The sequence below is a fragment of the Streptomyces sp. NPDC050546 genome (assembly GCF_044457425.1).
In the GTDB taxonomy this organism is placed as follows: Bacteria; Actinomycetota; Actinomycetes; order Streptomycetales; family Streptomycetaceae; genus Streptomyces.
The window spans coordinates 1-226,072 of record NZ_JBITGX010000004.1; the positions used below are offsets into that span (position 1 = coordinate 1).

Below are 226,072 nucleotides of genomic sequence, written 5' to 3' on the forward strand. Positions count from 1 at the left end.
GGTTGATAGGCCGGATATGGAAGCACGGTAACGTGTGGAGTTGACCGGTACTAATAGGCCGAGGGCTTGTCCTCAGTTGCTCGCGTCCACTGTGTTGGTTCTGAAACCATGAACAGCCCCATGCCAGGTCACGGTATGGTGCGGCAGTTTACAGTTTCATAGTGTTTCGGTGGTTTTAGCGTTAGGGAAACGCCCGGTTACATTTCGAACCCGGAAGCTAAGCCTTTCAGCGCCGATGGTACTGCAGGGGGGACCCTGTGGGAGAGTAGGACGCCGCCGAACAATTTTTATAGGAAACCCCGCATCTTCGGATGCGGGGTTTTCTGCGTTTAGGGTCGTGCATATGAACTACGATCTCGTCATCTTCGACAACGACGGTGTCCTCGTCGACAGTGAGCCCATCTCCAACCGGCTGCTGGCCGCGTATCTCACCGAGCTCGGGCACCCGACCTCGTACGAAGAGTCCATTCGGGACTACATGGGGTCGGCCATGCACCGGATTCATGAACTGGTTCTTGAGCGGACGGGTCAGCGGTTGCCGGAGAGCTTCGACGACGTCTTTCACGCGCGGGTGTTCGCGGCGTTCGAGCAGGAACTGGTGGCGGTGGCCGGGGTCTCCGGTGTTCTTGAGAAGCTCGCCGCGGACGGGGTGCCGTACTGCGTGGCCTCGTCCGGGAGCCATGAGCGGATTCGGGTGGGGCATCGGACGACTGGGCTCAGCCAGTGGTTCGACGAGGGGCGGATCTTCAGCTCGCAGGACGTCGGGCGGGGGAAGCCGGCTCCCGATCTGTTTCTCCATGCCGCCGAGCGGATGGGGGTCGCGCCGGAGCGGTGTGTCGTCGTCGAGGACAGTCCGCTGGGGGTGCAGGCGGCGGTCGCGGCCGGGATGGATGTGTACGGGTTCACCGCCATGACTCCGGCGGAGAGGCTCGCCGGCGCCACCCGGCTCTTCTCCGACATGGGGGAGCTGGCCGATCTGCTGGTGTGAGCCCCTGGAAGATGAGGCAAATTCATCTTTGGCTGGATCTACCCACGGGTAAGCCGGGGCCCTACGCTCGCCGCCATGACTGATGTGCTGGGGCGCGGCAGGGGCTCGTTGGCGTTCAGCTTCTTGGTGCAGGGGGTCGCCTTCGCTCTGCTCGTGACGCGGATCCCGGCCATCCAGGACCGGTACGGGGTGTCCGACGCGCTGCTGCCCGCCTTTCTGGCCGCCGTGCCGATCCTCGCCGGCGTCGGGAGCGTCAGCACCGAGCGGCTGGTGAAGCGGGTGCCGCCGAGCCGGCTGCTGCGGTGGTCCCAGCCCGTGGTGCTGCTGGCGCTGCTCGGGGTCGGGGCCGGGGAGCGGATGGTGGAGCTGGGGGTCGCGCTCGCGGCGTTCGGGCTCGCCGTCGGGGTGCTGGACGCGTCGATGAACATGCTCGGGGTGAGCCTGCAGCGGGCGTACGGGCGCAGCATCATGCTCAGTTTCCACGCGGTCTACAGCCTGGGCGGGATCGTCGGGGCCTCGCTTGCGTGGGTGGGGGCGCACTGGGATCTGGCGTTGTGGGTGTCGTATCTGCCGGTCGTGCTGGTGCTGTTGCCGGCTGTGCTGGTGGGGAGCCGGTGGTATGTCGACGGCGGTGGTGCGGGGCCGGTGGCGGGGTCCGGGGTGGAAGGGAAGGCGGGCGAGGGGCAGGCCCTCGCGTTCAAGTTGCTGTTGCCGCTGTGTCTGGTGATGACCGTCGCGTACATCGGGGACTCGACGGTCTCCAACTGGAGCGCGAAGTATCTGCAGGACGTGCTGGGCAGCTCGGAGCAGATGGCGACGGTGCCGTACAACGTGTACATGGTCACCACGCTGGTGGGGCGGGCGTTGGGGGACTTCGGGGTGCGGCGGTTCGGGGCGGTCGCGGTCGTGCGGGCCGGGGCGCTGGTCGCTGCGGGTGGGTTCGCCGTGGTGGCGGGGGCGCCCGGGGCGTGGGTCGGGATGCTGGGGTTCACGCTGCTGGGGCTGGGGCTGTGTGTGCTGGTGCCGCAGACGTTCGCGGCGGCCGGCAGGTTGTTCCCAGGGGCTTCGGATGCGGCCGTGGCTCGGTTGAATGTCTTCAACTATGTGGGGTTCTTGATCGGTTCGCCGTTGGTGGGCGCGCTCGGGGATCTGTGGAGCTATCGCGGGGCCATGCTCGTGCCGATGGTGTTGGTGCTGGTGACGCTCGTGTACGCCCGGTCGTTCGCCGCTCAACCGGACCGATACGGTGGCGGTCATGAGCGGCCGCGCACAGCTGATGTGGGACGAGGCAGTAACGGGCTATGACTTTGGTCCCGGGCATCCGATGGACCCGGTCCGGCTCGCGCTGACCCGGAGACTGGTCGACGCCTTCGGGCTGGACCGTGAGGTGGAGGTGGTCGCCGCCAAGGCGGCCGGGGAGTCGACGCTGCGGCTCGTCCACCGGGAGGACTACATCGAGGCGGTGAAGGCCGCGTCGGCCGATCCGGGCGCTGCGGACCAGGCGTACGGTCTTGGAACGATGGACGATCCGGCCTTCGCCGGGATGCACGAGGTGTCGTCGCTGATCGCCGGGCAGTCGGTGGGGGCGGCGGAGGCCGTGTGGCGTGGCGAGACGTCGCACGCGGTGAACTTCGCGGGTGGGCTGCATCACGCGATGCCGGGCGGTGCGTCCGGGTTCTGCATCTACAACGACGCGTCGCTGGCGATCGCCCGGCTGCTGGAGCTCGGGGCGGAGCGGGTCGCCTACATCGATGTCGACGTGCATCACGGGGACGGGGTGCAGGCGGCGTTCTGGGATGACCCGCGGGTGCTGACGATCTCGCTGCACGAGCACCCCCGGACGCTGTTCCCGCAGACCGGGTGGCCGGAGGAGACCGGGGCGGACTCCGCGGAGGGCTCGGCGGTGAACGTGGCGCTGCCGGCCGGGACCGGGGACGCCGGGTGGCTGCGGGCGTTCCATTCCGTGGTGCCGGAGCTGATCGCCGACTTCCGGCCGCAGGTGCTGGTGACGCAGCACGGGGCCGACACGCACTTCGAGGATCCGCTCGCGCATCTGGCCGTGTCGCTGGACGCGCAGCGGGCGGTGCAGGTGGCCTGTCACGACCTGGCGCACGAGTACGCCGACGGGCGGTGGGTCGCCCTGGGCGGGGGCGGCTACGCGGTGGTGGACGTCGTACCGAGGTCGTGGACGCATCTGGTCGCGATCGCGGCGCACCGGGAGGTGGAGCCCGAGGCGGTGATCCCCGAGGGCTGGCGGCAGGAAGTGTTCGCGCGGACGCGGCAGTTGGCCCCGGCGCGGATGACGGACGGGCGCTGGCCGGTGGAGTGGACCGGCTGGGAGGCGGGGTACGACCCGGCGGACCGGCTGGACCAGGCGGTGCTGGCGGCCCGGCGGGCGGTGTTCCCGCTGCGGGGGCTGCTGCCGGGGTGAGGAGTCCTTGGTGGGCCGGGTGGGCCGGGTAGGCCGGTAGGCCGACCGTGCGGTGTTCGCCGGTTCTCGGGACAGGCTGTGCCCCGGTCGCGGACGATCTTCTCGTGCTGACCCCCGAAGTTCTGCGTACGCACCTGGTGGGTGCACGCCTCGCCGGTACCGTGGCCACGTCGCGTGAGGAGAGCCTGCGCAGCTACCGGCTCTTCGCTGCCCGGGACCCCCGTGTGCTGCTCGGTATCGATCCCGAAGGGGCTTGGAAGCAGCGGGAATTGACCGAGCTGATGGCTGACCGGTGTGGGGTTTCGGCCGATTCTCGGCGGATTTCCGGCCAGGACGTGATCGATCCGCAGCGGACCGTGGCCGCGCTGGACGCCTTCGCGGACCGTCTCGCCGATGCCGCCCAGCGGGGTGCTCCGGTGCTTCTCGGTACCGGGCACCCGCACCGGCTGCTCGGCTTCTACGCCGCTCTGGCAGACGCGCTGTCGGCGGCGGGGTGTGCGGTTCTCACCCCCGCGCAGGGTCGCTGTGTCGACATAACGACCCGGTTCGGCCTACGTACGTACAACCTCGACTACGTACGAGGAGTCGCGCTGGTGCGGGCACCCGGGGTGGAACGCCCCGGTTGTGAGCCCGGCGCACATACGCACTCACCTCTCCCGGTTCGTACCGCGCTGGCCGCCGCGGCGGAGGCCGGCGGGCCCCTTCCCGAGCTGGTGATCGGGGACCACGGGTGGGTCTGCGGAGCAGGTCAGCTGGGGTTCGAGGCCATCGGGCCGGCCGATACGGACGATCCCGCCCCGTTCGTCGGGCAGGCTGAGGGGTCCGTGTCCGTCGTCGTTCCACTTGATGACGGCGTGCGATCTGATTACTACCTGCCGCTTACCCGCTACGTACTCAATCGGGCGTGTCTGTCACAGTAGGCCGTTGATGGGTGCACCTCTTCCCCACTCGCATCACTGGCACCTACATTGGGGAGTGAGCACGCAGCGACGAAGAGTCACCGGAAGGGGAAGCCGGTGGCCGTCGAGTGCGGAAGGTTCAGGTGTGTCATGGCTGCAGCTGGCGAGAGGCCTCTGAACGAGGTTCAGTTCCTTACCGTGGCGGAAGTCGCCTCGGTGATGCGAGTGTCGAAGATGACCGTGTACCGGCTGGTGCACAGCGGTCATCTGCCCGCGATCCGTGTGGGGCGGTCTTTCCGCGTCCCGGAGCAAGCGGTTCACGAGTACCTTCGCGAGAGCTACGTGGGGGTGGAAACCGCCTGACGGCTGGGGCGGGGTGATCCCTCTCAGGGCACTCGGGATCACCCTGGCCCCCTCGATTACGACCTCAGCGCTCGGGCGGGTAGGCTAGCCCCTCGTAGGTCGTATGGGCCCATGGCGCCCAGCACCGAGTGATGAGAAGTGAGCGAGGGTAGTCGTGGGCTCTGTTATCAAGAAGCGGCGCAAGCGGATGGCCAAGAAGAAGCACCGCAAGCTGCTCAAGCGCACGCGCGTTCAGCGTCGCAACAAGAAGTAAGTCTGCGACGCGGACGCCGCGAGAGCGTCGTTGTGGCCCCCCACTCAACGGTGGGGGGCCACACGTGTATCGCCACGTACGTCCGGCTGCTTCCCGTCGGTGTTCCCGGCACGTCGGTGTTCCCGTCACTTCGCGCATCGGGCGGTCATCACAGCGCAACACCGAACCGCTAAGTTGGCCCCACGGGGGAACGCGGCGGGGACAAGAGGCTGTGGAAGGAAGGCGCTGATCTTGGGCAAGGTCGTGCTCGTGACCGGAGTGGCCCGCCAGCTGGGGGGCCGGTTCGTGAGGCGGATCCAGCGTGACCCCGAGGTGGACCGGGTGATCGCCGTGGACGCGGTGCCGCCCGAGCACCATCTGGGCGGCGCGGACTTCGTCCAGGCCGACATCCGGCAGCCCACGATCGCGCGGGTGCTCGCCGAGACGGCCGCCGACACGATCGTCCACCTGGACGTGACGGGCACACCGCTGGGAAGCGGCAACCGGGCCTCCCTGAAGGAGACCAACGTCATCGGCACCATGCAGCTGCTCGGTGCCTGCCAGAAGTCCCCGACCGTGCAGCGGCTGGTCGTGAAGTCCAGTACCAACGTCTACGGCTCCGCGCCCCGGGACCCGGCCGTCTTCACCGAGACGACCCCGCCCAAGTCCCTGCCCAGCGGCGGCTTCGCCAAGGACACGGTGGAGGTCGAGGGCTATGTCCGCGGCTTCGCGCGCCGCCGGCCCGATGTGGCCGTGTGTGTGCCGCGGTTCGCCAACATCCTGGGCCCGACCGCGGACACCCCGCTCGCCTCGTACTTCGCGCTGCCGGTCCTGCCGACCGTGTTCGGCTACGACCCCAGGCTGCAGTTCGTGCACGAGGACGATGTGATCGAGGTGCTGCGGATCGCCTCCCACGAGCCCAGGCGGGGCACGCTCAACAGCGGCACCTTCAACATCGCCGGCGACGGCGTCCTGCTGCTCTCCCAGTGCTCCCGGCGCCTCGGGCGCCCCACCGTGCCCCTGCCGCTCCCGGCGGTCACCTGGGCCGGCTCGCTGGTGCGTACGCTGGGCATGACGGACTTCTCGCCCGAGCAGATCCGGCTGCTCACCCACGGCCGGGTCGTGGCCACGGGCCAGATGCGAGAAACGCTGGGATTCCAGCCCAAATACACGACCGCGGAAACGTTCGCGGACTTCACCCGCAGCCAGGGACCCGGACTTCTTCCGCCGGAGGCCCTCGCGGGGGCCGTCGACCGGATCGCCGCACTGCCCCTCGCGGGCGACGGCCACCCCCCGACGCAGAGCGCCAACTGAGGAGCGCATCAACGATGGCGGATGCCAAGGTCATTCCGTTCGACGACGACCGGTCCCGCGGTAGCGCCGTGCAGCGCCCTCAGCGGCGCCGGAGCGCGGGGAACCGCCGCTCGGGCACGGAGTCGGCGCCGGTGGGTGAGGTGCAGCCCCTGCCCACCAGGGCTGTTCCGCAGGATGATGTTCCTGTGACTTCTGAGGAGCAGCCGCCGGAGCGGTCCCGGGACGGCGACGGCGGTCTGGAACGGCGGATCGCGGGCGGGCTCGCGTTCCTGCGCCGGCGCCTCACCGGGGACTACGAGGTCGACGACTTCGGCTACGACGAGGAGCTCACCGACCAGGTCCTTATGTCCCTGCTGCGCCCGCTGTACGACAAGTACTTCCGGGTCGAGGTGAAGGGCATCGAGAACATCCCGTCCGAGGGCGGGGCGTTGATCGTCGCGAACCATTCCGGGACGCTGCCGATGGACGGCCTGATGATGCAGGTCGCCGTGCACGACAACCATCCGGCTGGACGGCATCTGCGCCTGCTCGCCGCCGACCTGGTGTTCATGCTGCCGGTGGTCAACGAACTGGCCCGCAAGCTCGGCCACACCCTGGCCTGCGCTGAGGACGCGGCACGGCTGCTGGAGCAGGGCGAACTGGTCGGGGTGATGCCGGAGGGCTTCAAGGGCCTCGGCAAGCCCTTCGCGGACCGGTACAAGCTCCAGCGCTTCGGCCGCGGGGGGTTCGTCTCGACAGCCCTGCGCGCCGGGACGCCGATCATCCCCTGCTCGATCGTCGGGGCCGAGGAAATCTACCCGATGATCGGCAACGCCAAGACGGTCGCCCGGCTGCTGGGCTTTCCGTACTTCCCGGTCACGCCCACGTTCCCCTGGCTCGGGCCGCTCGGCGCGATTCCGCTGCCGACCAAGTGGACGATCCAGTTCGGCGAGCCGATCCTCACGGACGGCTATCCGCCGGAGGCGGCCGAGGACCCGATGCTGATGTTCAACCTGACCGACCAGGTCAGGGAGCAGATCCAGCACACGCTGTACAAGTTGCTGGTGCAGCGGCGGTCGGTGTTCTTCTGAGGCCGATTGGCTCTTGTGAGACTTCGGCTGCGGTGCTGGGCGCCCCTCACAGGGGCGCCCAGCACCGTCTAGCGTGCGTCCTCGCCGTCGATGCCCAGGCCGGGCAGCAGGCCGGGCAGGAGTGGTGGGAGCGTCACGTCCGGCTTGGGGACGGTCGGGCTGCCCTCTGCGGACGGTGAGGTGCTCGCCTCGCCGTCCTTCGGCGGGTCGAGCAGGCCGCCGGTGTTGCCGCCGAGCAGGCCGTCGCTGTCGCTGCCGGAGCCGGCCGAGCGGCTGGGGCTGCCGCTGCTGCCGCCCGTACTGCCCTTGTCGGTGCGTCCGCCGCCGCTCTTGCCGGGCTGGGCCGACCGGTCGGTGGCGGAGGAGCCGGTGGAGGCCGACTCGGAGGCGCCCCGGTGCTTGCCGGTGCCGCCGTTCCCCGCCGGGGGCTCGGGGAGCAGGGAGCGCAGCGGGGCGACGTCCTCCTCTATGGCGTCGAAGACCGACGACACCTGGTCGCTGACGTCCCCGAGCTGGACGGGGAGCCTCTCGCGCAGTTCGCCCCAGGCCTCGCGGTGGGAGCGGGAGAACGCCGACAGGGCCTGGATGGGGCCCAGGGAGTCCGGGTCGTGCTCGTACGCCTCGCTCAGCAGCCGGTGGCCTTCCGAGGCGTCGTGCCGCATGCCGGACAGGGCGCGGCGGATCTCGCCGACGGACTCGTGGTCCAGGGGGCCGCTGCGGCCTCGCTCCATCAGGCGGCGGGCTTCGCTGAGCCGGGTGGAGGCGTGGTCGAGGTAGACCCGGCCGCGCTCGTCGGCGCTGTCGGCGAGGCCGAGTTTGACGTCCTCGATGCCGCGCTTGAGGCCGTAGAGCGAGTCGCCGGGCAGGGCGTCGGAGCTGGCGGCGGAGACTCCGCCGAAGGCGCTCGCGGCCACGCCGACGCTGAGTCCGCCCGCGGTGAGGCCCTTGGCGAGCCGCGTACGCGGACGGAACTTCTTCAGTGAGCCGGCGCGGTGGGCGCCACGGGAGCGCTGCCCGGGGACCGCTCGGTCCGTCGCCCCGCCTCCGGCGGTGCCCTCCTGGAGCATGGCCTCGAACGCGGCCACCAGCTGGGCCCGCTGGACGACCTTGACCTCCGGGTCCAGCTCCGGCTTGGGCAGCGCGTCGAGCCCGGAGGCGATCGCCGTCAGGCGTGCCGGTTCGGTCTGTTCCGCGGGTGCCGGGGCTGGTGCCGAACCTTCGGACTGCTCGGCCGCCGTGCCCTGCTCGGACTCCTCCAGGGCCTGGGCGAAGGCGTTCGCCCGCCGGTGTGCCGATACGTTCGCGATCACAGGCGGCACCTCCTCTCGTCATGACGGTCGACTCCCCAGGGGGTCCTGAGGGTTGCACACCCTGACCTCAACCACACGATCGAGTGATCGGGGTCGGCCAGGGGTGACCACAGGGAGCCTGCATCCCGCACAACGAGCGGCGCGGCACTTGGGTTACGGACCCCGGCTGATCGGATGCCGAAGCCAACGGACCGTCACGGAACGTGAGTTGAGTGTCGCCGAGCGTGCGGTCCGGTCAGCGGGCGTCTTCCGGGAGGAGCCGGGCGAGGGTGCGGACGGCCCGGTACTGGAGGGTCTTGATGGCGCCCTCGTTCTTGCCCATCACACGGGCGGTCTCGGCGACGGAGAGACCCTGGAGGAAGCGGAGTGTGACGCACTCCTGCTGCTGGGGGTTGAGCCGCCGTACGGCGTCGAGCAGGGCGGCGTTGGAGAGGGACTCCAGGACGGAGTCCTCGGGGGAGCGCTCGACCTCGTTGGCGTCGAGCATCTCGCCGGTGGTGACCTCGAGGCGGAAGCGGCTGGACTTGAAGTGGTCCGCGACGAGGTTGCGGGCGATCGTGACCAGCCAGGCGCCGAAGTCGCGGCCCTGCCAGGTGAACGTGCCGATGCGGCGCAGGGCCCGCAGAAAGGTCTCGCTGGTGAGGTCCTCGGCGGTCGCCTTTCCTCCGACCCGGTAGTAGATGTACCGGTACACGGTGTCGCTGTACTGGTCGTAGAGACGGCCGAAGGCGTCGGCCTCGCCGGCCTGGGCGCGCTCCACGAGGTCCATCATGCGGGCGCTGTCGCTGTCCGCCGCGGGCCGGCGGGCGGTGGCCCCGCCGGACGGGCGCCCTCGTCTGCCGACCGCGGCGCTGCCGTCGGCCAGTGCATAGCAAGGGCCTACGGGTGCGGCGGTGGCGAATGCGGGGACGGCGGACGCGGTGGGGACGAAGCCGCGCAACAGGTCGAGGACCGTTGCGCGCAGCGTAGCCAGGCCCGAGGCGTCAACCCCGACGTGTGGGTACACGGGACTCCCAGAGGCAGAGCTTCCATCACGTGCAGTGCGGGACCTTTCACCCGTCGTAGCGACGGAGGGGTACCGGTTTGCGTCTGAGGAGAATAACGCTTCGTACAGGCTCTGCTACACCGAGTTGCTCAAATCATCGATTACGTCGCTTCCGTAACTGATTGACGCCGGATCAAGTGCCGAATCGTGAACGGTTGTTGACCGGAAGGCTTCGGATTGCGGCTGAGTCCAGGGCGTGTTGTGGCCGTGTGCAGCCAAGAGGACTGGATACGAGGTTTTGGGGGTACGCCAGTTGGATTTACGGGCGTTGTCATCCCGCAAACGATGGTGTCCCGGATTGATCGTTCGTCAGCGGCGACGGCGGTGCAGGGCGATCGCCGCCGCCGTGCCGCCGGCCACGGCTCCCACGCCGGCCGCCGCGGGGATGCCGACCTTGGCCGCCTTGCGGCCCGTGCGGTAGTCGCGCAGGCGCCAGTCCAGCTGGCGGGCGTGCCTGCGCAGCTTGGAGTCCGGGTTGATGGCGTAGGGGTGGCCGACCAGGGACAGCATCGGGATGTCGTTGTGCGAGTCGCTGTAGGCGGCGCAGCGGGTCAGGTCCAGGCCCTCCGCCGCGGCCAGCGCGCGGACCGCCTCGGCCTTCGCGGGGCCGTGCAGCGGTTCGCCGACGAGCTTGCCCGTGTAGACGCCGTCGACCGACTCGGCGACCGTGCCCAGGGCGCCGGTCAGGCCCAGGCGGCGGGCGATGACCTGGGCGATCTCGACGGGGGCCGCCGTCACCAGCCACACCTTCTGGCCCGCGTCCAGGTGGGCCTCGGCGAGGGCGCGGGTGCCGGGCCAGATGCGCTCGGCCATGTACTCGTCGTAGATCTCCTCGCCGATCGACTGGAGCTCGGCGACGCGGTGGCCCTTGACGATCGACAGGGCGGAGTCGCGGGCCTCCTGCATGTGCTCGGGGTCCTCGACGCCGGCCAGCCGGAACCACGCCTGCTGCCAGGCGAACTTCGCGAGGTCGCGGGTCTCGAAGAACTTCCGCTTGTACAGGCCCCGCCCGAAGTGGAAGAGCGCGGCGCCCTGCATGACGGTGTTGTCCAGGTCGAAGAAGGCGGCGGCCTGGTCGTCGCCGTGGACCGGGAACTGCGGTTCCTCGGTCGTGCCGGAAGCTTCCTGCGTGGATTTGCGGGCTGCCTCCGCCGAGGCCTCGCCTGCCAAAACGCTCCGCGCCGTGGCGGAGCGCCTACGGGGAGTGAGCCATCCGAGAGCGGCCATGGCGTGAGCATAGCCAGTTTGTTCGGGGGTTCCGGAGTCGAGAGGTTTGGAGCGTGTGAACTCTCGGCGAGTGTGTCGTTAAAGACGGCGCGAGACAATGGCCGACATGAGTCCCCTCTTTCGCCGTACGCCCCCTCGGGACCGGCTCGTCACCCTGGTCCGCAAGCCCGGCTGCCATCTGTGTGATGACGCACAGGTCGTTGTGGAGAAGGTGTGCGGCGATCTCGGAGTCCCCTGGGAGCAGAAGGACATCACCGAGGATCGGGAACTGCACGACCAGTACTGGGAACAGATCCCGGTCGTACTGGTGGACGGCAGGCAGCACACGTTCTGGCGCGTGAACGAGGGGCGTCTGCGCAAGGCCCTGACCGACTGAGTCCGGCCGGTGCGGCGACTGACCGAGCAGTACAAAGCGGTCGGTCGGGTCGCTTAGGATCGAGCTGGCTGGTCTCGGGGGCGGGATACACAGAGGAGAGTGTGCGGTTTTGCCCCCAGAAGCGAAGGAACGACGGTGCTTGTGCGCCGGTTCCCCGGGAGTGCGCCGGGGGCGCGTGAGCCCGGTCACGTTGGGCGGGCAAAACGGACACCATCTTTGTGCACGCGTTCACAAAGACATAGCCTGCTTTCGACGGGGCGGTCATGTAGGGACGTATGACCGCCTACAGCCCCGCTCTACCCGCAGGAGCACCGTGGCAACTGGCCGAACTCACCGACCGGCGACCCGCAGCCGAGGGATTCCCGAGGCCACCGTCGCCCGGCTTCCGCTGTATCTCCGTGCTCTGACCGCGCTGTCGGAGCGCTCGGTACCCACGGTCTCCTCCGAGGAGCTCGCGGCCGCCGCGGGGGTCAATTCCGCGAAGCTGCGCAAGGACTTCTCCTACCTGGGCTCCTACGGGACCCGGGGTGTGGGCTACGACGTCGAGTATCTCGTCTACCAGATCTCCCGCGAACTGGGCCTCACCCAGGACTGGCCGGTTGTGATCGTCGGTATCGGTAACCTCGGTGCCGCGCTCGCCAACTACGGCGGTTTCGCCTCCCGCGGTTTCCGGGTCGCCGCGCTGATCGACGCCGACCCGGCCATGGCGGGCAAGCCCGTCGCAGGGATCCCCGTGCAGCACTCCGACGACCTGGAGAAGATCATCCAGGACAACGGCGTGTCGATCGGTGTCATCGCCACCCCCGCCGGTGCCGCCCAGGCCGTCTGCGAGCGGCTCGTGGCCGCCGGTGTCACCTCCATCCTGAACTTCGCGCCGACCGTGCTGTCCGTCCCGGACGGGGTCGACGTGCGCAAGGTCGACCTCTCCATCGAGCTGCAGATCCTCGCCTTCCACGAGCAGCGCAAGGCCGGCGAGGGGGCCGCCGCCTCCGACGGTGGCGTCCCGGCCGCCGCCGCCCGCAACCAGTCCGCCGACCAGGGGCCTGACGGGGACATGCCCGCCGTGATGCCCGCATGAGCCTCCTCGTCGTCGGACTCAGCCACCGCAGCGCCCCGGTCAGCGTCCTGGAACGGGCCTCGCTGAACGCGGACGCGCAGGTCAAGCTGCTCCAGGACACGGTCGCCGCCGAGCCGGCCACCGAGGCCGCGGTGCTCGCCACCTGCAACCGCATCGAGCTCTACGCCGACGTGGACAAGTTCCACGCGGGTGTCGCCGAGCTGTCCACGCTGCTCGCCCAGCACAGCGGGGTCGGCCTGGAGGAGCTCACGCCCTATCTCTACGTGCACTACGAGGACCGGGCCGTCCATCACCTGTTCTCGGTGGCCTGCGGGCTGGACTCGATGGTCGTCGGCGAGGGGCAGATCCTCGGCCAGATCAAGGACTCCCTGGCCCGGGCGCAGGACCTGCACTCCGCGGGCCGGCTGCTGAACGACCTGTTCCAGCAGGCCCTGCGGGTCGGCAAGCGCGCCCACTCCGAGACCGGCATCGACCGCGCGGGGCAGTCCCTGGTCACCTTCGGCCTGGAGCAGCTGGCGCGCGGCGGTGACATACAGGAATGGGCCCGGGGCAAGAAGGCCCTGGTCATCGGGGCCGGATCGATGTCCTCCCTGGCGGCGGCGACGCTCGCGCGTGCCGGTGTCACCGAGGTCGTCGTCGCCAACCGGACCTTCGACCGGGCCGAGCGCCTCGCCCGGATCCTCATGGAGGGCGACGACACGGACGTGGCGGCCCGCGCGGTCCCGATGGAATCGGTGCCGGCCGAGCTGACACGTGCCGACGTCGCCGTCTCCTGCACCGGCGCGACCGGCCTGGTCCTGACGGCGGAAGCCATCGCCGCCGCCGCCGAGGGCCGTACGGCCGTGCGGTGGGACGAGACCGACGGCGAGGAGCCGGACCGCGCGGCGGGGCCGGACGGCCAGCGGGGCAATCTGCCGGCCACCAGCCTCGGCAACGAGGACGGCTGTCCGCTGGACCTGACCTCGGTGCAGAACACCGCCGGATTCTCCGTGCTGGGCGAGGCGGCCGTGGCCGGGATGGCCGCCGCCGATCTCGAACAGCACGCCGCGTGGGTGGACAACGGCGTGGTGGGCGGCGCCCAGCGGACGGCGGCCAGGCCGGGGACGGTCGACCCGCTCGACCCCGCCCCGGACGCCGACGCCATCGCCGCCCTCGCGGCGACCGCGGCCACCGTCGGGCGGATCCCCGAGCGGCGCAGGCCCGAGCCCGTCGAGGAGCCGCCGCGGCCGCAGCCCGTGCTCTTCCTGCTGGACCTGGCGATGCCGCGCGACATAGACGCGGCCGTGCACCGGCTGGCCGGGGTGCGGCTGGTGGACATCGAGTCGCTGGCGGAGGCCTCCGCGGGCGCTCCGATGGCTGCCGATGTGGACCAGGTCCGGCGTATCGTCTCCGACGAGGTCGCGGCCTTCGGGGCGGCACTGCGGGCCGCGCACATCACGCCGACCGTGGTCGCCCTGCGCACCATGGCCGCCGATGTCGTGGCAGGCGAGATCGCCCGGCTCGACGGACGGCTGCCCGGCCTCGACGACAAGCACCGCGCGGAGATCACCCAGACCGTGCGGCGCGTGGTCGACAAACTGCTGCACGCGCCGACCGTACGGGTCAAGCAGCTCGCGGCCGAGCCCGGCGGCGCCGGGTACGCGGACGCGCTGCGGACCCTGTTCGACCTCGACCCCGAGACGGTGGCCGCCGTCTCCCGCGCCGAGGACAGCACTACGCAGAAAGACCGAGGCCCGGCATGACCGACAAGACGCTGAGGCTCGGTACCCGCCGGAGCAGGCTCGCCATGGCCCAGTCCGGGCAGGTGGCCGAGGCCGTGACCCGGGTGACCGGGCGGCCCGTGGAGCTCGTCGAGATCACCACGTACGGCGACACCTCGCGCGAGCAGCTCGCCCAGATCGGCGGCACCGGTGTGTTCGTGACCGCCCTGCGCGACGCGCTGCTCAAGGGTGAGGTCGACTTCGCGGTGCACTCGCTGAAGGACCTGCCGACCGCGCAGCCCGACGACCTGGTCGTGGCGGCCGTACCCGTGCGGGAGGACCCGCGGGACGTGATCGTCGCCCGGGACGCGCTGAAGTTCACCGACCTGCCCAGCGGGGCCCGCATCGGTACCGGTTCGCCGCGCCGCATGGCCCAGCTCAACTCGTACGCGCGCGGCCATGGACTGGACATAGCGACCGTCCCGATCCGCGGCAACGTCGACACCCGGATCGGATACGTGCGGGGCGGTGAGCTCGACGCCGTCGTGCTGGCCGCCGCCGGACTGAACCGGATCGGCCGCGGTGACGAGGTGACCGACTTCCTGTCGGTCGACACAGTTTTGCCCGCCCCCGGCCAGGGGGCACTGGCGATCGAGTGTGCCGCAGGCAATGCGGACCTCGTCGCCGCGCTCGCCGAGCTCGACGACCCGTTCACGCGGGTCGCCGTGACGGCCGAGCGGTCACTGCTCGCCGCCCTGGAAGCCGGTTGCAGTGCCCCTGTGGGCGCGCTGGCCGACCTCCTGGCCGACGGGCAGATTGTCAAGGAAATGCGCCTGCGCGCCGTCGTCGGTACGACCGACGGCACGCGCATGGTGCAGCTGTCCACCACCGGTCCCGTGCCCGAGACGCACGACGGGGCAATGGCGCTCGGTCGCGAACTCGCGGCCGAGATGCTCGCCCAGGGCGCGGCCGGTCTGATGGGGGAGCGAGCACATTGAGCCCCACCACCCTTTCCGCCGGTCCTGAACACGGGCACGTCACCTTCCTGGGTGCCGGACCCGGAGATCCGGGACTACTGACTCTGCGCGCCGTGGAGGCGCTGGCGAGCGCGGACGTTCTCGTCGCCGAGCACGAGGTGCTCGACGTCGTACGTCAGCACGCCAGGCAGGGCGTGTCCGAGGTGCACACGGATCCGGATCCTTCCCAGGAGCCGGCGCCGGGCACAGGAACGCCCCAGCTGACGGTAGTTGACGGCACGTCAACCACCGCTGCGGTCCCCGCGGTGCGGGATGCCGCACATCTTGTCATGGAGGCCGCGCGGGGCGGCAGGCGGGTCGTGCGTGCGGTGTCCGGTGACCCGGGCCTCGACACGTACGCCGCCGAGGAGATGCTGGCGTGCGCCGCCGCCGGGGTGCCTTTCGAGGTGGTCCCCGGTATCGCGAGCGCCGTCGGTGTGCCCGCGTACGCCGGTGTGCCGCTGCGGGACGCGCAGGGCGCGGACGTGCGGTTCGTGGACGCGCGGACGGCGTCGGACCGGTGCTGGACGGAGGTCGGGGCGTCGGACGGCACGGTGGTCGTGTCCACCACGCTGGACTCCGTCGCCGCGGCGGCCGGCGAGCTGGTCTCCGCGGGCCGCAAGCCGGACACCCCGATGACGGTCACCGTCGCCGGTACGACCACCCGGCAGCGCACCTGGACCGCCACGCTCGGCACGATCGCGCAGACGCTGAAGCAGGCCAAGGTGCTGCCCTCGCCCGACGGCGGCCGGCCGGTGATAGCCGTGGTCGGTGAGCGTTCCGCCGCCGCCCAGCGCGACCAGCTCGCGTGGTTCGAGTCCAAGCCGATGTTCGGCTGGAAGGTGCTCGTGCCGCGTACGAAGGAGCAGGCGGCGTCGCTCTCCGACCAGCTGCGGTCGTACGGGGCCGTGCCGCACGAGGTGCCGACCATCGCCGTCGAGCCGCCGCGCACGCCCCAGCAGATGGAGCGTGCGGTCAAGGGGCTCGTGACGGGCCGCTACGAGTGGATCGCCTTCACCTCGGTGAACGCGGTCAAGGCCGTGCGGGAGAAGTTCGAGGAGTACGGGCTCGACGCCCGGGCCTTCGCCGGGATCAAGGTCGCGGCGGTGGGCGAGCAGACGGCCAAGGCGCTGATCGCCTTCGGCGTGAAGCCGGACCTGGTGCCGAGCGGGGAGCAGAGCGCCGCCGGTCTGCTGGAGGACTGGCCGCCGTACGACCCGGTCTTCGACCCGATCGACCGGGTGTTCCTGCCGCGTGCCGACATCGCCACGGAGACGCTGGTCGCCGGGCTGATCGAGCTGGGCTGGGAGGTCGACGACGTCACGGCCTACCGGACCGTGCGGGCCTCGCCGCCGCCGGCGGAGACGCGCGAGGCGATCAAGGGCGGTGGGTTCGACGCCGTGCTGTTCACGTCGTCGTCGACCGTGCGGAACCTGGTCGGTATCGCAGGCAAGCCGCACAACGTGACCGTGATCGCGTGTATCGGCCCGGCCACGGCGAAGACCGCCGAGGAGCACGGGCTGCGGGTGGACGTGATGGCGCCCGAGCCGTCCGTGCACAAGCTGGCCGAGGCACTGGCCGACTTCGGCGCGAAGCGCAGAGCCGCCGCTGTCGAGGCCGGGGACGCGGTGACCCGGCCGAGCGAGCGGCGGCCGGGGGCCCGGCGGCGGCGGTCTACGACCTGAGTCGGTCTGGGCCGGTTCGGTCTGGGCCGGTGCGGCTTGGGCGGTTCGGGGCGCGGCGGCGGTCGATGGTCTGAGCCCGTCCGTAGGGGCGTCGGCGGAACGAGGGTGTGGCTGCGGCTACGCGGGAGTCACCGCGTGGCCGTAGCGCAGCAGGTTGGCCGGGTCGTAGGTGGCCTTGTCGTGGCGCAGGCGGTCGTAGACCTCCGGGGTCCAGGCGCGGGCGATGTCCTGTTCGTCGCCCGGGGTGCCGTGGATGTTGACCATGGTGCGGCCCGTGCCGTACGGGGCCATGGCGGTGTAGAGCCGTTGCGTCGCCTGTTCGAGGGCTTCGGCGGCGGGTGGGGCGGCCAGGATGCCGACCGATTCGAGGAAGTACCGGGCGTCGCGGGAGCAGACGGCGTCCTCGACGGCGGACGGGCGGGCCAGTGCGCCGCCCATGTGGCGCAGCGAGGCCACCAGCAGGGGGTGGTCGGCGCCGGCCGTGGGGCCGATCTGCTCCAGGAACGTGCTGATGGCGTCGGGCGGCAGGTCGCGCAGGAGCATGCAGCACTCCCGTGCGGGGAGAGGGTCCTGGGGTTCCATGTGGATGCGGTCCAGGGCCGCGTGGTCCATCTCCTCGACCGTGTCCACGGTTACGGGGGCCGCCGCTCGGAGAGGGGCGATCAGGGCCTCGCCCTCCGCCGTGTCGCCAGGCCAGGCGATCGCGACCCTGGCCCAGAAGCCGCCGCGCAGGGGCTCCGGGATCTGGGGGATGGGCGGCAGGCGCAGGACGGAGAACATGCTGCACATCTCGTCCGGGACGGTGCGGGTCCAGTCCGTCCAGGTGCGGAGGAGGGCCTCCGTGTGCTCGCCGGGGCAGTAGATGCCGCCGCCGTAGAGGCGGGGGAGGGGGAGCAGCTCGGTCACGAGTGAGGTGACGACGCCTACGTTGCCCTTGCCGCCGCGCAGGGCCCAGAACAGTTCCGGTTCGGTCCGGGGGTCCGTCTCGCGCAGGTGTCCGTCCGGGGTGACGACCTGGAAGGAGCGGACCAGGTCGGCGGCGTAGCCGTAGGCGCGGCCGAGGACCGGGAGTCCGCCGCCGAGCGTGTAGCCGGTGACGCCCGCGTCCGTGGAGGTGCCGCAGAGGCCGGCCAGGCCGTGCGGGGCGGCGGCGGCCATGACGTGGCTCCACTTCGCGCCCGCGGCGATGGTGGCCGTGCGGGTGGTGGGGTCTGTGTGGACGTCCGTCATGCGGGACGTGTTGATCAACAGGCCCTGTTCGATAGGGAAGTTGGCGCCGTGGCCGGTCGCCTGGACGGCTACGGGGGTGTCGGTGGCCTTCGCCCAGCGCATGGCGGTGACGACGTCGTCGGGGCCGGTGGCTCCTATGACGATGTCGGGGGTGTGGAGGGCGGCCAGGTTGAAGCCGGTGACCTCGTCGGCGTAGGCGGGGTCGCCGGGGCGTAGGACCGGGCCGTGGATTTCTGACAAGGCGAAGAGGTCGGGGGTGTGGTGGGGGGCGGTCATCGCGTCCTCCGTGGGGCGGCGTACGGAGGGACGGCGGCGGCGATGGGGATTGGCCGTCGGGGTCCTTGTTCTTCTGTTTCAGGATGGACCTGGGGTGTGGTGGGCGCATTTGGGGGGATTCTGGGGTGCTCGGCGCCGGGGGCGGGGGCTGGTGGGTGCGCAGCCCGGCGGAGCGGGGTGCCGCTGCGCCCACCCGTGCCGCCCCTAGCGGCACGCATGCCCGCAGCTAGGGGCGCACGGGGGCGCGGCTGGGGTGGCGCGGGGGCGTAGCTGGGGTGGCGCGCATGCCCGCAGCTGGGGGTGGTGGGGGCCGACAGGGTGTTGGTATCGGGGGGTTTGGGGCGGGCGTAGCGTAGGGGGCATGACGATGTACGGATCTTTTCCCGGTACTCGGCCGCGGCGTTTGCGGAGTAGCCCCGTCATGCGTCGGATGGTGGCCGAGACCCGGCTGCACCCCGCCGACTTCATTCTTCCGGCCTTCGTGCGCGAGGGCGTCAGTGAGCCGGTGCCGATCGGGGCCATGCCCGGGGTCGTGCAGCACACCCGGGACAGTCTGAAGAAGGCCGCCGCGGAGGCGGTCGCGGCCGGGGTCTCCGGGATCATGCTCTTCGGCGTGCCGGAGGAGTCGAAGAAGGACGCCCTCGGGACGCCGGGGACCGACCCGGACGGGATCCTGCAGGTCGCCCTCCGGGACGTGCGGGCCGAGGTGGGGGACGACCTGCTGGTCATGTCCGATCTGTGTCTCGACGAGACAACCGACCACGGACACTGCGGGGTGCTGGACTCCGAGGGGCGGGTCGACAACGACGCGACCCTGGAGCGGTACGCCGAGATGGCCCAGGTGCAGGCCGATGCCGGGGCCCATGTGGTCGGCCCCAGCGGGATGATGGACGGGCAGGTCGGGGTCATCCGGGACGCCCTCGACCAGATCGGGCGGGAGGATGTCGCCATCCTCGCCTACACCGTGAAGTACGCCTCCGCCTTCTACGGGCCGTTCCGGGAGGCTGTCGGCTCCTCCCTGCGGGGGGACCGGAAGACGTACCAGCAGGATCCCCCGAATGTGGGTGACGCGCTGCGGGAGCTCGCCCTCGATCTCGAAGAGGGCGCCGACATGGTGATGGTCAAGCCGGCCGGGCCCTACCTGGACATCCTCGCCCGGGTCGCGGACGCCTCGGACGTGCCCGTCGCCGCGTATCAGATCTCCGGCGAGTACTCGATGATCGAGGCCGCGGCCGAGCGGGGCTGGATCGACCGGGACCGGGCGATCATGGAGGCCCTGACCGGCATCCGGCGGGCCGGTGCGCGGAACATCCTCACCTACTGGGCCACCGAAGTGGCGCAGAAGCTCAAGGAGCAGTAGGCCCGGGATCAGTAGGTCAGGGCCTCGTCCCTGTCCCGCAGCCAGTACGTGGCCGTGAGCGAGCTGTCGTAGTACACGCCCTTGGCCGGGAGGGACGGGAGCGCCGAGGGGCCGCCGCTGCTGTTCGGCGTGCGGCCCTGGAAGCCGACCGTGAGCTTGCGGGCGGTGGTGCCGCCGTCGCCGCTGCCGTCGGCCGCCGACAGCGTCACGCCCGAGTAGCCGGACTCGCCGGGGGCCAGGGTCGTCACCGCCTGCGGCTTCGAGTCCTCGATCGGCCGCGGGACCCACTGCATCTCGTCGAAGCGCAGCACGGGGTAGTAGGTGAGGTCGCAGTACTTCGAGCCGGTGTTCTTGACCGTGATCAGCATGTGGTTGAGGGGGCGGCGAACCGGCTGGGCGGTGACGGTGGTGTTGGTGCCGTTGCAGGAGACGCGGTTGGCCGGGTCGGCGGGGTCGGTGGGCCTGGCCGCCCCGGGGTTCCCGCCCTTCGCCTTGCCGGTTGTCCCGGCATGCGTGCCCTTCGCGTCGGTGGCCGTCTGCTGGGGTGCGTCGGTCGCCGTCGTCGATGACGTCAGCTGGGGCTTGGCCGCGCCCTCGTCCTGCGTGCCCGTGCCGTCCTCACACGCCGTGAGGGCGAGGACGGCCAGGAGGGCGACGGGCAGGGCGTGGTGCTTGCGCATGGGTGGGTTCCCTTTCGGACAAAGGCGGTTGGCGAGAAGAGCCGAGCGAGCCGCCGACCGGTCGGCCGGGAGCGGCGTGCTTGGATGACCAGAGCTTGTGCGGTCATCCGTCCCGGCCGCCACACCCGGCGGAGCATCAGGGACGCTGGAACGCCCGTGCATGCCTTGACCTGGGGAAATGTCCCTGCCCTGGAACGGGTGAACGGGACAGTGGGGGATGGAGGAAGGGTGTCGGAAGGCACGGCCGCGGCGGAGTTCGCCGCGCTGCTGGGGGAGTTGAAGGAGCGTTCCGGGCTGAGCTACGGGGTGCTCGCCAAGCGGCTCCACATGAGCACGTCGACGCTGCACCGGTACTGCAACGGGGATGCCGTGCCCGCCGACTACGCGCCGGTGGAGAGGCTCGCCCGGCTGTGCAAGGCGTCGCCCGAGGAGCTCGTCGAGCTGCATCGGCGGTGGGTGCTGGCGGATGCGGGGCGGGGGCGCAAGGGGGGTGGGGGCTCGCCTGAGCCCGTGGTGGCAGAGGCAGAAGGAGAGGCAGAACCTGCGGGTGCGGGTGCGGGTGCGGCTGTGGTTGCGGTTGCTGACGGGCCGGCTTCGGAGGCGGTGCCCGAGGAGAGGCCCCGGTCACGGCGGCCTCGTCCCGCGCTCCTCGCCGGTATCGCCGTGGCGGTCGTGCTGGGCGGGGTCGGGCTCGCCGTGGCCGTGCCCTCCGGCGGGGCCGACGAAGACGGGCGTCGGGGTGCGGCCGCGGTGTCCGACGGCGGCCGGACGCCGGACGGCGGTGCGGTCGCCTCGGCGTCTCCCTCGGGCAGTTCCTCGGCCGGCACCGGCAAGGACAAGGGCAAGGGCAAGGGCAAGGACAAGGGCAACAGCAAGAGCGAGGACGGGGGAAAGGGCTCCGCCTCCGCGTCCCCTGCCCCGCGTGCCCCCGCTGGCGGCGAGGGCAACGGCCGTCCCGGCCGTACCGGCGCCCCCGCCGCCGGCTCCGTCCCCCTCACCGTGAACACCACCGCGCATGCCTGGGAAGACCCCTGTTCCCAGCGCTACTTGGTGAACCGTCCGCCGGGGCAGGTCGGGCCGCCGCCGCTGGAGCAGGACGCGCCCGCCTGGGTGGCGGCGGCGGGGGCCGTTCCGTCGGGGCAGCAGCTTCTGAAGCTCACCGTGCAGGGCACGGGCAAGGAGACGGTGGTCGTCGACGGGCTGACGGTCCGTATGGTCGCCAAGCGGACGCCGCTCGCCTGGAACGACTACGCCATGGGCTATCCGGGCGTCGGCTGCGGCGGTGGCGTCCCGACGCGCTTCTTCACGGTCGCCCTGGATGCCGCGCGGCCCTCCGTCGTCCCCGAGGCGGGCCATGACGACTTCCCGTTCTCGGTGAGCCAGTCCGACCCGGAGGTCTACTACGTCCGGGCCGACGCCTCCGCCTACGACGTCAGCTGGTACCTGGAGCTGAGCTGGTCCAGCGGCAGCCGGCAGGGCACGCTGACGGTGGACGACAAGGGCCGGCCCTTCCGTACGAGCGGGAACAACGGGCGTCCGGCGTACGAGTTCCCGCTGGGCGGTGACAAGTGGGTCGAGGAAGGGACCACCGAGTGACCGGACGGCGGACTGGCTGACGTCCTCTCAGTGGAACTCGTGCACCAGCTCGATCTTGCCGACGATGTGGGCGTTGAACTCGTCGAGTTCCTCGGCCGGTACCCACAGTTCGAGGATCGTCCGCCCGCCGGCCTGCTGGACCGGGTAGCGGTTCAGGAAGCCGGAGTCGACCTCGAAACGGGTGACGTAGCCGGCGCCGTCGTGCTTGACGTTCCAGTCGCGTGCGATCTTGACGGCGTAGTCCTCGTTGAGGACCGGGTAGAAGATCGGCTGCTCGGGGAGCCGGGGCGGCCAGGCACGCCAGTCGAGCTCCCGCAGCAGCTCCAGTTCCTTGGGGCCGGTGGGACGCCACAGGGTCGTCGTCGCTCGCTCGCTGGTTCGCACGGGCACCATCAAATCAGCTGAGGCGTTAGGTTGTTGACCGTCGGAGTGGTTGCTGATTGAACCACCTACTCTTCAGGGAGACGTCCATGTCCGGTGACGCGCTCAGCCAGGATCCCGCCGAGCTGCAGAGGAGGATCGACAGCAGCAAGGCGCACCCGGCGCGGGTCTACGACGTCTTCCTCGGGGGCAAGGACCACTACCCGGCCGACCGGGACGCGGCCGCCGCCGGGCTCGCCGCCAACCCCCGCGGGTACCTCGACGTCCGGCACAACCGCGACTTCCTGCGCCGCGCGGTGACCACGCTGGTGGAGCAGGACGGCATCCGGCAGTTCCTCGACATCGGCACGGGGCTGCCGACCGCCGAGAACGTGCACCAGATCGCGCAGCGCGTCGCCCCCGATTCGCGGGTCGTGTACGTCGACAACGACCCGGTCGTGCTCGCACATGCGCGTGCCCTGCTGACCAGCGGCCCCGAGGGGCGTACGGACTACATCGACGCCGATCTGCGGGACCCGGCCCGCATTCTCGAACAGGCCGCCAAGACACTGGACTTCGACCAGCCGGTCGCGTTGTGCCTGGTCGCGATCCTGCACTTCGTCGAGGACGGGGAGGCGTATCCGCTGGTGCGCGAGCTGCTCGACGCGCTGCCCGTCGGCAGCCGGCTGGTGCTCAGCCATCTCACCGAGGACCTCAACCCCGAGAACATCCGCGCGGTCCAGCGGACGTACACCGAGCGGGGGTTCACCTTCGTACTGCGGTCCCGGGCGGAGGTCGAGCGGTTCTTCACGGAGAACTTCCTGGAGATCGCCGACCCGGGCGTCGTCCCGGCGCACCGCTGGCGGCCCGACCACGCGGCTCCCGTCCCCGAGCAGCCGGAGGAGTCCTTCCTCGCCGGCCTCGACGACATCGAGAAGGTCCGCTACCGCGACATCAACGACGTCACGGACGCGGACATCAATGTGTACGCGGGGATCGGGGCCAAGGGCTGAGCGGCACCCCGGCACCCCGGCACCCCGGCGGCCCGGCGGCCGGGTAGGTACCCCGGCACCCCGGCTGGCCCGGCACTCCGGCGTCCGGCTGCCCGGGGCTGAGCAGGGGGCCGGCTGCTCCCGTGTCCGGATCCCGGAGATCTTCTCCCGGAGCGCTGATCCTGGCACCAGACCTAGGGCCAAAGGCGGAGCGGGAGCTACGGCTGTGGCCTGCGGCTGGGGCGGACCGTGCTGGTTACGGTGACGTCATGTCCGATTCCGTGCAGAGCGAGCAGTCCGTGCAGTCCGTGCAGTTCGACCTCGACGCGTATCTCCGGCGGATCGGATGGGAGGGGGAACGGCGGGCCGACGCGGCGACCCTGCGTGGTGTGCAGCTGTCGCACATGCGGGCCATCCCGTTCGAGAACCTCGACGCGCTGCGCCGCCAGGCACCCTCCCTAGAGGAGGCCGACCTCATGGCCAAGCTTGTCCACGGCCGGCGCGGCGGGTACTGCTATGAGCACAACACGCTGTTCGCCCGCGCGCTGGAGGCGCTGGGCTTCCGGGTGGCCCTGCTGACCGCGCGGGTCGTCGTGGGCGCCGACAGCATCGCAAGCCGGCCGCGCACACACATGGCGCTGCTGGTGGAGGTGCCCGGCGAACCGCGGCCCTACCTCGCGGACGCCGGCTTCGGGGCGATCGGCGCGCTGCTGGAGCCGGTGCCGCTGGTGACGGATGTCGAGTTCGCCGGGGCGGGGCGGCGGCATCGCCTGGTGCACGTGCCGCACGACGGGCCCCTGGAGATGTGGGTACTCCAGGCACACGACCAGGGAAAGGACGACTGGGCCGATCAGTACGCCTTCACCCTGGAGCCCTTCGAGAAGCCCGATTTCGACGTCATCAACTGGCACATCGGCACCAACCCGCGCTCGCCGTTCACCCAGCGCGTCTACGTCCAGAGCGTCAGCGCCGCGCGGCACCTGCTGCTCCACGGGAGCCTGCTGACCGACACCCGCGCCGACGGGACGGTGACCGAGCGCGTGGTGACCGGTGAGGCGGAGGCGCGGCGGCTTCTGGAGGAGGAGTTCGGCATCGCCGTGCCAGAGGGGATGACGCTGCTGCCGACTGGAGGTGCCTAGTCCCACCAGAAGTGCCAGGCCGGCTGATCGACGACCTGGCCCTCGGCGTAGGCCCGCAGGCTGGGGTCGGTGCTCTGCCAGATGTTGTCCGGGCAGAACGCGAAGTGCTCGGCGGCGACGGCTTCCGCCTCCGCGAGGGTGGTGGGCGGTGCGGCGACCGACACCAGCAGATGATCGAAGCCGAGGGCCACGACCCGTATGCCGAAGCGGTCCTCCCAGGAGCGCAGCACCGCGCTGACGCGGGCCGTGTCGCCCTCGTGGTTCGCCGGGCCCGTCCAGCCGATCGCCGTCGGGATGTCGGCGCTGCGGCGGGCCGGGACCAGGGCGAGGCGGGGGTCCTTCAGCGGACCGCCGTCCTCGAGCAGCGAGTCCGCGATGTCCGTGGCGACCGCGTCCGGGTCCTGAGCCCGAGCGGCCGGCGTGGCCGGCCCGGGCCATGCGTCGCCCTCCGCCGCGCATTCCTCCCAGTACTCCGCCAGCACCTCTTCGGCGTCGTGATCCCCGGGGTAGGACACCTCGCCCGGCATCAGCTCCCAGCTGTCCGGCCCGCCGTGCCCATCGCCTATGTCGAGCATGACCGGGAGCAGCCCGGCCCGCCGTGTCGGCTCCAGCGCCGTCCAGCCACCCGGAACGGCCCGTTCCTCCGCACACCACAGCAACGGCTCGTGCCAGGGGCCCTCGTCGGTGGTGTCGAGCAGGGTCCCGGCGGGGAGTTCAAGCCCCAGCGCGCGGCCGCTCGGGTCTGCCGCCAGCGTCGGGAGCGGGTTCGGAAGTGTCGCCATGGGGTGACTGTAGATCCGACCACTGACAAGGAGACATCAGCGGACACCTGCTGACCTATTCGCTCCGTACGGTCCTCGCATGAACGGTTCCTCGGAGAAGACCGACCTGGCGTACGCGCTCGCCGAGCAGCGGGAGCTGCTGCTGATCACCGTGCGCGGACTCGACGACGCGCGGGCCGCCCGGCGTACGACCGTGAGTGAGCTGACCCTGGGCGGGATCGTGAAGCATCTCGCCCAAGGGGAGGCGGCGTGGACGCGGATCATGGTCGAGGGCGACGGCGAACTGCCGGACGGCATGCTCGACATGGGCCAGTACCGCATGGCCCAGGACGACACGCTCGACGGGCTGCTGGCGGCGTACACCGCGGCCGCCCGGGCGACCGACGAGGCCCTGGCCGGGCTGCCGGACCTGGACCGCGGCGTGCCCCTGCCGATGACTCCCTGGTCGCCGCCGGAGCGCGAGTACTGGTCGGCGCGCCGGATCCTGCTGCATCTGATCCGGGAGACGGCCCAGCACGCCGGGCACGCGGACATGATCCGGGAGGCACTGGACGGCGCGAACAGCACGGCTCAGCGCTGAGACGGGGACGGAGGCGGGGCGGGGGCGGAGGTGGAGGCGGGGGCTGTCAGACGCGGGCCTCGAAGCATTCGCGGCTTCCTCCCGCCACCGGGCGGAAGCAGGCCCGGACGGTCGCGCCGCGTCTCGCCTCGGTCATGGGTGTGTAGACGTAGGACTGCGCGGCGATGCCGTCCGTGATCTCCGCGCTCTGCGGGCGGCCCGTGCCTTCGTCGGCCGTGTCCAGCTCCAGGCGGTCGCCGATGCGGGTGCTCCACATCCTCGCCCAGCCCGCCCCGCACTCCGCGCTGTAGCGCAGTTCGAGGTGGGCTCCGGTGGACGTGCGGTGCGAGGCGAGGGTGAGGGGGTGCGTGCCGCACTTCATGGGCATCGGGTCCTGGCCCTCGCAGGTGGCTCCCCGGCAGCGGGGTGCCGGAGCGGAGGAAGGCGGTGCGGAGGGGCGGCCGTCGCCGGTGTGGCCCGCGAGGAGGACCAGGGCGACCGAGAGGCCGCCGGCCGCTATCGCGCAGACCGAGGCGAGGATCGCCATGACCGTGCCCCTGCCGCCGGCGGGATGCCCGGCGGCGTCCGTGTCCGGGGGGTCCGCGGGCACGGACGCGTCCGTGGGCCGCGCCGCCGCCCTGCCGCTCCACTCCGACTCCGCGAGCTCCCACAGCGCCAGGCAGCGGCCCTCCGGCTCGCCGGCGAGGCTGCACAGCTCCCGCACCGCTCGGCTGGGCGGGAGGGACTTGCCGTTGAGATAGCGCTCCCAGGACGACTTGCTGAAGGTGGTCTTCGTCGAGAGGGCCGCCAGGCTCAGCCCCGTGCCGGTCCTCAAGTCCCTCAGCGCGGCGGCCAGTCGGGCGCGTTCCGGCGGCAGCGCGTGCTGCGAGGACCGCGTCATTCCCGTAGGGCCTTCCAGGTGTGGGGGCCGATGATGCCGTCCACGACCAGGCCGGAACGCTTCTGCAGGTCCTTGACCGCGCGTTGCGTGTGCGGGCCGAAGATGCCGTCCACGGCTCCCGGCGAGAGGCCCGCGTCATGCAGCAGGCACTGCGCCTCGGCCACCTCCGGTCCGGCGTGGCCCTTCGCCAGGATGGCCTTCTGGGTACGGCTGTTGCCCGCGTACCAGCGGCCGTCGATCCGCTCCGCCCGGCAGGTGTAGGTGGGGCGCTCGCGTTCCGGCTGCTTCGGCGACCCCGGTGCCCGCGTGGCCGTGGACGCGGTGAGGGGGGTCGCGGCAGCCTTGCCCTCGCCGTCCGTGAGCCGTACGGCCAGCAGGACCGTGGCGGCGACGGCCAGTACCAGGGCCACCGATCCGGCGATGAGGGTGATGCGCAGCGCCCGGCCGTGCGGGCGGGGTGTGCCGGTGCCGGGTCCGGCCGGTGGTCCGCGGTGTTCGGTGGCCGTGGCCCAGGCCTCGGCGGCGACCTCGTGCAGCGCGAGCAGCCGGATCGGATCGTCACCGCCGAGCCGGGCCATCGCCTCGACGGCCTCCCGCGGCGGGAGAGAGCGGCCGGCGAGGTAGCGCTCCCAGGACGACGGGCTGTAGCCCGTCCTCGCCGCGAGCCGGCGCAGACTCAGTCCGCTGTGGTCCTTGGCCCGGCGTAATCGCACCACCAACTGCCGCACACGCGGGTCCAGTTCTTCGGGCAGCCCTTTCCAACGCGACATGTTCCCCCCACTCGCGTTCGCGGACCGTGGTCAGCGGTCCCCTTACCGCCGCATTCTGCAACAGCATCCACGCGGTGCCCCATACATCGGTTCCGATCCCCCTGCCGCCCCCTACCGATTCGGCCACCGCCCGCCGCGAGCGTCCCGCCGTACCGTCCCGGCGGGTGATGTCCGGGCAGGTCAGGGCTTGGGACGTCCCGTGAGTACGTCACTTCTGTGGCGACTGTGGTGGATACCCGTCCCCGGCCCGCAGTCTCGTTGTCGAGCCGGCCGGTGTGGTCGGCCCACCACGAAGGGGGCAAGCAAGATGCGTATGACCAGGAAGCTCGCCGTCATGGCCGGGGGGATCGCGCTGACCGGTGGTCTGCTGGCCGGCAACGCGGGTACGGCCGGTGCGGCGGAGGCCTCGCCGCAGGCGGCTTCGGACTGTCCGTCGGGCTGGTTCTGCGTGTGGGCCGGGCAGAACTACACCGGGCGCATGCAGAAGGTCGCCGGGACCAACAACGACCTGACCCAGTTCGTCGTGTTCCAGAGCTTCAAGTCCTGGTACAACCACGGCGCTTCCTGCGACTTCAAGTGGTTCTCGGAGAAGAACCACGGCGGGTCCAGCGGGGTTGTCCCGAGGGGGTACAAGGAGACCGGCGGCACGAGCCGGTACATGAAGTCCAACACGTGGGTCAACTGCCGCTGACCGGCGGCTCTCCACCACGCCCGAGGGCGGCACTCCACGGGGGAGTGCCGCCCTCGGCCTGTCGTCAGGGCCCGGTTCGGCTCGGTTCGGCCCGGTTCAGAGCCGCTCAGGCGTCCGAATGCCCAGCAGGGCCATGCCCTGGTGGAGGGTGCGGGCCGTGATGTCGCACAGGAACAGACGGTTCTGCACCTGCTCGGGCGTCTCGGCCTTCAGCACCGGGCACTTGTCGTAGAACGACGTGTACAGCGACGCCAGCTGGTACAGGTACGCCGCCAGCTTGTGCGGGGCGTACTCCGCGGCCGCTTCGAAGACCGTGTCGCCGAACGCGTCCAGGTGCAGACCGAGTGCCCGCTCCGCCGGGGCGAGTGCGAGCTCCGGGTGCGCGACCGGCCTCGTCTCGCCCGCCTTGCGCAGGATCGACTGGATCCGGGCGTACGCGTACTGGAGGTAGACGGACGTGTCGCCGTTCAGCGACACCATCTGGTCCAGGTCGAACTTGTAGTCCCGGTTCGGCGACGTCGACAGGTCGGCGTACTTCACCGCGCCGATGCCGACCTGTGCGGCCCGCTCCTGGATCTCGTCCTCGGAGAGGTCCTGCGCCTTCTCCCGTACGACCTCCGCGGCCCGCTGTACGGCCTCGTCCAGCAGGTCCTCAAGCCGTACGGTCTCGCCCTCACGCGTCTTGAACGGCTTGCCGTCCGCGCCCAGCACCGTGCCGTAGCCCATGTTGTGCGCGGTGACGCCGTCGCTCAGCCAGCCGGCCCGCCGGGCCGTCTCGAAGACCATCCTGAAGTGCAGCGACTGGCGTACGTCCACGACGTAGAGCAGGGACGAGGCGTGCAGGTCCTGGACCCGGTTGCGGATCGCCGTCAGGTCGGAGGCCGCGTAGCCGAAGCCGCCGTCGGCCTTCTGCACGATCAGCGGGACCGGCTGGTCGTCCTTGCCGCGGATCTCGTCGAAGAACACCACCAGCGCGCCCTCGGAGCGCACCGCGACACCCGTCTCCTCCAGGATGCGGGCGGTCTCGGGCATGCCCTCGTTGTAGGCGGACTCGCCGACGATCTCCTCGTCGCGGATCTCCATGTCGAGCTTCTCGAAGACGGAGTAGAAGTAGACCTTCGACTCGTCCACGAACTGCTGCCACAGCTCGAGCGTCTCCTTGTCACCGGACTGCAGGGCGACGACCCGCTTGCGGGCCCGCTCCTTGAACTCCTCGTCCGCGTCGAAGAGCGCACGCGACGCCTTGTACACCCGGTTCAGGTTGCTCATCGCCTGCTCGCCGTCGACGTCGGCCGCGGGGGCCAGCTCGCCGGGGTGCTCGAACAGGTACTGGATGAGCATGCCGAACTGGGTGCCCCAGTCGCCGATGTGGTGCCGGCCGATCGTCTTCTCGCCGGTGAAGTCGAGCATGCCGCGCAGAGCGTCGCCGATGACCGCCGACCGCAGGTGGCCGACGTGCATCTCCTTCGCCACGTTCGGCTGGGCGTAGTCGACGATCGTGATGCCCGGGTTCTCCTTCGGCGGCACGCCGAGACGCTCGCCGTCCGCGTGCCGCGCGGCGAGGTTCTCGGTGATCGCCCGGTCGGCGATCGTGATGTTGAGGAAGCCGGGGCCGGAGACCTCGACGTCCTTGATCACGTCACCGGTGACGATGTTGCCGACGACCTCCGTCGCCAGTTCCCGGGGGTTCGACTTGGCCTTCTTGGCGAGGGCCAGGATCCCGTTGGCCTGGAAGTCGGCCCGGTCGCTTCGTCGCAGCAGCGGGTCGGCGTCGGCCTCCGGCCGGGTGGCCGACAGGGCGTTCGCGAGACGCTGCTGTACTTGAGCGGTGAGCGACGTGACCGAGGTCATGGGATGGATGCCGTTCTCCTCGTGGATCGATAGACCCGCTCAGTATCCCACGGGGGGTAAAGCCATTTTCCCGGGCGGGATGCCGTCTGGGAGAATGGGCACCGGCCGTTGACCGTACGGCTGCCCTGGAGAAAGAAGGACGTGCCGATCGTGGCTCAGAGCACCGAGACCACCGACTGGGTCTCCCGTTTCGCGGATGAGGTCATCGAGGAGTCGGAGCGTCGGGCCCCGGGCAAACCCGTCGTCGTCGCGTCCGGACTCTCACCGTCCGGCCCCATCCACCTCGGGAACCTGCGCGAGGTCATGACCCCGCATCTCGTCGCCGACGAGATCCGCCGCCGGGGCCACCAGGTGCGCCACCTCATCTCCTGGGACGACTACGACCGCTACCGCAAGGTCCCGGCCGGGATCGCCGGCGTCGACGAGTCGTGGGCCGAGCACATCGGCAAGCCGCTGACCTCCGTCCCGGCGCCGAAGGGGTCGTCGCACCCGAACTGGGCCGAGCACTTCAAGGCCGCGATGATCGAGTCGCTGGCCGAGCTGGGCGTGGAGTTCGACGGGATCAGCCAGACCGCGCAGTACACCTCCGGGGTGTACCGCGAGCAGATCCTGCACGCCATCAAGCACCGCGGCGACATCGACGCGATCCTCGGCCAGTACCGGACGAAGAAGGGCCCGGCCAAGAAGCAGGGGCAGAAGCCGGTCGACGAGGCCGAGCTGGAGGCCGCCGAGGGCTCCGGCGCGGCCGGTGAGGACGACGGCAGCTCCACCGCCGCCGGCTACTTCCCGTACAAGCCGTACTGCGGCAACTGCGAGAAGGACCTCACCACCGTCACGTCCTACGACGACGACTCCACCGAGCTGACCTACGCCTGCACCGCGTGCGGCTTCTCGGAGACGGTCCGGCTGAACGAGTTCAACCGCGGCAAGCTGGTCTGGAAGGTCGACTGGCCGATGCGGTGGGCCTACGAGGGTGTCGTCTTCGAGCCGAGTGGCGTCGACCACTCCTCTCCCGGGTCGTCGTTCCAGGTCGGCGGGCAGATCGTCGGGATCTTCGGCGGGAAGCAGCCCATCGGGCCGATGTACGCCTTCGTGGGCATCAGCGGCATGGCGAAGATGTCGTCCTCGCGGGGTGGCGTGCCGACCCCGGCGGACGCCCTGAAGATCATGGAACCCCAGCTGCTGCGCTGGCTGTACGCGCGGCGCCGGCCCAACCAGTCCTTCAAGGTCGCCTTCGACCAGGAGATCCAGCGGCTGTACGACGAGTGGGACCGGCTGGACGCCAAGGTCGCCGACGGCAGCGTCCTGCCGGCCGACGCCGCCGCGCACGCGCGTGCGGTGCGCACGGCCGCCGGTGAGCTGCCGCGGACGGTCCGGCCGCTGCCGTACCGGACGCTTGCGTCCGTCGCGGACATCACCGCCGGGCACGAGGACCAGGCGCTGCGCATCCTCAGCGAGCTGGACCCGGAAGCGCCGCTGACCTCGCTCGACGAGGCACGCCCGCGCTACGACAAGGCCGAGGCCTGGATCAACACGCACGTGCCCGCCGACCAGCGGACGATCGTGCGGGACGAGCCCGACGGCGAACTGCTCAAGTCGCTCGACGAGGCCTCCCGGCAGTCGCTGCGGCTGCTGCTCGACGGGCTCGCCGGGCACTGGTCCCTGGACGGGCTGACGCATCTCGTCTACGGCGTGCCGAAGGTGCAGGCCGGGTTCTCCGCCGACGCGACGCCGAAGGAACTGCCGCCGGAGATCAAGACGGCCCAGCGGTCCTTCTTCGCGCTGCTGTACCACCTGCTGGTCGGGCGCGACACCGGGCCGCGGCTGCCCACGCTGCTGCTGGCGGTGGGGCAGGAGCGGGTCCGGGCGCTGCTCGGGGAGTAGTCGCCGTACAGGTATTCGCCTTACAGAAGGAAGGGGCTCTCGTTCGAGGGCCCCTTTTCTGTTGCCCCTGTGCGATGTGGTCTGCCCTTATGCGATGTGGTCTTCTTCCAGCTCCGCCGCGTGACGGTTCTGGAAGCGTTCCGCGAGGGACTTCAGCTCGCTGGGGCTCATCGTGGTGCCGTAGGTGGCCTGGATGTTGTCGCCGAGCACCCGGGGCGTGGGGTAGCTGCCGTCGATCGACTGGCGGAACACCTGGTAGTACGCCTCCTCGTCCGGCTCGGGAGACGGTGGGGTGCCGCCGCCGTCGCCGAGTTCCCGGGTGCGGTTGGGGCCCACCGGGATGGGGAAGCTGCCGGTGTCCTCCGGGGTGGCGGGTGCCTGTTCGTAGGCGGCGGGTGCCTGTTCGTACTGGGGGTCGTACCGCTCGGCCTCTTGCTGTTCCGCGATCCACTGGGCGTACTGCTCGGGGTTGTAGGCCGGGTCGTAGCCGCCCTGGTAGTCGATCTCGCGTTGGGCGTTGAACCATGGGCTCTGGTCCGGGCCGAGTACTTCTTCCACGTACTCGGCGTCGGGGTTGTTCTCGAGCTGTGGGCGCTGCTCGCTCCGAGGTGCGGCTGCGCCCACCTGTGCCGCCCCAGCGGCATGGTTGCCCGCGGCGGGGTTGGCCTCCAGCGCCGACCGCTGTGGCGGTGGCGGGATCAGCGCCGGTTCGATCCCCGCCGCCGCCAATCCCGCCGGGGCCGTCTCCGCCAGCGGTACGCCGTAGCGCGCCAGCCTCAGGGGCATCAGGGACTCCACGGGAGCCTTGCGGCGCCAGCTTCGGCCGTAGCGGGAGCGCAGCCGTGCCTGGTACACGAGACGTTCCTGCTCCAGCTTGATGACCTGGTCGTAGGAGCGCAGCTCCCAGAGCTTCATGCGGCGCCAGAGGAGGAACGTGGGCCCGGGGGAGAGCAGCCAGCGGGTGAGGCGGACGCCCTCCATGTGCTTGTCGGCCGTGATGTCGGCGATCCGGCCGATCGCGTGGCGGGCCGCCTCGACCGCGACCACGAAGAGGATCGGGATCACCGCGTGCATGCCGACGCCGAGCGGATCCGGCCAGGCGGCCGCGCCGTTGAAGGCGATCGTCGCCGCTGTCAGGAGCCAGGCCGTCTGGCGGAGCAGAGGGAAGGGGATCCTGATCCAGGTGAGGAGCAGATCCAGGGCCAGCAGGACGCAGATGCCCGCGTCGATGCCGATCGGGAAGACGTAGGAGAAGTTCCCGAAGCCCTTCTTCAGGGCCAACTCGCGGACCGCCGCGTACGAACCGGCGAAGCCGATACCGGCGATGATCACAGCGCCGGCCACGACCACGCCGATGAGAACGCGGTGCATCCGAGTCAGTTGTGGCGCGGCCACCCGTCTTCCCCTCCCCTTGCGTGCTGTTGCGCGCAACAGGGTGGCACATGTGTGCGGAGGACGGGTGGCCGGTTCCGGTCGGCGGTGTTCAGCTCTTCTTCGCGGGCGTCTTCGACGGTGACGCGGAGGAGTCCTTCGAAGGGCTCTTCGAGGCTTCCTTCGAGGGCTCCTTGGACGGGGACTTCGAAGCCGGCTTCGAGGGTTCGCCGCTCGCCTTGCCGCCGCCCGCGCCGTTCGCCTCGGACACCGCGGCCACGGCCTCCTTGGCGGCCTTCTCCGCGTCCTTGGCCATCTCGTCGGCGCTCGGGGACTTGTCGCCGGCCAGGCCGGCGCCGTTGTAGTCGAGCGTGACGACGACGTTCTCGACGCGTGCCACGACCGTCTGCTGCTTGAAGGTGCCTTCCTTCTTCTTCAGGTCGTAGCGCACGGCCGTCGCCTGGTCGCCCGTGCCGGCAACCGGCTCCGACTTGACGCCCTTGGCGCCCTCGGCGGCCTGGGCGTCCTGGACCTGCTTCTCGTAGTACTGCTGGGCCAGCTTGTCGCCGGAGCCGCGGGTGGTGTCCGACTCGAAGCGCAGCATCGACACGTTCAGCCAGCGGAACTGCGAGCCCTTCACGCCGTTGTTGTCGAGGCTGTTCCAGGAACAGCTGCCACGCGTGGAGATATCGTCCGACTTGCCTTCCTTGCCGGACTTGCTCTCCGGGACGAGGTCCTTCAGCGTCTTCTTCGACAGTGCCTTGCAGGACTCGGGGAGCTTGTCGTACGCCGCCGCCTCGACGGTCGGTGACGGGCTCGCGGACGCCGAGGCCGCCGCGTTCGCGGCCTTGTCCGTGCTGTCGCCGGAGCCGGAGTCCGAGGAGCAGCCGGCGGCGACCAGCATCACGGGGACGGCGGCCGCGCAGACAAGGACGCGGTGGAGTCGCTTCGCTCGCTGATCCTGCTGGTCTCGCTGTGCTCGTCGCTGCATGGTTCCTTCACTCATGACGCTCGTGGTTCCCTGCGGTCGGAACGGGGCCGAGTGGTCACCGTACGCGGTGCGGCGGAGGTGTGGTCTTCCTTCGCGTGCTTTGCGGGTGTGCGTGAAGGGGGCGTGAAGGGGCCTCAGTCGCTCAGCGTATCGGCCAGCCGGGAGGCCAGTTTCTGGGCCCTGTCCTGCAATTCCTTGCTGTCCGGGACGACGCCGACGGTGGCGGGCTGTTCGGCGTACTCGATGGTCACGATGACATTGGACGTGCGGAACGCCACAGTCACCGTCCGCTGCTTGGCCGTCGAACCGGAACTGCTCAGCTCGTCGTCGATGAAGGCCTCGTCGCCGAAATCCTCCAGCACGCGGGGCTGGAGTTCGGTCGGGGTGGCGGAGGCGGACGCCGAAGGTGACGAAGTTCCGGAGGGCGAGGAGGGTGAGGAGGGCGAGGAGGTCGAGCCGGGGGAGCCGCTCGCGGCGGCGGAGGAGCCGCCGGCCGGGGTGCTGCCCGCGGCGGGGGACTCCGTGGCGGCCGACTCGGTGGCCGTCGGCTCGGGGAGGTGGGCCGCGGCCTCCCGCTCCGCGAAGAGCTGCTCGGCCTGGTTGTCGTCGCTGACGGCGTTGTCGTAGGAGACGACCCGTTCGAAGCCGATGAGCAGATGGTCCGTGGCCTGCGCGCCGTCGACCTTCCACTGGCAGCCGACCTTGCGGTCGGTGTCGAACGTGACCGTCGGCTCGCCCTCGTAGGCCCTCTCGCGCTGTTCGCCGTCGGTGATCTGCCGGATGCCGGGCAGGAGTTCGTCGAGCGTGCTCTGGCCGACCGCGGCGCAGGGCTCGGGGAGCGTGCGGTAGCGGCCCGGCTCGGCGGCGGGCGAAGCCGTGCCGGTGTCACCGGGGTTGGAGTCGTCCGTCGGGCCGTCGTCGCCCGAGCTGCCGGTGCAGCCGGCCAGCAGGGCCGCGAGGAGCGCGGCGATAGCGGGTGCGTACGCCTTCCGTTGCACGTGGGGGCTCCTCTCGGGGCGGATATTGGCTTGCCGTCGCGGGGCAGCCGATGAACACAATGTGTATCGCACGCACTGCCGTGAACGCCGGTCCGGATTCCCTTTCGTAGACCTTGGCTCCGGTATTTGCTCTTGAAGACTTCTGTTCGCTTACGGGGGATTGAGGACGTTATGTCGTATGTAGAGGTACCTGGCGCGAAAGTACCGATCCGGATGTGGGCCGACCCCGCCTCGGTCGAGGAGGGCGCGCTCCAGCAGCTCCGGAACGTCGCCACGCTGCCGTGGATCAAGGGCCTCGCCGTCATGCCCGACGTGCACTACGGCAAGGGCGCGACGGTCGGCTCGGTCATCGCGATGCGGGGTGCGGTGTGCCCGGCGGCGGTGGGGGTCGACATCGGCTGCGGGATGTCGGCGGTGAAGACGTCCCTGACGGCGAACGACCTGCCCGGGGATCTGTCGCGACTGCGGTCGCGGATCGAGCAGGTGATTCCGGTGGGGCGCGGGATGCATGACAGTGCCGTCGACCCGGGGCGGCTGCACGGGTTCGGTACGGCTGGGTGGGATGACTTCTGGGGGCGGTTCGACGGGGTTGCGGAGGCGGTGCGGTTCCGTGCGGATCGGGCTGCCAAGCAGATGGGAACGCTCGGCGGAGGCAACCACCTCTTCGAGCGGCCTATCGACCAGAAGGCAAAGGCAACTTCTTGGTCTGCAGGCGCCACAGGCGGATACAGCAGCTCTTCTCGGTTCGGCCTAGTTCCTTTGCGGCCTGAGCGTGGTTGTTCAGCCGCAGTAGAACGCGGTCCTCCTGCTCCGACCATCGGCGGCGCTCGGGAGCGACCCTCATGCCCGCCGGGCGGATCCATGCAGTCAGTGAGTCGGCTGCGATCTTCTTGCGCTCCAATGACAAGCAGTCCTCGTAGTAAAGATCGGCTGACAGCCCTTGGGCGTTCTCCTTCGTGTACAGGACGTTGTACACGCCGTCCCGTGCGTTGCGCTTGAGAGTGCGTTTCGCTCCCGTGACCTGCTGTGCGTAGGAGCACAGGTAGGAGGCGATGGCCGTGCTGGCCGTGGTGAGAGAGACGAAGGGGAAGCCCTGCCGGGTGTAGCCCACAGAGCCGTCGGCGTCGATGATGCCGCGCAGGTAATCGCGTGGCGAGAATCCTCCACGAGGTGGCGCGATGGTCATCGACTTGCGGCCGTAGGGAAGGCCGAGTTCGTTGATCTTGATTCTTGCGTCGAGGGAGCACAAGCTCCAGGTCGCCGAGGTGTGCCGTTCAGTGAAGTTCGTGGACCGGATGCGCTCGGTGATGCTGCTGTAATACGGCGTCAGCTTCTGGAACTTACGAAGGAGAGCGATATCTCGGGCGCTGATCTCGACTGTCAGCCGCCCCTTCTGTCCCGCTCCTCTGGACAGGTGTCCATCCGCCTGCAAGAACCCGAACATGTACGCGTACTCGGGGACCGTGAGGTCCATGAACTGGTGAGCGATAGGCTCGCAGTCAGCCACAGGGAAGCCTCTACTTCCTGTCGGTCAGGCCCTTGGCCGGGATGCCAGTCCCGGCCGGGGGCCGTCGATTTGATGTTGTGGCGTGAGCCTAGGTCTCCAGTTCGCGGGCCGTTCGGGTGATCGAGGATGTTCACCCCTGTGAGTGATGGTCAGGGCCCCGATCCATCACTCCAAGAGGCACTCCCGGAGGGTCGTCGAGAGGGCCGGTGCGTTCAGTTCCAAGGCGTTGGTCACGTAGCCGGCCGTCGAGCCGTAGCGGTTCGTCAGGTCTGTCAGGAACAGGTGCATGACCTCGGCGGGGGCGCGGCCGAACGACGGCCAGGTGGGGGAGCGGCCGTCGTTGCGGGACGTCCAGTCGGCGAGGAGGGCGGGGGCCGCCAGGTCCGTGAGGGCGAAGTCCTCGACGATGACGGGGCGGGGGACGTCGAGGAGCTCCAGGACGAGGGCCGCGAGCAGGCCCGTGCGGTCCTTGCCCGAGGCGCAGTGGAATGCGAGCGGCTCGTCGGCCCGCGCCGCCTGGGTCACCAGTTCCAGTGCCCGGCGGATCTCCTTGGTGCCGTCCTGCGCCACTTCCATGTAGCGCTCGGCCAGGTAGGGGCCGGGGGCGATGTCGGGGGTGAGGGCCGCCTGGTCGTAGGGGCGGTGCTCGATGCTGAGGTTGTGGTACGTGAAGGCCGGGTCGTCCGGGATGCGGCCCCGTGCGTCGATCTCCCAGGGGTAGCGGAGGTCGATGACCGTGCGGATGCCGAGGGAGAGGAAGCGGGTCCAGTCGTCCGTGCCCTGGGTGAGCTTGCCCAGGGAGTCGGCGCGGTAGAGGCGGGCCCGGCGGACGCGTCTGCCGTCCGCGGTGGTGCAGCCGCCCAGGTCACGGAAGTTGTGCAGGGCGTCGAACGGTATGTGTCTGTCGATGTCCACGGAGGGTGACCCTATGGGCCACCCCGGCTCGGTGCCTGTGCTTTCACTGCGGTGGGTGTGTCCCCGCCGGCGTCACAGCTCCCGGTGGACCTTCGTGTTCGACGCCTGGGCGCGGGGGCGGAGGACCAGGAGGTCGACGTTGACGTGGCTGGGGCGGGTGATGGCCCAGGTGATGGTGTCGGCGACGTCGTCGGCGGTGAGGGGCTCTGCCACGCCCTCGTAGACCTTTTCCGCCTTTGCCTCGTCGCCGGAGAAGCGGGTCAGGGCGAACTCGTCCGTCTTGACCATGCCGGGGGCGATCTCGATGACGCGGACCGGCCGGCCGACGATCTCCAGGCGCAGGGTCTCGGCGAGGACGTGGGCGCCGTGCTTGGCGGCGACGTAGCCGCCTCCGCCCTCGTAGGTGCCGTGGCCCGCGGTGGAGGAGACGACCACGACCGTGCCGTCGCCGCTCGCGTCCAGCTTGGGCAGCAGGGCCTGGGTGAGGTGGAGCGTGCCGATGACGTTCGTTTCGTACATCTGGCGCCAGTCGGCCGGGTCGCCGGTCGCGACCGGGTCGGCGCCGAGCGCGCCGCCCGCGTTGTTGACCAGGACGCCGATGGTCTTGAAGGCCGTGGCGAACTCGTCGACCGCCGCGCGGTCCGTGACGTCGAGGGCGTAGGCCGTGGCCTGGTGGCCCGCCTTGTTGATCTCCTCGGCCAGTGCCTCGATGCGGTCCTTGCGGCGCGCGGTGAGGACGACGCGGTAGCCCGCCGCGGCGAGCTGCCGGGCCGTTGCGGCGCCGATTCCGCTGCTCGCACCGGTGACGACGGCGATGCGGGAGGCTGCGGACGGGGCGGCGGTGGCCATGGGAGCTCCTCGGGCGTGGGTGCGGTGGGCGGGGCCGGCAGGACCCCCAGCGCTTCCGGCCAGGATAGGCGGGGCCCGCGGTGGGAGAATGAGGGCGGGTGGTCCCAGGTTTTCCGGTCTTTCCTGGAGGTGGATCATGGGCGAGGCACGTGAGGTCATGGACCGGCTCACGGACGCGATCACCACGCACGCCGATCTGAAGGTCATCGGCGAGCTGTACGCCGAGGACGCCGTCGCCTTCACCCCCGACGAGGGGGAGCTGCACGGGCGCGACGACATCGTCGAGTACTGGCGGACGATGACCGAGGCGGTTCCCGACGGGTCGTTCCAGGCGCTGCACTCCTACGAGGTGGGAGACACGGCCATCGACGAGGGGGTCTTCAGGGGGCGCAACACCGGGCCGCTGGAGCTGCCCAACGGTGAGACGCTCCCGCCGACGCAGAAGGAGATCAGGATCCGCGGGGTGGACATCGCCACCGTGCGGGACGGGCGGATCGTCGACTACCGGCTGTACTTCGACGAGATGGACTTCCTGGGGCAGTTGGGGCTGCTGCCGCCCGACGAGCCGTTCTGAGCCGATCCGCGGGGCCGGTCAGTCTCCTCGCGGGGCGTACATGATGACCGCCATGCCCGCGAGGCAGATCAGCGCGCCCGCGATGTCCCAGCGGTCCGGGCGGTAGCCGTCCGCGACCACGCCCCAGAGGATGGAACCGGCGACGAAGATCCCGCCGTACGCGGCGAGCACACGGCCGAAGTGGGCGTCGGGCTGGAACGTCGCGACGAAGCCGTACGCGCCGAGCGCGAGGACGCCGCCGGCCGCCCACAGCCAGCCCCGGTTCTCGCGCACGCCCTGCCAGACCAGCCACGCGCCGCCGATCTCGAACAGGGCGGCGACGACGAACAGGGCGGCGGAGCGGAGCACGAACATGATGGTCAGCTTCGCATGCTCCCTAGCGCCCGGCCCGGGCCTCCGCCGCGTACGCCGTCGGAGGTACGCCCACCGTCGCCGTGAAGTCCCGTACGAGGTGGGCCTGGTCGGCGTAGCCGAGGTCGGCGGCGAGGCCGGCCCAGTCGACGTCGCCGCGGTGGCCGGCCTGTTCCAGGGCCTCGTGGATGCGGTAGCGGAGGATGACCCACTTGGGGCTGACGCCGACGTGGGTCGAGAAGAGGCGTTGCAGCGCCCGTACCGACAGGCCTCGCGCCTCGGCGAAGTCGCCGACGCGGCGCACGGTGCGGTCCGCGCGGATGCGGGCGACGAGGTCGATCGCGAGGTCTGACTGAGGGTCGGGGGTACAGGTCAGGGAGAGCAGGAAGGTGTCGAGGGCGGCGACCCGGGCGCGGTCGTCGGCGGGGGTGACGACCGAGCGGGCGGTGTCGGCGGTGACCTGCGGGAACACCTCCTGGGCGGGCAGCGTGCGGCCTGTCCAGCGGGAGACCGGCGTCCCGGGGGTGTACGGCCGGAAGCCGCCGGGGCGGAACTTCGCCCCGCAGACCCGGCCCCGTCCGGTCAGCTTCCTGGTGTAGAGGCCGAGCGCGACGCCGGTGACCTCGCCGTAGGGCGGTCGCTCCTCCTCGTCCCACTGGAACGTGAGGTTGACCGAGGGGTGCGGGACCACGTGGGAGGCGTAGGGCGCGGGCAGGTCCCAGTCGATGAGCCAGTACCACTCGACGTACCGGCGCAGCGGCTCGGCGGGCTCGTGGCGGCGGAATCGCACGCGGTTCAGCAGCCCGGACGGGTCGACGATCCCGCGGGTGTCGTGGCGGGGTGCCTCCATGGCCGGATCGTACGTCGCGTTTCTTCAAGATGGGCGGTCGTGAGTGTCCCTACGGTCGGGGCATGGACACGAACCCTGTGAAGACGTACGGCATGGGTGAGCTGCTGGGCCTGGCGCGGGAGCGGGCGGTGCCGGTGGTGCGGGGGATTCCCGACGCGGCGCTCGCCGCGCCCACGCCCTGTGCCGAGTACGACGTGCGGGCGCTGGTCGATCACCTCTTCCAGGTGATCACGCAGTTCCAGCGGCTGGCCGCGAAGGAGGCGTCGGACTTCGGTGAGAAGCCCGAACCGGTCGCCGGTAGCCCCGAGTGGCGTGAGCGGCTCGCTCAGGAGTCGGACCGGCTGGTGGCGGCCTGGTCGGCGCCGGGTGCCGAGGAGGGCACGACGGGCGGGATGAACATGCCGGCGCGGCTGGTCGGCTCGATGGCGCTGCTCGATCTGACCGTGCACGTGTGGGACCTGGCGCGGGCGACGGGCCAGGAGTACCCGGGTGCCGACGAGGAGGTCGTGGCGGAGCTGTCCGGCGCGGTGGACGAGCTGGCGCCGACGGCCAGGAGGATGGGGGTGTTCGGGGAGCCGGTGCCGGTGGCGGAGGGCGCGTCGGCCTGGGAGCGGCTGCTCGGGCGGACCGGCAGGGACCCTTACTGGAATGCCCCCGCGCCCGCTGCCGTTCCCCCGAGTACTGTTGAAGGGTAAACAACCTGGAGGGTGAGCGACCATGCAGTTCGGGATCTTCAGTGTCGGCGACGTCACGCCCGACCCGACCACGGGCCGGACACCGACCGAGCGCGAGCGGATCAAGGCCATGGTCGCCATCGCGCTCAAGGCCGAGGAGGCCGGGCTCGACGTCTTCGCGACCGGCGAGCACCACAACCCGCCCTTCGTGCCCTCCTCCCCGACCACGATGCTCGGCTACATCGCCGCCCGCACCGAGCGTCTTGTCCTCTCCACGGCCACCACCCTCATCACCACCAGCGACCCGGTGAAGATCGCCGAGGACTTCGCGATGCTCCAGCACCTGGCCGACGGCCGGGTGGACCTGATGCTGGGCCGCGGGAACACCGCGCCGGTGTACCCCTGGTTCGGGCAGGACATCCGGCAGGGCATCCCGCTGGCCGTCGAGAACTACGCCCTGCTGCACCGCCTGTGGCGCGAGGAGGGCGTCGACTGGGAGGGGAAGTTCCGTACGCCGCTGGAGGGCTTCACGGCCACGCCCCGGCCGCTGGACGGCGTACCGCCGTTCGTCTGGCACGGGTCGATCCGCTCCCCGGAGATCGCCGAGCAGGCCGCGTTCTACGGCGACGGCTTCTTCCACAACAACATCTTCTGGCCGGCCGACCACACCAGGCGCATGGTCGAGCTGTACCGGGCCCGCTACGCCCACTACGGGCACGGCACGCCCGAGCAGGCGATCGTCGGGCTCGGGGGGCATGTGTTCATGCGGCGGAACTCGCAGGACGCGGTGCGCGAGTTCCGGCCCTACTTCGACGTAGCCCCCGTGTACGGGCACGGGCCGTCGCTGGAGGACTTCACGGAGCAGACGCCGCTGACCGTCGGCACCCCGCAGCAGGTCATCGAGAAGACGCTGGCCTTCCGGGAGTACGCGGGCGACTACCAGCGGCAGCTGTTCCTGGTCGATCACGCCGGGCTGCCGCTGAAGACCGTGCTGGAGCAGATCGACCTGCTGGGCGAGGAGGTCGTGCCGGTGCTGCGCAAGGAGTTCGCCGTGGGCCGCCCGGCGGACGTGCCGGACGCGCCGACGCACGCGGCCCGGCTCGCGCGGGCCCGGGGGTGACTCGCGAGCCCGGCCCGGGGGTGACTCGCGAGCCCGGCCCGGGGGTGAGAGGACGGTAGGCACCCGGTCCGGGGTTGTGCGGGCCCGGGTGAGAGCGGAGTAAGAAGGACGCTCCGGCGCAGCTCATCCGGTCCCGGACACCCGGTGTCTTGGCACACTGGTCGCGTGCCCCCAACAGTGCTGCTCGCCGAAGACGACCGCGCCATCCGCAACGCCCTGGAGCGCGCCCTGACCCTGGAGGGATACCAGGTCATGGCGGTCGCCGACGGTGTCGAGGCACTGGCGCAGGCCCACCGCAACCGTCCGGACGTGCTGGTCCTGGACGTGATGATGCCCGGCATCGACGGGCTCCAGGTGTGCCGGGTGCTGCGCGCCGAGGGCGACCGGACGCCGGTCCTGATACTGACCGCGCTCGTGGAGACCGCCGACCGGATCGCCGGCCTGGACGCGGGCGCCGACGACTACGTGGTGAAGCCCTTCGACGTGGAGGAGGTCTTCGCCCGGCTGCGCGCGCTGCTGCGCCGCACCAGCCCGGTGGGCGTGGGCGACCCCCTCGGCGGCGCAGCGGCCGGCGGCGGACCCACCGGTGCCGCGCCCGTGCCCGAGGCGCCCAGGCAGCTGCCCGACCGGTTCATCGAGGCCGCCGGCATCCGCATGGACCCGCAGGCGCGCCGGGCCTGGCGCGGCGCGCGCGAGCTGGAGCTGACCCGCACCGAGTTCGAGCTGCTGGAGCTGCTGGTCCGCAACACGGGCATCGTCCTCGACCACTCGACGATCTACGACCGTATCTGGGGCTACGACTTCGGCCCCGGCTCGAAGAACCTCGCCGTCTACGTCGGCTATCTGCGCCGCAAGCTCGACGATCCGGACGGGCCGCAGCTGATCCACACGGTTCGGGGCGTGGGTTATGTGCTGCGGGAGGACTGAGTGGGCCGCCTCCGCTGGCGCTTGAGCGGGCGGCGGCTGAGGCTGGTCTCGCTGCGCACGACGTTCGCGGTGTCGTTCGCGGCGGTGACCGCGGCCGTGACGATCCTGGTCGGCATCCTGTCCTACAGCGCGGCCGCCCGGCTGGTGCGGGTGGACCAGCAGACGGTGTTCGACGAGGTCGTGCAGGACCTGCGGGACGAGGTGCGGGAGAACCGGATGACGCCGGAGGACTTCTCCTCCGCCGCGCCCGGCCACGATCTCGTGCGGCCCGCCCGCACCGATGTGCAGGTGCTCGGCCCGGACGGTCATGTCGTCGACGCGGGCAGTCCGGGACTGCCCGTGACCGGGGCGGATGTGCGGATCGCCGCCGCGGTCACGTCGGGGCGGGTGGTCGAGCACAAGGACGTCGACGTGGGCGACGACGTCTACCGCGTCGCGACCGTCTCCCTCGGCGGCGGCCGGGGCGCGGTGCAGGTCGCGCAGGAGTTCAGCGACGTCGAGGACCTGCTGCGGGCGTTGCAGCGGCGGACGCTGCTGCTGATGGCGGCCGTGGTGATCGCCGCCGGCCTGTTCGGCTGGTGGCTCGCCCGGCGCATCACACGGCGCCTGGTCGTCCTCACCGACGCCGCCGAGGACGTCGCCCGGACCCGCCGGCTCGGCATCCAGGTGCCGGTCGCAGGGCATGACGAGGTGGGACGGCTGGGCCGGGCCTTCGACCGCATGCTGGGGCGGCTCGCCCAGTCCGAGGAGGACCAGCGCCGCCTCGTCCAGGACGCGGGCCATGAGCTGCGGACGCCGCTGACCTCGCTGCGGACGAACATCTCGATGCTCCGCCGGATCGACGAACTGCCGCCCGGGACCCGGGAGGAACTGGTCGCCGACCTCGGCCAGGAGGCCCGCGAGCTGACCGACCTGGTCAACGAGCTCGTCGACCTCGCGGCCGGGCAGTCCGACACCGAGCCGCCGCGGCGGGTGGACGTCGCCGACCTCGCGGAGGAGGTGGCGGGCCTGGCCCGGCGCCGCAGCGGCCGGGAGATCACGCTCCGCGCGAGCGGCGACACCACGACCCACGGACGGCCCGGGATGCTGAGCCGGGCGCTGTCCAACCTCGTCGAGAACGCGGTGAAGTTCGACCAGCGCGGCACGGCCCCCGTCGAGATCGTCGTCGCCGGGCCCGCCCGGCCCGGCACGATCCGGGTCGAGGTCCTCGACCGCGGCCCCGGCATCACCGACCACGACCTCGCCCGTGTCTTCGACCGCTTCTACCGCGCCGCCGACGCCCGCGCCCTGCCGGGTTCCGGCCTCGGCCTGTCCATCGTCCGCGAGGTGGCCCTGGCGCACGGGGGAGCGCCGTTCGCGTTCCGGCGGGACGGCGGGGGGACGGTGATCGGGTTCACGGTGGGCGGGTTCCCGGTCGATGACGGGCGACCGGGGCACTGAGTCACCGCAGGTTGCGATACAGCCGGAACCGCCCACCACGCGTGAGACGCACCCCGGGCGTCCCCGAGAACAGCTCGTGGCCCTGGTCGTGGTCACCGGCCTCGGTCGCCTCCTGGTGGGCCTCGGTGCTGGTCCACTCCGTGTACAGCAGCACCCGGCTGCCGTCGACGCTGTGCAGGAAGTGGGCCGAGATCGCCCCGGGGTGTCCGCCCTCCCGGGGCTGGGCCGCGATCGCCGCGTCGGTGAACGACCGCTGCCGCTCGGGCCCGTCGACGTCGAACGCGGCGGTGATCAGACAGCCCGGGACGCGTGTCTCGTGCTCCTCGGCCAGGCTGCGGTCGAGGCGATAGATGGGCGGGCTGACGGGAGGAGGCCCGGCGCCGTCGTCCCACCGCGCGAGTGTCAGCACGGTCTCCCCGTCCGTACTGAGGAACCAGCTGACGTCGGCGAGGCCGGCCGCCGGCGGCTCCAGTGACGCCGACTCCTCCTCCACGAGCGTCTGCTGCCGGTCGGGGCCGTCGGCATGGCGGGTGCCGATCACCCAGGTGCCGGGGGCGGACAGGTCCGGGAAGAGTGCTGAGGGCACGGACGGAACTCCTTCACGCTACGGAGGACGGAAGCGGAACCGTGATCGTGCCCGGGGGCAGCGGGGAGCGGTCAACTGCTTTTCGCCGGCACCCCCTACACGGCCAGCCACACCGCCTGGTCCGGCCCCAGCCGGCCGTTCTCCAGCGGGCCGCTTGCCAGCAGGAGCCCGGAGTGTCCGGGCAGCTCGTACGGTTCGGGGGAGAGGTTGACCACGCACATGAAGCCCGGGTCCCGGCTGAAGGCCAGCACCCCGTCCGGTGCGTCCAGCCAGGTCATCGAGCCGTCGCCGAGGGCGGGATGGTCGCGCCGGACGCGCAGCGCAGCACGGTAGAGCTCCAGCATGGACGCCGCGTCGCCGCTCTGGCTCTCGACGGTGTGCTCGGCCCAGCGGGCGGGCTGGGGCAGCCAGGGGCCTGCCGTGGCGCCGTCGGGGCTGAAGCCGTAGGGGGCGGTGTGCCCGGACCAGGGGATCGGGACGCGGCAGCCGTCGCGGCCCCGGTCGGTGTGGCCGGAGCGTTCCCAGGTCGGGTCCTGGAGGAGCTCCTCGGGCAGGTCCTCGACCTCGGGCAGGCCGAGTTCCTCGCCCTGGTAGACGTAGGCGCCGCCGGGCAGCGCGAGCATCAGCAGGGCGGCGGCCCGGGCCCGCCGGGTGCCGAGCCCGAAGTCCAGGGGGCCTTCAGGGCGGTAGCTCTCGTTCGCCACCCAGCGCTTGGCGGTACGGCGGCCGTAGCGGCTCGGGTGGCGCACCACGTCGTGGTTGGAGAGGACCCAGGTGGCCGGAGCGCCGACGCCGCCCAGCATGGCGAGGGAGTCGTCGATCACCGCGCGCAGGTCCTTGGGGTCCCAGCTCGACATGAGGAAGTCGAAGTTGAAGGCGGTGTGCAGACCGTCCCTGCGGACGTACGCCGCCAGCCGCTCAGGTGTGTCGGCCCAGGCCTCGGCGACGAAGGAGCGGTCACCGGGGAACTCGTCGGCGACCCTGCGCCAGGAGCGGTATATCTCGTGCACCTCGTCGCGGTCCCAGTGCGGATGGTCGACGTGCCGCGAGGGCGGCCCGGCGTCCGGGTCCCGGCGGGGTGGCAGGTCGGGCAGCTCCGGGTGCTTGATCAGGCCGTGGGCGACGTCGATACGGAAGCCGTCCACGCCCCGGCCGAACCAGAACCGCAGGATCGACTCGAACTCGGCGCGCACCTCGGGGTGCCGCCAGTTCAGGTCGGGCTGCTCGGGCGCGAACAGGTGCAGATACCACTCCCCGTCGGGCAGCCGGGTCCAGGCCGGGCCGCCGAAGCAGGACACCCAGTCGTTCGGCGGCTCCTCCCCGTCGGGTCCGCGCCCGGGCCGGAAGACGTAGCGCTCGCGTTCCGCGCCGCCCGGCCCGGCGGCCAGGGCCTCCTGGAACCAGGCGTGCTGGTCGGAGGTGTGGTTGGGCACGATGTCGGGGATCACGCGGATGCCGTGCGCGTGGGCTTCCTCGATGAACCGCTCGGCGTCGGCGAGGGTGCCGAACAGCGGGTCGATGGCGCGGAAGTCGGCGACGTCGTAGCCGTGGTCGGCCATGGGCGACTTGTACCAGGGGTTGATCCAGACCGCGTCCACGCCGAGGGCCTTCAGATAGGGCAGGCGCGAGCGCAGGCCGGCGATGTCGCCGACGCCGTCGCCGTTCCCGTCGGCGAAGCTGCGGATGTAGACCTGGTAGATGACGGCACTGCGCCACCAGGCGGCGGTGGGGGACACGTTGCTCCTTAGGGATCTCTCGGGTCTACTTCGCGGCGCCGGCGGTGAGCCCGGCGACGATACGGCGCTGGAAGAGCAGCACCATGACCACCAGCGGGACCGTGACGAGGACACCGGCGGCCATCTGGCTGCCGAACGGCGTCTCGTAGGTGGTGGCGCCGGTGAACTTGGAGATGGCGACGGTCGCGGTCTGCATGCCTGGCTTGTTCGTCATCGACAGGGCGATGAGGAATTCGTTCCAGGCGGCGATGAAGATGATGATCGCGGTGGTGAAGATGCCCGGAGCCGCGAGCGGCACGATGACCTTGCGGAAGGCCTGGCCGCGGGTGCAGCCGTCGACCATCGCCGCGTGTTCCAGCTCGTCCGGCATCTGCCGGAAGAACGTGGTCAGGTTCCACACCGCCAGCGGCAGCGCGAAGGACATGCTGGGCACGATCATCGACTGGTAGGTGTTGATCCACCCGATGTCCGTGAACAGCTTCAGCAGCGGCACCACGATCGAGACGACCGGGAACATCGAGGTGGCGATGATCAGCGTGAGGATGAGCCGCTTGAAGCGGAACTCCAGCCGGGCCATCGCGTAGGCGGTGAACGTGGCGAGCAGCAGCGCCGCCACGGTCGTGATCCCGGCGACGACCAGACTGTTGAGCAGCGCGCGCCCGAACCCCTGCGTGGGGTCGAACACGGCCCGGTAGCTCTCGAAGGACAGCGGGGCCGGGACGAGCGAGGTGTCGAAGATGTCCTCGGTGCGGCGGAGGCTGGAGACCAGCATCCAGTAGAACGGGGCCAGACAGTAGGCCACCACCGCGGTGATCCCCAGATACGGCAGCCACTGCCGCCACTTGGCCGTGAGCGTCATGCCGCCACCTCCGTACGACGGCGCCTTCTCCTGCCGTCGCCCCCGATGAGGTCGGCGCCGAGCAGCCGCACGAAGGCGAGCGCGATCAGGAACACATACAGGAAGAGGATCACCGCGTAGGCGGAGGCGGGCCCGAAGCGGACGTTGGCCGCCTCGTTCTGCGCGAGCATCGACAGCGTCTCCACGGAGTGCTTCTGCGCGCCGACGAGGATGTAGGGCAGATCGAACATCCGCAGCGCGTCCATGCAGCGGAACAGCACCGCCACCAGCAGCGCGGGCTTCACCAGCGGCAGGGTGATGTGCCAGAACTGCCGCGCAGGCCGGGCCCCGTCCATGCGGGCCGCCTCGTAGACCTCCTTCGGGATCACCTGGAGGCCGGCCAGCACCAGCAGCCCGATGAAGGGCGCGGTCTTCCACACCTCGGCGACGATGACGGCGACCTTGGCGTGGAAGCCCTCGGTGGTCCACAGGATCTGCTGCCCGAGCAGCGCGTTGGCCACGCCGTCGCTGTTGAAGATCCACCGCCACAGCAGTCCGGAGATGGCTGTCGGCACCGCCCAGGGCACCAGGATCCCGGCCCGCACCAGGGCCCGGCCCCGGAACGCCTTGTGCATGATCAGCGCCATGGCCACCCCGACCACCGTCTCCAGGCCGACCGTGACGACGGTGAAGAACGTGGTGTTCCAGAAGGCGTTGAAGAACCGCGCCCCGGCCTCGCCGAAGATCTCCGTGTAGTTCCGGAGTCCGACGAACGGCTCGGCGTCGCTGATGAATCCGGTCCTCGGGTCCAGCTCCTTCGGGCCGTACAGCGACTCCTTCAGCGCCATCAGCGTCGGATAGAGCACGACGATCGTCAGCACCAGCAGCGTCGGCGAGACCAGCAGCGCCGCCAGCCGCCCGGAACCGGCGGTCGCCCGGCCCGGCTTCGGCGCCCGCGGAGGTTCGGTGCGGACGTCGGCCTCGGCCGGAGTCCCGGTCATGACCCCGGCCCTCACAGCGCCACGGCCTTCCGCAGCGCCCTCTGCAGATCCTTCAGCGCCCGCGCGCTGCTCTTCTCCCCGGTCAGGGCGGCGTACGTCTCCTGCTGGACCGCCGAGGTCACATCGCCGTACTGCACCACCCGGGGCCGGGGCACGGCCCGCAGGATGGACTCCTTGAGCACCGGCAGATACGGGTACTGCGCGATCAGCTCCTTGTCGTCGTAGAGGGAGCCGTACGGCGGGGCGACGGAGGCGTCCTCCAGGAAGGTCCTGGTGTTCTCCTCGCTGCTCATGAACCGGATGAAGTCCAGGGCCGTCGCCTTGTTCTGGGCGGAGGAGGACACGGCCATGTTGTGGCCGCCGAGGCTGGAGGAGCCGGGCCCGTTCAGACCGGGCAGGGGAGCGGTGGCGAACTTGCCCTTGACGCCGCTCTTCTGGGCCAGGGAGTACGCGTAGGGCCAGTTGCGCAGGAAGACGAGCTTGCCGGACTGGAAGGCCTGGCGGCCGTCCTCCTCCAGGAAGGTGATGGCCTTCTTGGGGATCGTCCCGTCCTTGAAGGATCCGGCGAGGAAGTCCAGGGCCTTCCTGGCCTCGGGGGTGTCGACGTCCGGCCTGCCGCTGGGGTCGGTGACGGTGCCGCCCGCGGAGTTCACGGCCTCGGCGAAGTTCACCGTGAGGCCCTCGTACTTCTGGAACTGCCCGGCGTAGCAGGACATGCCCTTCGCCTCGGGCAGCTTCCTCACCTCGGCGCAGGCGGCGGTCATCTGCGCCCAGGTCGTGGGGGGTTGGGTGACACCCGCCTTCTTCAGCAGGTCGGTGCGGTGGTACAGCAGGCCGCCGTCCGAGCTGCCCGGCACGGCGTACAGACCGCCGCGGTACCGCGAGGTCTCCACCACCGGCTTCAGCATCTTCCCCAGCGGGAACCGCTTCTCGGGCAGCCGGTCGATCCACCGGTGGGCGGCGAACTCCGAGGTCCACACGGCGTCGAGGGACAGCACCGTGTAGGCGTCGGACTTCGTCTCCGCGTTCTGGATCATCTGCCGGCGCTGCGCGTCCGGGTCCGTCGGCAGCTGGATGAAGGTGACCTTCTCCTTCGGGTGCGCCCTGTTCCAGCGGTCGAGCATCGGCTGGACGGTGCCCGTGGTGTCCTTGCCGGCCACGTAGGTGATGGGCCCGCGCCCTTCGAACGACGGTGGCCCGGCCTGCCCCGAGCCGCTGCCGCAGGCGGTGAGGAGCAGCCCGGTGGCGGCGAGCGCGGTGGCTCTGGTGATGGTTCTGATCGTCATGCCTCTCCTGCTGAGACTGCGTTGTCATGGAATGCATGAAGAAAATATGCAGGTCAGAATGCTGATGATGGGCCTCGCGAAGACCATTTCAGGGTCGCTCGGACAACGCTTGCAAGCTAGGGGCGTGTTTTGCCGAAGTCAATGCGTTACGCGGCGGTAATCGGCTGACCGCTTGGGCTTCACTCGCATGAAAGCGCTGTCACAACCACGGGCAGGAGAGCGAATTCCTGTGCTAACGTCCGGCCCATGCCTCCAGCTCAGCGGCACCCCACGATGGCCGACGTCGCCGAACGGGCCGGGGTCTCCACCTCCACCGTCTCGCGCACGCTGCGCGGCCTGTCCACGGTGTCGCCGGAGGTGCGCGCCCGGGTGGAGAAGGCCGCGCGCGAACTGAACTTCGCCGTGTCACGGCAGGCCGCGAGCCTGGTCACGGGCCGGACCGGGACGGTCGCCGTGATGGTCCCGACTCTCGACTCGTGGTTCATGGGAGCCGCCCTGTCCAGCCTGGCCCCGCTGCTGCGGTCGGCGGGCCTGCAGCTCAACGTCTACGAGATCCCGGACCTGGCCGAACGCACGGACTTCTTCGAACACCTCCCGGCGCGCCGCAACGCCGACGCGCTCCTGGTGTTCTCCTTCGACCTCACCGACGAGGAGACGGCCCGGCTGGACGACCTCGGCATGCCCGTCATCTACGTCAGCCAGCACGTCGACGGCCGTCCGAGCGTCTACGTCGACGATGTCGCCGGTGCCCTGCACGGCACCCGGCATCTGCTCAACCTCGGCCACCGCCGGATCGCCTTCGTCCAGACCCAGGGCGCGAGCGGCTTCACCTTCAGCTCCAACGAACGGCTGCTGGGCTACCAGCAGGCGCTCACCGAGGCGGGTGTCCCGCTCGACGACGACCTGGTGGTCTCCACCCGGGTCGGCGACAAGCGCGCCGCCGCCGAGGTGCTCGGCACGCTGCTGAGCCTGCGCGAGCCGCCGACCGCTGTCTTCGCCGAGCAGGACGAGGTCGCCGTCGCCCTCATCTGGAACCTGCGCCAGACGCGGATCGCCGTACCCGAGCGCATCTCCGTCCTCGGCTTCGACGACCAGCCGCTGGCGGACTGGTTCGACCTGTCCACGGTCGCCCAGTCACCGTCGGACATGGGGCGCGAGGCCGGCGAGCTGGCGCTGAAGCTCATCGACGACGCCGAGGGGGGACACGGCCGGCACCTGGTCCTGCCGACGCATGTGATCCCCCGCTCCACGACGGCTCCGGTGGCTCAGCCGGCCGACCGGCCCCCGGCCGATCAGTCCCTGAGGGAGTAGAACCGCATCGGGGAGTTCGGCTCGAAGCCGATGCGCGGATACACGGGCGCTCCGGCGGCGGTCGCGTGCAGCGTCGCCCGGGTCATTCCGGTGGCACGAGCGCCCTCGTACAGCGCCTTGCGCGTCACCGCCTCCCCGTACCCCCGCCGCTCCCACGCCGGATCGGTGGCGACCATCAGGACGAACAGCCGGCCCTGTGCCGCCACCGTGGCGGCACAGCTCACGGGCGTCCCGTCCCGTAGCCCCAGATAGGCGTGCACCTGGCTCTTCCACAGCGAGGACGTGCCGAGACCGTCCCGCCCGTCCTCCAGCGGAAACCCGTACGCACGCGAGTTGATGTCCGCGTAGGCCCGCAGCAGCCCGTCGTCGGTGACGCGCGCGAAGGTCAGCTCGGGGTGGGCCGGCTCCGGAACGGGCAACAGGTCTCCCGCCATGCCGGTGCCGGGAAACGCGTAGTCGAGCCCCGCTTCCTGGGCGGCCTCCCCGAGCACGGCCCGTGCCTCACCGTCGAGGAGGTCCTCGAATACCCACAGGAACCCGGGGCGCTCCTTCGACCGCATGACCCCCGCCGCCTCGTTCAGCCGCTGCTTCAGCAGCCCCGCGTCCGCGCCGACGTCGGTCAGTGTGAGGCAGTTCCAGAAGGCGAACCGGCAGTCGGCCCAGCGGACGGCGATGCCCGGAAGGTCGCGGACATCCGCCCGCGGATCCCGGTCGAGCACCATCACCCGCCAGACGGCGGCGAGCTGCTCCATCGATTCGATCGAGTCCGCGAGGTCGTGCATGGAGGCCTCCCGAGGTCGGCGGTACAGGGAAATTTCTACGCAAGCCCTGCTGGGTTTGTTGCGCATTGTGGGATGGTACTTACAGTGCGTCAGGGGGACGTCGGGGGAGGCGCGTTGTCCATGGTGGATCTGAGTCCCATGCAGCTCTTGGTCGTTGGCCTCATCGTGCTCGGGATCGTGGGCGTGATCGTCTTCGGTCTGCGGCGAGGCTCGCTGAAGCGCGCCGACATCCAGGGTCTGGGCATGCGGGCCGGTGTGGAGGGCGGCCAGGAGGCCAAGCCCGTCACCAACCAGACGATGCAGGTGGACCGCTTCAGGTCCAAGCGGTCCCGCTTCCGGATGGTGAAGGGTGCGAAGACCACGTTCCGCCGGGCCCGGTTCAAGCACAGCGTCGTGGAGATCCTGCCGGACGACGGAACCGTCCCGCCCGAAGGCACGAACCCCGCCGACCCACCGACGGGCCGGAACCCCCGGTAGCGGCCCGTATCGGTCCGCGGCGTCACGAGGGGGACGGGAAGAGCGGGTGCACGAACCGGCAACACCTCACCGGCACATCGACCGTGCCGAGCAACTGCAGAGCGCGGCCCGCCTCACGGCCCGGGACGAGGACCGTGGCGGGGAACGGCAGGCGCTGTTCTTCGAAGGGCCGCAGGACATCGGCAAGTCGTCCCTGCTGCTCGAGATCTACGACCGCCACGAGGGCAACGGCGTGTACTTCGTCGACCTGTCACGCACGGCGGTGGAACACGACGTGCTCGAACAGCTCTCCATACAGGCGCGGGGTCAGGACGTCGGCGTACCGGGCTACCGGACCACACGGGACCGGCACGCGGAGCAGTCGAGATCGACCGAGGTCGCCTTCAGCAACGTCCGGGTGCGGAACTCGGCGATCCAGCTGCTCGCTCAGGGAGAGGACCGGGTCCTGCGCCTCGCCGCCCTCAGCGATGCCCTGCTGGACAACCTGGTCGCCGATGCGCGCAGGCCCGTGATCTGCCTCGACAGCTTCGAGGCGTGTGCCCGGCCGATGCGCGACTGGCTCGGCCGGAGCCTGCTGCCGAACCTGCTGTCCAGGCGGGAGGTCAGCGTCTTCCTGGCCGGACGGAGCGTGCCGAGCCTGCCCCACCCCCCGTACTCCACGGCCGTTCAGACGCTGGTGCTGCCGCCGTTCGACGTGGAGGCCGTGCAGGACTGGATCGAGAAGCTCGGATTCGCCAGCCTCAGGGACAAGGCCGTGGTGATCCAGCGCAGCCACGGCGGCGTGCCGGGGCTGCTCGCCGAGTTCTTCGCGTGTCATATGGAGCCCGGTGAACCCGCTCCACGGCATCCGGACGGCGGGTCGGCCACCGCCACCGGAGACCACGGCGACGACAGGGAGGGCTGACGCCATGACCCAGGGGAACGTCTTCCGGCGGGCACTGGCGCACTTCGACCGGCTCCCCGCCGACGAGGGACGGCTGCTCGAAGCGCTCGCCGTGCACCAGTGGTTCGGCACGGACATCGTGCTGTACACGGCGGCGAACCTCGATGTCGGAGTGCCGGCGGAACAGGTCCTGACCTCCCCCTTCGTCGTCAGGGACCGGGTTCCGTACGGCGGACCGGGCGGCGACCCGCAATACGCGATCCGCTCCGCGCTGCGCACCGCGTTGCACGACCGTATGCGCACCGAGCGGGCAGCCGTGTACCAGGAGGCCCACAGGATCGCCTTCACCTACTACAACCAGCCGCTGCGGCCGCTCCGTACCGACCGGCTCATCTGGTACGTGTACGAGGTCCGGCATCTGCTCGCCTTCCGGCCGGAGCTGGTGGCGGAACGGCTCGCGGCGTTCGCGCACGAGGCCCTCGTCGCAGGCCACGCCGAGGCCGCGGGCCGGGCAGCGGCAGAGGTGGCCGACGCACCCGTCGCCGACGCACCGGTCGAGCCGGGGACGCGGTCGCTGGCCGGGATCATCCAGGCCGTGGCGGTGATCCTCAACGCCCCGGCCCACGTGGAGCGGTCCACGATCGTCGCCCTGGACGAGCTCCTGGCCCGCCACGGAACCCCCTCCGACCCGACGGCCACCCGGCTCGTCTCGCTCGCCCGCGACCTCGTCGTGCACTGCACGGAACGACCCGCCCCGGCCACGCCCCTGACCGCGCTGGTCGTCCCCGACGCCACCACGGCGGTCGACCCGCGCGGCATGCCGGTCCTCGGCGGCGAGCTGCGACTGCTGCAGGACCTGGCCCATCCGGCCAGAACCATCACCACCCGCACCCATCGTGTGAGGCTCGCCTCCAGATCCATGGCCGTCCACCAGGTGACCACCAAGCTGGCCACGGAGGACCGGCCCGGTCGGCGGAGCCCGGTCCTCGCGGACCTTCTCCCGCAGGACCACTGGGACCGCCTCGAAGTGCTCCGCCTGACCGAACACGGAGTCAGCCCGGTGACCGTGCTCCCGGCGAACGAGACGGTCCGCGCCATGGCCCGCGGCGTCGGCCGGCTCCTGGCCGGAGGCGAGCAGCCCCCCGAGAACTCGACGCGCGCGGAACTGTCCCGGCGGCTGGACTCCCTGGGCTGGCGCAGCGGCACCGAGGAACTCACCGCCCTGCTGCGCCGGACCGGGCAGTCGGACGACGTGGAGGAGGCCCTGCGGGAACGCGTCGACGGCCTGATGCGCTACACCCCGCTGGTCGCCCTGCTGGACGTCCACCCCGGGCTGCCTTCCGAGGTGACCTACCAGTACGAGGAGGACTGCGTCACGCACCGCGACAGCTGGGGCCGGGTCGTCATCTCCCTGGACCTGGCCCTTCCCCGCGTGCTGACGAACCGGCTGGAGTTCGTCACGCCCGAGGGGCTCGTCCCCGCGGACGCCCAGGGCCGGGAAGGAACCGAACTCGTACGTGTGCGGGACGGGCGAACCGCCTCCAACACACAGCGGTTCGCCATCGAGACGGCCCCGCCGGCGGACGACGACGCCGAGGACGAGGGCATGGCCCGCATCCTGGTCGACCTCGGCTACCGCCTGCCGGACCGCGAGTTCAAGGACGCGCTGAAAACCGCGTACCTGTGCATGGCCCTCTCCGCGGCGGCGCTGCTCCTGCTCTTCCTCGACATCGCGCTCGTCTCCATCGTCGGCACCGTCCTCGCCTCGATCGGGGTACTGGTCGACGTCTCCCGGGACGGCAGCCACCACGAGGGCAACGAACCGCTGCACGTCTACACCGGGAAACCCATGTTCTTCCTGCGGCGCAGCAACGCGGTCGCGGCCATCGCGGCGTCCGCCGCACCCAACGCCAACTCACTCCTGGGCAGCCTGGCCGCCTCCGGAGTGGCCTTCCTGTACTGCCTGGCCACGTGCCTCATCGTGGTGAGCGTCAGGAGAGCCGCCCTCCGCCCCCTCCCCGAACCGAGCCGCCATGCCGTCAGAGCGCTCCGGCACACCTAGGGCTCCGGGTTCCGGCGAGGGACCCACAGAAGCTCCCCATCCACGCCCGGGAACCTTCTTGATGATGAACCGTCAGGGGTGCGCACCTACACTGATCAGCGTTTTCACGATGATCGGAGCACGACATGCGTCGCCTCGCCACCGCTCTCGCGGCGGTCAGCGTCCTCGCACTCGCCGGATGCGCGCAGGACTTCGGCCAGGGCCCGGAGGGCAAGGTCACCGAGAAGGTCAAGGACGGGAAGAAGTTCTACCTGGTCGTCGACCCTGCCAAGGCCGGTGACGAGACGAAGTTCAGGGTGAGCAAGTACGACTACCACGACTGCAACCGGGGCTCGAAGTACCCCAAGTGCGTCGGGGACTGAATCCCTAGGGGCTGTCCGGCGGATCATGTGACCGTTCTGGGGTGGGCTCGTTGGCATGTCCATGGGGCGGGGAGATCTGTCGAACGATGAATGGGTCCGGTTGAGGCCACATCTGCCGAAGTCCGGCAAGCGGGCCGGTCGTTGGGCGAGCCATCGCAGGATCATCAACGGGATCCTGTACCGGAACCGCACCGGTGTGCCGTGGCGGGATCTGCCTGCGGGTTTCGGCAAGTGGAAGACCGTGTACGAGAGGCACCGACGCTGGTCGGCGGACAGCACCTGGGGCAGGCTCTTCGCGGCCGTCCTGGCGGACGCCGACGCCGAGGGCCGCATCGACTGGTCGATGGTGAGTGTGGACTCCACCTCCTGCCGGGCCCACCAGCACGCCGCCGGAGCCCGCAAGAGACGCCCGCGGGTGTCGGGAAAAGAACAACGCCCCGGCAGCACCGCCCCGATGAGGGACTCGGGCGCTCTCGGGGCGGCCTGACCTGCAAGATCCATCTCGCCGGGGAAGGCGGACGCCGCCCCCTGGCCTTGCTGATCACACCGGGCCAGTGGGGCGACGCCCCGCAGTTCACCCCCGTCATGGACCGCATCCGAGTGGGCCGTCTCGATGGCGGACGCCCGCGTACTCGGCCCGACCATGTCGGTGGGGACAAGGCGTATTCGTCCCGCCGTAACTGCCGCTACCTGCGGCGACGCCAGATCAAGCACACCATCCCCGAGCCGAAGAACCAGCGCGCCAACCGCCAAAGCCGAGGCAGCAGGGGCGGCCGGCCCACCGGCTTCGACGAGACGATCTACAAAAGGAGGAACGAAGTCGAGAGAACGATCAACGCCCTCAAGAACTCCCGAGCCGTGGCCACGAGATCAGACAAACGCGCCTACATCTTCCACGGCACCATCACCCTCGCAGCGATCAGGCTGTGGCTTCGCACAGCTCCCTCATCGCCCGCCAATTGACCCACGCTTGACCTCAAGTATGGTTCAGCTTCTACGTTCATGGTCATAGGCAAGAGCCCCCAAGGAGGCAGTCTCCATGACCACGAACGCCATTCCCGAGACCTACCGCAACGCTGTCGTCGCCCACATCATGGTCGATGGCGCCGCGAACGCGATCGACTTCTACACCCGAGCATTCGGTGCCACCGAGCTGTTCCGCCTCGGCGGCCCCGACGGACGCATCGTGCACGCCGAAGTCACGATTCACGGTTCCACCGTCATGCTGGGCGACGCCGAGGGGCCACTCTTCAGCGCACCGACGGCCATCGGCGGCACCACTGTGGGCCTGCACGTCTTCGTCGATGACGTCGATGCGCTGGCGCAACAAGCCACCGCGGCTGGTGCGGAACTCCTGCAACCACCGACCGATCAGTTCCATGGCGACCGCACGGCCATATTGAAGGACCCCTATGGCCACGTCTGGGTCTTCCTCACCCATCTGGAGGACCTCACGCCGGACGAGGTGGCCCGCCGAGCCGGGGAACTCGTCCTCTGAACGATGATCCGCCGGACAGGCCCTAGTCCGGTGGTCCGTCCCCGGACAGGTTCTCGCGCAGCCCCGGTCGCAGGGCGGCGGCCTTGCGGTACCAGGCGCCGTACCGCTTCGCGAGGACCACGGCCGACATGCCGTGCAGGAGGATGCTGAGCGCGACGGTGACGGCGATCACCCGGCCGAGGAGCTGAAGGCCCGGGACGTGCTCCTCCACCAGGAGGAGCCCGAAGACGACGGAGGCGAGGCCGCGCGGCCCGAACCACCCGATGTAGGCGACCGTGGGAAGGGCCAGGCCGGTCCTGGCCAGCGCGAGGGCGACCGGCAGCATCCGGACCACGGTGAGGCTCAGCACGGCATAGACGATGATCCGCCAGTCGAGGTCGTCCAGCGCCGGCCCGAGCAGGACGGCACCGAAGACCAGGAAGCTCAACGAGGCGAGCAGGTCGGCGAGATGCCCGGCGAGACCGGAGGAGTCATCGACGGCGGCCGGTGCCTCACCCGGTATCCCACCCGGTGCCTCCTCCTGCGCCTCTGGTCGCGCCTCCGCCGGTTCGCTCCGCCGCAGGGAGACACCGAAGGCGAAGCCCGCCACCCAGGCCGCGATGAAGCCGCTCCCGTCGAAGACGACGGCCACCGTGTACGCGCCCACGGCCACGGCCAGGACGAACGTCTGCCGCCAGTCACCACCGATCCAGCCCCTCGCCCGCGACCGGCGCACCAGCCACCCGCCGAGCCCTCCCACGGCCAGACCCCACGCCGTACTGAGCACGAGCGCGCGCCAGAAGACCCCGGCGGCTCCCTCCTCCGATGCCATGGTTCCGGGCAGAGCCGCGAGGAAGAGCACGAAGAAGGGCAGCGCCATACCGTCGTTGAGGCCGGACTCGACGTTCAGGCCGCCGCGCACCAGCGGGGGAACCCGCCGGTCGGAGACCGCGGTCTTGCCGAGAGCGGCGTCGGTCGGCGCGAGCACGGCACCCAGCAGTGCCAGTTCCCACAAGGTCAGCCCCGGCAGCAGGGGCCACGCCAGCAGCCAGCCGGCCCCGATGGTCAACGGCAGACCGATGCCCAGCAGACGGCCCGGGAGGAATCCGCCGAGGCGCAGATCCCGTCCCCGTACGGACATGGCGTCGGTGAACAGGACCAGCGTCAGGGCGGCTTCGACCAGGGTGAGCACGGGGCCCGAGTCGTGCTTCAGGTCGAGCAGACCGAGCCCGATCGGGCCGATGGCGATCCCGCAGCCGGTGAACACCATCGGCGCCGACACGGCGGTAGTGGCCAGCCGCCCGGAGCAGAGGGCGTACCCCGCCGTCACGGCGGCCACGGCCGCCCCCGCCCACGCGCTGCCGCTCACCGTGCCTCACCCACCGGTGCGTGCGGTCACGGGTGGAGGACCTTCTCCTTCGCCTGGCGGAACTCCTCGTCGGAGATGTCACCGCGGGCCCGGACCTCCGAGAGCTTGGCGAGCTGGTCCGCCTCGCTCGCCGGGCCGGTGGCGCCGACGGTCTCGCGGATGTAGCGGTCCGTCTCGTCCATCTTGGCCTTGACGTGGTCCTGTTCCCGCTTGCCCATGCCCCTGCCCCTGGCGACGACGTAGACGAAGACGCCGAGGAAGGGGAGGACGATGGTGAAGACCAGCCATCCCGTCTTGGCCCAGCCGCTCAGCGCGTCGTCGCGGAAGATGTCGACGATGACGCGGAAGAGCAGGAAGATCCACATCACCCACAGGAAGATCCACATGATCGTCCAGAAGGCCCCGAGGACCGGGTAGTCGTAGGCCAGGTTCACGTGGTCGCCCATCACCGCTCCTCCTCTCCGGGGAGGTCCAGATCGAACGCCTCGCCGATGGCGCGCGCCGCGGACACCACGCGGGCGCTGCCCACCACGGGGGCGATCGCCACGAGCGTTCCCTGGATCTTCTCCAGCGGCACGCCGACGTCGGCGGCGGTGCCGATGTTGAGGAGGTAGGAGGGAGCGGAGGCGTCCATGGCCACCAGCGCCGCGATGCGTGCCAGCAGATACGTCTCCTCGTCCAGCCCGGACCTCTCGAAGGTGTCGAGCGTCATCTGGACGAGCGTCTCGAACACAGGCGCGTTCGCCTCGGCGAGAGCGGCGACGCCGCCCGCCCCTGTCCCTTGCTCAGCCATCTCAGGCTCCTTTCCCTGGTGGTTGGTGCGACATACGGCTCGGCCGCGCCGACCCGGAGGCCGCGGCGAGGATTCCGAGGAGGACCAGCACAAGGACGACGATGCCGAGGACGAGCGCCACGGACCCGGGGGTGGGGTAGTTCCACAGCACCAGGGCGAGCGCTCCGCCGGCGATGGCGATGCCGGTGGTCCACCTGCGGTGCGCGTCCAGCCGGCGACCGACGTCCCCGGTGCGCAGACCGTGGCGCGCCATGGCCCGGCCCGTCGCCCCGGTTCCGCCCGCCGCCGCGCGTCTGATCCACCGGGCCCCGCGTCCGGGCCCGTACAGGTAGGCGGCCAACGCGGTGATCACCGCGGTGACCAGGACCGTGACCGCGCTGTTCTTGAGGAAGCGGAGGAAGATGTCGTAGATGTCGGCCGCGGTGTTCTGCGGCAGGGCGGTCGTGGCGACGGAGTCCAGATAGATCTGGCGCATCACGGCGAGGCCGACGAGCAGCACGATCATCATGACCCCGACGCCGATGGCCGTGGTCAGCAGGGTGACGCGGTGCGCGGGCCCGCTCCAGACGGCGAGTGCCGCCAGGACGAGGACCAGGACCGGGAGCCAGACGCCGAGGACGTTCAGCAGACGCATGGCGCCCTGGGCCTCGTTGAGCTTGTCGGTCTGGAACAGGGTGATCGTCTTGTCGACGTCGGGGATCTTCGAGGCTTGGTCGAACCCGGCGTCCACCAGGCGTTGCTTGACGTTGTCGACGACGGTGCCGATGTTCAGAACGATGCTGTCGTCACCGGCCTGGACGGCGCTGCCGCCCTCGCCGGTGAGAACCTTGACCACGGCGGCGTGCGCCCGCCGGTTGGCGTCGTCCCACACCTCGGCGAACTGGTCGCTGGTCACCACCCGGTACACGATCCTGTGGACGGCCGAGCTGAGCGCGCTGGTCAGCGGGCCGGTCAGCGCGTCGGCGCCCTCGACCACCCGGGGCGGTGCGCCTTCCCGCTGCAACGTCCGCGCGACGGCCTCGGTGAAGGCGGCGACATCGACGTTGTCGACCACGCGCTTGGTGAGCCGGTCGGTCACGGTGTTCTGGACCGAGGGTTCCGTGGCGATCGGAGCGACGGTCTGGACGTACCGGCCGGTGTCGGCGACCTGCGAGTCCACCCAGGCGGCGACCACGGCCAGCGGCGCCAGGAGAAAGGTCAGTACCAGCAGCACGGACGTCGCCGTGCGGCGCAGACGCCGGTGGTGAACGGAGGCCGCCTTGCGCAGCCGTTCGTACTCTTCCCGTTCCGTGGCGCTCAACGGGGGCCCGGTGGCCGGACGGTCGCGTCCTTCCGAAGCGGACGAGGAACCAGCAGACGAGGAACCATCGGAGGAATCCATGATTCTCCCCCGCGAGGCTGTTTGGGTGAACTTGTCCTACTCGTGGATTTTAGCCAGGGCGGATGGAGGGCGCATCGCCAGCACCGCGGCTGAACGCGGCGCGCGGGGGTAGTCGGGTCCGGCAAGGTCCCTCGTACGGAAGTGATGCCCGACTCATGACCGAGACACGAGACGTCGTCGAACTCATCCTCCAGGACCACAGGAGAATGGAGGATCTCTTCCACCGGATGCGCAGCGTCGAAGCCGACCGGGCAGCCGCACTACGGGAGTTCGCCGGTCTGCTGATCGCGCACGCGCTGGCGGAGGAGTCGAAGGTGTACCCCGCCCTCAAGCGCTACAAGAGGATCGACGACGACGAGCTCGAACACGGCGAGGAGGAGCACGAGGAGGGCAACGAGGCGCTCCTCGGACTCCTCGAGGTCGACGAGGTCGGCTCCACGGAGTGGGACGAGAAGCTGGAAGAGCTCGTGAAGGCCATCACCCACCACACCGACGAGGAAGAGCGCACCATCCTCAACGGAGCCCGCGAGAACGTCGCCATGGACCGCCGGGAGGAACTGGGCGGGGCGTTCCTCGCGGAACGGGAGCGTCGGCTGAAGGAAGGCTGCGGCGCTGTGGAGAACGTGCGCCGTATCGTTTCGAGGAGCTGACCTGGAGGTATCACTCTCTGTTACTGAAGGTAAAGCAGGCACGTCTCGCCCGGCTGGACGCTGACCGCACGGTCCGGCAGCTCGATGTCGATCGGCATCAGGTCGGACGGCGGCACGACGATCTCCAGTTGTCCGTGCGTCAGCCGCAGCTTGATGCCCCAGTGGCCCTGGTAGCTGATGGAGAAGCCGTACGAGGACAGCTCGGGCAGCGGAACGGGGTCCAGCCACAGCGCTCCGGAGCGGGTCTCCAGGCCCGGCAGACCTCGCTGGACGAGGTCGAGGGTGCCGGCCATGGCGCCCAGGTGGATGCCCTCGCCGGTGGTGCCGCCCTGTAGGTCGGCGATGTCGCCGCGCAGGGCCTCCTGGCAGAACGTCCATGCTTCCGTGCGCCGGCAACGGGCCAGGACCCAGCCGTGGACCAGGCCGCTGAGGGTGGAGCCGTGACTGGTGCGGCCCAGGTAGTAGTCGACCGTCCGCCGCCAGATTCCCTCGTCAAGCGGGTGGCCCAACCGTGCGAAGAGCCCCTGGAGTTCGGCCGGTGAGAAGAGATAGCCGAGCATGAGCACATCGGCCTGCTTCGACGCCTTGTAGTTATTGGCCGTGTCCCCCTCCGCCTCCAGGATCCGGTCCAGGCGACGGATGTCGTCGTACCGCTTGCGATAGTCGTCCCAGTCGAGTTCCGGCAGGTCGCCGTAGCCCTCGAACTGGCTGATGACTCCGTCGTGGAAGGGCACGTGAAGCGTCCGCGAGACGTCCTCCCAGTGGTCCGGTTCGCTGTCGTCCAGAGCCGTGCGTTCGACGAGTTCACGGCGGCGGGGTTCGGGCAGCGTGCGCAGCACCTCCAGCGCGCGGGTGAGTACCCAGGCGGCCGTGACGTTGGTGTACGCGTTGTCGTCCAGGCCGGGCCTCTCGGCGCCGGGGTAGGCCTCGTGGTACTCGTCGGGGCCGACCACGCCCCGGATGCGGTGCCGTCCGAGGGTCTCGTCCCAGGTGGCCGAGTCGGCCCAGAAGCGCGCGATGTGCAGCAGCATCTCGGCGCCCTTGGTGTGCAGGAACTCGGCGTCTCCGCTCGCCTCGCAGTACTGCCAGACGTTGTAGGCGATCGCCGATCCGACGTGGTGCTGAAGGTGGGTGTGGTCGGGCAGCCAGCGGCCCGAGCGCGGGTTGAGGTGCAGCTGCTGTGTCTCCTCGCGTCCGTCGCTGCCGCTCTGCCACGGGTAGAGCGCGCCCCGCCGGCCGATGGCCCGGGCAGCGACGCGGGCCCGGTCCAGGCGCCGGTGGCGGTAGCGGAGCAGGGCGCGGGACACCTCGGGGAAGTGCAGGTTCAGATACGGCAGCACGAACAGCTCGTCCCAGAAGACGTGCCCGCGGTAGGCCTCGCCGTGCAGTCCGCGGGCCGAGACGCCCACGTCCAGGTCGGCGGTGTGCGGGGAGAGGGTCTGGAGCACGTGGAACAGGTGCAGGCGCAGGATCTCACCCGCTTCCCCGGGGACGTCGAGTCCGGCCCGGCGCCACAGCTGGTTCCAGGCGGTGCGGTGGGCCGCCAGCAGCTCGTCGAAGCCCGGTGCCGCGCTCACCCGGTCCACCGTTGCCTGACGGGGGTCACTGATCGCGGCGTCGCGGGAGGTGTGCAGGGCGATGGTCTTGTCGACGGTGACAGGGCGGCCGGGTGCCAGGGCCGGCGCGAGGCGCTGCACCGCGCGCGACGGTTCGTGCGCGTCCGTGACCGGTGCCCTGGCCGTCAGCCGGGCGGCCATGCCGATACGGAGGTCCGAGGTGCGGGTCCGGCAGCGCAGCCACACCGTGCCGGGCGTCGCCGTACCGGTGTGCACATGGGTCAGGTGGCGGCCGTCCAGGTCCCGGTAGCGCGGCACCCCGGCGTTGGTGACGCCGCCGTCGAGCGCGGCCTCGACCTCCAGGTCGCCGGTGAAGCCCTCGGCGGTGAACTCGGTGCGCAGCGCCGCGAGGTGGGGATCGGCCATGTGCACCAGCCGCTCCTGCCGTACCGACAGCGCCCGCCCCTCACCGAGGGCGTACCGGGTGCGGCGCTCCAGCACCCCCGAGTCCAGGCGGAGGGTCTGACGGTGTTCCAGGACGGTCGCCGTGTCGGGGGTGAGCCACTCCCCGTCCGTGAGCCGGAAGCGCAGCGGGAGCCAGTTGGGGACGTTGACCAGGTCCTCGTTCTCGACCCGGCGTCCCGAGACCTCGGAGGTGAGCCGGTTGTAGCAGCCGGCGATGTACGTGCCCGGATAGTGGATGTCGTCCGCAGCGCACTCGGGCAGGGCCCCGCGGGTGGCGAAGTAGCCGTTGCCCAGGGTGCACAGCGACTCCCTCAGCCGCTCGTCCCCAGGGCGGTAGCCCTCGTATTCCCAGGTCCCGTCGTGCTCCCGCGTCCGGTCCGTCACGAGGCTGTCTCCTCTGCGAAAAGGGCGGCGAGGCCCGGCGCCCTCCCATTCTCCCCTCGCCGGGCCCGCCGCGCTCTTCGGCGTGGGCGCGCTCAGACCCGCTGCGGCACGACTGCCACGGGGCACTGGGCATGGTGCAGCAGGGTGTGGGCCACCCTGCCGAGCTGGAGCCCGAAGTGGCCCTGCCGGCGCTGCGCTCCGACGATCACGAGGTCGGCCGCGGCCGACAGGTGCACCAGCACCTTGCGGGCGGGTCCCTCCGGCGTCGTACGGCGCACCCGGACGCCCGGGTGTTCGGCCACCGCGTCACGGAGCAGTTCATCGAGCTCGCCGCGGGCCCGCTCCTCGTGATACCGGTCGGGTGCCTCGGCGAGCGCGGCCGTGTCGTCGGCCTGGTGTGCGGGGCAGCGCCAGGCCCGGACGGCTTCGAGCGCGCACCCTCGGGCCTCGGCCTCACGGAAGGCGAACCGGACGGCTTCCCCGCTCGTCGCGGGGCCTCCGACGCCGAGGAGGATCCGCTCGTGGGTACCGGCCAGTCCGGCCTTGTCGCCCCGTACCACGATCACCGGACAGTGGGCGCGGGCCGCGACGGCCAGGCCCACGGAGCCGAGCAGCAGTCCCTTCAGTCCGCCGCGGCCTCGCGACCCGGTGATCAGGGCGGTGGCGTTGTTGCCCTCGTGCAGGAGCGAGTCCGCCGCTTCGGCAGGGAGGACGTCGGTGGACACCTTCACGTCGGGGTTGCGCCGCCCGGCACGCTCCGCGGCGGAGGCGACGATGTGGTCGGCCGGCACCTGTCCTGCCGGGCGGTTCGAACGGATCGACGGTGTGGTGCCCTCGTACCGCTCCCAGAGGGAGGCGTGGACCAGGCGCAACGGAAGACCGTGCAGGGCCGCTTCGTCCACCGCCCAGTCGACCGCGGGCAGACTGCCGTCCGATCCGTCGACACCCACGATCAGGGGCAGTTCCATCGTCATCGTTCCCACCGCCTCGTCGCCGGGCAGCCCATGGACCCACTCCCACCGTCCCACCCATCGCGGCCGGGCACGAGGGCTGACCGGCCCCTGCCGGGCCCGCTCGGCCCCAGGGCCTGACGGCCCCCGGTAGGGTCCGGGCGACCCGTGGTGCACCGCTGGCCGCCCGGCACACCCTGTAATCAGAAGACCCCCGCAGGACGGCGGAAGGGAGCCGGAGCGATGACCGCCACCACCAGACTGGCCGTGGCCCTCCCGGCCGCGCAGCGCGAGCGGCTGATGCGCCTCGCCCACGAGGTGTCCTTCGACGCGAGTGAACGTCTGTTCGAGGAAGGTCGGCGTGCCGACCGGTTCTGGATCGTGCGGACGGGGACCGTCGTGCTCGACCTCCATGTCCCGGGCCGGCGGGCCGCTGTCGTCGAGTCGCTGGGGCAGGGCGAACTGGTCGGCTGGTCGTGGCACTTCCCGCCGCACGTGTGGCACCTGGGCGGAGAGGCGATGAGCCCGGTGCGGGCCTTCGAGTTCGACGCGGAGCCCGTACGGGCGATGTGCGCCCAGGACGCCGAGTTCGGCCGCACGATCGCCGTCTTGCTCGGCCGTGTGGTCGCCGACCGGCTCCAGGCATCGCGCATCCGGTTGCTCGATCTGTACGCCCCCTACGGCAGCGGGAGTCCGGCATGAGCGGTCACGCCCTGCCGAACACCCCCGCCGTCCGCCGCCCCTGACCATCCCGAGGAGAGCGACCATGCACGGCAGCCCGCACATCGTCAGCGACGTCATGACGCACACCGTCGTGGCGATCGGCCGTGAGGCCCTGTTCAAGGACATCGTCGAGCTCATGGGGCAGTGGAAGGTCAGCGCGGTACCCGTCCTGGAGGGCGACGGCCGGGTGATCGGGGTCGTCTCCGAGGCCGACCTGCTGCCCAAGGAGGAGTTTCGCGACAGCGACCCGGACCGCTACACGCAGCGGCGCCGGCTGTCCGACCTGGCCAAGGCGGGCGCGTTGACGGCGGACGAGCTGATGAGCTCCCCGGCCGTGAGCGTCCACTCCGGCGCCACACTCGCCCAGGCGGCACGCATCATGGCCCAGCGCGGGGTCAAGCGGCTGCCGGTCGTCGACGGGCAGGGCGTCCTCGAGGGCATCGTCAGCCGCGCGGACCTGCTCAAGGTCTTCCTGCGGTCCGACGAGGAACTCGCCGAGGAGATCCGCCGCGAGATCGTGACCTCCCTCTTCCCCGCCCCCGTCGAGCCCGTGCGCGTGGACGTGCGGGACGGAGTCGTCACCCTCACCGGCCGCATCCGGGACACCTCCCTCGTGCCCGTCGCGGCCCGGCTGGTCCGCTCCGTCGAGGGCGTGGTGGACGTCGAGTGCCACCTCCTCGGGGCGTCCGTTCTGCGCGAGCCACGGTGACGCGAGCCACGGTGAAGTGCCGGGCGCAGTGAACCGTCGGACCGTGATCCGGTGAAGTGTCAGACCGTGATCCGGCGCCCGGTGACGCCGACGGGCTCGACGCACAGCCACAGCTCGCGCCGGCCACCGGCCCATGGCGCGCTGAACGCCTCCTTCTCGAGACGGGCCGCCTCGTCCGGATCCGTCACAGCCCTGGCGGGGCCGCGTACCAATACGCTCCAGCCCTCGCTGAACGCCTCGTCGATGCGGTCGACCTCGAAGGCGACCCGATGGCCGGCCGCTTCCGCCGGTGCCGACCCCGGATCGGTGCGGAACACGATCTCCCCCTCGACGACGCTGTAGTTGACCGGCACGACAACCGGTCCGGAGGCCGTGGCCACGGCGAGACGTCCCACACCGTGCGTCGAGAGCAGGGAGCGGCACTCCGCCTCGGTCAGCTCCGTGAACCGGGGCGTACGGGAAGCCCGGCCGAGGCCGGGCGGCAGGTCGATGTCTCCGCCGGTCAGATGCCACACCGTGGTCTTCAGCGCTCCTGCCAGCCGGAGCAGGGTGCCCGCGCCCGGGTCGGCGGTCGGCCGCTCCTCCAGGTACTGGAGGTAGGCCGGAGCGATGCCCGCCCGCGTGGCCGTCTCCTGCCGGGTCAGGCCGAGTTCCGTACGGCGCTGAGTGATCCGCCGCCCGAGATCTCCCATCGGGTGCCCCGCGACGGCGTGCGACGAGGCCTGGTCGGTCATGGCCCTTCACCTCTCTCCTACGTCAGGTCTCCCTGCGTCAGGCCGCCCTCAGGGGGACGATCTCCTCGTGCCCCTCCTCGCCCAGCACGACCTTGAGCGCACCGGTGTCCGCGGCCCGGCCGAAGACGTCGTACGCCTCCTCCATGCGGGCCTGCGGGAAGCTGTGCGTGACCAACTGCCCGGTGGGCAACCGGCCGGTGGCGGCCATCCGGAGCAGCGTGGGGGTGGAGTACGTGTCCACCAGGCCCGTGGTGATGGTGACGTTCTTGATCCACAGGTCTTCCAGGTGCAGGGTCGCGGGCGTCCCGTGCACGCCGACGTTGGCCACGCGCCCGCCCGGCCGCACCATGCGCGTGCAGAGCTCGAACGTCTCCGGGACGCCCACGGCCTCCACGACCACATCGGCGCCCAGTCCGTCGGTGAGGTCCGAGACCAGCAGCTCGGGCCCTTCCCGGGCGTCCGCCACCGCGTCCGCACCGAGCCGCTTGGCCGCCTCCAGCCGCGCGGCGGCCAGATCCACGGCGACGATCCGCTCCGGAGCGAACAGCCGGGCGGTCGCGATGACGGCGAGCCCTACGGGGCCGGCTCCCACGACGGCGACGGTGTCCCCGGGCCGGACGTGCCCGTTGAGCACGCCCACCTCGTACCCGGTCGGGAAGATGTCGGCGAGCAGCACGGCGTCCTTGCTGTCCAGGGCACTGGGCAGGGGGTGCACGGACAGGTCGGCGTACGGCACGCGGACGTACTCGGCCTGGGTGCCGTCGATCAGGTGGCCCAGGATCCAGCCCCCGCCGCCCCGGCACTGGCCGTACACGCTCTCACGGCAGTAGCGGCAGCGGCCGCAGGCGGTGATGCAGGAGACCAGGACCCGGTCCCCCGGCGCCACGGTGCGCACGTCACCGCCGATGTCGACGACCTCACCGACCGCCTCGTGCCCCAGCACCGTGCCCGGGCGTACCTCGGGAACGTCGCCCTTGAGGATGTGCAGGTCCGTTCCGCAGATGGTGACGGCGTCCACCCGCACGATGACGTCGGTCGGCTCCTTGACGCCGGGGTCCGGGACGTCCTCCCAGGCGGACTGTCCGGGGCCGTGGAAGACGTAGCCCTTCATGGCACTCCCACCTTTCCGGTGCGGGCGCGATGCCGGTGACGCACCGCGATTCAAGCTTGGCGCGGGGCCGGCGGGAGGCGCTTGGGCCGGTCGGCCCTATCGCGGATCCGACCTTCCGCGCTTTGCTCGGACCATGTCCGAGAACCCCGTCGGGTCCGCGCCGCCTCCCGCGGAGCGCACGGTCGGCGAACGCACCGTCGTGACGCTGCGCGGCGAGCTGGACGTGCGCACGGCACCGGGCCTGGCGGCGCGCCTCGACGCGCTGACCGCCGGCCCTCGTCCCGACCTGGTGCTGGACCTGCGTCCGGTGGCCTTCATCGACTGCGCCGGGCTCGGGATCCTGTGCCGGGCGCGGAACCGCGTGCTGACCCGGCACGGCAGGCTGCGCCTGGTCGCCGACAGCGCCGGCTTCCGGCGCGTTCTGCGGCACACGGGGCTGGCGGACGCCTTCGAGGTGCTTCCCCGCCTGCCTCCGGGAGACGAACGCCCGGAGACTTCGGGGCCGGACGGGCAGTCACGGCCGGACGGGCAGTCACGCGGGAGTCAACTCGCCAGCTCGTGACCGATCCGCCCCGCCCACGCCTCGATCCGCTCGAAGTCGCGGAAGTCCCCGCCCTTCCCGTTACGGAGGATCATCCGCGCGACCCAGCCCTTCGCGCCCTCCTCCAGGCAGCCCCCGAAAGTGACGTGCTCCCTGGCGTCGAGCCGCACCATGGCCTTCTTCACGCCGGGCACGGGTGGGATGTCCCGCTCCGAGGCCGAGGGGTCGAGCGGGCCGCTGCTGAAGAACCACAGGGGGCGTTCGGCCAGGGCCCTGCCATGACGCCGGACGAAGCGGCGGGCGTCCTTGTGCCAGTGGCCGGCGTACAGCCCGCCGCCGACCACGACAGCGTCGTACGACTCCGTGGACGCCACGGCCGGGGCGGGACGCGCCTCGGCCGTCAGTCCGTTCTGGCGCAGAACCTCCGCGACGGTCTCGGCGATCTCCGCCGTGGAGCCGTTCGTCGTTCCGTAGGCGACCAGCACGTTCTTCACCATGATGGTCCGCCTCCTCTCACAGTTCGCGCGGCCGGTCGCCGGCCGCACGCTCGGGGACGGCGGGCTGATTCGTCGCGTCAGCCGTGCGGTACGACGACGACCGGGGCGACGGCATGGTGCAACACCGCGTGTGTGACCGGACCGATGTGCGTCCCGAACGGGCTGTGGCGAACCCGCCGTCCCACGACGACCAGTGACGCCTGGCGAGAGGCCTCGATCAGGTGAGCCGCCGCGCCGCCCGAGCGGGACACCTCGACCACCTCGACGGACGGATACTTCTCCCTCCACAGCCGCAACGCGTCGGTGAGCGCGCCGGAGTGCGAGCGGACGACATGGTCGTACCGGTACACGTCGCCGGCTCCGCCGTAGACGAACCACAGCGGCAGATGCCAGCCGTGCACGGCCCGCAGGTAGGTCCCGCGCCGGGCGGCCGCGTCGAAGGCGAAGTCGATCACCGTCGCGTCGAGGTGGCCGGTGTCGACGCCGAGCACGACCGGCCGGTACCGCGTGGCGGCCGACGGAATGCCCGCCGCGTCCCTCTCGTGCTCGTCGGCCGCCTGCTCGCCGGCCCGGATCAGGACCACGGGACGCTCGGCACGCGCCACCACGGCCAGGCCGACCGAACCCACCAGGAACCCGCCGATGCCGCCCAGCCCCCGCGAGCCCAGGACGAGCAGTTCGGCGTCCTCGGCGGCTTCGCTCAGCACGCTGCCGGGGTGGCCGGTCAGGTGCTCGGAGATCACCTCGACGCCGGGATGACGCAGACCGAGACCTTCGGCGGTTTCGCGGGGAATCTTCTCGCCCCAGTCCCGCTGGGTCTCGACACCCAGCTGAGGGGCCTGCTCGATGGGCTCCGGCGCCGGCTCCCACACATGAAGGAGCTTCAACGGCAGCTGTCGCTGTGCCGCCTCACGGGCAGCCCACTCGGCGGCGGCGCGGCTCTCGGGCGAGCCGTCCAGACCCACGGTGATGGTGCGGTGCATGGTCTCCACCTCCGGAGTAAGAAGCTCTCGATTCGAGTGTCGCCCCTGCCGGCCGTCGCGGTGGAGGGGTCACAGGTCCCCCGCCGGGGCCGAAGGGCCCTGCCGCGGGGTCGAACAGGCGGGCGCGGTGGTACTCCGCCCCTGACATGCCTTGGGCCGGTCGGCCCTAGCGTGTCCGGCCACCGCACGTAATGATCGTTGTCACGGGCGGTTCGCTCCGCCCTCCGGCCGACGAGGGGTCGAGATGACCGAGCCGCGCACCTTCACCGAGGAGCACCCGATCCGGGTCTTCCTGCTCGACGACCACGAGGTCGTGCGGCGCGGCCTGGCCGACCTGCTGGACGCCGAGCCCGGCATCTCGGTGGTCGGGGACGCCGAGAACGTCGAGCACGCGCTCGCCCGGGGCCCGGCGCTCCGCCCCGACGTCGCCGTCCTCGACGTACGCCTGCCGGACGGCGACGGCATCACCGTCTGCCGCGAACTGCGCAGCCGGATGCCGGGGCTGGCCTGTCTGATGCTGACCTCGTTCGACGACGAGGAGGCCCTGCTCGACGCGATCATGGCCGGGGCGTCCGGCTATGTCCTCAAGCAGATCAAGGGCTCCGACCTGATCTCGGCGGTACGCACGGTCGCCTCCGGGCGGTCCATGCTGGACCCGGAGACCACGGCCCGGCTGATGCGCTCGCTGCGCGCCGACCCGTCCGAGGAACCGGCCGTCGCCCCCGAGCTGGCCGGCCTGTCGCCGCGCGAGCGGGAGATCCTCGCCCTGATCGGCGACGGGCTCACCAACCGCGAGATCGGCGGGAAGCTCTACCTCTCCGAGAAGACCGTCAAGAACCACATCTCCCGTCTCCTGGCCAAACTCGGCGTCCAACGACGGGTCCAGGCAGCGGTCCTCGCATCGCAGTGGGAACACCCCGGAACGAGCCAGCACCCGTCCCACTGAGCCGGGGCCGTCGGCGAGCTGCGGCCACCCTGAACCGGGTCCGCCGGCCAGCCGCAGTCACCCTGAACCGGGCCGCCGGCCAGCCGCAGTCACCCTGAACCGGGCCGCCGGCCAGTCGCGGTCACCCTCGGGACGGCCGCGTCGGCACCCGCCACACCACCCGCGTGCCGCCGCCCTCCGGGCGCTCACCGAGGCGGAGATCGCCGCCGAGAGCCAGCGCGCGCTCCTCCATGTTCTTCAGTCCGCTGCGTGCGACACCCTCCGGTATGCCACGGCCGTCGTCGGTCACCGTGAGCGTCAACTCGCCCTTCGCGCAGCTCAGGTGCACGTCCACGGAACGGGCCCCGGCGTGCCGGGCCGCGTTGCTCAGCGCCTCGCCCAGCACCGCGAGCGTGTGATCGGCGACCTCGCCCGGGACATCCGTGTCCACCAGCCCTTCGATCCGCACCGCGGGAGCGAAGCCCAGAGACGAGGCCGCCGCCGTCACCGCGTCCGACACCCGGCCGCGCAGACCGCTGCCTTCCCTCGCCCCGCCGTGCGTCCGCAACCCGAAGATCGTGGACCGAATGATCTTGATGGTCTCGTCCAGGTCGTCCACGGTCCGCGACAACCTCTCCACAGCCTCCGGATGGTCGATGAAACGCTGGGTGCTCTGCAGCGTCATCCCGGCCGCGAACAGTCGCTGGATGGCGAGATCGTGCAGGTCGCGGGCGATCCGGTCGCGGTCCCGCAGCAGCGTGATCTGCTCGGCGTCCCGGCGCCGCTCGGCCAGTTCCAGAGCCAGCGCCGCCTGCCCGGCGAACCCGAGCAGGGGGCGCGTATCGGCGTCCGTGAACGGCGTACGCCCCACCGCGCGCCCCAGCAGCAACACACCGCCGGCCTTGCCCCCGGCCTCCAGCGGAACACCGACCACGGGCCCGAGCCCGACCCACTGCGCCGCGTCCCCGCTGGTCCGCGCGTCCTCCTGGATGTCGGCGCTCACCGCGGGTTCCGCCGTGGTGAGGACGGCCGCCACGAAGCCGTCCGTGCCGGACATCACCAGACCGCTGCGCCGCTCGGCGTCCAGCCCGACGGCGAGCAACGGCCGCAGCGCGGCCTCCTCGGGCACCCGCTCGGCGATCATCCCGGCATCGGCGTCGGCGATCTGACGCGCCTGCTCCACGATCAGTTCGAGGACGTCCGTGCTCGGAGCGCCCGACAGCAGGGCCCGCGTGACCTCGGAACTCGCCCCCACCCAACGCTCACGCAGCCGCGTCTCCTCGAACAGGCGAGCGTTCTCGATGGCCACACCCGCCGCCACCGCGAGGGTGGCGAGCACCGACTCGTCCTCGGCGTCGAACTCCTCCGCGCTGCGCTTCTCCGTGAGGTAGAGGTTGCCGAACACCTGGTCACGCACCCGGATGGGCACACCCAGGAAGGAGTGCATCGGCGGATGATGCGGCGGGAAGCCGTACGAGGCCGAGTGCTCCGAGATCTCCGTCAGCCGCAGCGGCTCGGGGTGCCGGATCAGCTCGCCCAGGATGCCGTGCCCGCTGGGCAGGGCCCCGATCCGGGCCCGCTGTTCGTCGCTGATGCCGACGGTGTGGAACTCGGAGAGCATACGGTCGTCGCCGATGACGCCCAGGGCCCCGTACTCGGCGTCCACGAGCACCACGGCCGCCTCGACGATACGCCGGAGCACCTGGGCGAGATCCAGCTCCCGGCCGACCGACAGCACCGCCTCCAGCAGGCTGTGCACACGGTCCTGGGCACCCCGCGCCGCGTCGATCCGTGCCTGCAACTCGTCCAGCAGTTCGTCCAGCCGCAGCTTGGGCAGGTGCTGTTCGGATCGACCGGGCCGTTCCCCGCTCATCGTCGCCTCCGACCGGCTCACGCGGACGCACCCGGATCAGGCGCCTTCCTTCCCTCACGATAGTGCGTGGCGCCCTGGTGGGGAGGGCGCTACGGAGGTGTCCTCGCAGCCACGCGGCCGGGTGCTGACGGACGACTTCAGTCCTCGGTGGCACGCGCGTAGGTGAGGAAGGCCGCGCCGCTGTCGAGCACGGTGTGGCCGGTGAGCTCCCAGCCGCGCGGATCGAAGGCGGCCTTGTGGGAGAAGACCGGGATTCCGGCGCCGATGGTCAGCGGTGCCATCTTGAAGATCAGCTGGTCGATCTCGCCGTACAGGGAACCGGCCAGTTCCGCGCCGCCCATCAGCCAGATGTCCTTGCCGTTCTCCCGCTTCAACTGCCGCACCTTGTCCACAGGGTCACCGGCGACCAGTTCGACGGCCGGGTCCGGGCTCTCGGTGAGGGTCCGGGAGAAGACCAGGTGACGTAGGTGGGGGTAGGCATCGGTGATGCCGGCCTTGAGCCCGATCTCGTAGCTGCGCCGTCCTTCCAGCACGGTGTCAAAGTGCGTGCCTTGCGCGGTGACCGACAGCGCCGCCCGGGCCTGGACGGGCAAGGTCTCCGGGTACTCCGTCACGAGGTGCCGGATGTAGTCCTCGGGGATCGGCCAGAAGCCGTCCGGGCCCGTGGGGTCGGCGCCGTCCGGACCCGCGATGAAACCGTCCAGCGTGGTGGCGATGTAGTACACGAGCTTTCGCATGCGGTGCTCTCTCTGTCGGGTCTGCGTGAGGGGCGGGGGATCGGGCGATCAGGAGTGGTCCGCTGTGACCCACTCGACGAGCTGGACGACGACCCCGTTGGGGTCGGTGACCTGGAACAGGCGTTCTCCCCATGGCTCTTCGCGCAGGGGCATCGTGATGTCGACGCCTTCGGAACGCAGCCGCTTCTCCTCGGCTTCGAGGCCGGTGACGGTGAAGGCGAGGATCAGTCCGCCGGCGTGCCGGTCGCGCTGCTCGGGCGGCAGGACATCGATGCCCCGCCGGAGCAGGACGATGTCGACGGCGGCATCGTCACGCGTGAGGGAGACGAATCCTTCGGCCGCGGCCTGTTCCCGGTAGCCGAGGTGCTCGGTGAAGAAGCCGCGGGAGGCCGCGATGTCTTCGACCGTGAGGGAGACGGTGGAGGCGGTGATCCGCAAGTGGGGTTCCCTTTCCAGGCGGCGAGAGCTCGAGAGGTTCACTGATCTTACGTCGGTAGTAACATTACTCCCATGCGATCGCCGCTGTAAACATATTTTTACTACCGAGGTAAGATTTGCTCATGGAGACGAGGACGAACACCGCCGCCCCGCTGGGCCTGCGGGAGGCGAAGAAGCAGGAAACGCGACAGCTGATCTCCGACCATGCGACACGGCTCTTCATCGAGCAGGGCTTCGAGAACACGACCATCGCCGAGATCGCGGCGGCCTCCCGCGTCGCGAAGAAGACGGTGACCAACTACTTCGCGCGCAAGGAGGACTTGGCCCTGGACCACCAGGACGAGTTCAGCGCCGCGCTGGCGCGCGTCGTGACGTCCCGCCGCCCCGGGGAGTCCGCCCTCGCGGCGCTGCGCCGTGCTTTCGAGGCGGCCGTCGCGGCGCAGGACCCGGTCGCCGGATTCGCCGGCCCGGACTTCTCCCGCATGATCACCGACAGCCCCACCTTGTCGGCGTGCCTGCGCAACCTGCACGACCAGCGCGAGCAGGCGCTGGCCGAGGCCCTCGCCGAGACCGTAGGCGCACAGCCGGACGACATCACCGTCCGTACCGCCGCCGCGCTCCTCGGCGCCACGCACCGCGTCCTGTTCCAGCGCATCCAGGACCTGACCCTGGCCGGCCACACCAACGACGACGTCGCCAAGACCATCGCGAAGGAAGCCCCGCAGGCCTTCGACCTCCTCGAACCGGCGCTCCATGACTACGCGATCGCCTGAGGGGGCCGTACGAGCCGGCGCTGGTCGAGGCGGTCTGCCCGGTCTCGGGCGTCGGAAGCGGAGGGGGCTGGGACGCTCGGGGACGTCGTCGCCGTCCCGCCGCCCGCGAGTTGCTCGGGTACGGCGACTGGACCGGACCCGCCTCCGCCGCCCTCATCGGCGATCGCGCGGCGTCACTCGCGAAGGTCGCGCTCCAAGGGAGCGTGGGTGCCGCTCTCGAAGCGCGAAGCCTTCGACTCGTGCCAACCCAGGGTCTGGGCCAGGGCCCGCTTGGTGAGTCCGGCCGCTTTACGGATCTCGGCGAGGCGTTGTCCGAGTGCCTTGCGGGCTTCCTGGACGCTTGAGGAGGGTGAGGTCATGTCGGTGAGGGCTGCTGTTCTAGCCGTCAGGCCAGTGCGAACTGCGCGTGAGGTGTCGCCCGCTGCCACACGGCCTGAAAGGCTGACTCACAGAGCATTGCCACTTCGGGGGCATCCGTGAGTTCCACCTCCATGTTCTCGCCGTCTCCGTCGAAGTGGTTGACGAGGACGAGGCTGGAGTCGAAGAGCCAGAAGTCGTTGCCCGGTAGCGCGAGGTCCGTCGAGCTGCGGCGCGAGAGCCAGCGCACGTCCTCGCCGGCGGCGATGTTCAGCCCGTCGGTCACGTCGTACTCGAAGCGGATGTACTCGCTGACGGGCGTCGAGACGATCCGTGCCCGGCGCACTTCGACGCCTCGGGAGGTGGCGGCGGTGACGAGGCTGTGCCAGTCGGCCCAGCGCTCGGCGGGGTCGAGGGCTTGGCCGGCCTTCCAGTCGATGAAGGCCGGGTCCGACTTCATGTAGGCGTCGCGCATCTCCAGGTGGACCGCGGTCCTCTGGCAGTCGAGGAACAACTCCTCAAACGTCGGAGTCCTCGTCATTGTTCTTCACCTCCACGAGGTAAATGGTGGGCGAGCCGCTACTGGGACTCTCCGGGTCTTTGCCAAGGGCTTGTCTGCGACCGTGCTGCCAAGCCAGGAACCTGCCGCAACTTGCCAGCACTTCGGGCGGTGACCGCTCGGCGAGCGCATCGACAGGGTGAAATCGTCGGTGTCGTGGCCGCGTGGCGCCGGATCGCCGAGGAGAAGCTCGTCGTGGACATGCTGGTGGGCGATCTGCAACGGGTGATCGGGTATCCGAAGTTCGGCTTCGCCGTCGAGCAGGAAGTGCCAGCGGATGTGTATGACGCTTACGAGCCGGGGTTCGACAGCCGTCTTGTCACTGGCTGACGGCGACTCAGTCCCGAAGGTCTTTGACCATGACCGCGTACACCGGTGAGTCAGCGAACGGTTGCTGCTCGCCGACTCTGGCGTATCCCCATGTCTCGTAGAGCGCTTGAACTTTGGGGTGCGTGACGTCGACCAGCAGCACGGCGAGGTCTTCCGTACGTTCCTTGAGTAGCGCCTCGTGCAAGCGGTCGGCGATTCCTTGCTTCCGCCAGCTTGGGCGCACCATCACCTCGGACACGGCGTAGGTGGAGGAGTATCCGTTGTTCGGCTCGTACGCGGTGGAGCGCCACCATTCGCGGCCGGGGGCGAGCGGGGCGCCGTAGGCGAAGCCGACCGGTTCGTCGTCGTACGCCACCACGCAGGAGAAGCCGTCCATGCCGGTCCAGTGGTCGACGAACCAGGCGAAGCGCTGGTGGAAGGGGTCTTCCATCTGGTCGGCGTAGGCGTCGGCGTGTACGTCGATGAGCATCTGCCGGAAGTCTTCAGGGAGGCTTCCGTGCTGGAAGTGACGCAGGTCCGTCACACTCGGCTCCATTCGGTTCGCATGCGGTCTGCCCAGTCTCGTGCGTAGGAGGCGGAGGGAGCCATGACGAACAGGCCCCGGTGGAAATCGCCCATGAGCGTGCGCATACGGCCGGGCAATGGGTCGCCATCCATGATGGTGAAGACGTCGGTGGCTGAGGCCGTGGCCTGTTCGGCCTCTCCCTGGTGGAGCTGTGCGAGGGCGAGCTGGGCGGTCGCGAGGGCCTTGTTGCGCCGGAAGGCGGTCGGGATCCTGGCCAGCGCGCGGTGAGCCATGGCTTCGGCATGAGGGTGGCGTCCGCTGTTGAACTGGACGATTGCGGCGAGGTGGTCAACTTCGGCCTGCCCGTAGAAGGCAGTCCAGCGCGGACGCTCTCGGTCGGCCACCCTCGTGAAGGTGTCCTGGGCTGATCCCAGTGAACGCAGGCCCGCACGGCCATCACCGAGAGCCGTGTACGCGAGAGCGACGCGGACTCGGCCCAGCGAATCGAAGAACGGGTCCCGGCGAGCCGCTGTGGCGGCTTGAGCGGCCTGGGCCGCTGCGAGCGCTTCGGGCCAGTTCTGCCGCTGGTAGGCGAGCATCGAGAGGTTGACCCACACCCGCATTTCGGTAGGGCCGTCCTGGGAGAGACCGGCGTACGTCGCTGATTCGTTCAGGTAGCTCTGGGCCTGGTCGAGGTTGCGGGCGTCGATGCAGGACCAGGCGGCGATGGTGGTGTACTCGGCGGCCAGTGCGTACAGGGCTCGGCGGACGCGTTCGCCGGCGTTGCGCTGCTGTAGTTCCAGCACCCTGGTGCGGCCCTGGGCGGCGGCCTTCTCCAGTGCCGTGTGTCCGCCCTGGCGGTCGTCGGCTTCGACAAGGGCGTTCATCCCGGCAGCGACCCGGGCCACGTCCGACATGCCGACGGCCCGGCGTTGGGCCACCAAGGGAACTGCGGCAGCCGCGCTCCCGGTCGCTGAGGTGAGGAAAGTGCGACGCCGCACGGGGTCCTCCTGCGGGTGTTGCATGGTGCGTGGTGCGCTGAACCCTAAGTCCTCGACGCCACAACCGAACACCCGCTCCAGGGCTGCACACGTGCGTCCGATGGGGCGACGGGAGGTCCCGTTGAGGAGGTTGCGGATTGTGCGGTCGGAGACGTCGCCGGGCCTGCCGGTGATCTCTGCCAGCGCAGCGTTCATCCGACCAGCCAATTCTTCCTGGGTGAGCCCGAGTTCCTCCATGCGACTCTTGAGGATGGCGTTCGCTCCCATGGACCGACCGTAGCCCTGTGGTCACTGGCTGAACCAGACCCGAGGTCACCGGAGCGTAAAGTCTTCCGGTTCGCGGAGGTACGGCGAAGCGCGACATTTCCTGTTCGCCGTCGGCCATGGGCCGTTGACTCGGTACCAGCCGTTGAGCGGGCGAGGTTCCCCTTCTTGCCTCTCGATGGCGCGGAGGAATGCCCGCCCCTGCGCACCCGTCGCGGGGTGGGCGTCCAGCCTCGGAGGGATGACCCCGTGACCATGACCGCCGCCAAACCAACCGGGACCGGTGTTCCGGGCTACACCGAGACGGTGCCGTGCGAGCCGGAATCCGCGCGCCGCGCACGTCTGTTTGTCTCCGCGGCTCTGGACACCTGGGGCATGGGCGAGTTGGCCGAGGTGGGCACTCTTATCGTTTCGGAGCTGATCAGCAATGCCGTCAGCCACACGCCCTGTGGCGTGGTCCGTGTGGTGATTCGGCGCGAGACGGCCGAAGTGATTCGGATCGGCGTTGCCGACAAGTGCCGAGACACCCCGGAACTGGGCTGTCCTGAAGGTGACTCCGAGGGCGGCCGTGGTCTGCTCCTGGTCGAGTCGCTGAGCTCGCGGTGGGGCTACGACCTGCATCGTTGGGGCAAGCTCGTCTGGGCAGAGCTGCGGGTGCCGACCGCATGCTGATCTCGCGTATCTCCTTACGACTCCTGCCCTCGGGGGAGCTGGTCGGCGACCCGTTCCCGGGCGCCTGCGTGGAGCTGGCCTTCGGCCCGACGCATCAGTCTGACGAGGCCGACGCGGTTGCTGTCCCAGTGTCGGTCGGGATAACTCCCGCCGAGGTTGCGCGGCTGCGCGTCGAGTCGGCACTGGCTCTCGGCGAGATCCGCGCGGAGATGCAGCGTGCCGAGATCGCGTGGCGGCGGCAGCTCAGCCGCTGGTACGACGACGGCCGACTGGCAGTCGAGGCCCACGCACCGGACATCAGCCTCCTTCAACGGGTCCTGGACAGGTTGCGGAATCCCGGTCCGGTCTCGACGTAGTCCCCGGCGCCTCTTCTTCCCGGCGGCCCCTGAGACTCCCGCACCAGCAGGATCGTGTTCCTCGATGCCGTGCGGGTGAGCAAGTCAGGCGAAGGACAGAATCTCTGACAGGAAGGAAGACCGTGTTCAACCACATGGATCGATTCCCCACGGGCAGCCCGCTGCCGCAGGGGCATCTGACGGCGGCCCCGTGGGGTCTCCGTCGTATCGCCCCGTACCCGCCCGTCGACGGCCCCGTCCACGCGACGGTGACGCTGGATCCGAAGACGCAGACCGCCCGGTACTTCGACACTTCCGGGGTGCCCACCATGTCCCCGGGCCACGGCACATCCTCCGGTACGAATCCCGCGACCGGCACCACGGGCCAGGGCGACCGCAACAGCGACTCCCCGGACAGCGACACGGGCAACGACACCGACCAGTGACTCCGCTGACGAACGACGATCGTCCGGTCCTGGTCGTCACCAACCTCGACGACCCGACCGCGGACTTCGTGATCGCCGAGCTGCACGACCGGGGCGTCCCGGTCGTGCGGTTCGACTCCGGTGACTTCCCCGCCACCCTGTCGTGCTCGGCCGCCATCGGCGGCACCGACATCTGGCTGGGAAGCGTGCAGACCCCGAGCCGACGTGCCGACCTGGGCGCGGTGCGTTCCATGTACTACCGGCGGCCCTCCGGGTTTGCCTTCCCTCACCTCGAGAAGCAGGACGAGCGGTTCGCTGTGGCCCAGGCGCGCTACGGGCTGGGCGGCATTCTGACCTCTTTGCCCGGCTGCCTCTACGTCAACCACCCCAACCGCATCGGCGACGCCGAGTACAAGCCGGCCGGGCTCGCGGTAGCGACGGCGGCCGGCTTCACGCTTCCGCCGACGCTGATCACCAACGTTCCCGACGACGCACGGGCCTTCATCAGGGCGCACGGCCCGGTCATCTTCAAGCCGATCTCGGTTCCGCTCTATCTGGTCGACGGCAAGGCCCAGACCGTCCCCGTGACCGAGGTGATCGCCGACGAGATCGACGCCTCCGTGTCCGGCACCATGCACCTCTTCCAGAAGCGGGTGGACAAGGTTGCCGATATCCGGGTGACGGTGATCGGCGGGCAGATCTTCGCCGTGCGGATCGACTCCGGTCTCCTCGACTGGCGTACGGACTACGGCACTCACACATACACGCCGCTTGCCGCGCCACCCGCGGCGGAGCGGTCGATGCATGCCTATCTGAAACACTTCGGGCTCGTCTTCGGGGCGTTCGACTTTGCTCTGACCGACCGCGGCGAGTGGATCTTCATCGAGTGCAATCCTTCCGGGCAGTGGGCATGGATGGAGCCGCCGACCGGTCTGCCGATGACTGCGGCACTCGCCGATCTTCTCGAAGGAGGACTCTGTGGCCAGTGAGACCGATATCGAGACGGCTGCGGTCGATCTCCGGCGCCGACTCGCCCGACAACTGGAGAAGGACGGCCGGCTGCGCTCACCTGAGTGGCGGGCCGCCGTGGAGGCCGTGCCCCGGCACAGGTTCATCCCGCGCTTCTACCGGGAGAGCCATGCCCCGGGCGTCACCACCTGGGAGCCGGTCACACCGGAGACGGTCGGCAAGGAGGAGTGGCTCCGGCTCGTCTACACCGACGAGACATGGATGACCCAGTTCGACGGTCGGGACATCGACTGGGCCGACCCGAAGCCGATCAGCAACGCGGCCCCGACCTCGTCGTCGACGTTGCCGAGTCTCGTCGTGCGGATGCTCGAAGACCTGGATGTGCAGGACGGCATGAATGTGCTGGAGATCGGCACCGGGACCGGTTACTCGACAGCACTGATGTGCCACCGGCTCGGTAGCGAGAGCGTGACCTCGGTCGAGACGGACGAAGGCGTGAGCCGACGAGCCGGCCACGCCCTCACCGACTCCGGTCATACGCCTCACCTGCTGGTGGGGGACGGCCGCGCCGGCCACCCCGACGGAGCCCCATACGACCGGCTGATCGCCACGTGCGGCTTCCGCAGCATCCCGCTCGCTTGGCTGGAGCAGGTCCGGCCGGGCGGCGTCATCCTCACCACCCTTCGCGGCTGGATGCGCTCCCTCGGCCTGGTCAAGCTCATCGTCACCGGTGACAGTGCGAGCGGCTGGTTCAGCGAGGACGCCCCAAGCTTCATGATCGCCCGCCAGCAGGATGCACCGGAGAGCCTCGGCATGGTGCCGGAGCCCGACGACGGGACGGTACGGAGAGCCGCATGCGGGCCAGAAGTTCTCACCAGCTCCGGGCCGGCGTTCATGGCGCAGCTCGCGGCGCCGGACGCCCGCTTCTTCTCGATGGCGGTCGACGGCGGCCCAGTCAGCACGTTTCTGTTGGACAGCGTTACCGATTCCTTCGCCGTCCTCGCTCCCACGGACAGCGGCTGGCAGGTCCGCCAGGGCGGCCCCCGCCGCCTGTGGGACGCGGTCGAATCGGCCGTGGCTACCTGGGAGGAGTACGGCTCTCCGAACACCGCGGCGTTCGGCGTGACCGTCTCCCGCGACCAGCAGGCCGTCTGGCTCGGGAACCCGAACGGCCCGCAGTGGCCGCTACCCTCCTGAGACAGCCGCCACCGACGCGAGGAACGCCAGGATGGACGACGAGCCGCTGCAGGACTGGGCGGAGCGCCGTGACACGAAGATCGGCCGACTTCGCGCCGTGCCTGTCGTGTCCGGCGACGGGCCCAGGGCATCGCATCTGAACCCGGATGCGCCCCGCGCCATCGAGCGCTGGAACGGGCACACATGGGAGCCGTACGGGTTCGCCGCCAGCCTGGCCGAGGCCCAAGCCATCCTGTACCCAGAGGCCAGCGAGCCCTCACCTTCAGGGCCCGTGCCGAAGCCACTCGGCTCCGGCACCGGCAAGCACCGCAAACCCCAGGGACCCAGGCCGGACGGTGGCGGCCGGGCACAGAGGTGATCACGTCGCCGCGCCTGCGGCTGCTGCGGGCGCAGGCGGCGCCGGACGACGGCACGCAGCCCTCCGGCACGCTTGCGCCTCCGAGCTCCTGGATGCGGGGGAGAGCATCAAGTCGCTCTCCGAGTACCTCGGCCACTCGGACCCGGGCTTCACGCTGCGGACGTACACGCACTTGCTGCCGTCCAGCGAGACCCGCACCCGCAGGCGATCGACTATGCCTTCACAGAAGCCGATGCAGAAGACGAGGACGACCGGCCCGGCACCCAGGGCACATCAGCACCCCCAGCGATTCCAACGTGCCCTGGCCGCCTGACGGCCCCTCCCGGCACATGACAAAGGCGGGACCCGAAAGCCCCGCCCGCACCAAACGAAGCCCCAGGTCAGGGCCACACCAAGCAATAAGGTTGATGCCCCGCCTCGTGCAGCCGATGTGAGAAGTCCTGCCACTCGTGCAGCAGTTGGTACACGTTGAACGCGTCCCGCGGTCCGCCCCGGTCCGGCACTGTCGACCAGATGAAGGCCGCCGCGCCCACCGCCTCTTCGCCGATGCCCCGGAGGGGGTCGACGACGGTCATGGGGAGCTTCACCACCGCGTAGTCGGGGTGCAGGACGACCAGTTCCAGGGGCGGGACCTTGTGCAGGGGGATGCCCTCGATGCCCGTCAGGACCATCGCGGCCATGGTCTCCGGCTTGATCTTGGTGAACATGCCGTTCATGCCGAGCTCGTCGCCGCCGAGTTCCTCGGGGCGCATCGAGATCGGGACGCGGGCCGCCGTCGCACCGTCGGGTGCGCCGAAGTACTTGTACGTCACCCCCACCCGGCCACCATTCCTGCTCCCCGCACGAAGATCGTCCACCCGGCGCTCAGCCTGAAATTCATCCACGCGACGCTCACCCCGACGTTCTGCCCGAAGATCGTCCAGCCGATGTTCAGTACGTCCGTCGGACCGCTCCGGTTCACTCTGCGGACCCTGCGTCTGTCGAGTTTCCTGAGTGTCCTCCGCCTCGCGCCGGTGCCTGCCCCGCCTGGCACGTCGAGGACCCAGGTCATCGGTCCCCTCGCCCAGTCCGCCACCGCGATGCATATCTCCACCCGACTGCTTTTTCTAGGACGCGTCGCCCCCGCCGCGCAACCCGATCATCGTGTCAGTGACCTCCCCCGCGGCCGCCCGCCGAAACGTGCGCCGAAACATCTGTCCGCAGGATCTTCGCAGCCTCTGACCACCCTGGGCCGTTTGATCTGTGTGTATCAGGTCCAGTCTCGCAGACGGCCGGGAATCGCGGGCCGGATGCGCGCTCGCTCACACCTCACGCGTCCGCCGGCCCGTCCGCCCCGCCACCGCCCCTGGCCTACCCTGAACAGGTCACTGAACAGGTCACTGGCACCCGGAGCCCGACAACGTCGGAGAAGGTCGGAGAAGTCGCAGGTCATGAGCGAACTGGCATATCCGTATGAAGCACCGGCCTCGCAGGCTCTGTTCGACCGTGCGGCGGCCGTCACGCCCGGCGGTGTGAACTCACCGGTCCGGGCCTTCCGCGCCGTCGGCGGCACGCCGCGGTTCATGGTGTCCGGCACCGGCCCGTATCTGACGGACGCCGACGGACGCGAGTACGTGGATCTCGTGTGCTCCTGGGGGCCCATGATCCTCGGGCACTCGCACCCCGAGGTCATCGCCGCCGTCCAGGACGCCGTCGCCCGCGGTACGTCCTTCGGTACGCCCGGTGAGGGCGAGGTCGCCCTCGCCGAGGAGATGGTCGCCCGCGTCGCACCGCTGGAGCAGGTCCGGCTGGTGTCCAGCGGCACCGAGGCGACCATGTCGGCGATCCGGCTCGCGCGCGGGTTCACCCAGCGCGCCAAGGTGATCAAGTTCGCCGGGTGCTACCACGGCCACGTCGACTCGCTGCTCGCCGCGGCCGGCAGTGGCGTCGCCACCTTCGCGCTGCCCGACACCCCCGGTGTCACGGGAGCCCAGGCCGGCGACACCGTCGTCCTGCCCTACAACGACCTCGACGCCGTACGCGAGGCCTTCCGGGCGCACCCCGGCGAGATCGCCTGCGTGATCACCGAGGCCTCCCCGGGCAACATGGGCGTCGTGCCGCCCGCGGCCGGCTTCAACCAGGGGCTCAAGGACATCTGCGCCGAGAACGGCGCCCTCTACGTCTCCGACGAGGTCATGACCGGCTTCCGGACCAGCCGCGCCGGGTGGTTCGGGGTCGACGGCGTCGTCCCCGACCTGATGACCTTCGGCAAGGTCATGGGCGGCGGCTTCCCCGCAGCCGCCTTCGGTGGGCGTGCCGATGTGATGGCCCACCTCGCGCCCGCCGGGCCCGTCTACCAGGCCGGCACGCTGTCCGGGAACCCGATCGCCACCGCGGCCGGTCTCGCCCAGCTGCGGCTGCTCGACGACGCCGCCTACGCCAAGGTCGACGCCGTGTCCCAGGAGATCCAGGGCCTCGTCACCGGCGCCCTGACCAAGGAGGGCGTCGCGCACACGCTGCAGAACGCCTCCAACATGTTCTCCGTGTTCTTCACCGACCGTCCGGTCAGGAACTACGAGGACGCCAAGGCGCAGGAGTCCTTCCGCTTCACCGCGTTCTTCCAGTCGATGCTCTCCGACGGTGTCTACCTGCCGCCGTCGTCCTTCGAGTCCTGGTTCGTGTCCACCGCGCACGACGAGCGTGCCCTGCAGCGCATCGCCGACGCCCTCCCGGCGGCGGCCCGCGCGGCCGCGGAGGCGACGGCATGAGCGACGAGAGGAACAACGAGGCGAACGGCGAAACGAGCGACGAGACGAATGGCGACATCACCGTCGTCCACGTCATGCGCCACGGCGAGGTGGCCAACCCGGACGGCATCCTCTACGGCCGTCTCCCGGGCTACCACCTCTCCGAGCTGGGCCGGCGCATGGCGGACCGGGTCGCCGAGCACCTCTCGGACCGCGATGTCACCCACGTCGTCGCCTCCCCGCTGGAGCGTGCGCAGGAGACGGCCGAGCCGATCGCCAAGGCGCACGGCCTCGACCTCGCCACCGACGAGCGGCTGATCGAGGCCGGCAACATCTTCCAGGGGAAGACGTTCGGCGTCGGCGACGGGGCGCTGCGCAGGCCCGGCAACTGGAAGCACCTGGTCAACCCGCTCCGGCCGTCCTGGGGCGAGCCGTACGTCGACCAGGTCGTCCGCATGATGAGCGCGCTGAGCACGGCGAAGGACCGGGCCCGGGGGCACGAGGCGGTCGTGGTCAGCCATCAGCTGCCGATCTGGATCGTGCGGTCGTACGTCGAGCGGCGGCGGCTGTGGCACGACCCGCGCAAGCGGCAGTGCACGCTCGCCTCGCTGACGACCTTCACGTTCCGGGGCGACCGGATCGTCTCCGTCGGCTACACCGAGCCGGCCCGCGATCTCGTCCCCGCGCATCTCCTCGCCGGCGCCAAGCCGGTGAAGGGGAAGGACAAGGCGTTCGGCGCGTAAGCCCTTTCTGTTCGCTTCTGACTCTCCTGTTACGGAATCTGCAAGTTTCTGAGGAACCTCCTCGTTCATCACGTCCTCTGACTGGGTGACCACCAGAGAACGTTGAGGAACGGGGATGCCATGCGCCCTTACTCCCGCAGGGGAATGCTCGGAATCGGCGCGGGTGCCGCGGCCGCCGTCTCGCTCGCTGGATGCGGCGGCCTCACGGGGTCAGATGGGTCGAGTCACGCCGACGGTTCCGGAGATTCCGCTCAAGGCGGCTCCAAGCCCAAGCCCACCGCCCGCCCCATCGGCGACGGCTCCACCGCCCACACGGGCAAGCAGCCCCACCAGCCCGGCAAGCCCGAGCCGCTGGAGCCGGGCCAGACCCCGCCGCAGTTCGTCGTGTTCTCCTGGGACGGCGCCGGCGAGGTCGGCAACGGCCTCTTCCCGCGCTTCCTCGACCTCGCCAAGGAGCACGGCGCGAGCATGACCTTCTTCCTGTCCGGGCTGTATCTGCTGCCCGAGTCGAAGAAGCGCCTCTACGACCCGCCGAACAACCCGCGCGGCGCCTCCGACATCGGCTACCTCACCGACGCGCACGTCAAGGACACGCTGAAGAACGTCCGCCGGGCCTGGCTGGAGGGCCACGAGATAGGCACCCACTTCAACGGGCACTTCTGCGGCGAGACCCACGGCTCGGTCAAGAACTGGACGCCCCAGCAGTGGCGCAGCGAGATCGACCAGGCGAAGTCCTTCGTGAAGGAGTGGCGCACCAACACCGGCTGGACCGACCTGCCGTCGCTGCCGTTCGACTACGACAAGGAGCTCGTCGGCGGCCGTACGCCCTGTCTGCTCGGCCAGGACAACCTGCTGCCCACCGCCCGCGAGCTCGGCTGGCGCTACGACGCCTCCTCGCCCGGCGGCCGCCAGGTGTGGCCCGTGAAGCGGCAGGGGATCTGGGACCTGCCCCTACAGCAGATACCTTTCCCCGGCCGGGGCTTCGAGGTCCTCTCGATGGACTACAACATGCTGGCAAATCAGTCCATAAGCACCACAAAGGCGCCCGCGCACAACTACCCGGGCTGGCGGGAACAGTCGGCCCAGGCGTACATCCAGGGCTTCCAGCGGGCCTACGAGTCCAATCGCGCGCCCCTCTTCATCGGCAACCACTTCGAGCAGTGGAACGGCGGCATCTACATGGACGCCGTGGAGGAGGCCTTCAAGCACATCGCGCGCGAGAAGGACAAGGGCGCGGATGTGCGCCTCGTCTCCTTCCGGCAGTTCACCGACTGGCTGGACGTCCAGAAGCCAGAGGTCCTCGACAAGCTCCGTACGCTCGAGGTCGGGCAGCAACCGGCCGGTGGCTGGAAGGGGTTCGTCGAGAAGACCCCGCAGGGGTCCGGGACGCCCTCGAAAAACGCTGCCTGAAATGCGGTTTTCCGCCCGCAAGGGGGGTGCGCGAGAGCCCCGGAACGGGCATGCGAAACTTTTCACATGAGTGCCGCCAGCCGCGCCCCCCTGGGCTCGAACAGCTCGCCCCGCACGACCCGGACCACCCGTTCACCCCGGGTCCGTCGCCGCGCCGCCCTGACCGCCGGTGCCGCCGCGACCGCGCTGCTCGTCTCCGCGTGCGGCTCCGGCGGCACCTCCGGCGGGGGCGGCAACACCAACTTCGTCACCGGCTCCGACGGCACCGCCACGGTCGCCAAGGGCGAGCGCACCCCCGCCCCCGACATGTCCGGCAAGACCATCGCCGGCAAGACGCTCGACGTCGCCGACTTCAAGGGCAAGGTCGTCGTCCTCAACGTGTGGGGCTCCTGGTGCAACCCCTGCCGCGCCGAGGCCAAGTACTTCGCGAAGGTGTCCAAGGCGTACGCCGACAAGGGCGTGCAGTTCGTCGGCATCAACACCCGCGACACCTCCACCGGCGCCGCCCTCGCCTTCGAGAAGGACTGGGACATCACCTACCCCAGCCTCTACGACCCGACCGGCAAGCTGCTGCTGCGCTTCGACAAGGGCACCCTCAACCCGCAGGCGATCCCCTCCACCCTCGTCCTCGACCGGGACGGGAAGATCGCGGCCCGCTCGCTGTCCGCGCTCAGCGAGGAGCGCCTGCTGAAGATGCTCAAGCCCGTCGTCGCGGAGAAGTGACGTGACAGACGTCACCACCCTCGCCGCGGTCACGGACCCCAACGGCACGGTGCTCAACGGCGCCCTGCTGGCGGCCCTGCCGATCGCGCTGCTCGGCGGCCTGGTCTCCTTCTTCTCGCCGTGCGTCCTGCCACTGGTGCCCGGCTATCTCTCCTACGTCACCGGGGTCGCCGGAACCGACCTCGCCGAGGCCCGGCGCGGCCGGATGGTCGCGGGCGCCTCCCTGTTCGTGCTCGGCTTCACCGCCGTGTTCGTCTCCTCCGGGGCTCTGTTCGGCTACTTCGGAGACACGCTCCAGGAGCACAAGGACATCCTGTCCAAGGTGCTCGGCGTGTTCATGATCCTCCTGGGCGTCTTCTTCATGGGCCTGATGCCCTGGCTCACCCAGCGAGAGTTCCGCTTCCACCGCAGGCCGGTGGCAGGGCTGATCGGCGCCCCCCTGCTCGGAGCGCTGTTCGGAATCGGCTGGACCCCCTGCATCGGCCCCACCCTCGCCTCCGTACTGGTCCTCTCCTCCGACCAGGGCAGCGCCGGACGCGGCGCCCTCCTGACCGTCGCGTACTGTCTGGGCCTGGGCGTGCCGTTCGTGCTCGCCGCGGTCGCCTTCCGCAAGGCCCTCGGAGCCTTCGGGTGGATCAAGCGCCACTACGTCTGGGTGATGCGGGTCGGCGGCACCATGATGATCGTGACCGGTCTGCTGCTGCTGACCGGCGCGTGGGACCGCATCGTGCAGGAGATGCAGGTCTGGTCCGACGGCTTCACTGTGGGGATCTGATCGATGAGCAAGACCACCGCCTCCGACCCGGCCCCCTCCGCAGCCGAGGACCAGGACCTGGGCGCCGCCGGCTCCCAGCTCTCCACCGCGCCCAAGGAGGACCTGCCCAACCTGCCCGCCCTGGGCGTCATCGGCTGGGCCCGCTGGTTCTGGCGCCAGCTCACCTCCATGCGGGTCGCGCTGCTGCTGCTCCTGCTGCTCTCCCTCGGCGCGATCCCCGGCTCGCTCATCCCGCAGTCAGGCCAGGACGAGACGAAGGTCGCCGACTTCCGCGAGAACCACGAGACCCTCGGCGAGATCTACGACAAGCTCGGCCTGTTCCACGTCTACGGCTCGGTGTGGTTCTCCGCGATCTACATCCTGCTGTTCATCTCCCTCATCGGCTGCATCGTCCCCCGCACCTGGCAGTTCGTCGGCCAGCTGCGCGGCCGCCCGCCGGGCGCGCCCAAGCGGCTGAACCGGCTGCCCGCCCACACCACCTGGCGCACCACGGCCGAACCCGAGCAGGTCCACGAGGCCGCCCTGGCCCTGCTGAAGAAGCGCCGCTTCCGCGCCCACCTCGCCGGTGACGCCGTCGCCGCCGAGAAGGGCTACGTGCGCGAGCTGGGCAACCTCGCCTTCCACATCGCCCTCATCGTGATGCTGGTCGCCTTCGCCTGGGGCCAGCTCTACAAGTCCGAGGGCAACAAGCTCGTCGTCGAGGGCGCCGGCTTCTCCAACACCCTCACGCAGTACGACGACTTCAAGTCCGGCAACCTCTTCGAGTCCGACGACCTGGTGCCGTTCAGCTTCAACCTCAAGGACTTCACCGGCTCCTATGAGCGCACGGGCCCCAACAAGGGCACCCCGCGCGTCTACAAGGCCGACCTCACCTACAGCGACGGCCCCTACGGCAAGGACCGGAACACCACCGTCGAGGTGAACCACCCCCTGGAGATCGGCGACTCCAAGGTCTACCTCGTCAGCCACGGCTACGCCCCGGTGATCACCGTCCGGGACGCCACGGGCAAGGTCGTCTACGAGGACGCCGTACCGCTGCTGCCGCTGGACGCCAACGTCACCTCCTCCGGAGTCGTCAAGGTCCTCGACGGCTACCGCAACGCCCAGGGCAAGAAGGAACAGCTCGGCTTCAACGCGTTCCTCGTGCCGACCTACGGCGGCCACGCCAGCGGCACGATGCTGTCGCAGTTCCCCGCGCTGGACTCTCCGCTGCTCGCGCTGTCCGCCTACCACGGCGACCTGGGAGCCGACTCGGGCATCCCGCAGAGCGTGTACCAGATGGACAAGACCAACATGAAGGAGTTCAAGGACTCCAAGGGCAAGCTGTTCAAGAGGCTGCTGCGGCCCGGGGACTCCATGACCCTCCCGAACGGCGCCGGTTCGGTCACCTTCGGCAAGACCATCAAGGAGTGGGCCGGCTTCCAGGTCGTCCAGGAGCCCGGCGGCGGCTGGGCCCTCACCGGCTCCATCGCCGCGATCGGCGGCCTCGCCGCCTCCCTGTTCATCCAGCGCCGCCGCGTCTGGGTGCGCGCGGTCCGGGGCGCCGACGGCGTCACCGTCGTCGAGATGGCCGGCCTAGGCCGCAGCGAGTCCGCCAAGGTCCCGGAGGAACTGGGCGACCTCGCCGGAATCCTCTACGACCAGGCCCCGGGCGCGCCCGACCCCGACGACCCCGCAGATTCCCCCGACGCCGACCAGGAGCCGGGCACCGAACCCTCCGTACCTGCCGAAGGGGCTGAGAAGCAGTGACTCTCGCCGCCGCCACCAACGAAAACCTCGCGCAGATCAGCAACGTACTGATCTACTCCTCGATGGCCGTCTACACCCTGGCCTTCTTCGCCTACATCGCCGAATGGATCTTCGGCAGCCGCAGCAAGGTGGCCCGCACCGCCGCCGCGCTCACCGGGCAGGCCGAGAAGGAGGCGGCCCCGGCCGTCACCGTGAACAAGGCCGGCGGCACCGCCGTCCTGGAGCGGCCGAAGGTCACCGTGCGGGCCGCGACCGGCCAGCGGGACGTGCCGGACGGGCCCGGCGCGGCCGGCGGGGACGAGCAGGGCGACCTGTACGGCCGGATCGCCATCTCCCTCACCGTGCTCGCCTTCCTGGTCGAGTTCGGCGGTGTCCTCACCCGCGCCCTCTCGGTGGAGCGGGCGCCGTGGGGCAACATGTACGAGTTCAACATCACCTTCTCCACGGTCGCGGTCGGCGTGTACCTGGGACTGCTGGCGCTGAAGAAGAACGTGCGCTGGCTCGGCCTGTTCCTGATCACCACGGTCCTGCTCGACCTGGGCCTGGCCGTCACCGTCCTCTACACGGCCAGCGACCAGCTCGTCCCGGCGCTGCACTCGTACTGGCTGTACATCCACGTCTCGACGGCGATCTTCTGTGGCGCGGTCTTCTACGTCGGCGCGGTCACCACGATCCTGTACCTCTTCAAGGACTCCTACGAGAACAAGCTCGCGAGCGGCGGCACGCCCGGCACCTTCGCCACCTCCGTGCTGGAGCGGCTGCCCGCCTCGTCCTCCCTGGACAAGTTCGCCTACCGCGTCAACGCCGCCGTCTTCCCGCTGTGGACGTTCACGATCATCGCGGGCGCCATCTGGGCCGGGGACGCCTGGGGCCGCTACTGGGGCTGGGACCCCAAGGAGACCTGGGCCTTCATCACCTGGGTCGCCTACGCCTGTTACCTGCACGCCCGCGCCACCGCCGGCTGGAAGGGCCGCAAGGCCGCCTACCTGGCCCTCCTCGCCTTCGGCTGCTGGCTGTTCAACTACTACGGCGTGAACATCTTCGTCTCCGGCAAGCACTCCTACGCGGGCGTGTAGGCCCCGTAGACGGCGAAGACAACGAAGGCCGGTCCCCGCGACTCCACGTCACGGGAACCGGCCTTCGCCGTCTCCGGGCGCCGCTCCTAGTGCGGCCCGGCGGTACTCGTGATGACGTCCCGCAACCGCTCCGCGTACAGCCGCAGGTTCTTGTGGGCGATGTCCGTGTCCGGGTAGCGGCTGGCGAACCACAGGCCCTCGTGGAGGCGGGTGATCCAGGCGCAGACCTGGTCGCCGTAGGACACCCGCAGCAGCCCGTAGGCGTTCCGGTCCGTCCACTCCTCGGAGCCGGGGATGCCGCGCGTGTCGACGAACGAGACGATCGAGTACAGGTCGGGCGAGGTGGGGCGGAAGTCGGCGCCGAGGAGGTGGAGGACCCGGGCGAGGGGGATGCGCGCGAGCCGCCGGTTGGCCTGGAGGGCGGCGCGTACAGTGCGCAGGGCGCTCGGGAAGTCGGTGGCCTCGGACATGGGGATCTCGATCGGGGCGCCGCCCACGTACCAGCCGACCGACTGCGACCACTGGGACTTCACCCGGGTGTGGAACGGCACGACCGTGCGGTAGACGGGCTCGCCGCCGATCTCGTGGACGATCAGGGCGCTGGCCGCGAGGACCCCGACGAGGCTCCCGCCGTACGGGCGGCAGTACGCCTCGAACGCGGCGGCGGCGTCCGCGTCCACCAGCATCTCGCGCATGAACTTCTGCGTGGGCAGCCCGCCCTCGGGATCCAGCCCCAGGTCGATCGGGAAGCTCGGCAGCCGTCCGTCGCAGCGCTGGATGAACTCCCGCCAGCGGGCGACGATGTCGTGGTCCGCGTCGATGCGGTCGGCGTCCGCCCGCTCGGCCTCGCAGAAGTCGACGTAGCTGCCCACCGGTTCCGGCTCCGGCGCCGCGGTCACCTCGCCGCCCGCGCGGGCCGCCTCGTACAGCTCGTGGATCTCGGCGGGGATGCGGTGGATGGAGTAGGCGTCGACGTTGCTGTGGTCGAACGCCATGTAGACGCTGGTGCGGTCGTCCCGGACCACCGCCGTGTAGATGAGGTTGGGCCAGCGCAGGGCGTCCGCCGTGGTGTCGAAGCGGTCCTGGAGGTGCTGGGCCAGGGCCGCCGGGTCGGTGAAGTCGCCGACCTCCTCGCGGTGCAGGGACACCGAGGAGGCGTCGAGAGTGAAGCGGCGGATCGAGTCGCCGGGACCGCCCGCCCAGCGGAAGCCGCTGCGCAGGGTCTCGTGCCGCAGGGTCCAGCCGCGCAGCGCCTCGCCCAGCGCGTCCAGGTCGGCCCGCCCCGGGATGTCGAACGCCGCGCCCAGCCAGGTCGGCACGAACAGTCCGTCCTCGCGCACGGACCGCGCCGTCCGGAGGTGCGACTCCTGGATGTACGCCGGCGGCCTGGAGTCCTCCGGCAGCGCCTTCGCCGTCGCGACGGTCGCCGGACTGAGTGTCCATTCGACGAGTCGCCCAGGTCGCACCTCGCAACGCTGGATGTCAGTCATTCGCACAGGGCGTCTCCGTTCGCAGGTGGGATAGACCCGACCAAAGGAATGCCGAACTTGCCCTCGACGACACCGGCTTTCGCCACATTTCAATGGAACGGATGGCATCTCGAACGGCGATACGAGCCCTGAGCGGTGCGTTCAGTTGACGCCGATGTCCTCGTGCCACAGCTCCGGGCTGCTCGCGATGAAGTCCCGCATCAGGCCGGCGCACTCTCCGTCGTCCAGCAACACGATCTCCACACCGTGTTCGGAGAGCCAGTCGTGCCCCCCGTGGAAGGTGGCCGCCTCGCCGATCACCACCCTGGAGATGCCGAACTGCCTGACCAGGCCGGAGCAGTACCAGCAGGGGGACAAGGTCGTCACCATCGTCGTGCCCCGGTAGGAGCGCTGCCGCCCGGCCGCGCGGAAGGCGGCCGTCTCCGCGTGCAGGCTGGGGTCGCCGTCCTGCACGCGCCGGTTGTGGCCACGACCCAGCAGGGTGCCGTCGGCGCCGTAGAGGGCGGCGCCGATCGGGATGCCGCCCTCGGCGAGCCCGGCACGGGCCTCCTCGACGGCGGTGGCGAGCCACGCCCGTGCCTGTGCCTGGTCCATGACCTCGTTCATCGGGTCTCCTTCATCGGGTCTCCTTCATCGGGTCTCCTGCGTCGCTTCGGTGAGCCGGTCGAGGTAGGTGTGGAGGGCCCCGGAGCCCTCGATCATGATTCTGGTCCGAGCGGTCAGGGCCTCCCCGCGGGCCGCGACGGCCGCGCGCAGGGCGTCGCTGCTGCCCTCCCTCCTCAACCCCTCCAGCACCGGCCGGATCTGGTCGAACAGATAGTGACTGCGGCGCAGGGTGTGCACGAGCCGGGCGTCCCGCACGTCCGCGGGTTCGTACACCCGGTATCCGGTGGCGCGCTCGCGCCGGGGCGCGAGCAGCCCGGCGCCCTCCCACACCCGCAGCGCCGACGTCCGTACGCCCAGCAGCACGGCCACCTCCCCGATGCGCAGTCCGCCGGACCGGGGGAGGGGCGCGGGCGGCTCGGCGGCCAGCAGCTCCAGGGCCTCGCTCGCGGCCCGCAGCGAGACGCGCTCCTCGTGCAGGGCGGCGTGCGCGGCGTCGACCAGCGCGAGCGCCCCCGGGACGTCCCCCTCGTGCAGGGTCCGCATGATCCGCGTCGCCGGCACCGGCCCGTAGCCCCGCATCAGCGTCCGGTACGCCAGCAGCGCACCGCGGTGCACCTCGGTGAAGGCGCGGTAGCCGGACGCGGTCCGGTCGGCCGGCGGGAGCACACCGGCCTCCTCGTAGTTGCGGATCTGCTGCGTCGAGACACCGGCGGACCGGGCGAGGTCGACGGGGCGGAGTCGGCGTGCGTTCGTCATCGATTTGAAGGTTACGGCAGCATGCATGGCGTTGAGCCGCACAAAAGTCTCAACACCGCACTTCAATGGAAGACTTGAAGGAATGGACACCTTCATTCGCGTGACCGGCGCCCGGCTCCACAACCTCAGGAATGTCTCCCTCTCCCTCCCGAAGAACAAGCTGGTCGTCCTGACCGGCCTGTCCGGCTCCGGCAAGTCCACCCTCGCCTTCGACACCCTCCACAAGGAGGGCCAGCGGCAGTACCTGGAGTCGCTGGGCATGGTCACCGGCTTCGTCAGCAAGCCCGCCGTCGACTCGATCACCGGCCTCTCCCCGTCCATCAGCGTCGACCAGCACCACACCAACCGCAGTCCGCGTTCCACGGTCGGCACGGTCACGGAGGTGTTCACGTATCTGCGGCTGCTGTGGTCGCGCATCGGGGTACGGCCGTGCCCGGGCTGCGGCAAGGACATCCCGCCGCCGTACGCCGAGGGCGCCGACGGCGACGAGGACTCCGAGGACTCCGAGGCGGAGCAGCGGCCCTGCCCGCACTGCGGCACGCCCGTGGCCGAACTCGTGATGGGCTCCTTCTCGTTCAACAAGCCCGCGGGCGCGTGCCCGGAGTGCACCGGCCTCGGCGAGGTGATCCGGCCCGACGTACGGCGTCTGGTCGACGGCACCCGCACGGTCGCCGGGGGCGCGGTGAAGGGCTGGAACGCGAAGTACACCGACTGGAGCATCCCCGTGCTGCGGGCCGCCGCCGGCCACTACGGCTTCACCTTCGACATGGACGCACCGGTCGACGAACTGGGCGACATCCCGAGGGACCTGCTGCTCCACGGCGTCGAAAGCCCCGAGTTCCAGCGGCACTTCCCGGACACCGATCCGCCGGCGACCGTGTCGGGGGGCCGCTTCGAAGGGGTCGCGACGGCGTTGCTGCGCCGCTACAACGACCGTGCCGACGACGCCGAGTACCGCGAACGGGCCGAACAGCAGGGACTGTTGAAGCAGCCCTGCATGGAGTGCGGCGGGACCCGGCTACGAGCGGAGAGCCGGGCGGTGACCGTCCACGGCCTCACCATCGTCGAGGCCGCCCGGCTGCCCCTGGCCGACCTCGACACCTGGCTGGCCGGTCTGCGGGAGCGGTCGGGCGGGGACGAGTGGCTGCTCGTGGAACCGGTCGTCGCCGACCTGGAGGAGCGGGTGCGGCGGCTGGTGGACGTCGGCGTCGGCTATCTCACCCTCGGCCAGGCCACGCCCAGCCTCTCCGCCGGGGAGACGCAACGGCTGCGACTGGCCGCCCTGCTCGGCTCCGGCCTGACCGGCGTCCTCTACGTCCTCGACGAGCCGACGATCGGACTGCACCCGTCCGACACCGAGCGCCTGGTCCGCGTCCTGCGCAGGCTGCGCGACCTGGGCAACACGGTGCTGGTCATCGAGCACGATCTCGATGTGCTGCGGGCGGCGGACCACGTCGTGGATGTCGGCCCGGGGGCGGGGCGCGACGGAGGGCGGATCGTCGCCGAGGGCACGCCGGAGGAGGTCGCGGAGGTGGAGGGTTCGCCGACGGGGGCGTATCTCTCGGGCCGGGTGACGCCGCCGGTGTCACGCGAGCGGGGTGGGGGAGGGGCCGCCCTGGTGATCCGGGGCGCCCGGGCCCACAACCTCAAGGACCTGACCGTACGAATCCCCCTCGGCAGGCTGGTCACCGTCACGGGCCCGTCCGGCTCGGGCAAGTCCACGCTGCTGCTGGACATCCTGGACCGGGCCGCGCGCCGCCGCTTCAACGGGGCGGGGGAGCAGCCCGGCGAGCACGACGGCATCGACGGCTGGGCACACCTGGGCAAGATCGTCACGGTCGACCAGGAGCCGGTGAGCCGGCTGCCACGGTCGAACGCGGCGACGTACTCGGAGGTCTTCACACCCATACGGGAGGTGTTCGCTGCCCGGTCGAAGGGGGCGCTCACGCCGGGCCACTTCTCCTTCAACACGGCTGGTGGGCGGTGCGGGCGCTGTGAGGGGGCCGGGGTGCTGTCGGTCCACATGCACTTCCTGCCGGCCGTGGACGTACGGTGCCCCGCGTGCCGGGGGCGGCGGTTCCGGCACGAGGTGCTCGGGGTCCGGTACGAGGGGTACGACATCGCGGCCGTACTGGAGGCGACGGTGGACGAGGCGCTGGGGGTGTTCCGGGAGGTGCCCGCTGTGGCCGGACGGTTGCGGCGGATGGCCGATGTCGGGCTCGGCTACCTGCCGTTGGGCCAGCCCGCGACCACCCTGTCGGGCGGCGAGGCCCAGCGCCTGAAACTGGCGAAGGAACTGGGGCGCAGGGCAGCCGACCGCACGCTCTACGTCCTCGACGAGCCGACGACGGGCCTGCACGCGGCGGACACGGCACGCCTCCTCGGTGTGCTGCAACGGCTGGTGGACGCCGGGCACTCCGTGATCACCATCGAGCACAACGTGGACGTGATGCGGGCGTCGGACTGGCTGATCGACCTGGGGCCGGTCGGCGGGTCAGGCGGGGGCCGGGTCGTGGCGGAGGGAACCCCGCGGGAGGTGTCGGAGGCACGGGCGTCCCGGACGGGTGGGTTTCTGGCCGGGTGACCTGCGCCGTGCTCTCGGGGCCGCCCGCTTCTTCGGCGGTGCCGTGCTTCCCAGGCCTGCCTGGTCTCAGGGACTCGGCGCGGTCAGGTACCGCTGAATCGTCGGTGCCAGCCATGCCGCGATCTCCGCCCGCGCCAGCCCCACTGCCGGGGGCATCCGCAGCACGTACCGCGTGAGCGCCAGCCCCAGCAGCTGCGACGCCATGAGTGCCGCCCGCGCCGGGACCTGCTCGGGGTCGGGGCACACCTGCCGGGCGACCGGCAGCAGCTGGTCCCGCAGGATGCCCTGCATGCGCTCCGCCCCGGCCTGGTTGGTCACGCCGACCCGCAGCAGGGCCGTGAGGACCTCGTTGTTCTCCCACATGTCGAGGAAGTGCTCGACGAGGATCCGCCCCGCGTCCTGCCGCCGGTCCGCCCCGCTCACGTCCGGCAGTCGCAGGTCGATGGCGACGGCCGCCGCGAAGAGACCCTCCTTGTTGCCGTAGTACCGCATCACCATCGACGGATCGATGTTCGCGTCCTTGGCGATGGCGCGGATGGTGGCTCGCTCGTAGCCGTCGGTCGCGAAGCGCTCGCGGGCCGCCGCGAGGATCGCGCCGCGGGTGGCGTCGGAGCGGCGGGGGGCGCCGGAGCCGGGGACCGGGGGAGTGCTGTCGCTGCCGTTCATGCCAACAAGCGTAGGCCAACGAATGTAGGTCAACAAGTGTTCGCCAACGGCAGTTTGCCAACAACTGTTGACGCCCCCTCGGCGCCTCGCTATCTTCGTCAACGAACGTTGGCCAACATTTGTTGGCACGTAGGTGATGGCATGCAAGAGATGGCATGCAAGAGATGGCAAGCCAGCGTTGGCAACAGGAGGCCACCATGAACGGCACCGCCACCCACCGCACCGTGATCGTCGTCGGCTCCGGCCCCACCGGCCTCCTCCTTGCCGGTGACCTCGCCACAGCCGGCGTCGACGTGACCCTCGTCGAGAAGCGGCCGCGCAAGATCAGCAACCTCTCCCGCGCCTTCGGGGTGCACGCCCGCACCCTGGAGCAGCTCGACGCCCGCGGCCTCGCCGACGAACTCCTCGCCACCGGCGACACCATCACCGGCCTGCGGCTCTTCCGCCGCCTCTCCCTCGATCTGAGCACGCTGCCCTCGCGTTTCCCGTTCCTGCTCATCACCCCGCAGTACGAGGTCGAGCGGCTCCTGGAGCGGCGGGCCCGGGAGGCCGGGGTCGAGTTCGCGTACGAGAGCGACGTCGTGGGGCTGCGGCAGGACGACGAGGGGGTCGACCTCGACGTGCGTGGCGCGGACGGGGCGGTCGTCACCCGCCGGGCGGCCTATGTCGTCGGCGCCGACGGTCACCGGAGCGCCGTGCGGGAGGCGATCGGCCTGGACTTCCCCGGTGTCTCGGTCATCAAGTCGCTGATCCTGGCCGATGTCCGGCTGGCCGAGAAGCCGGAGGGCGTCCTCACCGTCAACGGCCGCGGCGACGCCTTCGCGATGATCGCCTCCTTCGGCGACGGCTGGTACCGGGTCATGGGCTGGAACCGCCGCAACGAGGTCTCCGACGACGCCCCGCTCGACCTCGACGAGGTCAAGGAGATCACCCGCCGTGCCCTGGGCACCGACTACGGCATGCACGACGCCCGCTGGCTCTCCCGTTTCCACAGTGACGAGCGTCAGGCACCGCACTACCGGGTCGGGCGGGTCTTCCTCGCCGGGGACGCCGCGCACATCCACTCCCCGGCCGGCGGGCAGGGCATGAACACCGGCCTCCAGGACGCCGCCAACCTGAGCTGGAAGCTCGCCGCGGCCGTCCAGGGCCGGGCGCCCGAAGGGCTCCTCGACAGCTACGAGGCCGAGCGTCACCCCGTCGGCAGGGCAGTGCTGCGCAGCAGCGGCGGACTGGTCCGGCTGGCCCGCGCGCGGAATCCGCTGCTGCGCGGCGCCCGCGCCCTGGTCTCCGCGTTCGTCGACATGGCCCCGCCCGTCCAGCGCAAGGCCCTGGGGCAGATCACCGGGATCGGCTACGCCTACCCCGCCCCCCGCGGCGCCCACCGCCTCACCGGCACCCGTGTCCCCGACGTCGCCCTGAAGGACGGCCGGCGGCTCTACGAGGTGCTGCGCGGCGGCCGGTTCGTGCTGATCACGCCCGGGACGTACGAAGGCCCCGCTGTCCGCGAGGGATGGCTGACCGTGGAGCGCTGGGCGGGCGACCGCCGGACGGCCGTCCTGGTACGGCCCGACGGATACGTGGCCTGGGCGGCGGAGGGCGCGGACGCGGCGGGGATCGAGGAGGCGGTGGCCCGGTACCTGGGCTAGGCGAGAGCGGGCGGCCCCGACGGTCGCTCCGTCAGCCCTGCCTCTCCAGGACCGCGTAGTCCGCGAAGCTGCGGCGGTAGCGCAGGTGCCGGGTTTCCTGGGTGTGCCTGCGCTGCCACTCCTCGACCTCGCCGGGCGACTGGCACGGCCCCGAACTCGCCCCGCAGTCCGCGTCCTCGCCCGAGACGCAGTACGCCTGGTACTCCGGCAGGGCGGAGGCGTCCTGCACGATCGTGTACGGGACGTACCGGAAGAGCCTGCGGCCCGCCGATTCCCCACCGTGTTCCCTGCCTTGGTGCTGGCGCAGCAGTACGTTCGCGTCCGTCACCGCACTTCCGTCGAACGCGGCTCGGGCCCTGTCCCGCCGGGCGGCGAGTTCCTCGCAGGTCGCGCAGCCGGGCACCGGGACGGGGGGTCGGCTCGGGTCGAAGGTGATCCCTTCCCTGGAACGGTCGTTGGCCGCGCGTACGCCCGCGCTGAGCCGTTCCTCCGGTGTCGCTTCGCGGATCCGCTCCGGGTCGGCCTGCCATTCCCGGCCGCCGCCGACCGGGCGCAGCATCACGTACGGGCCGGTTCTGTCCTGGTACTCGCCGACCTTGTTCGTGTGGGGGTCGTAGACGAGCGATCCCGGTTCCATTGCGTGCTCCTCCGTAACTCTGGGTGTATCGAGCGTTGCGCAGGGGAATGGGCCGGATCAATGTTTCGGGCGTGCGGGTGGTGCACTGTCACGGAGGGGGAGCCGTGAGTCGACGCAATGGCGGGGTGGGGTCGGGGGTCAGTACGGCGGCCGTGTTCGGGGAGGTGCTCAAGCATTTCCGCGAGGCCGCGTTGCTCACGCAGGAGGGCTTGGCGGGGCGTATCCCGTGCGACCGCTCGCACGTGGCGCGGGTGGAGGCGGGGACGAGGGTTCCGACGGACGGTTTCTCGAAGACCTGCGATGAACTGCTGGGCACGGGTGGGGTGTTGCAGCGGTTGTGGGGCAGGATCGACTGGTATCCGCAGGTGGAGCATCCTGATTGGTTCCAACGCCGGGCGGAGATGGACGCGAACGCGGTCAAGCTGTACGAGTACCAGGACATGGTGGTGCCGGGCTTGCTTCAGACGGCGGACTACGCAAGGGCGCTGCTCTCCCAGAAGGCCCGCGGCGAACTGCTGGAAGACCGGGTTCGCGCGCGCCTGAGCCGACAGCAACGCTTCCTCGCAGCGGACGGTCCGTTGTACATCGCGGTGCTGGACGAGAGTTGTCTGCGCCCTGTCGGACCCTCATCCGTGATGCGGGATCAGTGCGCACACCTGCTGAGCCTCGGGCAACGCCCCAACATCCGCATCCAGGTAGCTCCTGCCGGTCGCTACGACCTCGTCCGCCCCAACAGCTCCATGTCCCTGATCACGCTGCCGCACAGCGAGCAGTGGATCTACTCGGAGTCGCTCAGCCGTGGCTACTTCAACAATGATCCGAACGCCTACGACAAACAGTGCCAGGCCTATGATGTGCTCAGGGCTGACGCTCCGTCTGCCCTGGAATCAGCCGCATTGATCAGGGAGGCGATGGAAGGGTATGAGCGCAACGATGAAAAGCCTCGCCGCAGCGACCTGGATCAAGAGCAGCTACAGCGGAAACGACGCAGGCAACTGCATAGAAATAGCCCCCGGATTCCCCAACACCGTCCCGGTCCGCGACAGCAAAGCCCCTGACAGAGCCGTGCTGTTGGTGTCCCGTGAAGCCTGGGCGGCATTCACCTCGTGTCTTCGCTGAGGCCGGAGGACCCGCGCTCCATAGGCGACTACCAGCTGCTGGGGCGGCTGGGCGCCGGAGGAATGGGCCGGGTCTACCTGGGGCGTTCGCCGGGTGGGCGGGACGTCGCCGTCAAGGTCGTGCACGCCGAGCTGGTGCGCAGGCCGGAGTTCAGGTCCCGGTTCCGCCGGGAGGTGGAGGCGGCCCGGTTGGTCAGCGGCGCCTTCACCGCCCCCGTCATCGACGCCGACCCGGACGCACCGCTGCCCTGGCTGGTCACCAGCTACATCGCGGGCCCGTCGCTGGAGCAGGCGGTCGCAGAGCAGGGCCCCTTCGGCACCGACGCCGTACGGCGCCTCGCCGCGGGGCTCGCCGAGGCGCTCGTGTCGATCCACTCGGTGAACCTGGTCCACCGTGACCTCAAGCCGTCCAACGTGCTGCTCGCTCAGGACGGGCCGCGTGTCATCGACTTCGGGATCGTGCGCAGTGTGGAGGGCGACTCGATCACCGGGACCGGGCACATGGCGGGCTCGCCCGGGTTCATGTCGCCGGAGCAGGTCAGCGGCGACGAGATCACGCCCGCCACCGACATCTTCTGCCTGGGCGCGGTCCTGGCCTTCGCGGCGACCGGCGTCAACCCCTTCGGCGAGGGCCTCACTCCCGCCCTGCTCTACCGGGTCGTGCACAACGAGCCCGATGTCGCCGCCGTCTCGGACCCTGAGCTGCGGGCCCTGATCTCCGCGTGCCTCGCGAAGGACCCCGCCGGCCGTCCCACGCCGCGCGACATCCTCACCCGGGTCGGGCCCGCCGACGCCGAGAGCACGATGGCTCTCCCTCGCATCGCACCAGCACGCCAGGCCAGGCCCACGCGTGAGGCTGTCGAGCCCCGGCCGGTACGGCAGGACACCCGGGTCGCCCCCGCCCCGGAACCTGCCCGTCGTAGCCGACGCGCGCTCCTGCTCTCCGGAGTCGGCGCGCTCGCCGCGCTCGGCACCGGCGCCGGTGTCTGGCTCGGCAAGCCCGAGGCCGAGGGCGACAACGCGGACCCACCTCCGGCCGGTGCTCCGGCCCCGGCCCGGCCGGTCGGCCTCTGGCCCCTCGACGAGGCGTCCGGCGCGCTCGCGAGGGACACCGCCGGTGACAACGACGGCACCGCGAGCGGGGTCAGGTGGCGGGCGGGTGGCCAGGGCGCCGCCGAGTTCGACGGGAGCGGCAGCCAGATCATCACCGAGGTGCCGGTGCTGAGGACCGGTGCGGGGCGCAGCTTCACGGTCGCGGCCTGGGTCCGTCTCTCCACCGAGCCGGGCCACTTCGCCACCGCCGTCAGCCAGGAGGCCGGTGACGCCAGCGGCTTCTACCTCCAGTACTCCAGCGACGAGAAGCGCTGGGCCTTCGCCCGGCCCGGACAGCGCGCCGTCGGGTACTCCGTGCCCGCCGTGAACACCTGGACGCACCTGGTGGGCGTCTGCGACGGGCCCGGACGCAAGCTGCGGCTCTACGTCGACGGTGTGCAGCAGGCGGAGACCCGTGACATCCGGCCACTGCCCGCACCCGGCGGCCTGATGATCGGCCGCGCGACCTTCGACGGGCGCCCCAGCGACTTCTTCCCCGGCGCGATCAGGGACGTACGCGTCTTCGACAAGGCCCTCACCAGCGAGCGGATCAAGACGCTGGCGTGAGGGGCGGCGGGGTCAGGGCTCGTCCCGCTTCAGGTCGTCGTCCTTGGTTCTGGGGTCGGATGGACGGGTATCCCTACGAGCATCATGCACAAGTCGGAACTCCGTGCGGCATCTTGGATCAAGAGCAGCTACAGCGACGCCAACGGCGGCAACTGCGTAGAAGTTGCCCCCGATTTCCCCGAAGCCGTCCCCGTCCGCGACAGCAAGAACCATGACGGACCGGTCCTGGTCGTCACCCGGTCCGCCTGGTCCGCGTTCATCGGCTCCGTGCGCTGAACTACTGCCCGCTCATCATCTGCAGGATCCGGTTGGCTGCCTCGGCGACCGGCTGACCCACGGCCCCGACGGCCGCGGCGATCGCGGCGACAGCCACCAGCGCTCGGTGCCGCTCCTGTACGGGTGCCGCGTCCGCGGCCAGCACGGGCAGGGACTCGTCGATGAGCTGCGCGCTCGGCTGTGGAAGCTGATCGCGCAGCTCCCTGACTTCGCGGATCAGTTCGGCGAGGGCCAGCCGCAGGGCGGGGTCCGTGTCGCCGCCGGCCTCGTTCTTCACGATGCCCGTGTTGCCGCTGCCGCCGTGCATGCTGACGTTGTCGCCGTAGTAGTAGTTGTTGCCGCTCATGCCGCGATCCCCACGTTGCCGCTGCCGCCGTACATGTTGACGTTGTCGCCGAAGTGGTAGTTGGTGGGCGAGTTGATGGTGAGCTGCTCCACCGTCACCTGGAACTCGGTGTCGGGGTTCTCCAGCGCGCCCGCCACGTAGCTCACGAGCTGGTCGAGGTGCTGCGGGGTCCGGCTGGTGACCATGGCGGTGGACGGGCCGGCCGTCTCGACGGCGAGGACGTAGTGGGACTGCGCCGTGACCACGGAGAGCATCTCGACGAAGAAGTAGATCAGCGCCGCACCGGAGCAGATCCACACGAAGATGATCAGCCCTCCGCCGCCGCCGCTGGACTGGCTGCTTTCGTACGGGGATCCGCTGTCGCTTGCCTCGTTCGCGAGGGAGATCAGACCGGCGATGACCGACAGGCCGATGGCCACGGCCAGGATGATCCCGGTGCGTGCCAGGAAGCGGAACACCGCCTCCTTGCGCTTCGGACGAAGGGTGAACGTGTACACCCGTGCGATGTTCCGTAGTGGATAGGCCGCTGTGCCCACCCATAACAGCCGCTTGCTGACGCGCAGTTCGATGTCCGTCATGGCGCGCGGCGGGGTGGCGGGCGGGGGTGGGACGTCCCACTGTCCCGGTGGCTGTCCTGTTTCCATGGAGCCCCCTGAGGTCTGGTGAAGGCACAGTGAGAGCGGTCACTGTGTGAACACCATTGACGACCATGCGTTTCCCCGGAGCAAGTGTTTTCACAGAAGCCCCGCAGAGCAGACCGTGCGCGCCCCTCAGGACTCGTCGCGCCTCGGGTCGTCGTCCCTGTCGCCGTCCCTCTTCGGGTCCTCGTCGAGGGACTTGAGGAAGTCGGGGTTGTCGTCGGGCGCGACCCACTGCCGGGAGCGGCCGCCCCGGGCGCCGGACCAGCCCTCGGCGGCCGGGCGGCGCTTCTTTCCGGCGATGAGCCAGGAGATCGAACCGACGAGGGGGAACACCAGCACGAGCAGTGCCCAAAGCGGCTTGGGCATGTGGCGGATGTCGTCGTCCTTGGTGCTGATGCAGTCGATGAACGCGTACACGCTCAGCGCCAGCGGCACGAGGAACATCAGTACCCGGAGCATGCGGCCTCTCAGCGAAAGCGGGTGGGCGGTTCAGGGCCAGGGTAGCCGCTCGGGGATACTGGACCGCATGGCTTACGACGATCTTCGCTCCCTGCTCAGGGCGCTGGAGCGCGAGGGCGACCTCAAGCGCATCAAGGCCGAGGTGGACCCGTATCTGGAGATCGGGGAGATCGTCGACCGGGTGCAGAAGGCCGGCGGCCCCGCGCTGCTCTTCGAGAACGTGCGCGGGTCGGGCATGCCGCTCGCGATGAACGTGTTCGGCACGGACCGGCGGCTGCTGAAGGCGCTGGAGCTGAAGTCGTACGGCGAGATCTCCGAGCGGATCGGCGGGCTGCTGAAGCCCGAGCTGCCGCACGGGTTCGTCGGCGTGCGCGAGGCCTTCGGAAAGCTCGGCTCGATGACCCACGTCCCGCCGAAGAAGGTCAAGGACGGCCCGGTGCAGGAAGTCGTCCTGACCGGGGACGACGTCGACCTCGACCAGCTGCCCGCCCTCTTCACCTGGCCGAAGGACGGCGGCTCCTTCTTCAATCTGGGGCTCACCCACACCAAGGACCCGGAGAGCGGCGTCCGCAACCTCGGTCTTTACCGCCTCCAGCGCCACGACAAGCGCACCATCGGCATGCACTGGCAGATCCACAAGGACAGTCGCAACCACTACCAGGTGGCGGCCAGGCGCGGGGAGCGGCTGCCCGTCGCCATCGCCTTCGGGTGCCCGCCCGCCGTGACGTACGCGTCCACGGCCCCGCTGCCCGGGGACATCGACGAGTACCTGTTCGCCGGGTTCCTCGCGGGCAAGCGGATCGAGATGGTCGACTGCAAGACCGTGCCGCTCCAGGTTCCGGCGCAGGCGGAGGTCGTCATCGAGGGCTGGCTGGAGCCCGGCGAGATGCTGCCGGAGGGGCCGTTCGGTGACCACACCGGCTTCTACACCCCGCAGGAGCCCTTCCCCGCGCTGAAGATCGACTGCGTGACGATGCGGAAGCGGCCGCTGCTCCAGTCGATCGTGGTGGGTCGCCCTCCGACGGAGGACGGGCCGCTGGGCCGGGCGACGGAACGCTTCTTCCTTCCGCTGCTGAAGATCATCATCCCGGACATCGTGGACTATCACCTGCCGGAGGCGGGCGGCTTCCACAACTGCGCGATCGTCTCGATCGACAAGAAGTACCCGAAGCACGCGCAGAAGGTCATGCACGCCATCTGGGGCGCGCACATGATGTCGCTGACCAAGCTGATCGTGGTCGTCGACTCCGACTGCGACGTCCACGATCAGCACGAGGTCGCCTGGCGGGCCCTCGGCAACACCGACTACGCCCGGGATCTGAGCATCGTCGAAGGGCCCGTCGACCACCTCGACCACGCCTCCTACCAGCAGTTCTGGGGCGGCAAGGCGGGCATCGACGCGACGAAGAAGTGGCCCGAGGAGGGCTACACCCGCGACGGCGGCTGGCCCGACATGGTGGAGTCCGACCCGGAGACGGCGGCGAAGGTGGACCGTCGCTGGAAGGAGTACGGGCTGTGAGCTCCGCATCCGCCGCGATCCCCCAGCCGGGACGCACCAAGGCGTTCCTGCGTCTGGTGATGATCGAGCACTCGGTCTTCGCGCTGCCCTTCGCCTATATCGCCGCGCTCACGGCGATGTTCCAGCTGGACCGGAACATCCACTGGGGGCGGCTGCTGCTGGTCACCGTCTGCATGGTGGGGCTGCGTACCTTCGCCATGGCGGTCAACCGGATCATCGACCGGGAGATCGACGCCCGTAACCCGCGTACGGCACAGCGCGAGCTGGTGACGGGCGCGATGTCGGTGAAGCACGCCTGGACGGGCGCCCTCGTCGCCCTCGTCGTCTTCCTCGGCGCGGCGGCCCTGCTCAACCCCCTCTGCCTGGCCCTGGCCCCCATCGCGGTGATCCCGATGGTGGTCTACCCCTACGGCAAGCGGTTCACGAACTTCCCGCAGGCCATCCTGGGTCTCGCCCAGGCGATGGGCCCGGTCGGCGGCTGGCTGGCGATCACCGGTTCCTGGTCCTGGGACGCGGTGATACTCGGACTCGCGGTCGGCATCTGGATCGGCGGCTTCGACCTGATCTACGCCTGCCAGGACGTCGAGACGGACCGCGAGATCGGCGTCATGTCCGTCCCGGCCCGCTTCGGCATCCCGGCGGCGGTCTGGGGAGCACGCGTCTGCCACGCCCTCACGACGGCCCTGTTCGTCTGGTACGCCCTGACCACCGATGCCGGTGCCTTCTTCTGGCTGGGCCTGCTGATCGTCGCGGGCGCGTTCCTCTACGAGCACTCGATCGTCCGCCCGCACGACCTGTCCCGCGTGAACCGTGCCTTCTTCAGCGTCAACGGCTTCATCGGGATCGCCCTGTTCGTGTGCGCGCTGCTGGATCTGCTGGTGCGTGGCCTCACCGTATGAGCCCTACGAGCATCACCGTATGAGCTCGGGCGGCGCCGCCGGGTGGCGGCGGAACGCGAACGCCGCCGCCACACCGGCCAGCAGGCCCAGCAGGTGGCCCTGCCAGCTCACGCCCGTCTGGGTCGGGGCCAGGCCCGCCAGGATCGAGCCGCCCCAGATCGCGGCGATCAGCACACCCGCCAGGATGCCCAGAGGGCGGCGCTCGACGAAGCCGCTCACCAGCAGGAAGCCGAAGAGGCCGAAGATCAGGCCGGAGGCTCCCGCGGTGTTGGTGTGGTCCGGGGATATGAGCCAGACGCCCAGGCCGTCGACGAGGATGATCAGCGCCGCCACCAGGAGGAAACGGCGCAGCCCCGAGAGCGCGGCCAGGAAGCCCAGCACCAGCAGCGGCACCGTGTTCGCCGCCAGATGGGCGAAGCCGAAGTGGATGAACGCCGAGGGGACGACGTCCACCAGTTCGGACGGCTCGCGTGGGGTGACCCCGAAGCCGTCCAGCGCGTGGCCGGTCGCCACGTCCACCACTTCCAGCAGCCACAACAGCGCGACCCAGGCCAGTATCAGCTTGCCCGCGGCCATCGCGCGGTCGCCGCTCGACCACCTCGCTCCGACACCCGACATGGCGACCCCCAGTGCTCGCTCATCTCCTCCTTGCAACGGCCCGCACCCCTGCGCCGGTTCCCACCCTGTGACGCCCGATAGGCTCGGTGTTGTGAACCCAGTCAAGCCAGGCGAGACGCCACGTACGCCTTGGATCGTAGGGGTGTCCGGGGCCTCCGGCACCCCGTATGCCGCTGCCGTGCTGCGGGCCCTCCTCGCGGCCGGCGAGAGCGTCGATCTCGTGGTCTCCCGGGCCTCCCGGCTCACCCTGCTGGACGAGACCGGGATCTCCTTCCGGGACGCCCACTGGCGTGACGACCTGCGGGAATGGCTGTCCCGTGGCGCCGACGGCAAGCCGGACACCTTCTCCGTCGACCTCGACGCCGTACGGCACTGGAGCGCCGGCGACCTGGCCGCCGGGCCCTCCTCGGGGTCGTACCCCACCAAGGGCATGCTGATCGTGCCCGCCTCGACGGCGAGTGTGGCCGGGGTCGCGCTCGGGCTGTCGAAGGATCTGCTGCAGCGGGCGGCGAGCGTGACCCTGAAGGAGGGCCGCCCCCTCGTCGTGGCCGTACGCGAGACCCCGCTGAACGGCCAGACCCTGCGGCACCTGGTCACCCTCGACGACGCGGGCGCGAGTGTCGTACCGGCCTCACCCGCCTTCTACGCGGGCGCGACGCACATCCAGGACCTGGTGGACTTCGTCGCCGGACGCGTACTCGACACGGCGGGCGTGCCGCACCGGCTCTACCGCCGTTGGCAAGGTGAGCTGGGCGGCGGATCACACCGCGCCGGCTGAGCAGGCTGAGCACGACCCCGAACCTCATCGGACTCACAGACAACTTCAGCGGAAGGCTTCGATCGCAATGGACGCGGTGGACAGGCAGCTCATCCAGGCCCTGAGGGAGAACGGCCGGGCCTCCTACGCGGAGCTGGGACGCCTCGTCGGACTGTCGGGACCCAGTGTCACCGACCGCATCAACCGGCTGGAGGCGGCCGGAGTCATCACCGGCTACCGGGCCACCGTCGACGCCGCCTCGCTCGGCCTCGGCGTCACCGCCCTGGTCGGCATCTCGCTCTCCGACGCCACCGACCACGAGGACGTGGCGCAGCGGCTGAAGGACCTCTCGGAGATCGAGGACTGCTGGTTCATCGCGGGCGACGACTCGTACATGCTCAAGGTGCGCGCGGCGGACGTGGACGGCCTGGAGAAGATGATCCGGCGGCTCAGCGGAACGAAGGGCGTCTCCCGGACGCGTACGACCATCGTGCTCTCGACCAAGTGGGAGAACCGGGTCGGGGAGCTGCCCGAAGAGGAGTAGGCAGGGGAGTAGTCGTACGGTTGGGTCGTCTTCGTAGAAAGGTGTGGGCATGGATCTCGGGCTCAAGCGCGAGCTGGAGGAGAAGGTCAGGACGGGCGTCCGTCTGACCCGTGAGGACGGCATCGCGCTGTACGAGTCGGACGACCTGGCCTGGCTCGGCGGCCTGGCGCACGAGGTGCGCACCCGCAAGAACGGCGACGTCGTGCACTTCAACGTCAACCGTCACCTCAACATGACCAACGTGTGCACGGCCTCCTGCGCGTACTGCTCCTTCCAGCGCAAGCCGGGGGAGAAGGACGCGTACACGATGCGCATCGAGGAGGCCGTCAAGCTCGCCAAGGCGATGGAGGGCGAGAACCTCACCGAGCTGCACATCGTCAACGGGCTGCACCCGAACCTGCCGTGGCGGTACTACCCCCGGTCGCTGAGCGAGCTGAAGAAGGCACTGCCCGGCGTCTCGCTCAAGGCGTTCACGGCCACCGAGATCCACCACTTCGAGACGATCTCCGGCATGCCGGCCTCCGAGATCCTCGACGAGCTGATCGAGGCCGGTCTGGAGTCGCTGACCGGTGGCGGCGCCGAGATCTTCGACTGGGAGGTCCGGCAGCACATCGTCGACCACCGCACCCACTGGGAGGACTGGTCGCGCATCCACCGGCTCGCCCACGAGAAGGGTCTGAAGACCCCGGCCACCATGCTCTACGGCCACATCGAGGAGCCGCGTCACCGCGTGGACCACGTCCTGCGGCTGCGTGAGCTGCAGGACGAGACCGGCGGCTTCCAGGTCTTCATCCCGCTGCGCTACCAGCACGACTTCGTCGACATGAAGGACGGGAAGGTACGCAATCGCCTTCAGGCGCGGACGCAGATGGCGACGGGCGCGGAGGCGCTGAAGACCTTCGCGGTGTCGCGGCTGTTGTTCGACAACGTGCCGCACGTCAAGGTCTTCTGGGTGATGCACGGTGTGCAGACCGCGCAGCTGGCCTTGCAGCACGGCGCCGACGACATGGACGGGTCGGTCGTCGAGTACAAGATCACGCATGACGCGGACAACTTCGGGACGCCGAACAAGCTGACGCGTGAGGATCTGCTGGACCTCATTCGCGATGCCGGGTTCCGGCCGGTGGAGCGGAACACTCGGTACGAGATCATCCGTGAGTACGAGGGGGCCGACCCGGAGCGTCGGGAGTCGCCTCAGCCGATGCGGGTCTGAGTTCTGGCTGCGGGTGCGTGGGGGCTGGTCGCGCAGTTCCCCGCGCCCCTGAGGTGGGTACTGCCCGAGGATGCCGCGGGCCCCTGTCGTAATGGCTACAATCCCCGCATGCCCCTTACCTTCACGCTCGATCCCGCCGTCACCCCCGAGCTGCGTGACGGCATTCTCGATCTGTGGGCCGACGTCTCCAACGCCGGGGGAGCCGTCGGGTTCGTGCCGCCCGTGGCGCGGGAGGACATCCGGCCGTCGCTGCTGAAGCACTTCGCGTCGATGGCGGAGGGCAAGGTCAGGCTGCTCGTCGGGTTCGACGAGGAGGGGCGGGTCGCCGCTACCGCGTTTCTGACGCTCAATACTCACCAGCTGATGACCCACTGGCTGTGGCTGTACACGGTGATGGTGCATCCGCGCCATCAGGGGAAGGGGTACGGCCGTGATCTGCTGGGCGCGGCCGCGGAGGCGGCCCGGAGGCTCGACGGCATCGGGGCGATCCGGCTGACCTGCCGGGGCGGGCTCGGTCTTGAGCGGTTCTACGAGTCCTGCGGCTACAAGGAGGTCGGCCGGATCCCGGGCGCCATCAGGGTCGCGCCGGGCGACGACCGGGACGACGTGATCATGCTTCTGCCGCTGAACTGATCCCCCTTGAGCTGACCCCCCTCAAAGATCGGCCGCCGGGCGTGCTTCACTGAATACTGGCCCTTTTTGGAATCGGAAGAGTGGATTGAGATGCTCCGCTACACACTGATGCGCCTCGGGATCTTCGTGGGCTGCCTCGTGGTCGTCTGGGGCCTCGTCTACTCCGGCCTCGCCCCGCGCGGCCTCGGCGACAGCAACGGCCTGTGGATCGTGACCCTCGCCCTGCTGCTCTCCGCGCCGATCAGCTTCGTCGTGCTGCGCAAGGAGCGCGACCGTGCCTCCGTGCAGGTCGTGCGACGGGTCGACCGGATGAAGGCCAACATGGAGGCCAACCGCAGCCAGGAGGACTCGGCCGACGAGACGAGCCGGGCGCAGGGCCAGGCCTCGTAAGCTTCCTCACACGCGCGCAGCGCCCCGTTTCCGTACATACTCGGAAACGGGGCGCTTTGCCTTGTATGGGTGCCTGTGTGTTTCTGCCTGTCAAAGCGAGGCTTTGGGGTCCTCAAAGTTCAGGTGTTAAGGTGTCGCTGTTATGAACTCAGCAGTCGTGCCTCTGCCGCCCCGGAGCGTTCCGCTCCGGAGGCTTGCGCTCTTCGCGCGGCTGCACGTGGATCTCTGTCGGTGCGCGTCCGCCAACTGTCGTCTCTGACGTAACGCCAACCCCCGTCGTCTCCCACGTCAGCTCCCCCTACGCGTCCCCTAACGGAGTCAGTCCGTGTCCTCAAACACGAAGTCCTTCAAGGTGCCCTTCTGGGCCCAGATACTCGCCGGTCTCGTCCTGGGCGTGCTGCTCGGCTGGCTCGCCCGCAACCAGGACCTGTCCTGGCTGACCACGACCCTGGAGAAGGTCGGCGACACCTTCATCGGCCTGCTGAAGCTCGCCGTCGCCCCGCTCGTCTTCTTCGCGATCCTCGTCTCGATCACCAACCTGCGGAAGGTCAACAACGCGGCCCGCCTGGCCTCGCGGACCCTCCTGTGGTTCATGGTCACCTCGCTGATCGCGGTGAGCATCGGTCTTGTCATCGGCCTGGTCACCAACCCGGGCGCCGGCACCGGCCTCACGCCCAAGGACGGCGCGAAGCCCGAGGAGACCGGTTCCTGGATCGACTTCCTCACCGGCATCGTGCCGACGGACGTCATCACGCCGTTCACCGAACTGAACGTGCTCCAGATCGTCTTCATGGCCGCCGTCGCCGGTATCGCCGCCCTCCAGCTCGGCGAGAAGGCCCAGCCGATCCTCAACCTGAGCGAGTCCGTCCTGGAGCTGCTCCAGAAGGCGCTGTGGTGGGTCATCCGGCTCGCCCCGATCGGCACGGTCGGCCTCATCGGCAACGCCATCGCCACCTACGGCTGGGACCTGATCGGCAAGTACGCGACGTTCACCGTCGACATCTACGTCGGCTGCCTGATCGTGCTGTTCGGCGTCTACCCGGCGCTGCTCGCGACCGTCGCCAAGGCCAACCCGATCCAGTTCTTCAAGGGCGCCTGGCCCGCGATCCAGCTGGCCTTCGTCTCCCGCTCGTCCGTGGGCACGATGCCGCTGACGCAGAAGGTCACCGAGCGGCTCGGCGTGCCGAAGGAGTACGCGTCCTTCGCGGTGCCGTTCGGCGCCACGACCAAGATGGACGGCTGCGCCGCGATCTACCCGGCGATCGCCGCGATCTTCGTCGCCCAGATCTTCGACATCCAGCTGGGTGTCGGCGACTACCTGCTGATCGCGTTCGTCTCGGTGGTCGGCTCCGCGGCCACGGCCGGACTGACCGGCGCGACGGTCATGCTGACCCTGACCCTCTCCACCCTCGGCCTGCCGATGGAGGGCGTCGGTCTGCTCCTCGCGATCGACCCGATCCTCGACATGATCCGCACCGCGACCAACGTCGCCGGCCAGGCCCTCATCCCGGTCCTGGTCTCCGCCCGGGAGAACCTGCTCGACCGCGAGGCCTACGCCACGGCTGACGGCTCGTCCCTGGACGACCCGTGGGACGAGAAGCGGGACGCGCAGCGCGAGCAGGTGCCTGCCACGGCGTGACGAGGTGACGTCCCCCCTGGCCGGTCCGGGCCGGTCCGCTTCGGTTCGCGACCGAGGGCAGGCCAGGGGGACCGTACGCTAAGCCGTATGGGTGCCGTGAAGACCAAGCGGATGCCGCGTGCGGTCCGCGAACAGCAGATGCTGGACGCCGCCGTGCGGATCTTCGGCCAACGGGGCTACATGGCCGCGTCGATGGACGAGATAGCCGAACTGGCGGGCGTGTCCAAGCCGTTGGTCTATCTGTACCTGAACTCCAAGGAAGACCTCTTCACCGCCTGCATCCGCCGTGAGGCCAAGGCCCTCGTGGCGGCGGTGCGGGCCGGGGTCCGGCCCGATCTGCCCTCCGACCGGCAACTGTGGGAAGGGCTCGGGGCGTTCTTCACGCACACCGCCCGCAACCCGGACGCCTGGTCGGTCCTGCACCTCCAGGCCCGGACGCACGGCGAGCCGTTCGCCGCCGAGGTCACCGCGATGCGCGAGGAGATCGTCGCGTTCGTGACGCAGCTGATCCTCACCGGTGCCCGTGAGGCCCACCACGACCCCGACCTGCCGGAGCGCGAGGTCGCCGGACTCGCCGAGGCCCTGGTCGGCGCCGCCGAATCCCTCGCCGCCTGGGCCAACGCCACCCCAGGCGTCACCGCCCGCCAGGCCGCGGCCACGATGATGAACTTCGCGTGGGCGGGTCTGGGCGACCTCATGGCGGGGCGGCCCTGGGCGCCTCCGGAGGAGGAGCAGAAGGGTGCTCAGGCCGGGTAGACATCCCCCGTCACGTGCATCCGCTCGCCCCCGTCCCGCAGTTCGAACCGGCCGTCCTCCGCCGCGTACGTCACCGTCCCCGGCAGCAGAACCGGTGTCTTGAAGGCCGCGCGTACGTGGCACGAGTCCGGTGTGCCGTGCGCGGCGAGGCAGCGGGCGAGGGTCCACATGCCGTGGGCGATGGCCCGGGGGAAGCCGAACAGGCGGGCGGTGAGCGGGTGGAGGTGGATCGGGTTGCGGTCCCCGGAGGCGGCGCCGTAACGACGCCCGACGTCCTCGGCGAGCCGCCACTCGGCGACGGCGGGCAGTGGCTTTCTGACCTCCTCCCCGGGAGACCCCGGGACTTCTCCGGGAGCCCCTGGAACCCCTCCGGGAGACCCGGCGGGCCGTCGCGTGCCGTGCCGGGCGAGGTACGTGCTGCTCGACTCCCAGACGACGTCCCCGTCTTCCCGCACCTCCGTGACGACCGTCGCCTCCGTGCCGCGCCGGTGCGGGGCCAGGCCCTCGACACGGACCGTGAGTTCGTACGCGCCGGTGGCCGGCATTCCCCGGTGCCGGGTGATGCTGATCGACGTGTGGACCAGGCCCAGCAGCGGCAGCGGGAAGTCCCGGCCGCTCATCAGCCGCATGGCCAGGGGGAATCCGAGCACGTGCGGATACGTCAGCGGCAGCGCGTCCTCCCCGGTCGGGAACCCGCAGACCCGCTCGTACGCCGCCAGTCGCGCGAGGTCGACCCGCAGGCCGGGCAGGACCAGCCGGGTGCGGGGGAACTCCGCGTCGGGAGCGGGCCGTTTGAAAGGGGACAGCAGGGCACCGCGGACCAGGAGCGGCGCGAGGGAGGGGGACCCGGTGAGGACGAGAGCGGCGGCGTCAGCCATCACGCCCCCAGCAGACTCTGGCCGCAGACGCGCACGACCTGGCCGTTGACCGCGCCCGAGCCCGGGTGCGCCAGCCACGCCGTGGTCTCGGCGACATCGACCGGAAGACCGCCCTGGGCCAGGGAGTTCATCCGGCGGCCCGCCTCGCGGATGAACAGCGGGACGGCGGCCGTCATCCTCGTCTCGATGAAGCCCGGCGCGACCGCGTTGACCGTCACCCCGTGCTCCGCGAGCGCGCGTGGCGCGAGGGAGCGGACCAGGCCGACGATGCCCGCCTTGCTCGCCCCGTAGTTGGTCTGGCCCGCGTTGCCGGCGATGCCCGCGATGGAAGCGGTTGCGACGACGCCGCCGCCCCGCTTCAGCGTCCCGGCCTTCAGCAGCGCGTCCGTGGTGCGCAGCACGCTCGCCAGGTTCACCTCCAGCACCGAGATCCAGCGCTCGGCCGGCATGTTCACCAGCCGCCGGTCGCGGGTGATGCCCGCGTTGTGGACCAGCAGGTCAAGGCCGTCCGGCAGGGCCTCGGCGATCCGCGCGCCCGCGTCGGCGGCCGTGATGTCGAGGAGCAGGGCGGTGCCGCCGAGCCGGTCGGCGACGCGCCGGGCGTCCTGTTCGGCACCCGGCACATCGAGGACGACGACCCGGGCGCCGTCCCGGGCGAGTGTCTCGGCGACCGCCTCACCGATACCGCGCGCGGCACCGGTGACCAGGGCGGTCCGGCCGGTCAGGGGGCGGCCCACGTCTGGCGCCGCCTGGGGTGCCCCGGGCTCCTGGGGCGTGCCCACCTCGATCACCTGCCCGCTCACATACGCCGACTTGGGCGACAGCAGGAAACGGAGCGTGGACTCCGCGGCGGACGCGTCCGTGAGCCGGACCAGGTTCACCGTCCTGCCCCGGCCGATCTCCTTGCCGAGGGAGCGCGTGAAGCCCTCCAGGGCTTGCTGGGCGGCGGCCTGGTGGTGGTCGGCGGGGTCGAGCGGCGCGCCGAGCACGAGCACGCGACCGCTCGGGGTGACCGACCGTATGGCGGGATGCAGAGCCGCGTGCACCTCGGCCAGGCCCTCGACGTCCCGTACCCCGCTCGCGTCCAGGACGACGGCGGCCGACCGGTCGGGGCCGGCCGGGGCGATTCCCGTACGGGCGAGGACCGGTGCGAGGTCCAGGGCGGACCGGCCGGCGGTGAGGTGACGCAGGCCGCCGTCCAGGGCCGGGCGCTCGGGGGACCAGCGGGTCAGCGCCGCGGGCTGCGGCAGGCCGAGACGACGGGTGAGGAGACGGCCGGGCGCGGTACCGGTGAAGCGCAGATAGCGGTCGGCCATTCCAACTCCCAGCTTCCGGAGGACACTCGTTCTTCCTTACTCTGGAGTAAGGTTACCGGAGGTAATGCTACGTCACGGGCGAGGAGCGGGTCGAGATGGAGCAGGTCGAGATGAGCCCCCGGCGGATGGCGCCGCCGGTGCGGCGCGTGGCGGTCATCGGCGGAACACGCATCCCGTTCGCCCGCTCCGACGGCCCCTACGCCACCGCCTCCAACCAGCAGATGCTCACCGCCGCGCTCGACGGCCTCGTCGAGCGGTACGGACTCCAGGAGCCCGGCGCGGTGGGCGAGTTCGTCGCCGGCGCCGTCCTCAAGCACAGCCGCGACTTCAACCTCGCCCGCGAGACGGTCCTCGGCTCGACACTGCACCCGCGCACCCCGGCCTACGACATCCAGCAGGCCTGCGGCACCGGACTCCAGGCCGTCATCGCCGCCGCCAACAAGATCGCCCTCGGCCAGACGGAGTCGGCGGTCGCGGGCGGCGCCGACACGGCCAGCGACGCGCCCCTGGGCGTCAACGACACCCTGCGCCGCATCCTGCTGGAGGCCAGGCGCGCGAAGTCGGCGGGCGCCCGCCTGAGGGCCCTGGCGAAGGTGCGCCCGTCCCATCTCGTCCCCGACATCCCGCGCAACGCCGAGCCGCGCACCGGCCTGTCCATGGGCGAGCACGCCGCCGTCACCGCCCGCGCCTGGGGCATCGGCCGCGAGGCCCAGGACGAACTGGCCGCGGCGAGCCACCAACGGCTGGCGGCGGCGTACGAACGCGGCTTCTTCCAGGACCTGGTGATCCCCTTCCGGGGCCTCGCCCGCGACCAGAACCTGCGCCCCGGCTCGACCGCGGAGAAACTCGCCTCCCTGAAGCCGGTGTTCGGCCTGGACCACCCCGGCCCGACCATGACCGCCGGGAACTCGACCCCGCTGACGGACGGTGCCGCCACCGTCCTGCTGGCGAGCGAGGAGTGGGCCCGGGAGCGCGGCCTGGCACCGCTGGCGTACCTGACCGCCTACGAGACGGCAGCCGTGGACTTCGTCGACGGAGATGTGGCGGGCGGCGAGGACGGCCTGCTCATTGCGCCGGCGTACGCGGTCCCGTGCATGCTGGAGCGGGCCGGGCTGAATCTGGCCGATTTCCAACTGATCGAGATCCACGAGGCGTTCGCCTCCCAGGTGCTGGCGACGCTCGCCGCGTGGGAGAAGCGGGGCCTCGGCACGGTGGACCGCGACCGGCTGAACATCGCCGGCTCGTCCCTCGCCACCGGTCACCCCTTCGCCGCCACCGGCGCCCGGATCGTGGCCACGCTGGCCAAACTCCTCGCCGAAGCCGAACAGGACGCGCCCGCACGCGGACTGATCTCGGTCTGCGCGGCGGGCGGCCAGGGGGTGACGGCCGTCCTGGAGCGGGCGTGAATGCCTGGGCAGCACCAAAACTGAAGGTCCCTCACGTAACCCCCGAGATTGCACAGGCCCGGCTCCGGACCATCCCCGAACCCGCACAAACCCGCCACGTGAGGGCCGTACGATCCCGTTCCTACCGGCAGTAACCCCTTTCTGCGGGTTCAGCCGGTTGAGCGCCTCGGCGTGCGAGGCACGTACGTCAACGCAGCAAGCAGTTTTCCGCTGCACGCCCCAGGAGCCGCCCGTGTCCACTGCGTATCCCTCCTCCGCCTACGGCGACGTGTACGGAGGACCGGTCCTGGTCGAGCCCGAGACGAGGCGGCTGGACGGGGTGGTGCGGGAGGCCGCCGTACCGCCGCTGGCGCCGCCGTGGACGCACGGGTCGCTCGCCGACCTGCCGTTCGACAACGCGAGCGCGGAGCCCGGTGCCGTGGTGCTCAGCCGCAAGGACGCCGAGGGGCGCTGGAGCGACGTCACGGCCGCCGAGTTCGCCGCCCAGGTGCTCGCCGTGGCGAAGGGGCTGATCGCCGAAGGGCTGATGCCGGGCGACCGGGTCGCCGTGATGGCCCGCACGATCTACGAGTGGACGGTCCTGGACTTCGCGGCCTGGGCGGCCGGACTGGTCACCGTCCCCATCTATCCCACGTCCTCCGTCTTCCAGGCCCGCTGGATCCTCCAGGACTCGGGCGCGGTCGCCCTGGTCACCGAGACCGCCGCGCAGGCCGCCGCCCTCGGCCCGGAGCGCGAACGCCTGCCGGACCTCCACCACATGTGGGTCGTCGAGAAGGGCCATGTGGACCGGCTCGCGGAAGCCGGGGCGCACCTGGCCGACCACGAGGTGGAGGTGCGGCGCGGCATGCTGGGCCCCGACACGCTCTCCACCCTCGTCTACACCTCGGGCACCACGGGCCGCCCCAAGGGCTGCGCCCTCACCCACGGCAACTTCTTCGCCGAGGTCGACAACGCCATCGAGCTCCTCTACCCCGTCTTCAGGACGAAGACCAGCGAAGAGGCCTCGGTCCTGCTGTTCCTGCCGATGTCCCACGTCTTCGGACGCATGGTCGCGATCGCCTGCATCCGTGCCCGGGTCCGGCTGGGCCACGCGCCGAGCATCAAGGCGGACCACCTGCTGCCGGACCTGGCGAGCTTCCGGCCGACCTGCCTGCTGGCCATCCCGTACATGCTGGAGAAGGTCTTCAACTCGGCCCGCGCCAAGGCCGAGGCGGGCGGCCGGGTGACGTCGTTCGACCGCGCGGTGTCGGTGGCGCGGCGCTACGGCGAGGCGATGGAGGCCCAGCAGACGGGCACCGGACCGGGCCCGTCCCGCGCTCTGAAGACCGCCCGGGCCTTCTACGACCCCCTGGTCTTCCGCCGTATCCGCAACGCCATGGGCGGCCGGGTCCGCTACGCGATCTGCGGCGGCTCACCGCTCGGCCGCCGCCTCGCCGCCTTCTACGCCGGAGCCGGCATCGAGATCTTCGAGGGCTACGGCCTGACGGAGACCACCGGCGCCTCCACCGTCACCCCGCCCCTCAAGCCCCGGCTGGGCACGGTCGGCTGGCCGCTGCCCGGCACCCGCGTCCGCATCGCCGCCGACGGCGAGATCCTCCTCGCCGGCGACCACGTACTCCGCGGCTACTGGGACCCGGCGGCCGGCGGCGTCGTCCCCGCCGCCCCCGACGGCTGGCTCGCCACCGGCGACCTCGGCGAACTGGACGACGAGGGCTACCTCACGATCACCGGCCGCAAGAAGGAACTGCTGATCACCTCGGGCGGCAAGAGCGTCGCCCCGGCCCCCCTGGAGAACTGGCTGCGCTCCCACCCGCTGATCTCCCAGTGCATCGTCCTGGGCGACGGCCGTCCCTTCGTCTCGGCCCTGATCACCCTCGACCCGGACGGCATCACCCACTGGCGCCAGATGAACGGCAAACACCCCGTACCGGCCAAACTTCTCGTCGACGACGAGGATCTGCGCGCCGTCCTCCAACGCGCCGTCGACGAGGCCAACAAGATGGTCTCCCGCCCGGAGTCCATCCGCGCCTTCGCCGTCCTCCCCGAGGACTTCACCGAGGAGGCGGGCCACCTGACCCCGTCGATGAAGCTCCGCCGCCAGGCGGTACTGCGCGCGTTCACGGAGGAGGTCGAGGGGCTGTACGCACGCTGAGGCGGCCGGGTGTGAGGCGGCCTTTGCGATGTCTTCACACGAATTTCTTGACGCCGCACGCCGTCTCCCCTTTGGCTTTCGAGCAATCCCGTCGCGATGCTCCCCCCATCGGAAGGCACCACCAGTGAAAGCGCGTAACACCCGTCGGACCGCTGTGCGCCCTGCCGCCATGGCCCTGGCGGTCTCCATATCGGCCCTGTCCCTCACCGCGTGCGGCGACGACGGGAGCGATGACACCGCCGTGCAGAAGGGCAACGACATCACCGTGGGCCTGCTGCTGCCCGACCGGGACACGGCGCGCTTCGAGAGGTTCGACTACCCCCTGATCAGGGACGAGGTCGCGTCCCTCACGGAGAACAAGGGCAAGGTGCAGTACGCCAACGCCGGGGCGAGCGTGTCCAGACAGAGCCAGCAGTTCCAGAAGATGATCGACGACAAGGTCGACGTCATCCTGGTGGACGCGCTGAACTCCAAGAAGATCGCCACGGACGTCCGGAAGGCCAAGGACGCCGGCATCCCGGTCATCGCCTACGACCGTCTCGCCGAGGGCCCGATCGACGCCTACGTCTCCCACGACAACGAACTCGTCGGGCAGGTGCAGGGCCGCGCCATCATGAGCGAGCTCGGCGAGAACTCCGAGAAGAGCAAGGTCGTCATGATGAACGGCGACCCCGGCGACCCGAACACGGCCCGGTTCAAGGACGGCGCGCTGAGCGAGCTCCAGGGCCAGGTGGACATCGTCGAGCAGTACGACACCAAGGAGTGGAAGCCCTCCATCGCCAAGGCGAACATGAAGAAGGCGATCCAGGCCGTCGGAATGAACAACATCGCCGCCGTCTACTCGGCCAACGACGGCATGGCGGGCGCCGTCATCGAGGCGATGGAGGAGGCCGGCGCCAGCAAGATGCCGCCGGTGACCGGGCAGGACGCCAACCTGGACGCGGTGCAGCGGGTCGTGTCGGGGGAGCAGTACATGACCGTGTACAAGTCCTTCCTGCTGGAGGCGACCAACGCCGCGAAGATCGCGGTGGCCAAGGTCCAGGGCCGCCAGATCGAGTTCGCCGCGCTGACCCGGGAGACGGTCGACAGCCCGACGGCGAAGAACGTCCCGGCGATGCTGGTGCCGGTGGTCGCCCTCACCAAGGACAACATCAAGGAGACGGTGATCACCGACGGCGTGTACACCGTGAAGGACATCTGCACCTCGAAGTACAAGGCGGACTGCGCGGCGATCGGCCTCGAGTAGGCCTGGCGCTCGACTTCGGGGTCTGGCCCTTGACTTCGGGGTCTGGCCCTTGACTTCGGGGTCTGGCCCTTGACTTCGCTGGGTGCCCGCGCGACATTCCCCACCCCCGTCTGTCGCGCTGGAGCCGTCATGACCACTGACACGAACTCCGCACCACCCGCTGGTTCTTCTTCCCGGGCTCCTTCCCGGACCCCGGCGTGGGCTCCTTCGTGGGCTCCTTCGTGGGCTCCTTCCCGAAGACGAGTGCTGGCCGGAGCCGCCGGTGCCGGGCTCGCGGTCGCGGCCGGAGTGCAGCAGGGAGCCCAGGCCGCCGACTTACCCCCGCTCGGCACCTACGACGTCGTCGTCATCGGCTCCGGCGCGGCCGGGATGACGGCCGCGCTGACCGCCGCCGGGCAGGGGCTGAGCTGCGTCGTCCTGGAGAAGGCCCCGACCTTCGGCGGCTCGGCCGCCCGCTCCGGCGCCGGGATCTGGATCCCCAACAACCCGGTGCTCCTGGCGGCCGGCGTCCCGGACACCCCCGCGAAGGCCGCCGCCTACCTCGCCGCCGTCGTCGGCCCGGACGTCCCCGCCGACCGGCAGCGCGCCTTCCTCGCCCACGGCCCGGCCACGATCTCCTACGTCATGGCCCACAGCCCTCTGCGCTTCCGCTGGATGGAGGGCTACAGCGACTACTACCCGGAGCTGCCCGGCGGCCTGCCGAACGGCCGCTCCATCGAACCCGACCAGCTCGACGGCCGGATCCTGGGCCCGGAACTGGCCCGGCTGAACCCGCCGTACATGGACGTGCCCGCCGGGATGGTCGTCTTCAGCGCCGACTACAAGTGGGTCACCCTGGCCGCCGTGAACGCCAAGGGCGCGGCCGTCGCGGCCCAGTGCCTGGCACGGGGCACGGCGGCGGCGCTGCGCGGCGAGAAACCGCTGACCATGGGCCAGTCGCTGGCGGCGGGGCTGCGTGCGGGACTGCGGTCGGCCGGGGTGCCGGTGTGGCTGGACACGCCCCTGACCGACCTGTACGTCGAGAACGGCACGGTCACCGGAGCGGTCGTCACCCGAGACGGCGCCCCGGGCCTGGTCCGCGCCCGCCGGGGCGTGATCGTCGGCTCCGGCGGCTTCGAGCACAACGCGGCGATGCGCGAACGCTTCCAGCGGCAGCCCATCGGCACGGACTGGACCGTCGGCGCCAAGGAGAACACCGGCGACGGCATCCTGGCGGGGGAGCGGCTCGGGGCGGCCCTCGACCTGATGGACGACGCCTGGTGGGGCCCGGCGATCCCGGTCCCGGGCCAGCCGTACTTCTGCCTCGCCGAACGCACTCTCCCCGGCGGACTCCTGGTCGACGGTTCGGGCGGACGCTTCGTCAACGAGGCCGCCCCCTACAGCGACGTCGTCCACACCATGTACGAGGAGCGCGGGGCCATCCCGGCCTGGCTGATCACCGACCAGAACTACCGCAACCGGTACCTCTTCAAGGACGTCCTGCCGGCCCTGCCCCTCCCCGGCGCCTGGTACGACTCGGGCGCCGCCCACAAGGCCTGGTCCCTGGACGCGCTCGCCGCCTCGATCGGCGTCCCTGCGGCTGCCCTGCGCACGACCGTCGACCGCTTCAACTCCCAGGCACGGCGGGGGGAGGACCCCGACTTCCACCGGGGCGACAGCGCCTACGACCACTACTACACGGACCCGTCCGTCCTCCCGAACTCCTGCCTGGCCCCCCTGTGGCTGCCCCCGTACCACGCCTTCCGCATCGTCCCCGGCGACCTCGGCACGAAGGGCGGCCTGGTGACGGACGCCCGGGCCCGCGTCCTGCGGGAGGACGGCTCGGTCATCCCGGGCCTCTACGCCGCGGGCAACGCGAGCGCCGCGGTCATGGGCCACAGCTACGCGGGCGCGGGGTCCACCATCGGCCCGGCGATGACGTTCGGGTACATCGCGGCGAGGGACATCGCGGGGGTGCTGTAGGAGATTCTCTTGGGGGGTTCTCCAGGGGACTCTCTAGGGGGTGGTGGGCTTCGAGGGCTTGCGGGCCACGAGGCAGGCCTGGGCGGTCGGCTCGCCGAGCTCCTCGTCGGCCTCCCGTACGGTCCGGGAGCGCAGGGTGAATCCGGCGGCTTCGAGGAGGGCGATCATCTGCTCGGGCCGGCGCCGCCGGAAGTCCACGGCCACCCGGTGTCCGAAGGCCTCCTCGTAGCGGCGGGGCTCGTCCCCGGCCTGGAAGCCGAGCAGCAGATGCCCGCCGGGCCGCAGGACGCGGTGGAACTCGGCGAAGACGCCCGGCAGGTGGTCCAGGGGGGTGTGGATGGTCGAGTACCAGGACACGACCCCGTCGAGCGAGCCGTCGGGCAGGTCCAGCTCCAGGATCGAGCCCTGCTCGAACCGCAGGGAGGGGTTCTCGCGGCGGGCGATCGCGAGCATCGACTCCGACAGGTCGAGGCCGAAGACCGACAGCCCCCGCTCCGCCAGGAACGCCGTCACCCGCCCGGGCCCGCACCCCAGGTCGGCGACCTCGCCCCCCTCACCCACCAGCTCCGCGAAACCGGCCAGCAGCGCCCGGTCCAGGGGTGTGGTCCCGTGCATCCCAGGGAAATGGGCGGCGTAGTCCTCGGCCACGGTGTCGTAGAAGGTACGGGTCTCGCTCACGAAGTCGGCGTCGGTCATGCCCCGAGACCCTACTGCGGGGGCGGGTTGGCCTGCCCGCCGTTGGCCTGCCCGCCGTTGGCCTGTCCGATCGGGCTCCGACCCCGGCCCGCGCTGGGGGCGAACTGCCTCGCCCAGGGCCGTGTCGGCGGTGTCGTCCCGCGTGTGCGGCGCCGTTGTGGCCGGTCGCGCAGTTCCCCGCGCCCCCGAGAGGCACCGCACCGCCCCCGTCCGTCGCGGACACGCCCTAGCTGGTCGGCTCGTCTCGGGCGTCTCCCGGTGCCTCGGCCGCTCTCGTCGCCCCGGCGCCCGCCGCCGCTCCGATCGCCGTGCCCAGGCCCAGGCCCAGGGCCAGTCCGAGTCCGATGTTGTCGAAGACGGTCATGCCAAGGGACAGCCCGAGCGCCGTGCCGAGCGACAGTCCGAGGGACACACCGGTCGCCAGATGGTTGTGCGCGGGAGTTCCGCTTTCCCGCTCGCCGTTCTCGCCGTTCTCTTCATGTCCCTGCATCCGGACATCTTCTCCCGGCCAGTACCCGAGCAGCCCAGGCCCCCCGGTCCACCCGCCACAGCGGAGCGACCCGCAGAATTCGCCGGAAATTCATCGGCCTCTCCGGGAACGGGAGAACCGGAAGAGGACGGGAAAAGGCAGGAGCCCCGACGCCTGACGGCGCGGGGCTCCTTGGGTACTACTGATCAGACCGGGGTGACGTTCTCAGCCTGCGGACCCTTCGGGCCCTGCGTGACGTCGAAGGACACCTGCTGGTTCTCCTCGAGGGAGCGGAAGCCGCTCGCGTTGATCGCGGAGTAGTGGACGAAGACGTCGGGGCCGCCGCCCTCCTGGGCGATGAAACCAAAGCCCTTTTCGGCGTTGAACCACTTCACGGTTCCGGTAGCCATAAGCCCTCCTTGGGCCCAAAAGGGTTGCCCTGCTCCAGAACCAGCAAGTGTGAAGATGAATTCTGCACAACTGCATACGTCTGAGAATGACGAGAGCCCGCGGTCACATGCTCCGCAGGCTCTGTACTGCAAGGGAAACCAAACTGCAACTTGCGATGAGCCTAGCACGCAGGCCCCGGAATGCAATAGGGGCCAAGATCACGTCACCCGAATGTTTGAACATCCCGCCGCCGACTGGCGGAGAGGGCCTCTTGCGGCGATCACGAACCCACGGCGGGGCCGGACGCCGACCGCTGGGCCGAGAGGGCTAGCCTCACGATGTGGACAATCCTCGCACCCGGCCGCGCGTCGGCCACATCCAGTTCCTGAACTGCCTGCCCCTGTACTGGGGGCTCGCCAGAACGGGCACGCTCCTCGACTTCGAGCTGACGAAGGACACCCCGGAGAAGCTCAGCGAGAAGCTGGTGCAGGGCGAACTCGACATCGCACCGATCACCCTGGTCGAGTTCCTCAAGCACGCGGACCAACTGGTCGCCTTCCCCGACATCGCCGTCGGCTGCGACGGCCCGGTGATGTCGTGCGTGATCGTCTCGCAGGTCCCGCTGGACCGGCTGGACGGCGCCCGCGTCGCCCTCGGCTCGACCTCCCGCACCTCCGTCCGCCTCGCCCAGCTGCTCCTCGCCGAGCGCTTCGGAGTACGGCCGGACTACTACACGTGCCCGCCCGACCTCAGCCTGATGATGCAGGAAGCCGACGCGGCCGTCCTCATCGGTGACGCGGCGCTGCGCGCGAACATGCTCGACGGGCCGCGCTTCGGCTTGGACGTGCACGACCTGGGCGCGCTGTGGAAGGAGTGGACGGGCCTGCCGTTCGTCTTCGCGGTCTGGGCGGCGCGCCGCGACTACCTGGAGCGCGAGCCGGTCCTCACCCGCAAGGTGCACGAGGCCTTCCTCGAGTCCCGCAACCTCTCCCTGGAGGAGGTCGCCAAGGTCGCCGAGCAGGCCGCCCGCTGGGAGGACTTCGACGAGGAGACCCTCGCCCAGTACTTCACGACGCTCGACTTCCGCTTCGGTGGCCCGCAGCTCGCGGCGGTCGCCGAGTTCGCCCGGCGCGTCGGCCCGACGACCGGCTTCCCGGCGGACGTGAAGGTGGACCTGCTTCAGCCGTGAGCGGGCGCTCCTCCCGCACTACTCTGCTGGGAGTGCAGGCGGACGGGGGCCCACCCGGGCTTCCGGACGCCTACGGGGGAGGGGTGACGCCATGCGGCCGCTCGAAGTCGACGAACCCACCGTCGTGGGGCCCTACCGGCTGCTCGGCAGGCTGGGCTCCGGCGGAATGGGCCGGGTTTATCTGGGCCGCAGCGCCGGAGGCCGTACGGTCGCCGTCAAGATCGTGCACCCGCACTTCGCGCTGGACGAGGAGTTCCGGGCGCGGTTCCGGCGCGAGGTCCAGGCCGCGCGCCGGGTGGGCGGTGCCTGGACGGCGCCGGTCCTGGACGCGGACCCGGAGGCGCGGGTGCCGTGGGTGGCGACGGGGTACGCGGCGGGCCCGTCGCTGTCCGCCGCGGTGGCGGACTTCGGGCCCTTGCCGGCCCACACCGTACGGGTCCTGGGAGCCGGGCTCGCCGAGGCGCTGGCGGCGGTGCACGAGCTGGGTCTGGTGCACCGGGACGTGAAGCCGTCGAACGTCCTGCTCACGCTCGACGGCCCCCTGCTGATCGACTTCGGCATCGCCCGGGCCACGGACGGCACCGCGTCCCTGACGTCCACAGGCGTGTCGATCGGCTCGCCCGGCTATATGTCGCCCGAGCAGATCCTCGGCAAGGGCGTCACGGGCGCGGCGGACGTCTTCTCGCTGGGCGCGGTCCTGGCGTACGCGGCGACCGGCGAACCGCCCTTCCCCGGTGACTCCTCGGCGGCCCTGCTCTACAAGGTCGTCCACGAGGAGCCGGAACTCGGTCTGCTGGACGGGGAGCTGCGGTCCCTGACGGCCGCCTGCCTGACGAAGGACCCGGGCGCACGGCCCGCCCCGGCGGAGGCGGCCCTCCGGCTGGCTCCCGAGGGAGCGGCCCGGCTGATGACGGGCGGGTGGCTGCCCGGGGCGCTGGTGGAGCAGGTGAGCCGGAGCGCCGTGCAACTGCTGAACCTGGAGGCGGCGGGGCCGGGGGCCGGGGGGCCTTCGGGGCCGGTGGGGTTCAGCAGTCCTTCTGTGGGGACGGGGCCTTCCCTTGAAGTCAAGGCGGCAGGGGAGGCGGCTGAGGCGGTCGGGGCTCAGGGGGCTGTCGAGCCCGGCGTGTTCGGACCGCCTCCTGTCATGCCCACACCTGCCCCGGCGTCCCCCTTCCCCGCGGTACCCGCACCCCGGGACGCCGGCCCGCAGGACATGGCCCCGTCGTCCACCGGGCGCCGCCCCGGCAAGGTCACCGTCTCCGTGGCGGCGACGTCCACGCCGGAGGGCGGCGGGCGGGTGCGGAGGCTGAGCTGCTCGGTCGCCCTGGCGGTCGCCGGCGCGATGGCGGCCGTGACGATCGGGTCGGTGTTCGTGTTCGACCTGCTGCCGGGCGGCCGCGACGCCCAGGACGACAGGGACGGGGCCGCCCCGGGCGCCGACCACGCCGCACCGTCGGCGAGCAGCGGCGCCCCCGGCGCGGTGCCCGCCGCCTACCTCGGCACCTGGGAGGGCCAGGGCACCGCCCTGGACGGCAACCTGCCCCTCGGCACCTTCCGGATCACGGTCGAACGGGCCGCCGTGGGCCAGGAGCTGGGCCGGCTCCGCCAGACCGACCAGATCGGCGGCGTCTGTATCGACGTACTGACGCTGAAGCAGGTGACGAAGAAGGAGCTCGTCGCGACGTCCGTGGGCGCGAAGACCAACCACAGCGGCTGCAACCCGGCCGCCACGACCGTCCGTCTCAGCCCGGTGGGCGACGATCTCCAGTACCGCTCGGAGAGCGAGGAGTCGGGCCGGCCGCAGGCTCGGCTGTCGAAGGTGAGGTAGAGGCCGACCGGCCTCCGTATTTCACGAACAGGGTGATCAGCAGCGCGGCCGCCGTGAGGGTCGCGACCAGACCGACGACCCACAGCCACGGGTAGTGCACGTGCACCCAGCAGGGCCCGCCTTGGCTGTAGCACTCGGAGTCCCAGTTCCGGCGTCGCTTGGGCCGTACGGTCGTCTTGATCGTCCCGGCGACCACATACCCCGCTGCCAGCCCGGGCAGAGATGCGGCCACCCAGGCCAGCGAACGTGACCTGCTCTTCTTCCAGTTCATCCGGGTGAGCGGCCACACCCAGGTCAGGAAGACCAGCGGCACCAGAGCGCCGACGGAGGCGGCGAAGGCGTACGCGCCGCCGGGCCACGCGGGAGCGAAGTGACCCCAGAGGTCGTGGCTCCAGTACATGTCGAAGAAGACCAGCGGCATGATCAGGGCGACGAAGCCAGGCAGCACCAGGCAGCCGAACAGGCGCTCTCCGACACTGGTCTTCGCACGGCGAAGCGACGGCGGACGCCCTGGCCTGTGCACGTAACGCAGGGCGGGCCGGGCCGCCTTCCCCCTCTTCGGCTTCGCCGAACTTCTGCTCATGGCCCCTAACTCCCACCCTGATTCAGGTGCTCACTACTGTGTCTGCGATAGCGAACACCATTAGACGCGACTGACGCGCCACACCGCGTATTGCCGGGAAGGTCCACCATGGAGACATTGCAGCCGGACGATCCAGCGGAGTTGGGCACTTACCGGCTCCTGCGAAGACTCGGCGCCGGCGGCATGGGCCGCGTCTACCTGGCACGTTCACCGGGTGGCCGTACCGTTGCGGTAAAGGTCGTACGTCCGGATCTCGCCGCGGACGGCGACTTCCGTGACCGCTTCCGGCACGAGGTCGAGATAGCCAAGGCCGTCTCCGGCCGCTTCACCGCCCCCGTGGTGGACGCCGACCCGGATGCGCCGCTGCCGTGGTTGGCAACGTCCTACGTACTCGGCCCCGACCTCACAGACGTGGTTGCCACGCACGGTGCGCTGCCGGAGCGCACCGTCCGGGCACTTGCCGCCGGCCTGGCCGCCGCCCTCCAGGAGGTTCACGCGGCGGGGCTGATCCATCGCGACATGAAGCCGTCGAACGTCCTGCTGGCGGCGGACGGTCCGCGCGTCATCGACTTCGGGATCGCCCGGGCGGTGGACGGAAACCGTATGACGCAGACGGGAGTCGTGGTCGGCTCACCCGGCTACATGTCACCGGAGCAGGCGCTCGGTCAGGACATCAGCACGGCGGGGGACGTCTTCTCGCTGGGCGCCGTGCTCGCGTTCGCGGCGACTGGCAGGGGAACCTTCGGCCATGGCGCCGTCTCGCACGCCTCGTTGCTGTATCAGGTCGTGCATGGCGAGCCCGATCTGGAGGGCGTACCGCAGCAACTGCTGGGCCTCGTACGCGCATGCCTCGCAAAGGACCCGGCACATCGGCCAGCGCCGTCGGAAATCGTGAGGGCGCTCGCTCCGCAAGGCGTCGAGGGTGTTCTCAGCGACTGGCTGCCGTCAGCGGTGGCATCGACGATTGCCACGCACGCGGCCGGAATTCTGGACCTGGAGGCTCCGCAGCCGTCTCAGACACCGATTGCCGCATCCTTCGGGCCAGCACCTGCGATGGCGGACGAGACGCCGGCGTCAACGACCACACCGTCGCCTGGGTATGGCTACCCCGCGGTCCCGGGACATGTCAGCACCCCTGTGGCTGCCTACGGTGGTCTGGGGCCCGGCTACGCCACACCGCCCGGCGGCGCCCCCACTCCGGGATACGGGACGACCGCACCAGCCTACGGCGCTCACGAACAACCTTTCGCGGTAGGACCGTCCTCCACCAGGGCCACCGCCTCAACGGGGCACTCCCGCCGCCGCGTCCTCGGTCTAGCGCTCGGCGGAGCCGCCGCCGTCGCTGCGGCAGGCGGGGGGACCGCTTGGTGGCTCGGCCAGGACGAAGACTCCAAATCCACGGCTTCCGGCACAAGCGGCGAACCCGCCGAGGAGAACTTCACCACCCCGCCGGCCGGCGTCGCCCCCCAGCCGCTGTGGCACGAGACGGCAGCGGAGGACAGCACCACCACCGACGTACCGCTCCTCACCTACGAGGGTCTGCTCCTGGTCAGCGGTGACCCCCTGGTGGCCTACGACGTGAAAACAAGCGAGACCCGCTGGTCGAAGCCCGACGTCTGCGCTCCCGGCTCCCAGCTCCTGTTCCATGACGGCAAGGTGTTCCTCACCGATGGCGGCACGGAGGGGGTCCTCGTCGCGCGCGACGTGAAATCCGGCAAGGAAGTGTGGCGTAGCCGCCTCGGCAAGGCACTCGGCGTCGAAGGCACCATCGCCATCGACGACAAGTACGTGTACGTCACGGCCACCGACTATGGCCAGGCCGCGAGTGCCACCAAGTACCGCACTGCGGTCGCCGCCATCAGCCACAGCACCGGTAAGAAGGTGTGGCTCCAGCATCGCGACTGGGGCACGAGGGACTACGACGTCCAAGGAAGCGTCTCCGGCAAGTACCTCGTCTACACGGACTCCAACTACAACCTCACCGTGCGCGACACCGCCACCGGTGACCAGCTGTGGACGCAGAAGATCGGCGACGACTGGGCGTGGCAGCCGACGGTCGCGGACGGCCTCGTCTTCCTGCCCGGCGAGAAGCTCACGGCGGTGGACGCGGAGACAGGCCGCACACGGTGGACGCTCTCCCCCAAAGGCCGGCGTGGCTTCAACAACCCGGCCGTGATCGACGGCGTGCTCTACGTCAGTGACTACGACCGCGGTATCTGGGCTGTCGACGTCAAGACGCACAAGCGGATCTGGCTCTGCGAGGACCAGGATCGTGGCGGGGCGGAGTCGTTCGTGCGGGTCGGCACGACGCTCTACTGCGCCGCCGGGCCGCTGTCCGGCGGCGTCATCGCTCTTGAGGCCAAGACCGGCGACGTCCGCTGGACCTGGACCGATAGCACGGACTCCGGTGCCCCGTGGCAGATAGCCCCGGCGGGAAACCGACTGTTGGTGACGAACGGGCCGGAGATCTACGCGATGCCGGCAGTGTGACGCCGGGGCGCTGGGGCGCGATTCCGGGGGCTGCCATAGTCTCCGTTAGCTGAAGTTAACGAACGTGGCCACAGGGGCCGACGGGGAGGATGACCATCATGCGGATGCTGGTCACGGTCGTACGTGAAGGCGGTGAGCCGGAGGACGTCGTCGTCGCCGCCGACGACACTGCCACGGCAGGTGATGTCGCGGAGGTGCTGGCGCAGGCCGTCGAAGGAAGCTTCGCCCCGCGTGGCGGTGGGACGGGGAACGTCGTCGCCATGCCCGGCACGTCGCTGGCCTCGTTGCCCGGCTACGGGGCGGCGGTGGCCGGAGCCCCCGGGCTGTGGGCTGACGGCGTGCTGTGCGATCCGGCGTCTCCGGCGGCCGACGTCCTGCGGGACGGCATGCGCGTTTCCGTCGACCGCTCGATAGGTCCGCTGCTGCGCAAGGGCGAGCCCGTCGGACAGTACGAGTTGAGAGTGGCGGGTGGCCCTGGTTCCGGGCGGGTGGTCCGGCTGGGTGTCGGAGCGGCCACCGCGGGATCGGCACCCACCTGTTCGTTGCCGTTGCCGGACGCCGCACTGCCGCCGGTCACCCTCCGACTGACGATCGACCTTCAGGGCAGTGTCACCCTCACTCCGGAGGCAGGGGCCGGTATCCGACTCAACGATGACGCAGTGACGGCCGGGACTCCCTGGCCGCTCGGCGGTGTCGTGCGGGTCGGTGACTCACTGCTGGTGCTCGACAAGGTGGCCGAGCCGGACGCGCACCTGTCCGCGATGAGTGAAGGCGGCCTCGCCTACAACCGCCCCCCTCGGCTCTCGCCGCTGCGGCCTCGGCGGCGACTGGCCGTGCCGGTGCCTCCCTCCAAGGGAGAACGAGCGCGTTTCCAGTTCATCATGGCGTTCATGCCCTTGCTGTTCGGGCTGTCCATGTACTTCATCACCAAGCAGATCTACATGCTGCTGTTCTGTCTGATGAGCCCGCTCATGATGCTGGGCCAGTGGATCAGTGAGAACCGCGAGGGCAAGAAGAAGCACAAGACGTCCCTGAAGCAGTACAAGAAGGACCTCGCGGCCCACGAGGCAGAACTCGTCACCCTCAGCAAGGAAGAACAGCGCGCCCGCCGCGAGGACAACCCTGACCCGGCTGAGATCCTGCTCTTCGCGACCGGCCCTCGCCGCCGCCTGTGGGAGCGCCGTCTCACCGACCCGGACGCGATGCAGTTGCGCATCGGGGTCGGCGCCCTGCCTTCCGACGTGGAACTCGTCTTCGCGCGCGGCGGTGCGTCGCACGACGAGGAACCCCCGGAGCCCCCCACCCTTCCGGACGTCCCCGTGACCCTGCCGCTCGCCCGGCTCGGCGTGGTCGGTATCGCGGGTGACCGCGCCCGTGCCCTCGCCACCGCGCGCTGGCTGAGCGTGCAGGCCGCCGTGTTGCACAGCCCTCGGGACCTGTCGCTGGTGTCGCTGGCCGCGACACCAGCCGCTGGCGCCGAGTGGCACTGGGCGCACTGGCTGCCGCACACCAACCCCGACGACGGACAGGACTGCGTCGCTCTGGTCGGTTTCGACTCGGAGGGCATCAGCCGCAGGGTCAACGAGCTCCTCAACGAGCTTGCACGACGCAAGGCGGCCCGCGAGCAGCACAACATGACGGGCCAGCTGTATCCGGACGCCAACGTGCTCCTGATCCTTGACGGGGCTCGGCTGCTGCGCCGCGTCCCCGGTGTCCCGCAACTCCTGACCGAGGGACCGCAGTACGGCATCTTCGCCCTATGCATCGACGAGGACGAGCGGCTGCTCCCCGAGGAGTGCAAGGCCGTCGTGGCCTGGTCGCCCGACGCGTCCCACCACGTCCGAGTGCGCGGCTACGGTCTGGAGGCCGCCGGTGACGTCCTGGCTGACCAGGTCCCCTACGAATGGTGCGAACTCCTGGCTCGCTCCCTCGCTCCCATCCGCGACGTCAGTCGCGACGACGCCGATTCAGCGCTGCCCACCTCGGCCCGGCTGCTGAACCTGCTGAACCTGCCCAACCCAGCGGGTGCCGACGTGGAACGCATCTGGCAGGTGGGCGGTTCGACGACTTCCGCACCGATCGGCCTCGCCGCCGACGGCGCCTTCGTCCTGGACATCCGCCGCGACGGGCCGCACGCGTTGGTCGCCGGTACGACGGGTGCCGGTAAGTCCGAACTCCTGCAGACGATCATCGCCTCGCTGGCGGTGGCGAATCGCCCCGATGCCCTGAACTACGTCCTCATCGACTACAAGGGCGGCAGTGCGTTCATGGACTGCGCTCGCCTGCCGCACACCGTCGGCATGGTCAGCGATCTCGACGCGCACCTGACCGAGCGGGCCCTCGCCTCGCTCGCCGCTGAGCTGCATCGCCGGGAGCGGATCCTCTTCGACGCCGCGGCCAAGGACATCGAGGACTACAACGACACCCGCAAGCTTCGCCCCGAACTGGAACCGATGCCCCGGCTCGTCCTGGTCATCGACGAGTTCGCGTCCCTGGTCGCCGAACTGCCCGACTTCATCGCGGGCCTGGTCGACATCGCACGCCGAGGCCGCTCGCTCGGTGTGCACCTGATCCTCGCCACGCAACGTCCCGCAGGTGTGGTGAGTGCCGACATCCGGGCCAACACCAACCTCCGCATCGCCTTGCGAGTGACGGACGCCTCCGAGTCGATGGACGTCATCGACGCACCGGACTCGGGCGCGATCGCCAAGTCGACCCCGGGCCGTATGTACGTCCGATCCGGAGCCCAGTCCCTGGTCGGCGTGCAGTCGGCCCGTATCGGTGGCCGTCGTCCGGCCACGGGCCAGACAGGCCCGAAGGCCACGCTGATCCCGTTGCCCTGGAACGCCTACGCCCGCCCGCTGCCCAAGCGGGACGAAGCGCAGGACGACGGCACGATGGTCACCGACCTGGCTGTCCTCGTGGACGCGGTACGCGACGGCGCCGAGCGGATGGGCTTCGGCGAACAGCGCAGCCCGTGGCTGCCGCCGCTTGCGGAGTCGGTCACGCTGGACGAGCTGTCCATGTACGGCGGCGCACCGGGCACCGCCCCGGGCGACGACGTGGCCCCGATCCCGTATGGCTTGGTCGACTTGCCGGCGAAGCAAAGCCGCATGCCGGTATCCCTGGACCTCGTGTACGGCGAGCACACCCTGCTGCTCGGTGGCGCTCGCTCGGGCCGCTCGACGGCGCTCCGCACCCTGGCCGGTTCCCTGGCCCGGAACACCTCACCGCTAGACGTGCATGTTTACGGCATCGACTGCGGCTCCAACGCCTTGCTGCCGCTGGTGCGGCTGCCGCATGTGGGCGCCGTCGTGACGCGCGACGAGCCGGACCGGGTCCGCCGTCTGATCCAGCGTCTCCAGGTGGAGGTCGCTCGCCGCCAGCAACTCCTGGCGATGGAGGGAGCGTCGAGCGCGGCGGAACAGCGCGCGGGTGCCTCGCCGGAGGAGCGCCTGCCCTGGATGGTCCTGCTCCTGGACAGCTGGGAAGGATTCGCGTCGACCTTCGAGAACTACAACTACGGTCAGCTGCTCGAAGCGGCCCAGCGGCTCTTCCGCGAAGGCTCCGCAGCCGGTCTGAAGGTCGTCATGACAGCCGACCGCAGTGGTCTGAGCGGGCATGTCTCCTCGGCCTTCGCCGACCGTCTCGTCATGCGCTTCGCCGACCCGAACGATTACTCCACGGCCGGTCTCCAGGCTCGCGAGGTCCCGAAGAACATGCCGCCCGGACGCGCCCTGCGTATCACGGACACCGGCGTGGACGAGACGCAGATCGGCCTGCTGGCGCAGGACCCGGCCGGCCAGGCCCAGGTCCGCGCGCTCCGCGAGATCGCGGAGGAGGCGAGGAACCGCTACGGTCGGGTGCCGGCGGGCCGCCGCCCCCTGCGGGTCGACGCCTTGCCGACGCGCATCACGGCGTCGGAAGCGATGGCCCTGGACCCGGACTTCGTTTCGCCGTCCCCCCTCTGGGCGCTGCTCGCCGTGGGCGGCGACGAACTCCACCCCATCGGGATCGACCTGGAGGAGAACGGACCTGGATTCGTCATCGCGGGCCCGCCGAAGTCGGGGCGCTCCACGGCACTGCTGTGTGCCGCCGAGTCCCTGCTGCGTTCGGGCACGCCCCTGGTGGTGGTGACCCCTCGCCGGTCCCCGCTGCGTGACCTGGAGGGCCGTGAGGGCGTGCTCGGCATGCTCAACGCGGAGAGCTCGGGTGACGAGCTGGAGGAAATCCAGGACCGGCTCGACGGACAGCCGTACGTGGTCGTGGTCGACGACGCCGAACTCCTCTACGACGCGCCGCTGGACGAGCCGCTGGAAGGGGTCATCCGAAAGGGAGCCGACGGTGGCGTGGGCCTGCTCGCCGCCGGCACGACGGACTCCCTGTCGGGTCAGTACCGGGGTTTCGCGGTCGAGGCCCGCAAGTCCCGCAATGGCCTGCTGCTGACGCCTCAAAGCTCTTCGGACGGCGAACTGTTCGGCATCCGCCTGCCTGCGAACAGCGGGGGCGGAGCAGCGGGCAGCGGATTGTTCGTGGCCGGCGGGACGTTCGTGCCGGTTCAGGCTGTGATGAACTCATAGACCGCGAGGGGGCTCCCGCTCAGTGAGCGGGAGCCCCCTCAGCACTGATCGCCTGACGTCTGGACTAAGACTTCGTGTTGCGAACGCCCTCGTCGCTCGGCCTATTGCCACTCGTCGACGAGGTAGGCGGCTCCTCCGGGCCAAACGTGCGAAGAATCCAGAGACGGCGCCAGAGGACCGCCGTGACGAGGCCGAGGAAGACGACGGCCAGAGCCGAACTGCCGTAGGCCGGCAGGTTCGCCGGCGGGTCATCTACCCAACTCTGCGCGAGGATCCGGGACGAGTCCTCGGGGTCGTACGTGACGATCATGGAGGCGCCGGCTTGCCCTTCGGGAAGCATTCCGGCGTAGTCCGAGAGCTTGACCTCTGTGCCTGCCTCGGGGCTGCTCACGAGACGGACCTTCACGTATTTCGGCTTGGAGTCGACACCGACGACCGTGGCAGCGGCACTGACCCCGCGGGAACGCAGGTCCTGTACCAGGGAATACGACGGGAGCAAGAAAACAAGGGCCATCCCGACGCACAACAGAAACAGGCCGAACCCAGCCAGAATCAAGCGGCATTGCGGAAGGTTCGGCCGTGGCTGCCAGGCAGCTGCTCCCGCTGCCGCTCGGCGTGCCTCTTCCACATGGGGCGGGAGCTGATATTGGCCCGTGCGGAGTTTTCTCTTCTTCTTGGCCATGGTCATCGCAAGGGCGCGGGCACCAGAGCTTTGTTTTCTGCCTCAGACGCCGCCGGGGGCATCCCTTCCGAGGTTCGATGACCTCGAAGGAATGCCCCGGCAGGCTGCGACATCCGCGCGTTCCCGCGTCGGCTCAGGTGGCGCGCTCGATGTTGTCGGCGCTGGTGTTGGCCGACTTGCTGGCCTCGTTCAGCGTGTCGACCCACTTGTCGAACGTCGGCTTCACGTCGTGCCAGTCGTTCCGGAAGCGGTCGGCCTTGGGGCCCTTCCAGTAACCCGTGCTCTGGCTGGTGGCCGTCTCCAGAGCCTTGATGAGGCCCTGGAGGTCGGTGGCCTTCTTGCCGAAGAGCTTGGACAGCTCCCGAAGCTGAGTGAGATCTGCACCGCGATCCATGGCGTTCCTCCCCGTGTCACGTGAGTAAACGGACTATCCGTTTGCAACACGGGACGCTACCGCACCAGACGTAGTCGCAGTCCAGCGCCTTCGGAGATCGGAGTTTCGTGTGAACGAGTGGTGTTGGCCTGGAGTGGGAGCCCAGTAAAGGTCTACACGGAGCGCCAGTATGCTGGGGCTCCTGGGACAGCGGGGGAGGCTGCTATGGCAAATCCTGACATTCAGGAACTCAACCAGCGGGCCGGCCAACTGAGGTCGCTGGCCGACCACATCGACTCACTTGTCGATGCCGCCAAGAACCACAGCACCACGGGGATGAAGACGTGGTCGGGCCCGAACGCGGACAACGTGCGTGGGCGGCTCAAGAGCTGGCAGACGACGTGCGGCACGGTTGCCAAGGCGCTGCGCGACGAAGCGCACAAGTGCACGCAGGACGCCAAGGACCTGAAGGACGAGAAGAAGTAGCGGGGCGCTGCCCCTGCTTCGGCGAGAGGAACCCGTACCAGTGCCCTCGTACGACAGCTCCCGGGCCCGCTTCCGGTTGGCCGACCGTCACATCGTCGTGTTCGCACACCTCTTGGACGGCGAGACGCCACCTGAGGAGCTGTGGGAGTCACTGGTCGAGCTCCAGCGCATCGGCCTGGTCGGCGAGGAGGGAGAACTGGCTCCGGTTCTCCGCGAGCCGCTCGGCGCCCTGGCCGACCCGATGGTCATGATCCAGGTGGAGATCACGGGCGAGCACGGCGTGGTCAACCACGGTGTGATCGTGGGCCAGGAGGCCGTGATCTCACACGATGGCTGGCCGGGGGACGAGGAGTCCGAGTACGTCTCCATCGAGCCGAACACCCTCGTGTGGGAACTGGCCCGCAAGGTCAACCTGCACCGAACGGAGCAGCCGGAGGAAGGCGCTCCCGAGGTCCGTGTCGAGACGACCATGGGCGCTCTGGATGCCGCGTTCGTCGCCCTGGAAGAGCCCGGCGCCGACGACGACGCGACCCGCGACCTCGTCCGCAAGGTACTCGTCGAGGCGGACACCGACCTCAAGGACCTGGCCCTGGGCCGATTCCTTGACCTGGTCGTCTCTCTGAACGCCACCTGGCGCATCACCGCCGCCTGGGACGGCGAACACGAGGGCCAGCGCTCCACCATGGTCCGCGCCCTGGCCGTCTGGGACTGCGGCCCCCTCGGCTACTGGATCCGCGAGCAACCCGAAGAACCGATCAGGCCGGGCCAGGTCGGCCCGGACAGTGCACTTGTCCTGGCGAAGTCCAACTCCGCCGAAGTGTGGGAGAAGTTGACGGGCCTGCTACCGGACAAGGAAGAACTGCTGATCGCGGACGAGTAGCACCTGGAGTCTCGTACATGACCGAGGTATATGCGCCCGCGAGTCGGAACGAACTGCGGCGTTGGCCCGGCACGGTGGGGGCGCTCGTTCTCGCGCCCCTGACGATGATCGGGTGCGCGTGGCTGGCTCAGCGCCAGGACGCACTGGTGGTGCTGGGCGCGGTCCTGGCACTGCTCGTGCTGGTCATCGCCTGGGTCATGTGTGGTGCAGGACCGGGCGCATGCGTAGCGGTCTTTGGATTTGCCTTCATGCTTTTCGTAGGGCCGGCCATGGGCGACTACGTGATCAATGACCGTGGCGTGCGGCACGACGCTGTGATCGGCGACGTCAGCACGTACTGGAGGAAACACGGAGACGGCCGGGCGTGCACGGCCGTGACCACTGACACGGACAAGCCCCGCGCCTACGAGGTGGACGACCCCGATGGCTGCGACGACGACCTCGCAGAGGGGCAGAGTGTCACCCTGGTGATCGATCCGGAAGGCTGGCTGAAGCCACGGCTGAGCCGCCACGTCAAGGGCGTCGCGCCCTACCTGGTATGGACGTCCGTGGGACTGCTCGCCGCGATGGAGAGTGCCATACTGTACGGGCGGCTTCGGCGGCGAGGGCTGCGGAAGCGATCCCCAGTCCCTGAGCTGTAGTTCAGAACCAGTTCATCGGATTCGCCTTGGATTTGGCGATGCTCTTGCCCAAGTCCTTGGCCTTGTCGCCGACCCAGCCAGCCGCCTTGCCCGCGCCTTCCTTGATGTCGTCCCAGTGCTGGACGACCTTCGCGCCGCCGTAGATTAGGCCCGTCCCCACCGCGAGACCGATGGTGACGGGGTTCGGGGCGACCATGGCCGCCGTGAGGGAGGCGTTGAAGCCGACCTCTGCGACATCGGCGACGTACGCAGCGCCCTTCTTCTTGAAGGCGTCGACGGGGTTGCCCTGTGAAATGACGTTGGCGGCGCTGAAGCCCGTAGACATGACCCCGCCGACGATGCCGGCGCCGCGCAGGAAGCCGGCGGTCTTGGCGGCGGCACCGAGGCCGGTACGCAGGGCCCCAGCGCCTCGTGCGGCGTTCGTGGCCTCCGCCGCGGAGTTGGCAAACCGCTGACTGTTCGCGGCCTTGGTGAACACCTTGATCAGGCTCGCGTTGCCCGCGCGAGCGACCGCTTGGCCGGAGTGGGTGAATCCGCCGTACATCCTGGCTGCCTGGTCGGAGCCGACCAGGAAGTCGATCACCCCGTTGGCGCGGAGCGAGTTCATCAAAGGTGTGGCGCGCACCCAGTTGTAGCCCTGGCCGATCAGGTCCCCGCGAATGCCGCTGGTAAGAGGGATGCGGGACAGGCTCTGGTAGGTGGAGCTGCGGCCGAAGAGGGAACCGAGCTGACCGGGCAGCCAACTGCCCGGCGCGCTCAGCGAGCGCAGCTTCGGTGTCCACTTGATCAGGCCGTTGCCGGCGGAACGAATGAGCCCACTGTCGGAACCGCGCAGGACGACACCGAGTCGCGTTTTCCAGGTGCGCAGGGCCCCCGCCTTCAGGGAGTTGCCCAGGAGCACCTTGGTGAGTGACGTGCCCTGCATAGTGACGACGGCCGTGGCGGCGGTCACGGAGCCCCAGTCGCCGTACAGACCGATCATGGAGGCGATCGTCTCTTCGTGCGGCTGGAGCCCGGGCATCTGGGCGATGGCGTGGGCTTCCAGCCGCTGGATCCAGTCTGCCAGCGATTCTTCGGGCTGCCGCTTGAACTTGTAGGCGTTCGGATCGTCGCTGGCCGCGACGGAGTTGGCCAGCAGAAGGCCGTCGGGGCCGAGGCCCTCGCTCTTGTACTTCGCGATCTCCTTGGAACTGAACCCGGCCCACATGAGCCCGGCCTGCGGGTCACCGCTCTCCAGCCGGGCGAAGACAGCCCGCTTGCGCAAGTCCGGTGCGGTGTCCTTGACCCAGCTGCGCAGAGGCTTGAGCGTGGTCAGTTTGCTCGTCACGCCGAGCCTGGACGCTCTGGTGAACGCTTCATCCACCTTGTCCTGGACCCCGCCGCGCCCGTCGAGCAGCTTCGCGAGCTGGTCCAGGTCGTCCGGATTCACATTCCGTATGCCCACGTTTCAGATCCCCAGAGCTGTGTTCCGGAACCAGCCGGTCAAGGCTGTGGAGTCGCTGATCCAGCGTAAGGACACCTGTTTCCGCAAGGCCGCTGCATCACCTTCTCTTTACCATGTGCAAACGCACTTTTAAGAGAAGCCGGCGCTCTGCCCCCGCGTGCTCTTCGGCAGTGTGCTCAACCTGTGCGCAGGAGTGCGTATGCGAAGGCGAGGCGCCTGTCCAGCCATGCGGCCCGGACCAGGAACCTGCGGTCGCCCTCGGAGGTAAGGACCAGTTCGTCGCCGGCCTTCCACTCGAGAACCCGCGACTTGCCCGGCTGGTCACCGCCCTCCGCCCCCATGTCGGCGACGGCCTGGGCGACACCCAGTAGCAGCTTTCCCGCGCCGCGCTGGACCATTTCCTTCGGGCCGCCCTTCGCCCATTCCGCGCTGCTCACGATCTCGGGGTGCCCGGGCTGGAGGATGCGCCAAGTCGGCTTCAGGGCGTGCTTCAGCGGGGCGATGCGCTGAATCGTTCCGATGCCCTCTCCTCGCGCGTCCCGCACCGCGTAGTGGCGCCGACCCTCGACGTCCTGAGGTTCGTCGAGGGAGCAGAGCGGCCTGGTGCCCTCGGCGTCCTCGTACAGGCGCTGACCGCCCGCGGCCGACGGCTGCGGCGGGAAGAACGCACAAGGTGCGTTGACGCGTTGGCCACCCGAGCCCTGCGGCACCCTGAACGCACGGACGCCGAGCGCGGCACGCTTGCGCTGCCCTGCGGCAGGCCGTTCCTCGTCGGTGATGGCGAACTCCCAGGCGTCCGTCCAGGGGACGACATGGATGGGCGGCTCGTCGACGTGCCTGTTCTTGCCGAACACGGTGCCTCTCCGGGTCACTTTAGGGATGGACTCCGACCATAACTCCAACTGGTCAGGCCGCTCGCTGGGGAGGCCGAGCTGTGCACTCCGGCGCGTGCTACGCGCTTGTCCGCTTCCTCCGCACGACGTCGTCCGACAACTCCGACACCTTGAACAACACGTTCGCGAACTCGACCGTGTCTCCGACCGGACGTTCTCGTAACCGGCCACCTTGATGCCCGCGCAGCTGGCGCTGATTCCGCCGGTCTGTGCGTCGCTGCCGACGTGGGCCGTGATCGACAAGCCGGTGGGGGAGGTCCACACGCCGCTGTTGTCGAGCAAGGACTGGGTTTCTCCCTTCGGGGGGAACCCTTTCGAGGCGGCGGCCAGCACTGATCGGTTGGTGGAAAAGCAAAGGCCGTTGTCCGCTGGCCCCCCTGCGACTCGAGTGAGTCCGGGGCCGCAGCCACCGCGGCTCTGGCCTTCACGTCCTGCGGCTCCAGGACGACCCGATAGGCGCAGATCTGCGTGACGGTGTAGCCCTGCCCTGAGACGGTGATGTGCTGCCCGGGCTCGACCGTCCGCTGCTTCTGGCCTGCCTCGTACCTGACTCCGCCCCGGACGGTGGCGCTGCGGGTCTTGCCGTCGGCGTGGGTCGCGTACTGCACGCCCCCGCCGGCGGGTAGTCGGAAGCCGCCCCCGCGCAGCACATGCAGGCCGCCCGCGGTGAATTCGCCGGCACACGAAGGGCCCTTGCCCCGTGCGGGCGGGGCTGTCGCGCCGTCGCCTCCGTCGGACGTTCCGCACCCCGACAGTGCGAACAGAACCACGGTGCTCGCGACGACGTACCTGCTATTCACCGATTTCGCCACCGGTCTCCTCCTTCGGTCTCCTCCTTGACCTTCGCCGTCGGCAGTGCAGTGGACTTCGACGCGTTCGAGCACGGATTGCTTGAGTGCCGCCGACGCCGCTGATGTCAGCTTGCAGGATATTTTGAGGTGGATGGGGTGTTTGACCTGTTTGCTGTTTGCGGGCATAGCGCGGTGGGACGTTGTGCGCTCCCCCGACTGGCCTGCCATGTGGTTCGATTACCTTTGCTTTACGTACCTTGGCGTGGCAACCCAGTTGCGCCGTGCGGCTTGCCGGCTGGTCGAGACGCTGTTCTCAGTGCCTGATGTCGTGCCTGTCTGTGGCCGTATAGAGCTGAAAGGCATGGATATGACCGGACTGATGGAGGAGAGGAAGGCGTCAAGCGGATGAGCGGGGTGTCGTTCGAGTTGCAGCGTGCTGTGTCATCCGGCAAGGGGCCTCATGGCGACACCTACTCGTGGGTAGGGCACGTGGAGGGGCTCGGGCGGATCGAGCTGGCCTTCCCTACGGAGTACAGCGACTACCCGTCGGAATATTGCGAAGTGGCGGTGAGCGGGGAGAGCTTTCCGCTCACCACATATCTCGGACTGCGCTATCTCCGGCGCCCCCTGCTGGCCAGCGGGGAGCTGCGGGTCGACTGGGACCCGGCGGAGCTCTCCAGAAACGTGTGGTGGCTCGGCCGTAGGGGACGTGCCTTGCGGATCTTGGCCAAGGGGCGTGGGTACACCTACGCCGAGCGGGGCGGCAAGCGCAGCCATGAGTTGGTGCGCTCAGGTGCCGCCGTGCACATGAGGCGTTCGAGCTGGAGTAACCCACGCACCCTCTCGGGGACCTGCCTGGGCGAGGCGGATGCCCTCGACATCAGTCTCGCTCTCGTCCTTGAGGGCGTCTACACGCGGAACCTCACGACGCGCGGTGCGCTCGTGTCGCTGCCCGGACGCTTCCTCAACCGGTTCAGCTCTCTATGACCACCGGTCAACCGATCTCTGATTCTTCCACTATCTCTGACTTCAGGGGGACACAACAGAATGCCTTCGATGGATGCGGCCCGGCGCCGATTTCGGCTGACCGATTCCCATGTCAGCGTGCTGGGATTTCTTGTGGAGGGTGACCCGATCCCCGCCGAACTGTCCGAGGCGCGGGCCGAATTGAGGGAGTCAGGGATACTCGACGCCGAGGACAAGATCTCGGCTGACCTCTATCCGCTCGTCGCGACACTCATGGAGCCCCGGCTCATCGCCCGAGTCGAGATGACTGGCCCTCAGGGTGTCACCCAGAGCGGAGCCGTCATCGGGGATGATTTCATCTTCACGCACGAGAACTGGCCTGGTGACACCGAGTCGGAATATGTCCCCGCAGAGCCCGAAACGCTGGTGTGGGCGCTGGCCCGGATGGTCGATCTGCACCGGGACTTCACCGAAGAGGCGGACTCGGGTGAAGTGATCACGTCGACGATGAGCACGTTCGATGGTGTGGTCGAGCGTATGGAGGCGGGGCAGATCGAAGAGCCGGAGGCTGTGGCCCGAGCGGCGGACGCCCCGGTGCGGCTGGCCGAGGTGCTGGCCCAGCTGAACTGTATGTGGCGTATCACCATGGCCTGGCGGGGAGCGGAAACGAAGGTCAGCGGGCTGGCAGTGCGGGCCCTTGTGGTGTGGGACTGCGGAATCGAGGGGTACTGGTTGCGGGAGTTGCCTGCTGAGCCCATCGTCGAGGGTCAGGTGGACGCGAGCAGTGCACTGCGGGTTCGACGTACCTCGGCCAAGGAACTGTGGCAGATGATCACGGATCTACTTCCGGACGGGGCGCAACTCGCCTCCGCACAGCCCTCCCAGGCCACGTCCTAGTGTCCTGCGCCTGAAATCCGTTGGTAGATACGTCTCGTCTGGGCGGTCGGGTTCCCGCCGCCGACAAGGCGGGTTGACCGTCCGTGGCTCAGCCAGAACTGCCTAGGAAATTCCGGCGCAGGACACTAGCACGGCGCACGCCTCGGCGTTTCTGAAAAGCCGCCCGTGGCGTTTCAAGCCCTTCGCTTCGCAGCACCGGCCCATCCACATAGCGCAGCACATGACGGGGAAGAATGAGCGACAGTTCCAAGCGCATGGCCAATCCGGACGACATGGAGCACCTGGCCAAGCTGCTCGATGGCAGAGGTAATCTGCGGGACAAGCTGGACGAGGCCTTCACTCGGGCCTCCCGACTTGGGGTAGGGGACAAGCTGGGCCCCATCAAACCGATGAGGTCCTGGACCGACGACACGGCCGTCGGCCTGCGCCGGCGCGCGGCCATTCTGCGGGCCGAGAACGGGGACCCCCGGGCGGCGGCGCTGTACGCGGGATTCAGGCCAGAGGATCTCAAGGCTGGGGAACTCCCGCCTGATGCCATGCTCATCGCGAACGCTGCCATTGCGAATGATGACAAGTTTGATGCCGCCTGGCTGCAGCGCAAGCCAGGCGAGACGTATCAGGATTGGCTGCAACGCATTCCGGGTGACGCTGCCGGCAAGATCAGCGGCAATGAGAACCTCGGCGAGGTCGTCAGCGACTATATCAACCTGACGGCTCTCGTCTCGACCGTGCCGGGTGCCTTTTCGACGGCGGCCCTGGGAACGTGGAAGCTGGTCAAGCGTTTCAAGCATGGCGAGTTGATGAAGGCGCCGGGTACGACACTCGCTCAACTTCTCAAGGGCCAGGGATCTAAACTCCTCCCGGCCAAAATAAGATTGCTGGGGGCGCAAATCGGCCGGAGCACTCCTCCCGTCGTCCTTAAAATCCTCACCGGATCTGACACACTCGCCCAACTTCACGGCGGGCGGCTGCATGCCTGGGAAGCGAACCTCCTCAGGGTCGGGAAGAACGTCGGCACGGCCTCGCGGGCCGCCGGGGCGAGCCGACTGGGGGCGTTCGCCTCCGGGGCGGGGGGCGCGCTGCGCACTGCCGGGTTCTGGCGTGCGACAGGCATCGGCGGCAGCGTCCTGGCTACAGGCATCGGGGCGATTGACGTCATGCAGGAGGGGAACCCTGTCGAGGCGTTCAAGCGAGACAAGGCTGGCTATGTCTCCAAGGTGTCCGGCGTGGCCTTCAATGCCTCGCTCACGGCCGCCATGGTTGCGCCCAATCCAATCACGATTGGCGCGGCGGTGGTCACGGGTGCCGTCTACGGTGTTGCGTCCATCGTCGACAACTGGGATACCGTCAAAAAGTTCCCTGGAAAGGTCGCGGACGCCGGAGCCTGGGCAGGGAAGAAAATCAGTGAGGGAGCTGGAAAGCTCGCCGACGGCGCGAAGTCGCTAGGTAGTGCACTCAATCCCTTTGATTGATCTTTGTGGAAGAGGGCAGGGTCGAACGATGTCCGACTTTTCGTTCGAACTTGAGCGCCTTGCGAAAACAGTGACTTCGATGAATCAACGTCACGTGAATGCTGCCGAGGTGACGTCGGCGGGCTGGGCCCGTGGCACTCATCGTTCCTGCTTTGGAGGTCGTTCCTGATACCGAACGCGCCGAGCGCGAAGGTGCCATGGTGACTGGTGAGAACATTCCGATGTCCTCCTGCGAAGCTCTTCGGTACGGCAGGCGGCCTCGCGTGGCCAAAGCAAAATTGAGCGTGGCGGGGCAGCCTGTGTCCTTCAACCGGGAGTCCTTGTGGATGAGTAGAGGTGCCCGGGCTCTAAAGATTTGGGCCGTGGGACGGGTGTACCGGTACCGAGAGGGAGGGAACCGGCGGCATCACTTGTTGGCACAAACTCCGCCACACGGGGTGAACGTGCAGCTGGTGACCGACCCGGTCGGGCGGCTGCTGTGGCTCTCACTCGCACTGCCCGGCCGCGCGCACGACCTGACCGTGGCTCACACCCACCGGATCATCCGGATCTGCGAACGCCAGGAAATCCCCATCGCTGCCGACCGCGCCTGCGTAGGAGCCAGCTCCTGGGTGACGACACCTCTCGGGCGCCGCCAGGCCTGACCTCGCACCAACCCAGCAAACCGCCACCCGCGCGCTGTCCACGGCACGGGCATCGGTCGAGCGCGGCGCCGCACGGCTGAAGTCGTGGCGAATCTTCCGCAAAGCTCCATGCAGCCCGAATCGAAGGTCCTCAATCGCCGTAGCCGTCCTCACTCTGGGACGGCAGCGCTGGAACGGCTCACTGCCTGGAGTAGCGCGTTGAGGAAGGCAGCGCGGTTACGTGTGGCGAAGCGGAGACTCTCACCATTCCGGGTGCGGATCACGACACTTTCCATGCCCATGGGGACGCCCCAACCGCCACCCGCAATCCGGTGATTGGTTGGCCCACTGCTGTTCTGTCCCTGGCTGTTTACGTTGATCGTGTTAATTGATGCGGCGCGCTGACCGGCTGTGGTGGAAGGCCCCGCTTGGGAGGCTTCCTTCACAGAGGTGGGGTCGATGTCCGCGAGCGAAATGCGCTCGCGACCAACTCGGAGCGTGTGCGTATCTATCTGAATTCGATTGTAGATGAACTTGGAGACCGGAACAGCCAGGAAGGGTAGTAGCACGAGGAGGAACAAGGCGCACAGGCCTAGCCAGAGGCCGAACTCATCGGGAATCGTGTCGGCTCCCATGTAGCTCACGCCGATCAAGTAGGCGGTGATGCAGATCCCTGACCAGACCTTTGGTGTCTTCTCTGTGTATTGCATAATCCTTGATTGAACCCTTCGGGCGTCGGAGTCCGGATTCCCTCAATGTGTAATGAGTACCCGGCTGTAGAGGAATCTTAAGGGTCCGAACTGCTAGCGGCCCAACGAGTGTCATTCCAAGTAGGCTGACCAAGCGCTGAGACCCCAGATGCGGCTGTGGGGCGCGGGAAACTGTGCTGACGATTCTAGTGCTGTCATGATTGGGTCTTTGCTTTATCGGTTGACGGCTTGGATTTCCTGGACGGTGATGTCCTGGTCGTTACCGAAGGTGCCGTTGGGGAGTTGCGTCGGGTTGGGATTGCTCGTACCGGTCCAGGTGATCTCCCATGTGATGGTGGCCTGGAGCTTGAAGGTGCCGTTGCCGGAGGAACGGAGGTACTTGATTCCGCACGGCGGCGTCTCGTTGGCCTTGCCCTTGGCGTAGGGCTCGCCGATGGAGTCGTCGGCGTTGATGGCGCACTCACCGGAGGCCGGGTAGGTCTCGGCGTCCTTGGTGCCCGGTTCCAGCTTGAGGGAGACCGGCTTTGCGGTGGTGGTGGCCTGGATGTTGAAGCCGGGGACGTTCAGGGCCGCCGTGGCCTGGACCTCGTCGAAGACCGCCTTGTCGAGCCACGCCCAGGTCGGCAGGTTCACCTTGGTGTTGGCCTCAGGGGCGAGGGTGACCTTGGTGTCGGGGAGCTCCATGTGCTGGTAGGCGAGAGCGGCGAGGATCTCCGGGGTGATGGCCTCTTCGTATTGGGGCGGCGGGGCATCGCCGTTCTCGACCCAGAAGGGGAGGTCCGTGCACGAGGTCCGCTTGAGGTAGTCCGGCTCGTTGGGGTTCTCGACGCCGGCCCAGAACATGCCCTTGCCGTCGTTCTTGACGTTGTAGTCCTTGTAGCCGGGTTTCCCGGGGATGTCGAACCCGTCCTCGTAGTGGCGCTTGGTCTCGCCGAGCGCCGCGCCCGCGGTCCCGCCCATTCCAGGCGTGTTCAGCTGGCTGTCGATGTGCTTGGACATCTCCTTCTTGAAGTCCTTGGCGCCGAGGTAGGGGGCGTACCAGCAGGGAGGGGGTGTCCAGTTGACGTCCACAGACTTCACGTTTCCGGTGCCGCCGCCCTTGGCGACGGATCCGGAGTATTGGATTCGGGCGGCGGCGTAGACGCCAGTTTCGTCCGTACCGCCCTCCTGCGTCTCGCGTCCCTTCTCGTAATCCACCGGTTCCGCCACGGCGTTCGGTGCGGTGATGACGAGCGTACTGACCGCAAGGGCCAGTGCGGCAGTGGTGGTGCCGAAGCCTGTGGGCCGTGACCTGTTCACTGGCACTTCTCCGCAGCTGTCTCGACGAACACCTTGGATGCCTGCCACAGGCCCTTGCCCGTAGGGAACTTGACCATGACGATCCTGTAGTAGCCGAAGTCCTTGGGGCTCGGGTCAGTCTTCAAGACTTTCCCCGTCTTGACCTCTTTGCCGTAGAACTTGCTGGTGTCGGCGCAGAACGCGACCTCTACGGATTTTCCGTTCGGGGCAGACCGTGTGGTGGCATCGAAGTGGCGGCGGGTTCCGTAAGCCGTCCAGCCACCCTTGATCCATTCGTTGATCTGCACCTGCGCGTAGTGCAAGCCGCCGCCGGTGCTGTAGGCCGTCACCGCCGCGTCCTTCGTGGTGCGCTTGTCGACGCCGCGATAGATGGCGCGGAGGAAGTTCGCGGCGTCATCCATGGCGGCCGCCTCGTTCTTGTCCTTCGGCTTGTCCCAGTCGAAGACCAGGTTCATGTCCTTTGGGACAGACACGTCCACGCCGTCCGGGTTGTTCCCCGTCGACGCTGAGGGCGATGACGACTCCTTCGGCGTCTCAGCTCCTTGGTCGGCGCCGGCGATCTTGTCGTTGTCGCTGGACTTGTCGTCCCCGCTACCGCAGGCCGTCAACAACAGTGCTGCCGTTGCCGCAAGTGCGGCAGCAACGGGCAATGGGCGGCGCTTCACAGTGGCTCCCCGTGAGAGACAGAAGTTCAGTAATCGCCCTGACGTTACCGGTGGGGTTTCCGGTTTCACCAGGGCGAACTTCTGTGGGAACAGGGGTAATCCGGGGCGTATGGGGCCCTCGAAGGGCTGGCTGTGTCCTGATCGTGCCCGAACAGGTGCGGGCTGGGATGCCGTGGTGTCCAGCAGTCCGGTGCCGTGACGTTGCGAGGGGCGATTCGCTAGTGCGGTGCCTTTGTCGCGGTGAGACGCAGGGAGGGGTGTCCGTGTTCCATCAGGGCCTGACCGTAATGTGGCCCGGGCCGAAGCGCACGAGTGGCGGAGAATATGTCTGAGGGTTTTGTTCGGGTCGGACGAAGTGGTCAAGAACAAGCCTGGTGGCGGGCCGACTTCGTCCGGTGGCTTGCATTCAGTGTCGTGTGTGCCGGCGGTTCGCTGGGGCTCGCCTGGCTCGGGCCTGTCGTGCCGTTGTGGAGACCCGTTCGCGGGGTGGCCCTGCTCCTCTCCTGGATCGTGCTGCCGCTGGCAACGGTTCTCGTGCCGCTGCTGATGTTGCGGAGGGTTCCGCGCAAGCAGCGGAAAATGGCCTGGCAGCTCGTCGTTCCCGTCGTAGCGGGGGTGGCACTGGGTGTGTTCGGGAACGGGGCCGGTGATCAGGTTGCTCTGGCTGTGCGGGGTGAGTGGACGGACGCCGTGGTCGTGCGTAAGGACAGCGCCAAGACCAACCACTGTGACCTGCGCACGGTCGGCGGCCGTGAGATCTCTCCCTCGCTCTCGGAAGGCGAAGGGTGCAGGGACTGGGTGGAGGCGGGCAGCAAACTGCGTGTCCGGTACGACCCCGCGGGCGTTGCCAGTCCGACCAGCGATGTGGAGCAGAGCTCGAACGCCGGTTTCCTCGCGGTCCTCTTCGTCCTCGCCGTAGTGATGGGCACCTGGGGAGGTGTGCGGCAGAGCCGGTGGGACAAGGAGTACGTCCCGGTGTGAGTGAACGCGCGAGCTCAGTACAGTGCGCTCTTCGGTACCTCGATCTGCCGGTACTCCACCCACCGCCCCAGCCGCTCGTCACGACCCGCCAGAACGAACAGTACGAACGGGGCCGGAAGGCCGACCAGCGCCACCGCCCACGCCGGTAGGAACCAGCCCAGCTGCGACAGGCACAGGCAGCATGCCAGCAGGCTCGCGGATGTACGGGCGAACGACCTCGCGTGGTCGGTCATCGTGCGGCGGCTGTCCGCGGGGCGCGGCAGCAGTGCGCCGAGGAGGTTGCCGACGGCGGCGCCTGCCAGGAGGCCCCAGAGCGCGCCGCCCGGGAGGAACGCTGCCGGGAAGCCGTCGCGGGGGAAGTCAAAGGCGTAGCCGCCTGCCAGGCCTGCCACCAGGCCGATGAAGGTGCAGCAGAGCACAGTGACCGCTGTGAGCTGGTCTCGGACCTGGGCGGAAAGGGTGCCCTCGCCGTCGCCCTGTGTCTCGCGGCCGTCGCCCCGCGTCTCACGTCCGTCGCCCCGCGTCTCGCGGAACACCCCTCCCGAGCCGACGACGAACAGCGGCACGCCGATCACCAGCAGAATCGTCGCACCGAACAGGCCGCCGTTCTTGCCCGGGGCGTCCGAAGCCGGGAAGTAGCCCTGCACCTGCCACGCAAGCACCGCCATCAGCACGACGTACAGCCAGTAGCCGGCGATCAGCGCCCAGCCCGTGCCGATCCGGGCGCGTCGGGCCAGTGCCAGGGGAGTGTGGAACAGGCCTGCCATGGGGAGTGCGATCAGGGCCCAGGCGAAGATGAAAGCGTCGGAGGCGCGGTTCTCGGCCCGGATCGCATCGAGGAGCTTCGGCGGTGCGGGCAGCAGCAGTACCAGGAGCAGGGAGGCGACGGCCGCTGTCGTGCCTGCCGTGATCCGTGCGATCTTGGCTCGCTGCGTCCTCCGGGGTCTGCCCGTGCCTGTCGCCGAGTTCATCCCTGGCCGTCTCCTGTGAAGCTCGCCGTTCCGCCCCTAAGGCCACCCCTCCGAAACTACACTCGCGCCCCATGCGTAACTCCCGCAGCATGCAAGCGAAGTCGGCGCCCCTTTCGTGCGGAAGGCTCCCCGGCGCGAGGTGTGGGAGAAGACGGTTCGTGGGGGGTGGGGTGTGGTCCGCGGCGGGGGGCGGTGACGCACCCTGAGCCGCCCCAGGTCCAAACCGCCCGCCAAGGCCAAGGCCACATCCAAACCCCGGGCCCGTCACAAGCAGTCCCGCGACCCCCGGGCCCACTGGCTTCTCCTTGCCCTCACCCTCCCTCTCGTCTTCGCCTTCCTGATCTTCGAGGGCTGGACCCAGCACGAGGTCGATGCCGCGAAGACGCGGTCTGCGTGTACCTCGCCCGTGCCGGAGGCCGTCGCGAAGGGCGGGCCCGTGATCGGGATCAACCGGGACGGGATACGGACCGGGGCGATGCCCGCCCGGACCGTCGCGCTCACCTTCGACGGGGGGCCGGACCCCGTGTGGACCCCGCGGCTGCTGGATCTGCTCCGCAGGAACAACGCGCGGGCCACCTTCTTCGTGCACGGGGCCCAGGCCGCCCGGCACCCCGAACTCGTACGGCGGATCCGGGCCGAGGGGCATGAGATCGGGTCCAACACGTACACCGGGGCCGTGCTGGGGGAGTCGTCCGGGCCCCGTTTCGAGGCCGAGCTGGAGTTGACCCAGAGTGCGTTGGCCGGGACCACCGGGCAGCGGACCAACCTGCTGCGGATGCCGCGGACGACGACTCCCGAGACGCTGTGCGGGCGGGAGTGGCAGGCGGCGCGCAAGGCCACCGGGTACGGGTACGTGCTCGTCTCCGCCGACAAGGGCTCGCGCAAGCCGGCGCAGGGGATCGTACGGCAGCTGAGCCAGACGGAGAGCGCCTACGCCGAGTCGCGGAGGCTGTTGAAGAACCCAGGCGTCGACCGGTTCACCACCGTGTCCGACGGGCTGCGGCTCGTTCCGTACAAGTCCGCCTCCTTCGTGGAACGGTGGGCGGGAGAGGCGCTGATCTGGACCACGCGGATCGGGCAGGTCTTCTCCACCGCCATGATCTGGATCCTCGGTGTCGCCGGTGGGCTCGGTGTGCTGCGGCTGTTGCTGCTGGCCCTGTTCGCTCGGGCGCATGTGCGCCGGCTGGAGCGGTTCCGGACCGGGGCGCCCTGGATGCGCGACACGTCCGGGCCGGTGACCGTGCTCGTCCCGGCGTACAACGAGGAGGCCGGGATCGGGTCGACCCTGCGGTCGCTGCTCGACTCCGGCCATCGGGAGCTGCAGATCGTCGTGATCGACGACGGGTCGAGTGACCGGACCGCCGACATCGCCGAGAACATGGGGGATCCGCGGGTGGAGGTCGTGCGGCAGGCCAACTCCGGGAAGGCCGCCGCCCTCAACACCGGCCTCGCGCACGCCCGGTACGACATCGTCGTGATGGTCGACGCCGACACTGTCTTCGAGCCCGATGCCATCGAGCGGATCGTCCAGCCGCTCGCGCATCCCGCCGTGGGCGCCGTCAGCGGCAACACCAAGGTCGGCAACCGGCGGACCCTGCTCGGCAGATGGCAGCACCTCGAGTACGTCTTCGGCTTCAATCTCGACCGGCGCATGTTCGAGGTGCTGGAGTGCATGCCGACCGTCCCGGGCGCCATCGGGGCGTTCCGCCGGGACGCGGTGATCGGCGTCGGCGGGGTCAGCGAGGACACCCTCGCCGAGGACACCGACCTGACGATGGCCCTGTGGCGGGCCGGGTGGCGGGTGCTGTACGAGGAGTCCGCCGTCGCCTGGACCGAAGTGCCCACCACCGTCCGGCAGTTGTGGCGGCAGCGGTACCGGTGGTGCTACGGCACGCTGCAGGCGATGTGGAAGCATCGGGGGGCCTTCTTCGGCCGGGGGACCGCAGGGCGGTTCGGGCGGCGCGGGCTGACCTATCTCGCGCTCTTCCAGGTCGCGCTGCCGCTGCTCGCGCCCGTCATCGACGTCTACGCCCTGTACGGCGTGCTGTTCCGCGACCCGTTGGAGTCGGCCGGGGTGTGGTTCGCCTTCTTCGGCGTGCAGGTCGTCTGCTCGGGATACGCGCTCAGACTCGACGGGGAGCCGGTGCGCGCCCTGTGGTCGATGCCGTTCCAGATCGTCGTCTACCGGCAGTTGATGTATCTCGTCGTCATCCAGTCGCTGGTGGCGCTGCTGGTCGGGAGCCGGCTGCGGTGGCAGCGGATGCAGCGCTCCGGTACGGCCGCTGAACAGATCGGTGGGCCGGTTCCGTATAAGAGCGTGCCTATGCGTTGAACCGACAGCATCCCCCCACAGCATCGCCGAGGTGAACCAGCGGAATGGGCCGATGAGCGACTGGACCGACCCCGCGGGAGACCAGCGGGCGGGACGGGATCCGGGAAGGGTCCCGTCCGCGTTCCCGCTGGTGCCCCCGCCCTCGATCCGTACCGCCCCCTTGCCCGGCATGTCCTCGTCGGCCGCGCCCGGCCGCTACGACAGCAGCGTCGAGGAGGGTGACCGAAGGAGCGAGCACGGCCGGAGGGGGCCACGAGACCGAAGAGACGGCAGCAGAACCCCCCGGCGCCGGGCGGGAGGGAGCCGCCGGTTCGTGCGTACGGCCGCCGTCCTGTCGGCCGTCCTCACGCTCGCCGGCGCCGGTACGTACGTCTGGGCCGACACCCGGCTCAACCAGGAGGTCGACCTCGGCACGCTCAGCAGCCGGGTGCCGCCCGGCGAGGGCACCAACTACCTGGTCGTGGGCTCCGACAGCCGCGACGGCCTGTCGGAGAAGGACAAGAAGGACCTCAACACCGGCTCCACCGACGGCCGCCGTACCGACTCGGTGATCCTGCTGCACACCGGGGCGAACGGCACCACGATGCTCAGCCTGCCGCGCGACTCCTGGGTGACCCTCCCGCCCTACGTCGATCCCGACACCGGCAGGAGCTACCGGGCCACGCCGAACAAACTGAACGCGGCGTTCTCGCTGGGCGGCCCCGACCTGCTCGTGCAGACCGTGGAACGCAACACCGGCGTGCACATCGACCACTACGCGGAGATCGGCTTCGCCGGCTTCGTGGGCGTGGTGGACGCGGTCGGCGGCGTGGACATGTGCCTGGACAAGGCCGTACGGGACAAGGACTCCGGCGCCGATCTGCGGGCCGGATGCCAGACCCTGGACGGCTCCGAGGCCCTGGCCTTCGTACGGCAGCGCAAGCAGGAGGCCCAGGGTGACCTGGGGCGCACCCGCAACCAGCAGAAGTTCCTGGCCGCCCTGGCCGACAAGGCGGCCACCCCGTCCACTCTCGCCGACCCGTCCAAGTCCTTCCCGACCCTGAGCGCGGGCCTCGACACGCTCATCGTGGACGAGGGCACGGAGCTGCCCGACCTCATGAAACTGTTCGAGGCCATGAAGAAGGCCGCGGCCGGCGGAGGAAGCCAGCTCAACGTGCCCGTGGCCGACCCCGACCTGCGGACCTCCAAGGGCAGCGCGGTGAAGTGGGACGACCGGCGGGCCCGCGCCCTGTTCGCGGCGATACGGGAGGACCGGCCGCCCGGCACCTCACAAGCCCCCTAGAGCAAGCCCTCTAGAGCAAGCCCTCTAGAGCAAGCCCTCTAGAGCAAGCCCTCTAGAGGAACGGCGTGCCCGGCTCCAGCCCCGCCAGCACCCTGCCGTACAGCTCCAGGTTGGTCGCCGGGTGGACGAAGGCGTGCAGGTTCAGCGCCCGCAGATCGCGCACGGCGCGCTGGATCGGCACCTCCTCGTGGAGCGAGGAGGCGCCCGACGCCGAGCCCAGCAGGTCGGCGGCCTCCAGGCAGAGCCTGGCCACATAGCCGCTGCGCGCCCGGACTCCTGCCCGTTCCTCGGTCGTGAAGGGCTTCGTGTGCGGCTCCCCGCTCGCCGCCCGCGTATCGAGCAGCGTGACGATCTCGTCGGTCAGATGCTCGGCGCAGGAGATCTTCAACGCCGCCTCGGCCGTCTGCAGATGCGTGACGGGCGCCTCGTGCTGCCGCTCGTAGAAGGTGTACGTGATGCCCCGCCGGTGGATCCGCTCGCGGAACTCCGCCAGTGCCGAGCGGGCGAGGCCGAGGGCGTTCGGGGTCGCCCAGGCGCAGAACATCAGCAGCACCGGCACCCGGTAGAACGGGTCGTCGGCGTTGGCCTTAGACGCGAACTCACCGCCGAGCAGCGGGGCGACCGGCAGCACGCGGTGGGCGGGTACGACGACATCGCGCGCCACGACACTGTTGCTGCCGCTGCCCGCCAGCCCCGACACCCGCCAGTCGTCGAGGATCTCCAGCTCGGCCACGGGCACGGCGGTCCACACCGACTCGGGCCGCCCCTCGACCCGGGCGGTCAGCAGATGCCAGTCGGCGTCCCGGCAGCCGGTGGCGAAGGGCGAGGTCCCGTTGACCACGTAGCCGCCGTCGCCCGTCGGGACGGCGATCGCACTGGGGATCAGGCTGCCGCCGACGCGTACGTCGGGGCTGGTGAAGATCTCGTCCTGCGCCTCATCGGGGAAGAGTGCGGCGACGTACGCGCATCCGGCCTGGATCAGTGTCATGAATCCGGCCGAACCGCACGCGGCGGAGAGCTCCGCCAGCGCGTCGACCTGGGTCCGCAGGCTGCTCTGGTAACCGCCGTACCGCCGGGGCACGTTCATCCGCTGGATCCCGGTCCCGGTCAGTGCCTCCACGACCTCCCGCGTCACCCGCCGCTCCCGCTCGGTCCGCAGGGCGTGCCCGCGGATGAGAGGCGCGAGCTCGCGGACGCGCTCGACCAGGCCGGTGTCGGTGGGAGGTACAGGCAGAACGGTGTCTCGCGTGCCCGAAGTCATGGCTGCACCGTGACCTCCCCCGCGCCCGCTGTCAACGGGCCCTGATCCTCCGGGAGTTGATCCCGGCCAGCGTCGCCGTCAGCGAGCCGTACCCGGTCGCGGCCCAGGCGCTGCGCTCGGCCGGCAGCTCGAAGTAGGGGACGGTACGGCCGTCCTCGTCCGTGTCGGTGAGCACCTCCGGGGCGCGGCGGTCCCGCAGGGCGTCCGCGCACTCCTGGCAGACCGCCACGTCCAGCCGGTCCCGGCGCCCGAGCGGACGCCAGCCGGTGCGCAGGGCGGCGCGGCCGTGCAGGGGGTTGAAGAAGCAGCGGGGGAGGGCCGTGTCGTCGTCGCCGGCCAGGGCATCGCGGCCCTCTTGGACCAGGGCCAGGACGCCCGCCAGGTCCGGCAGGCCCCGGGCCTCGTCGAGGACCGTGCCGGCGGCGGCGTACGCGTCGAGGGCGTGCTGGAGACCCCGTGTCGTGGAGACGTCGGCGGCCCGGGTGGCCTCGCCGAGCGCCAGGACCTCCGCCTCCGCCCGGCGCCGCAGCTCCGCCTCGTCGGCCGCACGGGCCGTGGCGAACACCAGCTGGGGAACGGCCGGGGCCGGCTTGCGGGAACGGACCGCGGTGCGGGTCGCCAGGGCGGTCAGGGCCAGTACCGGTACGCCGACGAGCAGCCACCAGACGGGGCCGCCGGACGCCGACTCGGCCCGTTCCTCGGCCTGCTCCTCCCGTCGTCGCGTGTCGTCCCCCAGGTCCTTCACCGCCTCCTCGTACCGTTGCGTGCCCTTCCCCTCCGCCACCAGCTCCACGGCCTTGGCGGTCAGGTCGGCGAGCCCCGCGTCCCGCGTCTCGTCCAGGAAGCCGGCGGCGGACACGGCGTCCCGGGTCTGGTGGGTGTCGGCGGGCCACTCTTCGCCCGTCAGGGAGTCGGGGAAGTCGCCGTCCGTCGTGATGAGGATGAGCTCGCGCTGGTCCGGGAGCCGGTCGCGGACCGTCCCGGCCAGGACGCCCGAGTCGCCGTCGAAGGCGTCGCCCTTGGTGAGGGGCGTGAGCACGACCTTGATCGGCAGGCCCGTCCGGCGGATCTGCTGCGCGAGCTCCCGCTGCCGGGACGGCGGTACGGCATCGGCGTACGCCTCGTCGACGTAGACGGGGGAGCCGCGCAGGGAGCTCGCGATGCGCTGCCCGGCGCTCGGCGTGCCGCCGTCCGCTGCCCGGGCGGCGGTGGTGGTGAGCGCGGTCAGCAGCAGGGCCGCGAGGACGGCGGTCAGGCGCTTGACGTCAGTGGACACCTGCGGTCTCCCTCACCTTCTCGATGAGCCGGGTGATTCCCTTGGGTACGGCGGTCAGCGGGCCGTCGGTCGCGTCGTAGTACGGCACGCGGCCGCCGCCCGCGGGGGCGGGCAGTCTCATCAACCGGGCCGGCATCCCGAGCGGATCGGCGATGGCCGCGTCGCGGCACAGCGCGCAGACGGGAAGCAGGCGCCGGCTGGTGCCCTCGGCGGAGACCCGCACATGGGAGAGGCGCACGCCGGAGCCGTGCAGGGGGTTGACGCCACAGCACAGGTCGTTCTCGTCACCGGAGAGCGCGGCTCGGCCCGCCCGGGCGAGCACGATGACGGCGACCAGGGTCGCGGGGTCCGTCCCGGATCTCCGGGCCCGGTCGGGGTCGCCCTCGACCAGGAGCATCGCCGCGTCGAGGTGGTCCCAGGCGCGGCCGCGGTCGTCCGGGTCGCTGAACGCGCCGACGAGAGAGGTGAGTTCGGCGTGCGCGGTGCGCCGGAGGTAGGAGACCGACGGCTCGGTGGGGGCGGTGACCGGCAGCAGGTCAGCCGGTTCGGGTGCAGTCCGGCGCCGCCCGGTCAGGCCGCCGACGATCCATGTCCCGCCCGCCACGACACCGGACAGCACGAGCGCCAGGAAGGCGCCCACGAACAGGCCGGGCCAGAAGTCGGTGGCGAACAGGGGCGGAAGGGCGTACTCCTCGTCGGCGTTCGGGGCGGCGGCCGGCGTGGATTCAAACCCCGGACGGTCCGTGCGCTCGGCCTTGTCGAGGAAGGTCATGAGTGTGTCGAGGCGTTCGCCGAGGAGGTGGTCGTCGGCCTCGTCCGCCCTGCTGTCGCCGAGCGTGACCGAGTCCGGCAGGTCGAAGGACAGGCTGTCGGCGTCGATGCGCAGGCCGTAGTTGTAGACGTCGATCGTGCCGTCGTCCGGGTCGGCCACGACGTAGAGCCCGTCCTGGCGCGCCTTGGCGTGCACGGCCGCGGCGAACAGCCACGAATCGCCCGCCGACTCGCTCTCGGGCGTCTGCGGCACGAGGGCGACGTACACCGGGCCGCCGCCGTCGGAACGCCGGAAGTCCCGGATCCGCTCGTGCAGCCGGGCCAGTTGGCGCGAGTCGAGTACGCGCGGGCTCTCCGGGTCGGCGTAGACGGCGTCCTGCTTCAGGCCCGCCGCGACGCGTTCGACACGGGCGGACAGTTCGGCGGGGGTGGGTGGCTTCGCCGCGCTCGACCTGGTCTGGTCGAAGACGACGGGAGCGGCGAGGGCGATCGTCGCGGCGGTGAGGGCGGCCGCGCCGGGCACGACCCACCGGGGGACGCGCCGCTCGGCTGCGGAACGCCGGCGGTGGCGCCGTGCGTACCAGGCCGTCAGCACGATCATCAGCGGTACACCGGTCAGCAGGATGCCCGTGAGGAACGACTGGTTGCTGCGGTCGGAGGGGCCGATGTACAGGTCGGCGGGCTCGTCGTCCCGGTACTTCTCGCGAGCCGCTTCGGCACGGGCGCCGGCCTTGTCGCCGCCCAGGGCGATGACGTCGGCGAACCGCTCGAAGCTGCGCAACGGGCCCGCGTCGTAGGGGAGTTCATACCGCGTGACCGTGATGGCGGCGTCGGCGGGGACGCGGACGCCATAGGCCGTGGCCGCCGCGAGGTCCGCCCCCTCGAACAGGACGTACAGCCCGTCCCGCCCGAGCCGGTCGTGCACCGCGCCGAGCAGCTGCTCGGCGTCCGTGCTGACCTGCATGGGCAGGACCAGGACGTAGGTCGGCACGCCGGTCTTCTTCGCGAGCCTCGCGAAGTCCGGGGCGGTGGAGGCCGGGACCTCGCGGGGGAGCTGGTCGGTGACGTGGACCGGGTTCTCGCGAAGGCGCTCGGCGAGGTAGGCGGCCTGAGTGACGGGCGCGGTCTCCGCCGCCCGGGCCGGGGTAGCGGTTGCGAAGACACCCGCTACGGCGCAGAGCGCGAGCAGCAGCCGCAGCATACGCAGCCGGTCACTGCTCAACGCCGGTATACGCACTGCGTATGCCCTGTTTGTCGCGACTGCTCTCACCGGTTTGCCCCCCGCGGTCCGATCGCTGTCCGAGCGGCACTCTACTCGGGGCTTCGCTAGTGCTACAGGTCGCCGGGGTGAGGATCGGCCGGGCCGCGGCTCGGCCGGGGCGCGTGGGGCAGAACCCGGCGGTTCAGCCCAGCTTCGCGTTCTGGGCCTTCACCAGCGCTGCCGGGAGCTTCGCGTTGCCGGGCCTGTTCTGGACCATGGCCGAGCCGTTGACGGAGAAGTAGACGGCGACGACGTCGTCGCTGCGGACCGCCGGGGCGTGCAGGGTGTGGGTGACACCGCGGAAGGGCGTCGTGGCCTGGAACGCGAGTGACTCGTCCCCGCCCTGTGCGACCGGCTTCTCGGCGGTGACGGAATCGTACGGGGTGGTCCCCTTCGCCTTCGCCGTGAAGCCGTCGCCACACGCGTCGACGCCCTTGGACAGCCCGGCGAACGCCGACTCGGCCTTGCCCGGGGTGTCGTAGGACATGAGCGTGACGTACGTGAACCCGCTGTTCTGCGGGACATGATGGGTCAGGTCGGCCTGCGCATCGCCGAGGGCCAGCTGGTTCATCGCGAGGGCCAGAGGCGCACAGACCGGCTTGTCGGCCTTGACGTCCTCGGGGGACTTGGCGAAGGCGTACTTGTCGTCCTGCTTGGACGGGGGGTTCACGTCCAGGCCGGGCACGTCCGCCGACGTGATCATGAGCTTCGTCAGCCGCTCGGCCGGGGTCACCTGCTTCGCCCGGGATGCGGTGGGCCCGGGCTCACCGGCCGCCGAATCCGAGTCGGCGTCCCCACCGCACGCCGTGAGCGTGGCGAGGGAGAGCAGGGACAGGGCGGATGCGGCGAGCGCGGCCCGCTTCATGGAGGCTCCTCGGTGGGGGGACAGGCCGACGATCATGGCACGGCGGCCGCGGTCCGACGTGAGTGAATCGTGTGGGCCTCATGGTCGAGGAGTGACGAAGGGTCCGGGGTTCGGACGTCCGTCGGCTCGTGGTGGATTCGCTGTCGCACAGCGAACGGCCCGTCCGTGTGCCGCCATCAACGGGTTTGTCCTGGCCGGAAGTTGCAGATGGATAACGGTGCGTGTCGTGAGGTTCAGGACCTGGGACGTGCCTTGAGGGGCTTATGTGCGGCTGATACGGTGCGATGGCTTGACACTCACCCCCAGTGCTGGCTATTCGCCCAGGCAGAGCGGGTATGTCCGGCCCGCTCCGCAGTTTCCACGCGGGGCAGGCGCGGGTGAAGTGTCCAATTTTGAAGGCAAATTGACAGACATCATCTTGGGTGTACGGGGAGCGGTTGCGTGAAGATCCAAGAGCGTACGGGGGCGGGCGCAGGCCGTTCCGCATCTCCGGCTCAGCCGTCGGTCGGCGACCGCCTTCCCGCACCGCCTCGCGAGCGCAAACCGGCACTGGCCGCGCTCGCGGTGCTGCTCATCCTGGTGGGTGCGCTGGGCGTGACGATGCTCGTGCTGCAGGTCGGCAACCGGGTCGAGGTCGTCAAGGTGACGAAGGAGATCCAGGCCGGGGAGTCCGTCGGCAGCAACGTCACCTCGGTGATGGTCGCCGCCGACGACAGCATCAACTACGTCACGTGGGACCAGCTGGCCACCCTCAAGACGCTCAAGGCCAAGAGCACGATCTACTCCGACACGGTCGTGATGGGCCAGATGTTCGGCAAGAAGGCCGCCCTGCCGGCCGGCAAGGCCTCCGTCGGCCTGGCCCTCAAGGAGGGCCAGTACCCCGCCGACATCAAGGCCGGTGACATGGTCTCCGCCTACCGCGTCAGCACCAGCGGCTCCCCCTCGAACAGCACCGACGACAGCACCGGCTCGAGCGGCACCTCGTCCTCCGGCGCCATCGTCGACAACGCGCAGGTGGCCAAGGTCGTGGAGAACGAGGACGCCACCGTGAGCACCGGCAACCTCTCGCTCACCGTCCTCGTCGACGAGGCCGACGCGGCCGCGCTCGCCTCCGCGGCGGCCGCGAACCAGGTCGCCATCGTGCACGTCCCCGGCAACTAGAAGGCGGCACCCATTCCATGGCGCTCATCGCTCTCGCCGCCGACAAGGGTTCCCCCGGCGTCACCACCGCGGCCGTCGCTCTCTCGGCGGTCTGGCCGCGCCGTGTCCTGCTCGCCGAGGCGGACCCGGCGGGCGGTGACCTCGTCTACCGCAGTGCCGCCGCACACGGCGGGCCGCTCAACCCCAACACCGGCATGCTGTCCATCGCCGCCACCGCGCGCCGCGGACTCGTGCCGGACCAGCTCTGGGACCACGTACAGCCGCTCAGCGGCGGTCTCGAGGTGCTCGTCGGACTCGGCAACGCCGAGCAGGCGGCGGGCCTCGCCGGGCTGTGGCCCACCCTCGGGCACTCCTTCGCCTCCCTCGCCGACTCCCCGAACGCCGCCGCGGACGTCATCGCCGACTGCGGCCGGATCAGCGGGGACACCCCTGCCCTCGAACTGCTCCCGCACGCCGCGCTCGTGCTGCTCATCTCGCGCACCGAGCCGGAGGCCATCGCCCGCGTCCGCGACCGCGCCGCCGCCCTCGCCGGCAAGCTGCACGGCGGATCGCGCGGCGCCGCGAGCCTCGGCACCCCGATGATCGGCGTCGTCCTGATCGCCGACACGGGCACGGCGGGCAAGCTCGCCTCGCAGGTCAACGACATGCTCGTGCACGCCCAGACCGGCGCCCGCGTGGTCGGCACCATCGCCGACGACCCGGCCGGCGCCGACCAGCTGGCCGGCCGCAAGCGCGGCCGTCTCGACAAGTCGCTGCTGATCCGCACGGCCCGCAAGGTCTCGGCCGACATCTACCAGCAGTACGGCGCCGCCTGGGCCGCCTCCGCCCAGGCGAACCAGGCCCACCAGGCCCAGCACCACCACCCGGGCCAGATGCAGGGCCACGCGGGGGCCGGCGCATGACCGCTGTCGACCACCAGTTGGTCAAGCGGTTCCGCCAGGACGCCGGCGACCGTATCGCCGAACAGCGCCGACAGGACCAGGTCAACAACGTCACTCCGATGTCCACGGAGGACGAACGGCACTACGCGCGTGCCGTCATAGCCCAGATACTGGAGGAGTACGCCCGCTCCGAGATCAACGCGGGCCGTACGCCGCTGGACGCCGAGACCGAGGAGCAGTACGCGGCCGCCGTGCACGCCGCGCTGTTCGGCGTCGGCCGGCTCCAGCCGCTGCTGGACAACCCCGACGTCGAGAACATCGACATCAACGGCTGCGACCAGGTGTACGTCGGGTACGCCGACGGCCGTGAGGTGAAGGGCGACCCCGTCGCCGAGACCGACGAGGAGCTCGTCGAGCTCATCCAGGTGCTCGGCGCGTACTCGGGTCTGTCCTCCCGCCCCTTCGACTCGGCCAACCCCCAGCTCGACCTCCGGCTCCCCGACGGTTCGCGTCTGTCGGCCGTCATGGACGTCACCCGGCGCCCCGCCCTGTCCATCCGCCGCGCGCGCATGGGCAAGGTGTTCATCTCCGACCTCGTCGGCAACGGCACGGTGACGCCCGAGGTCGCCCACTTCATGGCCTGCGCGGTCCGCGCCCGCAAGAACATCATGATCGCCGGCGCCACCAACGCCGGTAAGACGACCCTCCTTCGGGCCCTCGCCAACGAGATCCCCCCGAACGAGCGCCTCATCACCGTCGAGCGGGCCCTGGAGCTCGGCCTCGACACCTTCGCCGACCTGCACCCCAACGTCGTCGCCTTCGAGGAACGCCTGCCCAACTCCGAGGGCCAGGGCATGATCTCGATGGCGGAGCTGGTGCGACGCTCGCTGCGTATGAACCCCTCGCGCGTCATCGTCGGTGAGGTCCTCGGCGACGAGATCGTCACCATGCTCAACGCGATGTCGCAGGGCAACGACGGCTCGCTGTCCACGATCCACGCCAACAGCTCCCACGAGGTCTTCAACCGTATCTCCACCTACGCGTTGCAGGCCACGGAGCGGCTGCCCATCGAGGCCAGCCAGATGCTGATCGCGGGCGCGGTGAACTTCGTCGTCTTCATCCAGCGGCGCAACAACTACGGCAACGGCGGCCGCCTCCAGCGCATGGTCACCTCCGTCCGCGAGGTCAACGGCGTCGACGGACGCGTCCTGTCCAGCGAGGTCTTCGCGGAGGCTCCCGACGGCCGGGTCGTGCCGCACGCCCCCATCGCCTGCCTGGAGGAACTGATGGCACACGGCTACCGGCCGACCGGGACCTGGGGGTGACGGGGATGAACACGACTCTCGCCGCACTCGGCTCGCTCGGCTCCATGGGCGGCCTGTTCTCCACCACCGTCCTGTACTCGATCGGCAGCGGCGTCGCCGTCGGCGGCGGCATCGCGCTGCTGCTCGTCGCCGTACGCGGACTGCCCGCCAAGCCCGACCACGAGAAGCAGAAGGCCGCCGAGCGGGCGAGTGAACTCATCCGCTTCGCCGGACAGCGCGGCTCGCTCGCGGCCATCGTCGGCCTCGTCGTGCTCCTCCTCACCCGCTGGGCGGTCGCGGGCATCGCGGCCGGTGTCCTCGTCTTCTTCTGGGACCGCCTGTTCGGCGGCGCCGGCGAGGAGCGGGCCGCCATGCGCCGCGTGGAGGCCCTGGCCTCCTGGACGGAGTCCCTGCGCGACACCATCGCCGGCGCGGTGGGCCTCGAACAGGCCATCCCGGCCTCCGCCCGCGCCGCGGCCCCGGTCCTGCGCCCCCACCTCGACGCCCTCGTCGACCGCCTGCGCGCCCGCACCCCGCTGCCCGAGGCGCTCCAGCAGCTGGCCGACGAGATCGACGACGCCTCCGCCGACATCATCGTCGCGGCCCTGATCCTCAACGCCCGCCTGCGCGGACCCGGTCTGCGGCAGGTGCTCGGCGCCCTCGCCAAGTCGGCCCGCGAGGAGGTCGACATGCGGCAGCGCGTGATGGCGCAGCGGTCGTCCACGCGGCGGTCGGTGCAGATCGTCGTAGCGGTCTCGATCTCCTTCGTCCTGGGCCTTTCGATCTTCAACCGTGAGTTCGTGGAGCCGTACGGCACGCCCGCCGGCCAGCTCGTCCTGGCCTGCGTCTGCGGCCTGTTCGCGCTCGGCTTCTGGTGGCTGCGCAAGCTGTCCACCATCGAGACGCCCGAGCGCTTCCTGGTGCGGGACGAGGCAGCCGTCCAGTTCGTCCGTCCCAGGACGCCGTCGCAGCAGCCGCAGCAGTCCCAGCAACTGCCGCAGGAAGAGGGGGTACGCCGATGAACCTCACGATGCCGCTCGTTGTCGGCGCCGTCATCGGCCTGGGCATCTACGCCCTGGTCCGCGCCCTCATGCCCAGCAAGCGGAGCGCGATCTCGCAGGTGGCGCGGATCGACGCGATGCGAGCGCGCGGCTCGGCGTACGAGTCGGCGCGCCGCGAACGGGAGAAGGGGCGCCTCGGCGCGCTGCGGGCCGAAGTCGGCCTGCGGGTCTCCGAGTTCTATCTGCAGCAGGGCTGGGAGCAGCGCTCGCTGCGCGCGGACCTGGCGGTGCTGGAGCGCAGCTGGGAGAAGTTCCTGGCGACGAAGGTGCTGCTGGGTGTGGCGGGCCTGTTCTTCGGCCCGTTCCTGTTCGCCATCGTCTGGACCCTGGGCGTCGGCAAGAGCCCGATCATCCCGGTGTGGCTGGCACTGCTGTTCGCGGTGGTCTTCTTCTTCCTGCCCGACCTCGAGGTACGCCGGGACGCCGCCGACAAGCGGCGCGACCTGCGACGCGTGATCGGCGCGTACCTCGACCTGGTGTCGATGAGCCTGGCCGGCGGACGCGGTCTGCCGGAGGCCCTGATGGCGGCGGCGGAGGTGTCGGACGGCTGGGCCAACCAGCGCATCCGCAACGCCCTGTCCGACGCCCGTATCACCGGCCTCAGCCAGTGGCAGGCGCTCGGCCAGCTCGGCGAGGAGATCGGCGTCGAGGAGCTCAAGGACCTCTCCGCCTCCCTGGCCCTGGTCGCGGACGACGGAGCGAAGGTCCGTGAGTCCCTCGCCTCCCGCGCCGAGACCATGCGGCACCGCGAACTCGCCGAGATCGAGGGCAGCGCGGGTGAGAAGTCCCAGTCGATGCTCGTGGCACAGCTGCTGCTGTGCGCCGGGTTCCTGGTGTTCCTGATCTTTCCGGCGGCGATGCGGGTGTTCCAGGTGCAGTGAACCACCCGCAGTTCGCCGACCTTCACAACTCCAGAACTTCCCGGAACCGATTTCGAAAGGACAAGACGTCATGAACGGACGCACCTTCCACACCGGCATCCCCGCCGTGGACTTCCTCGTCACCTTCCTCCAGGCCCGCACCGAGCGGGCCCGCTCCGGCGAGCTGGACCGCGGTGCCTCCGCGGTCGAGTGGGTCATCATCTCCGCGGTCGTCGTGGCGATCGTCGGTGTCGTGGCCGCCATCATCAACGCCGCGCTGAGCGAGGGCGCCAACAAGGTCGGCGACTGCATCAAGGGCGCGGACGCGGGCAAGACCTGCTGATCGTCTGCCCGACGTGGGCACAGTCGCAGGGACGGACGTAGGGACAACGGGGTTCACGGGATGCCGGCAGACGTGATCAGACGGGTACGCCGCAGGGTGCGGGCCGCACGGAGAGCGGCGGCCGCCCGCGGTGACTCAGGCATGACCGCGATCGAGTTCGTGCTGCTCACCCCCGTCCTCTTCTTCATGATCTTCGCGACGGTGCAGTTCGCCCTGTACTTCTTCGCGGACCACGTGGCCCAGGCGGCGGCCCAGGCGGGAGCGCGCAAGGCGCGTGCCACGGCCGACGAACGCCCGGGTGCCTGGCGGGGCGAGGCGCAGAACGTGGTCGACGCGTACATCCGCCAACTGGGTCCGCAACTGGTGCTGGGGCCGGACGTGAAGATGCTCCAGCCGGACCAGAACACGGTGGGCGTGGAGATCGCGGCGCGGGTGCCGACGGTGTTCCCGGGCCTGGATCTGACGGTGCACGCGCAGTCCGCGGGCCCGGTGGAGCGGTTCGTCCAGGAGGAGAACTGATGCCCCTCTCGCCTCCTGCCTTCTTCCGGAAGAACGGCCGGTCCATGGACGACGACCGGGGCCTGTCCACGGTCGAGGTCGTGATCCTCGCACCGGTGATGATCCTGTTCATCCTCGTCCTGGTGGCCTTCGGCCAGCTCGTGGACGGCCGCGGGGCGCTCGACGGAGCGGCCAGGGACGCGGCCCGCGCGGGCTCGATCCAGAAGAACCACGGCACCGCCATGGCCGAGGCGAAGAAGGCCGCGGAGGCGAACCTGACGGACGTCTGCGCGGGCCCCGTGTCGGTCGTCCAGACCAGCGAGGGCTTCGAGCCCGACACCATCTTCACGGTCGAGGTGAGCTGCGAGGTGCGAGGCCTCGCCATGCTCGGCCTCGACGTCCCGACGACGCTGACGGCGAGCTTCAGCTCACCGCTGGACCCGTTCCGGAGGTCGGCGTGAGCCACCATCGCCCCTCCCCGCGCTCCTGGTGGGCGTCCCGCGGCGCGCGTCTGGACGACCGCGGCTCGGGTGCCGGCGCGGTCATCATCTTCACGCTGGTCTTCCTCTCCCTCTCCGCGTTCGTGATCGACGGCGGTCTGTCCATCTCCAAGCGGGAACGGGCGGCCGACATCGCGGAACAGGCGGCCCGTTTCGCCGCCCAGGACATCGACCGCGAGGCCCTCTACGACGACGTGGGCGGCCCCGCCCCGATCAACTTCGGGAACTGCGACGCCCGTGTGAAGGCCTTCGCCCGCGAGATGGACATGACGGGCGCGGACATCGCGGCGACCCACTGCGTGGCGGCGACCGCCGAGCAGGTGGAGGTCGACGTACAGCTCACCTACTCCCCGGTCTTCACGGGGATGTTCTACGGCGGCGACGTGGTCGTCCACGGGCAGGCGGTGGCACAGAACGAGGTTGGTTGAGGATTCAGCCGGTCAACCGCAGACGGACACCGAGAGGAAGCGTTCGACTCATGATTTACGAAGAGAAGATCCCCAAGACCTGGATCACGATTACGACGGTCCTCTATGTTGTCGGCGTCGGCGCCATGGCCGTCGGTACCGTGCCCGACGAGCTCGGCCTTTGGCTCGGTATGTCGGCCATGTTCCTCGTGCTCATCTATCTGCCTTTTAATGCGGTGCCCATTTCGAAGTTCTTCTTCAACCGCATCCAGATCGACCATAAAACCCTGCGGGTCGGGCGGGAGCGGATCGCGCTGGCGGAGGTCGACCCCGCGTCGGTTCACGCCGTCTCGCAGCAGGCCGTACCGGGCGTTGCCCAGCGGTACGCGACCTCCGCGAACGCCATCGACGCCCCCGTCCCCGGCCTGCGCGCGGCCAACCTCGGCAATCCGCGTGTCGTGGGGGGCGGTTGGTCCGTGCCCATGGGCATGGACAGCGTGGTGATCAGCACGCGCCAGGGTGAGGCCCTCACCATCGCCACCCGGGACCGCGCCAAATTCGTCGACGCGCTCGGTGCTGCCCTTGGCAACCGTTAGACGCCCCGGTCGGGCGGCGCGGAACATCCCGCGGATCCGCACATGGTTCACCGCGGCGTCGCTGCGAAGAGTGTGCGGACCGGGATGGACGACCGGCACAGCGACGACCGCAGCAAATGGACACGGTGGATGGGAAGGTCATGTGAAGGAATCATCCCTTTCGATGACAGCATTGCCACACTGATGAATTCGGTGACCCTGGAACACCGCCGGTAAATATCGACGGCTGGCCGCCTCTTCGGCAGGGTGCTTTGATCGGTGGGCGCGGGTTGCCGGTATGGAGTTCCACTGTTCCCAATGGGCAACCTTCGACACTGCTTTTTGTTGACACGAAGGGAAACGCCCGTCATGAACCTCGCCCCCCAAGTCGAAACGGCTGAGATCTCGGACACGGACCTGGACACGGTCTCCGGCGGCCAGGCGGGCGGTTCCCCCGTCGGCGTCGGCCTCGGTGCCGCAGCGGGCCTCTACGCCGAGGCCGGGCCCCTGAGCGTCGCTGCCGGTCTCGGTGCCGGCGTGACCCCCGAGGGCGTCGCGGCGGACCTGAACCTCCGCGCTGCCGTTCAGCACTGACGCACACCATGCCTCGTGGGCCCCGGACTCGTTCTCTGAGTCCGGGGCCCACGTGCATTGGTGCGGGTACCGTCGCGTCAGCGGTTGATCGACTGAATCTCCTGCACGTTCATGTCCTGCGTGGTCTCGAACGTGCCGTCGGGCAGGTCGCCGCCGGAGCCGTCCGAACCCTCCCAGGTGATCTGCCAGGTGACGCTGGCGGAGAGTTGGTAGGGCGTGCCGTTCGTGGCGCGGAGGTAGCGGATGCCGCACGGTGGGGTCTTGTCGGCGTTGCCCTTGGTGTAGGGGGTGCCGATGCTGCCGTCGTCGTTGATCTCGCAGTCGCCGGAGGCGGGGAAGACCTCGGCGTCCTCGGTGCCCGGCTCCAGGTGGAGGGCGACCGGCTTGGCCGTCGTCTCGGCCCACAGGCCTGTTCCGGGGAGTTCGGCGCGGACCTTGACGTCCTGGAACGTGCCCTTGTCCAGCCAGACCCAGGTCGGGAGGTTCACCGTCGACCTGGCCGCCGGCTTCAACTCCACCTCGGTCTCAGGGACCTTGACCTTGTCGTAGGCGTAGTCGGCGAGGGTCTCGGGCGTAGGGGCGTTGGGCTCGTCGGGGATCTCGCCGGCGTCCTGCCAGAACATCAGCCGGCTGCACAGCGAGGTGTCATCGATGTCGGTAACGTCCGGGGACACCCCGCGCCAAAAGTAGCCCTTCTTGCCGAGGTTGTAGTTCTTGTATCCCTTCACGGTGCCCGGCTTCGTGAAGATGGTGATGGCGTCCTTCTCGTCCCTGAAGTGGTCGGTCCAGAGTTCCGAGCCGTACCAGCCGTCGCGCAGACCGGCGTCGCCGCTGCCGTCGTTCTCCGAGAAGTTCTTCAACTGCTCGGGGGTGAAGACGGGCTCGTACCAGCAGGGTGGAGGCTTCCAGTTGACGTCCGTCGACGCGACAGTGCCCTGCTTGCCGCCGGTGGGGCCGCTGGTCTGCGTGACCTTGATCCGGGACTGCGAGGCGGAAGCGGAGATCTCGTTGTTCTTGGCGCCGCCGCCGTAACTGCCTTCGCCGCCGAGGGCGACGGCAGGGACGGGTGCGAGGAGAGCGGCGGTGAGTGAGAAGACCGTGAGGGGCCGGGAGACGTGTGAGGACCTCACTTGGCGCAGCCACCCCTCTCCGAGTGGGCGGACACTGCCTGCCACACACCCTGGGCGTTCTTGCCCATGGAGATCACGTAGAGGACCTCGGGGTCCGTACCCGCCGGGTTCCCCTTGACCTCGCTGGTCTTGCGGTTCTTCGTGGAGGCCTTGCTCTCATCGGTGCAGTAGGAGAGGGACGCCGCCGCCTTGTCCTTGGCGAGGGTGACCTTGGGGTCGAACACGGGCAACTTGCCGATGACGGTGAGGTTCTTGTCCGTGTAGGTCCTGATCCACTGCTGGCTCTGCAAGAAGCCGTTCTTCGTGTCGTAGAAGGCGCGGTCCTTGCTGTCGGGATCGTTCTCGATGATCGCCTCGTACCCCGCTCGGAGCTGCTCCTTGCCGTCGTTGAGCACGGCCTGCTCCACGGGGTCGCTGCTCGTCCAGTTCGCGAACGTCAGCTGGAAGCTGCTGGGGAGCTTGATCACCGGGCGCTTGACGCCGGGCGCCTCGGACGGTGCCGAAGCGGACGCCGACGGGCTGCTCGACCCGTTTCCCGCTCCCTTGATGTCGTCCGATGACGAGTCGTCGCCCCCGCCACAGGCGGTCAGAAGCAGCGTCGCCGCCGTGGCGAACGCTGCGGCAGCGGTGGTCAGTGCGCGGCGGGCCACAGTTGATCTCCCCCGTAGTTTCGGTGTACGCGACAGGGAACGAAGCTACCAGGGGAGGGGAATCGGCCCTTGAGAGACAGGGGTGGATTGTGTGGGGAAGGTGAGGAGTGTGGCGTGGCGGTTGCGAACGACCTGGGATCCGGTGGTCAGCGGTTGATCGACTGGATCTCCTGGACGTTCATGTCCTGGGTCGTTTCGAAGGTGCCGTCGGGGAGGTCGCCGCGGGAGCCGTCGGAGCCTTCCCAGGTGATCTGCCAGGTGACGCTGGCGGAGAGTTGGTACGGGGTGCCGTTCGTGGCGCGGAGGTAGCGGATGCCGCACGGTGGGGTCTTGTCGGCGTTGCCCTTGGTGTAGGGGGTGCCGATGGAGCCGTCGTCGTTGATCTGGCAGTCGCCGGAGGCGGGGAAGGTCTCGGCGTCGTCCGTGCCCGGCTCCAGGTGGAGGGCGACCGGCTTGGCGGTCGTCTCCGCCCACAGGTCCGTGTTGGGGAGCTCGGCGCGGACCTTGACGTCCTTGAAGGTGCCCTTGTCCAGCCACACCCAGGTAGGCAGGTTCACCGTCGACTTGGCCGCCGGCTTCAGGTCGACCTTCGTCTCCGGGACCTCGACCTTGTTGTAGGCGTACTCGGCGAGCGTCTTCGGGGTGGGCGAGTTCGGGTCGTCCGGGACCTCGCCGGCGTCGACCCAGAACATGATGCGGCCGCAGTCCCAGGAGTCGGAGGCCATGGGGTCGGGCGCCACACCACGCCAGAAGTAACCGTCCTTGCCGAGGTTGTAGTTCTTGTACCCCTCGGCCGTGCTGTTCTTCGGGCTGTGCATGTCGAAGTTCTCGGCCGGCTTGCCGTCCCGGTAGTGATCGGTCCAGAGCCCCTTGCCCCACCAGGACTCGTGAATGCCGACGTCACCACCGCTGTCCGTGTCCACGAACCTCTTCAACTGCTCGGGACTGAGGGTGGGTTCGTACCAACAGGCCGGCGGCTCCCAGTTGGGGTCGACGGTACCGAGGTTGCCCTTCTTGCCGCCGCCACCTCCACCGCTCGGGTACGAGAGCTGGATGTTGGAGACGGAAGCCGACAGTCCGCCTTGGCCGTCGGCTCCGCCTTGCGGGCCGCTGGGGGGCTTCGCCTCGCCGGGAACCGGCTTGTCGGCGTAAGCGGGGCCGGCGGTGCAGACGAGAGATCCCGCGGCCAAGGCCACGATCAGCCTCGCCCGCCCGGACGAGGTCAGCCTCGGCACTCCTGCGCCTTCCCCTCGACGGTGACCTGCTGGGCACGCCACACCGGCTTGCCCTGGACGGACGCCATGAGGATGGTGAACTTCTGGTAACTGTCCAGGCTTTCCTTCGTGCGGTGGATCTTCTCGGACTTGACTTCCTTGCCGTAGACCTTGGACTGGTCCTCGCAGAAGGTGACGTTGACCGTCTTGACCTTCTCCGACTCGTCCACCGGGTTGATCTCGGCCTGGTAGTACCGGTCCTTGCCCGTGAGGGTCCAGCCGCCGTCCACGTACTCCTTGATCTGCGAGTTCGCGTACTGGGCGGCCTGGCCCGACGAATAGAACTGGAAGGCGGGATCTGCCGGATCCTGCTTCGTGATGCCGTGGTTCAGCGCGCGGATGTAGTTCGCGGCGTCCTCGAGGGCTGCCGCGCTGTCCTGGTCCGAGGGCTTCTCGAAGTCGAAGACCAGGTCCAGGTCGTCGGGGAGCCTCACGTCGGGCCGGTCGACGTCGGTCGGTGTCGAGCGGGAGGCCGAGGCGGAGGGACTGCTTGCTCCCTGGTCCGCTCCCTCGATGTCGTCCGACGAGTCGCCGCCCCCGCCGCATGCGGTGAGCAGAAGTGCCGCCGTGGTGGCGAACACGGCAGCTGTGGTGGTCAGAGCGCGGCGGGCCACGGATTCTCCCCCGAGGTTGGCGTGTGCGACAGGGAACGAAGCTATCAGGGGCGGGGTGTGCCCCCTTGGGTGGCCATGGGGGATTGTGTGGAGTGCGTGAGGGGTGTGCGTGGCAGTTGCGAAGGGGGTTGGGTCGGTGATCCGGCCGCCGGTGCGAGTCCAGCCCACGGCAGGGGCAAATCGGACGTCAACCAGGTTCCGTCCCGCCGCCCTTCGACGACCTCAATAAGAGTCCATAAGATCTCTGTAGGCTCAGCACACCCCTTACTTCACAGCTCTGCCTCACGGCACTCCACACACGACCCCAGGACACCCGCCATGTCGCGACGCCGCACCTCAAGCTCGTCAAGCTCGACGGGAAGTACTACGGGAGCGACGGCCCCGACCACGGCCCCGAGGAATCGGACGCCGCAGCCGGTGAGGATCCGGCGGCGGTCGTTCGGGGACTTCGTCAAGGCGTTCTTCGCCTTCGTCGCCCTGGCCGTTCTGCTCGTCGGCGTGCCGGGCGCGCTGGCCACGCAGATCGGGTGGCCGTTGCCGAACGGGGTGCCGAGCTTCGACTGGCTGCAGCAAGAGATCACCGTTCAGACGTTCCTGAACATCCTCACCGTCGTGGTGTGGCTGGCGTGGGCCCAGTTCACCGCCTGTGTGCTCGTCGAGATGAAGGCCGCGCTGTCCGGCGTGGGCGTGCCGGGGCGCGTACCGGGCGCCGGGCCCAGCCAGTTGCTCGCGCGGCAGCTCGTCGCCGCGCTGCTGCTCGTCGGCGCCACGGCCGCCAGCTTCGCGCCCGGTCTTTCGCAGCTCGGGCAGACGTACGACGCCAACCAGAAGCCCACCGTCGCCTCGGCCCAGCAGACCCCGGGCGGGCTCTTCGCCCAGCAGCAGGAGCAGGCCGCCGACACCGCGTCCGCCCTCGCCGAGCAGGCCTCGCACGCCGCCTCGCACGCCGAGGCCGGCGGCAGCACCGCCAAGCAGGGCGACACGAAGTACTACCGGATCCAGCCGCCCGAGGGGCGTCACCACGACTCCCTGTGGGAGATAGCGGACCGGCACCTCGGTGACGGGCGTCGCTACAAGGAGATCTTCGAGCTCAACAAGGACCGCGTCCAGCCGGACGGTTCCAAGCTCTCCGAGGCCAGCCTCATCCGGCCCGGCTGGATCATGGAGATGCCGGGCGACGCGCGCGGCGGCGACCTCGTCGAGATGCCCGACGAGGCTCCCAACGTGTCGCCCGACGTGCAGCAGCAGATCAGCGACTACGCCCAGAGCGGCGATCACGCCCAGGGCGGCGGAGGCGCCCAGGGCGGAAGCGACCAGGCGCAGGGCGGCGGCGCCACCCAGGTGTCCGTCCCGGAGCAGCAGCGCCCCGCCCCGGACACCGGTCACCAGCAGGCCACCGCCGTCGACGCCGAGTCCGACAGCGCCTTCGGCCTTCCCGAGGCCCTGCTCACCGCTCCCCTCCTCGCCGCCGGTCTCCTCGGCGCCCTGGGGCGGCGACGCCGGCAGGCGCTGTGGCAGTCGGCGTTCGGGGCCGTCGGCGGGCGGCGCGGAATGGAGCCGCCCACGCCGAGCGGGGACGCCCAGGACGTCCAGGACGCGCTGCTCGTCGGCGCCGACCCCGAGGGCGTAAGGCTGCTCGACCGGAGTCTGCGGGGGCTCGCCGCCTCCCTCGCCGAGGAGTCGCGCGCGCTGCCGGTCGTCTACGCGGCCTGGCTGAGCAACGGCGATCTGCACCTCCAGCTCGCCCAGCCCGCCGGGAAGCCGCCCGCCCCCTGGCAGCAGGGGCAGGACCAGACCTTCTGGATGCTGGCCAGGACCGACGCCGAGCGCTACGAGGACACCGACACGGCCGCGCCCTACCCCGGGCTCGTCAGCCTCGGCACCATGGACGACTCGCGGCTGCTGCTCAACCTGGAGGCGGTGCCCGGCATCGTCTCGCTGAGCGGCCGGGAGGCCGACCGGGCCGCCGTCTTCGCCTCCGTCGCCGCCGAGTTGGCGACCAACGGGTGGTCCGACCGCATGACCATCACGCTCGTCGGCTTCGGCGAGGACCTGACGCCGCTCGCCCCGAACCGGATCCGGCACCTCGAGGACATCGAGGCGCTCGTCGAGACCATGGAGGCCGAGACGCGGCAGCGGCGGGGCGCGCTGGGCGCGGCCGGGCACGACTCCGTGCTCACCGGCCGCACCGGGCCCGCCCAGCACACCCGCTGGGCCCCGCACCTCGTCCTGCTCGCCGCCCAGCCGTCCGCCGAGGACGCCGTCAAGCTCGCCGAACTCGCCGCCGACGCCGGGCGCCTCGGCATCGGTTACCTCGTCGGCACCGAGACCGGTGATCTGCCGGGCGCCGCCTGGGAGATGGAGATCACCGGCCAGGGCAAGCTGCTCGCGCCCCTGCTCGGGCTCGAACTCGACGCCCAGCTGCTGCCCGCCGCCCAACAGCGCGCCGTGGTCGAGCTGTTCACCGACGCCGACCCCGAGCGTGAGACGAACGGGCCCGTGACCACCCCGCCGTTCCTCGTCGACATCAGCGAGCACGGCCGGCCGGCGGTCTACGCCCGGCTCGTCGGGCCGTACGAGATCATCGGCCTGGACACCCCGGACGGGGAGCGCAGCGCGCTGCTGCACGAGGCGCTCGCCCTGCTGCTCCTGCACCGCGAGGGCGTGCACCCGCGCGTGCTGGCCTCCGCGCTGTGGCCGCGCGGCGTCACCGACGACGTACGGGAGGCGCTCCTGGACCGGCTGCGGGTGTGGCTCGGCGCCGACCCGGACGGCACGGCCCGCCTCGGCCGGGACCAGACGGGGCGGCTCACGCTCGCCAAGTCCGTCGTCTCCGACCTGGACGTGCTGCGCTCGCTCTACCACGAGGCCACGCAGGGCAAGGGCGTCGACAGCCGGGCCGTGCGCGGGCGGCTGCTCACCGACGCGCTCGTGCTGGTGCGCGGGCCGCTGCTCGCCGACCGGCCCGAGGGCCGCTACCGGTGGCTCACCCACGAGATCGTCGACGCCCAGCTCCCCCTGCTCGTCGCGGACACCGGGCTCGCGCTGTGCGAGTTCCACATGGAGAAGAACCGCGCGGAGAAGGCCATCGAGGCCCTGAACGCGGCGCTGCGCACCGCCCCGGCCGACGAGCGCCTGTGGCACGAGCTGCTGCGCGCCACCCACGCCACCGGCGACACGTCCCAGCTCACCGCGCTCGCCACCGACCTCATCGGTCGCAGCGGTGCCCGGGGCCTGCCGCCGCGCACCGAGGCACTGCTCGACGAGCTGCTGCCGACCTGGCGCGACGCGATCGCCGCGGTGGGATGAACACCGGGCTGCTGATCATCGCCGCCGCGCTCTGGGGCGCGGCGTCGGGTTCGTTCCTGCCGCGCGCGGCCTATCGCTTCTCGGCCCCGGCGGGCGAGCCGTGGCGCGACAGCTGCCCCGGCGGGCATGCCCTCAAGGGCTGGCTGGGCCGGGCCTCGTGCCCGCACTGCGAGGAAGCCGGAGAGGTGGCTGGAGGGGAAGCCGGAGGGGAAGCCGGAGAGGTGGCCGAAGGGGAAGCCGGTGAGCCGGCCGACGGGGAGCCCGGATACGGGCCGCGCACGGCACCCCTGGCGATCGCCACCGCCCTCGTCTGCGCCGCCCTCGCCGCCGCCACCGGCACCCGTCCCGAGCTCGGCGTCTGGCTGCTGCTCGCCCCCGTGGGGGTCCTGCTGACGGCCGTCGACTTCCGGGTTCGGCGGCTGCCCGACCCGCTCACGCTCCCGTTCGCCGGGGCCGCGCTCGCCCTGCTCGGCCTCACCGCGCTGCTGCCCGAGCACGCGGGGGAGTGGACGACCGCCCTGCTCGGCTCGCTCGCCCTCGGCGGCGGCTACTTCGTGCTGTTCCTCATCAACCCCGCGGGCATGGGCTTCGGCGACGTCAAGCTCGCCCTGGGCACGGGAGCGGTCCTCGGCTGGTACGGCTGGCCCACCGTGATGCTCGGCACCTTCGCCGGGTTCCTGCTGGGCGCACTGTACGGCGGCGCCCTGGTCGTCGCACGCCGAGCCGACCGCAAGACGGCGATCGCGTTCGGGCCGTTCCTGATCACCGGCGCCCTGCTGGGGCTGCTGGTGGGTGCCTACACGGCCTGACCTCGTGGGCGCCCGCACGGCCTGACGTCCTGCTCTCCCGACCCCTGGCGTACGCTGGGCTGGTCCGTCCACAACCCTTACGAAAGGGACGCCCGGTGACCGAGAAGGCCGACCTTCAGCCCATCCTCGACCGCGCAGCCGCCGGTGGGCGGATCACCCCGGACGAGGCGCTCGTGCTGTACCGGGACGCCCCGCTGCACGCCCTGGGCGCCGCCGCCGACGCCGTGCGCCGCCGCCGGTACGCGGGGACCGAGCACATCGCGACGTACATCATCGAGCGCAACATCAACTACACGAACGTGTGCGTCACGGCGTGCAAGTTCTGCGCGTTCTACGCCCCGCCGAAGGCCAAGGACAAGGGCTGGACGCGCGACCTCGACGACATCCTGCGCCGGTGCGCGGAGACCGTCGAGCTGGGCGGCACCCAGATCATGTTCCAGGGCGGCCACCACCCGGACTACGGCGTCGAGTACTACGAGAAGCACTTCGCCGCCATCAAGCAGGCCTTCCCGCAGCTGGTCATCCACAGCCTGGGGGCGTCCGAGGTCGAGCACATGGCCAGGATTTCGAAGGTGTCGGTCGAGGACGCCATCCAGCGCATCCACGCCGCCGGGCTCGACTCCTTCGCCGGTGCCGGTGCCGAGCTGCTGCCCGAGAGGCCCCGCAAGGCCATCGCGCCGCTGAAGGAGTCCGGCGAGCGCTGGCTGGAGATCATGGAGATCGCGCACGGACTGGGCGTGGAGTCGACGTCCACCATGCTGATGGGCACCGGCGAGACCAATGCCGAGCGCATCGAGCATCTGCGGATGATCCGGGACGTACAGGACCGCACGGGCGGCTTCCGCGCCTTCATCCCGTACACCTACCAGCCCGAGAACAACCACCTGAAGGGCCGCACGCAGGCCACGCTCTTCGAGTACCTGCGGATGATCGCCATCGCGCGGCTGTTCATGGACAACATCGCCCACATCCAGGGCTCCTGGCTGACCACGGGCAAGGAGGTCGGCCAACTCTCCCTGCACTACGGCGCCGACGACCTCGGCTCGATCATGCTGGAGGAGAACGTCGTCTCCTCCGCGGGCGCCAAGCACCGCTCCAACCGGCTGGAGATCATCGACCTGATCCGCAAGGCCGGGCGCGTGCCCGCCCAGCGGGCGACCACGTACGAGCACCTCGTCGTGCATGACGACCCGGCGAACGACCCCGCCGACGACCGCGTGGCCTCGCACATCTCGTCCACGGCCATCGAGGGCGGCACGGCTCACCCCGAGCTCAAGCTGCTCGCCCCCAACTAGGCTGCGGCGGGTAAGAGTTGGAGACGATCCACACGGCGGACGCGGTCCGTGTCACCTGGGACTCCGATCCCCTGAAGAACGGCGCCGTGGTCGTCGGACGGGACCGGATCGGTGCCGTCGGGAAGCTCGACGACGTGCGCGAGGCGTTCCCGAAGGCCCGGGTGCGCAGCTGGCCCGGGACCCTCGGCCCCGCCCGCGTCCACGAGGGCCCGCTCCCGGACGCCCCGAGCCCGCGCGAGCGTGTCCACGCGGTGCTGAAGCTCGGGGCTGTGGCGGTGCTTGAGGAGTACGTCGACTCGGTGGAACTACGGTCCGCCGCCGAGCGCAACGACGTCGTCGTCCTGCCGCGTACCCGCCGGCCCGCCCTCGTGCCGACCGGCCGGGCCGACCTCGCCGTCTTCGACGAGGCGGGGGAGTGCGTCGCGACGGTCTGCGCGGGGCGGCTGGTGCACCGGCGGCGCTGAGCCGACGGCCCTCGACGCCCCGTCAGCCCGTGAACTCCTCGGCGAACGCTCCCGAACTCTGCTTCACCCCACTGCAGTCGGTCGCCGGCTTGTCGGTCTTCGTCCCGTCCGCGCACTGCCGGTCCCGGGCCGCCGACCACATCGACACCCACCCGATGCCCTTGTCCTCGGCGAAGGTGCGTACCTCGGCTGCGTCGGCGAGTGTGAAGGTCTCGCCGTCGACGTCGTTGACACCGATCATCGAGGTGAGCGCCATGCCCCGCCAGGCAGCCGCGTCCGACGTGCCGAAGACCTTCTTCAACTGGGTGTGCGAGGCCTTGGCGGCCGCGAGGGCGTAGCCGCCCATGTCGCCGTCGAACGAGCTGCCGTAGTTCATCGTCATCAGGTTGACCGTGGCGACCTGTACGCCGTTGTCGTTGGCGGAGGCGAGGAGCGCCAGGCTGTCCTTGCCCAGTCCGGAGGGCATGACGGGCAGCGTGAACGAGACCTCCAGATCCGTACGCTCCTTCTGCAACAGCGCGATCGCCTTCGAACGCACCTCTATGGAGGCGGAGTCGGCCAGTTCGTCGCCCTCGATGTCGAAGTCGGCCCGGGTGGCACCGGCCGCGTCGAGGGCCTTGCCGTACGCCGCCGCCAGCTCCGAGGCGCTGTCGCAGGCCGCCGCGAGCTCCTTGCCGGAGGCGCCGCCGAAGGAGACCCGGACCTGGGCGCCGTCCTCCTTGAGCCCCGCGATACGGGACTTCACCGCAGAGTCGCCGAGGGCGTCCGTGCCGTTCCAGCGCGGAGTACAGCCGCTGCCGCCGGCCAGCACGAAGGCCAGGTTGTACGTCGTGGGAGAGCCCGCGGAGTCGGTGGCGGCGGCGTCCTTGGCGTCGACGTACGGGGCGTACGCGGTGCCGGTATCGGTACCGGACTCGGTATCGGTGTCGGTACCGGACTCGGCCGGGGATGAGGTGCTGGGCGCGGCTGACGCCGGGGGTGCCGGACGGGCCGCCTCGCCCTGCTCGGAGCAGGCCGTGCCGGCCAGGGCGAGCAGACAGCCCAGTCCGACCGCCGCCCGCTTCCGGTGACTCCTCATAGCGCACGCTCCCGTTCTCGTGAGGTCATAAAGGTCCAAACCCCCAGTACGTTTCCCGGCAGCAAACGTCTCACGATGTTGGGCGCTCGAAACGAGTTCCGCAGGACTTCCCGACAACTCTCAGAGAAAGGACAGCTTCGGTCGTTTCTCATGGGTCTCTCACATCAAAACCCAAGTTTAGGACATATAAAGGCCGCCTAATGTCCGGGGAATGCATTCCGAGCCTGCCATCGAAAGCCGCGTCACTCGCGGTCGCCGCCGCAAACGCGGTAACGAGTCCGCCGAAGGGCCCGTGTTCGTTGACAACTCCGGACGCCGGGCCCGGCTGCTGCGCCGGATCGGTCTCCTCCTGGGGGTCGTCTGCCTCGGGTACGCGGCCGTGCTCGGCGCGGCCTTCATGGGCTGGGGCACCTCGCTCACACCGTCGCAGCTGCTGCCGTTCGCGGGCGCCGGGCCCGGTGGCGGCGGGCCGGGGGGCGAGGGGCCGGGGGGCGAGGGGCCCGGCGGCCCCGGCGGCGCCCCGCCGAGCGGTGTCCCGTCGGCACCGCCCCAGGTAGCCGAAGACGGCGCCGCCGCCGGTCCCAGTCCGTCCCCGTCCGCCACGTCCCCGTCCGCCACGTCCCCGTCCGCCACGTCCCCGTCCACCACGTCCCCCTCCGCCTCGGCCTCCGCCGCCGCGGTCGTGGGCTCCGACTGAGCGGGGGCCGCCGTATGACCACGACCACCCCCTCCCGCGGCCGCCGTCGCGCCCCCTCCCGGATGGAGCGGGCCGCAGGCAAGGCCGCCGCGCTGCAGAAGCCGCGCGTCATCCTCGCCCTGCTGCTCCTGCTCGCGCTGATCTGCGTGATGCTCCTCGACGGCTATCTGCGCGCCGAGGTCGGCGGCGACCAGCGCGTGCGCACCGGAGCCAGCTCCAGCGACGTACCGGACGACATCCTGGACGGCGGGCCCATCGTCACCTTCCGCGGCGGACAGGCCACGACCGTCTCCGTCCCCGACAAGACGATCGCGCTCACCTTCGACGACGGACCCAACCCGACCTGGACGCCCCAGGTGCTGGCGATCCTCGAGAAGTACGACGTGCCCGCCACGTTCTTCCTCGTCGGCTCGATGGTGTCGCGCTACCCGGGCATCGTGTCGGACATGGTCGAACAGGGCCATGAGGTGGGGATCCACACCTTCACGCACGTCGACCTGTCGTACCAGAGCGACGCCCGCGTCCGGCGCGAGATGGAGCAGACCCAGCTCGCGCTGGCGGGCGCGGCCGGCATCACGACCACCCTGTTCCGGGCGCCCTACTCCTCCGAGACGGACGCCATCGACAACTACAGCTGGCCCGTCTACAAGAAGCTCGGCCAGGACGGCTACACCAGCGTCTTCGTCGACACCGACAGCGACGACTGGAAGCGGCCGGGCGTCTCGAAGATCGTCCAGTGGGCCACGCCGAAGAAGAACAAGGGCGCGTCGGTCCTCTTCCACGACGCGGGCGGCGAACGCTCGCAGACGATCAAGGCGCTGCCGCAGTACATCGAGAAGATGCGGGCGAAGGGGTACACCTTCACCACCATCAGCGGCGTCATGGAACAGGGGCGGGGTTCCGGGCAGCAGCAGCCCGGAGCCGGAGGACCCCAGGGCGCGGCGGACGGTTCGGACGGTTCGGACGGTTCTCAGGGCGCCGCGAACGGCCGCCAGGGCACCGCGAACGGCCCCCAGGGCACCGCGAACACCCTCCAGGCCGCCCACCGCGAGGCCACCGGCGCGATCCTCTACGAGGGCAAGGCCCTGGTCGCGGCCGTGGCGGTCGCCGAGTGGGCCGTGCCGACGCTGTCCGTCGGCCTGATGGTGGTCGGCGTGGCCGTCATGGGCCGCTTCGGGATGATGCTGATCCTCGCCCGCCGCCACCACCGCCTCCGCAACAGACGCCGCTTCAGCTGGGGCCCGACCGTCACCCGGCCGGTCAGCGTGATCGTCCCGGCGTACAACGAGAAGGAGTGCATCGCCAACACCCTCGACTCGCTGGCGCGGAGCACGCACCCGATCGAGATCATCGTCGTGGACGACGGCTCCACGGACGGCACGGCCGAGATCGCCGAGTCCCTCGGCATGCCCAACGTGCGCGTCATCCGCCAGGCCAACGCGGGCAAGCCGGCCGCCCTCAACAACGGCGTACGGAACGCCGCTTACGACATCGTCGTGATGATGGACGGCGACACCGTCTTCGAGCCGGACACCGTACGGCAGCTCGTGCAGCCCTTCGCCGACCCGGAGGTCGGCGCGGTCGCGGGCAACGCCAAGGTCGGCAACCGCACCACCGTCATCGGCGCCTGGCAGCACATCGAGTACGTGATGGGCTTCAACCTGGACCGGCGCATGTACGACCTGCTGCGCTGCATGCCGACCATCCCCGGCGCGATCGGCGCGTTCCGCCGCGAGGCGGTGCTCCAGGTCGGCGGCATGAGCGAGGACACCCTCGCCGAGGACACCGACATCACCATCGCGATGCACCGAGCGGGCTGGCGGGTCGTCTACCAGGAGCACGCGCGCGCCTGGACCGAGGCGCCGGGCTCGCTCAAGCAGCTGTGGTCCCAGCGCTACCGCTGGTCGTACGGCACGATGCAGGCGCTGTGGAAGCACCGCAAGTCCCTCACGGACAAGGGGCCTTCGGGGCGTTTCGGGCGGGTCGGCATGCCGTTGGTGGTGCTGTTCCAGATCGTCACGCCGGTCTTCGCGCCGCTCATCGACGTGTTCACGGCCTACTCGATGATCTTCATCGACTTCAGGGCGGCGCTGCTGGCCTGGCTCGCGGTGCTCGCGGTCCAGCTGGTGTGCGCGGCGTACGCCTTCCGTCTGGACCGCGAGAAGTACCGCTATCTGCTGATGATGCCGCTCCAGCAGCTCGCCTACCGGCAGATGATGTACCTCGTCCTCATCCACTCCTGCGTCACCGCTCTCACCGGCGGCCGGCTGCGCTGGCAGAAGCTGAAGCGGACCGGCGAGGTCGGCACCCCGGCGGGGGCGGGCTGATGGGGGCGCACAGCAGGACGGCGGAGCGGGCACTCCCGGCGACGGGTGCCCGCCCGGCGGATCGCCCGGTGCGGGACCGCTACTTCGACACCCTCCGGGCCGTCGCACTCGTCCGCGTCGTCACGTACCACACCTTCGGCTGGGCCTGGGCCGGGCTGGTCTTCCCCTCCATGGGGGTGATGTTCGGCCTCGCGGGCACCCTCATGGCGAGGTCGCTCCAGCGCCCCGCGCTCACGGTGATCAGGAGCCGCGTCCGCAGACTGCTGCCGCCCTTCTGGTTCTGGGGCGTGTTCGTGGTGGGCGCGATGCTGGTGCACGGCTGGATGCCGGGCTGGCAGATCGTCTACTGGGTGGTGCCGCTCGGCGACCCGCCGGGCAGCGCCTGGGGCGAGCAGGCCTGGGAGATCCTCTGGTACCTGCGGACGTACCTCTGGTTCGTGCTGCTCTCCCCGCTCCTGCTGCGGCTCTTCCGGCTCGCCCCCGTCCCGGTCCTGCTGCTGTCGTTGACTCCGGTCCTGGCTCTCCGGTTCGTGTGGCAGCCGCCGGACGACCGTCTCGGTGCCGCCCTGTGGGACCTGGTGACGTTCCTGTTCTGCTGGCTCCTCGGCTTCGCGCACCACGACGGCGTCCTGGCCCGGCTGAAGCCCGCCGCGCTGCTCCCGCTCGCGTCGGCCGCTCTCGCGTTCGGCGGCTGGTACGCCCTGGCTCACCAGGCGGAGTACGGCACGTACGACCTCGACGAGAACCCGCTCGCGCAGGCCTTCTGGTCGGCCGGGTTCGTGACGCTCCTGATGTACGCCAAGGCCCGCTTGCGGACCGACTTCGCGGGACTCGCCCGGTTCCGGCGGCTGGACCGGCTCGTCACGGTGTTCAACGCGCGGGCCGTCACGCTCTACCTCTGGCACGAGATCGCCCTGGTCCTCGCCGTACCGCTGATCGACCGGTTCTGGGACGTGCCCGCCTTCGAGGCGTACCTGCCGCTGGACAGCCAGTGGTTCATGTTCGGTGTGGGCTGGGTGCTGATCGCGGTCTTCGTGCTGCTGTGCGGATGGGTGGAGGACGTGGCGGCGCGGAAGAAGCCCAGGCTCCTGCCGTGAGGACCCTCGGGGGGCCCGGTGCGGGAGCCCGGTGCGGGGGCCCGGTGCGGGGGTGCTGCAAGAATGGGTGCGTGACCCGCGCATCCCTGGACAAGCAGCCGCACGAAGTCGCCTCGATGTTCGACGACGTGGCGGAACGGTACGACCTGACCAACGACGTGCTGTCCCTCGGCCAGGACCGGCGATGGCGCAAGGAGGTCGCCAAGGCGGTCGACGCGCGCCCCGCGCAGAAGGTCCTCGACCTGGCGGCGGGCACGGGCACCTCCTCGCTGCCCTTCGCGCAGACCGGTGCCTACGTCGTCCCGTGCGACTTCTCCCAGGGCATGCTCCAGGTCGGCAAGGAGCGCCGGCCCTGGCTGCCCTACACGGCCGGCGACGCGACGCGGCTCCCCTTCAAGGACGGCACCTTCGACGCCGTCACCATCTCCTTCGGGCTGCGCAACGTGCAGGACACGGACGCGGCCCTGCGGGAGATGCAGCGCGTGACCCGGCCCGGTGGGCGGATCGTGATCTGCGAGTTCTCACACCCGACGTGGGCGCCGTTCCGCACGGTCTACACCGAGTACCTGATGCGCGCCCTGCCGCCGGTCGCCCGGGCCGTGTCCTCCAGCCCCGACGCCTACGTCTACCTCGGCGAGTCCATCCGCGCATGGCCCGACCAGCCCGCACTGGCCCAGCGGCTGGGCAAGGCCGGCTGGTCGCGGGTGGCCTGGCGCAACCTGAGCGGCGGGATCGTGGCCCTGCACCGGGGCTTCAAGGAGAGCTGATCCCCGCGAGGGGCTTACCGGATCGCTGAGGGCCATGTATGGGCGAGGGGCTCATGGAGAGCTGAGGACCATGTACGGGTCGCCCGGCTCGTCTAGCTCCCGTTGGAGTCCGCCCCTGGGCGGTCTCGGGATCCGCGGCTCGTGCACGCCTCCGCCGCCCTCGCCGGGACCGAAGTCGAACCACACGTAGACCATCGAGTCCCGCGGCACCTCGGCCTCGGGCTGCGGGTACTGGCGCACGACGTAGTCGACGACGGCGAGATGGAAGTCGGGCCGGTCCGGCGCGTTGAGCAACAGGCCTCGTGCCCGGGCCGTCTCGCGCGCGTCCACGGCCATCAGACCGACCAGACGCGGTACGCGCACTTCGGGTGCTTTGCGGGATATCAGCACAGATGTCACCCCCAGCGGTACAGGAAGGGTAACTCCGGTCTCACGTCGCCCGGAAGCGACGGGTGTCTTTCTGTGACAGTCGACTACGCTCCGTCAACAGGGGCTCGGTTCCCGTAGGCAGCCCTTCAGCCGGGTGATCAACACCGCTGCATAGACTGCCCATGTCCTGTGCCCGCCGGCACACAGATCCCGAAGCTTGGGGAGATCCCGCCGTGACCGTCGTGACCGAGCCTCTCTCCGAGAACACCGCCGATGTGATCGTCGTGGGCGCGGGGCCGGCCGGCTCCACGACCGCCTACCACCTCGCCAAGGCGGGACTCGACGTCCTCCTGCTGGAGAAGACCGCGTTCCCGCGCGAGAAGGTCTGCGGCGACGGCCTCACCCCGCGCGCCGTCAAGCAGTTGGTGGCGATGGGCATCGACATCTCGGAGGAGGCGGGCTGGCTGCGCAACAAGGGCCTCCGGATCATCGGCGGCGGAGTGCGGCTCCAGCTCGACTGGCCGGATCTCGCCTCCTTCCCCGACTACGGCCTCGTCCGCAAGCGCGACGACTTCGACGACCAGCTCGCCCGGCAGGCCCAGAAGGCGGGCGCCCGGCTGTTCGAGCGCTGCAACGTGGGCGCGCCGATCGTGGACGACCGCACGGGCCGCATCACCGGCGTGCACGCCAAGCTCGGTGAGGACAAGCGCGAGGTCACCTTCCACGCGCCGCTCGTCGTCGCCGCCGACGGCAACTCCACCCGCCTTTCCCTCGCGATGGGCCTGCACCGCCGTGAGGACCGCCCGATGGGCGTGGCCGTACGGACGTACTTCGAAAGCCCCCGCCACGAGGACGACTACCTGGAGTCCTGGCTGGAGCTCTGGGACCGCCGCGGCCCGGGGGAGGACCGGCTCCTGCCCGGCTACGGCTGGATCTTCGGCATGGGCGACGGCACCTCGAACGTCGGCCTGGGCGTGCTCAACACCTCCGACTCCTTCAAGGAACTGGACTGGCGCGAGGTCCTGAAGGCCTGGTGCGCGTCCATGCCGGAGGACTGGGGCTACACCCCCGACAACATGACCGGTCCGATCCGCGGCGCCGCCCTGCCCATGGCCTTCAACCGCCAGCCGCACTACACCAAGGGCCTGCTGCTCGTCGGCGACGCCGGCGGCCTGGTGAACCCCTTCAACGGCGAGGGCATCGCCTACGCCATGGAGTCCGGCCAGATCGCCGCCGACGTCATCGTCCAGGCCCACGCCCGCTCCACCCCGGCCCGGCGCGAGCTGGCGCTCCAGCGCTACCCGCGCGTCCTCAAGGACACCTACGGCGGCTACTACACGCTCGGCCGTGCCTTCGTGAAGCTCATCGGCAACCCGAAGGTCATGCAGATCGCCACGCAGCGCGGTCTGACCCACCCGATGCTGATGAAGTTCACACTGAAGCTCCTCGCGAACCTCACGGACCCGACCGGCGGCGACGCGATGGACCGCATCATCAACGGGCTGAGCAAGGTGGCCCCGAAGGCCTGATCACGCCTGCGGCAAGGTGGCCCCGACGGCCTGATCACGCCCGCGGCAAGGTCACCCCGAAGGCCTGATCACGCCCGGCGCGAGGGCCTGATCAGGCCCTCAGCGCCTCGATGTTGGCGGCCCGGCGCGCGAGCACCTCGTCCCGCCGGTCCGCCACCTGCCGCAGCGCGTCCTTCCGCTCCCGCCCGGAGAGCCGGTCCAGATAGAGCTGCCCGGCGCAGTGGTCGGCCTCGTGGGCGAGGCAGCGGGCGAAGTACCCCGTGCCCTCGATGACGACCGGCTGGCCGTCCCTGTCGAATCCGCGTACGACGGCCCGGTCCGGCCGCGGTACGTCCATCGTGGCGCCCGGCACCGACAGGCATCCCTCGCCCTCGTCGAGCAGCCTCCGGTGGGCGGCGTCGAGCGGCTCCAGGACCGGGTTGACGATGTGCCCGACGTGCCGCACCCCGTCGTCGTCCGGGCAGTCGTACACGAACAGCCGCAGGTCGACACCGACCTGGTTCGCCGCGAGTCCGGCTCCGTCCGCGATGTACATGGTCAGGAACATGTCGTCGATGAGTGCGGCGAGGTCAGGCCCGAACTCGGTGACGTCCCGGCAGGGTTTGTGCAGGACCTCCTCGCCGACCTCGGTGATCCGCCGGACCTTCCCCTGCCGGGACTCGGGCGCGAGCCGCGGGTAGGAGTCGACGGGCCGTCCTTGCACGAAGACGCTGGGCATTTTGCTCTCCTCGGGTGTGGGTTGTGGTGACGGGGCACTCATCACAACAGAACCCACGTGCGCGTCCCAGGAGGAGTCCGGCCACACCGGACCGTCGGCGCGGGGTGGACCGGAGGGGCCAGAGGGCCGTCTGAGCCCTGCGGAACGGCTCGGCCCGATCCGGGCACGCCGCGACCCAGAAAGGCCGGGAGACGGCCCGTGAGGGCGGCAGGAGAGGGTGCGGACACACCGCGGGAGGGATGCGGACACGGCGGGAGGGCCACCGCCATCCGTGGCAGTGGCCCTCAAACCCGTGTGCGTGACGTCAGAGGACGCGCACCGCGCCCGACGCCGGGTAACCCGACAGGTCCTGGATGACGACGCCCTTGGACGGGTTGGCCGCGTCCAGGTACTGGCCGTCCCCGATGTAGACACCCACGTGGTACGCGGAGCCCTTGCCACCCCAGTAGAGGATGTCGCCGACCTGGACGCTGGACAGCGGCACGTCCGTGCCCGCCATCGACTGGTCCTGCGAGACGCGCGGCAGGTCCACACCAACCTGCTTGTACGCGGCCTGCACCAGGGAGGAACAGTCCCAGGCGCTGGGACCGGTGGCGCCCATGACGTAGGCGTCGCCCACCTGTGCCTTGAGGAAGGCGATGACGGTCGCGACGCTGCCGCTGGAGGGCGCCGACACCGACGTGGAGGCCGACGCGGAGGCGGAGGCGGAGAGGGTGGCGCGCTCGGCGCTGCGCGTGGCGCGCTCGGCGGCGGCCTTGCGGGCTTCCTCGGCGGCCTTCTTCTTGGCCTCCGCCTTCTTCTTCGCCTCGGCGAGGTCCTTCTTGGCCTCGGTGGCGGCCTTGGCGGCGGCGGCGTCACGCTCGGCGCGCAGTTCGTAGTTCGCGGCCGCCTGCTGGGTGGCGGCTGCGGACTGGGCGACCTGAGTGGACATGTCGGCCGTCAGGGTGGGCAGTTCGATGGTCTGCGTCACCGGCTCGGCGGCGCTCGCCGAGGCCGACGCACCCGCCGCTGCCATGCTGAGGATGCCACCGGTGACTCCGGCACGCACGGCGATCGACGAGGTCGCACTGCGGCGGGGTTTCCGGTGGCTGCGTATGTGAGCGGTGTGGGACATGGGAACAACCGGTACCAGGGGCTCCTTCATATCTTCAAGAAACGTGTGCTGCGCCACAGTTGTTCAATCAGGCCCTCAAAAACCCCGTTCGAGGCCCTTTATTGACGCCGTAACGGACATTGCGGGCGCGCTGTGACCGGCCTGTGATCACGGTCTTTGATCAATACGCCCGAATTGCCCCGCGCCTACCACCGGTTGGTTTGATTGGCCAAGCCCCGTTCTCATGGATCTCTCATCGGTGTGACGGAGGTCACGGAACGGTCGGGCCGGTGGTCGCGTCGCCCGCCGTAGATCACGACCCGGTCACGGCCTCGCGAAGATCGTGAACGGATGCACGCGTCCACACCTCGCTCCCCGAGCCCCCTGACGTGTGAACGCGCCACTATCAAGAGATCAAGTCCATCGCCAATTTGCATGCAAGGGAACTCTCTTGATATTGAGACGACCCCTCCGGCCTGCGCTGACGAGCCAAAATGTCACCTCTCGTGATCACTCGGACGCTTCGAGTGTGAAGATCACCGCTCATCCGACTTCATGATCGATCGTCAGGTGGTGGAGATCACAAAGGTTGAGTAATACCCCGTGTCGCAGATCACAGAGCGACAGGCATAAGATGCACGCGGTTGGGCTTGTGACCTGCTTCACATGTTCCCGATCTTCGCCGGGGCGGGCGGGGTTCGCGGGACGGACGGGGCGGAAGTGAGCCCGATGCAAACCGCCAGCAGTCAGTGCCGACTGAGAGGAGCGAGGAGCGGTGAACGCGTATGCGCCCATCCTCGTACTGGGAGCCCTCGGGGCAGGCTTTGCGATCTTCTCCGTGGTCATGGCCACGTTGATCGGGCCGAAGCGGTACAACCGGGCCAAGCTCGAGGCTTACGAGTGCGGGATCGAGCCGACCCCCACGCCGGCCGGCGGCGGGCGCTTCCCCATCAAGTACTACCTGACGGCGATGCTCTTCATCATTTTCGATATCGAGATCGTCTTCCTCTACCCCTGGGCCGTCACCTTCGACGCCCTGGGGATTTTCGGGCTCGTGGAGATGCTGCTCTTCGTGCTCACCGTCTTCGTCGCGTACGCGTACGTATGGCGGCGCGGCGGCCTGGAATGGGACTGAGGGGCCTTTAGTCATGGGACTCGAAGAAAAGCTGCCGAGCGGATTCCTGCTGACCACCGTCGAGCAGGCCGCGGGCTGGGTGCGCAAGGCGTCGGTCTTCCCCGCCACGTTCGGCCTCGCCTGCTGTGCCATCGAGATGATGACCACCGGCGCCGGCCGCTACGACCTGGCGCGCTTCGGCATGGAGGTCTTCCGGGGCTCGCCCCGGCAGGCGGACCTGATGATCGTCGCCGGCCGGGTCAGCCAGAAGATGGCGCCGGTGCTCAGGCAGGTCTACGACCAGATGCCGAACCCCAAGTGGGTGATCTCCATGGGGGTCTGCGCCTCCTCGGGCGGCATGTTCAACAACTACGCCATCGTCCAGGGCGTCGACCACATCGTGCCGGTCGACATCTATCTCCCCGGCTGCCCGCCACGGCCGGAGATGCTGATGGACGCCATCCTCAAGCTCCACCAGAAGATCCAGACCTCCAAGCTCGGCGTGAACGCCGAGGAGGCGGCCCGCGAGGCGGAGGAGGCGGCGCTCAAGGCCCTGCCCACGATCGAGATGAAGGGGCTGCTGCGATGAGCGACGCGAACGGGGCGAAGGGCCCGAACGACTCGGGCGGCGCCAACCCCGAGAAGGACCTGTCGGCCTCCAACCTCCCCGGCCAGCGCGGCGAGGGGGGCGAGGAGATCCGCGTCCAGCGCGGCATGTTCGGCGCGAACAACGGCGGCGACACCTCCGGCTACGGCGGCCTGGTCCGCTCGGTCCGGCTCCCGGGCCCGGCGAACCGCCCCTACGGCGGCTGGTTCGACGAGGTCGCCGACGAGCTGGAGGGGGCCCTGGAGGAACAGGACCTGCTCCCCGAGAACGTCATCGAGAAGACGGTCGTCGACCGCGACGAGCTGACCTTCCACATCGAGCGCGAGCACCTGGTCCGCGTCGCCCGCACCCTGCGCGACGACCCGGCCCTGCGCTTCGAGCTGTGCACCGGCGTCAGCGGCGTCCACTACCCGAACGACAAGGGCCGCGAGCTGCACGCCGTCTACCACCTGCGCTCGATCACCCACAACAGGCTGATCCGCCTCGAGGTCAGCGCTCCCGACAGCGACCCGCACATCCCGTCGCTGTTCTCCGTCTATCCGACGAACGACTGGCACGAGCGCGAGACGTACGACTTCTTCGGCATCGTCTTCGACGGTCACCCGGCCCTGACGCGGATCATGATGCCGGACGACTGGCAGGGCTTCCCGCAGCGCAAGGACTACCCCCTCGGCGGCATCCCCGTCGAGTACAAGGGCGCCCAGATCCCGGCTCCGGACCAGCGGAGGTCGTACTCATGAGCACTTCGCACGCCTCCCCTCGCGAGACCACCGAGGGCACCGTCTACACCGTCACCGGCGGCGACTGGGACGAGGTCGTCGAGTCGGCGGCCCGCGCCGACGACGAGCGCATCGTCGTCAACATGGGCCCGCAGCACCCGTCCACGCACGGCGTGCTCCGCCTGATCCTGGAGATCGACGGCGAGACCGTCACCGAGGCCCGCTGCGGCATCGGCTACCTGCACACCGGCATCGAGAAGAACCTCGAGTACCGGACGTGGACGCAGGGCACGACGTTCGTGACGCGCATGGACTACCTGACGCCGTTCTTCAACGAGACGGCGTACTGCCTCGGCGTCGAGAAGCTCCTCGGCATCGAGGACCAGATCCCGGACCGGGCCTCGATCATCCGCGTGCTCCTGATGGAGCTGAACCGGCTGTCGTCGCACCTGGTGTGCATCGCCACCGGCGGCATGGAGCTCGGCGCCACCACGGTCATGATCTACGGATTCCGTGATCGTGAACTCATTCTCGATATCTACGAGCTGATCACCGGCCTGCGGATGAACCACGCGTACATCCGCCCCGGCGGACTCGCCCAGGACCTGCCGCCCGGCGCGGTGGACCACATCCGCGAGTTCGTGAAGAAGATGAAGAAGAACCTCCCGGAGTACGACAAGCTCGCCACCGGGAACCCCATCTTCAAGGCCCGTATGCAGGACGTCGGCTATCTGGACCTGGCCGGCTGCATGGCCCTCGGCGCGACGGGCCCGATCCTGCGCTCCACCGGCCTGCCGCACGACCTGCGCAAGACGCAGCCGTACTGCGGCTACGAGACGTACGACTTCGACGTCCCGACCGCCGACACCTGCGACTCCTACGGCCGCTTCCTCATCCGGCTGGAGGAGATGCGCCAGTCGCTCAGGATCGTCGAGCAGTGTCTGGACCGGCTCCAGCCCGGCCCGGTCATGGTCGCCGACAAGAAGATCGCCTGGCCCGCCCAGCTGGCCCTGGGCCCCGACGGCCTCGGCAACTCCCTCGACCACATCAAGAAGATCATGGGCACCTCCATGGAGGCCCTGATCCACCACTTCAAGCTGGTCACCGAGGGCTTCCGCGTCCCGCCGGGACAGGCGTACGCGGCGGTCGAGTCGCCCAAGGGCGAACTCGGGGTGCACGTCGTGTCCGACGGCGGCACCCGCCCCTACCGGGTCCACTTCCGCGACCCGTCCTTCACCAATCTGCAGGCCATGGCGGCGATGTGCGAGGGCGGCCAGGTCGCCGACGTCATCGTCGCCGTCGCGTCCATCGACCCCGTGATGGGAGGCGTCGACCGGTGACCACCTCATCTTCCGAGCGGGGCGTCAGCCTGGGCATGCCCGAACTGCCCGCGCCCGCCTACCCGGACGACGTCCGGGCCCGTCTGGAGACGGACGCGCGCGAGATCATCGCCCGCTACCCGGACTCCCGGTCCGCCCTCCTGCCGCTGCTGCACCTCGTGCAGTCGGAGGAGGGACACGTCACGCGCACGGGAATGCGGTTCTGCGCGGACATCCTCGGCCTGACCACGGCCGAGGTCACCGCGGTCGCCACCTTCTACTCCATGTACCGGCGCCGGCCGAGCGGTGACTACCAGGTCGGGGTGTGCACCAACACCCTGTGTGCCGTGATGGGCGGAGACGCGATCTTCGAGGAGCTCCAGGAGCATCTCGGCGTCGGCAACGGCGAGACCACCGACGACGGCAAGGTCACGCTGGAGCACATCGAGTGCAACGCGGCCTGCGACTTCGCTCCCGTAGTGATGGTCAACTGGGAGTTCTTCGACAACCAGACCCCGGGCAGCGCCAAGCGCCTCGTCGACGACCTGCGCGCGGGCCGGCCGGTCACGCCCACCCGCGGGGCGCCGCTGTGCACCTTCAAGGAGACCGCCCGGGTCCTGGCCGGATTCCCCGACGAGCGGGACGGAGCCGTCGAGTCCGGAGGAAGCGCGGGCCCCGCCTCCCTGATCGGCCTGAAGCTCGCCAAGGGGGAGAGCGCTCCCGCCCGCGTGGTGCATCCGCGCGGTGAGGCGGCCCGCACCGAGACACCTCACGACCCGTCACCGACGGAGCACTTGAGCTCGCACGACGCGCCGCAGGACACGTCGGCCTCCGACCCGTCCCACCCGGCCGGGCCCACCGCCGAGGAGGGGGAGTGATGACCTTGGCACCCGAGCTGAAAGACATGAGCCCCGAGAAGCTGCTCGCACCGGTGCTGTCGGCCTTCTGGGACGAGGACAGGTCCTGGACGCTGGACGTGTACCGAAGGCACGAGGGGTACGAAGGGCTGCGCAAGGCGCTCGCCATGTCGCCGGACGACGTGATCGCGTACGTCAAGGAGTCCGGTCTGCGCGGGCGCGGCGGCGCGGGATTCCCGACGGGGATGAAGTGGCAGTTCATTCCCCAGGGGGACGGCAAGCCGCACTATCTAGTTGTCAACGCCGACGAGTCGGAGCCCGGGACGTGCAAGGACATCCCGCTCCTCTTCGCGAACCCGCATAGCCTCATCGAGGGCATGATCATCGCGTGTTACGCCATCAGGTCTTCGCATGCCTTCATCTATCTGCGTGGTGAAGTCGTCCCAGTACTCCGGCGGTTGCACTCCGCCGTACGCGAGGCGTACGAGGCCGGCTTCCTCGGCGAGAACATCCAGGGCAGCGGACACGACCTCGACATCACCGTGCACGCGGGCGCGGGCGCGTACATCTGCGGTGAGGAGACCGCACTGCTGGACTCGCTCGAAGGCCGCCGGGGTCAACCGCGGCTCCGTCCCCCCTTCCCTGCTGTCGCGGGCCTCTACGCGTGCCCGACTGTGGTGAATAACGTCGAGTCCATCGCGTCGGTTCCCGCGATCATGACCCGGGGCAAAGACTGGTTCCGGTCGATGGGGAGTGAGAAGTCGCCAGGCTTCACGCTCTACTCCCTGTCCGGCCATGTCGCGGGCCCCGGCCAGTACGAGGCGCCGCTCGGGATCACGCTCCGCCAGCTCCTCGACATGAGCGGCGGCATGCGCCCCGGGCACCGCCTCAAGTTCTGGACGCCGGGGGGCTCCTCGACCCCGATGTTCACCGACGAGCATCTCGACGTCCCTCTTGACTACGAAGGAGTGGGCGCCGCGGGTTCCATGCTCGGCACAAAAGCACTCCAGTGCTTCGACGAGACGACCTGCGTCGTGCGGGCCGTCACACGCTGGACGGAGTTCTACGCCCACGAGTCCTGCGGCAAGTGCACGCCCTGCCGCGAAGGCACCTACTGGCTCGTGCAGTTGCTGCGCGACATCGAGGCCGGCAAGGGACGGATGTCCGACCTCGACAAGCTGAACGACATCGCCGACAACATCAACGGCAAGTCCTTCTGCGCCCTCGGCGACGGCGCCGCCTCGCCGATCTTCTCCTCGCTCAAGTACTTCCGCGAGGAGTACGAGCAGCACATCACGGGCCGGGGCTGCCCCTTCGACCCGGCGAAGTCGACGGCCTGGGCCGACCGCACGGAGGTGAACGCATGACCGTGACCACCAGCTCTCCCTCCGGCGGGGGAGAAGCGGCGGTCCCGCCGGAGGACCTCGTGTCGCTGACGATCGACGGCGCCGAGATCAGCGTGCCCAAGGGCACCCTGGTCATCCGGGCCGCCGAACAGCTCGGCATCGAGATCCCCCGGTTCTGCGACCACCCGCTCCTCGATCCGGCCGGCGCCTGCCGCCAGTGCATCGTCGAGGTCGAGGGCCAGCGCAAGCCCATGGCGTCCTGCACCATCACCTGCACCGACGGGATGGTGGTGAAGACCCACCTCACCTCGCCGGTCGCGGAGAAGGCCCAGAAGGGTGTGATGGAGCTCCTGCTCATCAACCACCCGCTGGACTGCCCGGTCTGCGACAAGGGCGGCGAGTGCCCGCTGCAGAACCAGGCCATGTCGCACGGCGACGCCGACTCCCGCTTCGAGGGCCGCAAGCGCACGTACGAGAAGCCCGTGCCGATCTCCACGCAGGTGCTGCTCGACCGTGAGCGCTGCGTGCTGTGCGCCCGCTGTACCCGGTTCTCCAACCAGGTCGCGGGCGACCCGATGATCGAGCTGGTCGAGCGGGGCGCGCTCCAGCAGGTCGGCACCGGCGAGGGCGACCCGTTCGAGTCGTACTTCTCCGGCAACACCATCCAGATCTGCCCGGTCGGCGCGCTGACCTCGGCGGCGTACCGATTCCGTTCCCGCCCCTTCGACCTGGTCTCCTCCCCGTCGGTCTGCGAGCACTGCTCCGGCGGCTGCGCCACGCGCACCGACCACCGGCGCGGCAAGGTCATGCGGCGGCTCGCCGCCAACGACCCCGAGGTCAACGAGGAGTGGATCTGCGACAAGGGGCGGTTCGGGTTCCGGTACGCGCAGCAGCGGGACCGGCTTCAGTCGCCGCTCGTGCGCAACGCCGAGGGCGAGCTCGAACCTGCCTCCTGGCCCGAGGCGCTGCAGATCGCGGCCCAGGGGCTGCTGGCCTCCCGGGGCCGCACCGGTGTCCTGACCGGCGGCCGGCTCACCATCGAGGACGCCTACGCGTACAGCAAGTTCGCGCGCGTGGCGCTCGACACCAACGACGTCGACTTCCGCGCGCGCGTGCACAGCGCCGAGGAGGCCGACTTCCTCGCCGCCCAGGTCGCAGGCCGCGGCCGGGACCTCGACGGTACGGGCGTCACGTACACCGCGCTGGAGAAGGCGCCCGCCGTCCTGCTGGTCGGGTTCGAGGCGGAGGAGGAGGCACCCGGCGTCTTCCTGCGTCTGCGCAAGGCCTGGCGAGGGCACGGGCAGCGGGTCTTCTCGCTGGCCACGCACGCCACCCGCGGTCTGGAGAAGGCCGGTGGCACGCTGCTGCCCGCAGCTCCCGGCACCGAGACCGAGTGGCTGGACGCGCTCGGCAGCGGCGTCGGCCTGGAGGACGAGGGCGCGACGGCCTCCGAGGCGCTGCGTACCGAGGGCGCTGTGATCGTCGTCGGCGAGCGGCTGGCCGCGGTGGCCGGCGGACTCACCGCCGCCGTGCGCACCTCGACGGCCACCGGGGCCCGGCTGGTGTGGATCCCGCGCCGGGCCGGGGAACGCGGCGCGATCGAGGCGGGCGCGCTGCCGTCGCTGCTGCCGGGCGGACGCCCGGCCACCGACCCACGCGCGCGTGACGAGGTCGCCGGCGTCTGGGGCGTGGCCGGTCTCCCGCACCGCTACGGCCGTGACACCGGCCAGATCGTCGAGGCCGCCGCGACCGGCGAGCTCCAGGCCCTGCTGGTGGCGGGCGTGGAGATCGCCGACCTGCCCGACCCGGCACGCGCGCGTGAGGCGCTCGACGAGGTCGGCTTCCTGGTCTCCCTCGAACTGAGGCCCAGCGAGATCAGCCGCGAGGCCGATGTGGTCCTGCCCGTCGGCGCGGTCGCCGAGAAGGCAGGCACCTTCCTCAACTGGGAAGGCCGGGTCCGCTTCTTCGAGGCCGCGCTCAAGCCCGACCAGATGACCCGCCGTCTCGCACCGACCGACGCGCGCGTGCTGCAGATGCTCGCCGACGCCATGGACGTCCACCTCGGGCTGCCGGATCTGCGCACCGTGCGCGCGGAGATCGACCGGCTCGGCGCCTGGGACGGCCCGCGGGCCGGCGAACCCCTGGAGACCGCGGCCGCGCTGCCCCGCCCGGCGGTCGGCGAGGCCGTCCTCGCCGGGCACCGGCTGCTGCTCGACCAGGGTCTCCTCCAGCAGGGCGACGAGGCACTCGCCGGAACCCGGCACGCCGCACGTGCGCGTGTGTCGGCCGCGACAGCGGCTGAGGCGGGCGTCAAGGACGGCGACCTCCTCGCCGTGACCGGCCCTCAGGGCACCGTGGAATTCCCGCTCCAGATCAGTGAGATGCCCGACCGGGTGGTGTGGCTGCCGCTGAACTCCGTCGGCGGCGGCGTCGCCTCCGACACCGGGGCGCGGCCCGGCTCCCTCGTCCGCATCGGCCCGGCGACGCTCGCCGGCGAGGCCCCCAAGGAGGTGGAGGCATGAGCCCGTACCTCGCCGCTGAAGACCTCTCGATGTTCGGCCAGGACCCGTGGTGGCTGGTCGTCATCAAGGCGGTGTTCTGCTTCGCCTTCCTGATGGTGACCGTGCTGGTCTCCATCGTCATGGAGCGCAAGGTCGTCGCCTGGATGCAGCTGCGCGTCGGCCCGAACCGGCACGGCCCCTGGGGCATGCTCCAGTCGCTCGCCGACGGCATCAAGCTCATGCTGAAGGAGGATGTGATCGTCAAGCGCGCGGACAAGGCGGTCTATGTCCTCGCGCCGGTCATCGCGGCCATCCCTGCCTTCATGGCGATCGCGGTGATCCCCTTCGGCCCGGCCGGCAACGAGATCTCGATCTTCGGCCAGCGCACCACGATGCAGCTCACCGACCTGCCGATCGCGATGCTCTACATCCTCGCGGTCGCCTCGGTCGGCATCTACGGCATCGTCCTCGCGGGCTGGAGCTCCGGCTCGACGTACCCGCTGCTGGGCGGCTTGCGCTCCTGCGCGCAGATGATCTCCTACGAGATCGCGATGGGCGCCGCCTTCGCCTCCGTGTTCCTCTACTCGGGGTCTATGTCGACGTCGGCGATCGTGGAGCAGCAGGCCGACCGCTGGTACATCCTGCTGCTGCCCCTCTCCTTCATCCTCTACATCGTCACGATGGTCGGCGAGACCAACCGCGCCCCCTTCGACATGCCGGAGTCCGAGGGTGACCTGGTCGGCGGCTTCAACACCGAGTACTCGTCGATCAAGTTCGCGATGTTCATGCTCGCCGAGTACGTCAACATGGTGACCGTCTCGGCCGTCGCCACCACGCTGTTCCTCGGCGGCTGGCGGGCCCCGTGGCCGATCAGCACCTTCTGGGAGGGCGCGAACCACGGCTGGTGGCCGATGCTCTGGTTCACCGTCAAGGTCCAGCTGCTGCTGTTCATGTTCATCTGGATCCGCGGCACGCTCCCGCGCGTCCGCTACGACCAGCTGATGAAGCTCGGCTGGAAGGTCCTCATCCCGGTCTCGCTGGTGTGGCTGATGCTCGTCGCCACCGTGCGGGCCCTGCGGAACGAGAACTACGACTTCGCCGACATCGTGCTCTACGTCGGCGGCGGTGTGCTGGCCCTGCTGCTGCTCTCCTTCGTCGTCGACATGTTCCGCGAGAAGTCCAAGCAGGCCGAGCGGCCGACCGAGACCCCGGCGGCCTTCGACCCCATGGCGGGCGGATTCCCCGTGCCGCCGCTGCCCGGACAGGAGCTTCCGCCGGCTCCCAGGCGCCGCTCGCGCCGTGAGCGGGAGCTGATTGTCAGTGGTGGGCCCGATACTCAGAGTGACCAATCTGTGGGCGGATCTACGGATGGAAAGGAGGCGTCCGATGGCTGAGGTACCCGAGCGTCCGATGGCTGAGGAACCGAAGGACACCAAGCCCGGTTTCCAGAACCCCGTGGCCGGCTTCGGCGTGACCTTCAAGGCCATGTTCAAGAAGCGGCTGACCGAGCAGTACCCGGAGCAGCAGAAGACCACGGCTCCGCGCTTCCACGGACGGCACCAGCTCAACCGCCATCCGGACGGCCTGGAGAAGTGCGTCGGCTGTGAACTGTGCGCCTGGGCCTGCCCCGCCGACGCCATCTACGTGGAGGGCGCCGACAACACCGACGAGGAGCGCTACTCGCCGGGCGAGCGGTACGGCCGCGTCTACCAGATCAACTACGCCCGCTGCATCCTGTGCGGCCTGTGCATCGAGGCGTGCCCCACACGCGCGCTCACGATGACGAACGAGTTCGAGCTGGCCGACTCCAGCCGGGCCAACCTCATCTACACCAAGGAGCAGCTGCTCGCCGGTCTCGAGGACGGCATGGTCGACTCGCCCCACGCCATCTACCCGGGCACGGACGAACAGGACTACTACCGGGGCCTGGTCACCGAGGCCGCGCCCGGCACGGAGCAGCAGGTCGCCCATTCCAAGGGTGAGGTCGTGCAGGAGTCCGACTCCACCTTCGGCGGGACCGAACCGGCGTCGGAGAAGGTGATCGGCCGATGACCTCCCAGCTCGCCGCCTACTCCACCTCCACGGGAGAGGCCGTACAGTTCTGGATCCTGGGCACTATCGCGGTGATCGGCGCCCTGTGCACCATCCTCATGAAGAGGGCCGTGCACAGCGCCCTCTGCCTCGCCGGAACCATGATCATCCTGGCGGTGTTCTACCTCGCCAACGGCGCCTACTTCCTGGGCGTCGTACAGATCATCGTGTACACCGGCGCGATCATGATGCTGTTCCTGTTCGTGGTGATGCTCGTCGGCGTGACCGCGGCGGACTCCCTGAAGGAGACCATCAAGGGCCAGCGCTGGCTGGCCCTGCTGTGCGGTCTCGGCTTCGGCGTCCTGCTGATCGGCGGCATCGGCAACGCCTCCCTCACGGAGTTCAACGGCATCGGCCAGGCGAACGCCGGCGGAAACGTGGAGGGCATCGCCGCCCTCATCTTCACCAAGTACGTCTTCGCGTTCGAGATCACCGGCGCCCTGCTCATCACGGCCGCTGTCGGCGCCATGGTGCTCACCCACCGCGAGCGCACCGAGCGGGCGAAGACGCAGCGGGAGCTCTCCGAGGAGCGGGTCCGCGCAGGAAAGCAACTGCCGCCTCTGCCTGCCCCCGGTGTGTACGCCCGGCACAACGCGGTCGACATCGCGGGCCTGCTCCCGGACGGCACACCCTCCGAGCTCACCGTCAGCAAGACGCTCCGTGAGCGCGGCCAGATCCGCGACGTGTCGCAGCAGGCGCTCAACGACCTCAAGGCCCTGGAGCAGCGGGCCGAGGACCGTCTGGAGCGCAAGGCGGTCGGGCCGGCCAAGTTCAAGCGGTCCGAGGAGGCGTCGAAGTGAACCCCGTCAACTACCTCTACCTCGCGGCCCTGTTGTTCACGATCGGCGCCACCGGCGTGCTGATCAGGCGCAACGCGATCGTCGTGTTCATGTGCATCGAGCTCATGCTCAACGCCTGCAACCTCGCGTTCGTCGCCTTCTCCCGGATGCACGGCAACCTCGACGGCCAGATCATCGCGTTCTTCACGATGGTCGTCGCCGCCGCCGAGGTCGTGGTCGGGCTCGCGATCATCGTGTCCCTGTTCCGTGCCCGCCACTCGGCCTCGGTCGACGACGCCAGCCTGATGAAGCTGTAAGGGGTCGGAAGAATCGTGGAGAACCTGATTGCGCTGCTGGTGGCGGCGCCCCTGCTCGGAGCGGTGGTCCTGCTGTGCGGCGGACGCCGGCTGGACGCCGTCGGCCACTGGATCGGCACGGCCCTCGCCGCCACTTCCTTCGTGCTCGGCCTGGTGCTGTTCGCCGACATGCTGGGCAAGGACCCGGACCACCGGGAGATGGGCCAGCACCTGTTCAGCTGGATCCCGGTCGAGGGCTTCCAGGCGGACGTCGCCTTCCAGCTCGACCAGCTGTCGATGACGTTCGTCCTGCTGATCTCGGGCGTCGGCTCGCTGATCCATCTCTACTCCGTCGGATACATGGAGCACGACGAGCGGCGCCGCCGCTTCTTCGGCTATCTGAACCTGTTCCTCGCGGCGATGCTGCTGCTCGTCCTCGCCGACAACTACCTGCTGCTGTACGTCGGCTGGGAGGGCGTCGGTCTCGCCTCCTACCTGCTGATCGGCTTCTGGCAGCACAAGCCCAGCGCCGCCACGGCCGCGAAGAAGGCCTTCCTGGTCAACCGCGTCGGCGACATGGGCCTGTCCATCGCGATCATGCTGATGTTCCTGTGGTTCGGCACCTTCGCCTTCGGGCCGGTGCTCGGCAGCCACGAGGAGGCCGGGCTCGCCGGTGCCGCCGGTGAGGACAAGCTGACCGCCATCGCCCTGATGCTGCTGCTCGCGGCCTGCGGCAAGTCCGCCCAGGTGCCGCTGCAGTCCTGGCTCGGGGACGCGATGGAGGGCCCGACCCCGGTCTCGGCCCTCATCCACGCCGCGACCATGGTGACGGCGGGCGTGTACCTGATCGTCCGCTCCGCGGCCGTCTTCAACGGCGCCCCGGACGCGCAGCTGGTCGTCACCGTCGTCGGTGCGGTCACGCTCCTGTTCGGTGCGATCGTCGGTTGCGCGAAGGACGACATCAAGAAGGCACTGGCCGGCTCGACCATGTCGCAGATCGGCTACATGGTGCTCGCCGCGGGCCTCGGCCCCATCGGCTACGTCTTCGCGATCATGCACCTGGTGACGCACGGCTTCTTCAAGGCGGGGCTGTTCCTCGGGGCCGGTTCGGTCATGCACGGCATGAACGACGAAGTGGACATGCGGAAGTACGGCGGCCTCAGGAAGTACATGCCGATCACCTTCGTCACCTTCGGCCTCGGCTATCTGGCGATCATCGGCTTCCCGGGCCTGTCCGGCTTCTTCTCCAAGGACATGATCATCGAGTCGGCGTTCGCCAAGGGCGGCACCGAGGGCTGGATCCTCGGCGGCGTGACCCTGCTGGGCGCGGCCATCACGGCGTTCTACATGACGCGCGTGATGCTGATGACGTTCTTCGGCGAGAAGCGCTGGCAGCCCGACGCGAACGGCCATGAACCGCATCCGCACGAGTCGCCCAAGGTCATGACGATCCCGATGATCGTGCTGGCCGTCGGGTCGGTGGCCGCCGGTGGGTTCTTCAGCATCGGCGACCGCTTCGTGCACTGGCTGGAGCCGATCACCGGGCACAGCCACGGCGATTCGCCGCTCAGCGCCGCCGCTGTCACCGGCGCGACCGTGACCTGCATGGTCATCGGCGTCGCCCTCGCCTGGGCGCAGTACGGACGGCGCCCCGTGCCGGCCGTCGCCCCGCGCGGATCGCTGCTCACCCGGGCCGCCCGGCGCGACCTGCTCCAGGACGACTTCAACCACGTCGTCCTGGTCCGCGGCGGCGAACACCTCACGCGGTCCCTGGTCTACGTCGACCACACCCTGGTCGACGGCGTCGTCAACGGCACGGCGGCCTCGGTCGGCGGCCTCTCCGGGCGGATGCGCAAGCTGCAGAACGGCTTCGCCCGCTCCTACGCGGTCTCGATGTTCGGCGGTGCGGCGGTCCTGGTCGCCGTGACCCTGCTGATGAGGGCGGTCTGATACCGATGTCCTTTCCTCTCCTGACAGCGACAGCGGTGCTCCCGGCCGTCGGGGCGATCGCCACGGCCGCCGTACCGGCCGCGCGGCGCACCGTCGCCAAATGGCTGGCGCTGCTCTTCTCGCTCGCCACGCTCGTCCTGGCGATCACCGTCCTGGTCCGCTTCGACCCGGACGGCGACCGCTACCAGCTCACCGAGTCCCACTCCTGGATCGCCGACTTCGGCGTCCGCTACGAACTGGGCGTGGACGGCATCGCGGTGGCGCTGATCGCGCTCACGGCCTTGCTGATCCCGTTCATCATCCTCGCGGGCTGGCACGACGCCGACCCGCTGGAGACCGGCGCTGCATCTCTCAGCAGCTTCGCTGCGGGCCGGTGGCGGCCGACGCAGGGCTTCTTCGCCCTGATCCTGGCCGTCGAGGCGATGGTGATCATCTCCTTCGAGGCCACCGATGTCTTCCTCTTCTACATCTTCTTCGAAGCCATGCTGATCCCGATGTACTTCCTCATCGGCGGCTTCGGGGACCGTGCACACGAGCACGGTGAGAAGGCGGCGGCGACGCAACGCTCGTACGCGGCGGTGAAGTTCCTGCTCTACAACCTGGTCGGCGGTCTGATCATGCTGGCCGCGGTGATCGGCCTGTACGTGGTCGCCGGGAACTTCTCGCTCACGGAGATCGCCGAGGCCCGGGCCAACGGCTCGCTCGACATGGCGACCAACACCGAACGGTGGCTGTTCCTGGGCTTCTTCTTCGCCTTCGCGGTGAAGGCGCCGCTGTGGCCGCTGCACACCTGGCTGCCCAACGCGATGCAGGAGTCCACCGCCCCGGTCGCCGTCCTCATCACGGCGGTCGTCGACAAGGTCGGCACCTTCGCGATGCTGCGCTTCTGCCTCCAGCTCTTCCCGGAGGCGAGCAAGTGGGCCACGCCCGCGATCCTCGTGCTGGCGCTCATCAGCATCATCTACGGGGCACTGCTCGCGGTCGGCCAGCGCGACATCAAGCGGCTGGTCGCCTACGCGTCGATCTCCCACTTCGGCTTCATCATCATGGGCATCTTCGCGATGACCAGCCAGGGCCAGTCCGGGGCGACGCTCTACATGGTCAACCACGGCATCTCGACCGCCGCGCTGATGCTGGTGGCGGGCTTCCTGATCTCCCGGCGTGGCTCGCGGCTCATCGCCGACTACGGCGGAGTGCAGAAGGTCGCCCCGGTGCTCGCCGGCACGTTCCTGATCGGCGGTCTGGCGACCCTGTCGCTGCCGGGCCTCGCCCCGTTCGTCAGCGAGTTCCTGGTCCTGGTCGGCACGTTCACGCGGTACCCGGTGGTCGGCATCATCGCCACCTTCGGCATCGTCCTGGCCGCGCTCTACACCCTCGTCCTCTACCAGCGGACGATGACGGGCCCGGTGAAACCCGAACTCGCGAAGATGCCGGATCTCCGGGTGCGTGAACTAGTGGTCGTCGCCCCGCTGGTCGTCCTGCTGATCTTCCTGGGCGTCTACCCGAAGCCCCTCACCCAGATCATCGACCCGGCGGTCAAACAGACCATGTCCGACGTACAGCAGAAGGACCCCAAGCCCGAGGTGGAGGCGGCCAAGTGAGCGCAACAGCCGTCCACAGCCTGTGGACAACGGCGGCCGAACCGATCACGAAGATCGACGCGCCGAAGATCGAATACGGGCAGCTCGCCCCCACCCTGATCATCGTCGGCGCGGCGATCGTCGGGATCCTGGTCGAGGCGTTCGTACCGCGCAAGTCCCGTTACTACGTCCAGATGTTCGTGTCCGTCGTCGCGATCGCGGCCGCCTTCGCGGCGGTCGTGGCGCTGGCGGCCGACGGGTACGGCACGACCAAGGCGCACATCGCGGCGATGGGCGCCATCGCCGTCGACGGACCGGCCCTCTTCCTGCAGGGCACGATCCTGCTGGCGGCCCTGGTCGGCCTGTTCACCTTCGCCGAGCGGCGCCTCGACCCGGAGGCGCACGGCAACCGCGTCGACTCCTTCGCCGCGCAGGCCGCTTCCGTGCCGGGCAGCGAGAGCGAGAAGGCCGCGGTCAAGGCCGGGTTCACCACCACCGAGGTGTTCCCGCTGCTGCTGTTCGCCGTCGCCGGCATGCTGGTCTTCCCGGCGGCCAACGACCTGCTGACGCTCTTCGTGGCGCTGGAGGTCTTCTCCCTCCCGCTGTACCTGCTGTGCGCGCTGGCCCGTCGCAAGCGGATGATGTCGCAGGAGGCGGCGGTCAAGTACTTCCTGCTCGGCGCCTTCGCCTCCGCGTTCACCCTGTTCGGCATCGCGCTGCTGTACGGCTACGCGGGCTCGATGTCGTACGCGACGATCGCGCAGGTCGTCGACGGCACGGTGCAGGACGTCAGCCCCGCGCTCGCCGGCACCATGGGCAACGACGCGCTGCTGCTGATCGGCGCCGCGCTGCTCGTGATGGGCCTGCTGTTCAAGGTGGGCGCGGTGCCGTTCCACATGTGGACGCCGGACGTGTACCAGGGCGCGCCGACGCCGGTGACCGGCTTCATGGCGGCGGCGACGAAGGTGGCGGCGTTCGGCGCGCTGCTGCGCGTGCTGTATGTCGTCCTGCCGGGTCTGCGCTGGGACTGGCGGCCGGTGATGTGGGCCGTGGCGATCATCACCATGCTGGGCGGTGCGATCGTCGCGATCACGCAGACCGACATCAAGCGGCTGCTGGCGTACTCGTCGATCGCGCACGCGGGATTCATCCTCGCGGGTGTCATCGCGACCACGCCGGACGGTGTCTCGTCCGTCCTCTTCTACCTGGCGGCGTACTCGTTCGTGACGATCGGCGCCTTCGCGGTGGTCACGCTCGTGAGGGACGCGGGCGGCGAGGCGACACACCTGTCCAAGTGGGCGGGGCTAGGCCGGCGATCTCCGCTGGTGGCGGCCGTCTTCGCGGTGTTCCTGCTGGCCTTCGCGGGCATCCCGCTCACCTCCGGCTTCGCCGGGAAGTTCGCCGTGTTCAAGGCGGCGGCGGAGGGCGGGGCCGCCCCGCTGGTCGTGGTCGGTGTGATCTCGTCGGCGATCGCGGCGTTCTTCTACATCCGCGTCATCGTGCTGATGTTCTTCAGCGAGCCGAAGCCCGAGGGCCCGACGGTGGCCGTGCCGTCGCCGCTGACGATGACGGCGATCGGGGTGGGCGTGGCGGTCACATTGGTGCTCGGTGTGGCGCCGCAGTACTTCCTCGACCTGGCGGGACAGGCGGGAGTCTTCGTGCGCTGACCAGGCGCTTGCCGACGGGCGGCGGCCCGGCGTCCCTTCTAGGGGTGCCGGGCCGCCGCTTTGGGTGTCCGGCGGTTATTCGCCGGCCTTGCGGCGTGCCTTGATCGGGGACGGGTGGGGGCGACCTGTGGATAACTCCGGCCTTGTCGGTGCTGACCCCTATCGTGGACGCAGTGGTCGAGGGACGACGTACGGGGGGCACGACGATGGGTGGGACAGGCGGTATCGCCGAGATGGCAGTGACGCAGAGCGAGGCGCTGGCCACGCTGCACCGGGTCTTCGGGTATGAGGCGTTCCGGGGCGAGCAGGAAGCGGTCATCGAGCACGTGGTCGCGGGCGGTGACTCCGTCGTGCTCATGCCGACCGGTGCCGGAAAGTCCCTGTGCTACCAGGTCCCGGCCCTGGTCAGGCCGGGCACGGGGATTGTCGTCTCGCCTCTCATCGCCCTGATGCAGGACCAGGTCGACGCGCTGCGGGCGCTCGGCGTGCGGGCCGGGTTCGTCAACTCCACGCAGGATTTCGACGAGCGGCGGGTGGTGGAGGCCGAGTTCCTCGCGGGCGAGCTGGACCTGCTGTACCTGGCTCCGGAGCGGCTGCGGCTGGAGAACACGCTCGATCTGCTCTCGCGCGGCAAGATCTCCGTGTTCGCGATCGACGAGGCGCACTGCGTCTCCCAGTGGGGCCACGACTTCCGGCCCGACTACCTGACGCTCTCGCTGCTCGGCGAGCGCTGGCCGGACGTGCCGCGGATCGCGCTCACCGCGACGGCCACGCGTGCCACGCACCAGGAGATCACCGAGCGGCTGAACATGCCGGCGGCCCGCCACTTCGTGGCGAGCTTCGACCGGCCCAACATCCAGTACCGGGTCGTGCCGAAGGCGGACCCCAAGAAGCAGCTGCTGAGCTTCCTGCGCGAGGAGCACGCGGGCGACGCGGGCATCGTCTACTGCCTGTCGCGCAACTCCGTGGAGAAGACCGCCGAGTTCCTGAGCCGCAACGGCGTCGAGGCGGTGCCGTACCACGCGGGCCTGGACGCGGGGACCCGCGCGGCCCACCAGTCCCGCTTCCTGCGGGAGGACGGCCTGGTCGTGGTGGCGACCATCGCCTTCGGCATGGGCATCGACAAGCCGGACGTCCGCTTCGTCGCCCACCTCGATCTGCCCAAGTCGGTCGAGGGCTACTACCAGGAGACGGGCCGGGCCGGCCGTGACGGGCTGCCGTCGACGGCCTGGATGGCCTACGGGCTGAACGACGTCATACAGCAGCGCAAGCTGATCCAGTCCGGCGAGGGCGACGAGGCATTCAGGCGGCGGGCCCAGGCCCACCTGGACTCGATGCTGGCGCTGTGCGAGACCGTCCAGTGCCGCCGGGGCCAGCTCCTCGCGTACTTCGGCCAGGACCCGGACCCGTCCGGCTGCGGCAACTGCGACACCTGCCTCACTCCGCCTGAGACCTGGGACGGCACGGTCGCTGCGCAGAAGGTGCTGTCGACGGTGGTGCGGCTGCAGCGCGAGCGCGGCCAGAAGTTCGGCGCGGTGCAGATCGTCGACATCCTGCTGGGGAAGCGGACCGGCAAGGTGATCCAGTTCGACCACGACCAGCTGTCGGTGTTCGGCATCGGCGAGGAGCTGACCGAGGCCGAGTGGCGCGGTGTCATCCGGCAGCTGCTGGCCCAGGGGCTGCTCGCCGTGGAGGGCGAGTACGGCACGCTGGTGCTCACGGAGGGCAGTGGGACGGTGCTGCGGCGGGAGCAGGACGTGCCGCTGCGCAAGGAGCCGAAGAAGCCGGTGACCTCCCGGTCGGGGTCCTCGTCGTCCTCGGGCTCCGGACGGGGCAAGGGCAAGGCTGCCGCCGCCGAGCTGCCCGAGGCGCTGGTGCCGGCCTTCGAGGCACTGCGCGCCTGGCGGGCCGAGCAGGCACGCGAACAGGGCGTACCGGCCTACGTCATCTTCCACGACGCCACGCTGCGGGAGATCGCCACGGTGTGGCCGGCGTCGGTGGCCGAGCTCGGTGGGATCGGCGGGGTGGGCGAGAAGAAGCTCGCGACCTACGGGGAGGGCGTGCTGGAGGTCCTCACCTCGCTGGGCGGACCGCCCGGCTCGGCTCCAGCCGCGGCCTCCGGCCGGGCTCCGGGACACACCCCCGGCCCCGGTCAGGACCCGGGTGGGCCGGACGACTGGCCGGAGATGACGGAGCCGGAACCCGACTGGATATGAGGCCGGGCTCCGGCCAGGTCACGAAGCTCCGGGGGCACGGACCGGTCACAGCGCCCGTGCCGCGTACGCCCTGACATCCGCGTCGGAGTCCGTCGTCGCAGTGGCCAGGGCCGCGCGGGCCTCCTCGGCGGCGCGGTGCCGGGTCAGTGCCAGGACGGCGGCCTTGCGGACATCGGCGTTGGCGTCCGCGAGTGCCTTGGCGAGGGCGGGGACCGCCACCTCCGGGTCGGCGACGGACAGGGCCGTTGCCGCTCCGGCCCGCACCTGCCAGGCCGGCTCGGACAGTGCTGCCACGGCACGCGTGGTGAGGGGCGCCGGGCAGCCGGTGGTGCCCAAGGCCCCGTAGGCCGCCGCACGCACCAGGGCGTCGGGATCGTCGAGGAGGCCGGTGAGGGCCGCTTCGATCGAGCCGGCGGCGGAATCGGTGCCGGCCGGAAGAACACCGGACAGTCGCTCGGCACCCACCGTGGCCAGCCCCTTGGCGATCGCCACCCGGACCTCGCGGGACGGGTCGGCGACCGCCGCGCGGGCCAGTTCCCCGGCGGCGTCGACCGACACCAGGGCGCGTACGGCCTCGATACGGACGGCGATGTCGGCGTCGGCCAGGGAGTCCGCGAACAGGGCGGCGTCTCCGAGGCGCAGGGCCCGCAACACGTCCAGCGCGGCGGCGCGGACCACCGGGTCGGGCTCGGCCAGGGCGGCGGCGAGGCCGTCCCGCAGGTCGGGCTCGGGCGGGAGCGTCTCGACGAGCTCCCGCAGTGACGCGGCCGCGGCGGCCCGTACCTCGGCGGCGGTGTCGCGCAGGGCGGAGGCGAGGGCGCGGCCGGTCCCAGGCGGCAGCGTCTCGGTGAGTACGGCGACCGCCTCACGCCGGACGGCGGGCACGGGATCGGTCAGGTAGGGCTGAAGGGCGTCGAGTTCGGCCTCCTCATCGGCCAGGGCGACGAGTTCCAGGAGGCGGGCGGAGGACTGTGCGGGGGCGGGAGCGGGGGACGAGGACGGCGCGGTCTGCTGCGACTGCTCAGCACTAGCCGTCCCCACCTGGGCAGCCACCGGAGCCACATCCCGCGGCCCCGCCATCGCCACGTCCTCGGCGTGGACCTCGCCGATCAGACGCGACGGGCCGCCTACGGGGGCGAAGCCGTCGACCGGAACGAGATAGGGAGCCACGGGACGGGCCGTGAACTCCATCGCACCAGAGGGGGACTTGTGCAGATCGAGGTGGTGGAACCAGGACGCGTCGTCGCGCCGGGGGTGGTCGAGGCGGTCGTGGTAGAGGCCCCAGCGGGACTCCGTACGGGCCAGGGAGGATCGGGCGGCCATCTCCGCGCAGTCGCGGATGAAGGTGACCTCCGCGCAGCGCATCAGTTCGTGCGCGGTGTGGGCGCCCATCTCGGCGATGTCGGCGTGCATCCGCTCGAACGCCTCCAGGGCGAGCGACAGCCGGGCGCCGGACTTGGGCGGGGCCACGTAGTCGTTCACGAAGCGGCGCAGCTTGTACTCGACCTGGGGTTGCGGCGGGCCGTCGGGGTTGCGCAGCGGGCGGTAGATCAGCTCGTGCGCCTCCCGGAGCTGCTCGGAAGGCAACTGCCCTTCGTATGGCGCGTACTGGGACGCGTCCGCACCCGCGAGGTCGCCGTAGACGAACGCGCCGATCATGTAGTTGTGCGGGACGCAGGCCAGGTCGCCGGCCGCGTACAGCCGGGGCACGGTCGTCCGGGCGTGGTCGTCCACGCGGACGCCGGAGGCGGAGTGGCCGCCGCAGAGGCCGATCTCGGAGATGTGCATCTCGATGTCGTGGGTGCGGTAGTCGTGCCCGCGCCCGGAGTGGAAGGTGCCGCGGGTCGGGCGTTCGGTGGAGTGGAGGATCGTCTCCAGGGCCGAGACCGACTCCTCGGGGAGGTGGCTCAGTTTCAGGTAGACCGGGCCACGGTCGGACGCGACCTCCGCGGCGAACTCGGCCATCATCTGGCCCGACCAGTAGTCGGAGTCGACGAAGCGCTCGCCGTGCCGGTTGACCTGGTAGCCGCCGAAGGGGTTGGCGACATAGGCGCAGGCCGGGCCGTTGTAGTCCTTGATCAGCGGGTTGATCTGGAAGCACTCGATACCGGTGAGCTCGGCGCCCGCGTGGTAGGCCATGGCGTAGCCGTCGCCCGCGTTGGTGGGGTTCTCGTAGGTGCCGTAGAGGTAGCCGGAGGCGGGCAGGCCGAGGCGGCCGCAGGCGCCGGTGGCGAGGATCACCGCGCCCGCGCGGACCTGGACGAACTGCCCGGTGCGGGTGTTGAAGCCCGCCGCGCCGACCGCGCGCCCCTCGGCGGTGAGGACACGCACCGGCATCACCCGGTTCTCGATGCGGATCCTCTCCCGCATCTCGCGCCGCCGCAGTTGCCGGTACAGGACCTTCTTGACGTCCTTGCCCTCCGGCATCGGCAGCACATAGGAGCCGGAGCGGTGGACCTGGCGGACCGCGTAGTCGCCGTGCTCGTCCTTCTCGAACTTCACGCCGTACGACTCCAGCCGCTGCACCATGCCGAAGCCGCGGGTGGCGGTCTGGCGGACCGTGGACTGGTCGACGATGCCGTCGTTGGCACGGGTGATCTCGGCGACGTAGTCGTCGGGTTCGGCGCGGCCCGGGATGACCGCGTTGTTGACGCCGTCCATGCCCATGGCGAGCGCGCCGGAGTGGCGGACGTGGGCCTTCTCCAGCAGCAGCACGTTCGCGCCGTGCTCGGCGGCGGTCAGCGCGGCCATGGTGCCGGCGGTGCCGCCGCCGATGACGAGGACGTCGCAGGTCAGTTCCTCGGCGTCGGCGAGGGACGGGACGGCCAGGGAGGTGTCCGCAGGGGGGTTCACGGAGGTGGTCACCGGGGTGCCTTTCACGTACCGAGCGAGGTGAGGACGTCGCGCCGCAGGGCCACGCGCGCCGGGTCGTCGTGCGCGCCCCGGTCACGCGGGCGGGGCACGTCCCGTACGGCGGCGAGGCCGCCCGAGCCGAGCAGGGCTACACGGTCGCCGAGGAAGAGGGCCTCGTCCACGTCGTGGGTGACGAAGACGACGGTCGCGCCCGTGCCGTGCAGCACCTCCACCAGCAGGTCCTGCATGCCCGCCCGGGTCTGGGCGTCGAGCGCGCCGAACGGCTCGTCCATCAGGACGGCGCGCGGGCGTGCGGCCAGGGCGCGGGCCAACTGGACGCGCTGGCGCTGCCCGCCGGAGACCCGGTGCGGCAACTGCCGTGCCCGTGTGCCGAGTCCGACCCGCTCCAGCCAGTCCTGGGCCTGTTCCCGGCGCTCGGCTCGGGAGACGCCGTTGATGGCGAGGGGGAGTTCGACGTTGGCGCGCAGGGTGCGCCAGGGGAGCAGGGCGTCCTCCTGGAAGACCAGGGCGCGGTCGGCCCCGGGGCCGGTCAGCGGGTGCCCGTCCTGGGTGATCTCCCCGGAGAGCGGTGGCAGCAGACCGGCCAGGGTGCGCAGGAGGGTCGACTTGCCGCAGCCGGACGGGCCGACGACGGTGAGGATCTCGCCGGGGGCGATGTCCAGGCCGACGTCGTCCAGGGCGGGTGCGCCGGGGCGGCCTAGGGAGGCGCCCGACAGGGTGAGCCGGGTGCCGCGCACCGGCGTCGTGGTGGCATCGGGCTCTGGAGAGCGGCTCCGGACGATCTCGGACGAGGGGCTCCGGACAGCCTCGGACGAGGTGTTCGGGGTGGTCTCAGACGAGGTGCTCATCGCGTGCCTCCTCGGATGTGGGGCCGCCGGATGCGGGGGCCCCGGACACAGGTCCGCCGGATACGGCGGCGGGTGCGGCCGGCGCGGGCTTCGCGAACCGGGAGGGCCGGGCTGGCCGGGGCGGCCGGGCGCCCGGGACGTACGCGGTGCGCGGCAGCCAGCGGGTGAGGCGGCGGCCCAGTACTTCCACGGCGGTGGAGGTCAGCCAGCCGAGCACGCCGATGGTGACCATGCCGACGAACACACCCGGGTAGTCGACGACGGTGTAGTCCTGCCAGGTGCGGTAGCCCACCCCGTACTGGCCGGAGATCATCTCGGCGGAGATCACACAGATCCAGGAGACGCCGATGCCGACGGACAGGCCGCCGAACACGCCGGGCAGCGCGCCCGGCAGGACGACGGAGCCGAGGATCCGCCACCGGCCGCCGCCCATGGTGCGCACGGCCTCCTCCCACATGGGGGTCAGGGCGCGCACCGCGTGCCGGGTGGAGACCAGGACCGGGAAGAAGGCGGCGGTGCAGGTGATGAAGACGATGCCCTGTTCGTTGGAGGGGAAGAGCAGGATCGCGACGGGGACGAGCGCGATGGCCGGGATCGGGCGGATCACCTCCAGCACCGGGCCGAGCAGGTCCTCGGCGAGCCGCGAGCGCGCCACGAACACGCCCGTGGCGACGCCCAGGACGGCGGCCAGCAGGAAGCCGGTGAGGATCCGGGTGAGGCTGTCGGTCAGGTCCGTCCAGTAGTCAGGCCCGGACAGCCGGGCGGCGAAGGCCCGGGCCACGTCGGTGACCGTCGGGAACTGCGAGAAGCGCAGCCACAGGTCGACGTTCAGGCTGGTCAGCGTCTGCCACACGCCGAGGGCGGTGGCCAGGGAGGCCACGCGGAGCGCATAGCGCCTCACGACGCCTGCTCCAGAGCATCGGCGTAGGAGACGACCCGCGCGCCGCCGTGCCCGGCGATGTACGCCTGCGCGGTCTCGGGTGCGACGAAGGGCAGCAGTTTGGAGCCGTTGGCCACCCACACGGCCTTGTCGGCGAACCACAGGGTGCCGGTGGTGGTGTCGGGGACGTAGGCGGCGCGGAGGCCGTCGCGGTGTCCGGCCACGTATTTCAGCAGCTGAGAAGGGGAGGTGAAGGTGACGGTCTTCGAGGCGCCCTTGGGCCAGGCCTCGCTCGCGGCCGGCGCGGGCTTCGTGGCGAGATGCCTGGCGTACGCCGTCGAGCCGAGGGCCTTCTTCACGTACTGGTCGTCGACGAAGGAGTCGACGTCCACGTCGCCGGTGAGCTTCGCCGACTTCAGGATCGAGACGTCCTGCTTCAGGGCGGAGACGAGCCGGGGCTTGATCGCCGGGTCGAAGGTGGCGATGCCGTGAGCGCCGTTGTAGAGGTAGACGACCTCGGCGGGCAGGCCGGTCGCCTTCGCGACCTTCTCGGCGGCGTCCACCGGGTGGTCGTTCAGATAGTCCGTCGCCTGCGCCTGCGCCTTCAGGAACGCGTCCAGCACGGCGGGCCGCTCCTTGGCGAAGTCCTCGCGGGCGGTGACGCCGTGGAAGGTGGGCAGATCCAGCCGGGCCCCGTCGTACAGGGCCTTCGCCTTGCCCTGGTAGGCGAGCAGGCCCGGCCAGGCGACGAACTGGGACAGCGCGTCCGCGCTGCCCGCGGTGAGAGCCGAGGCGCCGACGGAGGGCTGCTGGTTGAGCTTCTCGATGCCGCTGTCCGGGTCGATGCCGGCGCGCTGCAGGGCCCGTACGAGGGTGCCGTCGGCGGCCGAGCCGACGCTCGTGGAGACCTTCTTGCCCTTCAGGTTCTTCAGGGTGGCGAGCTGGGAACCGGGCGCGGTGACGATCGTGTTGAGGCCGCCGCGGAGGTTGTAGCCGGTGACCGAGACCAGGCGGGTGGGGCTGTTCAGCTGCTTGCCGCGGGCCGCGTTGATGAGCAGCGGGAAGTCGCCCATCGAGCCGATGTCGATCTTCCCGGCGGTCATCTGGGCGGTGATGGGGGCGCCGGTGGCGTAGTCCTGCCAGTTCACCTTGTAGGTGATGCCGTCGTGGCGGGCGTTGAGCTGTTTCTCGAAGTAGCCGAGGGAGCGGAGCAGGGTGCCCGCCGTGACGGTGTTGATCGTCCTGGACTGGTAGCCGACGGTGACGGTGACCGTGGAGCCGCTGCCGGCCTCGGCGTCACCGCCGCAGGCGCTGAGCGGGAGCAGGAGGACGACGGCGGACACCGCGACCGCTGTGCGTTTCAGTGCGGTCCGGGACGTGCTGGTTCGGGACGTGATGGTTCGGGACATGGTGGTTCGGGCCTCTCACCGGAGCAGATAGGGCATGTTGACCGTGACGGCTCCGGTGGGGCATCGGGCCGCGCACGGGCCGCAGTACCAGCACTCGTCGACGTGCATGTACGCCTTGCCGTTGCTCTCGTCGATGGCGAGGGAGTCCAACGGGCACATGTCCACGCAGAGTGTGCAGCCGTCGATGCACTTCGACTCGTCGATGGTCACGGGCACGTCGGCCCGCTGGGGCGCCAAGGGCATGGCTGTCTCCAGGGATCTGCGCGAGAGGGGTGGTTACCGAGTCCGGTGCAGCAGGCCGCTCATGGTGATGCGGTCGCCGCGGAAACGGATGAACTCCAGGTCGACCGGGCGGCCGTCCGCGAGGTGGGTGAGGCGTTCCAGCATGAGGACCGCGGCGCCGCGCGGGGCCTCGAGCACGGCGGCCGAGTGCGTGTCCGCGCTGACCGCTTCCAGGGTGATCTCGGCGTGGCCGAGGGGCCGGCCGGTGACGGCCTCCAGGAGGCGGAAGACGTCGGTGTTCTCCAGGTCGGCGCCGAGCAGTTCGGTGCCGATGTCGAGCGGGACGTAGGTGAGGTCGAGGGACAGGGGGAGGCCGTTGAGACGGCGCAGGCGTTCGATGTAGAGGACGTCGGTGCCGGGCGCGAGCTGGAGGCGTTCGGCGACCGGCGCGGGTGCCGGGGCGGGGCCCATGGTGCGGACCTCGTTGGTGACCCGGCCGTGTTCGCGGAGGGTTTCCGCGAGGCCCATCAGGCGGTCGAGACCATGGGGGTACTTGTGGGCCACGACCACGGTGCCGACGCCGGGCCGGCGTTCCACGAGGCCCTCGGCCCGCAGCAGGTCGAGCGCCTCGCGGACCGTGTTGCGGCCGGCGCCGTAGTCGGCGGCGAGGGTCGACTCGTGGGGGAGGGTGCCGTCGGGGAAGGCGCCGGTGAGCGTCTGCTGGCGGAGCAGGTCCGCCAGTTGCCTGGCCCGGTCGGCGCGCAGCCGTCGCCGCGCGCGGTGGGCGGCGACGGTGGTCGCGGCTCCCTGTCCGGCGTGGTCCCGGCTGCGGTCGATGGGCATGGCTCGGACCATACCTATCCGATAGGAAAAGTAGTGTTGCGGGAGTGTTGCGCCACCGGGAATGTGACCGGTTCGACTGTTGAGCTGCGGTTTCGGTCGGCCCGTGGGGAGATCCGCCACCACGGCCGCGGCCGTTCGACGGCCGGATCCGCCCCCTTGGCTCCGGCTCCCGGCCGGTACGGCTACGACAGCGCCGTCAGGCCCGGGGCGAACGCGATCAGCAGGGGCAGCAGCGGTACGAGCGCGGCCGTGGTGGTCGTCAGAGCCCGGTGCCTGCGGCCCAGCCGGGGCGGAGGTTCCAGGAGCCGGTCGACCCGTTCGCCCAGCAGACGGTGGCTGGAGGCGCAGGACAGGACGCCGCGGTGCTGGTTGAGCTCGATCAGGGCCAGTGCGGTGGTCAGGTGGCCGCAGCGGCGGGACGCGGTGTCGTCGGCGGCCAGTTCGACCAGGCGGTGGGTCTGGTCGCAGAAGTGGGCGAACAGCGGGATGCGCGGGAAGCCGGTGGCGAGTGCTGTGGACAGGTGCAGCAGCCAGTCGTGGCGGGCGCGGGCGTGGCCGCGCTCATGGGTGAGGACGGCGTCGAGCTGGTGGCCGGTGAGGCGGTGCAGGGCGCCCGTGGTGACGATCAGCTGGGAGGGACTGCCGGGCATCCACCAGGCGTCGGGGTACTCGTCCTCCAGGACCAGCAGCGGACCGCGGGCCGCGGGCAGGCCGGCCGGCAGGTCGGGGGCGCGTTCGCGCAGATGGGCGCGGGCCTGGGCGCGGCGCCGGCGCGCCTCGACGAGTTCGCGCGCGAGCATCGCGGTGGTCCAGGCGGCGCCGCAGGCCAGCAGCAGGGTGAGGGTGGCGGCCCACGGAGGGGCGGTGGAGAGGTCGTACGCCGCGGTCACGGCGGGCGGCGCCGGAGCGAAGAGCTGGGCGCGGACCGTGCCGAAGACGGCGGCGGCGCCCAGGGCGAGAGCCGTCACACAGCACAGCAGGACGGTGGCGACCAGGCACTGCCACACCCACAGCGCGACCACCGGTTCCCGCTCCGGCCACGCGGACCGGGTCAGCGCCCGGGGCACGGGCACGGCGGCCGTCAGGGCGACAACGCTCAGCAGGAGCAGGCAGACGGTCATTGCCACGGGCTCCGGTTCCTGGTCGGAAGAGGGGCGGCTACGGGTGGTGCGAGGGAGAGCGGCTGCTGTGCGCGCCGGTGCCACGGCCGAAGTGCTCGCCGCACGTGCCGTGTACCGCGCGCGGGCGGACACACCGCCCGACGCCCAGTATGACGGGCCGGGCGGTGTGAGTCAGGGGCCGAACACCATCGGAAGAGCCGGGAGGGGCGACTGTCGGCCAGACTCGCCCCTGCCGCGAGGGTTCACTCCGCTCCCGGTGTCACCCGCCCCGTCACCTCGCCGAGCCCCACCCGTACACCGTCCGGCCCCGGGGCCCAGGCCGAGAGGGTCACCACGTCGCCGTCCTCCAGGAACGTCCGCTTGCCGTCCGGGAGTTCGAGGGGCTCGCGGCCGTTCCAGGTCAGCTCCAGCAGGGAGCCGCGCTCCCGGTCCGCCGGGCCGCTGACCGTGCCGGAGCCGTACAGGTCGCCGGTGCGCAGGGAGGCGCCGTTCACGGTCATGTGGGCCAGCTGCTGGGCGGCCGTCCAGTACATGGTGGAGAAGGGCGGCTCGGAGACGACATGGCCGTTGACGGCGACGGTGATCCGCAGGTCGTAGCCGCCGGGTTCCTCGTCGCCGTCGTCCAGGTACGGCAGCAGTTCGTGCGTCCGGGCCGGCGGGGCCACGAGGGCGTCCTCCAGGGCGTCCAGCGGGGTGATCCACGCCGACACCGAGGTGGCGAAGGACTTGCCGAGGAACGGGCCGAGGGGAACGTACTCCCAGGCCTGGATGTCGCGTGCGGACCAGTCGTTGAGGAGGCAGAGGCCGAAGACGTGCTCGCGGAAGTCGCCGAGGGCCACCGGCCGGCCCATCCGGGAGGGCGCGCCGACGACGAAACCGACCTCCGCCTCGATGTCCAGGCGGACGGACGGGCCGAACACGGGAGCGGCGTCGGCGGGGGCCTTGCGCTGACCGGACGGGCGTACGACGTCCGTGCCGGAGACGACGACCGTGCCGGAGCGGCCGTGGTAGCCGATCGGCAGATGCTTCCAGTTGGGGGTGAGGGAGTCCTCGGCGTCGGGGCGGAAGATCTGGCCGACGTTCCGGGCGTGGTTCTCGGAGGCGTAGAAGTCGACGTAGTCCGCGACCTCGAAGGGGAGGTGCAGGGTCACCGAGGACAGGGGGTGGAACAGCGGTTCGACGGTCTCGCGGTGGGACGGCACGGTCACCCAGGCGGTCAACGCCCGGCGCACGTCCGACCAGGCCGTGCGCCCCGCCGCCAGCAGCGGGTTGAGGGTCGGCCGGGCCAGCAGGGCGGCGTACGGGGAGCCGAGCGCGTGGGCCGCGGCGCCGGCGTCCAGCACATGGTCGCCGAGCCGGACGCCCACGGACCGGTGGGACGAGCCGGGGAGGGAGAACACGCCGTACGGCAGATTGTGCGGGCCGAAGGGGTCGCCCTCGGGGACATCGAAGGGGGGCATCGGGTGCTGCCTCGCTTTCGGGTGTGCCATGTCGTCGCCACGTGTTCGTGGTCATGCCACACGTTACGGGTGGCACGCCGGTCGTGGGCAGAGTCCGAGGAGGCGGACACGGGCGAACGGGGCAGGTGGGTGCGGGGTGACCGGACGGCGCGACTCCGGCGCGGCGGACGGGACGCCCTATTCGTACGTGCCGGAAGTTATCCACAGGACGCGACGCAATCTTGACGGAGCGGTGCGAACGGGGCGACTCTGGGCGGGTGCCGGAAGGCCTCGGGGAGGGGGCGTTCCTACGGCACACCAGGGGGGCGGATGGCCATAGGGGAGGCCGGTCCGGGCTCGGTGCGGCGTGGTCCACAGCCGAAGCGGCTGGAAGAGACCATGCGCGTCCGGCTCGGCCGGGAATGTGTGTATGTACCGTCGTGCCGTTTCGGGCTGTACGTGGCGCTGCGCCACTGGTGCCCGCCCGGCGGACGGGTGCTGATGTCGCCGGTCAACGACGACGTGATCTTCTTCGTCGTGCTCGCGGCCGGACTGCGTCCGGTGCAGGCGCCGTTGAACCCGCTCGACGCGTCCATCGACGTCGATGCCGTGCCCGAGGAGACATGGCGCTCGGTGTCGGCCGTGCTCACGACGAACCTGTACGGGAACCCGGACCCGGCGCCGCGCCTCAGGCAGAAGTGCGACGCGCTCGGGATCCCGCTGTTCGAGGACGCGGCGCACGCCATCGGCAGCAGGGTGGGGGACCGGCCGGTCGGGGCGTGGGGGGAGGCATCCGCGTTCAGCCTGTCCAAGCATGTGGGCGCCAAGGCCGGAGGCATGCTCTCGCTCGCCGATCCGGGACTGCGGGAGGCGGTGGAGAAGACCTGCGCGGGGCTGCTCGTCCCACGCCGGATGAGCTCCGAACTGGCTTATGCCGTCCGGCCGTTCGCGGAGGCGACGGTGCGCGGGCTGCGGCTGCGGCGCGCCGCCTGGGCCGCGATCCGGCTGCTGGGTCTCGCGGACCGCGAGGAGATCCGGATGCCGCTGCGCCCGGACGAACTCGCCCGAGCCGAGCGCGGGGCGCCCGGGCTGGAGGCGCACCACCCCTGGGTACGGGTCGACATGCACGACTACCGCCAGGAGTCCGGCCTGCTGCGGCTGCGGCGCATCGGCCGCAAGCTCGACCGGCTCGACGACGTGCTGGACGCCTGCCGGGCGGGCACCGAGCTGCTGCTGTCCACGCCCTGGGCCAAGCCGCGCGACGCGTACGGCACACAGCCGCTGTTCCGCGTCCCGCTGTTCGTGGCGGACCGGGACGCGGCGATCGCGGCACTGGCACGACGGGGCGTCGTCGTCGGCTACCTCTACGACCCGCCCCTGGACGACTACGCCGGTGCGGAGTTCACCGACCCCTCACCGGCCCCCGAGGCGGCCCGCTGGTTCGCGCGGCACGCGCTGCCCGTGGACCCGCTGCGGGCGCGGACGGCCGTCGAGGTGCTGGAGCGGTCCGGGGCACGACCGGCCGAGGCGCCCGGAGAGCTGTCCAGGGCCAGGCCGACACCGGGAGGGCTGGGTTAGTCCCGTGGCTGAGATCCAGGTGCACGAGCCCGCCCCCACGCGTGCCGGAGGGGGCGGGCTCGAGCCTGCCGACAGCGAGCGCACGCACGACTCGCTCTTCAAGAACGCCTACTTCCTCATGCTCAGCACCGGCGTGTCCGCCGTGCTGGGCCTGGGATTCTGGCTGGTGGCCGCCCGCTACTACTCCGAGGAGGCCGTCGGCCAGGGCTCCGCCGCGATCGCCGCGATGCGGCTGCTCGCCAGCATCACGGCGACGACGATGATCGGGGCCGTCGTGCGCTTCGTCCCGCGCGCGGGGCGGGAGACCGGGCGCCTGGTGTGGGGCACGTACGTGGCCAGTTCGCTGATCGTGGCGCTCGCCGCCGCCGTCTTCCTGCTCACGCTCGACGCCTGGGGGGCGTCGTACGCCCCCCTGGGCACCCCCATGGCGGGGGCGGTGTTCGTCGCGGCGTGCGTGGCCTGGGCGCTGCTCACCCTCCAGGACGGCGTGCTCACCGGACTGCGCAAGGCGGAGTGGGTGCCGGCCGGGAACGCGGTGTTCTCGGTCGGGAAGCTGGCCCTGCTGGCCGTCTTCGCCGGCACGCTGCCCGTCCTCGGCATCTTCGTCTCCTGGGCGGTGGCGATCGCCTTCTCCACCCTGCCGCTGGGCTGGCTGATCTTCCGCAGGCTCATCCCGCGCCAGGCGGACCACGACCGCGAGAAGGAACCTCCGAGACTCCGCGACATGGGCCGCTTCCTGGCCGGGGACTCACTGGGCGCGCTGTTCAGCCTGGCCATGATCAACCTGTTGCCGGTGATGGTCGCGGTCCGCTTCAGCGCCGCGGAGAACGGCTACTTCTACGTGGCGTACACCGTCGGCGGCACGATGGAGTTCATGGCCATCAACATGGCCTCGTCCCTCACCGCGCACGCCTCGCACGACCCACGCCAGCTCGCCGACGGCGTCCGGGGAGCACTGCGGCGCATGACGCTGCTGCTGGTCCCGGTCGTGCTGGTGCTGGTCCTCTTCGCTCCGTACATCCTCACGCCCTTCAGCCCGGACTACGCCGAGCACGGCTCGACCGTGCTGCGGCTGCTCGCCCTCGGCGCGCTGCCGCGGGTCGTGGTGGAGCTGTACATCGGCGTGCTGCGCGTCCAGGGGCGCACGGGTGTGCTGGCCGCGCTCCAAGGAGCCATGTGCGCCCTGGTACTGGGCAGCGCGGCCGTGCTGTTCACTCCGGCCGGGATCGCGGGCGCAGGCTGGGCGGTGCTGCTCAGCATGACGCTGATCGCCGTCGTCTCCACGGTCGGGCTCCGGGCGGCACTGCGTCACAACGACAGCGCGCCCCCCGTCGTCACACCCGACGATCCCTCCTACGGCACCCGCTGGGCGAAGCTCAACGCCACCGCCGGCTACGGCACGACTTGGGCCCGCCGCGCCGCCTACCAGCCCCAGGGCGGCGACCAGGACACGGTCACGCTGTTCATCGGGCGCCCCGGTTACGAACGTGAGGCGTTGCAGGCGGACACCCTGGCGCTGATCGTGCGCCCGGAGGGACCACCCCGGGAGCCGTCGCACGAGTCCGGAGAACCACCGCACGAGCCCGGAGAGCCGCTCACCGGCCAGGAGCCACAGGAACGGCGACTCAGAGGCGCCCTCTGGAGCCTGCTCGGTGTCGCCGTCGTGTTCTTCCTGGCGCCGCTGCGCGATCTGCCCTGGCTCGGCGACGCCTCAGAAGCGGCACTGACCGGGCGTCAGCTGCTGGAGGGGCTGCCGTTGCCCTCGCTCACCGCGGGGGGCCTGCTGCTCGTGGTGTTCGTCGGCGCCCTCACGCTGTGCACCCGGAGCGACCCGTGGCTGCCCGGCACGGCGCTGTACGCCGCGCTGCTCGCCCTGTACACCGCACCGGTCGCCCTCGGGCGGGAACCGCAACCGGTGGACGGGGCGTTGTATGAGAAGACGGCCGGCTTCCTCGCGGACACACTGGGGCTCGACGGGCCCGAGCCGCTGCTGCGCTGGGCACCGCCGGTCTGCCAGCTGCTGTGCCTCGTGCCGCTGTGGCTGCTGCTCGCGAGCGCGGGCGGCCGGCTGACGTGGCCGGGGCGCTGGGGGGTTCTGTATCTCGTCGCGGTCGGCGGCTGGGTGTGGCGCGACGCGCTCGCACCCGTCGCGCCGCTCCTGCTCGCCGTCCTCGTCCTGCTTCTGCTGCTCCGCCGCGCCGCGTCGGCGTGGACGCGCTCCCGCTCCCGCTCCAAATCCAACCGACCGGCCGGCGGACCACCGAGCGGCCGGCCCAGCGACTGATCACGCTCCAGCGCCGAACAGACACGAGCCAACGCCGAACAGACACGAGCCAACGCCGAACAGACACGAGCCAACGCCGAACAGACACAAACCAGCGCCGAACAGAGTCGAACAGAGCCGATTCGCCAGGGGGGAACCACCGTGCGTCCGCCAGCAACTCCACGGGAGAGATCCACGCCAGAACCCACACCCGCCCGGGACGAAGCGGACTCGTCGGCTCCCCACCCCGAGACCTCCAGCCAGTCCTCCAGCCCCTCTTCCTCGGAGTCGTCGAGCCCCGCCCATGAGCCCGTGACGGACCTGTCCGATCTGCCTCCCGTCTGGCCCGGGCGCCGCGCCCTCGCCTGGCCCGGCGTGCCGCTGTTCGCCGCGCTCGCCCTCTGGGTGTATGCCGTGCGGCACACCGATGTCTCGCGGCTCGACGACTACGGCCTGGTCACCGCGCTGCACCCGACCTTCTGGGCCGGCCTTGCGGTGCTCACCACCGGCTTCTGGTTCACGGTCCGCGATCCGCGCCGGCGGGGCGGCTGGGCGGCGGCGTACGTCCTCGGGCTGCTGGTGATGGAGCGGGCCACCCAGGCCGTGGTCTATCCGACCCCGCTGTACGCCTGGGCGTGGAAGCACGAGGCGGTCATCGACCATCTGCTGACGGCCGGAGGTCTGCAATCGGCCGACCAGGTCGGCGACATGGCGGTGTACGACCAGTGGCCGGGCTTCTTCGCCGCGCAGGCCGCCCTGGTACGGCTGCTGGGCGTGGACTCGGCGGCGATGTTCATGGCCTGGTGGCCCCTGGCCTCCAGCCTGATGCTGCTGCTCCCGCTGCTGCTGATCTACCGCACCTTCACCGAGGACCGGCGGCTGATCTGGACCGCCGTCTGGCTCTTCTACGTCGCCAACTGGGTCGGGCAGGACTACTTCTCGCCCCAGTCCGTGGCCTACGCGCTGCATGTCGGCGTCCTGGCCGTCGTCCTGCGCCGCTTCGGCCGGTCCGCCGTGCGGCGCGGGCAGCCCCGGCAGGCCGTGTGGACGGTGGTGATCACCGTCATGCTCGTGGCGATCGTCATCTCCCACCAGCTCACCCCGGGCATGCTGGTCGTCTGCCTGCTCGCCCTGTGCCTCAGCCGCCGCTACCGCGACTGGGTCCCGGTGGTCACGACCGTCGTGATCTTCCTGGCCTGGTGTCTCACGGCGGCGCTGCCCTTCCTGTCCGCCGCGATGCCGGACATGATCCGCTCCGTCGGCGACGTCGGCGCCAACGTCGAGACGGGGTACGGGGCCACCCCGACCGGCACCGGAGCGATCGCGACCTCCTGGGCGGCCCGGCTGCTGTCCGGCTCCGTGCTGCTGCTCGCGGCCGTCGGCGTGCTGCGCCAACGGGTGCTGCGGCACCGGGCCAGGCCGTTGCTGCTGATCGCGGCGGCCCCGCTGCCGATGTTCGCGGCCAGCAGCTACGGCAGCGAGATGATCTTCCGGGTGCTGCTCTTCATGCTGCCCGGCGCCGCGTTCTTCGCCGCAGCGGCGCTGCTGCCCAAGGTCCGCACACTGGCCGCCGACGCCGCCGCCCGGGAAGCCGGCAGCCGGCAGGCCGCCCCCGCCAAGAGCGGGCGACGGTTGCTCGGCGTCTGGGTGCCGCTGGCCGCACTGCTCGGCGGCACCCTGGCGTTCGTCCCGGCCTACTCCGGCAAGGACCGGATCAACTACTTCCCGCCGCAGGAAGTGGCCCTCGTACGGCAGCTGTTCGACCAGGCGCCCGAAGGCTCGCTCGTCGTGGCAGCCAACCGCAACTACCCGCTCGCGTACGACTCCTACTGGAGCGTCGACCACTACTGGTTCCTCGACGACGCCCGCAGTCACGTCGATCAAATCGTCCAGAAGCCGGCCGCCACCCTCGCCAGTGACATGGCCGGGGTGGAGCGGCCGGCCCGGGCCTACTTCCTGCTCACCCAGGGGCAGTTGGCCAACTCCGAGATGAACGGCCAGCTCACCAGGGTGCAGCTGGACCGCGTCCGGAAGTCCGTCGCCGCCTCACCGCGGTTCCGGCTCGTGGCGCAGAACAGCGCCGGATGGCTCTACGTACTGAAGCAGGCTGGGGGAGCGGAGCGATGACACCGCAGGATCTCGTGGTCCGGATGCTGCCGCCGTTCGGCGGCTGGCTCGCGCTCGCCGCGCTCGCCCTGCCCGGTGGCTCGCCCCTGAGAGGCGCCGCGGTCGTCCTCTTCCTGGCCGCGGGCCCGGGCGCGGCGATGGTCATAGTCTGCGCCCCCGCGCTGGGGGCACGGCCCGCCGAAGGCCCGGTCGAGCGCCGGGACCCGGACTTCGCACGCCACTCCGACCTGCTGGAGCGGCTGATGCTGGTGCTGTTCATGAGCATCGGTGCCGTGATGCTCGTCGCGACCGTCCTGATCGCCACGCACACCTTCAGCGCGCAGCGGGTGCTGCTGACACTGACTCTGCTGACCACGCTCGCCGCGTTCTGTCCGCCGCTGCGCGCCTCCCCGCAGCCGAGGACGACGCCGAGTACACCGAAGGGTTCCGCTCAGTGAGGTTCAACCGTCCCCACCGATCCGACCGGCCCAACCGCCCCTTTCGCCGCGACCCGAGCACGACGACCGGGGAGCGGCCGGCCGCCGGCCCGTTCGCATCCAGCCGGCGCCGACTACTGATCACGTCCGCCACGGTCGTCAGCGCGGTCCTGGTCGGCGTACTCGCCCTCCGGGACGCCTCCGGACCGGACCCCCAGGGCGCCGGCTCCAAGGCGGACTGCCGTCCCACGGCACTCCTGGAACCCCCCTGCGGCGCCTGGTTCGGCGCGTTCGTGCCGCACGAGCGCGGCGACCTGCCCGAGAAGGTGCGCGCCTACGAGAAGCGCGTGGGCCGCGAGCTGGACATCGTGTACACGTACCACGACATGTCGCTGCCCCAGGGCACCCGCCGCGAGGGCCAGTTGCTCACCCCGGAGGAACGCCGCGTCGGCGAGGACCACCTGCTGCTGCTGTCCTGGGAGAGCAAGTGGTGGGGCGGCACGAAGAAGCAGCAGCCGACCTGGAAGCAGATCGCGTCCGGCGAACTGGACGACAAGGTCATCGACGTCCAGGCCGAGCGCATCAAGGACTACGGCAAGAAGGTCTTCCTCTCCTTCGACCTGGAGATGGACACCCGCACCCCGGACAACGGCACCCCCGCCGAGTACGTGAAGGCGTACCGGCACATCCACGACCGGTTCCGCGAGCTGGGCGTCGACAACGTGGTGTGGACGTGGATCACCACCGGCTACCTCGACCACGCCGACGAGATGAAGCGGATGTATCCCGGCGACGAGTACGTCGACTGGATCGGCTACAACCAGTACAACTACTACCGCTGCCACAACACACGCTGGATGACCTTCGCGCAGACCCAGAACGCCGCGCACGACTGGATCCGCGCGAACATCTCCGACGACAAGCCGCTGATGCTCTCCGAGTTCGGCACCGCCGAGGACTCGGCCCGCCCGCAGCGGCAGGCCGAGTGGTACGCGCAGGTGCCCGGGGTGCTGAAGGGCCTGGAGGGCGTCAAGGCCGCCCTCCAGTGGAACTACCGCGACCCCGGACCGCACTGCAACCTGGCGCTGGCGAACGAGGCGGCCTGGGACAGCCTGCGCAAGGCGGCCGCCGACCCGTATCTCAACCAGCCGCTCAAGTAGCCCACCAGTCGGCCAGGTCAGCCCGCGAACTCGGGCCCGTGCACCACCGCACGGGCCCGCCGGTACCACCGCCACCCGATCGTCTTCGGCCCGTCGCGGTACGGCGCGACCCGCGCGCCCGCCCCCGCCAGCCAGCCCTCGACATCGGCGACGGTGTGGGTGCGCCGGACGATGAGCCGCGCGATGCGGTACCGCTCGTCGTGGTCGGAGCTGAGCGCGTGCCGTACGGCGGTCGCCGTCTCGTAGCCGGCCCGGGCCGACATGGTCCGCACCCGCGGGCTGTTGTAGCCGTGCGGATAGGCCAGGTGGCGGACCTCGTGGCCGAGGGCGTCCTCCAGCACGGCCTTCGACGTGCGCAGTTCGTACGCCAGGTCCTTGCCGGACAGGGTGTCGAGCTGTGCGTGGGTGACGGTGTGACTGCCGATCTCCATGCCGGAACGTTCCAGCTCCGCCGCCCGGTCCAGCGTCATCATCGGGGCGGGCGGCAGCAGACTGCGGCCGCCCGGGGTGATGGCGCCGGTGGTGAGATAGGCGGTGGCGGGCAGCCCGCGTCCGGCCAGCGTCTCGGCGGTCGGGCCGGGCAGATCGGCGAAGCCGTCGTCGAAGGTGAGCAGCACGGGCCGGGGCGGCAGCGGCGCCCGCCCGGCCAGATGGTCGGCGATCGTGCTGATCGTGACCGGCGTACGGCCGCTGTCGGCGAGGGCGTCGAGGTGGGACGCGAACTGCCGTGGCGTGACGGTGAACTCGGCGATCCAGCCGGGCGGGTCGTCCATCACGGCGTGGTACAGGAAGACCGGGATGGCCGGGGTCCCCGAGGGCGATATCGGCCCCTCACCACGCGTGCGTGCCGACGTCCTCATCTCGCCCCCCGAAGCGTCCCCCGAACCTTCGCGCCGACCGTCGCGCGCAGCGCCCGCCGCGCCCGCACATAGCCGACAGGCCCGTACAGCATCCCCCTGCGCTGCAACCGCGACAGCCGCCGCGGCCAGGGATGCGTCCGCACATCGTGGTCACCCGGCGCCCCGCCCCCCTCCGTCTCGCGTACGGCCGTCAGCGTCCGGGCGTGGGCGAGGCCGCGGGGCAGCCGCGCGAGGAACGCCGGCAGCAGCGCGGGACGGTTCACCAGCACCGCGGTCAGATAGGCGGTGAGCCCGGCGCCGTAGCCGTACGCCTGGGTCTCCAGGTCCCGCCAGGTCTCCCGGTGGTGGTGCCACACCAGTGCGGACGGCGTGTAGCGCAGCCGGTGGCCCTGGGCCAGGACACGGACGAAGCCGTAGAGGTCGTCGCCGCCCCGGGCGGCCGTACCGGCACCGGTGGCCGGGTCGAAACCGCCGACGGAACGCAGCACCTCCGTACGGAAGGCCATGTTGGCGCCGGAGCCGAACCGCCCCGCCGTGAACGGGAACAGTGGTTCGTCGCCCGGCGGACGCGCCGGGTCGTACGTCCTTGGAGTGAAGCCCTTCGCGAAGCCGCCGTGGCTCTCCAGCAGCACCTGGGCCGGGGTCGTCAGCCGCGCGGGCAGGATCAGCCCGGTGGCGCAGCCGAGTCCGGCGTCGGCGGTGAAGGGCGCGGTCAGTTCGGTCAGCCAGCGCGGGTCGGCGACCACGTCGTCGTCGGTGAAGGCGACCACCTCGCCCCGTACGGCAGCGAGGCCCGCGTTGTGCGCGACCGCGAGGCCGGGCACCCGCTCGCACACGTACCGCACGCGCTCGGCGTACTTCCGCTCGATCAGCTCCCGCGTCTCGTCCGTCACGGGCGCGTTGTCGACCACGACGATCTCGAACCGCGGATGGTCCTGCGCCAGCAGCGAGTCCAGAGCACGGGCCAGTTGCCCGGCCCGCTCCCGGGTCGCGACCACGACACTGGTGTACGGAGGCTCACGGAGCTCACCGGGCTCACCGAACTCACCGGCTTCCGCGCGTGCGGAAAGAAGGGGCGCACACTCCGCCCGCGCCCGCGCCTCCAGCACAACCCGCGCGTCCGCCCCCTCCGGCACCCGCCCGAGCAGCGTGCCCACGGGCCGGCCGCCCCTGCGGACCAGCACGAACACCTCGCCGTGCGTCACCGGCGGGCTCCCCGGACCGGGTCTGAGCACCGCCTCGTCACTGTCGTCACCGTCGCGGCCGTCGAGATCCAGCTCAGCGACCTGCACCGCCCCGATGTCCAGGAACCGCCGTATCTCCTCCCGCGCACGCGCCGAACGAGCCATGCGCCCTCACCCCCCACTCGTGTCGGTACGAACTCGTGCTCAGGTATGAACTCGTGCTCGGGTATGAACTCGTGCTCAGGTACGGCGCAGCCGAGCCGCGCCCTTCAGGGTCCGCGCGGCCAGCGCCGCGAGCCGCGGCCTGGCGCGGACGAAACTGTGCGCGCGGCGCGCCGGCTCGCGGCTCAGCCAGTGCAGTGCCGCGCCCGCCCCCGGCCGCGTCACCGCACCCTCGTAGACGGGCAGTTCGCCGGTCTTCAGCGCGTCCTTGTACTCCGCCGCGCCCCGCCCCAGGTCGAGCATGCCGATGCCCTCGGCGGCGGCCGCCTCCGCCATGCGCAGATGGAGCACCAGGCCCGGCGAGTACTTCGCGAACTCCGGGTCGTAGGCCGGGAACCAGCAGGCCAGGACGGATGCCGAGCGCAGTCCGAAGTGGGCGGCGACGGGCCGTTCCCCGGCGTACAGCACGGACAGTGTGCCGCTGCACTCCGGTGCCCGGGTCCGGGCCAGCCGTCCCACGAGGCGGGTGATCCACTCCCGTGCGAAGCGGTCCTGCCGGCCCGTCCTGCGGTACTGCGCCGACTTCCACTCCATGAGGGTGCGCAGCGCGGCCGGGTCGCGTTCGTCGAACACGAACCGCGGCTCGCCGGCCTGCCGGCCCAGCCTGCGCTCCTTGGCCAGGGTGGTCTTCAGGAACTTCGGCGACTGCGCGCGCAGCACCGACTCGTACGTCTCGTAGCCCTTCTCCACGTCGATGACGTAGGTGGCGTGCTCCTCGGCCGCGTACCGGACGAACAGCCGCTGCTCGGCCTCCAGGTTGTCGAAGGCGAAGCTCGACACCGAGCAGGCCCGCAGGAGCCGGCCCGTGTCCAGGTCGAGGCCCGGCCGCAGGATCGCCCCCTGCGCGTCCGAGACGCCCAGCCCGATCGCCCGGCCCTGGCCCAACGGGCCCCGTTCATGGGGCAGGAAGCCGACCGGCTCCAGCCCCTCGTACACCACCGCGACCCGGGCCCGCGGCCTCACCAGGCCGACGGCTTCGGTGAACTCCGGTTCCATGAAAGGGTTGCGTGGTGCCTCGGAAGCAGCGCGCAGTGCGCGCCAGCGCTCCCTTTCCCCTTCGCCGAGCTCCCCGGGCCCAGCCACGCGAATGCGCCCACTGCTCAACCTGACCCCCCGATCAAGTCCCCCCTGGACACTTGGAAGGTACCGCCCGAGACGGCCTCGCCGGTAGGTAGCGGACCATGTTGTTGCCAACTGGTACAGAGGCCTTCAACCGGGCAATCGGTGTCCCCGGCGCGATGAAACGAAGGGCCGCGCTGTCCGTATTCTCAGATCATGGCCGCACCCATCGCATATTCACTCATCGCCACCGACCTGGACGGAACGCTGCTGCGCGGCGACGACACCCTCTCCGACCGGTCGCTCGCCGTGCTCGCTCGGGTGGCGGAGGCCGGTGCCCAGCACCTCGTCGTGACGGGCCGGCCGGCGCCGCGTGTGCGACCGCTCCTCGACGACCTCCGCTGCACGGGGCTCGCGGTGTGCGGGCAGGGCGCGCAGGTGTACGACGCCGGCGCGGACCGGCTGCTGTGGTCCATCACCCTGGACCGGGAACTGGCGGAGACCGCGCTCGGCAAGATCGAGGCCGAGGTGGGGCAGGTGTACGCCGCGGTCGACCAGGACGGGGTCGACGGGCTCACGCTCATCGAGCCGGGCTATCTCATGCCGCACCCGACCCTGCCGGCCGTACGGGTCGACCGGCGCGACGACCTGTGGGGCGAGCCGATCAGCAAGGTGCTGCTGCGCCATCCCTACCTGACGGACGACGAGTTGGCGGCGACGGCCCGTTCGGTGGTCGGCTCACTGGCGACGGTGACGATGTCGGGGCCCGGCACGGTCGAGCTCCAGCCGTGCGGCGTCACCAAGGCGACGGGCCTGGCACTGGCCGCCGAGCATCTGGGGCTGCGGCCGGCGGACACCATCGCCTTCGGCGACATGCCCAACGACATCCCGATGTTCGACTGGGCCGCCCACGGCGTCGCGATGGCGAACGCCCATCCCGAACTCAAGGCCGTGGCCGACGAGATCACCCTGTCGAACGAGGACGACGGCATCGCCGTCGTCCTCGAGCGACTGCTGGGCGGGACGGCTCAGTACGGGCCGTTGACGTTGTCGATCGAGCCGTAGCGGTCGGCCGCGTAGTTGCAGGCCGCCGTGATGTTGGCGACCGGGTCGTACGGGTCCCACGACGTGCCGTCCACGTGGTAGGCCTGGAAGGTCGGGTCGATGGTCTGGAGCAGGCCCTTGGACGGGGTGCCCTTGACCGCGTTGGAGTCCCAGTTGTTGATCGCCTGGGGGTTGCCGGACGACTCGCGCATGACGTTGCGGTGGATGCCGTCGTACGACCCCGGAATGCCCTTCTGCGCCATGATGTCCAGCGCCTCG

Annotated in this window: 215 protein-coding genes, 2 rRNA genes and 3 pseudogenes (1 of these 220 cut by a window edge); 131 read left to right on the forward strand and 89 right to left on the reverse strand. The window is 70.2% G+C overall.

The genetic code is table 11. From position 1 onward, the window contains the following. The 10 genes from ACIBK5_RS10875 to ACIBK5_RS10920 form a co-directional block, all read left to right on the forward strand. Window positions 1–74, forward strand: a 23S ribosomal RNA gene (locus tag ACIBK5_RS10875); the annotation flags it as partial. Window positions 75–165: 91 nt separating this feature from the next. Continuing rightward, a 5S ribosomal RNA gene (rrf, locus tag ACIBK5_RS10880) occupies window positions 166–282 on the forward strand. Between the two features lie 61 nt (window positions 283–343). Further along, window positions 344–988: an HAD family hydrolase gene (locus ACIBK5_RS10885; RefSeq protein ID WP_399018347.1), complete on the forward strand. Its 645-nt coding sequence runs from the start codon at window positions 344–346 to the stop codon at window positions 986–988. Between the two features lie 75 nt (window positions 989–1,063). Continuing rightward, the gene (locus ACIBK5_RS10890) at window positions 1,064–2,293 is read left to right on the forward strand and encodes an MFS transporter (RefSeq protein ID WP_399018348.1); all 1,230 of its coding nucleotides are present in this window, start codon (window positions 1,064–1,066) and stop codon (window positions 2,291–2,293) included. Continuing rightward, window positions 2,244–3,419 (forward strand): acetoin utilization protein AcuC, encoded by a 1,176-nt coding sequence (locus tag ACIBK5_RS10895; protein ID WP_399018350.1) that lies wholly within the window; start codon window positions 2,244–2,246, stop codon window positions 3,417–3,419. The genes ACIBK5_RS10890 and ACIBK5_RS10895 overlap by 50 nt, the downstream gene beginning before the upstream one ends. 104 nt (window positions 3,420–3,523) lie before the next feature. Continuing rightward, window positions 3,524–4,339 carry a phosphatase gene (locus ACIBK5_RS10900; RefSeq protein ID WP_399018351.1) on the forward strand — a complete coding sequence of 272 codons (816 nt, stop codon included), beginning with the start codon at window positions 3,524–3,526 and terminating at the stop codon, window positions 4,337–4,339. 129 nt (window positions 4,340–4,468) lie between these two features. After that, on the forward strand, window positions 4,469–4,681 hold the full coding sequence (locus ACIBK5_RS10905) for a helix-turn-helix domain-containing protein (protein ID WP_004984898.1): 213 nt from the start codon (window positions 4,469–4,471) through the stop codon (window positions 4,679–4,681). Between the two features lie 154 nt (window positions 4,682–4,835). Beyond that, on the forward strand, window positions 4,836–4,934 hold the full coding sequence (locus tag ACIBK5_RS10910; protein ID WP_003948845.1) for a 30S ribosomal protein bS22: 99 nt from the start codon (window positions 4,836–4,838) through the stop codon (window positions 4,932–4,934). A gap of 231 nt (window positions 4,935–5,165) precedes the next feature. After that, a complete protein-coding gene (locus ACIBK5_RS10915; protein WP_399018353.1) occupies window positions 5,166–6,227 on the forward strand; it encodes an NAD-dependent epimerase/dehydratase family protein in 1,062 nt (353 codons plus the stop codon). A gap of 14 nt (window positions 6,228–6,241) precedes the next feature. Beyond that, the gene (locus tag ACIBK5_RS10920) at window positions 6,242–7,297 is read left to right on the forward strand and encodes a lysophospholipid acyltransferase family protein (protein WP_399018355.1); all 1,056 of its coding nucleotides are present in this window, start codon (window positions 6,242–6,244) and stop codon (window positions 7,295–7,297) included. A gap of 68 nt (window positions 7,298–7,365) precedes the next feature. Here ACIBK5_RS10920 and ACIBK5_RS10925 read toward each other — a convergent pair whose 3' ends face one another. The 3 genes from ACIBK5_RS10925 to ACIBK5_RS10935 form a co-directional block, all read right to left on the reverse strand. Further along, window positions 7,366–8,607 (reverse strand): DUF5667 domain-containing protein, encoded by a 1,242-nt coding sequence (locus tag ACIBK5_RS10925; RefSeq protein ID WP_399018357.1) that lies wholly within the window; start codon window positions 8,605–8,607, stop codon window positions 7,366–7,368. A 235-nt stretch (window positions 8,608–8,842) separates the two neighbouring features. Continuing rightward, window positions 8,843–9,613, reverse strand: coding sequence for an ECF subfamily RNA polymerase sigma factor, BldN family (locus ACIBK5_RS10930; RefSeq protein ID WP_189728261.1), 771 nt, complete (start codon window positions 9,611–9,613; stop codon window positions 8,843–8,845). A 348-nt stretch (window positions 9,614–9,961) separates the two neighbouring features. Further along, window positions 9,962–10,879: an HAD family hydrolase gene (locus ACIBK5_RS10935; protein WP_399018359.1), complete on the reverse strand. Its 918-nt coding sequence runs from the start codon at window positions 10,877–10,879 to the stop codon at window positions 9,962–9,964. A gap of 97 nt (window positions 10,880–10,976) precedes the next feature. On the opposite strand from ACIBK5_RS10935, the gene ACIBK5_RS10940 reads away from it, so the two are divergent. The 5 genes from ACIBK5_RS10940 (at window position 10,977) to ACIBK5_RS10960 (ending at window position 16,734) form a co-directional block, all read left to right on the forward strand. After that, entirely contained in the window at window positions 10,977–11,255 is a 279-nt protein-coding gene (locus ACIBK5_RS10940; RefSeq protein ID WP_399018361.1) for a glutaredoxin family protein, read from the forward strand. A gap of 313 nt (window positions 11,256–11,568) precedes the next feature. After that, window positions 11,569–12,333: a redox-sensing transcriptional repressor Rex gene (locus tag ACIBK5_RS10945; protein ID WP_399018363.1), complete on the forward strand. Its 765-nt coding sequence runs from the start codon at window positions 11,569–11,571 to the stop codon at window positions 12,331–12,333. Beyond that, on the forward strand, window positions 12,330–14,075 hold the full coding sequence (locus tag ACIBK5_RS10950; RefSeq protein WP_399018365.1) for a glutamyl-tRNA reductase: 1,746 nt from the start codon (window positions 12,330–12,332) through the stop codon (window positions 14,073–14,075). The genes ACIBK5_RS10945 and ACIBK5_RS10950 overlap by 4 nt, the downstream gene beginning before the upstream one ends. Then, complete coding sequence (gene hemC, locus ACIBK5_RS10955) at window positions 14,072–15,031, forward strand: hydroxymethylbilane synthase (RefSeq protein ID WP_399018367.1); 960 nt, start codon at window positions 14,072–14,074, stop codon at window positions 15,029–15,031. Before ACIBK5_RS10950 ends, hemC begins: the two co-directional genes overlap by 4 nt. Further along, the gene (locus ACIBK5_RS10960) at window positions 15,028–16,734 is read left to right on the forward strand and encodes a uroporphyrinogen-III synthase (protein ID WP_399018369.1); all 1,707 of its coding nucleotides are present in this window, start codon (window positions 15,028–15,030) and stop codon (window positions 16,732–16,734) included. Before hemC ends, ACIBK5_RS10960 begins: the two co-directional genes overlap by 4 nt. Window positions 16,735–16,851: 117 nt before the next feature. Here ACIBK5_RS10960 and ACIBK5_RS10965 read toward each other — a convergent pair whose 3' ends face one another. Beyond that, window positions 16,852–18,240, reverse strand: coding sequence for an FAD-binding oxidoreductase (locus ACIBK5_RS10965; protein WP_399018371.1), 1,389 nt, complete (start codon window positions 18,238–18,240; stop codon window positions 16,852–16,854). 361 nt (window positions 18,241–18,601) lie between these two features. Between ACIBK5_RS10965 and hemB the strand changes: the two genes are divergently transcribed. After that, window positions 18,602–19,600, forward strand: a complete 999-nt coding sequence (gene hemB, locus ACIBK5_RS10970) for a porphobilinogen synthase (RefSeq protein ID WP_399018372.1) — start codon at window positions 18,602–18,604, stop codon at window positions 19,598–19,600. Window positions 19,601–19,608: 8 nt separating this feature from the next. Here the strand turns inward: hemB and ACIBK5_RS10975 are convergent, their stop codons facing one another. Beyond that, window positions 19,609–20,280, reverse strand: a complete 672-nt coding sequence (locus ACIBK5_RS10975) for a DUF4232 domain-containing protein (RefSeq protein ID WP_399018373.1) — start codon at window positions 20,278–20,280, stop codon at window positions 19,609–19,611. 228 nt (window positions 20,281–20,508) lie between these two features. Here ACIBK5_RS10975 and ACIBK5_RS10980 point away from each other — a divergent pair, with 228 nt between their 5' ends. Continuing rightward, window positions 20,509–21,876 (forward strand): helix-turn-helix domain-containing protein, encoded by a 1,368-nt coding sequence (locus tag ACIBK5_RS10980; RefSeq protein ID WP_399018375.1) that lies wholly within the window; start codon window positions 20,509–20,511, stop codon window positions 21,874–21,876. A gap of 27 nt (window positions 21,877–21,903) precedes the next feature. Here ACIBK5_RS10980 and ACIBK5_RS10985 read toward each other — a convergent pair whose 3' ends face one another. Then, window positions 21,904–22,260: a hypothetical protein gene (locus ACIBK5_RS10985; protein ID WP_399018377.1), complete on the reverse strand. Its 357-nt coding sequence runs from the start codon at window positions 22,258–22,260 to the stop codon at window positions 21,904–21,906. Window positions 22,261–22,346: 86 nt separating this feature from the next. Here ACIBK5_RS10985 and ACIBK5_RS10990 point away from each other — a divergent pair, with 86 nt between their 5' ends. Both ACIBK5_RS10990 and ACIBK5_RS10995 read left to right on the forward strand, forming a co-directional pair. Continuing rightward, window positions 22,347–23,249, forward strand: a complete 903-nt coding sequence (locus ACIBK5_RS10990; protein ID WP_399018379.1) for an SAM-dependent methyltransferase — start codon at window positions 22,347–22,349, stop codon at window positions 23,247–23,249. A 248-nt stretch (window positions 23,250–23,497) separates the two neighbouring features. After that, window positions 23,498–24,367: an arylamine N-acetyltransferase gene (locus ACIBK5_RS10995; protein ID WP_399018380.1), complete on the forward strand. Its 870-nt coding sequence runs from the start codon at window positions 23,498–23,500 to the stop codon at window positions 24,365–24,367. Here ACIBK5_RS10995 and ACIBK5_RS11000 read toward each other — a convergent pair. Further along, window positions 24,364–25,149: a DUF4253 domain-containing protein gene (locus ACIBK5_RS11000; RefSeq protein WP_399018382.1), complete on the reverse strand. Its 786-nt coding sequence runs from the start codon at window positions 25,147–25,149 to the stop codon at window positions 24,364–24,366. The genes ACIBK5_RS10995 and ACIBK5_RS11000 overlap by 4 nt on opposite strands. Window positions 25,150–25,228: 79 nt before the next feature. Here ACIBK5_RS11000 and ACIBK5_RS11005 point away from each other — a divergent pair, with 79 nt between their 5' ends. After that, a complete protein-coding gene (locus tag ACIBK5_RS11005) occupies window positions 25,229–25,729 on the forward strand; it encodes a DinB family protein (RefSeq protein WP_399018384.1) in 501 nt (166 codons plus the stop codon). A gap of 46 nt (window positions 25,730–25,775) precedes the next feature. Here the strand turns inward: ACIBK5_RS11005 and ACIBK5_RS11010 are convergent, their stop codons facing one another. Beyond that, a complete protein-coding gene (locus ACIBK5_RS11010; RefSeq protein WP_399018386.1) occupies window positions 25,776–26,609 on the reverse strand; it encodes a DUF2690 domain-containing protein in 834 nt (277 codons plus the stop codon). After that, the gene (locus tag ACIBK5_RS11015) at window positions 26,606–27,379 is read right to left on the reverse strand and encodes a peptidoglycan-binding protein (RefSeq protein WP_399018387.1); all 774 of its coding nucleotides are present in this window, start codon (window positions 27,377–27,379) and stop codon (window positions 26,606–26,608) included. Before ACIBK5_RS11015 ends, ACIBK5_RS11010 begins: the two co-directional genes overlap by 4 nt. A gap of 307 nt (window positions 27,380–27,686) precedes the next feature. Here ACIBK5_RS11015 and ACIBK5_RS11020 point away from each other — a divergent pair, with 307 nt between their 5' ends. Then, on the forward strand, window positions 27,687–28,070 hold the full coding sequence (locus ACIBK5_RS11020; protein ID WP_399018389.1) for a peptidase inhibitor family I36 protein: 384 nt from the start codon (window positions 27,687–27,689) through the stop codon (window positions 28,068–28,070). Between the two features lie 96 nt (window positions 28,071–28,166). On the opposite strand, the gene argS is transcribed toward ACIBK5_RS11020, so the two are convergent. After that, window positions 28,167–29,921, reverse strand: a complete 1,755-nt coding sequence (gene argS / locus ACIBK5_RS11025; RefSeq protein ID WP_399018391.1) for an arginine--tRNA ligase — start codon at window positions 29,919–29,921, stop codon at window positions 28,167–28,169. Between the two features lie 141 nt (window positions 29,922–30,062). Here argS and lysS point away from each other — a divergent pair, with 141 nt between their 5' ends. After that, window positions 30,063–31,805: a lysine--tRNA ligase gene (gene lysS, locus ACIBK5_RS11030; protein ID WP_399018393.1), complete on the forward strand. Its 1,743-nt coding sequence runs from the start codon at window positions 30,063–30,065 to the stop codon at window positions 31,803–31,805. Between the two features lie 87 nt (window positions 31,806–31,892). Here lysS and ACIBK5_RS11035 read toward each other — a convergent pair whose 3' ends face one another. The 3 genes from ACIBK5_RS11035 to ACIBK5_RS11045 all read right to left on the reverse strand — a co-directional run bounded on the left by ACIBK5_RS11035 (window position 31,893) and on the right by ACIBK5_RS11045 (window position 35,165). Continuing rightward, window positions 31,893–33,176 carry a DUF2637 domain-containing protein gene (locus ACIBK5_RS11035; RefSeq protein WP_399018395.1) on the reverse strand — a complete coding sequence of 428 codons (1,284 nt, stop codon included), beginning with the start codon at window positions 33,174–33,176 and terminating at the stop codon, window positions 31,893–31,895. A gap of 112 nt (window positions 33,177–33,288) precedes the next feature. Continuing rightward, the gene (locus ACIBK5_RS11040; protein ID WP_399018396.1) at window positions 33,289–34,182 is read right to left on the reverse strand and encodes a DUF3558 family protein; all 894 of its coding nucleotides are present in this window, start codon (window positions 34,180–34,182) and stop codon (window positions 33,289–33,291) included. 119 nt (window positions 34,183–34,301) lie between these two features. Beyond that, on the reverse strand, window positions 34,302–35,165 hold the full coding sequence (locus tag ACIBK5_RS11045) for a DUF3558 domain-containing protein (RefSeq protein ID WP_399018398.1): 864 nt from the start codon (window positions 35,163–35,165) through the stop codon (window positions 34,302–34,304). A 171-nt stretch (window positions 35,166–35,336) separates the two neighbouring features. Between ACIBK5_RS11045 and ACIBK5_RS11050 the strand changes: the two are divergent. After that, window positions 35,337–35,849: pseudogene (locus tag ACIBK5_RS11050) on the forward strand (RtcB family protein); the annotation flags it as partial. Here the strand turns inward: ACIBK5_RS11050 and ACIBK5_RS11055 are convergent. The 3 genes from ACIBK5_RS11055 to ACIBK5_RS11065 all read right to left on the reverse strand — a co-directional run bounded on the left by ACIBK5_RS11055 (window position 35,839) and on the right by ACIBK5_RS11065 (window position 38,436). After that, complete coding sequence (locus tag ACIBK5_RS11055; protein WP_399018400.1) at window positions 35,839–36,639, reverse strand: LAGLIDADG family homing endonuclease; 801 nt, start codon at window positions 36,637–36,639, stop codon at window positions 35,839–35,841. The pseudogene ACIBK5_RS11050 and the gene ACIBK5_RS11055 overlap by 11 nt on opposite strands. Window positions 36,640–36,837: 198 nt before the next feature. Continuing rightward, complete coding sequence (locus ACIBK5_RS11060; protein ID WP_399018402.1) at window positions 36,838–37,587, reverse strand: tyrosine-protein phosphatase; 750 nt, start codon at window positions 37,585–37,587, stop codon at window positions 36,838–36,840. Window positions 37,588–37,659: 72 nt separating this feature from the next. Further along, the gene (locus ACIBK5_RS11065; RefSeq protein WP_399018403.1) at window positions 37,660–38,436 is read right to left on the reverse strand and encodes an SDR family NAD(P)-dependent oxidoreductase; all 777 of its coding nucleotides are present in this window, start codon (window positions 38,434–38,436) and stop codon (window positions 37,660–37,662) included. 136 nt (window positions 38,437–38,572) lie between these two features. Between ACIBK5_RS11065 and ACIBK5_RS11070 the strand changes: the two genes are divergently transcribed. Then, window positions 38,573–39,010, forward strand: a complete 438-nt coding sequence (locus ACIBK5_RS11070) for an ester cyclase (RefSeq protein WP_399018405.1) — start codon at window positions 38,573–38,575, stop codon at window positions 39,008–39,010. Between the two features lie 18 nt (window positions 39,011–39,028). Here ACIBK5_RS11070 and ACIBK5_RS11075 read toward each other — a convergent pair whose 3' ends face one another. Next, entirely contained in the window at window positions 39,029–39,364 is a 336-nt protein-coding gene (locus tag ACIBK5_RS11075; protein ID WP_215119737.1) for a YnfA family protein, read from the reverse strand. 22 nt (window positions 39,365–39,386) lie between these two features. Further along, window positions 39,387–40,211, reverse strand: a complete 825-nt coding sequence (locus ACIBK5_RS11080) for a DUF6597 domain-containing transcriptional factor (RefSeq protein ID WP_399018406.1) — start codon at window positions 40,209–40,211, stop codon at window positions 39,387–39,389. Window positions 40,212–40,273: 62 nt separating this feature from the next. On the opposite strand from ACIBK5_RS11080, the gene ACIBK5_RS11085 reads away from it, so the two are divergent. From ACIBK5_RS11085 to ACIBK5_RS11100, 4 genes are all read left to right on the forward strand, one after another. Continuing rightward, complete coding sequence (locus tag ACIBK5_RS11085; RefSeq protein WP_399018408.1) at window positions 40,274–40,906, forward strand: TIGR03086 family metal-binding protein; 633 nt, start codon at window positions 40,274–40,276, stop codon at window positions 40,904–40,906. Window positions 40,907–40,928: 22 nt separating this feature from the next. Then, entirely contained in the window at window positions 40,929–42,005 is a 1,077-nt protein-coding gene (locus ACIBK5_RS11090; protein ID WP_399018409.1) for an LLM class flavin-dependent oxidoreductase, read from the forward strand. A 165-nt stretch (window positions 42,006–42,170) separates the two neighbouring features. After that, a complete protein-coding gene (locus tag ACIBK5_RS11095; RefSeq protein ID WP_399018411.1) occupies window positions 42,171–42,932 on the forward strand; it encodes a response regulator transcription factor in 762 nt (253 codons plus the stop codon). Next, window positions 42,933–44,372: an ATP-binding protein gene (locus tag ACIBK5_RS11100; protein WP_399018413.1), complete on the forward strand. Its 1,440-nt coding sequence runs from the start codon at window positions 42,933–42,935 to the stop codon at window positions 44,370–44,372. A 1-nt stretch (window position 44,373) separates the two neighbouring features. On the opposite strand, the gene ACIBK5_RS11105 is transcribed toward ACIBK5_RS11100, so the two are convergent. The 5 genes from ACIBK5_RS11105 to ACIBK5_RS11125 all read right to left on the reverse strand — a co-directional run bounded on the left by ACIBK5_RS11105 (window position 44,374) and on the right by ACIBK5_RS11125 (window position 49,819). Further along, window positions 44,374–44,958, reverse strand: coding sequence for an antibiotic biosynthesis monooxygenase family protein (locus tag ACIBK5_RS11105; protein ID WP_399018415.1), 585 nt, complete (start codon window positions 44,956–44,958; stop codon window positions 44,374–44,376). 95 nt (window positions 44,959–45,053) lie between these two features. Then, window positions 45,054–46,694 carry a glycoside hydrolase family 13 protein gene (locus ACIBK5_RS11110; protein ID WP_399018417.1) on the reverse strand — a complete coding sequence of 547 codons (1,641 nt, stop codon included), beginning with the start codon at window positions 46,692–46,694 and terminating at the stop codon, window positions 45,054–45,056. A 25-nt stretch (window positions 46,695–46,719) separates the two neighbouring features. Beyond that, window positions 46,720–47,553 (reverse strand): carbohydrate ABC transporter permease, encoded by an 834-nt coding sequence (locus tag ACIBK5_RS11115; RefSeq protein WP_399018419.1) that lies wholly within the window; start codon window positions 47,551–47,553, stop codon window positions 46,720–46,722. Next, window positions 47,550–48,533, reverse strand: a complete 984-nt coding sequence (locus ACIBK5_RS11120; RefSeq protein ID WP_399018421.1) for a carbohydrate ABC transporter permease — start codon at window positions 48,531–48,533, stop codon at window positions 47,550–47,552. Before ACIBK5_RS11120 ends, ACIBK5_RS11115 begins: the two co-directional genes overlap by 4 nt. A gap of 11 nt (window positions 48,534–48,544) precedes the next feature. Beyond that, on the reverse strand, window positions 48,545–49,819 hold the full coding sequence (locus ACIBK5_RS11125; RefSeq protein WP_399018423.1) for an ABC transporter substrate-binding protein: 1,275 nt from the start codon (window positions 49,817–49,819) through the stop codon (window positions 48,545–48,547). A gap of 273 nt (window positions 49,820–50,092) precedes the next feature. On the opposite strand from ACIBK5_RS11125, the gene ACIBK5_RS11130 reads away from it, so the two are divergent. Beyond that, window positions 50,093–51,130, forward strand: coding sequence for a LacI family DNA-binding transcriptional regulator (locus tag ACIBK5_RS11130; protein ID WP_399019169.1), 1,038 nt, complete (start codon window positions 50,093–50,095; stop codon window positions 51,128–51,130). Here ACIBK5_RS11130 and ACIBK5_RS11135 read toward each other — a convergent pair. Further along, window positions 51,112–51,912, reverse strand: coding sequence for a GNAT family N-acetyltransferase (locus tag ACIBK5_RS11135; RefSeq protein ID WP_399018425.1), 801 nt, complete (start codon window positions 51,910–51,912; stop codon window positions 51,112–51,114). The two genes, ACIBK5_RS11130 and ACIBK5_RS11135, sit on opposite strands and share 19 nt — an antisense overlap. A 138-nt stretch (window positions 51,913–52,050) precedes the next feature. On the opposite strand from ACIBK5_RS11135, the gene ACIBK5_RS11140 reads away from it, so the two are divergent. From ACIBK5_RS11140 to ACIBK5_RS11165, 6 genes are all read left to right on the forward strand, one after another. Further along, complete coding sequence (locus ACIBK5_RS11140) at window positions 52,051–52,389, forward strand: hypothetical protein (protein WP_399018427.1); 339 nt, start codon at window positions 52,051–52,053, stop codon at window positions 52,387–52,389. Between the two features lie 46 nt (window positions 52,390–52,435). Continuing rightward, the gene (locus tag ACIBK5_RS11145; protein ID WP_399018429.1) at window positions 52,436–53,293 is read left to right on the forward strand and encodes a hypothetical protein; all 858 of its coding nucleotides are present in this window, start codon (window positions 52,436–52,438) and stop codon (window positions 53,291–53,293) included. 4 nt (window positions 53,294–53,297) lie between these two features. Continuing rightward, a complete protein-coding gene (locus ACIBK5_RS11150; RefSeq protein WP_399018430.1) occupies window positions 53,298–55,334 on the forward strand; it encodes a hypothetical protein in 2,037 nt (678 codons plus the stop codon). 125 nt (window positions 55,335–55,459) lie between these two features. Further along, window positions 55,460–55,696 carry a hypothetical protein gene (locus ACIBK5_RS11155; protein WP_399018432.1) on the forward strand — a complete coding sequence of 79 codons (237 nt, stop codon included), beginning with the start codon at window positions 55,460–55,462 and terminating at the stop codon, window positions 55,694–55,696. 61 nt (window positions 55,697–55,757) lie between these two features. Continuing rightward, a protein-coding gene (locus tag ACIBK5_RS11160) for an IS5 family transposase (protein WP_399019171.1) occupies window positions 55,758–56,659 on the forward strand; the annotation gives its coding sequence in 2 pieces (ribosomal slippage) (window positions 55,758–56,118 and window positions 56,118–56,659; 903 coding nt in all). A gap of 76 nt (window positions 56,660–56,735) precedes the next feature. Further along, the gene (locus ACIBK5_RS11165; RefSeq protein ID WP_399018434.1) at window positions 56,736–57,194 is read left to right on the forward strand and encodes a VOC family protein; all 459 of its coding nucleotides are present in this window, start codon (window positions 56,736–56,738) and stop codon (window positions 57,192–57,194) included. Window positions 57,195–57,216: 22 nt separating this feature from the next. Here the strand turns inward: ACIBK5_RS11165 and ACIBK5_RS11170 are convergent, their stop codons facing one another. Genes ACIBK5_RS11170 through ACIBK5_RS11185 form a run of 4 tightly spaced genes read right to left on the reverse strand, consistent with a single transcriptional unit; the run spans window position 57,217 to window position 60,635 of the window. Further along, a complete protein-coding gene (locus ACIBK5_RS11170) occupies window positions 57,217–58,542 on the reverse strand; it encodes a cation:proton antiporter (RefSeq protein WP_399018436.1) in 1,326 nt (441 codons plus the stop codon). Between the two features lie 26 nt (window positions 58,543–58,568). Then, the gene (locus tag ACIBK5_RS11175; RefSeq protein WP_399018438.1) at window positions 58,569–58,988 is read right to left on the reverse strand and encodes an SHOCT domain-containing protein; all 420 of its coding nucleotides are present in this window, start codon (window positions 58,986–58,988) and stop codon (window positions 58,569–58,571) included. After that, entirely contained in the window at window positions 58,988–59,335 is a 348-nt protein-coding gene (locus tag ACIBK5_RS11180) for a carboxymuconolactone decarboxylase family protein (RefSeq protein WP_399018440.1), read from the reverse strand. The genes ACIBK5_RS11175 and ACIBK5_RS11180 overlap by 1 nt, the downstream gene beginning before the upstream one ends. Before the next feature lies 1 nt (window position 59,336). Next, window positions 59,337–60,635, reverse strand: coding sequence for a hypothetical protein (locus ACIBK5_RS11185; protein ID WP_399018442.1), 1,299 nt, complete (start codon window positions 60,633–60,635; stop codon window positions 59,337–59,339). A 236-nt stretch (window positions 60,636–60,871) separates the two neighbouring features. Between ACIBK5_RS11185 and ACIBK5_RS11190 the strand changes: the two genes are divergently transcribed. After that, window positions 60,872–61,366 carry a hemerythrin domain-containing protein gene (locus ACIBK5_RS11190; protein WP_399018444.1) on the forward strand — a complete coding sequence of 165 codons (495 nt, stop codon included), beginning with the start codon at window positions 60,872–60,874 and terminating at the stop codon, window positions 61,364–61,366. Between the two features lie 20 nt (window positions 61,367–61,386). On the opposite strand, the gene ACIBK5_RS11195 is transcribed toward ACIBK5_RS11190, so the two are convergent. Beyond that, on the reverse strand, window positions 61,387–63,771 hold the full coding sequence (locus ACIBK5_RS11195) for a glycoside hydrolase family 65 protein (protein WP_399018446.1): 2,385 nt from the start codon (window positions 63,769–63,771) through the stop codon (window positions 61,387–61,389). Between the two features lie 92 nt (window positions 63,772–63,863). Further along, window positions 63,864–64,739 (reverse strand): universal stress protein, encoded by an 876-nt coding sequence (locus tag ACIBK5_RS11200; RefSeq protein WP_399019172.1) that lies wholly within the window; start codon window positions 64,737–64,739, stop codon window positions 63,864–63,866. 225 nt (window positions 64,740–64,964) lie between these two features. Between ACIBK5_RS11200 and ACIBK5_RS11205 the strand changes: the two genes are divergently transcribed. Both ACIBK5_RS11205 and ACIBK5_RS11210 read left to right on the forward strand, forming a co-directional pair. Beyond that, window positions 64,965–65,423 carry a cyclic nucleotide-binding domain-containing protein gene (locus ACIBK5_RS11205; RefSeq protein WP_399018448.1) on the forward strand — a complete coding sequence of 153 codons (459 nt, stop codon included), beginning with the start codon at window positions 64,965–64,967 and terminating at the stop codon, window positions 65,421–65,423. A 64-nt stretch (window positions 65,424–65,487) separates the two neighbouring features. Continuing rightward, entirely contained in the window at window positions 65,488–66,153 is a 666-nt protein-coding gene (locus ACIBK5_RS11210; protein ID WP_399018450.1) for a CBS domain-containing protein, read from the forward strand. Window positions 66,154–66,212: 59 nt separating this feature from the next. Here the strand turns inward: ACIBK5_RS11210 and ACIBK5_RS11215 are convergent, their stop codons facing one another. After that, on the reverse strand, window positions 66,213–66,887 hold the full coding sequence (locus ACIBK5_RS11215) for a helix-turn-helix domain-containing protein (protein WP_399018452.1): 675 nt from the start codon (window positions 66,885–66,887) through the stop codon (window positions 66,213–66,215). Between the two features lie 37 nt (window positions 66,888–66,924). Next, window positions 66,925–67,998: a zinc-dependent alcohol dehydrogenase family protein gene (locus ACIBK5_RS11220; RefSeq protein ID WP_399018454.1), complete on the reverse strand. Its 1,074-nt coding sequence runs from the start codon at window positions 67,996–67,998 to the stop codon at window positions 66,925–66,927. A gap of 133 nt (window positions 67,999–68,131) precedes the next feature. On the opposite strand from ACIBK5_RS11220, the gene ACIBK5_RS11225 reads away from it, so the two are divergent. Then, window positions 68,132–68,560, forward strand: a complete 429-nt coding sequence (locus tag ACIBK5_RS11225) for an STAS domain-containing protein (RefSeq protein WP_399018456.1) — start codon at window positions 68,132–68,134, stop codon at window positions 68,558–68,560. Here the strand turns inward: ACIBK5_RS11225 and ACIBK5_RS11230 are convergent. Both ACIBK5_RS11230 and ACIBK5_RS11235 read right to left on the reverse strand, forming a co-directional pair. Next, window positions 68,542–69,036 (reverse strand): flavodoxin domain-containing protein, encoded by a 495-nt coding sequence (locus ACIBK5_RS11230; protein ID WP_399018457.1) that lies wholly within the window; start codon window positions 69,034–69,036, stop codon window positions 68,542–68,544. The two genes, ACIBK5_RS11225 and ACIBK5_RS11230, sit on opposite strands and share 19 nt — an antisense overlap. Before the next feature lie 77 nt (window positions 69,037–69,113). Further along, a complete protein-coding gene (locus tag ACIBK5_RS11235) occupies window positions 69,114–70,019 on the reverse strand; it encodes a universal stress protein (RefSeq protein ID WP_399018458.1) in 906 nt (301 codons plus the stop codon). A gap of 244 nt (window positions 70,020–70,263) precedes the next feature. On the opposite strand from ACIBK5_RS11235, the gene ACIBK5_RS11240 reads away from it, so the two are divergent. After that, complete coding sequence (locus ACIBK5_RS11240) at window positions 70,264–70,965, forward strand: response regulator (RefSeq protein WP_399018460.1); 702 nt, start codon at window positions 70,264–70,266, stop codon at window positions 70,963–70,965. Between the two features lie 121 nt (window positions 70,966–71,086). Here the strand turns inward: ACIBK5_RS11240 and ACIBK5_RS11245 are convergent, their stop codons facing one another. The 3 genes from ACIBK5_RS11245 to ACIBK5_RS11255 form a co-directional block, all read right to left on the reverse strand. After that, a complete protein-coding gene (locus ACIBK5_RS11245) occupies window positions 71,087–72,817 on the reverse strand; it encodes a GAF domain-containing protein (protein WP_399019174.1) in 1,731 nt (576 codons plus the stop codon). Between the two features lie 137 nt (window positions 72,818–72,954). Then, on the reverse strand, window positions 72,955–73,554 hold the full coding sequence (locus ACIBK5_RS11250) for a dihydrofolate reductase family protein (protein WP_399018462.1): 600 nt from the start codon (window positions 73,552–73,554) through the stop codon (window positions 72,955–72,957). Between the two features lie 48 nt (window positions 73,555–73,602). Next, entirely contained in the window at window positions 73,603–73,992 is a 390-nt protein-coding gene (locus ACIBK5_RS11255; RefSeq protein WP_399018464.1) for a VOC family protein, read from the reverse strand. Between the two features lie 122 nt (window positions 73,993–74,114). Between ACIBK5_RS11255 and ACIBK5_RS11260 the strand changes: the two genes are divergently transcribed. Further along, window positions 74,115–74,765, forward strand: coding sequence for a TetR/AcrR family transcriptional regulator (locus ACIBK5_RS11260; RefSeq protein WP_399018466.1), 651 nt, complete (start codon window positions 74,115–74,117; stop codon window positions 74,763–74,765). A 173-nt stretch (window positions 74,766–74,938) separates the two neighbouring features. On the opposite strand, the gene ACIBK5_RS11265 is transcribed toward ACIBK5_RS11260, so the two are convergent. After that, entirely contained in the window at window positions 74,939–75,124 is a 186-nt protein-coding gene (locus tag ACIBK5_RS11265; protein WP_399018469.1) for a helix-turn-helix domain-containing protein, read from the reverse strand. 26 nt (window positions 75,125–75,150) lie between these two features. Next, window positions 75,151–75,663: a DUF6879 family protein gene (locus ACIBK5_RS11270; protein ID WP_399018471.1), complete on the reverse strand. Its 513-nt coding sequence runs from the start codon at window positions 75,661–75,663 to the stop codon at window positions 75,151–75,153. Window positions 75,664–75,837: 174 nt separating this feature from the next. On the opposite strand from ACIBK5_RS11270, the gene ACIBK5_RS11275 reads away from it, so the two are divergent. Next, the gene (locus ACIBK5_RS11275; protein WP_399019223.1) at window positions 75,838–76,011 is read left to right on the forward strand and encodes a hypothetical protein; all 174 of its coding nucleotides are present in this window, start codon (window positions 75,838–75,840) and stop codon (window positions 76,009–76,011) included. A 7-nt stretch (window positions 76,012–76,018) separates the two neighbouring features. Here ACIBK5_RS11275 and ACIBK5_RS11280 read toward each other — a convergent pair whose 3' ends face one another. Together ACIBK5_RS11280 and ACIBK5_RS11285 are read right to left on the reverse strand one after the other, a co-directional pair. Further along, complete coding sequence (locus ACIBK5_RS11280; RefSeq protein ID WP_399018473.1) at window positions 76,019–76,546, reverse strand: GNAT family N-acetyltransferase; 528 nt, start codon at window positions 76,544–76,546, stop codon at window positions 76,019–76,021. Then, complete coding sequence (locus tag ACIBK5_RS11285) at window positions 76,531–77,784, reverse strand: helix-turn-helix domain-containing protein (RefSeq protein ID WP_399018474.1); 1,254 nt, start codon at window positions 77,782–77,784, stop codon at window positions 76,531–76,533. The genes ACIBK5_RS11280 and ACIBK5_RS11285 overlap by 16 nt, the downstream gene beginning before the upstream one ends. A gap of 252 nt (window positions 77,785–78,036) precedes the next feature. On the opposite strand from ACIBK5_RS11285, the gene ACIBK5_RS11290 reads away from it, so the two are divergent. The 7 genes and pseudogenes from ACIBK5_RS11290 to ACIBK5_RS11320 all read left to right on the forward strand — a co-directional run. Then, the gene (locus tag ACIBK5_RS11290; protein ID WP_399019176.1) at window positions 78,037–78,453 is read left to right on the forward strand and encodes an ATP-binding protein; all 417 of its coding nucleotides are present in this window, start codon (window positions 78,037–78,039) and stop codon (window positions 78,451–78,453) included. After that, window positions 78,447–78,809, forward strand: a complete 363-nt coding sequence (locus ACIBK5_RS11295) for a hypothetical protein (protein WP_399018476.1) — start codon at window positions 78,447–78,449, stop codon at window positions 78,807–78,809. Before ACIBK5_RS11290 ends, ACIBK5_RS11295 begins: the two co-directional genes overlap by 7 nt. Window positions 78,810–78,931: 122 nt before the next feature. Next, window positions 78,932–79,234, forward strand: a complete 303-nt coding sequence (tgmA, locus tag ACIBK5_RS11300; RefSeq protein ID WP_399018478.1) for a putative ATP-grasp-modified RiPP — start codon at window positions 78,932–78,934, stop codon at window positions 79,232–79,234. Next, a complete protein-coding gene (tgmB, locus tag ACIBK5_RS11305) occupies window positions 79,231–80,202 on the forward strand; it encodes an ATP-grasp ribosomal peptide maturase (RefSeq protein WP_399018479.1) in 972 nt (323 codons plus the stop codon). Before tgmA ends, tgmB begins: the two co-directional genes overlap by 4 nt. Beyond that, window positions 80,192–81,379: an ATP-grasp peptide maturase system methyltransferase gene (gene tgmC / locus ACIBK5_RS11310; RefSeq protein WP_399018480.1), complete on the forward strand. Its 1,188-nt coding sequence runs from the start codon at window positions 80,192–80,194 to the stop codon at window positions 81,377–81,379. The genes tgmB and tgmC overlap by 11 nt, the downstream gene beginning before the upstream one ends. A 31-nt stretch (window positions 81,380–81,410) precedes the next feature. Next, on the forward strand, window positions 81,411–81,737 hold the full coding sequence (locus ACIBK5_RS11315; RefSeq protein ID WP_399018482.1) for a DUF6087 family protein: 327 nt from the start codon (window positions 81,411–81,413) through the stop codon (window positions 81,735–81,737). Then, a pseudogene (locus ACIBK5_RS11320) lies at window positions 81,737–82,070 on the forward strand (tyrosine-type recombinase/integrase); the annotation flags it as partial. The gene ACIBK5_RS11315 and the pseudogene ACIBK5_RS11320, both read left to right, overlap by 1 nt. A 47-nt stretch (window positions 82,071–82,117) precedes the next feature. Here the strand turns inward: ACIBK5_RS11320 and ACIBK5_RS11325 are convergent. Continuing rightward, window positions 82,118–82,555 (reverse strand): hypothetical protein, encoded by a 438-nt coding sequence (locus tag ACIBK5_RS11325; protein ID WP_149512092.1) that lies wholly within the window; start codon window positions 82,553–82,555, stop codon window positions 82,118–82,120. 612 nt (window positions 82,556–83,167) lie between these two features. Between ACIBK5_RS11325 and hemL the strand changes: the two genes are divergently transcribed. From hemL to ccsB, 7 genes are all read left to right on the forward strand, one after another. Then, window positions 83,168–84,484 (forward strand): glutamate-1-semialdehyde 2,1-aminomutase, encoded by a 1,317-nt coding sequence (hemL, locus tag ACIBK5_RS11330; RefSeq protein ID WP_399018484.1) that lies wholly within the window; start codon window positions 83,168–83,170, stop codon window positions 84,482–84,484. Next, entirely contained in the window at window positions 84,481–85,206 is a 726-nt protein-coding gene (locus tag ACIBK5_RS11335) for a histidine phosphatase family protein (RefSeq protein WP_399018486.1), read from the forward strand. The genes hemL and ACIBK5_RS11335 overlap by 4 nt, the downstream gene beginning before the upstream one ends. Window positions 85,207–85,326: 120 nt before the next feature. Beyond that, window positions 85,327–86,616, forward strand: coding sequence for a polysaccharide deacetylase family protein (locus tag ACIBK5_RS11340; protein ID WP_399018487.1), 1,290 nt, complete (start codon window positions 85,327–85,329; stop codon window positions 86,614–86,616). Between the two features lie 66 nt (window positions 86,617–86,682). Continuing rightward, complete coding sequence (locus ACIBK5_RS11345) at window positions 86,683–87,339, forward strand: TlpA family protein disulfide reductase (RefSeq protein ID WP_399018488.1); 657 nt, start codon at window positions 86,683–86,685, stop codon at window positions 87,337–87,339. Window position 87,340: 1 nt separating this feature from the next. Next, a complete protein-coding gene (locus ACIBK5_RS11350) occupies window positions 87,341–88,114 on the forward strand; it encodes a cytochrome c biogenesis CcdA family protein (protein WP_399018490.1) in 774 nt (257 codons plus the stop codon). 3 nt (window positions 88,115–88,117) lie between these two features. Further along, on the forward strand, window positions 88,118–89,863 hold the full coding sequence (locus ACIBK5_RS11355) for a cytochrome c biogenesis protein ResB (protein WP_399018491.1): 1,746 nt from the start codon (window positions 88,118–88,120) through the stop codon (window positions 89,861–89,863). Next, entirely contained in the window at window positions 89,860–90,939 is a 1,080-nt protein-coding gene (gene ccsB / locus ACIBK5_RS11360; RefSeq protein WP_399018493.1) for a c-type cytochrome biogenesis protein CcsB, read from the forward strand. Before ACIBK5_RS11355 ends, ccsB begins: the two co-directional genes overlap by 4 nt. Before the next feature lie 86 nt (window positions 90,940–91,025). Here ccsB and ACIBK5_RS11365 read toward each other — a convergent pair whose 3' ends face one another. From ACIBK5_RS11365 to ACIBK5_RS11375, 3 genes are all read right to left on the reverse strand, one after another. Beyond that, complete coding sequence (locus ACIBK5_RS11365) at window positions 91,026–92,435, reverse strand: condensation domain-containing protein (protein ID WP_399018494.1); 1,410 nt, start codon at window positions 92,433–92,435, stop codon at window positions 91,026–91,028. A 135-nt stretch (window positions 92,436–92,570) separates the two neighbouring features. After that, window positions 92,571–93,035 (reverse strand): nucleoside deaminase, encoded by a 465-nt coding sequence (locus tag ACIBK5_RS11370; RefSeq protein ID WP_399018496.1) that lies wholly within the window; start codon window positions 93,033–93,035, stop codon window positions 92,571–92,573. A 24-nt stretch (window positions 93,036–93,059) separates the two neighbouring features. After that, window positions 93,060–93,791, reverse strand: coding sequence for a MerR family transcriptional regulator (locus ACIBK5_RS11375; protein ID WP_399018498.1), 732 nt, complete (start codon window positions 93,789–93,791; stop codon window positions 93,060–93,062). A gap of 82 nt (window positions 93,792–93,873) precedes the next feature. On the opposite strand from ACIBK5_RS11375, the gene uvrA reads away from it, so the two are divergent. Further along, complete coding sequence (gene uvrA / locus ACIBK5_RS11380; RefSeq protein WP_399018500.1) at window positions 93,874–96,375, forward strand: excinuclease ABC subunit UvrA; 2,502 nt, start codon at window positions 93,874–93,876, stop codon at window positions 96,373–96,375. Window positions 96,376–96,441: 66 nt separating this feature from the next. Here the strand turns inward: uvrA and ACIBK5_RS11385 are convergent, their stop codons facing one another. Further along, on the reverse strand, window positions 96,442–97,041 hold the full coding sequence (locus ACIBK5_RS11385; protein ID WP_399018502.1) for a TetR family transcriptional regulator: 600 nt from the start codon (window positions 97,039–97,041) through the stop codon (window positions 96,442–96,444). Between the two features lie 197 nt (window positions 97,042–97,238). On the opposite strand from ACIBK5_RS11385, the gene ACIBK5_RS11390 reads away from it, so the two are divergent. Continuing rightward, window positions 97,239–98,687 carry an FAD-dependent monooxygenase gene (locus ACIBK5_RS11390; RefSeq protein WP_399018503.1) on the forward strand — a complete coding sequence of 483 codons (1,449 nt, stop codon included), beginning with the start codon at window positions 97,239–97,241 and terminating at the stop codon, window positions 98,685–98,687. Window positions 98,688–98,718: 31 nt separating this feature from the next. Here the strand turns inward: ACIBK5_RS11390 and ACIBK5_RS11395 are convergent, their stop codons facing one another. Beyond that, window positions 98,719–99,324: a hypothetical protein gene (locus ACIBK5_RS11395; RefSeq protein ID WP_399018505.1), complete on the reverse strand. Its 606-nt coding sequence runs from the start codon at window positions 99,322–99,324 to the stop codon at window positions 98,719–98,721. 104 nt (window positions 99,325–99,428) lie between these two features. Here ACIBK5_RS11395 and ACIBK5_RS11400 point away from each other — a divergent pair, with 104 nt between their 5' ends. From ACIBK5_RS11400 to ACIBK5_RS11415, 4 genes are all read left to right on the forward strand, one after another. Further along, window positions 99,429–100,382: a Scr1 family TA system antitoxin-like transcriptional regulator gene (locus ACIBK5_RS11400; RefSeq protein ID WP_399018507.1), complete on the forward strand. Its 954-nt coding sequence runs from the start codon at window positions 99,429–99,431 to the stop codon at window positions 100,380–100,382. Continuing rightward, the gene (locus ACIBK5_RS11405) at window positions 100,330–100,443 is read left to right on the forward strand and encodes a DUF397 domain-containing protein (protein WP_391103640.1); all 114 of its coding nucleotides are present in this window, start codon (window positions 100,330–100,332) and stop codon (window positions 100,441–100,443) included. The genes ACIBK5_RS11400 and ACIBK5_RS11405 overlap by 53 nt, the downstream gene beginning before the upstream one ends. Beyond that, window positions 100,431–102,101, forward strand: coding sequence for a LamG-like jellyroll fold domain-containing protein (locus tag ACIBK5_RS11410; protein ID WP_399018509.1), 1,671 nt, complete (start codon window positions 100,431–100,433; stop codon window positions 102,099–102,101). The genes ACIBK5_RS11405 and ACIBK5_RS11410 overlap by 13 nt, the downstream gene beginning before the upstream one ends. A gap of 84 nt (window positions 102,102–102,185) precedes the next feature. Further along, complete coding sequence (locus ACIBK5_RS11415; RefSeq protein ID WP_399018510.1) at window positions 102,186–102,377, forward strand: DUF397 domain-containing protein; 192 nt, start codon at window positions 102,186–102,188, stop codon at window positions 102,375–102,377. 1 nt (window position 102,378) lies between these two features. Here ACIBK5_RS11415 and ACIBK5_RS11420 read toward each other — a convergent pair whose 3' ends face one another. From ACIBK5_RS11420 to ACIBK5_RS11430, 3 genes are all read right to left on the reverse strand, one after another. Continuing rightward, window positions 102,379–102,723: a hypothetical protein gene (locus ACIBK5_RS11420; protein WP_399018511.1), complete on the reverse strand. Its 345-nt coding sequence runs from the start codon at window positions 102,721–102,723 to the stop codon at window positions 102,379–102,381. Then, complete coding sequence (locus ACIBK5_RS11425) at window positions 102,720–103,367, reverse strand: DUF6232 family protein (protein WP_399018513.1); 648 nt, start codon at window positions 103,365–103,367, stop codon at window positions 102,720–102,722. The genes ACIBK5_RS11420 and ACIBK5_RS11425 overlap by 4 nt, the downstream gene beginning before the upstream one ends. A gap of 126 nt (window positions 103,368–103,493) precedes the next feature. Beyond that, on the reverse strand, window positions 103,494–103,823 hold the full coding sequence (locus ACIBK5_RS11430) for a PLD nuclease N-terminal domain-containing protein (RefSeq protein ID WP_399018514.1): 330 nt from the start codon (window positions 103,821–103,823) through the stop codon (window positions 103,494–103,496). A 67-nt stretch (window positions 103,824–103,890) separates the two neighbouring features. On the opposite strand from ACIBK5_RS11430, the gene ACIBK5_RS11435 reads away from it, so the two are divergent. Together ACIBK5_RS11435 and mqnP are read left to right on the forward strand one after the other, a co-directional pair. Then, the gene (locus tag ACIBK5_RS11435; protein ID WP_399018515.1) at window positions 103,891–105,342 is read left to right on the forward strand and encodes a menaquinone biosynthesis decarboxylase; all 1,452 of its coding nucleotides are present in this window, start codon (window positions 103,891–103,893) and stop codon (window positions 105,340–105,342) included. Further along, complete coding sequence (gene mqnP, locus ACIBK5_RS11440) at window positions 105,339–106,241, forward strand: menaquinone biosynthesis prenyltransferase MqnP (RefSeq protein WP_399018517.1); 903 nt, start codon at window positions 105,339–105,341, stop codon at window positions 106,239–106,241. Before ACIBK5_RS11435 ends, mqnP begins: the two co-directional genes overlap by 4 nt. Before the next feature lie 12 nt (window positions 106,242–106,253). On the opposite strand, the gene ACIBK5_RS11445 is transcribed toward mqnP, so the two are convergent. Continuing rightward, window positions 106,254–106,859, reverse strand: coding sequence for a rhomboid family intramembrane serine protease (locus tag ACIBK5_RS11445; RefSeq protein ID WP_399018519.1), 606 nt, complete (start codon window positions 106,857–106,859; stop codon window positions 106,254–106,256). 91 nt (window positions 106,860–106,950) lie between these two features. On the opposite strand from ACIBK5_RS11445, the gene ACIBK5_RS11450 reads away from it, so the two are divergent. The 7 genes from ACIBK5_RS11450 (at window position 106,951) to ACIBK5_RS11480 (ending at window position 112,791) form a co-directional block, all read left to right on the forward strand. Further along, window positions 106,951–107,637: a UbiX family flavin prenyltransferase gene (locus ACIBK5_RS11450; protein WP_399018521.1), complete on the forward strand. Its 687-nt coding sequence runs from the start codon at window positions 106,951–106,953 to the stop codon at window positions 107,635–107,637. 67 nt (window positions 107,638–107,704) lie between these two features. Beyond that, window positions 107,705–108,160: an Lrp/AsnC family transcriptional regulator gene (locus ACIBK5_RS11455; protein WP_031103084.1), complete on the forward strand. Its 456-nt coding sequence runs from the start codon at window positions 107,705–107,707 to the stop codon at window positions 108,158–108,160. Window positions 108,161–108,209: 49 nt separating this feature from the next. Beyond that, window positions 108,210–109,373 (forward strand): aminofutalosine synthase MqnE, encoded by a 1,164-nt coding sequence (gene mqnE / locus ACIBK5_RS11460; RefSeq protein WP_399018523.1) that lies wholly within the window; start codon window positions 108,210–108,212, stop codon window positions 109,371–109,373. A 108-nt stretch (window positions 109,374–109,481) separates the two neighbouring features. Further along, window positions 109,482–110,006 carry a GNAT family N-acetyltransferase gene (locus ACIBK5_RS11465; protein ID WP_399018525.1) on the forward strand — a complete coding sequence of 175 codons (525 nt, stop codon included), beginning with the start codon at window positions 109,482–109,484 and terminating at the stop codon, window positions 110,004–110,006. 90 nt (window positions 110,007–110,096) lie between these two features. Then, window positions 110,097–110,396, forward strand: a complete 300-nt coding sequence (locus ACIBK5_RS11470) for a DUF4229 domain-containing protein (protein WP_399018526.1) — start codon at window positions 110,097–110,099, stop codon at window positions 110,394–110,396. 325 nt (window positions 110,397–110,721) lie between these two features. Continuing rightward, entirely contained in the window at window positions 110,722–112,035 is a 1,314-nt protein-coding gene (locus ACIBK5_RS11475; protein WP_399018528.1) for a dicarboxylate/amino acid:cation symporter, read from the forward strand. Window positions 112,036–112,122: 87 nt separating this feature from the next. Then, window positions 112,123–112,791 carry a TetR/AcrR family transcriptional regulator gene (locus ACIBK5_RS11480; protein ID WP_399018529.1) on the forward strand — a complete coding sequence of 223 codons (669 nt, stop codon included), beginning with the start codon at window positions 112,123–112,125 and terminating at the stop codon, window positions 112,789–112,791. Here ACIBK5_RS11480 and ACIBK5_RS11485 read toward each other — a convergent pair. Next, window positions 112,779–113,669, reverse strand: a complete 891-nt coding sequence (locus tag ACIBK5_RS11485) for a MaoC family dehydratase (RefSeq protein ID WP_399018531.1) — start codon at window positions 113,667–113,669, stop codon at window positions 112,779–112,781. The two genes, ACIBK5_RS11480 and ACIBK5_RS11485, sit on opposite strands and share 13 nt — an antisense overlap. After that, entirely contained in the window at window positions 113,669–114,985 is a 1,317-nt protein-coding gene (locus ACIBK5_RS11490) for a 3-oxoacyl-ACP reductase (RefSeq protein ID WP_399018533.1), read from the reverse strand. The genes ACIBK5_RS11485 and ACIBK5_RS11490 overlap by 1 nt, the downstream gene beginning before the upstream one ends. 95 nt (window positions 114,986–115,080) lie before the next feature. Between ACIBK5_RS11490 and ACIBK5_RS11495 the strand changes: the two genes are divergently transcribed. From ACIBK5_RS11495 to kstD, 4 genes are all read left to right on the forward strand, one after another. Continuing rightward, window positions 115,081–116,391: an acetyl-CoA C-acetyltransferase gene (locus ACIBK5_RS11495; protein WP_399018534.1), complete on the forward strand. Its 1,311-nt coding sequence runs from the start codon at window positions 115,081–115,083 to the stop codon at window positions 116,389–116,391. A gap of 232 nt (window positions 116,392–116,623) precedes the next feature. After that, window positions 116,624–118,543 (forward strand): AMP-dependent synthetase/ligase, encoded by a 1,920-nt coding sequence (locus tag ACIBK5_RS11500; protein WP_399018536.1) that lies wholly within the window; start codon window positions 116,624–116,626, stop codon window positions 118,541–118,543. Window positions 118,544–118,712: 169 nt separating this feature from the next. After that, the gene (locus ACIBK5_RS11505; protein ID WP_399018537.1) at window positions 118,713–119,789 is read left to right on the forward strand and encodes a sugar ABC transporter substrate-binding protein; all 1,077 of its coding nucleotides are present in this window, start codon (window positions 118,713–118,715) and stop codon (window positions 119,787–119,789) included. Between the two features lie 243 nt (window positions 119,790–120,032). After that, the gene (gene kstD / locus ACIBK5_RS11510) at window positions 120,033–121,751 is read left to right on the forward strand and encodes a 3-oxosteroid 1-dehydrogenase (RefSeq protein WP_399018538.1); all 1,719 of its coding nucleotides are present in this window, start codon (window positions 120,033–120,035) and stop codon (window positions 121,749–121,751) included. Between the two features lie 33 nt (window positions 121,752–121,784). On the opposite strand, the gene ACIBK5_RS11515 is transcribed toward kstD, so the two are convergent. From ACIBK5_RS11515 to ACIBK5_RS11525, 3 genes are all read right to left on the reverse strand, one after another. Continuing rightward, entirely contained in the window at window positions 121,785–122,447 is a 663-nt protein-coding gene (locus ACIBK5_RS11515; RefSeq protein ID WP_399018540.1) for a class I SAM-dependent methyltransferase, read from the reverse strand. A gap of 226 nt (window positions 122,448–122,673) precedes the next feature. Further along, window positions 122,674–122,937 (reverse strand): hypothetical protein, encoded by a 264-nt coding sequence (locus ACIBK5_RS11520; RefSeq protein ID WP_399018542.1) that lies wholly within the window; start codon window positions 122,935–122,937, stop codon window positions 122,674–122,676. A 185-nt stretch (window positions 122,938–123,122) separates the two neighbouring features. Next, on the reverse strand, window positions 123,123–123,326 hold the full coding sequence (locus ACIBK5_RS11525) for a cold-shock protein (RefSeq protein WP_003992177.1): 204 nt from the start codon (window positions 123,324–123,326) through the stop codon (window positions 123,123–123,125). A gap of 320 nt (window positions 123,327–123,646) precedes the next feature. Between ACIBK5_RS11525 and ACIBK5_RS11530 the strand changes: the two genes are divergently transcribed. Next, the gene (locus tag ACIBK5_RS11530) at window positions 123,647–124,495 is read left to right on the forward strand and encodes a menaquinone biosynthetic enzyme MqnA/MqnD family protein (RefSeq protein WP_399018544.1); all 849 of its coding nucleotides are present in this window, start codon (window positions 123,647–123,649) and stop codon (window positions 124,493–124,495) included. A gap of 91 nt (window positions 124,496–124,586) precedes the next feature. Further along, window positions 124,587–126,323 carry a serine/threonine-protein kinase gene (locus tag ACIBK5_RS11535; protein WP_399018546.1) on the forward strand — a complete coding sequence of 579 codons (1,737 nt, stop codon included), beginning with the start codon at window positions 124,587–124,589 and terminating at the stop codon, window positions 126,321–126,323. Here the strand turns inward: ACIBK5_RS11535 and ACIBK5_RS11540 are convergent. Beyond that, window positions 126,238–126,906: a hypothetical protein gene (locus tag ACIBK5_RS11540; protein WP_399018548.1), complete on the reverse strand. Its 669-nt coding sequence runs from the start codon at window positions 126,904–126,906 to the stop codon at window positions 126,238–126,240. The two genes, ACIBK5_RS11535 and ACIBK5_RS11540, sit on opposite strands and share 86 nt — an antisense overlap. Window positions 126,907–127,014: 108 nt before the next feature. Between ACIBK5_RS11540 and ACIBK5_RS11545 the strand changes: the two genes are divergently transcribed. Continuing rightward, the gene (locus tag ACIBK5_RS11545; RefSeq protein ID WP_399018550.1) at window positions 127,015–129,396 is read left to right on the forward strand and encodes a PQQ-binding-like beta-propeller repeat protein; all 2,382 of its coding nucleotides are present in this window, start codon (window positions 127,015–127,017) and stop codon (window positions 129,394–129,396) included. 98 nt (window positions 129,397–129,494) lie between these two features. Continuing rightward, window positions 129,495–133,976, forward strand: coding sequence for an FtsK/SpoIIIE domain-containing protein (locus ACIBK5_RS11550; RefSeq protein WP_399018552.1), 4,482 nt, complete (start codon window positions 129,495–129,497; stop codon window positions 133,974–133,976). A gap of 64 nt (window positions 133,977–134,040) precedes the next feature. On the opposite strand, the gene ACIBK5_RS11555 is transcribed toward ACIBK5_RS11550, so the two are convergent. Together ACIBK5_RS11555 and ACIBK5_RS11560 are read right to left on the reverse strand one after the other, a co-directional pair. Beyond that, window positions 134,041–134,658 (reverse strand): hypothetical protein, encoded by a 618-nt coding sequence (locus tag ACIBK5_RS11555; RefSeq protein WP_399018554.1) that lies wholly within the window; start codon window positions 134,656–134,658, stop codon window positions 134,041–134,043. 133 nt (window positions 134,659–134,791) lie between these two features. After that, window positions 134,792–135,052: a WXG100 family type VII secretion target gene (locus ACIBK5_RS11560; RefSeq protein WP_399018555.1), complete on the reverse strand. Its 261-nt coding sequence runs from the start codon at window positions 135,050–135,052 to the stop codon at window positions 134,792–134,794. A 204-nt stretch (window positions 135,053–135,256) separates the two neighbouring features. Between ACIBK5_RS11560 and ACIBK5_RS11565 the strand changes: the two genes are divergently transcribed. The 3 genes from ACIBK5_RS11565 to ACIBK5_RS11575 are packed head-to-tail and all read left to right on the forward strand — an operon-like array spanning window position 135,257 to window position 137,038. After that, complete coding sequence (locus ACIBK5_RS11565; RefSeq protein ID WP_399018556.1) at window positions 135,257–135,517, forward strand: WXG100 family type VII secretion target; 261 nt, start codon at window positions 135,257–135,259, stop codon at window positions 135,515–135,517. Window positions 135,518–135,557: 40 nt separating this feature from the next. Then, on the forward strand, window positions 135,558–136,397 hold the full coding sequence (locus ACIBK5_RS11570) for a hypothetical protein (RefSeq protein WP_399018558.1): 840 nt from the start codon (window positions 135,558–135,560) through the stop codon (window positions 136,395–136,397). A gap of 17 nt (window positions 136,398–136,414) precedes the next feature. Next, entirely contained in the window at window positions 136,415–137,038 is a 624-nt protein-coding gene (locus ACIBK5_RS11575; protein ID WP_399018560.1) for a hypothetical protein, read from the forward strand. 1 nt (window position 137,039) lies between these two features. Here ACIBK5_RS11575 and ACIBK5_RS11580 read toward each other — a convergent pair whose 3' ends face one another. Both ACIBK5_RS11580 and ACIBK5_RS11585 read right to left on the reverse strand, forming a co-directional pair. Continuing rightward, on the reverse strand, window positions 137,040–138,476 hold the full coding sequence (locus ACIBK5_RS11580; RefSeq protein ID WP_399019178.1) for a PE-PGRS family protein: 1,437 nt from the start codon (window positions 138,474–138,476) through the stop codon (window positions 137,040–137,042). A 182-nt stretch (window positions 138,477–138,658) separates the two neighbouring features. After that, entirely contained in the window at window positions 138,659–139,336 is a 678-nt protein-coding gene (locus ACIBK5_RS11585; protein WP_399018562.1) for a hypothetical protein, read from the reverse strand. Window positions 139,337–140,266: 930 nt separating this feature from the next. Between ACIBK5_RS11585 and ACIBK5_RS11590 the strand changes: the two genes are divergently transcribed. The 5 genes and pseudogenes from ACIBK5_RS11590 to ACIBK5_RS11610 all read left to right on the forward strand — a co-directional run. After that, on the forward strand, window positions 140,267–140,575 hold the full coding sequence (locus ACIBK5_RS11590; RefSeq protein ID WP_399018565.1) for a hypothetical protein: 309 nt from the start codon (window positions 140,267–140,269) through the stop codon (window positions 140,573–140,575). Between the two features lie 80 nt (window positions 140,576–140,655). Continuing rightward, window positions 140,656–141,153, forward strand: coding sequence for a hypothetical protein (locus ACIBK5_RS11595; protein ID WP_399018566.1), 498 nt, complete (start codon window positions 140,656–140,658; stop codon window positions 141,151–141,153). Between the two features lie 69 nt (window positions 141,154–141,222). Then, complete coding sequence (locus tag ACIBK5_RS11600; protein WP_399018568.1) at window positions 141,223–142,029, forward strand: hypothetical protein; 807 nt, start codon at window positions 141,223–141,225, stop codon at window positions 142,027–142,029. A 233-nt stretch (window positions 142,030–142,262) separates the two neighbouring features. Beyond that, window positions 142,263–143,501: a mucin-2 gene (locus ACIBK5_RS11605; RefSeq protein ID WP_399018570.1), complete on the forward strand. Its 1,239-nt coding sequence runs from the start codon at window positions 142,263–142,265 to the stop codon at window positions 143,499–143,501. A 431-nt stretch (window positions 143,502–143,932) separates the two neighbouring features. Next, window positions 143,933–144,347, forward strand: a pseudogene (locus ACIBK5_RS11610) (transposase family protein); the annotation flags it as partial. Here ACIBK5_RS11610 and ACIBK5_RS11615 read toward each other — a convergent pair. From ACIBK5_RS11615 to ACIBK5_RS11625, 3 genes are all read right to left on the reverse strand, one after another. After that, a complete protein-coding gene (locus tag ACIBK5_RS11615) occupies window positions 144,295–144,834 on the reverse strand; it encodes a hypothetical protein (protein WP_399018572.1) in 540 nt (179 codons plus the stop codon). The pseudogene ACIBK5_RS11610 and the gene ACIBK5_RS11615 overlap by 53 nt on opposite strands. Before the next feature lie 213 nt (window positions 144,835–145,047). Further along, window positions 145,048–146,133, reverse strand: a complete 1,086-nt coding sequence (locus tag ACIBK5_RS11620) for a hypothetical protein (protein ID WP_399018573.1) — start codon at window positions 146,131–146,133, stop codon at window positions 145,048–145,050. Then, window positions 146,130–146,798, reverse strand: a complete 669-nt coding sequence (locus tag ACIBK5_RS11625) for a hypothetical protein (RefSeq protein ID WP_399018575.1) — start codon at window positions 146,796–146,798, stop codon at window positions 146,130–146,132. The genes ACIBK5_RS11620 and ACIBK5_RS11625 overlap by 4 nt, the downstream gene beginning before the upstream one ends. Window positions 146,799–147,284: 486 nt before the next feature. On the opposite strand from ACIBK5_RS11625, the gene ACIBK5_RS11630 reads away from it, so the two are divergent. After that, the gene (locus ACIBK5_RS11630) at window positions 147,285–147,779 is read left to right on the forward strand and encodes a hypothetical protein (protein WP_399018577.1); all 495 of its coding nucleotides are present in this window, start codon (window positions 147,285–147,287) and stop codon (window positions 147,777–147,779) included. 14 nt (window positions 147,780–147,793) lie between these two features. On the opposite strand, the gene ACIBK5_RS11635 is transcribed toward ACIBK5_RS11630, so the two are convergent. Next, window positions 147,794–148,750 carry a hypothetical protein gene (locus ACIBK5_RS11635; RefSeq protein ID WP_399018579.1) on the reverse strand — a complete coding sequence of 319 codons (957 nt, stop codon included), beginning with the start codon at window positions 148,748–148,750 and terminating at the stop codon, window positions 147,794–147,796. Between the two features lie 406 nt (window positions 148,751–149,156). Here ACIBK5_RS11635 and ACIBK5_RS11640 point away from each other — a divergent pair, with 406 nt between their 5' ends. Both ACIBK5_RS11640 and ACIBK5_RS11645 read left to right on the forward strand, forming a co-directional pair. After that, window positions 149,157–151,082, forward strand: a complete 1,926-nt coding sequence (locus ACIBK5_RS11640) for a glycosyltransferase (protein ID WP_399018581.1) — start codon at window positions 149,157–149,159, stop codon at window positions 151,080–151,082. Window positions 151,083–151,134: 52 nt separating this feature from the next. After that, window positions 151,135–152,364, forward strand: coding sequence for an LCP family protein (locus ACIBK5_RS11645; RefSeq protein ID WP_399018583.1), 1,230 nt, complete (start codon window positions 151,135–151,137; stop codon window positions 152,362–152,364). A gap of 52 nt (window positions 152,365–152,416) precedes the next feature. On the opposite strand, the gene ACIBK5_RS11650 is transcribed toward ACIBK5_RS11645, so the two are convergent. The 4 genes from ACIBK5_RS11650 to ACIBK5_RS11665 form a co-directional block, all read right to left on the reverse strand. Continuing rightward, window positions 152,417–153,625, reverse strand: a complete 1,209-nt coding sequence (locus tag ACIBK5_RS11650) for an acyl-CoA dehydrogenase family protein (RefSeq protein ID WP_399018585.1) — start codon at window positions 153,623–153,625, stop codon at window positions 152,417–152,419. Between the two features lie 31 nt (window positions 153,626–153,656). Next, window positions 153,657–154,901, reverse strand: coding sequence for a hypothetical protein (locus tag ACIBK5_RS11655; protein ID WP_399018587.1), 1,245 nt, complete (start codon window positions 154,899–154,901; stop codon window positions 153,657–153,659). Then, on the reverse strand, window positions 154,891–156,894 hold the full coding sequence (locus ACIBK5_RS11660; protein WP_399018589.1) for a hypothetical protein: 2,004 nt from the start codon (window positions 156,892–156,894) through the stop codon (window positions 154,891–154,893). The genes ACIBK5_RS11655 and ACIBK5_RS11660 overlap by 11 nt, the downstream gene beginning before the upstream one ends. 181 nt (window positions 156,895–157,075) lie before the next feature. Beyond that, window positions 157,076–157,798, reverse strand: coding sequence for a hypothetical protein (locus ACIBK5_RS11665; protein ID WP_399018591.1), 723 nt, complete (start codon window positions 157,796–157,798; stop codon window positions 157,076–157,078). Window positions 157,799–158,239: 441 nt separating this feature from the next. Between ACIBK5_RS11665 and ACIBK5_RS11670 the strand changes: the two genes are divergently transcribed. From ACIBK5_RS11670 to ACIBK5_RS11720, 11 genes are all read left to right on the forward strand, one after another. After that, a complete protein-coding gene (locus ACIBK5_RS11670; protein WP_399018594.1) occupies window positions 158,240–158,959 on the forward strand; it encodes a hypothetical protein in 720 nt (239 codons plus the stop codon). A gap of 17 nt (window positions 158,960–158,976) precedes the next feature. After that, window positions 158,977–159,861, forward strand: a complete 885-nt coding sequence (locus ACIBK5_RS11675; protein ID WP_399018595.1) for a hypothetical protein — start codon at window positions 158,977–158,979, stop codon at window positions 159,859–159,861. Further along, window positions 159,858–161,165 (forward strand): CpaF family protein, encoded by a 1,308-nt coding sequence (locus tag ACIBK5_RS11680; protein ID WP_399018597.1) that lies wholly within the window; start codon window positions 159,858–159,860, stop codon window positions 161,163–161,165. The genes ACIBK5_RS11675 and ACIBK5_RS11680 overlap by 4 nt, the downstream gene beginning before the upstream one ends. Window positions 161,166–161,209: 44 nt before the next feature. Then, on the forward strand, window positions 161,210–162,166 hold the full coding sequence (locus ACIBK5_RS11685; protein ID WP_399019180.1) for a type II secretion system F family protein: 957 nt from the start codon (window positions 161,210–161,212) through the stop codon (window positions 162,164–162,166). After that, complete coding sequence (locus tag ACIBK5_RS11690; protein ID WP_359887480.1) at window positions 162,163–163,086, forward strand: type II secretion system F family protein; 924 nt, start codon at window positions 162,163–162,165, stop codon at window positions 163,084–163,086. Before ACIBK5_RS11685 ends, ACIBK5_RS11690 begins: the two co-directional genes overlap by 4 nt. A 70-nt stretch (window positions 163,087–163,156) precedes the next feature. After that, window positions 163,157–163,408 (forward strand): hypothetical protein, encoded by a 252-nt coding sequence (locus tag ACIBK5_RS11695; protein WP_031107180.1) that lies wholly within the window; start codon window positions 163,157–163,159, stop codon window positions 163,406–163,408. Window positions 163,409–163,468: 60 nt separating this feature from the next. After that, window positions 163,469–163,927 (forward strand): TadE family protein, encoded by a 459-nt coding sequence (locus ACIBK5_RS11700; RefSeq protein ID WP_399018600.1) that lies wholly within the window; start codon window positions 163,469–163,471, stop codon window positions 163,925–163,927. Then, window positions 163,927–164,367: a TadE/TadG family type IV pilus assembly protein gene (locus ACIBK5_RS11705; RefSeq protein ID WP_399018601.1), complete on the forward strand. Its 441-nt coding sequence runs from the start codon at window positions 163,927–163,929 to the stop codon at window positions 164,365–164,367. The genes ACIBK5_RS11700 and ACIBK5_RS11705 overlap by 1 nt, the downstream gene beginning before the upstream one ends. Then, entirely contained in the window at window positions 164,364–164,834 is a 471-nt protein-coding gene (locus tag ACIBK5_RS11710) for a pilus assembly protein TadG-related protein (protein WP_399018603.1), read from the forward strand. Before ACIBK5_RS11705 ends, ACIBK5_RS11710 begins: the two co-directional genes overlap by 4 nt. A 50-nt stretch (window positions 164,835–164,884) precedes the next feature. Next, window positions 164,885–165,409, forward strand: coding sequence for a hypothetical protein (locus ACIBK5_RS11715; RefSeq protein ID WP_399018605.1), 525 nt, complete (start codon window positions 164,885–164,887; stop codon window positions 165,407–165,409). Window positions 165,410–165,757: 348 nt separating this feature from the next. Further along, complete coding sequence (locus tag ACIBK5_RS11720) at window positions 165,758–165,982, forward strand: hypothetical protein (RefSeq protein ID WP_399018606.1); 225 nt, start codon at window positions 165,758–165,760, stop codon at window positions 165,980–165,982. Window positions 165,983–166,059: 77 nt separating this feature from the next. Here the strand turns inward: ACIBK5_RS11720 and ACIBK5_RS11725 are convergent, their stop codons facing one another. From ACIBK5_RS11725 to ACIBK5_RS11740, 4 genes are all read right to left on the reverse strand, one after another. Then, complete coding sequence (locus ACIBK5_RS11725; protein WP_399018608.1) at window positions 166,060–167,112, reverse strand: hypothetical protein; 1,053 nt, start codon at window positions 167,110–167,112, stop codon at window positions 166,060–166,062. Next, a complete protein-coding gene (locus ACIBK5_RS11730) occupies window positions 167,109–167,762 on the reverse strand; it encodes a hypothetical protein (RefSeq protein WP_399018610.1) in 654 nt (217 codons plus the stop codon). Before ACIBK5_RS11730 ends, ACIBK5_RS11725 begins: the two co-directional genes overlap by 4 nt. Window positions 167,763–167,908: 146 nt before the next feature. Further along, on the reverse strand, window positions 167,909–168,997 hold the full coding sequence (locus ACIBK5_RS11735) for a hypothetical protein (protein ID WP_399018612.1): 1,089 nt from the start codon (window positions 168,995–168,997) through the stop codon (window positions 167,909–167,911). Then, window positions 168,985–169,650, reverse strand: coding sequence for a hypothetical protein (locus ACIBK5_RS11740; RefSeq protein ID WP_399018614.1), 666 nt, complete (start codon window positions 169,648–169,650; stop codon window positions 168,985–168,987). Before ACIBK5_RS11740 ends, ACIBK5_RS11735 begins: the two co-directional genes overlap by 13 nt. A 417-nt stretch (window positions 169,651–170,067) precedes the next feature. On the opposite strand from ACIBK5_RS11740, the gene ACIBK5_RS11745 reads away from it, so the two are divergent. The 4 genes from ACIBK5_RS11745 (at window position 170,068) to ACIBK5_RS11760 (ending at window position 175,527) form a co-directional block, all read left to right on the forward strand. Beyond that, window positions 170,068–172,959 carry a BTAD domain-containing putative transcriptional regulator gene (locus ACIBK5_RS11745; protein ID WP_399018616.1) on the forward strand — a complete coding sequence of 964 codons (2,892 nt, stop codon included), beginning with the start codon at window positions 170,068–170,070 and terminating at the stop codon, window positions 172,957–172,959. Then, window positions 172,956–173,768 (forward strand): prepilin peptidase, encoded by an 813-nt coding sequence (locus ACIBK5_RS11750; protein WP_399018617.1) that lies wholly within the window; start codon window positions 172,956–172,958, stop codon window positions 173,766–173,768. The genes ACIBK5_RS11745 and ACIBK5_RS11750 overlap by 4 nt, the downstream gene beginning before the upstream one ends. A gap of 95 nt (window positions 173,769–173,863) precedes the next feature. After that, entirely contained in the window at window positions 173,864–175,063 is a 1,200-nt protein-coding gene (gene mqnC, locus ACIBK5_RS11755; protein ID WP_399018619.1) for a cyclic dehypoxanthinyl futalosine synthase, read from the forward strand. A 17-nt stretch (window positions 175,064–175,080) separates the two neighbouring features. Further along, window positions 175,081–175,527, forward strand: a complete 447-nt coding sequence (locus ACIBK5_RS11760; RefSeq protein ID WP_399018621.1) for a hypothetical protein — start codon at window positions 175,081–175,083, stop codon at window positions 175,525–175,527. Window positions 175,528–175,549: 22 nt separating this feature from the next. Here ACIBK5_RS11760 and ACIBK5_RS11765 read toward each other — a convergent pair whose 3' ends face one another. Further along, the gene (locus tag ACIBK5_RS11765; protein WP_399018623.1) at window positions 175,550–176,605 is read right to left on the reverse strand and encodes a chitinase; all 1,056 of its coding nucleotides are present in this window, start codon (window positions 176,603–176,605) and stop codon (window positions 175,550–175,552) included. 292 nt (window positions 176,606–176,897) lie between these two features. Between ACIBK5_RS11765 and ACIBK5_RS11770 the strand changes: the two genes are divergently transcribed. From ACIBK5_RS11770 to ACIBK5_RS11785, 4 genes are all read left to right on the forward strand, one after another. Further along, window positions 176,898–177,302 (forward strand): hypothetical protein, encoded by a 405-nt coding sequence (locus tag ACIBK5_RS11770; protein WP_399018625.1) that lies wholly within the window; start codon window positions 176,898–176,900, stop codon window positions 177,300–177,302. 14 nt (window positions 177,303–177,316) lie between these two features. Further along, entirely contained in the window at window positions 177,317–179,629 is a 2,313-nt protein-coding gene (locus ACIBK5_RS11775; protein WP_399018627.1) for a bifunctional polysaccharide deacetylase/glycosyltransferase family 2 protein, read from the forward strand. Next, window positions 179,629–180,726: an acyltransferase gene (locus ACIBK5_RS11780; protein WP_399018629.1), complete on the forward strand. Its 1,098-nt coding sequence runs from the start codon at window positions 179,629–179,631 to the stop codon at window positions 180,724–180,726. Before ACIBK5_RS11775 ends, ACIBK5_RS11780 begins: the two co-directional genes overlap by 1 nt. A gap of 71 nt (window positions 180,727–180,797) precedes the next feature. Further along, window positions 180,798–181,493 carry a demethylmenaquinone methyltransferase gene (locus tag ACIBK5_RS11785; RefSeq protein WP_399018630.1) on the forward strand — a complete coding sequence of 232 codons (696 nt, stop codon included), beginning with the start codon at window positions 180,798–180,800 and terminating at the stop codon, window positions 181,491–181,493. A 51-nt stretch (window positions 181,494–181,544) separates the two neighbouring features. On the opposite strand, the gene ACIBK5_RS11790 is transcribed toward ACIBK5_RS11785, so the two are convergent. Then, window positions 181,545–181,856 carry a PASTA domain-containing protein gene (locus tag ACIBK5_RS11790; protein WP_382489183.1) on the reverse strand — a complete coding sequence of 104 codons (312 nt, stop codon included), beginning with the start codon at window positions 181,854–181,856 and terminating at the stop codon, window positions 181,545–181,547. A 239-nt stretch (window positions 181,857–182,095) separates the two neighbouring features. On the opposite strand from ACIBK5_RS11790, the gene ACIBK5_RS11795 reads away from it, so the two are divergent. Further along, window positions 182,096–183,391: a geranylgeranyl reductase family protein gene (locus ACIBK5_RS11795; protein ID WP_391103343.1), complete on the forward strand. Its 1,296-nt coding sequence runs from the start codon at window positions 182,096–182,098 to the stop codon at window positions 183,389–183,391. A gap of 91 nt (window positions 183,392–183,482) precedes the next feature. Here the strand turns inward: ACIBK5_RS11795 and def are convergent, their stop codons facing one another. Further along, a complete protein-coding gene (def, locus tag ACIBK5_RS11800) occupies window positions 183,483–184,109 on the reverse strand; it encodes a peptide deformylase (RefSeq protein ID WP_399018631.1) in 627 nt (208 codons plus the stop codon). Window positions 184,110–184,413: 304 nt separating this feature from the next. Next, on the reverse strand, window positions 184,414–185,253 hold the full coding sequence (locus tag ACIBK5_RS11805; RefSeq protein WP_399018633.1) for a C40 family peptidase: 840 nt from the start codon (window positions 185,251–185,253) through the stop codon (window positions 184,414–184,416). Window positions 185,254–185,977: 724 nt separating this feature from the next. Between ACIBK5_RS11805 and ACIBK5_RS11810 the strand changes: the two genes are divergently transcribed. The 15 genes from ACIBK5_RS11810 to recQ all read left to right on the forward strand — a co-directional run bounded on the left by ACIBK5_RS11810 (window position 185,978) and on the right by recQ (window position 204,244). Continuing rightward, window positions 185,978–186,337, forward strand: a complete 360-nt coding sequence (locus ACIBK5_RS11810; protein ID WP_003974383.1) for an NADH-quinone oxidoreductase subunit A — start codon at window positions 185,978–185,980, stop codon at window positions 186,335–186,337. 13 nt (window positions 186,338–186,350) lie between these two features. Further along, entirely contained in the window at window positions 186,351–186,905 is a 555-nt protein-coding gene (locus tag ACIBK5_RS11815; protein WP_003998928.1) for an NADH-quinone oxidoreductase subunit B family protein, read from the forward strand. Continuing rightward, window positions 186,902–187,663 (forward strand): NADH-quinone oxidoreductase subunit C, encoded by a 762-nt coding sequence (locus tag ACIBK5_RS11820; RefSeq protein WP_399018636.1) that lies wholly within the window; start codon window positions 186,902–186,904, stop codon window positions 187,661–187,663. Before ACIBK5_RS11815 ends, ACIBK5_RS11820 begins: the two co-directional genes overlap by 4 nt. Continuing rightward, window positions 187,660–188,982, forward strand: a complete 1,323-nt coding sequence (locus tag ACIBK5_RS11825) for an NADH-quinone oxidoreductase subunit D (protein WP_382489191.1) — start codon at window positions 187,660–187,662, stop codon at window positions 188,980–188,982. The genes ACIBK5_RS11820 and ACIBK5_RS11825 overlap by 4 nt, the downstream gene beginning before the upstream one ends. Continuing rightward, on the forward strand, window positions 188,979–189,839 hold the full coding sequence (nuoE, locus tag ACIBK5_RS11830; protein WP_399018638.1) for an NADH-quinone oxidoreductase subunit NuoE: 861 nt from the start codon (window positions 188,979–188,981) through the stop codon (window positions 189,837–189,839). The genes ACIBK5_RS11825 and nuoE overlap by 4 nt, the downstream gene beginning before the upstream one ends. Further along, complete coding sequence (nuoF, locus tag ACIBK5_RS11835; RefSeq protein WP_399018639.1) at window positions 189,839–191,185, forward strand: NADH-quinone oxidoreductase subunit NuoF; 1,347 nt, start codon at window positions 189,839–189,841, stop codon at window positions 191,183–191,185. The genes nuoE and nuoF overlap by 1 nt, the downstream gene beginning before the upstream one ends. Further along, complete coding sequence (locus ACIBK5_RS11840) at window positions 191,182–193,686, forward strand: NADH-quinone oxidoreductase subunit G (RefSeq protein ID WP_399018641.1); 2,505 nt, start codon at window positions 191,182–191,184, stop codon at window positions 193,684–193,686. The genes nuoF and ACIBK5_RS11840 overlap by 4 nt, the downstream gene beginning before the upstream one ends. Further along, complete coding sequence (gene nuoH, locus ACIBK5_RS11845; protein WP_399018642.1) at window positions 193,683–195,059, forward strand: NADH-quinone oxidoreductase subunit NuoH; 1,377 nt, start codon at window positions 193,683–193,685, stop codon at window positions 195,057–195,059. The genes ACIBK5_RS11840 and nuoH overlap by 4 nt, the downstream gene beginning before the upstream one ends. Before the next feature lie 16 nt (window positions 195,060–195,075). Continuing rightward, complete coding sequence (gene nuoI, locus ACIBK5_RS11850; RefSeq protein ID WP_399019182.1) at window positions 195,076–195,717, forward strand: NADH-quinone oxidoreductase subunit NuoI; 642 nt, start codon at window positions 195,076–195,078, stop codon at window positions 195,715–195,717. Beyond that, on the forward strand, window positions 195,714–196,556 hold the full coding sequence (locus ACIBK5_RS11855) for an NADH-quinone oxidoreductase subunit J (RefSeq protein WP_399018644.1): 843 nt from the start codon (window positions 195,714–195,716) through the stop codon (window positions 196,554–196,556). The genes nuoI and ACIBK5_RS11855 overlap by 4 nt, the downstream gene beginning before the upstream one ends. After that, window positions 196,553–196,852, forward strand: coding sequence for an NADH-quinone oxidoreductase subunit NuoK (gene nuoK, locus ACIBK5_RS11860; protein ID WP_003992252.1), 300 nt, complete (start codon window positions 196,553–196,555; stop codon window positions 196,850–196,852). The genes ACIBK5_RS11855 and nuoK overlap by 4 nt, the downstream gene beginning before the upstream one ends. 15 nt (window positions 196,853–196,867) lie before the next feature. Beyond that, window positions 196,868–198,781, forward strand: coding sequence for an NADH-quinone oxidoreductase subunit L (gene nuoL / locus ACIBK5_RS11865; protein WP_399018646.1), 1,914 nt, complete (start codon window positions 196,868–196,870; stop codon window positions 198,779–198,781). Between the two features lie 5 nt (window positions 198,782–198,786). Beyond that, the gene (locus ACIBK5_RS11870) at window positions 198,787–200,382 is read left to right on the forward strand and encodes an NADH-quinone oxidoreductase subunit M (protein ID WP_399018648.1); all 1,596 of its coding nucleotides are present in this window, start codon (window positions 198,787–198,789) and stop codon (window positions 200,380–200,382) included. Continuing rightward, entirely contained in the window at window positions 200,379–202,028 is a 1,650-nt protein-coding gene (gene nuoN, locus ACIBK5_RS11875) for an NADH-quinone oxidoreductase subunit NuoN (RefSeq protein ID WP_399018650.1), read from the forward strand. The genes ACIBK5_RS11870 and nuoN overlap by 4 nt, the downstream gene beginning before the upstream one ends. Window positions 202,029–202,234: 206 nt before the next feature. After that, window positions 202,235–204,244, forward strand: coding sequence for a DNA helicase RecQ (recQ, locus tag ACIBK5_RS11880; protein ID WP_399018652.1), 2,010 nt, complete (start codon window positions 202,235–202,237; stop codon window positions 204,242–204,244). Between the two features lie 45 nt (window positions 204,245–204,289). On the opposite strand, the gene ACIBK5_RS11885 is transcribed toward recQ, so the two are convergent. From ACIBK5_RS11885 to fahA, 8 genes are all read right to left on the reverse strand, one after another. Next, entirely contained in the window at window positions 204,290–207,109 is a 2,820-nt protein-coding gene (locus ACIBK5_RS11885; RefSeq protein ID WP_399018654.1) for a fumarate reductase/succinate dehydrogenase flavoprotein subunit, read from the reverse strand. Between the two features lie 11 nt (window positions 207,110–207,120). Further along, the gene (locus ACIBK5_RS11890; protein WP_399018656.1) at window positions 207,121–207,966 is read right to left on the reverse strand and encodes an ABC transporter ATP-binding protein; all 846 of its coding nucleotides are present in this window, start codon (window positions 207,964–207,966) and stop codon (window positions 207,121–207,123) included. Continuing rightward, entirely contained in the window at window positions 207,950–208,867 is a 918-nt protein-coding gene (locus ACIBK5_RS11895) for an ABC transporter permease (protein WP_399018658.1), read from the reverse strand. Before ACIBK5_RS11895 ends, ACIBK5_RS11890 begins: the two co-directional genes overlap by 17 nt. Then, window positions 208,864–210,210: an ABC transporter substrate-binding protein gene (locus tag ACIBK5_RS11900; protein WP_399019184.1), complete on the reverse strand. Its 1,347-nt coding sequence runs from the start codon at window positions 210,208–210,210 to the stop codon at window positions 208,864–208,866. The genes ACIBK5_RS11895 and ACIBK5_RS11900 overlap by 4 nt, the downstream gene beginning before the upstream one ends. A 60-nt stretch (window positions 210,211–210,270) precedes the next feature. Continuing rightward, window positions 210,271–210,498 (reverse strand): ferredoxin family protein, encoded by a 228-nt coding sequence (locus tag ACIBK5_RS11905; RefSeq protein ID WP_010986276.1) that lies wholly within the window; start codon window positions 210,496–210,498, stop codon window positions 210,271–210,273. Between the two features lie 33 nt (window positions 210,499–210,531). Then, window positions 210,532–211,332: a GntR family transcriptional regulator gene (locus ACIBK5_RS11910; RefSeq protein WP_399018661.1), complete on the reverse strand. Its 801-nt coding sequence runs from the start codon at window positions 211,330–211,332 to the stop codon at window positions 210,532–210,534. Window positions 211,333–211,502: 170 nt separating this feature from the next. Beyond that, window positions 211,503–212,441 carry a M56 family metallopeptidase gene (locus ACIBK5_RS11915; protein ID WP_399019186.1) on the reverse strand — a complete coding sequence of 313 codons (939 nt, stop codon included), beginning with the start codon at window positions 212,439–212,441 and terminating at the stop codon, window positions 211,503–211,505. Between the two features lie 242 nt (window positions 212,442–212,683). Then, window positions 212,684–213,901, reverse strand: coding sequence for a fumarylacetoacetase (fahA, locus tag ACIBK5_RS11920; protein WP_399018663.1), 1,218 nt, complete (start codon window positions 213,899–213,901; stop codon window positions 212,684–212,686). Between the two features lie 378 nt (window positions 213,902–214,279). Between fahA and ACIBK5_RS11925 the strand changes: the two genes are divergently transcribed. The 5 genes from ACIBK5_RS11925 (at window position 214,280) to ACIBK5_RS11945 (ending at window position 221,424) form a co-directional block, all read left to right on the forward strand. Further along, window positions 214,280–215,458, forward strand: a complete 1,179-nt coding sequence (locus ACIBK5_RS11925) for a DegT/DnrJ/EryC1/StrS family aminotransferase (RefSeq protein WP_399019187.1) — start codon at window positions 214,280–214,282, stop codon at window positions 215,456–215,458. A gap of 4 nt (window positions 215,459–215,462) precedes the next feature. After that, window positions 215,463–217,742 (forward strand): lipopolysaccharide biosynthesis protein, encoded by a 2,280-nt coding sequence (locus ACIBK5_RS11930; RefSeq protein WP_399018665.1) that lies wholly within the window; start codon window positions 215,463–215,465, stop codon window positions 217,740–217,742. A gap of 291 nt (window positions 217,743–218,033) precedes the next feature. Further along, window positions 218,034–219,848 carry a glycosyltransferase gene (locus tag ACIBK5_RS11935; RefSeq protein WP_399018667.1) on the forward strand — a complete coding sequence of 605 codons (1,815 nt, stop codon included), beginning with the start codon at window positions 218,034–218,036 and terminating at the stop codon, window positions 219,846–219,848. Continuing rightward, complete coding sequence (locus tag ACIBK5_RS11940; protein ID WP_399018668.1) at window positions 219,845–220,285, forward strand: hypothetical protein; 441 nt, start codon at window positions 219,845–219,847, stop codon at window positions 220,283–220,285. The genes ACIBK5_RS11935 and ACIBK5_RS11940 overlap by 4 nt, the downstream gene beginning before the upstream one ends. Beyond that, window positions 220,282–221,424, forward strand: coding sequence for a glycoside hydrolase family 26 protein (locus ACIBK5_RS11945; protein ID WP_399018669.1), 1,143 nt, complete (start codon window positions 220,282–220,284; stop codon window positions 221,422–221,424). Before ACIBK5_RS11940 ends, ACIBK5_RS11945 begins: the two co-directional genes overlap by 4 nt. Before the next feature lie 17 nt (window positions 221,425–221,441). On the opposite strand, the gene ACIBK5_RS11950 is transcribed toward ACIBK5_RS11945, so the two are convergent. The 3 genes from ACIBK5_RS11950 to ACIBK5_RS11960 all read right to left on the reverse strand — a co-directional run bounded on the left by ACIBK5_RS11950 (window position 221,442) and on the right by ACIBK5_RS11960 (window position 224,794). Continuing rightward, window positions 221,442–222,197, reverse strand: a complete 756-nt coding sequence (locus ACIBK5_RS11950; protein WP_399018670.1) for a polysaccharide deacetylase family protein — start codon at window positions 222,195–222,197, stop codon at window positions 221,442–221,444. Between the two features lie 83 nt (window positions 222,198–222,280). Then, a complete protein-coding gene (locus tag ACIBK5_RS11955) occupies window positions 222,281–223,633 on the reverse strand; it encodes a glycosyltransferase (protein ID WP_399018671.1) in 1,353 nt (450 codons plus the stop codon). Between the two features lie 75 nt (window positions 223,634–223,708). Continuing rightward, window positions 223,709–224,794 carry a GNAT family N-acetyltransferase gene (locus ACIBK5_RS11960; RefSeq protein ID WP_399018673.1) on the reverse strand — a complete coding sequence of 362 codons (1,086 nt, stop codon included), beginning with the start codon at window positions 224,792–224,794 and terminating at the stop codon, window positions 223,709–223,711. A 171-nt stretch (window positions 224,795–224,965) separates the two neighbouring features. Here ACIBK5_RS11960 and ACIBK5_RS11965 point away from each other — a divergent pair, with 171 nt between their 5' ends. Continuing rightward, window positions 224,966–225,814, forward strand: coding sequence for an HAD family hydrolase (locus ACIBK5_RS11965; protein ID WP_399018675.1), 849 nt, complete (start codon window positions 224,966–224,968; stop codon window positions 225,812–225,814). On the opposite strand, the gene ACIBK5_RS11970 is transcribed toward ACIBK5_RS11965, so the two are convergent. Beyond that, window positions 225,778–226,072: the 3' portion of a LysM peptidoglycan-binding domain-containing protein gene (locus ACIBK5_RS11970; protein ID WP_399018677.1), read on the reverse strand. Its footprint extends 446 nt past the window's final position; 295 of the gene's 741 nt are visible here — the last part of the coding sequence; its start codon lies off the right edge, out of view; the stop codon is at window positions 225,778–225,780. The genes ACIBK5_RS11965 and ACIBK5_RS11970 overlap by 37 nt on opposite strands.

Coding starts and splice junctions, on each gene's coding strand:
- ACIBK5_RS11695 (WP_031107180.1), top strand. CDS start 163,157: ATGAACGGACGCACCTTCCACACCGGCATCCCCGCCGTGGACTTCCTC.
- ACIBK5_RS11750 (WP_399018617.1), top strand. CDS start 172,956: ATGAACACCGGGCTGCTGATCATCGCCGCCGCGCTCTGGGGCGCGGCG.
- ACIBK5_RS11390 (WP_399018503.1), top strand. CDS start 97,239: ATGAACGGCACCGCCACCCACCGCACCGTGATCGTCGTCGGCTCCGGC.
- ACIBK5_RS11445 (WP_399018519.1), bottom strand. CDS start 106,859: ATGTCGGGTGTCGGAGCGAGGTGGTCGAGCGGCGACCGCGCGATGGCC.
- ACIBK5_RS11135 (WP_399018425.1), bottom strand. CDS start 51,912: ATGCACGACCTCGCGGACTCGATCGAATCGATGGAGCAGCTCGCCGCC.
- ACIBK5_RS11940 (WP_399018668.1), top strand. CDS start 219,845: ATGACACCGCAGGATCTCGTGGTCCGGATGCTGCCGCCGTTCGGCGGC.
- ACIBK5_RS11215 (WP_399018452.1), bottom strand. CDS start 66,887: ATGACCGACCAGGCCTCGTCGCACGCCGTCGCGGGGCACCCGATGGGA.
- ACIBK5_RS11335 (WP_399018486.1), top strand. CDS start 84,481: ATGAGCGACGAGAGGAACAACGAGGCGAACGGCGAAACGAGCGACGAG.
- ACIBK5_RS10995 (WP_399018380.1), top strand. CDS start 23,498: ATGTCCGATTCCGTGCAGAGCGAGCAGTCCGTGCAGTCCGTGCAGTTC.
- ACIBK5_RS11085 (WP_399018408.1), top strand. CDS start 40,274: ATGGACACGAACCCTGTGAAGACGTACGGCATGGGTGAGCTGCTGGGC.
- ACIBK5_RS11355 (WP_399018491.1), top strand. CDS start 88,118: ATGAGCAAGACCACCGCCTCCGACCCGGCCCCCTCCGCAGCCGAGGAC.
- ACIBK5_RS11425 (WP_399018513.1), bottom strand. CDS start 103,367: ATGGAAACAGGACAGCCACCGGGACAGTGGGACGTCCCACCCCCGCCC.
- ACIBK5_RS11430 (WP_399018514.1), bottom strand. CDS start 103,823: ATGCTCCGGGTACTGATGTTCCTCGTGCCGCTGGCGCTGAGCGTGTAC.
- ACIBK5_RS11815 (WP_003998928.1), top strand. CDS start 186,351: ATGGGACTCGAAGAAAAGCTGCCGAGCGGATTCCTGCTGACCACCGTC.
- ACIBK5_RS11805 (WP_399018633.1), bottom strand. CDS start 185,253: ATGAAGGAGCCCCTGGTACCGGTTGTTCCCATGTCCCACACCGCTCAC.
- ACIBK5_RS11525 (WP_003992177.1), bottom strand. CDS start 123,326: ATGGCTACCGGAACCGTGAAGTGGTTCAACGCCGAAAAGGGCTTTGGT.
- ACIBK5_RS11545 (WP_399018550.1), top strand. CDS start 127,015: ATGGAGACATTGCAGCCGGACGATCCAGCGGAGTTGGGCACTTACCGG.
- ACIBK5_RS11820 (WP_399018636.1), top strand. CDS start 186,902: ATGAGCGACGCGAACGGGGCGAAGGGCCCGAACGACTCGGGCGGCGCC.
- ACIBK5_RS11575 (WP_399018560.1), top strand. CDS start 136,415: ATGACCGAGGTATATGCGCCCGCGAGTCGGAACGAACTGCGGCGTTGG.
- ACIBK5_RS11200 (WP_399019172.1), bottom strand. CDS start 64,739: ATGGAACTGCCCCTGATCGTGGGTGTCGACGGATCGGACGGCAGTCTG.
- ACIBK5_RS11130 (WP_399019169.1), top strand. CDS start 50,093: ATGGCCGACGTCGCCGAACGGGCCGGGGTCTCCACCTCCACCGTCTCG.
- ACIBK5_RS11295 (WP_399018476.1), top strand. CDS start 78,447: ATGCTGATCTCGCGTATCTCCTTACGACTCCTGCCCTCGGGGGAGCTG.
- ACIBK5_RS11115 (WP_399018419.1), bottom strand. CDS start 47,553: ATGACGCTCACGGCCAAGTGGCGGCAGTGGCTGCCGTATCTGGGGATC.
- nuoI (WP_399019182.1), top strand. CDS start 195,076: ATGGCTGAGGAACCGAAGGACACCAAGCCCGGTTTCCAGAACCCCGTG.
- ACIBK5_RS11375 (WP_399018498.1), bottom strand. CDS start 93,791: ATGACGAACGCACGCCGACTCCGCCCCGTCGACCTCGCCCGGTCCGCC.
- ACIBK5_RS11635 (WP_399018579.1), bottom strand. CDS start 148,750: ATGAACTCGGCGACAGGCACGGGCAGACCCCGGAGGACGCAGCGAGCC.
- ACIBK5_RS11560 (WP_399018555.1), bottom strand. CDS start 135,052: ATGGATCGCGGTGCAGATCTCACTCAGCTTCGGGAGCTGTCCAAGCTC.
- ACIBK5_RS11870 (WP_399018648.1), top strand. CDS start 198,787: ATGTCCTTTCCTCTCCTGACAGCGACAGCGGTGCTCCCGGCCGTCGGG.
- ACIBK5_RS11565 (WP_399018556.1), top strand. CDS start 135,257: ATGGCAAATCCTGACATTCAGGAACTCAACCAGCGGGCCGGCCAACTG.
- ACIBK5_RS11680 (WP_399018597.1), top strand. CDS start 159,858: ATGACCGCTGTCGACCACCAGTTGGTCAAGCGGTTCCGCCAGGACGCC.
- ACIBK5_RS11915 (WP_399019186.1), bottom strand. CDS start 212,441: ATGACCGTCTGCCTGCTCCTGCTGAGCGTTGTCGCCCTGACGGCCGCC.
- ACIBK5_RS11220 (WP_399018454.1), bottom strand. CDS start 67,998: ATGAAGGGCTACGTCTTCCACGGCCCCGGACAGTCCGCCTGGGAGGAC.
- ACIBK5_RS11230 (WP_399018457.1), bottom strand. CDS start 69,036: ATGGTGAAGAACGTGCTGGTCGCCTACGGAACGACGAACGGCTCCACG.
- ACIBK5_RS10905 (WP_004984898.1), top strand. CDS start 4,469: ATGGCTGCAGCTGGCGAGAGGCCTCTGAACGAGGTTCAGTTCCTTACC.
- ACIBK5_RS11780 (WP_399018629.1), top strand. CDS start 179,629: ATGGGGGCGCACAGCAGGACGGCGGAGCGGGCACTCCCGGCGACGGGT.
- ACIBK5_RS11235 (WP_399018458.1), bottom strand. CDS start 70,019: ATGCACCGCACCATCACCGTGGGTCTGGACGGCTCGCCCGAGAGCCGC.
- ACIBK5_RS11035 (WP_399018395.1), bottom strand. CDS start 33,176: ATGCACCGCGTTCTCATCGGCGTGGTCGTGGCCGGCGCTGTGATCATC.
- ACIBK5_RS11720 (WP_399018606.1), top strand. CDS start 165,758: ATGAACCTCGCCCCCCAAGTCGAAACGGCTGAGATCTCGGACACGGAC.
- ACIBK5_RS11955 (WP_399018671.1), bottom strand. CDS start 223,633: ATGGCTCGTTCGGCGCGTGCGCGGGAGGAGATACGGCGGTTCCTGGAC.
- ACIBK5_RS11890 (WP_399018656.1), bottom strand. CDS start 207,966: ATGAGCACCTCGTCTGAGACCACCCCGAACACCTCGTCCGAGGCTGTC.
- ACIBK5_RS11015 (WP_399018387.1), bottom strand. CDS start 27,379: ATGTCGCGTTGGAAAGGGCTGCCCGAAGAACTGGACCCGCGTGTGCGG.
- ACIBK5_RS11645 (WP_399018583.1), top strand. CDS start 151,135: ATGAGCGACTGGACCGACCCCGCGGGAGACCAGCGGGCGGGACGGGAT.
- ACIBK5_RS10890 (WP_399018348.1), top strand. CDS start 1,064: ATGACTGATGTGCTGGGGCGCGGCAGGGGCTCGTTGGCGTTCAGCTTC.
- ACIBK5_RS11435 (WP_399018515.1), top strand. CDS start 103,891: ATGGCTTACGACGATCTTCGCTCCCTGCTCAGGGCGCTGGAGCGCGAG.
- ACIBK5_RS11705 (WP_399018601.1), top strand. CDS start 163,927: ATGCCCCTCTCGCCTCCTGCCTTCTTCCGGAAGAACGGCCGGTCCATG.
- ACIBK5_RS11490 (WP_399018533.1), bottom strand. CDS start 114,985: ATGGCCGACCGCTATCTGCGCTTCACCGGTACCGCGCCCGGCCGTCTC.
- ACIBK5_RS11020 (WP_399018389.1), top strand. CDS start 27,687: ATGCGTATGACCAGGAAGCTCGCCGTCATGGCCGGGGGGATCGCGCTG.
- ACIBK5_RS11250 (WP_399018462.1), bottom strand. CDS start 73,554: ATGCGAAAGCTCGTGTACTACATCGCCACCACGCTGGACGGTTTCATC.
- ACIBK5_RS11505 (WP_399018537.1), top strand. CDS start 118,713: ATGGCCCTGGCGGTCTCCATATCGGCCCTGTCCCTCACCGCGTGCGGC.
- ACIBK5_RS11155 (WP_399018432.1), top strand. CDS start 55,460: ATGCGTCGCCTCGCCACCGCTCTCGCGGCGGTCAGCGTCCTCGCACTC.
- argS (WP_399018391.1), bottom strand. CDS start 29,921: ATGACCTCGGTCACGTCGCTCACCGCTCAAGTACAGCAGCGTCTCGCG.
- ACIBK5_RS10895 (WP_399018350.1), top strand. CDS start 2,244: ATGAGCGGCCGCGCACAGCTGATGTGGGACGAGGCAGTAACGGGCTAT.
- ACIBK5_RS11080 (WP_399018406.1), bottom strand. CDS start 40,211: ATGGAGGCACCCCGCCACGACACCCGCGGGATCGTCGACCCGTCCGGG.
- ACIBK5_RS11965 (WP_399018675.1), top strand. CDS start 224,966: ATGGCCGCACCCATCGCATATTCACTCATCGCCACCGACCTGGACGGA.
- ACIBK5_RS11315 (WP_399018482.1), top strand. CDS start 81,411: ATGGACGACGAGCCGCTGCAGGACTGGGCGGAGCGCCGTGACACGAAG.
- ACIBK5_RS11040 (WP_399018396.1), bottom strand. CDS start 34,182: ATGAGTGAAGGAACCATGCAGCGACGAGCACAGCGAGACCAGCAGGAT.
- ACIBK5_RS11605 (WP_399018570.1), top strand. CDS start 142,263: ATGAGCGACAGTTCCAAGCGCATGGCCAATCCGGACGACATGGAGCAC.
- ACIBK5_RS11415 (WP_399018510.1), top strand. CDS start 102,186: ATGCACAAGTCGGAACTCCGTGCGGCATCTTGGATCAAGAGCAGCTAC.
- ACIBK5_RS11290 (WP_399019176.1), top strand. CDS start 78,037: ATGACCGCCGCCAAACCAACCGGGACCGGTGTTCCGGGCTACACCGAG.
- ACIBK5_RS10940 (WP_399018361.1), top strand. CDS start 10,977: ATGGCCGACATGAGTCCCCTCTTTCGCCGTACGCCCCCTCGGGACCGG.
- ACIBK5_RS11190 (WP_399018444.1), top strand. CDS start 60,872: ATGACCGAGACACGAGACGTCGTCGAACTCATCCTCCAGGACCACAGG.
- ACIBK5_RS11925 (WP_399019187.1), top strand. CDS start 214,280: ATGCGCGTCCGGCTCGGCCGGGAATGTGTGTATGTACCGTCGTGCCGT.
- ACIBK5_RS11285 (WP_399018474.1), bottom strand. CDS start 77,784: ATGGGAGCGAACGCCATCCTCAAGAGTCGCATGGAGGAACTCGGGCTC.
- nuoH (WP_399018642.1), top strand. CDS start 193,683: ATGAGCCCGTACCTCGCCGCTGAAGACCTCTCGATGTTCGGCCAGGAC.
- ACIBK5_RS11765 (WP_399018623.1), bottom strand. CDS start 176,605: ATGAGGAGTCACCGGAAGCGGGCGGCGGTCGGACTGGGCTGTCTGCTC.
- ACIBK5_RS11125 (WP_399018423.1), bottom strand. CDS start 49,819: ATGACGATCAGAACCATCACCAGAGCCACCGCGCTCGCCGCCACCGGG.
- ACIBK5_RS11420 (WP_399018511.1), bottom strand. CDS start 102,723: ATGAGCGGCAACAACTACTACTACGGCGACAACGTCAGCATGCACGGC.
- ACIBK5_RS10935 (WP_399018359.1), bottom strand. CDS start 10,879: ATGGCCGCTCTCGGATGGCTCACTCCCCGTAGGCGCTCCGCCACGGCG.
- ACIBK5_RS11180 (WP_399018440.1), bottom strand. CDS start 59,335: ATGGCTGAGCAAGGGACAGGGGCGGGCGGCGTCGCCGCTCTCGCCGAG.
- ACIBK5_RS11495 (WP_399018534.1), top strand. CDS start 115,081: ATGGAGCAGGTCGAGATGAGCCCCCGGCGGATGGCGCCGCCGGTGCGG.
- ACIBK5_RS11175 (WP_399018438.1), bottom strand. CDS start 58,988: ATGGGCGACCACGTGAACCTGGCCTACGACTACCCGGTCCTCGGGGCC.
- ACIBK5_RS11005 (WP_399018384.1), top strand. CDS start 25,229: ATGAACGGTTCCTCGGAGAAGACCGACCTGGCGTACGCGCTCGCCGAG.
- hemL (WP_399018484.1), top strand. CDS start 83,168: ATGAGCGAACTGGCATATCCGTATGAAGCACCGGCCTCGCAGGCTCTG.
- ACIBK5_RS11140 (WP_399018427.1), top strand. CDS start 52,051: ATGCAGCTCTTGGTCGTTGGCCTCATCGTGCTCGGGATCGTGGGCGTG.
- ACIBK5_RS11685 (WP_399019180.1), top strand. CDS start 161,210: ATGGGCGGCCTGTTCTCCACCACCGTCCTGTACTCGATCGGCAGCGGC.
- ACIBK5_RS11555 (WP_399018554.1), bottom strand. CDS start 134,658: ATGGCCAAGAAGAAGAGAAAACTCCGCACGGGCCAATATCAGCTCCCG.
- ACIBK5_RS11465 (WP_399018525.1), top strand. CDS start 109,482: ATGCCCCTTACCTTCACGCTCGATCCCGCCGTCACCCCCGAGCTGCGT.
- ACIBK5_RS11000 (WP_399018382.1), bottom strand. CDS start 25,149: ATGGCGACACTTCCGAACCCGCTCCCGACGCTGGCGGCAGACCCGAGC.
- ACIBK5_RS11345 (WP_399018488.1), top strand. CDS start 86,683: ATGAGTGCCGCCAGCCGCGCCCCCCTGGGCTCGAACAGCTCGCCCCGC.
- ACIBK5_RS10965 (WP_399018371.1), bottom strand. CDS start 18,240: ATGACCGCCCCCCACCACACCCCCGACCTCTTCGCCTTGTCAGAAATC.
- ACIBK5_RS11370 (WP_399018496.1), bottom strand. CDS start 93,035: ATGAACGAGGTCATGGACCAGGCACAGGCACGGGCGTGGCTCGCCACC.
- ACIBK5_RS11205 (WP_399018448.1), top strand. CDS start 64,965: ATGACCGCCACCACCAGACTGGCCGTGGCCCTCCCGGCCGCGCAGCGC.
- ACIBK5_RS11480 (WP_399018529.1), top strand. CDS start 112,123: ATGGGTGCCGTGAAGACCAAGCGGATGCCGCGTGCGGTCCGCGAACAG.
- ACIBK5_RS11540 (WP_399018548.1), bottom strand. CDS start 126,906: ATGAGCAGAAGTTCGGCGAAGCCGAAGAGGGGGAAGGCGGCCCGGCCC.
- ACIBK5_RS11615 (WP_399018572.1), bottom strand. CDS start 144,834: ATGCAATACACAGAGAAGACACCAAAGGTCTGGTCAGGGATCTGCATC.
- def (WP_399018631.1), bottom strand. CDS start 184,109: ATGCCCAGCGTCTTCGTGCAAGGACGGCCCGTCGACTCCTACCCGCGG.
- ACIBK5_RS11825 (WP_382489191.1), top strand. CDS start 187,660: ATGAGCACTTCGCACGCCTCCCCTCGCGAGACCACCGAGGGCACCGTC.
- ACIBK5_RS11855 (WP_399018644.1), top strand. CDS start 195,714: ATGACCTCCCAGCTCGCCGCCTACTCCACCTCCACGGGAGAGGCCGTA.
- ACIBK5_RS10885 (WP_399018347.1), top strand. CDS start 344: ATGAACTACGATCTCGTCATCTTCGACAACGACGGTGTCCTCGTCGAC.
- fahA (WP_399018663.1), bottom strand. CDS start 213,901: ATGCCCCCCTTCGATGTCCCCGAGGGCGACCCCTTCGGCCCGCACAAT.
- ACIBK5_RS11210 (WP_399018450.1), top strand. CDS start 65,488: ATGCACGGCAGCCCGCACATCGTCAGCGACGTCATGACGCACACCGTC.
- ACIBK5_RS11665 (WP_399018591.1), bottom strand. CDS start 157,798: ATGAAGCGGGCCGCGCTCGCCGCATCCGCCCTGTCCCTGCTCTCCCTC.
- ACIBK5_RS11600 (WP_399018568.1), top strand. CDS start 141,223: ATGGATGCGGCCCGGCGCCGATTTCGGCTGACCGATTCCCATGTCAGC.
- ACIBK5_RS11120 (WP_399018421.1), bottom strand. CDS start 48,533: ATGACCGGGACTCCGGCCGAGGCCGACGTCCGCACCGAACCTCCGCGG.
- ACIBK5_RS11550 (WP_399018552.1), top strand. CDS start 129,495: ATGCGGATGCTGGTCACGGTCGTACGTGAAGGCGGTGAGCCGGAGGAC.
- ACIBK5_RS11485 (WP_399018531.1), bottom strand. CDS start 113,669: ATGGCTGACGCCGCCGCTCTCGTCCTCACCGGGTCCCCCTCCCTCGCG.
- ACIBK5_RS11715 (WP_399018605.1), top strand. CDS start 164,885: ATGATTTACGAAGAGAAGATCCCCAAGACCTGGATCACGATTACGACG.
- ACIBK5_RS11150 (WP_399018430.1), top strand. CDS start 53,298: ATGACCCAGGGGAACGTCTTCCGGCGGGCACTGGCGCACTTCGACCGG.
- ACIBK5_RS11455 (WP_031103084.1), top strand. CDS start 107,705: ATGGACGCGGTGGACAGGCAGCTCATCCAGGCCCTGAGGGAGAACGGC.
- ACIBK5_RS11675 (WP_399018595.1), top strand. CDS start 158,977: ATGGCGCTCATCGCTCTCGCCGCCGACAAGGGTTCCCCCGGCGTCACC.
- ACIBK5_RS11245 (WP_399019174.1), bottom strand. CDS start 72,817: ATGAGCGGGGAACGGCCCGGTCGATCCGAACAGCACCTGCCCAAGCTG.
- ACIBK5_RS11240 (WP_399018460.1), top strand. CDS start 70,264: ATGACCGAGCCGCGCACCTTCACCGAGGAGCACCCGATCCGGGTCTTC.
- ACIBK5_RS11690 (WP_359887480.1), top strand. CDS start 162,163: ATGAACCTCACGATGCCGCTCGTTGTCGGCGCCGTCATCGGCCTGGGC.
- ACIBK5_RS11840 (WP_399018641.1), top strand. CDS start 191,182: ATGACCGTGACCACCAGCTCTCCCTCCGGCGGGGGAGAAGCGGCGGTC.
- ACIBK5_RS10920 (WP_399018355.1), top strand. CDS start 6,242: ATGGCGGATGCCAAGGTCATTCCGTTCGACGACGACCGGTCCCGCGGT.
- ACIBK5_RS10975 (WP_399018373.1), bottom strand. CDS start 20,280: ATGCGCAAGCACCACGCCCTGCCCGTCGCCCTCCTGGCCGTCCTCGCC.
- ACIBK5_RS11535 (WP_399018546.1), top strand. CDS start 124,587: ATGCGGCCGCTCGAAGTCGACGAACCCACCGTCGTGGGGCCCTACCGG.
- ACIBK5_RS11340 (WP_399018487.1), top strand. CDS start 85,327: ATGCGCCCTTACTCCCGCAGGGGAATGCTCGGAATCGGCGCGGGTGCC.
- ACIBK5_RS11520 (WP_399018542.1), bottom strand. CDS start 122,937: ATGCAGGGACATGAAGAGAACGGCGAGAACGGCGAGCGGGAAAGCGGA.
- ACIBK5_RS11950 (WP_399018670.1), bottom strand. CDS start 222,197: ATGGACGACCCGCCCGGCTGGATCGCCGAGTTCACCGTCACGCCACGG.
- ACIBK5_RS11650 (WP_399018585.1), bottom strand. CDS start 153,625: ATGACTTCGGGCACGCGAGACACCGTTCTGCCTGTACCTCCCACCGAC.
- mqnE (WP_399018523.1), top strand. CDS start 108,210: ATGGATCTCGGGCTCAAGCGCGAGCTGGAGGAGAAGGTCAGGACGGGC.
- ACIBK5_RS10990 (WP_399018379.1), top strand. CDS start 22,347: ATGTCCGGTGACGCGCTCAGCCAGGATCCCGCCGAGCTGCAGAGGAGG.
- ACIBK5_RS11225 (WP_399018456.1), top strand. CDS start 68,132: ATGTCCGAGAACCCCGTCGGGTCCGCGCCGCCTCCCGCGGAGCGCACG.
- ACIBK5_RS11280 (WP_399018473.1), bottom strand. CDS start 76,546: ATGGAGCCGAGTGTGACGGACCTGCGTCACTTCCAGCACGGAAGCCTC.
- ACIBK5_RS11010 (WP_399018386.1), bottom strand. CDS start 26,609: ATGACGCGGTCCTCGCAGCACGCGCTGCCGCCGGAACGCGCCCGACTG.
- recQ (WP_399018652.1), top strand. CDS start 202,235: ATGGGTGGGACAGGCGGTATCGCCGAGATGGCAGTGACGCAGAGCGAG.
- uvrA (WP_399018500.1), top strand. CDS start 93,874: ATGGACACCTTCATTCGCGTGACCGGCGCCCGGCTCCACAACCTCAGG.
- ACIBK5_RS11470 (WP_399018526.1), top strand. CDS start 110,097: ATGCTCCGCTACACACTGATGCGCCTCGGGATCTTCGTGGGCTGCCTC.
- ACIBK5_RS11905 (WP_010986276.1), bottom strand. CDS start 210,498: ATGCCCTTGGCGCCCCAGCGGGCCGACGTGCCCGTGACCATCGACGAG.
- nuoF (WP_399018639.1), top strand. CDS start 189,839: ATGACCTTGGCACCCGAGCTGAAAGACATGAGCCCCGAGAAGCTGCTC.
- ACIBK5_RS11775 (WP_399018627.1), top strand. CDS start 177,317: ATGACCACGACCACCCCCTCCCGCGGCCGCCGTCGCGCCCCCTCCCGG.
- ACIBK5_RS11070 (WP_399018405.1), top strand. CDS start 38,573: ATGGGCGAGGCACGTGAGGTCATGGACCGGCTCACGGACGCGATCACC.
- ACIBK5_RS11270 (WP_399018471.1), bottom strand. CDS start 75,663: ATGACGAGGACTCCGACGTTTGAGGAGTTGTTCCTCGACTGCCAGAGG.
- ACIBK5_RS11090 (WP_399018409.1), top strand. CDS start 40,929: ATGCAGTTCGGGATCTTCAGTGTCGGCGACGTCACGCCCGACCCGACC.
- ACIBK5_RS11395 (WP_399018505.1), bottom strand. CDS start 99,324: ATGGAACCGGGATCGCTCGTCTACGACCCCCACACGAACAAGGTCGGC.
- ACIBK5_RS11260 (WP_399018466.1), top strand. CDS start 74,115: ATGGAGACGAGGACGAACACCGCCGCCCCGCTGGGCCTGCGGGAGGCG.
- hemC (WP_399018367.1), top strand. CDS start 14,072: ATGACCGACAAGACGCTGAGGCTCGGTACCCGCCGGAGCAGGCTCGCC.
- hemB (WP_399018372.1), top strand. CDS start 18,602: ATGACGATGTACGGATCTTTTCCCGGTACTCGGCCGCGGCGTTTGCGG.
- ACIBK5_RS11910 (WP_399018661.1), bottom strand. CDS start 211,332: ATGGTCCGAGCCATGCCCATCGACCGCAGCCGGGACCACGCCGGACAG.
- ACIBK5_RS11515 (WP_399018540.1), bottom strand. CDS start 122,447: ATGACCGACGCCGACTTCGTGAGCGAGACCCGTACCTTCTACGACACC.
- ACIBK5_RS11075 (WP_215119737.1), bottom strand. CDS start 39,364: ATGTTCGTGCTCCGCTCCGCCGCCCTGTTCGTCGTCGCCGCCCTGTTC.
- ACIBK5_RS11055 (WP_399018400.1), bottom strand. CDS start 36,639: ATGGACCTCACGGTCCCCGAGTACGCGTACATGTTCGGGTTCTTGCAG.
- ACIBK5_RS11700 (WP_399018600.1), top strand. CDS start 163,469: ATGCCGGCAGACGTGATCAGACGGGTACGCCGCAGGGTGCGGGCCGCA.
- ACIBK5_RS10950 (WP_399018365.1), top strand. CDS start 12,330: ATGAGCCTCCTCGTCGTCGGACTCAGCCACCGCAGCGCCCCGGTCAGC.
- ACIBK5_RS11165 (WP_399018434.1), top strand. CDS start 56,736: ATGACCACGAACGCCATTCCCGAGACCTACCGCAACGCTGTCGTCGCC.
- ACIBK5_RS11065 (WP_399018403.1), bottom strand. CDS start 38,436: ATGGCCACCGCCGCCCCGTCCGCAGCCTCCCGCATCGCCGTCGTCACC.
- ACIBK5_RS11265 (WP_399018469.1), bottom strand. CDS start 75,124: ATGACCTCACCCTCCTCAAGCGTCCAGGAAGCCCGCAAGGCACTCGGA.
- ACIBK5_RS11385 (WP_399018502.1), bottom strand. CDS start 97,041: ATGAACGGCAGCGACAGCACTCCCCCGGTCCCCGGCTCCGGCGCCCCC.